Source organism: Pseudomonas sp. LBUM1678 (assembly GCF_059695575.1).
This window is the reverse complement of record NZ_CP166775.1, coordinates 5,032,064-5,260,328: the sequence shown is the minus strand read 5'-3', so window position 1 is coordinate 5,260,328 and position 228,265 is coordinate 5,032,064. Positions and strand designations below refer to the sequence as shown.

Annotated in this window: 216 protein-coding genes, 5 tRNA genes, 5 pseudogenes and 1 riboswitch (2 of these 227 cut by a window edge); of the genes and pseudogenes, 136 read left to right on the top strand and 90 right to left on the bottom strand. The window is 58.9% G+C overall.

The genetic code is table 11. From position 1 onward, the window contains the following. On the top strand, positions 1-812 hold the 3' portion of the coding sequence (locus ACA070_RS23960) for a helicase HerA-like domain-containing protein (protein ID WP_497448590.1). The gene continues 676 nt to the left of window position 1, outside the view; 812 of the gene's 1,488 nt are visible here — the last part of the coding sequence; the start codon falls outside the window, past its left edge; it ends in the stop codon at positions 810-812. A 121-nt stretch (positions 813-933) separates the two neighbouring features. Here the strand turns inward: ACA070_RS23960 and ACA070_RS23955 are convergent, their stop codons facing one another. Further along, the gene (locus tag ACA070_RS23955; protein WP_462028410.1) at positions 934-1,389 is read right to left on the bottom strand and encodes a DUF721 domain-containing protein; all 456 of its coding nucleotides are present in this window, start codon (positions 1,387-1,389) and stop codon (positions 934-936) included. A 307-nt stretch (positions 1,390-1,696) separates the two neighbouring features. Between ACA070_RS23955 and secA the strand changes: the two genes are divergently transcribed. The 4 genes from secA (at position 1,697) to ACA070_RS23935 (ending at position 7,508) form a co-directional block, all read left to right on the top strand. Beyond that, the gene (gene secA / locus ACA070_RS23950; protein WP_497448589.1) at positions 1,697-4,432 is read left to right on the top strand and encodes a preprotein translocase subunit SecA; all 2,736 of its coding nucleotides are present in this window, start codon (positions 1,697-1,699) and stop codon (positions 4,430-4,432) included. Positions 4,433-4,554: 122 nt separating this feature from the next. After that, a complete protein-coding gene (gene argJ / locus ACA070_RS23945) occupies positions 4,555-5,772 on the top strand; it encodes a bifunctional glutamate N-acetyltransferase/amino-acid acetyltransferase ArgJ (RefSeq protein ID WP_008029257.1) in 1,218 nt (405 codons plus the stop codon). A gap of 156 nt (positions 5,773-5,928) precedes the next feature. Beyond that, complete coding sequence (locus ACA070_RS23940) at positions 5,929-6,561, top strand: glutathione S-transferase family protein (RefSeq protein ID WP_497448588.1); 633 nt, start codon at positions 5,929-5,931, stop codon at positions 6,559-6,561. Beyond that, positions 6,558-7,508 carry a Nudix family hydrolase gene (locus ACA070_RS23935; RefSeq protein ID WP_497448587.1) on the top strand — a complete coding sequence of 317 codons (951 nt, stop codon included), beginning with the start codon at positions 6,558-6,560 and terminating at the stop codon, positions 7,506-7,508. The genes ACA070_RS23940 and ACA070_RS23935 overlap by 4 nt, the downstream gene beginning before the upstream one ends. Before the next feature lie 114 nt (positions 7,509-7,622). Here ACA070_RS23935 and ACA070_RS23930 read toward each other — a convergent pair whose 3' ends face one another. From ACA070_RS23930 to ACA070_RS23920, 3 genes are read right to left on the bottom strand one after another with little or no spacing between them, the layout of a single operon-like run. After that, entirely contained in the window at positions 7,623-8,204 is a 582-nt protein-coding gene (locus tag ACA070_RS23930) for a cob(I)yrinic acid a,c-diamide adenosyltransferase (protein WP_497448586.1), read from the bottom strand. Positions 8,205-8,207: 3 nt separating this feature from the next. Continuing rightward, positions 8,208-10,244 (bottom strand): sensor histidine kinase, encoded by a 2,037-nt coding sequence (locus ACA070_RS23925; protein ID WP_497448585.1) that lies wholly within the window; start codon positions 10,242-10,244, stop codon positions 8,208-8,210. A gap of 45 nt (positions 10,245-10,289) precedes the next feature. Next, entirely contained in the window at positions 10,290-11,207 is a 918-nt protein-coding gene (locus ACA070_RS23920) for a putative 2-dehydropantoate 2-reductase (RefSeq protein ID WP_497448584.1), read from the bottom strand. A 139-nt stretch (positions 11,208-11,346) separates the two neighbouring features. Here ACA070_RS23920 and ACA070_RS23915 point away from each other — a divergent pair, with 139 nt between their 5' ends. Beyond that, positions 11,347-11,832 carry a YajQ family cyclic di-GMP-binding protein gene (locus tag ACA070_RS23915; RefSeq protein WP_054045015.1) on the top strand — a complete coding sequence of 162 codons (486 nt, stop codon included), beginning with the start codon at positions 11,347-11,349 and terminating at the stop codon, positions 11,830-11,832. A 139-nt stretch (positions 11,833-11,971) separates the two neighbouring features. After that, positions 11,972-12,814, top strand: coding sequence for a mechanosensitive ion channel family protein (locus ACA070_RS23910; protein WP_497448583.1), 843 nt, complete (start codon positions 11,972-11,974; stop codon positions 12,812-12,814). A gap of 144 nt (positions 12,815-12,958) precedes the next feature. Here ACA070_RS23910 and ACA070_RS23905 read toward each other — a convergent pair whose 3' ends face one another. Further along, positions 12,959-14,308, bottom strand: coding sequence for an OprD family porin (locus ACA070_RS23905; RefSeq protein WP_497448582.1), 1,350 nt, complete (start codon positions 14,306-14,308; stop codon positions 12,959-12,961). An 875-nt stretch (positions 14,309-15,183) separates the two neighbouring features. On the opposite strand from ACA070_RS23905, the gene ACA070_RS23900 reads away from it, so the two are divergent. Next, on the top strand, positions 15,184-15,609 hold the full coding sequence (locus tag ACA070_RS23900) for an HIT domain-containing protein (RefSeq protein WP_497448581.1): 426 nt from the start codon (positions 15,184-15,186) through the stop codon (positions 15,607-15,609). Between the two features lie 3 nt (positions 15,610-15,612). Then, positions 15,613-15,819 carry a SlyX family protein gene (locus ACA070_RS23895; protein WP_010457497.1) on the top strand — a complete coding sequence of 69 codons (207 nt, stop codon included), beginning with the start codon at positions 15,613-15,615 and terminating at the stop codon, positions 15,817-15,819. A 61-nt stretch (positions 15,820-15,880) separates the two neighbouring features. Here the strand turns inward: ACA070_RS23895 and ACA070_RS23890 are convergent, their stop codons facing one another. Continuing rightward, positions 15,881-16,483 (bottom strand): cold-shock protein, encoded by a 603-nt coding sequence (locus ACA070_RS23890; protein WP_074879478.1) that lies wholly within the window; start codon positions 16,481-16,483, stop codon positions 15,881-15,883. A 307-nt stretch (positions 16,484-16,790) separates the two neighbouring features. Here ACA070_RS23890 and ACA070_RS23885 point away from each other — a divergent pair, with 307 nt between their 5' ends. The 19 genes from ACA070_RS23885 to nadA all read left to right on the top strand — a co-directional run bounded on the left by ACA070_RS23885 (position 16,791) and on the right by nadA (position 31,945). Beyond that, positions 16,791-17,261 carry a Dps family protein gene (locus ACA070_RS23885; RefSeq protein WP_461955390.1) on the top strand — a complete coding sequence of 157 codons (471 nt, stop codon included), beginning with the start codon at positions 16,791-16,793 and terminating at the stop codon, positions 17,259-17,261. A gap of 263 nt (positions 17,262-17,524) precedes the next feature. Further along, positions 17,525-17,863, top strand: coding sequence for a ribbon-helix-helix domain-containing protein (locus tag ACA070_RS23880; protein WP_131062266.1), 339 nt, complete (start codon positions 17,525-17,527; stop codon positions 17,861-17,863). Between the two features lie 136 nt (positions 17,864-17,999). Further along, positions 18,000-18,221 (top strand): FmdB family zinc ribbon protein, encoded by a 222-nt coding sequence (locus ACA070_RS23875; RefSeq protein WP_010457489.1) that lies wholly within the window; start codon positions 18,000-18,002, stop codon positions 18,219-18,221. Between the two features lie 96 nt (positions 18,222-18,317). Beyond that, complete coding sequence (gene aspS / locus ACA070_RS23870) at positions 18,318-20,093, top strand: aspartate--tRNA ligase (RefSeq protein ID WP_461955388.1); 1,776 nt, start codon at positions 18,318-18,320, stop codon at positions 20,091-20,093. 120 nt (positions 20,094-20,213) lie between these two features. Beyond that, complete coding sequence (locus tag ACA070_RS23865) at positions 20,214-20,960, top strand: YebC/PmpR family DNA-binding transcriptional regulator (protein ID WP_497448580.1); 747 nt, start codon at positions 20,214-20,216, stop codon at positions 20,958-20,960. A gap of 160 nt (positions 20,961-21,120) precedes the next feature. Further along, positions 21,121-21,645: a crossover junction endodeoxyribonuclease RuvC gene (gene ruvC, locus ACA070_RS23860; RefSeq protein ID WP_008147379.1), complete on the top strand. Its 525-nt coding sequence runs from the start codon at positions 21,121-21,123 to the stop codon at positions 21,643-21,645. Positions 21,646-21,760: 115 nt separating this feature from the next. Further along, entirely contained in the window at positions 21,761-22,375 is a 615-nt protein-coding gene (gene ruvA, locus ACA070_RS23855; RefSeq protein ID WP_497448579.1) for a Holliday junction branch migration protein RuvA, read from the top strand. Next, on the top strand, positions 22,376-23,437 hold the full coding sequence (ruvB, locus tag ACA070_RS23850; protein WP_008147374.1) for a Holliday junction branch migration DNA helicase RuvB: 1,062 nt from the start codon (positions 22,376-22,378) through the stop codon (positions 23,435-23,437). A gap of 127 nt (positions 23,438-23,564) precedes the next feature. Then, entirely contained in the window at positions 23,565-24,032 is a 468-nt protein-coding gene (gene ybgC, locus ACA070_RS23845) for a tol-pal system-associated acyl-CoA thioesterase (protein ID WP_222588172.1), read from the top strand. Beyond that, positions 24,022-24,717: a protein TolQ gene (gene tolQ / locus ACA070_RS23840; RefSeq protein WP_008147369.1), complete on the top strand. Its 696-nt coding sequence runs from the start codon at positions 24,022-24,024 to the stop codon at positions 24,715-24,717. The genes ybgC and tolQ overlap by 11 nt, the downstream gene beginning before the upstream one ends. A gap of 23 nt (positions 24,718-24,740) precedes the next feature. Beyond that, positions 24,741-25,193 (top strand): protein TolR, encoded by a 453-nt coding sequence (gene tolR, locus ACA070_RS23835; protein WP_162556275.1) that lies wholly within the window; start codon positions 24,741-24,743, stop codon positions 25,191-25,193. Next, positions 25,193-26,272, top strand: coding sequence for a cell envelope integrity protein TolA (gene tolA / locus ACA070_RS23830; RefSeq protein WP_131059802.1), 1,080 nt, complete (start codon positions 25,193-25,195; stop codon positions 26,270-26,272). The genes tolR and tolA overlap by 1 nt, the downstream gene beginning before the upstream one ends. A 29-nt stretch (positions 26,273-26,301) precedes the next feature. Then, entirely contained in the window at positions 26,302-27,570 is a 1,269-nt protein-coding gene (gene tolB, locus ACA070_RS23825) for a Tol-Pal system beta propeller repeat protein TolB (protein WP_462028396.1), read from the top strand. 52 nt (positions 27,571-27,622) lie between these two features. Further along, positions 27,623-28,120 carry a peptidoglycan-associated lipoprotein Pal gene (pal, locus tag ACA070_RS23820; protein ID WP_003178634.1) on the top strand — a complete coding sequence of 166 codons (498 nt, stop codon included), beginning with the start codon at positions 27,623-27,625 and terminating at the stop codon, positions 28,118-28,120. 6 nt (positions 28,121-28,126) lie between these two features. Then, complete coding sequence (gene ybgF, locus ACA070_RS23815; protein ID WP_497448578.1) at positions 28,127-28,966, top strand: tol-pal system protein YbgF; 840 nt, start codon at positions 28,127-28,129, stop codon at positions 28,964-28,966. Between the two features lie 167 nt (positions 28,967-29,133). Continuing rightward, positions 29,134-29,781: a 7-carboxy-7-deazaguanine synthase QueE gene (queE, locus tag ACA070_RS23810; protein WP_497448577.1), complete on the top strand. Its 648-nt coding sequence runs from the start codon at positions 29,134-29,136 to the stop codon at positions 29,779-29,781. Between the two features lie 19 nt (positions 29,782-29,800). After that, the gene (gene queC, locus ACA070_RS23805; protein WP_497452013.1) at positions 29,801-30,475 is read left to right on the top strand and encodes a 7-cyano-7-deazaguanine synthase QueC; all 675 of its coding nucleotides are present in this window, start codon (positions 29,801-29,803) and stop codon (positions 30,473-30,475) included. A gap of 63 nt (positions 30,476-30,538) precedes the next feature. Beyond that, a tRNA-Lys gene (locus ACA070_RS23800) sits at positions 30,539-30,614 on the top strand. A 272-nt stretch (positions 30,615-30,886) separates the two neighbouring features. Continuing rightward, the gene (nadA, locus tag ACA070_RS23795) at positions 30,887-31,945 is read left to right on the top strand and encodes a quinolinate synthase NadA (RefSeq protein WP_077748706.1); all 1,059 of its coding nucleotides are present in this window, start codon (positions 30,887-30,889) and stop codon (positions 31,943-31,945) included. A gap of 136 nt (positions 31,946-32,081) precedes the next feature. Here nadA and ACA070_RS23790 read toward each other — a convergent pair whose 3' ends face one another. From ACA070_RS23790 to arcD (ACA070_RS23735), 12 genes are all read right to left on the bottom strand, one after another. After that, complete coding sequence (locus ACA070_RS23790) at positions 32,082-32,570, bottom strand: RDD family protein (protein ID WP_497448576.1); 489 nt, start codon at positions 32,568-32,570, stop codon at positions 32,082-32,084. 96 nt (positions 32,571-32,666) lie between these two features. Continuing rightward, the gene (locus ACA070_RS23785) at positions 32,667-32,879 is read right to left on the bottom strand and encodes a cold-shock protein (RefSeq protein ID WP_003175786.1); all 213 of its coding nucleotides are present in this window, start codon (positions 32,877-32,879) and stop codon (positions 32,667-32,669) included. Between the two features lie 402 nt (positions 32,880-33,281). Further along, positions 33,282-34,406, bottom strand: a complete 1,125-nt coding sequence (gene gcvT, locus ACA070_RS23780) for a glycine cleavage system aminomethyltransferase GcvT (RefSeq protein ID WP_497448575.1) — start codon at positions 34,404-34,406, stop codon at positions 33,282-33,284. 37 nt (positions 34,407-34,443) lie between these two features. Then, positions 34,444-35,820 carry an L-serine ammonia-lyase gene (locus ACA070_RS23775; protein ID WP_497448574.1) on the bottom strand — a complete coding sequence of 459 codons (1,377 nt, stop codon included), beginning with the start codon at positions 35,818-35,820 and terminating at the stop codon, positions 34,444-34,446. 202 nt (positions 35,821-36,022) lie between these two features. Beyond that, complete coding sequence (gene gcvP / locus ACA070_RS23770) at positions 36,023-38,875, bottom strand: aminomethyl-transferring glycine dehydrogenase (protein WP_497448573.1); 2,853 nt, start codon at positions 38,873-38,875, stop codon at positions 36,023-36,025. A gap of 11 nt (positions 38,876-38,886) precedes the next feature. Further along, positions 38,887-39,270 (bottom strand): glycine cleavage system protein GcvH, encoded by a 384-nt coding sequence (gene gcvH / locus ACA070_RS23765; protein ID WP_033056841.1) that lies wholly within the window; start codon positions 39,268-39,270, stop codon positions 38,887-38,889. Between the two features lie 439 nt (positions 39,271-39,709). Next, positions 39,710-41,218 carry a transcriptional regulator GcsR gene (gene gcsR, locus ACA070_RS23760; RefSeq protein ID WP_497448572.1) on the bottom strand — a complete coding sequence of 503 codons (1,509 nt, stop codon included), beginning with the start codon at positions 41,216-41,218 and terminating at the stop codon, positions 39,710-39,712. Positions 41,219-41,419: 201 nt separating this feature from the next. After that, complete coding sequence (locus ACA070_RS23755; RefSeq protein WP_497448571.1) at positions 41,420-41,782, bottom strand: DUF5064 family protein; 363 nt, start codon at positions 41,780-41,782, stop codon at positions 41,420-41,422. A 12-nt stretch (positions 41,783-41,794) separates the two neighbouring features. Continuing rightward, positions 41,795-42,724, bottom strand: a complete 930-nt coding sequence (gene arcC, locus ACA070_RS23750) for a carbamate kinase (protein ID WP_497448570.1) — start codon at positions 42,722-42,724, stop codon at positions 41,795-41,797. 184 nt (positions 42,725-42,908) lie between these two features. Further along, positions 42,909-43,919, bottom strand: coding sequence for an ornithine carbamoyltransferase (locus ACA070_RS23745; RefSeq protein ID WP_497448569.1), 1,011 nt, complete (start codon positions 43,917-43,919; stop codon positions 42,909-42,911). Positions 43,920-43,988: 69 nt separating this feature from the next. Then, positions 43,989-45,245 (bottom strand): arginine deiminase, encoded by a 1,257-nt coding sequence (gene arcA / locus ACA070_RS23740; RefSeq protein WP_497448568.1) that lies wholly within the window; start codon positions 45,243-45,245, stop codon positions 43,989-43,991. Positions 45,246-45,281: 36 nt separating this feature from the next. Then, a complete protein-coding gene (gene arcD / locus ACA070_RS23735) occupies positions 45,282-46,709 on the bottom strand; it encodes an arginine-ornithine antiporter (protein ID WP_497448567.1) in 1,428 nt (475 codons plus the stop codon). Positions 46,710-47,136: 427 nt separating this feature from the next. Between arcD (ACA070_RS23735) and arcD (ACA070_RS23730) the strand changes: the two genes are divergently transcribed. After that, positions 47,137-48,564, top strand: coding sequence for an arginine-ornithine antiporter (gene arcD, locus ACA070_RS23730; protein WP_497448566.1), 1,428 nt, complete (start codon positions 47,137-47,139; stop codon positions 48,562-48,564). After that, entirely contained in the window at positions 48,561-49,424 is an 864-nt protein-coding gene (locus ACA070_RS23725; RefSeq protein ID WP_497448565.1) for a DNA-3-methyladenine glycosylase family protein, read from the top strand. Before arcD (ACA070_RS23730) ends, ACA070_RS23725 begins: the two co-directional genes overlap by 4 nt. A 178-nt stretch (positions 49,425-49,602) precedes the next feature. Here ACA070_RS23725 and ACA070_RS23720 read toward each other — a convergent pair whose 3' ends face one another. The 10 genes and pseudogenes from ACA070_RS23720 to gap form a co-directional block, all read right to left on the bottom strand. Further along, complete coding sequence (locus ACA070_RS23720; RefSeq protein WP_497448564.1) at positions 49,603-50,934, bottom strand: CoA transferase; 1,332 nt, start codon at positions 50,932-50,934, stop codon at positions 49,603-49,605. A gap of 168 nt (positions 50,935-51,102) precedes the next feature. Next, positions 51,103-51,630: pseudogene (locus ACA070_RS23715) on the bottom strand (methyl-accepting chemotaxis protein); the annotation flags it as partial. Between the two features lie 378 nt (positions 51,631-52,008). After that, positions 52,009-52,977, bottom strand: a pseudogene (locus ACA070_RS23710) (methyl-accepting chemotaxis protein); the annotation flags it as partial. A gap of 465 nt (positions 52,978-53,442) precedes the next feature. Beyond that, the gene (locus tag ACA070_RS23705) at positions 53,443-53,838 is read right to left on the bottom strand and encodes a YbaN family protein (protein ID WP_497448563.1); all 396 of its coding nucleotides are present in this window, start codon (positions 53,836-53,838) and stop codon (positions 53,443-53,445) included. A gap of 163 nt (positions 53,839-54,001) precedes the next feature. Then, positions 54,002-54,604, bottom strand: coding sequence for a biliverdin-producing heme oxygenase (locus tag ACA070_RS23700; protein WP_497448562.1), 603 nt, complete (start codon positions 54,602-54,604; stop codon positions 54,002-54,004). Between the two features lie 116 nt (positions 54,605-54,720). After that, a complete protein-coding gene (locus ACA070_RS23695; RefSeq protein WP_497448561.1) occupies positions 54,721-57,285 on the bottom strand; it encodes a TonB-dependent receptor in 2,565 nt (854 codons plus the stop codon). A gap of 122 nt (positions 57,286-57,407) precedes the next feature. After that, a complete protein-coding gene (locus ACA070_RS23690; RefSeq protein WP_497448560.1) occupies positions 57,408-58,373 on the bottom strand; it encodes a FecR family protein in 966 nt (321 codons plus the stop codon). A 123-nt stretch (positions 58,374-58,496) separates the two neighbouring features. Next, positions 58,497-59,015, bottom strand: a complete 519-nt coding sequence (locus ACA070_RS23685) for an RNA polymerase sigma factor (protein WP_497448559.1) — start codon at positions 59,013-59,015, stop codon at positions 58,497-58,499. Between the two features lie 90 nt (positions 59,016-59,105). Beyond that, positions 59,106-59,570 (bottom strand): methylglyoxal synthase, encoded by a 465-nt coding sequence (locus ACA070_RS23680; RefSeq protein ID WP_497448558.1) that lies wholly within the window; start codon positions 59,568-59,570, stop codon positions 59,106-59,108. A 16-nt stretch (positions 59,571-59,586) separates the two neighbouring features. Beyond that, a complete protein-coding gene (gene gap, locus ACA070_RS23675) occupies positions 59,587-60,588 on the bottom strand; it encodes a type I glyceraldehyde-3-phosphate dehydrogenase (protein WP_010457403.1) in 1,002 nt (333 codons plus the stop codon). Between the two features lie 220 nt (positions 60,589-60,808). On the opposite strand from gap, the gene edd reads away from it, so the two are divergent. The 11 genes from edd to ACA070_RS23620 all read left to right on the top strand — a co-directional run bounded on the left by edd (position 60,809) and on the right by ACA070_RS23620 (position 74,595). Continuing rightward, entirely contained in the window at positions 60,809-62,635 is a 1,827-nt protein-coding gene (gene edd, locus ACA070_RS23670) for a phosphogluconate dehydratase (protein WP_461988040.1), read from the top strand. Beyond that, on the top strand, positions 62,632-63,582 hold the full coding sequence (locus tag ACA070_RS23665; protein ID WP_497448557.1) for a glucokinase: 951 nt from the start codon (positions 62,632-62,634) through the stop codon (positions 63,580-63,582). The genes edd and ACA070_RS23665 overlap by 4 nt, the downstream gene beginning before the upstream one ends. A gap of 183 nt (positions 63,583-63,765) precedes the next feature. Next, positions 63,766-64,494: a response regulator gene (locus tag ACA070_RS23660; protein ID WP_131059773.1), complete on the top strand. Its 729-nt coding sequence runs from the start codon at positions 63,766-63,768 to the stop codon at positions 64,492-64,494. After that, complete coding sequence (locus ACA070_RS23655; RefSeq protein WP_497448556.1) at positions 64,484-65,953, top strand: ATP-binding protein; 1,470 nt, start codon at positions 64,484-64,486, stop codon at positions 65,951-65,953. Before ACA070_RS23660 ends, ACA070_RS23655 begins: the two co-directional genes overlap by 11 nt. A 238-nt stretch (positions 65,954-66,191) precedes the next feature. After that, on the top strand, positions 66,192-67,451 hold the full coding sequence (locus tag ACA070_RS23650; protein ID WP_497448555.1) for a D-mannose isomerase: 1,260 nt from the start codon (positions 66,192-66,194) through the stop codon (positions 67,449-67,451). Positions 67,452-67,568: 117 nt separating this feature from the next. Further along, entirely contained in the window at positions 67,569-68,870 is a 1,302-nt protein-coding gene (locus ACA070_RS23645; protein ID WP_497448554.1) for an ABC transporter substrate-binding protein, read from the top strand. Between the two features lie 149 nt (positions 68,871-69,019). Continuing rightward, positions 69,020-69,928 (top strand): carbohydrate ABC transporter permease, encoded by a 909-nt coding sequence (locus ACA070_RS23640; RefSeq protein ID WP_010457390.1) that lies wholly within the window; start codon positions 69,020-69,022, stop codon positions 69,926-69,928. Further along, positions 69,921-70,766 carry a carbohydrate ABC transporter permease gene (locus tag ACA070_RS23635; protein WP_497448553.1) on the top strand — a complete coding sequence of 282 codons (846 nt, stop codon included), beginning with the start codon at positions 69,921-69,923 and terminating at the stop codon, positions 70,764-70,766. Before ACA070_RS23640 ends, ACA070_RS23635 begins: the two co-directional genes overlap by 8 nt. Positions 70,767-70,768: 2 nt before the next feature. Beyond that, positions 70,769-71,929, top strand: coding sequence for an ABC transporter ATP-binding protein (locus ACA070_RS23630; protein WP_497448552.1), 1,161 nt, complete (start codon positions 70,769-70,771; stop codon positions 71,927-71,929). A gap of 189 nt (positions 71,930-72,118) precedes the next feature. Beyond that, positions 72,119-73,465: a carbohydrate porin gene (locus ACA070_RS23625; RefSeq protein WP_497448551.1), complete on the top strand. Its 1,347-nt coding sequence runs from the start codon at positions 72,119-72,121 to the stop codon at positions 73,463-73,465. Between the two features lie 275 nt (positions 73,466-73,740). Further along, positions 73,741-74,595 carry a D-hexose-6-phosphate mutarotase gene (locus ACA070_RS23620; RefSeq protein WP_497448550.1) on the top strand — a complete coding sequence of 285 codons (855 nt, stop codon included), beginning with the start codon at positions 73,741-73,743 and terminating at the stop codon, positions 74,593-74,595. Between the two features lie 222 nt (positions 74,596-74,817). On the opposite strand, the gene ACA070_RS23615 is transcribed toward ACA070_RS23620, so the two are convergent. Continuing rightward, positions 74,818-75,678, bottom strand: coding sequence for a MurR/RpiR family transcriptional regulator (locus tag ACA070_RS23615; protein ID WP_175649041.1), 861 nt, complete (start codon positions 75,676-75,678; stop codon positions 74,818-74,820). A 228-nt stretch (positions 75,679-75,906) separates the two neighbouring features. Here ACA070_RS23615 and zwf point away from each other — a divergent pair, with 228 nt between their 5' ends. From zwf to ACA070_RS23595, 4 genes are all read left to right on the top strand, one after another. Continuing rightward, positions 75,907-77,376, top strand: a complete 1,470-nt coding sequence (gene zwf / locus ACA070_RS23610) for a glucose-6-phosphate dehydrogenase (protein ID WP_461955355.1) — start codon at positions 75,907-75,909, stop codon at positions 77,374-77,376. After that, entirely contained in the window at positions 77,363-78,076 is a 714-nt protein-coding gene (gene pgl, locus ACA070_RS23605; protein WP_497448549.1) for a 6-phosphogluconolactonase, read from the top strand. Before zwf ends, pgl begins: the two co-directional genes overlap by 14 nt. 17 nt (positions 78,077-78,093) lie before the next feature. Next, positions 78,094-78,759 (top strand): bifunctional 4-hydroxy-2-oxoglutarate aldolase/2-dehydro-3-deoxy-phosphogluconate aldolase, encoded by a 666-nt coding sequence (locus ACA070_RS23600; protein ID WP_497448548.1) that lies wholly within the window; start codon positions 78,094-78,096, stop codon positions 78,757-78,759. A 258-nt stretch (positions 78,760-79,017) separates the two neighbouring features. Further along, the gene (locus ACA070_RS23595) at positions 79,018-79,743 is read left to right on the top strand and encodes an intradiol ring-cleavage dioxygenase (protein WP_497448547.1); all 726 of its coding nucleotides are present in this window, start codon (positions 79,018-79,020) and stop codon (positions 79,741-79,743) included. Between the two features lie 2 nt (positions 79,744-79,745). Here ACA070_RS23595 and ACA070_RS23590 read toward each other — a convergent pair whose 3' ends face one another. Continuing rightward, complete coding sequence (locus ACA070_RS23590) at positions 79,746-80,927, bottom strand: aminotransferase class V-fold PLP-dependent enzyme (protein WP_497448546.1); 1,182 nt, start codon at positions 80,925-80,927, stop codon at positions 79,746-79,748. Between the two features lie 22 nt (positions 80,928-80,949). Then, positions 80,950-81,186, bottom strand: a complete 237-nt coding sequence (locus ACA070_RS23585) for a DUF3820 family protein (RefSeq protein ID WP_007949456.1) — start codon at positions 81,184-81,186, stop codon at positions 80,950-80,952. A gap of 203 nt (positions 81,187-81,389) precedes the next feature. Here ACA070_RS23585 and ACA070_RS23580 point away from each other — a divergent pair, with 203 nt between their 5' ends. The 4 genes from ACA070_RS23580 (at position 81,390) to ACA070_RS23565 (ending at position 85,157) form a co-directional block, all read left to right on the top strand. Beyond that, positions 81,390-81,857 carry a ferritin-like domain-containing protein gene (locus ACA070_RS23580; RefSeq protein ID WP_461976120.1) on the top strand — a complete coding sequence of 156 codons (468 nt, stop codon included), beginning with the start codon at positions 81,390-81,392 and terminating at the stop codon, positions 81,855-81,857. Between the two features lie 247 nt (positions 81,858-82,104). Continuing rightward, complete coding sequence (locus tag ACA070_RS23575) at positions 82,105-84,093, top strand: FUSC family protein (RefSeq protein WP_497448545.1); 1,989 nt, start codon at positions 82,105-82,107, stop codon at positions 84,091-84,093. After that, positions 84,080-84,286 carry a DUF1656 domain-containing protein gene (locus ACA070_RS23570; RefSeq protein WP_094471041.1) on the top strand — a complete coding sequence of 69 codons (207 nt, stop codon included), beginning with the start codon at positions 84,080-84,082 and terminating at the stop codon, positions 84,284-84,286. Before ACA070_RS23575 ends, ACA070_RS23570 begins: the two co-directional genes overlap by 14 nt. 10 nt (positions 84,287-84,296) lie before the next feature. Then, positions 84,297-85,157 (top strand): efflux RND transporter periplasmic adaptor subunit, encoded by an 861-nt coding sequence (locus ACA070_RS23565; RefSeq protein ID WP_497448544.1) that lies wholly within the window; start codon positions 84,297-84,299, stop codon positions 85,155-85,157. A 104-nt stretch (positions 85,158-85,261) separates the two neighbouring features. Here the strand turns inward: ACA070_RS23565 and ACA070_RS23560 are convergent, their stop codons facing one another. Next, the gene (locus ACA070_RS23560; protein WP_008151121.1) at positions 85,262-85,732 is read right to left on the bottom strand and encodes a MaoC family dehydratase; all 471 of its coding nucleotides are present in this window, start codon (positions 85,730-85,732) and stop codon (positions 85,262-85,264) included. Positions 85,733-85,774: 42 nt separating this feature from the next. Further along, positions 85,775-86,719, bottom strand: a complete 945-nt coding sequence (locus tag ACA070_RS23555; protein ID WP_497448543.1) for an alpha/beta hydrolase — start codon at positions 86,717-86,719, stop codon at positions 85,775-85,777. Between the two features lie 235 nt (positions 86,720-86,954). On the opposite strand from ACA070_RS23555, the gene fadD2 reads away from it, so the two are divergent. Next, a complete protein-coding gene (fadD2, locus tag ACA070_RS23550; RefSeq protein ID WP_497448542.1) occupies positions 86,955-88,643 on the top strand; it encodes a long-chain-fatty-acid--CoA ligase FadD2 in 1,689 nt (562 codons plus the stop codon). Between the two features lie 399 nt (positions 88,644-89,042). Then, positions 89,043-90,743 (top strand): long-chain-fatty-acid--CoA ligase FadD1, encoded by a 1,701-nt coding sequence (gene fadD1, locus ACA070_RS23545; RefSeq protein ID WP_497448541.1) that lies wholly within the window; start codon positions 89,043-89,045, stop codon positions 90,741-90,743. Between the two features lie 202 nt (positions 90,744-90,945). On the opposite strand, the gene ACA070_RS23540 is transcribed toward fadD1, so the two are convergent. Beyond that, positions 90,946-91,323: a hypothetical protein gene (locus ACA070_RS23540; protein ID WP_109634211.1), complete on the bottom strand. Its 378-nt coding sequence runs from the start codon at positions 91,321-91,323 to the stop codon at positions 90,946-90,948. A gap of 200 nt (positions 91,324-91,523) precedes the next feature. On the opposite strand from ACA070_RS23540, the gene ACA070_RS23535 reads away from it, so the two are divergent. The 3 genes from ACA070_RS23535 (at position 91,524) to def (ending at position 93,380) form a co-directional block, all read left to right on the top strand. Then, positions 91,524-91,715 carry a CsbD family protein gene (locus ACA070_RS23535; protein WP_462028357.1) on the top strand — a complete coding sequence of 64 codons (192 nt, stop codon included), beginning with the start codon at positions 91,524-91,526 and terminating at the stop codon, positions 91,713-91,715. A 172-nt stretch (positions 91,716-91,887) separates the two neighbouring features. Beyond that, the gene (locus ACA070_RS23530) at positions 91,888-92,844 is read left to right on the top strand and encodes a YihY/virulence factor BrkB family protein (protein WP_497448540.1); all 957 of its coding nucleotides are present in this window, start codon (positions 91,888-91,890) and stop codon (positions 92,842-92,844) included. After that, positions 92,841-93,380, top strand: a complete 540-nt coding sequence (def, locus tag ACA070_RS23525; protein WP_497448539.1) for a peptide deformylase — start codon at positions 92,841-92,843, stop codon at positions 93,378-93,380. Before ACA070_RS23530 ends, def begins: the two co-directional genes overlap by 4 nt. Before the next feature lie 119 nt (positions 93,381-93,499). Here def and ACA070_RS23520 read toward each other — a convergent pair whose 3' ends face one another. Then, on the bottom strand, positions 93,500-93,925 hold the full coding sequence (locus ACA070_RS23520; protein ID WP_497448538.1) for a GNAT family N-acetyltransferase: 426 nt from the start codon (positions 93,923-93,925) through the stop codon (positions 93,500-93,502). Positions 93,926-94,253: 328 nt separating this feature from the next. On the opposite strand from ACA070_RS23520, the gene ACA070_RS23515 reads away from it, so the two are divergent. The 4 genes from ACA070_RS23515 (at position 94,254) to ACA070_RS23500 (ending at position 97,870) form a co-directional block, all read left to right on the top strand. Then, entirely contained in the window at positions 94,254-95,195 is a 942-nt protein-coding gene (locus tag ACA070_RS23515) for a fatty acid desaturase (RefSeq protein WP_497448537.1), read from the top strand. Positions 95,196-95,339: 144 nt separating this feature from the next. Beyond that, positions 95,340-96,131: a phosphate/phosphite/phosphonate ABC transporter substrate-binding protein gene (locus ACA070_RS23510; RefSeq protein WP_497452012.1), complete on the top strand. Its 792-nt coding sequence runs from the start codon at positions 95,340-95,342 to the stop codon at positions 96,129-96,131. Between the two features lie 195 nt (positions 96,132-96,326). Next, on the top strand, positions 96,327-96,860 hold the full coding sequence (locus ACA070_RS23505) for a sigma-70 family RNA polymerase sigma factor (protein WP_497448536.1): 534 nt from the start codon (positions 96,327-96,329) through the stop codon (positions 96,858-96,860). Continuing rightward, positions 96,857-97,870, top strand: coding sequence for an ABC transporter substrate-binding protein (locus tag ACA070_RS23500; RefSeq protein ID WP_497448535.1), 1,014 nt, complete (start codon positions 96,857-96,859; stop codon positions 97,868-97,870). The genes ACA070_RS23505 and ACA070_RS23500 overlap by 4 nt, the downstream gene beginning before the upstream one ends. Positions 97,871-98,014: 144 nt before the next feature. Here the strand turns inward: ACA070_RS23500 and gstA are convergent, their stop codons facing one another. Further along, positions 98,015-98,614: a glutathione transferase GstA gene (gstA, locus tag ACA070_RS23495; RefSeq protein ID WP_497448534.1), complete on the bottom strand. Its 600-nt coding sequence runs from the start codon at positions 98,612-98,614 to the stop codon at positions 98,015-98,017. Between the two features lie 99 nt (positions 98,615-98,713). Between gstA and ACA070_RS23490 the strand changes: the two genes are divergently transcribed. The 3 genes and pseudogenes from ACA070_RS23490 to ACA070_RS23480 all read left to right on the top strand — a co-directional run bounded on the left by ACA070_RS23490 (position 98,714) and on the right by ACA070_RS23480 (position 101,292). Further along, positions 98,714-99,610, top strand: coding sequence for a LysR family transcriptional regulator (locus ACA070_RS23490; protein ID WP_462028349.1), 897 nt, complete (start codon positions 98,714-98,716; stop codon positions 99,608-99,610). Between the two features lie 362 nt (positions 99,611-99,972). Further along, a pseudogene (locus ACA070_RS23485) lies at positions 99,973-100,701 on the top strand (PAS domain-containing protein); the annotation flags it as partial. Positions 100,702-100,719: 18 nt separating this feature from the next. Further along, positions 100,720-101,292, top strand: coding sequence for a methyl-accepting chemotaxis protein (locus ACA070_RS23480; RefSeq protein ID WP_497452011.1), 573 nt, complete (start codon positions 100,720-100,722; stop codon positions 101,290-101,292). Positions 101,293-101,466: 174 nt separating this feature from the next. On the opposite strand, the gene ACA070_RS23475 is transcribed toward ACA070_RS23480, so the two are convergent. The 3 genes from ACA070_RS23475 to ACA070_RS23465 all read right to left on the bottom strand — a co-directional run bounded on the left by ACA070_RS23475 (position 101,467) and on the right by ACA070_RS23465 (position 103,300). After that, the gene (locus ACA070_RS23475; RefSeq protein ID WP_497448533.1) at positions 101,467-102,018 is read right to left on the bottom strand and encodes a hypothetical protein; all 552 of its coding nucleotides are present in this window, start codon (positions 102,016-102,018) and stop codon (positions 101,467-101,469) included. Positions 102,019-102,179: 161 nt separating this feature from the next. Further along, positions 102,180-102,812 (bottom strand): glutathione S-transferase family protein, encoded by a 633-nt coding sequence (locus ACA070_RS23470; RefSeq protein WP_497448532.1) that lies wholly within the window; start codon positions 102,810-102,812, stop codon positions 102,180-102,182. A 56-nt stretch (positions 102,813-102,868) separates the two neighbouring features. Further along, the gene (locus tag ACA070_RS23465; RefSeq protein WP_497448531.1) at positions 102,869-103,300 is read right to left on the bottom strand and encodes a PACE efflux transporter; all 432 of its coding nucleotides are present in this window, start codon (positions 103,298-103,300) and stop codon (positions 102,869-102,871) included. Positions 103,301-103,421: 121 nt separating this feature from the next. On the opposite strand from ACA070_RS23465, the gene ACA070_RS23460 reads away from it, so the two are divergent. After that, positions 103,422-104,294, top strand: coding sequence for a LysR family transcriptional regulator (locus ACA070_RS23460; protein ID WP_497448530.1), 873 nt, complete (start codon positions 103,422-103,424; stop codon positions 104,292-104,294). Positions 104,295-104,376: 82 nt separating this feature from the next. On the opposite strand, the gene gntR is transcribed toward ACA070_RS23460, so the two are convergent. After that, the gene (gene gntR / locus ACA070_RS23455; protein WP_497448529.1) at positions 104,377-105,408 is read right to left on the bottom strand and encodes an HTH-type transcriptional regulator GntR; all 1,032 of its coding nucleotides are present in this window, start codon (positions 105,406-105,408) and stop codon (positions 104,377-104,379) included. A 215-nt stretch (positions 105,409-105,623) separates the two neighbouring features. Between gntR and ACA070_RS23450 the strand changes: the two genes are divergently transcribed. Both ACA070_RS23450 and ACA070_RS23445 read left to right on the top strand, forming a co-directional pair. Beyond that, positions 105,624-106,157 (top strand): gluconokinase, encoded by a 534-nt coding sequence (locus ACA070_RS23450; RefSeq protein WP_497448528.1) that lies wholly within the window; start codon positions 105,624-105,626, stop codon positions 106,155-106,157. 82 nt (positions 106,158-106,239) lie between these two features. Further along, positions 106,240-107,592, top strand: a complete 1,353-nt coding sequence (locus tag ACA070_RS23445) for a GntP family permease (protein ID WP_131059736.1) — start codon at positions 106,240-106,242, stop codon at positions 107,590-107,592. Positions 107,593-107,747: 155 nt separating this feature from the next. Here the strand turns inward: ACA070_RS23445 and alaC are convergent, their stop codons facing one another. Beyond that, positions 107,748-108,965: an alanine transaminase gene (alaC, locus tag ACA070_RS23440; RefSeq protein WP_497448527.1), complete on the bottom strand. Its 1,218-nt coding sequence runs from the start codon at positions 108,963-108,965 to the stop codon at positions 107,748-107,750. Positions 108,966-109,103: 138 nt separating this feature from the next. Here alaC and ACA070_RS23435 point away from each other — a divergent pair, with 138 nt between their 5' ends. The 4 genes from ACA070_RS23435 to ACA070_RS23420 all read left to right on the top strand — a co-directional run bounded on the left by ACA070_RS23435 (position 109,104) and on the right by ACA070_RS23420 (position 111,291). Next, on the top strand, positions 109,104-109,766 hold the full coding sequence (locus ACA070_RS23435) for a LysE family translocator (protein WP_497448526.1): 663 nt from the start codon (positions 109,104-109,106) through the stop codon (positions 109,764-109,766). A 67-nt stretch (positions 109,767-109,833) separates the two neighbouring features. Continuing rightward, positions 109,834-110,322, top strand: a complete 489-nt coding sequence (locus tag ACA070_RS23430) for a GyrI-like domain-containing protein (RefSeq protein ID WP_497448525.1) — start codon at positions 109,834-109,836, stop codon at positions 110,320-110,322. 313 nt (positions 110,323-110,635) lie between these two features. Further along, on the top strand, positions 110,636-111,124 hold the full coding sequence (locus ACA070_RS23425) for a GNAT family N-acetyltransferase (RefSeq protein ID WP_497448524.1): 489 nt from the start codon (positions 110,636-110,638) through the stop codon (positions 111,122-111,124). Then, positions 111,121-111,291 (top strand): hypothetical protein, encoded by a 171-nt coding sequence (locus tag ACA070_RS23420; protein ID WP_497448523.1) that lies wholly within the window; start codon positions 111,121-111,123, stop codon positions 111,289-111,291. The genes ACA070_RS23425 and ACA070_RS23420 overlap by 4 nt, the downstream gene beginning before the upstream one ends. A gap of 155 nt (positions 111,292-111,446) precedes the next feature. Here ACA070_RS23420 and ACA070_RS23415 read toward each other — a convergent pair whose 3' ends face one another. Both ACA070_RS23415 and ACA070_RS23410 read right to left on the bottom strand, forming a co-directional pair. Beyond that, positions 111,447-112,052 carry a pyridoxamine 5'-phosphate oxidase family protein gene (locus tag ACA070_RS23415; RefSeq protein ID WP_497448522.1) on the bottom strand — a complete coding sequence of 202 codons (606 nt, stop codon included), beginning with the start codon at positions 112,050-112,052 and terminating at the stop codon, positions 111,447-111,449. A gap of 7 nt (positions 112,053-112,059) precedes the next feature. Beyond that, complete coding sequence (locus tag ACA070_RS23410; RefSeq protein WP_497448521.1) at positions 112,060-112,545, bottom strand: GNAT family N-acetyltransferase; 486 nt, start codon at positions 112,543-112,545, stop codon at positions 112,060-112,062. Positions 112,546-112,685: 140 nt separating this feature from the next. Here ACA070_RS23410 and ACA070_RS23405 point away from each other — a divergent pair, with 140 nt between their 5' ends. From ACA070_RS23405 to ACA070_RS23395, 3 genes are all read left to right on the top strand, one after another. Then, a complete protein-coding gene (locus ACA070_RS23405; RefSeq protein WP_497448520.1) occupies positions 112,686-113,111 on the top strand; it encodes a YybH family protein in 426 nt (141 codons plus the stop codon). A 78-nt stretch (positions 113,112-113,189) separates the two neighbouring features. Then, entirely contained in the window at positions 113,190-113,534 is a 345-nt protein-coding gene (locus ACA070_RS23400; protein WP_438662675.1) for a YciI family protein, read from the top strand. Positions 113,535-113,644: 110 nt separating this feature from the next. Further along, the gene (locus ACA070_RS23395; RefSeq protein ID WP_497448519.1) at positions 113,645-114,880 is read left to right on the top strand and encodes an RNA polymerase sigma factor; all 1,236 of its coding nucleotides are present in this window, start codon (positions 113,645-113,647) and stop codon (positions 114,878-114,880) included. A 225-nt stretch (positions 114,881-115,105) separates the two neighbouring features. Here the strand turns inward: ACA070_RS23395 and ACA070_RS23390 are convergent, their stop codons facing one another. Further along, entirely contained in the window at positions 115,106-115,960 is an 855-nt protein-coding gene (locus ACA070_RS23390) for a LysR family transcriptional regulator (protein WP_497448518.1), read from the bottom strand. 90 nt (positions 115,961-116,050) lie between these two features. On the opposite strand from ACA070_RS23390, the gene ACA070_RS23385 reads away from it, so the two are divergent. Next, positions 116,051-116,488, top strand: coding sequence for a multidrug/biocide efflux PACE transporter (locus ACA070_RS23385; protein ID WP_497448517.1), 438 nt, complete (start codon positions 116,051-116,053; stop codon positions 116,486-116,488). 110 nt (positions 116,489-116,598) lie between these two features. Here ACA070_RS23385 and ACA070_RS23380 read toward each other — a convergent pair whose 3' ends face one another. Then, positions 116,599-117,357, bottom strand: coding sequence for an SDR family NAD(P)-dependent oxidoreductase (locus ACA070_RS23380; RefSeq protein WP_497448516.1), 759 nt, complete (start codon positions 117,355-117,357; stop codon positions 116,599-116,601). Between the two features lie 121 nt (positions 117,358-117,478). On the opposite strand from ACA070_RS23380, the gene ACA070_RS23375 reads away from it, so the two are divergent. Then, entirely contained in the window at positions 117,479-118,375 is an 897-nt protein-coding gene (locus tag ACA070_RS23375; RefSeq protein WP_497448515.1) for a LysR family transcriptional regulator, read from the top strand. 122 nt (positions 118,376-118,497) lie between these two features. On the opposite strand, the gene ACA070_RS23370 is transcribed toward ACA070_RS23375, so the two are convergent. The 4 genes from ACA070_RS23370 to ACA070_RS23355 form a co-directional block, all read right to left on the bottom strand. Continuing rightward, a complete protein-coding gene (locus ACA070_RS23370; RefSeq protein ID WP_054044827.1) occupies positions 118,498-119,220 on the bottom strand; it encodes a TylF/MycF/NovP-related O-methyltransferase in 723 nt (240 codons plus the stop codon). Further along, on the bottom strand, positions 119,217-120,083 hold the full coding sequence (locus ACA070_RS23365) for a hypothetical protein (protein WP_497448514.1): 867 nt from the start codon (positions 120,081-120,083) through the stop codon (positions 119,217-119,219). Before ACA070_RS23365 ends, ACA070_RS23370 begins: the two co-directional genes overlap by 4 nt. A gap of 292 nt (positions 120,084-120,375) precedes the next feature. Further along, entirely contained in the window at positions 120,376-121,992 is a 1,617-nt protein-coding gene (locus ACA070_RS23360) for an inorganic phosphate transporter (RefSeq protein WP_497448513.1), read from the bottom strand. Between the two features lie 220 nt (positions 121,993-122,212). Further along, complete coding sequence (locus ACA070_RS23355; RefSeq protein WP_461976044.1) at positions 122,213-123,235, bottom strand: transporter; 1,023 nt, start codon at positions 123,233-123,235, stop codon at positions 122,213-122,215. Positions 123,236-123,690: 455 nt separating this feature from the next. Here ACA070_RS23355 and ACA070_RS23350 point away from each other — a divergent pair, with 455 nt between their 5' ends. Then, a complete protein-coding gene (locus tag ACA070_RS23350; protein ID WP_497448512.1) occupies positions 123,691-125,313 on the top strand; it encodes a methyl-accepting chemotaxis protein in 1,623 nt (540 codons plus the stop codon). A 158-nt stretch (positions 125,314-125,471) separates the two neighbouring features. On the opposite strand, the gene ACA070_RS23345 is transcribed toward ACA070_RS23350, so the two are convergent. Both ACA070_RS23345 and ACA070_RS23340 read right to left on the bottom strand, forming a co-directional pair. Further along, positions 125,472-125,777, bottom strand: a complete 306-nt coding sequence (locus ACA070_RS23345) for a PepSY domain-containing protein (protein ID WP_497448511.1) — start codon at positions 125,775-125,777, stop codon at positions 125,472-125,474. A 164-nt stretch (positions 125,778-125,941) separates the two neighbouring features. Then, positions 125,942-127,069: a glycerophosphodiester phosphodiesterase gene (locus ACA070_RS23340; protein WP_497448510.1), complete on the bottom strand. Its 1,128-nt coding sequence runs from the start codon at positions 127,067-127,069 to the stop codon at positions 125,942-125,944. A gap of 235 nt (positions 127,070-127,304) precedes the next feature. On the opposite strand from ACA070_RS23340, the gene ACA070_RS23335 reads away from it, so the two are divergent. After that, a complete protein-coding gene (locus ACA070_RS23335) occupies positions 127,305-127,631 on the top strand; it encodes a DUF2025 family protein (protein ID WP_461976028.1) in 327 nt (108 codons plus the stop codon). A 128-nt stretch (positions 127,632-127,759) separates the two neighbouring features. Here ACA070_RS23335 and ACA070_RS23330 read toward each other — a convergent pair whose 3' ends face one another. Then, positions 127,760-128,083 (bottom strand): antibiotic biosynthesis monooxygenase family protein, encoded by a 324-nt coding sequence (locus ACA070_RS23330; protein ID WP_497448509.1) that lies wholly within the window; start codon positions 128,081-128,083, stop codon positions 127,760-127,762. Further along, on the bottom strand, positions 128,080-128,787 hold the full coding sequence (locus ACA070_RS23325; RefSeq protein ID WP_497448508.1) for a CTP synthase C-terminal region-related (seleno)protein: 708 nt from the start codon (positions 128,785-128,787) through the stop codon (positions 128,080-128,082). The genes ACA070_RS23330 and ACA070_RS23325 overlap by 4 nt, the downstream gene beginning before the upstream one ends. 15 nt (positions 128,788-128,802) lie before the next feature. Between ACA070_RS23325 and ACA070_RS23320 the strand changes: the two genes are divergently transcribed. Beyond that, on the top strand, positions 128,803-129,744 hold the full coding sequence (locus ACA070_RS23320) for a LysR family transcriptional regulator (protein ID WP_497448507.1): 942 nt from the start codon (positions 128,803-128,805) through the stop codon (positions 129,742-129,744). A gap of 6 nt (positions 129,745-129,750) precedes the next feature. Here the strand turns inward: ACA070_RS23320 and ACA070_RS23315 are convergent, their stop codons facing one another. After that, the gene (locus ACA070_RS23315) at positions 129,751-130,290 is read right to left on the bottom strand and encodes a DUF1003 domain-containing protein (protein WP_497448506.1); all 540 of its coding nucleotides are present in this window, start codon (positions 130,288-130,290) and stop codon (positions 129,751-129,753) included. A gap of 139 nt (positions 130,291-130,429) precedes the next feature. Then, complete coding sequence (locus tag ACA070_RS23310; RefSeq protein ID WP_497448505.1) at positions 130,430-131,038, bottom strand: TetR/AcrR family transcriptional regulator; 609 nt, start codon at positions 131,036-131,038, stop codon at positions 130,430-130,432. A 214-nt stretch (positions 131,039-131,252) separates the two neighbouring features. On the opposite strand from ACA070_RS23310, the gene ACA070_RS23305 reads away from it, so the two are divergent. Further along, positions 131,253-132,311: an MBL fold metallo-hydrolase gene (locus tag ACA070_RS23305; RefSeq protein WP_497448504.1), complete on the top strand. Its 1,059-nt coding sequence runs from the start codon at positions 131,253-131,255 to the stop codon at positions 132,309-132,311. Positions 132,312-132,313: 2 nt separating this feature from the next. Here the strand turns inward: ACA070_RS23305 and ACA070_RS23300 are convergent, their stop codons facing one another. The 3 genes from ACA070_RS23300 to ACA070_RS23290 all read right to left on the bottom strand — a co-directional run bounded on the left by ACA070_RS23300 (position 132,314) and on the right by ACA070_RS23290 (position 133,758). Next, a complete protein-coding gene (locus ACA070_RS23300) occupies positions 132,314-132,568 on the bottom strand; it encodes an XRE family transcriptional regulator (protein ID WP_497448503.1) in 255 nt (84 codons plus the stop codon). A gap of 11 nt (positions 132,569-132,579) precedes the next feature. Next, positions 132,580-132,897, bottom strand: coding sequence for a helix-turn-helix domain-containing protein (locus ACA070_RS23295; protein WP_131059705.1), 318 nt, complete (start codon positions 132,895-132,897; stop codon positions 132,580-132,582). A gap of 93 nt (positions 132,898-132,990) precedes the next feature. Then, positions 132,991-133,758, bottom strand: a complete 768-nt coding sequence (locus ACA070_RS23290) for an AraC family transcriptional regulator (protein ID WP_497448502.1) — start codon at positions 133,756-133,758, stop codon at positions 132,991-132,993. A 112-nt stretch (positions 133,759-133,870) separates the two neighbouring features. Here ACA070_RS23290 and ACA070_RS23285 point away from each other — a divergent pair, with 112 nt between their 5' ends. The 3 genes from ACA070_RS23285 to ACA070_RS23275 all read left to right on the top strand — a co-directional run bounded on the left by ACA070_RS23285 (position 133,871) and on the right by ACA070_RS23275 (position 135,851). After that, positions 133,871-134,686 (top strand): sulfite exporter TauE/SafE family protein, encoded by an 816-nt coding sequence (locus ACA070_RS23285; protein ID WP_497448501.1) that lies wholly within the window; start codon positions 133,871-133,873, stop codon positions 134,684-134,686. A gap of 72 nt (positions 134,687-134,758) precedes the next feature. Continuing rightward, positions 134,759-135,127 carry a hypothetical protein gene (locus ACA070_RS23280; protein WP_497448500.1) on the top strand — a complete coding sequence of 123 codons (369 nt, stop codon included), beginning with the start codon at positions 134,759-134,761 and terminating at the stop codon, positions 135,125-135,127. Between the two features lie 28 nt (positions 135,128-135,155). After that, positions 135,156-135,851 (top strand): DUF6933 domain-containing protein, encoded by a 696-nt coding sequence (locus ACA070_RS23275; protein WP_497448499.1) that lies wholly within the window; start codon positions 135,156-135,158, stop codon positions 135,849-135,851. A 20-nt stretch (positions 135,852-135,871) separates the two neighbouring features. Here ACA070_RS23275 and ACA070_RS23270 read toward each other — a convergent pair whose 3' ends face one another. Next, positions 135,872-136,858 carry a hypothetical protein gene (locus tag ACA070_RS23270; RefSeq protein WP_497448498.1) on the bottom strand — a complete coding sequence of 329 codons (987 nt, stop codon included), beginning with the start codon at positions 136,856-136,858 and terminating at the stop codon, positions 135,872-135,874. Positions 136,859-137,150: 292 nt separating this feature from the next. After that, positions 137,151-137,660 carry a BRO-N domain-containing protein gene (locus ACA070_RS23265; RefSeq protein ID WP_497448497.1) on the bottom strand — a complete coding sequence of 170 codons (510 nt, stop codon included), beginning with the start codon at positions 137,658-137,660 and terminating at the stop codon, positions 137,151-137,153. 576 nt (positions 137,661-138,236) lie between these two features. Between ACA070_RS23265 and dcm the strand changes: the two genes are divergently transcribed. From dcm to ACA070_RS23250, 3 genes are all read left to right on the top strand, one after another. Further along, on the top strand, positions 138,237-139,673 hold the full coding sequence (gene dcm, locus ACA070_RS23260; RefSeq protein ID WP_497448496.1) for a DNA (cytosine-5-)-methyltransferase: 1,437 nt from the start codon (positions 138,237-138,239) through the stop codon (positions 139,671-139,673). A 166-nt stretch (positions 139,674-139,839) separates the two neighbouring features. Beyond that, positions 139,840-141,051 carry a type II restriction endonuclease gene (locus ACA070_RS23255; protein ID WP_497448495.1) on the top strand — a complete coding sequence of 404 codons (1,212 nt, stop codon included), beginning with the start codon at positions 139,840-139,842 and terminating at the stop codon, positions 141,049-141,051. 156 nt (positions 141,052-141,207) lie between these two features. Continuing rightward, a complete protein-coding gene (locus ACA070_RS23250) occupies positions 141,208-141,633 on the top strand; it encodes a very short patch repair endonuclease (RefSeq protein ID WP_497448494.1) in 426 nt (141 codons plus the stop codon). A 362-nt stretch (positions 141,634-141,995) separates the two neighbouring features. Here the strand turns inward: ACA070_RS23250 and ACA070_RS23245 are convergent, their stop codons facing one another. The 4 genes from ACA070_RS23245 to ACA070_RS23230 all read right to left on the bottom strand — a co-directional run bounded on the left by ACA070_RS23245 (position 141,996) and on the right by ACA070_RS23230 (position 145,370). Then, positions 141,996-142,190 (bottom strand): hypothetical protein, encoded by a 195-nt coding sequence (locus ACA070_RS23245; RefSeq protein ID WP_497448493.1) that lies wholly within the window; start codon positions 142,188-142,190, stop codon positions 141,996-141,998. A gap of 411 nt (positions 142,191-142,601) precedes the next feature. Continuing rightward, positions 142,602-142,826, bottom strand: coding sequence for a DUF2188 domain-containing protein (locus ACA070_RS23240; RefSeq protein ID WP_497448492.1), 225 nt, complete (start codon positions 142,824-142,826; stop codon positions 142,602-142,604). A 488-nt stretch (positions 142,827-143,314) separates the two neighbouring features. Then, on the bottom strand, positions 143,315-144,565 hold the full coding sequence (locus ACA070_RS23235) for a ribonucleotide-diphosphate reductase subunit beta (RefSeq protein ID WP_084322765.1): 1,251 nt from the start codon (positions 144,563-144,565) through the stop codon (positions 143,315-143,317). A gap of 541 nt (positions 144,566-145,106) precedes the next feature. After that, the gene (locus ACA070_RS23230; protein ID WP_010457261.1) at positions 145,107-145,370 is read right to left on the bottom strand and encodes a DUF2790 domain-containing protein; all 264 of its coding nucleotides are present in this window, start codon (positions 145,368-145,370) and stop codon (positions 145,107-145,109) included. A 537-nt stretch (positions 145,371-145,907) separates the two neighbouring features. On the opposite strand from ACA070_RS23230, the gene acs reads away from it, so the two are divergent. The 7 genes from acs to ACA070_RS23195 all read left to right on the top strand — a co-directional run bounded on the left by acs (position 145,908) and on the right by ACA070_RS23195 (position 153,946). Next, positions 145,908-147,863: an acetate--CoA ligase gene (gene acs / locus ACA070_RS23225; RefSeq protein ID WP_497448491.1), complete on the top strand. Its 1,956-nt coding sequence runs from the start codon at positions 145,908-145,910 to the stop codon at positions 147,861-147,863. A gap of 701 nt (positions 147,864-148,564) precedes the next feature. Continuing rightward, positions 148,565-149,338, top strand: coding sequence for an ABC transporter substrate-binding protein (locus ACA070_RS23220; RefSeq protein ID WP_461955284.1), 774 nt, complete (start codon positions 148,565-148,567; stop codon positions 149,336-149,338). A gap of 91 nt (positions 149,339-149,429) precedes the next feature. Next, on the top strand, positions 149,430-150,119 hold the full coding sequence (locus tag ACA070_RS23215) for an ABC transporter permease (protein ID WP_497448490.1): 690 nt from the start codon (positions 149,430-149,432) through the stop codon (positions 150,117-150,119). After that, on the top strand, positions 150,116-150,814 hold the full coding sequence (locus ACA070_RS23210; protein ID WP_283181347.1) for an ABC transporter permease: 699 nt from the start codon (positions 150,116-150,118) through the stop codon (positions 150,812-150,814). Before ACA070_RS23215 ends, ACA070_RS23210 begins: the two co-directional genes overlap by 4 nt. A gap of 1 nt (position 150,815) precedes the next feature. Continuing rightward, positions 150,816-151,928, top strand: a complete 1,113-nt coding sequence (locus tag ACA070_RS23205; protein WP_497448489.1) for a M14 family metallopeptidase — start codon at positions 150,816-150,818, stop codon at positions 151,926-151,928. A gap of 27 nt (positions 151,929-151,955) precedes the next feature. After that, the gene (locus ACA070_RS23200) at positions 151,956-152,720 is read left to right on the top strand and encodes an ABC transporter ATP-binding protein (RefSeq protein ID WP_109634103.1); all 765 of its coding nucleotides are present in this window, start codon (positions 151,956-151,958) and stop codon (positions 152,718-152,720) included. A 245-nt stretch (positions 152,721-152,965) separates the two neighbouring features. Continuing rightward, positions 152,966-153,946, top strand: a complete 981-nt coding sequence (locus ACA070_RS23195) for a GlxA family transcriptional regulator (RefSeq protein ID WP_497448488.1) — start codon at positions 152,966-152,968, stop codon at positions 153,944-153,946. Position 153,947: 1 nt separating this feature from the next. On the opposite strand, the gene ACA070_RS23190 is transcribed toward ACA070_RS23195, so the two are convergent. Continuing rightward, the gene (locus tag ACA070_RS23190; protein WP_497448487.1) at positions 153,948-158,807 is read right to left on the bottom strand and encodes a dermonecrotic toxin domain-containing protein; all 4,860 of its coding nucleotides are present in this window, start codon (positions 158,805-158,807) and stop codon (positions 153,948-153,950) included. Positions 158,808-159,093: 286 nt separating this feature from the next. Between ACA070_RS23190 and ACA070_RS23185 the strand changes: the two genes are divergently transcribed. The 7 genes from ACA070_RS23185 (at position 159,094) to astE (ending at position 166,976) form a co-directional block, all read left to right on the top strand. Then, a complete protein-coding gene (locus ACA070_RS23185) occupies positions 159,094-160,314 on the top strand; it encodes an aspartate aminotransferase family protein (protein WP_497448486.1) in 1,221 nt (406 codons plus the stop codon). 228 nt (positions 160,315-160,542) lie between these two features. Next, positions 160,543-161,562: an arginine/ornithine succinyltransferase subunit alpha gene (gene aruF, locus ACA070_RS23180; RefSeq protein WP_462028298.1), complete on the top strand. Its 1,020-nt coding sequence runs from the start codon at positions 160,543-160,545 to the stop codon at positions 161,560-161,562. An 84-nt stretch (positions 161,563-161,646) separates the two neighbouring features. Beyond that, positions 161,647-162,672, top strand: a complete 1,026-nt coding sequence (astA, locus tag ACA070_RS23175) for an arginine N-succinyltransferase (protein WP_219097186.1) — start codon at positions 161,647-161,649, stop codon at positions 162,670-162,672. After that, a complete protein-coding gene (gene astD / locus ACA070_RS23170; protein WP_497452010.1) occupies positions 162,669-164,138 on the top strand; it encodes a succinylglutamate-semialdehyde dehydrogenase in 1,470 nt (489 codons plus the stop codon). The genes astA and astD overlap by 4 nt, the downstream gene beginning before the upstream one ends. A gap of 161 nt (positions 164,139-164,299) precedes the next feature. Next, complete coding sequence (astB, locus tag ACA070_RS23165; protein ID WP_497448485.1) at positions 164,300-165,646, top strand: N-succinylarginine dihydrolase; 1,347 nt, start codon at positions 164,300-164,302, stop codon at positions 165,644-165,646. A gap of 19 nt (positions 165,647-165,665) precedes the next feature. Further along, a complete protein-coding gene (locus ACA070_RS23160) occupies positions 165,666-165,953 on the top strand; it encodes a hypothetical protein (protein WP_033056735.1) in 288 nt (95 codons plus the stop codon). Positions 165,954-165,965: 12 nt separating this feature from the next. Then, positions 165,966-166,976, top strand: a complete 1,011-nt coding sequence (astE, locus tag ACA070_RS23155; protein ID WP_497448484.1) for a succinylglutamate desuccinylase — start codon at positions 165,966-165,968, stop codon at positions 166,974-166,976. Between the two features lie 120 nt (positions 166,977-167,096). Here astE and ACA070_RS23150 read toward each other — a convergent pair whose 3' ends face one another. Continuing rightward, positions 167,097-167,606 (bottom strand): 6,7-dimethyl-8-ribityllumazine synthase, encoded by a 510-nt coding sequence (locus tag ACA070_RS23150; RefSeq protein ID WP_497448483.1) that lies wholly within the window; start codon positions 167,604-167,606, stop codon positions 167,097-167,099. A 102-nt stretch (positions 167,607-167,708) separates the two neighbouring features. After that, positions 167,709-167,880: riboswitch (FMN riboswitch) on the bottom strand. Positions 167,881-168,076: 196 nt separating this feature from the next. On the opposite strand from ACA070_RS23150, the gene ltaE reads away from it, so the two are divergent. From ltaE to ACA070_RS23115, 7 genes are all read left to right on the top strand, one after another. Beyond that, a complete protein-coding gene (gene ltaE, locus ACA070_RS23145; RefSeq protein ID WP_497448482.1) occupies positions 168,077-169,081 on the top strand; it encodes a low-specificity L-threonine aldolase in 1,005 nt (334 codons plus the stop codon). 146 nt (positions 169,082-169,227) lie between these two features. After that, the gene (gene alaS, locus ACA070_RS23140; RefSeq protein WP_497448481.1) at positions 169,228-171,846 is read left to right on the top strand and encodes an alanine--tRNA ligase; all 2,619 of its coding nucleotides are present in this window, start codon (positions 169,228-169,230) and stop codon (positions 171,844-171,846) included. A 91-nt stretch (positions 171,847-171,937) separates the two neighbouring features. Then, positions 171,938-173,179 (top strand): aspartate kinase, encoded by a 1,242-nt coding sequence (locus ACA070_RS23135; protein ID WP_008033100.1) that lies wholly within the window; start codon positions 171,938-171,940, stop codon positions 173,177-173,179. Between the two features lie 188 nt (positions 173,180-173,367). After that, positions 173,368-173,556, top strand: a complete 189-nt coding sequence (csrA, locus tag ACA070_RS23130) for a carbon storage regulator CsrA (RefSeq protein ID WP_003178872.1) — start codon at positions 173,368-173,370, stop codon at positions 173,554-173,556. A 62-nt stretch (positions 173,557-173,618) separates the two neighbouring features. Then, positions 173,619-173,709, top strand: a tRNA-Ser gene (locus ACA070_RS23125). Between the two features lie 107 nt (positions 173,710-173,816). After that, a tRNA-Arg gene (locus tag ACA070_RS23120) sits at positions 173,817-173,893 on the top strand. A gap of 71 nt (positions 173,894-173,964) precedes the next feature. Further along, positions 173,965-174,041, top strand: a tRNA-Arg gene (locus ACA070_RS23115). Between the two features lie 19 nt (positions 174,042-174,060). Here the strand turns inward: ACA070_RS23115 and ACA070_RS23110 are convergent. Then, positions 174,061-174,579: a cell envelope protein SmpA gene (locus tag ACA070_RS23110; protein ID WP_462028292.1), complete on the bottom strand. Its 519-nt coding sequence runs from the start codon at positions 174,577-174,579 to the stop codon at positions 174,061-174,063. Positions 174,580-174,898: 319 nt separating this feature from the next. Between ACA070_RS23110 and mgtE the strand changes: the two genes are divergently transcribed. After that, complete coding sequence (gene mgtE / locus ACA070_RS23105; protein WP_131059681.1) at positions 174,899-176,341, top strand: magnesium transporter; 1,443 nt, start codon at positions 174,899-174,901, stop codon at positions 176,339-176,341. A 101-nt stretch (positions 176,342-176,442) separates the two neighbouring features. Here mgtE and ACA070_RS23100 read toward each other — a convergent pair whose 3' ends face one another. Beyond that, positions 176,443-176,769: an Arc family DNA-binding protein gene (locus ACA070_RS23100; RefSeq protein WP_003178899.1), complete on the bottom strand. Its 327-nt coding sequence runs from the start codon at positions 176,767-176,769 to the stop codon at positions 176,443-176,445. Between the two features lie 384 nt (positions 176,770-177,153). On the opposite strand from ACA070_RS23100, the gene phnN reads away from it, so the two are divergent. Beyond that, positions 177,154-177,726 (top strand): phosphonate metabolism protein/1,5-bisphosphokinase (PRPP-forming) PhnN, encoded by a 573-nt coding sequence (phnN, locus tag ACA070_RS23095; RefSeq protein ID WP_497448480.1) that lies wholly within the window; start codon positions 177,154-177,156, stop codon positions 177,724-177,726. Here phnN and ACA070_RS23090 read toward each other — a convergent pair. After that, positions 177,701-177,880: a PA3371 family protein gene (locus ACA070_RS23090; RefSeq protein WP_497448479.1), complete on the bottom strand. Its 180-nt coding sequence runs from the start codon at positions 177,878-177,880 to the stop codon at positions 177,701-177,703. The genes phnN and ACA070_RS23090 overlap by 26 nt on opposite strands. Positions 177,881-177,902: 22 nt before the next feature. After that, the gene (locus tag ACA070_RS23085; RefSeq protein WP_497448478.1) at positions 177,903-178,136 is read right to left on the bottom strand and encodes a hypothetical protein; all 234 of its coding nucleotides are present in this window, start codon (positions 178,134-178,136) and stop codon (positions 177,903-177,905) included. 290 nt (positions 178,137-178,426) lie between these two features. Here ACA070_RS23085 and ACA070_RS23080 point away from each other — a divergent pair. After that, positions 178,427-178,503 (top strand) — tRNA-Arg (locus ACA070_RS23080). 356 nt (positions 178,504-178,859) lie between these two features. Here the strand turns inward: ACA070_RS23080 and ACA070_RS23075 are convergent. Together ACA070_RS23075 and ACA070_RS23070 are read right to left on the bottom strand one after the other, a co-directional pair. Then, entirely contained in the window at positions 178,860-179,999 is a 1,140-nt protein-coding gene (locus tag ACA070_RS23075) for a nickel/cobalt efflux protein RcnA (protein WP_497448477.1), read from the bottom strand. Positions 180,000-180,007: 8 nt separating this feature from the next. After that, entirely contained in the window at positions 180,008-180,283 is a 276-nt protein-coding gene (locus ACA070_RS23070) for a metal/formaldehyde-sensitive transcriptional repressor (protein ID WP_497448476.1), read from the bottom strand. A 219-nt stretch (positions 180,284-180,502) separates the two neighbouring features. On the opposite strand from ACA070_RS23070, the pseudogene ACA070_RS23065 reads away from it, so the two are divergent. The 4 genes and pseudogenes from ACA070_RS23065 (at position 180,503) to copD (ending at position 184,562) form a co-directional block, all read left to right on the top strand. Next, positions 180,503-182,286 (top strand): annotated as a pseudogene (locus ACA070_RS23065) (copper resistance system multicopper oxidase). A gap of 10 nt (positions 182,287-182,296) precedes the next feature. Next, the gene (locus ACA070_RS23060; RefSeq protein ID WP_497448475.1) at positions 182,297-183,184 is read left to right on the top strand and encodes a copper resistance protein B; all 888 of its coding nucleotides are present in this window, start codon (positions 182,297-182,299) and stop codon (positions 183,182-183,184) included. Between the two features lie 55 nt (positions 183,185-183,239). Then, positions 183,240-183,623 carry a copper homeostasis periplasmic binding protein CopC gene (gene copC / locus ACA070_RS23055; protein WP_497448474.1) on the top strand — a complete coding sequence of 128 codons (384 nt, stop codon included), beginning with the start codon at positions 183,240-183,242 and terminating at the stop codon, positions 183,621-183,623. Between the two features lie 3 nt (positions 183,624-183,626). Further along, entirely contained in the window at positions 183,627-184,562 is a 936-nt protein-coding gene (copD, locus tag ACA070_RS23050; RefSeq protein ID WP_497448473.1) for a copper homeostasis membrane protein CopD, read from the top strand. Between the two features lie 60 nt (positions 184,563-184,622). Here the strand turns inward: copD and ACA070_RS23045 are convergent. After that, positions 184,623-184,738: pseudogene (locus ACA070_RS23045) on the bottom strand (KUP/HAK/KT family potassium transporter); the annotation flags it as partial. Positions 184,739-184,916: 178 nt separating this feature from the next. On the opposite strand from ACA070_RS23045, the gene ACA070_RS23040 reads away from it, so the two are divergent. Further along, complete coding sequence (locus ACA070_RS23040; protein WP_497448472.1) at positions 184,917-185,456, top strand: hypothetical protein; 540 nt, start codon at positions 184,917-184,919, stop codon at positions 185,454-185,456. Position 185,457: 1 nt separating this feature from the next. Here ACA070_RS23040 and ACA070_RS23035 read toward each other — a convergent pair whose 3' ends face one another. Beyond that, positions 185,458-188,403, bottom strand: a complete 2,946-nt coding sequence (locus ACA070_RS23035; RefSeq protein WP_497448471.1) for a CheR family methyltransferase — start codon at positions 188,401-188,403, stop codon at positions 185,458-185,460. A 202-nt stretch (positions 188,404-188,605) separates the two neighbouring features. Here ACA070_RS23035 and ACA070_RS23030 point away from each other — a divergent pair, with 202 nt between their 5' ends. The 4 genes from ACA070_RS23030 (at position 188,606) to ACA070_RS23015 (ending at position 193,899) form a co-directional block, all read left to right on the top strand. Then, positions 188,606-190,210, top strand: a complete 1,605-nt coding sequence (locus tag ACA070_RS23030; RefSeq protein ID WP_497448470.1) for a response regulator — start codon at positions 188,606-188,608, stop codon at positions 190,208-190,210. Continuing rightward, on the top strand, positions 190,207-190,899 hold the full coding sequence (locus ACA070_RS23025; protein ID WP_497448469.1) for a sensor histidine kinase: 693 nt from the start codon (positions 190,207-190,209) through the stop codon (positions 190,897-190,899). Before ACA070_RS23030 ends, ACA070_RS23025 begins: the two co-directional genes overlap by 4 nt. A 311-nt stretch (positions 190,900-191,210) precedes the next feature. Then, complete coding sequence (locus ACA070_RS23020) at positions 191,211-192,452, top strand: glutamine synthetase family protein (protein WP_497452009.1); 1,242 nt, start codon at positions 191,211-191,213, stop codon at positions 192,450-192,452. 70 nt (positions 192,453-192,522) lie between these two features. Continuing rightward, positions 192,523-193,899: an MFS transporter gene (locus ACA070_RS23015; RefSeq protein ID WP_497448468.1), complete on the top strand. Its 1,377-nt coding sequence runs from the start codon at positions 192,523-192,525 to the stop codon at positions 193,897-193,899. 65 nt (positions 193,900-193,964) lie between these two features. On the opposite strand, the gene ACA070_RS23010 is transcribed toward ACA070_RS23015, so the two are convergent. The 4 genes from ACA070_RS23010 to flgA form a co-directional block, all read right to left on the bottom strand. Next, complete coding sequence (locus ACA070_RS23010; protein WP_497448467.1) at positions 193,965-194,708, bottom strand: flagellar brake protein; 744 nt, start codon at positions 194,706-194,708, stop codon at positions 193,965-193,967. A 92-nt stretch (positions 194,709-194,800) separates the two neighbouring features. Continuing rightward, entirely contained in the window at positions 194,801-195,268 is a 468-nt protein-coding gene (locus ACA070_RS23005) for a flagella synthesis protein FlgN (protein ID WP_461975961.1), read from the bottom strand. A gap of 48 nt (positions 195,269-195,316) precedes the next feature. After that, positions 195,317-195,643 carry a flagellar biosynthesis anti-sigma factor FlgM gene (gene flgM / locus ACA070_RS23000; RefSeq protein ID WP_109633993.1) on the bottom strand — a complete coding sequence of 109 codons (327 nt, stop codon included), beginning with the start codon at positions 195,641-195,643 and terminating at the stop codon, positions 195,317-195,319. Positions 195,644-195,808: 165 nt separating this feature from the next. Beyond that, the gene (flgA, locus tag ACA070_RS22995; protein WP_461989109.1) at positions 195,809-196,570 is read right to left on the bottom strand and encodes a flagellar basal body P-ring formation chaperone FlgA; all 762 of its coding nucleotides are present in this window, start codon (positions 196,568-196,570) and stop codon (positions 195,809-195,811) included. Positions 196,571-196,652: 82 nt separating this feature from the next. Between flgA and ACA070_RS22990 the strand changes: the two genes are divergently transcribed. The 6 genes from ACA070_RS22990 to flgE all read left to right on the top strand — a co-directional run bounded on the left by ACA070_RS22990 (position 196,653) and on the right by flgE (position 201,818). Beyond that, a complete protein-coding gene (locus ACA070_RS22990) occupies positions 196,653-197,585 on the top strand; it encodes a chemotaxis protein CheV (RefSeq protein ID WP_497448466.1) in 933 nt (310 codons plus the stop codon). A 46-nt stretch (positions 197,586-197,631) separates the two neighbouring features. Next, entirely contained in the window at positions 197,632-198,459 is an 828-nt protein-coding gene (cheR, locus tag ACA070_RS22985) for a protein-glutamate O-methyltransferase CheR (protein ID WP_007899126.1), read from the top strand. Positions 198,460-198,877: 418 nt separating this feature from the next. Then, on the top strand, positions 198,878-199,285 hold the full coding sequence (flgB, locus tag ACA070_RS22980) for a flagellar basal body rod protein FlgB (protein WP_010457156.1): 408 nt from the start codon (positions 198,878-198,880) through the stop codon (positions 199,283-199,285). 3 nt (positions 199,286-199,288) lie between these two features. After that, entirely contained in the window at positions 199,289-199,732 is a 444-nt protein-coding gene (gene flgC, locus ACA070_RS22975; protein WP_010457154.1) for a flagellar basal body rod protein FlgC, read from the top strand. 15 nt (positions 199,733-199,747) lie between these two features. Next, complete coding sequence (gene flgD, locus ACA070_RS22970; protein WP_497448465.1) at positions 199,748-200,473, top strand: flagellar hook assembly protein FlgD; 726 nt, start codon at positions 199,748-199,750, stop codon at positions 200,471-200,473. 31 nt (positions 200,474-200,504) lie between these two features. Next, positions 200,505-201,818, top strand: coding sequence for a flagellar hook protein FlgE (gene flgE / locus ACA070_RS22965; RefSeq protein ID WP_497448464.1), 1,314 nt, complete (start codon positions 200,505-200,507; stop codon positions 201,816-201,818). A 323-nt stretch (positions 201,819-202,141) separates the two neighbouring features. On the opposite strand, the gene ACA070_RS22960 is transcribed toward flgE, so the two are convergent. Beyond that, complete coding sequence (locus ACA070_RS22960) at positions 202,142-205,036, bottom strand: ribonucleoside-diphosphate reductase subunit alpha (RefSeq protein ID WP_497448463.1); 2,895 nt, start codon at positions 205,034-205,036, stop codon at positions 202,142-202,144. A gap of 199 nt (positions 205,037-205,235) precedes the next feature. On the opposite strand from ACA070_RS22960, the gene ACA070_RS22955 reads away from it, so the two are divergent. From ACA070_RS22955 to ACA070_RS22945, 3 genes are all read left to right on the top strand, one after another. Next, on the top strand, positions 205,236-205,370 hold the full coding sequence (locus ACA070_RS22955; RefSeq protein WP_497448462.1) for a hypothetical protein: 135 nt from the start codon (positions 205,236-205,238) through the stop codon (positions 205,368-205,370). Positions 205,371-205,768: 398 nt separating this feature from the next. After that, complete coding sequence (locus tag ACA070_RS22950; RefSeq protein ID WP_131060275.1) at positions 205,769-206,482, top strand: response regulator; 714 nt, start codon at positions 205,769-205,771, stop codon at positions 206,480-206,482. After that, on the top strand, positions 206,479-208,089 hold the full coding sequence (locus tag ACA070_RS22945) for an ATP-binding protein (RefSeq protein WP_497448461.1): 1,611 nt from the start codon (positions 206,479-206,481) through the stop codon (positions 208,087-208,089). The genes ACA070_RS22950 and ACA070_RS22945 overlap by 4 nt, the downstream gene beginning before the upstream one ends. A gap of 160 nt (positions 208,090-208,249) precedes the next feature. On the opposite strand, the gene ACA070_RS22940 is transcribed toward ACA070_RS22945, so the two are convergent. Further along, a complete protein-coding gene (locus ACA070_RS22940; RefSeq protein WP_497448460.1) occupies positions 208,250-208,975 on the bottom strand; it encodes a 4'-phosphopantetheinyl transferase family protein in 726 nt (241 codons plus the stop codon). 227 nt (positions 208,976-209,202) lie between these two features. Between ACA070_RS22940 and ACA070_RS22935 the strand changes: the two genes are divergently transcribed. The 5 genes from ACA070_RS22935 (at position 209,203) to ACA070_RS22915 (ending at position 215,124) form a co-directional block, all read left to right on the top strand. Continuing rightward, positions 209,203-209,805 carry a hypothetical protein gene (locus tag ACA070_RS22935; protein ID WP_497448459.1) on the top strand — a complete coding sequence of 201 codons (603 nt, stop codon included), beginning with the start codon at positions 209,203-209,205 and terminating at the stop codon, positions 209,803-209,805. A gap of 180 nt (positions 209,806-209,985) precedes the next feature. Next, the gene (locus ACA070_RS22930) at positions 209,986-210,663 is read left to right on the top strand and encodes a response regulator (protein WP_497448458.1); all 678 of its coding nucleotides are present in this window, start codon (positions 209,986-209,988) and stop codon (positions 210,661-210,663) included. After that, on the top strand, positions 210,660-212,006 hold the full coding sequence (locus ACA070_RS22925; RefSeq protein WP_497448457.1) for an ATP-binding protein: 1,347 nt from the start codon (positions 210,660-210,662) through the stop codon (positions 212,004-212,006). The genes ACA070_RS22930 and ACA070_RS22925 overlap by 4 nt, the downstream gene beginning before the upstream one ends. A 309-nt stretch (positions 212,007-212,315) precedes the next feature. After that, the gene (locus ACA070_RS22920; RefSeq protein WP_497448456.1) at positions 212,316-214,328 is read left to right on the top strand and encodes a hypothetical protein; all 2,013 of its coding nucleotides are present in this window, start codon (positions 212,316-212,318) and stop codon (positions 214,326-214,328) included. Between the two features lie 439 nt (positions 214,329-214,767). After that, entirely contained in the window at positions 214,768-215,124 is a 357-nt protein-coding gene (locus tag ACA070_RS22915; protein ID WP_497448455.1) for a DUF6124 family protein, read from the top strand. Between the two features lie 149 nt (positions 215,125-215,273). Here ACA070_RS22915 and ACA070_RS22910 read toward each other — a convergent pair whose 3' ends face one another. Next, positions 215,274-216,272 (bottom strand): AraC family transcriptional regulator, encoded by a 999-nt coding sequence (locus ACA070_RS22910; protein ID WP_497448454.1) that lies wholly within the window; start codon positions 216,270-216,272, stop codon positions 215,274-215,276. Positions 216,273-216,611: 339 nt separating this feature from the next. Here ACA070_RS22910 and ACA070_RS22905 point away from each other — a divergent pair, with 339 nt between their 5' ends. Together ACA070_RS22905 and ACA070_RS22900 are read left to right on the top strand one after the other, a co-directional pair. After that, positions 216,612-217,946 (top strand): dicarboxylate/amino acid:cation symporter, encoded by a 1,335-nt coding sequence (locus ACA070_RS22905; RefSeq protein ID WP_497448453.1) that lies wholly within the window; start codon positions 216,612-216,614, stop codon positions 217,944-217,946. 144 nt (positions 217,947-218,090) lie between these two features. Beyond that, positions 218,091-219,272, top strand: coding sequence for a CaiB/BaiF CoA transferase family protein (locus ACA070_RS22900; protein ID WP_497448452.1), 1,182 nt, complete (start codon positions 218,091-218,093; stop codon positions 219,270-219,272). 120 nt (positions 219,273-219,392) lie between these two features. On the opposite strand, the gene ACA070_RS22895 is transcribed toward ACA070_RS22900, so the two are convergent. After that, positions 219,393-219,887, bottom strand: coding sequence for a SprT family zinc-dependent metalloprotease (locus ACA070_RS22895; protein ID WP_010457127.1), 495 nt, complete (start codon positions 219,885-219,887; stop codon positions 219,393-219,395). A 149-nt stretch (positions 219,888-220,036) separates the two neighbouring features. Next, the gene (locus tag ACA070_RS22890; protein ID WP_010457124.1) at positions 220,037-220,639 is read right to left on the bottom strand and encodes a Yip1 family protein; all 603 of its coding nucleotides are present in this window, start codon (positions 220,637-220,639) and stop codon (positions 220,037-220,039) included. 437 nt (positions 220,640-221,076) lie between these two features. Here ACA070_RS22890 and ttcA point away from each other — a divergent pair, with 437 nt between their 5' ends. Both ttcA and ACA070_RS22880 read left to right on the top strand, forming a co-directional pair. Next, complete coding sequence (ttcA, locus tag ACA070_RS22885; protein WP_403105963.1) at positions 221,077-221,901, top strand: tRNA 2-thiocytidine(32) synthetase TtcA; 825 nt, start codon at positions 221,077-221,079, stop codon at positions 221,899-221,901. 131 nt (positions 221,902-222,032) lie between these two features. After that, positions 222,033-222,707 (top strand): DNA-3-methyladenine glycosylase I, encoded by a 675-nt coding sequence (locus tag ACA070_RS22880; RefSeq protein WP_497448451.1) that lies wholly within the window; start codon positions 222,033-222,035, stop codon positions 222,705-222,707. Between the two features lie 99 nt (positions 222,708-222,806). On the opposite strand, the gene ACA070_RS22875 is transcribed toward ACA070_RS22880, so the two are convergent. The 3 genes from ACA070_RS22875 to arsC are packed head-to-tail and all read right to left on the bottom strand — an operon-like array spanning position 222,807 to position 224,180. Then, positions 222,807-223,232, bottom strand: coding sequence for a DUF2069 domain-containing protein (locus ACA070_RS22875; RefSeq protein ID WP_059182318.1), 426 nt, complete (start codon positions 223,230-223,232; stop codon positions 222,807-222,809). Between the two features lies 1 nt (position 223,233). After that, on the bottom strand, positions 223,234-223,830 hold the full coding sequence (wrbA, locus tag ACA070_RS22870; protein WP_497448450.1) for an NAD(P)H:quinone oxidoreductase: 597 nt from the start codon (positions 223,828-223,830) through the stop codon (positions 223,234-223,236). Continuing rightward, entirely contained in the window at positions 223,827-224,180 is a 354-nt protein-coding gene (gene arsC, locus ACA070_RS22865) for an arsenate reductase (glutaredoxin) (RefSeq protein WP_497448449.1), read from the bottom strand. The genes wrbA and arsC overlap by 4 nt, the downstream gene beginning before the upstream one ends. A gap of 114 nt (positions 224,181-224,294) precedes the next feature. On the opposite strand from arsC, the gene ACA070_RS22860 reads away from it, so the two are divergent. Further along, a complete protein-coding gene (locus ACA070_RS22860; RefSeq protein WP_497448448.1) occupies positions 224,295-224,762 on the top strand; it encodes a TlpA disulfide reductase family protein in 468 nt (155 codons plus the stop codon). A 110-nt stretch (positions 224,763-224,872) separates the two neighbouring features. Here ACA070_RS22860 and ACA070_RS22855 read toward each other — a convergent pair whose 3' ends face one another. Both ACA070_RS22855 and ACA070_RS22850 read right to left on the bottom strand, forming a co-directional pair. Beyond that, on the bottom strand, positions 224,873-225,277 hold the full coding sequence (locus ACA070_RS22855; protein ID WP_497448447.1) for an META domain-containing protein: 405 nt from the start codon (positions 225,275-225,277) through the stop codon (positions 224,873-224,875). Then, positions 225,277-225,711 carry a hypothetical protein gene (locus tag ACA070_RS22850; RefSeq protein ID WP_131060340.1) on the bottom strand — a complete coding sequence of 145 codons (435 nt, stop codon included), beginning with the start codon at positions 225,709-225,711 and terminating at the stop codon, positions 225,277-225,279. The genes ACA070_RS22855 and ACA070_RS22850 overlap by 1 nt, the downstream gene beginning before the upstream one ends. Before the next feature lie 134 nt (positions 225,712-225,845). Here ACA070_RS22850 and ACA070_RS22845 point away from each other — a divergent pair, with 134 nt between their 5' ends. After that, a complete protein-coding gene (locus ACA070_RS22845; RefSeq protein WP_497448446.1) occupies positions 225,846-226,247 on the top strand; it encodes a hypothetical protein in 402 nt (133 codons plus the stop codon). A 5-nt stretch (positions 226,248-226,252) separates the two neighbouring features. Here ACA070_RS22845 and ACA070_RS22840 read toward each other — a convergent pair whose 3' ends face one another. Together ACA070_RS22840 and ACA070_RS22835 are read right to left on the bottom strand one after the other, a co-directional pair. Next, positions 226,253-227,242 (bottom strand): 2-hydroxyacid dehydrogenase, encoded by a 990-nt coding sequence (locus tag ACA070_RS22840; protein ID WP_497448445.1) that lies wholly within the window; start codon positions 227,240-227,242, stop codon positions 226,253-226,255. Between the two features lie 213 nt (positions 227,243-227,455). Then, positions 227,456-228,265, bottom strand: the 3' end of a protein-coding gene (locus ACA070_RS22835; protein WP_497448444.1) for a response regulator. It continues 1,944 nt past the right edge of the window; 810 of the gene's 2,754 nt are visible here — the last part of the coding sequence; its start codon lies off the right edge, out of view — the gene reads right to left on this strand; it ends in the stop codon at positions 227,456-227,458.

The window sequence follows — 228,265 nt, the reverse complement described above, 5'->3', positions numbered from 1 at the left end:
TGGATGCCAGTCGTCTGGTCCACGAAGCACCGAAGGTGTATGCGACGTTCTTGCTGTGGCTGCTGGCTGAGTTGTTCGAGCAGTTGCCGGAGCGTGGCGATTCGGACAAACCGCTGCTGGCGCTGTTTTTCGACGAAGCGCATTTATTGTTTGCCGGCACGCCCAAGGCTTTGCAGGATCGCCTGGAGCAGGTGGTGCGGCTGATTCGTTCCAAAGGCGTGGGCGTGTATTTCGTCACGCAATCGCCGGGTGACTTGCCGGATGACGTGCTGGCTCAGCTCGGCCTGCGTATCCAGCACGGTTTGCGCGCCTTCACCGCCAAGGAGCAGAAATCCTTGCGGGCGGTGGCGGAGGGCTTCCGGCCGAATCCGGCATTCGATGCGTTGTCGGTGCTGACTGAGCTGGGGATCGGCGAGGCGCTGGTCGGCACCTTGCAGGACAAGGGCACGCCGGAGATGGTCCAGCGTGTGTTGGTCGCCCCGCCGCAATCGCGGATCGGACCGTTGACCGAAACCGAACGCACGATGCTGATCGCCGGGTCGCCGTTCAAGGGGCGGTATGACAAGCCGGTTGATCGGGAATCGGCGTATGAAATATTGATGGGGCGCAAAGGGTTAGCGCCGGAGCCCGACGCCGTTCCGGGTAAACCGGCCGCCGAAGAGCCGAGCTTTACCGACAAGGCCGGGGAGTTCCTCGGCACGGCGGCGGGGCAGGCGCTGAAATCCGCGATGCGCCAGGCGGCCAATCAATTGGGCCGACAGCTGGTACGCGGTCTGATGGGGTCGCTGCTCGGCGGCAGCAAGCGCCGCTAACAAGCGGGCACAATCAAACTGTGGGAGCGAGCCTGCTCGCGATAGCGGTGTATCAGTCAACACGTATGTTGAATGTCATACCGCAATCGCGAGCAGGCTCGCTCCCACATTGGAATTTATGTCAGGTTTTGGGTTTGGCGTGCGCCGCCAGGCGTTCAAGCGCCGCCCGCAGATTCGGATCGCTGATCCCGTCGGCCGTGGCCTGAATGGTTGCGCCGGCATCGGTTGACAAACTGATGGTATGGCCCGCCGCCCCTTGCTGAACGGTGGGTGGCTGCACTTTGAACAAAATCCGCGTCAGGCTGGCGAATTCGTCGAACATCTGTAACTGGCGTTGCAGACGCTTTTGCTGATAACGCAGGCGGGTGGCCCAATGACCGTCAGTGACGATCAGCAATAAACTGCCTTCGCGCCACGAGGCCACATGGCAATGCTCGCGCGCGGCGGGCTGCAACTGGCTATCGAGCAGGCGTTGTAAATGACCCAGGCGTTGAGCGTGGCCGAAAATGGCTTTCAGCGGTTTGGCTTCGCGAAGCAGAACGGCGGGTGCTCTGGCCGTGAGAGGGCGAAATGCCATGATCAGACACCTGAAGTAACAGAGCCGCCATGGTAGCAGAAAGCACCACCTGCACCCGACCCATTGCTTTGCGAGCGCTTTACCCATTAAATCAACGAGTAACTTCTGCCGCGAATGGCTTGAAGTTGCGTAAAAAGCCCTTATTTTAAGTGAGCCCCGTTACAGCGCAGTGCATGCATCGTGGAACAACGCCACTTTCCTCACCATCGTTTCCGGGTAGAATGCTCGTTCGCATGCGGCCATGAGGGCTGCACGGGCGACTCACGGGGCCGCCCTCCATCCCTTTAGTGTGGAAGATCCTGCCGATATGTTTGCGCCTTTGTTAAAGAAACTTTTTGGAAGCAAGAACGAGCGTGAAGTCAAACGCATGCTCAAGACGGTGCAATTCGTCAATGCCTTCGAAGAGCAAATGGTGGCCCTTTCGGACGATCAATTGCGTGCCAAGACAGATGAGTTCAAGGCCCGCATCGCCAAAGGGGAAACCCTCGACAAGCTGTTGCCTGAAGCCTTTGCGGTCGCCCGCGAAGCCGGCAAGCGTGTCATGGGTATGCGCCACTTCGATGTCCAGCTGATCGGCGGCATGACCTTGCATGAAGGCCAGATCGCGGAAATGCGTACCGGTGAAGGCAAGACCCTGGTGGCAACACTGGGCGTTTACCTCAACGCGCTGTCCGGCAAGGGCGTGCACGTTGTGACGGTGAACGACTACCTGGCCCGCCGTGACGCCAACTGGATGCGTCCGCTCTACGAATTCCTCGGCATGACAGTCGGCGTGGTCACGCCTTTCCAGCCGCCGGAAGAGAAACGTCTGGCTTACGCCGCCGACATCACCTACGGCACCAACAACGAATTCGGTTTCGACTACCTGCGCGACAACATGGCGTTCAGCATGGAAGAAAAATTCCAGCGTGAACTCAATTTTGCCGTGATCGACGAAGTCGACTCCATCCTCATCGACGAAGCCCGTACCCCGCTGATCATTTCCGGTCAGGCCGAGGACAGCTCCAAGCTGTACATCGAGATCAACAAACTGATCCCGCAGCTGGAGTTGCACGTCGAAGAAGTGGAAGGTGAAGTCACCAAGGCTGGCCACTACACCGTCGATGAGAAGACCCGTCAGGTCGAACTCAACGAAGCCGGTCACCAGTTCATCGAAGACATGCTGACCGGCGTCGGCCTGCTGGCTGAAGGCGAGAGTCTGTATTCGGCGCACAACCTGGGCCTGCTGACCCACGTTTATGCCGGTCTGCGCGCTCATAAACTGTTCAACCGCAACATCGAATACATCGTGCAGGACGGTCAGGTTGTCCTGGTCGACGAACACACCGGTCGTACCATGCCGGGTCGTCGTCTGTCCGAAGGCCTGCACCAGGCCATCGAAGCCAAGGAAAACCTGAACATCCAGGCCGAGAGCCAGACCTTGGCCTCGACCACGTTCCAGAACTACTTCCGTCTGTACAACAAGCTGTCCGGCATGACCGGTACCGCGGACACCGAAGCGTTCGAATTCCACCAGATCTACGGTCTGTCGGTGATGGTTATCCCGCCGAACAAGCCGCTGGCGCGTAAAGACTACAACGACCTGGTGTTCCTGACCGCCGAAGAGAAATACGCGGCGATCATCAATGACATCAAGGAATGCATGACCCTGGGCCGTCCGGTTCTGGTGGGTACTGCAACCATCGAAACTTCCGAGCACATGTCCAATCTGCTCCAGAAGGAAGGCATCGAACACAAGGTTCTGAACGCCAAGTTCCACGAAAAAGAAGCCGAGATCATTGCCCAGGCCGGTCGCCCGGGTGCGCTGACCATCGCCACCAACATGGCCGGTCGCGGTACCGACATTCTGTTGGGCGGCAACTGGGAAGTGGAAGTCGCGACCCTGGAAAACCCGACCCCTGAGCAGATTGCCCAGATCAAGGCCGACTGGCAGAAACGTCACCAGCAAGTGCTGGAGTCGGGCGGCTTGCAGGTGATCGCTTCCGAGCGCCACGAATCGCGCCGTATCGACAACCAGCTGCGTGGTCGTGCCGGTCGTCAGGGTGATGCCGGTTCCAGCCGTTTCTACCTGTCGCTGGAAGACAGCCTGATGCGCATCTTCGCCTCTGACCGGGTGAAGAACTTCATGAAGGCCCTGGGCATGCAGTCCGGTGAAGCGATCGAGCACCGCATGGTGACCAACGCCATCGAGAAGGCTCAGCGCAAGGTTGAAGGTCGTAACTTCGACATCCGCAAGCAACTGCTCGAGTTCGACGACGTCAACAACGAACAGCGTAAAGTGATTTATCACATGCGTAACACGTTGCTGGCTGCCGACAATATCGGTGAAACCATCGCCGACTTCCGTCAGGACGTACTCAACGCGACCGTCAGCGCGCACATTCCACCGCAATCGCTGCCTGAACAGTGGGACGTGGCCGGTCTGGAAGCGGCGTTGCAGAGCGACTTCGGTGTGGCGCTGCCGATCCAGAAATGGCTCGACGAAGACGATCACCTGTATGAAGAAACCCTGCGCGAGAAGCTGCTGAACGAATTGCTGGCGGCGTACAACGAGAAAGAAGAACAGGCGAGCGCCGAAGCGCTGCGCACCTTCGAGAAGCAAATCGTTCTGCGTGTGCTCGACGACCTGTGGAAAGACCACCTGTCGACCATGGATCACCTGCGTCACGGCATCCACTTGCGTGGTTATGCACAGAAGAACCCGAAGCAAGAGTACAAGCGCGAGTCGTTCACGCTGTTCTCCGAGCTGCTGGATTCGATCAAGCGCGACTCGATCCGTGTGCTGTCGCACGTTCAGGTTCGCCGCGAAGATCCGATCGAAGAAGAGCAACGCCTGCGTCAGGAAGCCGAGGCACTGGCGGCGCGCATGCAGTTCCAGCACGACGAAGCGCCGGGTCTCGAGCAACCGGAATTGCTCGGTGAAGAGGTCGACGTCGCCCTCGCCACCGCACCGGTTCGCAACGAACAGAAGCTGGGCCGTAACGAACTGTGCTACTGCGGTTCGGGCAAGAAATTCAAGCATTGCCACGGGCAGATCCAGTAAAACCCGTTTCAACCGCTGAAATACCCGCGCCGCGACCGGCATCAGCCGTCGCGGCGTTTTGCCATTTACACCACCGTTCTTCCTGAAAGCGGTGCTGACATCATTTATTAAGGAGCGCATTCATGGCTGTTGGTCTTGGTCCTTTGCCAACGTTGCACCCGGTTGCCGGTTTTGAACTCGGTATCGCTTCGGCCGGCATCAAGCGCCCGGGGCGCAAAGATGTCGTGGTCATGCGCTGCGCCGAAGGTTCCACGGTCGCGGGTGTGTTCACCCTCAACGCCTTTTGCGCTGCTCCGGTGATTCTGGCCAAGCAACGTGTGCAAGGCCCGGTGCGATACCTGCTGACCAACACCGGCAATGCCAACGCCGGTACCGGCGAACCTGGCCTGGCGGCTGCCGAGCGCACCTGCGCCAAACTGGCTGAATTGACTGGCGTTGATGCCAGCCTGGTGCTGCCGTACTCCACCGGCGTGATCGGCGAGCCGCTGCCGGTCGAGAAAATCGAAGGCGCGCTGCAAGCCGCGCTGGATGATCTGTCGGTCAACAACTGGGAAGCTGCCGCTACCGGCATCATGACCACCGACACCTTGCCGAAAGGTGCCAGCCGCCAGTTCCAGCATGATGGCGTGACCATTACCGTCACCGGCATCAGCAAAGGCGCGGGCATGATCCGCCCGAACATGGCGACCATGCTCGGTTACATCGCCACCGACGCCAAAGTCTCCCGCGACGTGCTGCAAAACCTGCTGCTGGATGGCGCGAACAAGTCGTTCAACCGCATCACCATCGACGGCGACACCTCGACCAACGACTGCTGCATGCTGATCGCCACCGGTCAGGCTGCGCTGCCGGAAATCACCTCCGCGAGCGGTGAGTTGTTCGCCAAGCTGAAACAAGCCGTGTTTGAAGTGTGCATGGACGTGGCCCAGGCCATCGTGCGTGACGGCGAAGGCGCGACCAAGTTTGTCACGGTCGAAGTCAACGGCGGCGGCAATCACCAGGAATGCCTGGACGTCGGCTACACCGTGGCGCACTCGCCGCTGATCAAGACCGCACTGTTCGCGTCCGACCCGAACTGGGGCCGCATCCTCGCCGCCGTCGGCCGTGCCGGCGTGCCGAACCTGGACGTGAGCAAGATCGACGTGTTCCTCGGCGAAGTCTGCATCGCCAGCCGTGGCGCCCGCGCCTCGACCTACACCGAAGCCCAGGGCGCAGCGGTGATGCAGCAGGAAGAGATCACTATCCGTATCGAACTGGGTCGCGGCGATTGCAGCGAAACCATCTGGACCACCGACCTGTCCCACGAATACGTGAAGATCAACGCCGAGTACCGTACTTGATCACCCCGTAGACCGAGTCGCTGCAATCGCGAGCAGGCTCGCTCCCACATTGGATTTGTGTACACCTCGATCCACTGTGGGAGCGAGCCTGCTCGCGATGACGGTCTGTCAGTCACCACAAGACTGGCCTGCTTTCCTCATCAAAAGGTCCCGAACATGAGCCTCCACCTGATCATCGGCGACAAACTGCTTTCCTCCTGGTCCCTGCGTGGCGCTCTGGCCCTTGACCTCACTGGCGCCCCTTACACCGAAGAACTGATCAAGCTGAATCAGCCGGACACCCGCGAACGTCTGCTCAAGCACTCGCCGACCGGTAAAGTCCCGCTGCTGAAAACCGAACACGGCACCATCGCCGACTCCCTGGCGATTGCCGAATACCTGGCCGAACAATTCCCCGACGCCGGTCTCTGGCCCAAAGACACCGCCGCCCGTGCCCAGGCACGCTCGGCCTGTGCGCAGATGCATGCCGGATTTTTTGCCGTGCGCGGCAACATGCCTTTCGACCTGAGCCGCGATGCACCGCTGTCGCCGACGCCCCCTGATGTGCAGGCGGAGATCGAACGCATGCTGGCGCTTTGGGCCGAATGCCGTGCGGCCGCCACTGAAACCGGGCCGTTCCTGTTTGGCCGCGCGACCCTCGCCGATGCCTTCTTCGCACCGATTGCCGTGCGCTTGCGCACTTATCAGGTGAAGTTGCCGGCAGTGGACGAAGCCTACGTCGAAACCCTCTACCAATGGCCGTCGTTCAAGGCCTGGCAGAAGGCAGGTCTGGAGGAGATCGGGCAGTGAAACGAGTACACGTAGCCGCCGCTGTTATCCGTGACAACAGTGGCAAGATCCTTATCGCACGCCGTGCCGGCACCCAGCATCAGGGCGGTTTGTGGGAATTCCCCGGGGGCAAGGTCGAGGACGACGAATCCGTCGAAACCGCCCTGGCTCGCGAGCTCCAGGAAGAACTGGGTATTGTGGTCAGCGCCGCGCGACCGTTGATCAAAGTCCGCCACGATTACCCGGACAAGCAAGTGTTGCTGGACGTTTGGGAAGTCTCGGCCTTTACCGGCGAACCCCACGGTGCCGAAGGCCAGCCTTTGGAATGGGTGGCTCAGCGCGATCTGCTGAACTACGAATTCCCGGCGGCCAACCAGCCGATCGTTGCGGCCGCACGGTTGCCTGGCGAATACCTGATTACCCCGGAAGACCTGGAAACCCCGGCACTGCTGCGCGGTATCCAGAAAGCCATCGCTGGCGGCATCAAGTTGATCCAGCTGCGTGCACCCAACGGTTACGATCCGAAATACCGTGATCTGGCGGTGGATGCGGCGGGGCTGTGTGCCGGCAAGGCGCAGTTGATGATCAAGGGCCCGTTCGAGTGGTTGGGCGACTTCCCGTCCGCGGGTTGGCACATCACCGCAGCACAGTTGCGCAAGTACGCGGCAGCGGGCCGACCGTTACCGGCGTCGCGCTGGTTGGCGGCGTCTTGCCACAACGCTGAAGAACTGGCGCTGGCGGAGCAGATGGGGGTGGATTTTGTGACCTTGTCGCCGGTGCAGCCGACGCTGACCCACCCGGATGCGCTGCCGCTGGGGTGGGAGCAGGCTGCGACATTGATCGAGGGTTTCAGTAAGCCGGTTTTCCTGTTGGGCGGTGTTGGCCCGGCGGAACAGCAAAAGGCTTGGGAAGCGGGGGCGCAGGGTGTGGCGGGGATTCGGGCGTTCTGGCCTGATTCTTTGGTGTAGCCATTGGCCTCATCGCGAGCAGGCTCGCTCCCACAGTTGACCGAGTTCTTCTTGAAGAAATGCGATCAAATGTGGGAGCGAGCCTGCTCGCGATAGCGTCCTCGAATACGCCGATTATTCGTGGGGCTTAGCGGCCGGCTGCCAAAGAATCTCGGCAACCCCCTGGCGCTTGGCAATCACCCTCGCTACCACAAACAACAAATCCGACAACCGATTGATATACGCCAACCCAACCCCGGCCAACGGTTCAATCGCATTCAAATGCTGACACCGCCGCTCCGCGCTGCGCGCCAGGCTTCTACACACATGGGCCTGGGCAATCAGCGTTGAACCACCCGGCAGAATGAAATTTTCCAGCGGCCCCAGCTCTTCATTCCACACATCGATCGCCGCTTCCAGGCGTTCGATCTCCGCTGCATTCAGCGCTTGATACACCGGCATCGCCAACTCGCCACCCAGATCGAACAACCGATGCTGGCAGGGCGCAAGAACCTCAATCACCTCGTTCAAGCCCGGATACGCAGCACTTTCTGCCGCCAACCCGGCCAATAGCACGCCTACCTGGCTGTTCAGCGTGTCGACTTCGCCAATGGCGTCGATCCGCGGGTGGTCCTTGGGCACGCGGCGGCCATCGCCGAGTCCGGTTTCGCCTTTGTCACCGGTGCGGGTGTAAATTTTCGACAAGCGAAAACCCATGGGTTACCTCGATAGCTGATTGAGTTCTTGAGAGATGACGGGGCTGCCCGCCAGCGGCAGGCGCAAGGTGAAACAGGTGCCTTGGCCCAATGTCGACTGCACCTCCATCTGACCCTTGTGGTTATTGGTGATGATGAAATACGAAACCGACAAGCCAAGGCCCGTGCCCTGACCGATTTCCTTGGTGGTGAAAAACGGCTCGAAGGTGCGTTTGCGCACGTTCTCGCTCATGCCGATGCCGTTGTCCTCGACCTGGATTTCGGCCCACGGCGGGTTCAGCCGGGTGCGCAGAATGATTCGCCCGGGTTCGCTGTCGTCTTCACGTTGGTGAATGGCCTGGGCGGCGTTTTTCAGCAGGTTGAGCAGCACTTGTTCCAGTTCGTTGGCCGTGCCGGGCACCGGGCCCAGTGCCGGGTCGAACTGACGGATGATCGCCTGGCCCTTGAAGTCGAAACCGATGGCCAGGTCGAAGTCGTTACCGGCGATTTCCACCGCTTGATCGATCAGCGCCGGCAGGTCGCACGGGGCCATTTGCCGGGTGCTGCGGCGGCTGAAGCTGAGCATGTGGGTGACAATCTTCGCCGCCCGGGCGCCAGCCTGTTGAATGCCATCAAGCAGCTGCGGTACTTCGCGTGCTTGCAGGTATCTGTTGACCGTTTCCAGAGAAATGCCGGATTGCTCGGCCTGTTCGAGGTTCTTTGGCAGATCAGGCGACAGGCGTCGTCGAATGTTCTGCACGTTGTGCAGGATCGCGCCCAACGGGTTGTTGATTTCGTGGGCCATGCCGGCGGCGAGACCACCGACCGAGAGCATTTTTTCCGACTGCACCATCATTTCTTCCAGCGACAGGCGCTGGGTGATGTCGTCGATCCGGATCACCACACCGCGCCCGGCACCGCCCATCAGCGGGTAGAAGGTCAGCGCGTAGTGCTTGGGTTCATCGTCCTTGAACCAGGTGACGCGCTCTATCTTCGCCACTGTGTGCTGCTCGACGGTTTGCTTGAGCTGCGGCAGAAACGGTTTCAGCGGCTCGAAGGCGAGGAAGATCGGCTGGTTCAAGGCTTCGTCCAGACGCGTGCCGGACAGGGCGCTGGCTTCCTGATTCCACTGGGTCACGTAGAGCTGCTCGTCGAGGGCGATCAGCGCCGACGGCATGGAATCGATGATGCTGTTGAGGTAGTTCTGAAAACCGGTGAGTTTCTTCTCGATCTTGCTGCGCACCTGGACTTCGAGTTCCAGTTTGCGATTGGTGTGGCGGGTTTCTTCGGCCAGGCCTTGCGCCTGATCGTAAGCTGCCTGGGAATCGTCCCGGGCACGTTTGAGCTGCTGCTCCCGGGCTTCGATCCGCGAGAGCATGGTGTTGAACGCCTCGGCGAGGCTGCCGATTTCATCGTGGTTGCCACGGGAGGCGCGCAGGGCGTAGTTCTCTTCACGGGTCACTTGCCGGGACAACTCTTCGAGCTGATGGATCGGCCGGGTAATCAGGCGTTTGATCTGCCGGGCGATCACCAGCCACAACAGCACACTGAAGATCAGAATGCCCAGGCTGGCGGTCAGGGTTCCGGTGTAGAACGCCACCGGCAATTCGCTGCTGGCCACCAACAACAGATGCCCCGGCGCGGTGCCGGGGCGGGGCAGGGTGATCACTTGGTTGCTGCGAAACTCGGTGGCCTGCCAGGATTCGATGTGCCGATAGCGATCCGGCAGGTGCAGCTTTTCGCCGTGCTGCAATTGCGCCAGTCGCTCACCCTTGCCGTCGTACAGGGCTGCCGCCCGCAGCGGTGAATAACTGTTGAGTTCGTTGAGCAGGCGTTCGGCGCTTTGCTTCGACGTCAAGGCGTCGGCCACCAGGCTCGGGTTGGACACCAGACGTCCGATGGTCTGCAAGGCCTGGGGCGCCATGCTTTCCTGGGAGATGTAATACGCGGCGCTGATAAAGGTCAGGTTGGCGACCAGCAGGATGGTGATCAACAGCACGAGCAGGGCGGCCAGCAGTTTCTGGCCGACCGGAAGGTTTTCGAGACGCTGGCGCAATGGCATCAGGTTCATCGCTGAAAAGGAACAAGTGGCCAGCGTAGCCGCTGCTCAGTCGCTGGGCAATCCAAGGCTGTGCAGATGGGCGATCAACCGCGACTCAAGCTGATTGAGATGGGGCAGGTTCAGCCGGTGCCGCGAGGCCGTTTTGCAGACATAGCCCAGCAGGTAGCTGATTTCGGTTCGGCGCTGACTCGCGACGTCCTGGTGCATCGAGGAGTAATTGGCCGCCGTGGCCTGGATCACCCGTTCGACCTCCTGTTGCAGGTCCTCGGCCGCTGCCGGTTGACCGCATCGTTCCAGCAAGTCGGTCAGTTCGCCGCAGAGGGTGGCGACTTCGCAATGGTGTTCCTGCAAGCCACCGTTGCGGCAATCGTGCAGCACCGTCAGCGGATTGATCGCACAGTTGAGTGCCAGTTTTCGCCACAGCCTTGTCAGGATCTCGGTGCTCCACTCGTGAGGAATACCGGCGGCAGACAAGTCGTCCAGCCAGATCGGCGCCACCGGATGGCCGGCATCCCCCAGCCAGGTGTAGCCGTGACCGGCAAACACCACGCGCCAGTCGCCATCGCGATACGCGCCTTCGGTGCTGGAGGCGCATACGCAACGCGCCTGTGGAACCTGCGCGGCGACAGCGTCCTGACTGCCCAGACCGTTTTGCAGAAGGATCAGCTCGGCATCCGGCGTCAGGCGTGGCGCCAGTTGGGCGACGGCCTTCTCGGCATCGTAGGCTTTGCAGGCCACTAGCAGGCGGTGGATCGGCTCGCTGCTGTGCGGTGTTTCACCGGGGATCTCATAGGTGTTGGCTTCGCCGTGCTCTACCAGCGTCAACCCACCAGCCGCCTGATACGCCTGCAAGCGCTGCTCATCGCGCACGATCAACCGGACCGGCACCCCGGCCCGCGCCAGGCGGGTTGCCCACAAGGTGCCGAGGCTGCCGGCGCCCAATACATGCCAGGTGGTGGACATCAGCTTTTTGCTCGGTTTGGCGCAGGCATGTGAGGCTCGCAGTATCGGTTGGAAAAGACCCGTTATAATGAGCCCGATTTTAACCGCAAGCCAAGCGCGCGCCATCGCTATCGAGCGCGCCTTTTATTGGAGAGATTACATGCCGTCGTTCGACGTGGTATCCGAACTGGACAAACACGAAGTCACCAACGCGGTCGAGAACGCCGTCAAGGAACTCGATCGCCGTTATGACCTGAAAGGCAAGGGCACCTTTGAATTCAAGGAAAAGGACCTGACCGTCAACCTGACCGCCGAAGCTGACTTCCAGCTGGAAGCGATGATCGAGATCCTCAAGCTGTCCCTGGTCAAGCGCAAGATCGACGTGCAGTGCCTTGAGGTCAAGGATGCCTACGCGTCGGGCAAGCTGATGAAGCAGGAAGCCGTCCTCAAGGAAGGCATCGACAAAGAGCTGGCGAAGAAAATCGTTGCTCACGTCAAGGACGCCAAGCTCAAGGTCCAGGCTTCCATTCAGGGCGAGCAAGTGCGTATCACCGGCAAGAAGCGCGACGATTTGCAGGAAGCCATCGCGGCCCTGCGCGCCAAGACCTTCGATATGCCACTGCAGTTCAATAATTTCCGCGACTGACCTTTCAAGCGGGAACCTCTCGGCCTTTTCGGCGTCCGAGGCCCAAGCAACGGCAGAAACGACTGAATCCCGAGTGGGGTTAGTCTTTTCTGCCGCTTATTTTTCGCGTGCCGGATGGCCGGGAATCAGGAGAACGTAGATGGATTTGAATACTGAAGTAGACAATCTGGTCAAGGCATCCCAAGCCTGGATCCCCATGATCATGGAATACGGCAGCCGCGTGTTGCTGGCGGTGCTCACCCTGGCCATCGGCTGGTGGCTGATTAACAAGGTGACGCAAAAGCTCGGTGGCCTGCTGGCGCTGCGTAACGCCGACCTCGCGCTGCAAGGTTTTATCAGCAGCCTGGCGAATATCATTCTCAAGGTTTTACTGATCGTCAGCGTGGCCTCGATGATCGGTGTAGAAACCACCTCGTTCGTTGCAGCCATCGGTGCGGCAGGTCTGGCCATTGGTCTGGCTTTGCAAGGCAGCCTGGCAAACTTCGCCGGCGGCGTGTTGATTCTGTTGTTCCGTCCGTTCCGTATTGGTGACTGGATCGAAGCGCAAGGTGTTGCGGGTACTGTCGACAGTATTCAGATCTTTCACACCGTGCTGCGTACCGGCGACAACAAAACCATCATCGTGCCTAACGGCAACTTGTCGAACGGTATTATTACCAATACAAATCGTCAGCCAACCCGCAAAGTTGTGTTTGATGTGGGCGTGGATTACGAAGCGGATCTTCAGAAGGCCCGTGAAGTTTTGCTGGATCTGGCCAAAGACGAGCGTATTTTGGCTGAACCGGCACCTCAGGCAGTGATTTCGACGTTGGGCGATAGTTCGATCACTGTTTCTCTGCGAGTGTGGGTGAAAACGGCGGATTACTGGGATGTGATGTTCATGTTCAATGAACAATCCCGTGATCGTTTGAAAACAGCCGGTATCGATATTCCGTTCCCGCAGCGAGTTATTCGTGTGGTTCAGGAAGCAGCAGTGAATTGAGGTGTGTTGTTACCAAAGTCTGACTTAACGGTCAGGCTTATTGGGTAGCAAGCTAATCATTAACGTCTTGCGCAACGCGGTTAAAAAAAAGGCCCATCCGAAGATGGGCCTTTTTATTTGTTACCGCAAACTAACTGGATGCGATTACAAAATCGACAGTGGATAGTCGACGATCACACGGAACTCTTTCACGTCGCCTTCACCTTCGTCGGCGTTAGCAAAGTGCCAAGCTTGACGGAAGCGGACGGACAGATCTTTTGCCGGGCCAGTCTGAACAACGTACTTGGCTTCGAAGTTGGTTTCGTTGTGTTTGCCATCTTCACCGTACAGGCCGGCGTAAGCGCTGCCTGCTGGGGTGTTGGTACCGTCGATGTCCCAACCTTTCACGTAACGGGTCATGAAGCTCAGACCAGGAACGCCGTACTCAGCCATTTTCAGGTCGTAACGAACCTGGGCAGACTTCTCGCCAGGGGCGTTGAAGTCAGAGTACTGGATGGAGTTGGCGAGGAAGATCGAGTCGCCGCCGCGGTTATTCTTGCCGATACCGACGTAGTCGAACGGGGTATCGCCATTAACCTTCTGGAAGGCCAGGGTGATGGTGTGTGCTTTCAGGAACGAGAGAGCAGTAGCCAGCGAGAACGCGGTGTTGCTGATGTCACCGGCTTTCGCGTCACCAGTGTCGGTGGTGCGGTAGATGTTGAAGTCAGTGTTCAGCGACGTGTCACCACTAATTGGGGTGGTGAGGTTCACGTTGGCGTAGTACTGGTTCCAGATATCTTCCAGCTTGGCGCCATACAGCGATGCGCTCAGGTTCTCGGTGATGCCGTACTTGCCACCGAAATAGTCCATGCTGTCGGCTTTCACGCCGGCATAGTTTGCCCACAGGTCGCCGTCACGGGCGTTTTTGTCCTGGCTGGAACCCGAGTAGAAGTGACCGGCTTCGAGGTCAAGGTCTTTGACTTCGCTGCTCTGCAGTTGGAAACCGCTGGCAACTTGAGGAAGGATACGGGAACCGCCAACAGCAAACACTGGAGCAGTGCTTGGCGACATGTCGCCGAATTTAAGCTCGGTTTTGGAGATGCGGAACTTAACGGCAGCGCCGGCTTTACCCTGGCTGTCGTTAACGTCGCGGGCACCGTTGTTAGGGTTGACAGTGTCGCTACGGCTCATGTTGCCCGAACCGGAAGTGCCATCGCCGCCATCCAGTTTGATGGCCAGGTAACCGAATGCATCAACGCCAACACCAACAGTACCTTGGGTGTAACCGGAGTTGTAGGTGCCCCAAAGACCTTGAGTCCAGTCTTTGACGTCTTTGGCGGTGTCTTTGTTGTCACGGTTGAAGTAGTAGTTGCGAACCAGCAAGTTCAACGAGCTGTCTTCAACAAAACCTTTGGCTTCAGCCTGGTCACTTACGAAAGGTGCGGCCGTAGCCATTTGGGTACTGGCTGCTGCTGCAACTGCCAGTGCGATCATGCTCCACTTCATCACGCGCATCGTGATTTGCTCCTTTGGTTTTAGAAGAGTACTGCCGTCCCACCTGTTTTATTATCTGGGCGGCTCTTTCTTTTTGTGTCGGCGCAAACTTATATCACGCCGACCATGTTGGCGATACTTGCGTATCTAACCTTTCAGCTTCTTTACGACCCTGTCGCAAACAGCTGGGTAGATGTCGCAAATTTACTGCCTCGACGCAACCGGATTGGCAACTTTTAGCGTTGTTTTCCAAGGCTTGAGCGTCGGTAAAAAGAGTCCCTGGTGAAACGTTTGAATCTCCATTGGGCAACCCTGCCACTGTTTTTATTTGCCTTGGGGCTTCCACTTCCAGCGGAGGCTTCCTAAGCGATGTGGGTGTGAATGCAACAAGCGTGCACAAATCAGAATTCTGCTGCTATTTTTTTCTGAAAGCCTGCCTGTCGCTGTAAAAACCTCATAAAACCGGGGGCTTCGAGCGCGTTCTTCGTACGCTTGACGCCGTGCACTGCATGGTGTTGTTACCGTGAAGCCGATCGCATGACAACGAAAAATGTTACCGGTTCACCCCTTCGGTGAGTAATTCACGGATGCTGCCGCACTCAGCGTAGACGCACTGTGCGGTTTTGGTGCAAAAAATCTTAATCACTGTGCTGAATTCATACAGTGGGCTCATGACACGGCTGGAACTATTCATGGGATATCAGTCATTTCGCCTTTGTGGGGGCAGGCTTCGGTTCTGTGTTGGTGCGTCTCGATAGAAAAAGGCCCATTTCGGGGCGTTCGTTCAGCGTGATGCCAGCGGTGATCACGGGTATGCTGCCGTCCTGTCGCTTGGTGCGCCGCCTTTCTGGATGGGCACTAAGCTGAAAACTGATGACCCGGCGGGAGTGCGCAGAGTGTTCGCTTTAGATCCACGACTTCAACAAGACACGCTACCGATTGGCGATTTCCCACTTTGCCGGTTGCTGTTATCCAATGATTCGAGCTACCCCTGGTTCATCCTGGTGCCACGCCGCGACGATATCAGTGAGATATTTCAATTGGGTGTCGCAGATCAACAGTCGTTGTGGCAGGAAACGACCCTGCTGGCTCAGTTGCTAAAGGATTCGTTCGGCGCGGACAAGATGAATGTCGCGGCCCTGGGCAATGTCGTCAGTCAGTTGCACATGCATGTGATTGTGCGCACGCGTGGTGACGCTGCCTGGCCAGCCCCGGTCTGGGGTAAACACCCGGCCGTGCCTTACAGCGCAGAGCAGGTCGCGACCATTCGCGAGCGACTGCGTCTGGTATTGACTGAAGACTTCACGTTTCTGGAGGGTTGAATCATGAGCCTGGAAGATCGCGTTACCGATCTGGAGAGCCAACTGGCGTTTCAGGATGACACCATCCAGTCATTGAGCGATGTGCTGGCGACGCAGCAGCGCGCCGTTGAGCGCCTGCAGCTGCAAATGGCCGCATTGCTCAAGCGTCAGGAAGAAATGGCTGGCCAGTTCGAAACCTTCGAGGAAGAAGCGCCACCGCCGCATTATTGAAACTGCAGGCAATAAAAAACCGCGAACAGCTCAGCTGCTCGCGGTTTTTTTTAGCCTTGAATCAGCGACGCGGCAATGCGGCGATCACGTCTTCGGCTTGCAGCCCTTTGTCACGATTCATGACAGAGAACTCCACGCGCTGGCCTTCGACCAGAACACGGTGACCTTCGCCACGAATGGCCCGGAAATGCACGAAAATATCATCGCCGGAATCACGGGAAATAAAGCCGAAGCCTTTAGAGGTGTTGAACCACTTGACGGTGCCGGTATCGCGGTTGCTCATGTCATAGCTTGGCGAGGCAGCGGCCGGCGAAGATTTGTAGAAGCTGATTGCCAGGTGCAGGAGAACGGCGATCAGGGCAGCCACCAGGCTGAACAGCACGGCAGGTTGACCGGCAATGACAGGCATTGGCGCGAGCAAGGTCAGGGTTTGCAGGACGACAGCCAGGACCAGCAGGGCGCTGACCAGGTTTTGCAGTTGATGACGTGGGCCTTTGTTCCAGTAAGGGATAACGGGAGCAAGGGTGAGGTTGAGCAGGCCGAAAAAGGCCAGGTACAGCGCATCGGGTTGTTGCAGGTAAGGTACTGCTTCGGATCGCAGGCTAGGGATGAAGGACAGCAGCAGGGCTGCTGCGCCCATTAGCAGGTGGACGATTTTCAACATTTTGATTAACTCACGTTAAGACGGATCACAAGGAAGAGCTGATGGAGCACGGTTCGCTTCAGAACAATAAGAGGCGTTGGACACGTACCCGGTACCAGCCTATGCGCAGCCCCCGGAAAATAGGCGGTCGCGACACACTGTCTATTTAACAGCAAAGCCTGCAGCTACTCAAATCAGGCAGTCCGGCGGTGCTTCGCGGGGCGATTTGTCGCAGGCCATTGTGCAATCCCGGGCTGCGAGGGGGTGGCAGGCTTGCTAGAGTGGTCCTGCACCTGTTGGATGAACTCATCACCTTTAGGGGATAAACATGGCAATCGATATCGGTATCAGTGAAGAGGACCGCAAGTCCATCGTCGACGGGCTTTCGCGTCTGCTGTCGGACACTTATGTGCTGTATTTGAAAACCCATAACTTCCATTGGAATGTCACCGGTCCCATGTTTCGGACCCTGCACCTGATGTTCGAGGAGCAATACAACGAGTTGGCCCTGGCCGTCGATTCGATTGCCGAGCGCATTCGCGCCCTCGGGTTTCCTGCGCCAGGCGCCTATTCGATTTATGCGCGTCTGTCTTCTATTAAGGAAGAAGCTGGCGTGCCCAGCGCCGAAGACATGATCAAACAGCTTGTCGAGGGGCAAGAAGCGGTGACGCGTACGGCGCGCGGGATCTTTCCGCTGCTGGAAAAAGTCAGCGACGAGCCGACGGCTGACCTGCTGACCCAGCGCATGCAAGTCCACGAAAAAACCGCGTGGATGCTGCGGTCCCTGCTCGATCAGTAATATCGTCAGTACGCGAATGATGCCCATCGGGTGTTGTTCGCGGTCTTTGCCTTCCTCAAATCGCTTTTGCGCTCGTTAAAACTCGTCTGGTTGCGTAGGAAAACGGCCGGCCTAGGACGCTCTCCATGATCGCCCTTCAGCTGTTGGCTTATCCTACGTCGATGGTCATAAAGTCATCTGGATATACCTTTGCGCCTGCGCTTTTATAAGGCCACGGAGAGTGCTCTTACAGAAGCCAGGGATGACAAAGGAGTGTCAGCGATATGGATTATGGAGACAGGCGAAGCGAGGGGAGGGTCGGTCCGGTCAAGGACATAAGGATTGATCCGTTTGTCAGCGAATTTGATATGGGGCTGGCCCAGCCTCTGTCCCGGTCGGTGCGGTTGAATGGCTTCGCCACCTGCTTGCGGCTTGAGCAGGTGTACTGGGATATTCTGGGCGATATGGCCAAGGTCAATTGCTGTACGGTCAGTGCGCTGCTGTCCCATGTGGACCGCGAAGTGCACCTGCGTCATGGCGGGGTCAAGAACTTCACCGGGCTGGTGCGGGTTGTCTGCGTCGTGCACAGCCTGAAAGAAGGTGGCTGCGCCGTAATGCCCTAGCCACGACGATGGATCGGGCAGAGTGTCGGTCTGTGCAGTCTTACGGCTGCACAGGCTGCATTTAATGGATATAATCCCGCTCTTTGCCGCAAAACCCAGCGTGCGCGGTAGCAACCTGATCGCCGAGACAACCCCCATGCCGATGTACGACTATCAATGTGCTTCCTGTGGTCATCAGTTGGAAGCCATTCAAAAGATCAGCGCAGCACCGCTGGTCGACTGCCCTGCCTGCCAGGCGCCAGAGCTTAAAAAGATGCTGTCCATGCCGGGCTTCCGCCTGAGCGGCACTGGCTGGTACGAAACCGATTTCAAGACCGGTTCCAAGAAGAATCTGGCCGGCGGCGACAAAGCTGACTAAGGTCTGGAACCTGAGTTGAACGACTACGCGCGAGCTCTTGCAACCTCTGCAAGGCCTCCAACCGAATTTCGAATTACGAGAAGTGAAACCACTACCATGATGCGCAGCCATTATTGCGGCCAACTGAACGAAGCCCTGGAAGGCCAGGAAATTACCCTTTGCGGATGGGTTCACCGTCGCCGTGACCACGGTGGGGTGATTTTCCTCGATATCCGTGATCGTGACGGTCTGGCCCAGGTGGTGTTCGACCCGGACCGCGCCGAGAGCTTCGCCGCCGCCGATCGCGTGCGCAGCGAATACGTTGTGAAGATCACCGGCAAGGTTCGCCTGCGTCCGGCCGGTGCCACCAACGCCAACATGGCGTCGGGCATGATCGAAGTCCTGGGCTACGAACTGGAAGTGCTGAACGAATCGGAAACTCCGCCGTTCCCGTTGAACGAGTACTCCGACGTCGGCGAAGAAACCCGCCTGCGTTATCGCTTCCTTGATCTGCGTCGCCCGGAAATGGCCGAGAAGCTGCGTCTGCGTTCGCGCATGACCACCAGCATCCGCCGCTACCTGGACGAGAACGGCTTCCTCGACGTCGAGACGCCGATCCTGACCCGCGCCACCCCTGAAGGTGCTCGCGACTACCTGGTACCGAGCCGTACTCACGCCGGTTCGTTCTTCGCCTTGCCGCAATCGCCGCAGCTGTTCAAGCAACTGCTGATGGTGGCCGGCTTCGACCGTTACTACCAGATCGCCAAGTGCTTCCGCGACGAAGACTTGCGTGCCGACCGTCAGCCTGAATTCACCCAGATCGACATCGAAACCAGCTTCCTCGATGAAAAAGACATCATGGGCCTCACTGAAGGCATGATTCGTAACCTGTTCAAGGAAGTGCTGGACCTGGAGTTCGGTGAATTCCCGCACATGACTTTCGAAGAGGCCATGCGTCGTTACGGTTCCGACAAGCCAGACCTGCGTAACCCGCTGGAACTGGTGGACGTTGCCGACCAGCTTAAAGAAGTCGACTTCAAGGTCTTCAGCGGTCCTGCCAACGATCCGAAATGCCGTGTCGCCGCCTTGCGCGTACCGGGCGCGGCGAGCATGCCGCGCAAGCAGATCGACGACTACACCAAGTTCGTCGGTATCTACGGTGCCAAGGGCCTGGCGTACATCAAGGTCAACGAGCGCGCCAAAGGCGTTGAAGGCCTGCAGTCGCCGATCGTCAAGAACATCCCTGAAGCCAACCTCAACGTGATCCTTGATCGTGTTGGCGCGGTCGATGGCGACATCGTGTTCTTCGGCGCCGACAAAGCCAAGATCGTCAGCGAAGCCCTGGGTGCACTGCGGATCAAGGTCGGCAACGACCTGGACTTGCTGACCTGCAAGTGGGCGCCAATGTGGGTCGTCGACTTCCCGATGTTCGAAGAGAACGACGACGGCAGCTTCAGCGCCTTGCACCACCCGTTCACCGCGCCGAAGTGCACCCCGGAAGAACTGGAAGCCAATCCGGCGACCGCTCTGTCCCGTGCCTACGACATGGTCCTGAACGGCACCGAGCTGGGTGGCGGTTCGATCCGTATCCACCGCAAGGAAATGCAGCAGACGGTGTTCCGCCTGTTGGGTATCAATGAAGCGGAACAGGAAGAGAAATTCGGCTTCCTGCTGGACGCCCTGAAGTACGGCGCGCCGCCACACGGTGGCCTGGCCTTCGGTCTGGACCGTCTGGTCATGCTGATGACCGGCGCCCAGTCGATCCGTGAAGTGATCGCCTTCCCGAAAACCCAGAGTGCTGCCGACGTGATGACGCAAGCTCCGGGTGTTGTAGATGCCAAGGCATTGCGCGAGCTGCACATTCGTCTGCGCGAAACGCCAAAGGCTGAGTAAGGCTGACCGCAAAGGCGCATCCTTTTGGGATGCGCCTTTTCTTTAGGTCGAGATTTTTTTGTTGCTGGCCGGCACTCCGTGTGTGGCGGGCAATGTTTCAAAGAGAATTCGGAGCGAGATATGGCGGGTCATTCCAAGTGGGCGAACATCAAGCACCGCAAAGAACGTCAGGATGCCAAGAAGGGCAAGATTTTCACCAAGTGGATTCGTGAACTGACCGTTGCTGCCCGTCAGGGCGGCGGTGATCCGGGTTCCAACCCGCGCTTGCGTCTGGCGCTGGACAAGGCCCTTGGCGCGAACATGAGTCGCGACATCATTGATCGGGCAGTCGCCCGTGGTGCCGGTGCTGCCGATACCGACGACATGGTCGAGCTGAGCTACGAAGGCTACGGCCCGGGCGGTGTGGCGGTGATGGTCGAGTGCATGACCGACAACCGTAACCGCACCGCAGCCGCTGTTCGCCATGCGTTCAGCAAGTGCGGCGGCAACCTCGGTACCGACGGTTCGGTGGCGTATCTGTTCGAGCGCAAGGGGCAGATTTCCTTCGCGCCGGGCATTAATGAAGACGCGCTGATGGAAGCGGCCATGGAAGCCGATGCCGATGACGTGGTCACCCATGAAGACGGCTCGATTGACGTGTTCACCTCGTTCGCCGGCTTCTACTCCGTGCGTAACGCGCTGGAAGCAGCGGGGTTCAAAGGTGATGACGCGGAAATCGTGATGCTGCCGACCACCAGTGCCGAACTGGATCTGGACGGCGCCGAAAAGGTTCTCAAGCTGATCGACATGCTCGAAGACCTGGACGACGTGCAGAACGTCTACTCCAATGCGGACATTCCAGAGTCGGTGGCCGCGCAGCTGGGTTAAGGGCTCACGAAAATCTGTAGGAGCCGGCTTGCTGGCGATGAGGCCCTCAAGTCTTACGCTGCCTTAAGGCCGCCATCGCCAGCAAGCCGGCTCCTACAGGTCGGGTCGCTTTCGCGTAATGTGTCATCAGCAGGCCTCACCCTTTTAAGCTGCAGGCGTTATGACTTTAATTCTTGGTATCGACCCCGGTTCGCGCATCACCGGTTATGGCGTGGTACGTGATACCGGCCGTGGCTGCGTGTACGTGGCGTCGGGCTGCATTCGCACCGGGTCCGGCGAGTTGCATGAGCGTCTGCAAATCGTCTATCGCGGTGTGCGTGAAGTCATCCAGACCTACGGCCCGGTGACCATGGGCATTGAAAAAGTCTTTATGGCGCGCAATGCCGACTCCGCCCTGAAGCTCGGCCAGGCCCGGGGCGCCGCGATTGTGGCGGGTGCCGAAGAAAGCCTGGAGATCGCCGAGTACACCGCGACCCAGGTCAAACAAGCCGTTACCGGTACCGGCGCCGCGAATAAAGAGCAGGTGCAGATGATGGTCATGCACATGCTGAAATTGACCAGCAAGCCGCAAATCGATGCTTCAGATGCCTTGGCCATCGCCATTTGCCACGCTCATACCCGTTCCAGCCTGTTGCCCCATGGCCTGGGAACGGCACGCAGTCGTGGCGGGCGCCTGCGTCTCTGATAGCATCAGCAGTCATTTTTAGGGAATGAGGGTTTTGCGCCTGTGTTGGCGGCGCAAAACCCTTGTTCTGTCAGTCGCCAGTCATTGATCTGGCCAACGCTCAAGGATCTGAAACGTGATTGGACGCTTGCGCGGCACACTGGCTGAGAAACAGCCGCCGCACCTGATTCTGGATGTAAACGGTCTGGGGTATGAGCTGGAAGTGCCCATGACCACGCTGTATCGCTTGCCGTCGGTCGGTGAACCGCTGACCCTGCACACCCATTTGGTCGTACGCGAAGACGCGCAGTTACTCTATGGTTTCTTCGGCAAGCGTGAGCGAGACTTTTTTCGCGAGTTGATCCGTCTCAATGGTGTAGGGCCGAAATTGGCCCTGGCGTTGATGTCGAGCCTGGAAGTGGATGAGCTGGTCCGTTGCGTGCAGTCCCAGGACACCTCGGCGCTGACCAAGGTGCCGGGCGTGGGCAAGAAGACGGCCGAGCGTTTGCTGGTTGAACTCAAGGACCGCTTCAAGGCTTGGGAAACGGTGCCGGCAATGTTCGCCCTGGTGCCGAACCAGCCGGGTGGGCCCGATTCGGCTCCGGTCGCCACCGCCGAAAATGATGCGGTCAGCGCGCTGATTTCCCTGGGCTACAAGCCGCAGGAAGCGAGCAAGGCGATTGCCGCGATCAAGGAGAAAGGTTTGAGCAGTGAAGACATGATTCGTCGTGCCCTGAAGGGAATGATCTAAGTGATTGAAGCTGATCGTCTGATTGCCGCCACGCCCGGCCCTCGCGACCGCGAGGAAGTCCAGGACCGGGCGATTCGTCCTGTCAGCCTGGCCGAATACATTGGCCAGCCGACCGTTCGCGAGCAAATGGAGTTGTTCATCCAGGCGGCTCGCGGGCGTAACGAGTCCCTGGACCACACGCTGATTTTCGGCCCGCCGGGTCTGGGTAAGACCACCCTGGCGAACATCATTGCCCAGGAAATGGGCGTGTCGATCAAAAGCACCTCGGGTCCAGTGCTTGAGCGTCCGGGTGATCTGGCGGCGCTGTTGACCAATCTCGAGCCCCACGACGTGCTCTTTATCGACGAAATCCATCGGCTGTCGCCAATCGTCGAAGAAGTGCTGTACCCGGCCATGGAAGATTTCCAGCTCGACATCATGATTGGTGAAGGCCCGGCCGCGCGCTCGATCAAGCTGGATCTGCCGCCGTTCACCTTGGTGGGCGCAACGACGCGCGCCGGCATGCTGACCAACCCGTTGCGCGACCGTTTCGGGATCGTCCAGCGTCTGGAGTTCTACAACACTGCCGACCTGGCGACGATTGTCAGCCGTTCGGCGAACATCCTCGGTTTGCCGCTGGACCCGGAAGGCGCCTTTGAGATCGCCCGTCGTGCCCGTGGCACCCCGCGGATCGCCAACCGCTTGCTGCGCCGGGTTCGGGATTTCGCCGAAGTTCGTGCCAAGGGCCACATCACCAAACCGATCGCCGACCTGGCCCTTAACCTGCTGGATGTCGACGAACGTGGCTTCGATCACCAGGACAGGCGTCTGCTGTTGACCATGATCGAGAAGTTCGACGGTGGGCCGGTCGGCGTGGACAGTCTGGCGGCGGCGATCAGCGAAGAGCGCCATACCATTGAAGACGTGCTGGAGCCATATCTGATTCAGCAGGGCTACATCATGCGCACGCCGCGGGGGCGAGTGGTCACCCGGCACGCGTATTTGCATTTCGGTTTAAACATTCCGTCACGATTGGGCGAGATGCCCGTGGTAGACGAGTTCCTTGATGCCGTAGACGATTAATCACCTTTGCGCGCTGATTTATTCGGAGTTTGTGCGGTCTGAGGACCGTACTTTCACCAGAAAGCCGCGAATCAATGAAAAACAGTTGCCTGGCCGGATTGGCAACCTGAGGAGTAAGCACTAGAGTATGCGCGCGCAAAACGGGCTTGAGCCGTTCGCACTTCGTTGTCGCGTTTATTACGAGGACACCGATGCGGGCGGCATCGTGTATTACGTCAATTACCTCAAGTTTATGGAACGGGCTCGAACCGAGCGGCTCCGGGATCTGGGTTTTGCCCAGTCGGCGCTGGCAGGGGAGGACCTGTTGTTTGTCGTGCATTCCAGCGAAGCGCGTTATCACGCGCCGGCGCGACTGGACGACGAGCTTCTGGTAAGTGCTGAAGTAATCGAATTGAACCGTGTCAGCCTGCGCTTTAAACAGCAGGTCAGGCGAGCCACGGATAATGTGCTGCTCTGCGAAGGGCAGTTTCTGGTGGCCTGTGTGCGCACTGAAAGTTTAAAACCCCGGGCCATTCCCGAAGCTCTACGAGCGGCCTTCGCCGACGTGAGCGGCGCGGGTACACACTCAAAGCAGGAGATAAAGCGTGGAAGCTAACGTCGTCGACCATTCCTCCATGTGGAGCCTGGTCAGCAATGCCAGTATCGTGGTGCAACTGGTAATGCTGATCCTGGTAGCCGCATCGGTGACCTCATGGATCATGATCTTTCAGCGCAGCAACCTGCTGCGCGCCGGTCGACGTGCCCTGGAGAGCTTTGAAGAGCGCTTCTGGTCCGGCATCGACCTGTCCAAACTCTACCGTCAGGCCGGCAGCAACCCTGATCCGGATTCGGGCGTCGAGCAGATCTTCCGTGCCGGTTTCAAGGAATTCTCCCGTCTGCGTCAGCAGCCAGGCGTTGACCCGGAAGCAGTCATGGAAGGCGTGGCCCGTGCCATGCGCGTCGCCATTTCCCGCGAAGAAGAAAAGCTCGAACAGAGCCTGCCGTTCCTCGCCACCGTTGGTTCCGTCAGCCCGTACATCGGTCTGTTCGGTACCGTCTGGGGGATCATGAACTCCTTCCGTGGCCTGGCCACTGCCCAGCAAGCGACCCTGGCCACTGTGGCTCCGGGTATCGCCGAGGCACTGATCGCCACCGCGATCGGCCTGTTCGCGGCCATCCCGGCCGTTATCGCTTACAACCGTTTTGCTGCTCGCAGTGAAACCCTGCTGGGCCGTTACTACACCTTCGCCGATGAATTCCAGGCGATCCTGCACCGCAAAGTGCACACCAGCGAAGAATAAGCAGGTAATTTCCAATGGCTTTAATCGCTCGAGCTCGCAAAAAGCGCAAGCCGGTTGCCGAGATGAACGTGGTGCCTTACATCGACGTGATGCTGGTGCTGCTGGTCATCTTCATGGTGACCGCTCCGATGCTCAATCAGGGCGTGAAAGTTGATCTGCCCAAGGTTTCCAGCGAAGCCTTGCCGCAGGACAACAACACCCAGGTCCTGACCATTTCGATCAAGTCTGACAAGACCTACTACTGGAACCTTGGCAGCGAAGTCGACACTGAAAAGCAACAGGACAAGGCCATGACTTTGCCGCAGATGACTGACGCGGTGACCAAGATCATTCGCGCCGGGACTGAAGGCGGCAAGCGTACCCAGGTGTTCATTCGCGGCGACAAGACCGTCGATTACGGTTCCGTGATGGGCGCCATGGGCGGGTTGCAGAAAGCCGGGGTCGGTAATGTTGGCTTGATTACCGAGGCACCCTGATGCAGCAAATGCGAGAGCCGTCCGCCTCGGAAAGCTACTTCTGGCCTAGTGTCCTGGCGATTGTCTTGCACGTGCTGGTGTTCGGCATGCTGTTCGTCAGTTTCGCCTTCACACCGGAGCTGCCGCCGGCCAAGCCGATTGTCCAGGCGACCTTGTACCAGCTGAAATCGAAAAGTCAGGCGACCACCCAGACCAATCAGAAGATTGCGGGTGAAGCGAAGAAGTCCGCCGCGCGTCAGACCGAAGTCGAGCAGATGGAACAGAAAAAGATCGAACAGGAAGCGATCAAGGCCGCGGAACAAAAGAAGGAAGATGCGGCTCAAAAAGCCGAAGAATCCAAGAAGGCCGACGAGACCAAAAAAGCGGATGAGGCAAAAAAGGCTGATGAAGCCAAGAAAGCCGATGAAGCGAAGAAGACCGCGGAAGCCAAAAAGGTTGAAGAGAAACAATTGGCTGATATAGCCAAGAAGAAATCTGAAGAAGAAGCCAAGAAAGCTGCTGAAGAAGAGGCCAAGAAAGCGGCCGCTGAAGAAGCGAAGAAAAAGATTGTCGAAGACGCGAAAAAGAAAGCCGCGGAAGACGCCAAGAAGAAATCTGAAGCTGAAGAGGCGAAGAAGAAAGTCGCCGAAGACGCGAAGAAGAAAGCTGCTGCCGATGCTGCGAAGAAGAAATCGCAGGAAGCGGCACGTAAATCCGTCGATGAGAAAAAGGCTCAGGCCCTGGCAGATTTGCTTTCCGACACGACGGAGCGTCAGCAGGCCTTGGCGGATGAACAGGGTGATGAAGTCGCGGGTAACTTCGACGACCTGATTCGCTCGCGTGCTTCTGAAGGTTGGGCGCAGCCACCGTCGGCCCGTAAGGGCATGAAGGTGATCCTGCAAATCAACATGCTGCCTGACGGCACAATCTCCGGCGTATCGGTTGCCAAGTCCAGCGGTGATGTACCGTTCGACAGTTCAGCGGTAGCGGCGGTAAAAAATATTGGTCGATTGACCGAAATGCAGGGTCTGAAGCCAGCTGATTTCGCACCCTATCGTTCATTCAAGATGACATTCACACCTGAGGATCTAGCCTTGTGAGAAACCTTCTTCGAGGACTGCTTGTAGTCATGTTCTGCTTTGCAGGACTGGCCACCGCAGATGAAAAAAATATCCTGGTCAGCAGTGGTAGCTCCCAGGCAACTCCAATTGCCGTAGTGCCATTCGGTTTCCAGGGCGGCACCGTGCTGCCGGACGACATGGCCGAGATCATCGGCAACGACCTGCGCAACTCGGGTTACTACGCGCCAATTCCAAAGCAGAACATGATCAGCCAGCCGAGCCAGGCCAGCGAAATCATTTTCCGCGACTGGAAGGCTATTAACGCTCAGTACATTATGGTCGGCAGCATCGTGCCAGCGGGCGGTCGCCTGCAGGTTCAATACGCTCTGTTCAACGTCGCCACCGAGCAGCAAGTGCTGACCGGCAGCGTGTCGGGCAGCGTCGATCAACTGCGCGACATGTCGCATTACATCGCCGACCAGTCGTTCGAAAAACTCACCGGTATCAAAGGTGCGTTCTCGACACGCCTGCTGTACGTGACGGCCGAACGTTTCTCCGAGAAGAACACGCGCTACACGCTGCAACGCTCGGACTATGACGGTGCCCGCGCCGTGACCCTGCTGCAATCGCGCGAGCCGATCCTGTCGCCGCGTTTCGCACCGGATGGCAAGCGCATCGCTTACGTCTCGTTCGAGCAGAAGCGTCCGCGTATTTTCATGCAGAACATCGACACCGGTCGCCGTGAGCAGATCACCAACTTCGAAGGCCTGAATGGCGCGCCAGCCTGGTCGCCGGATGGTCAGCGTCTGGCGTTCGTATTGTCGAAAGACGGTAACCCGGATATCTATGTGATGAACCTGGGTTCGCGTCAGATCACTCGCGTCACCAACGGTCCCGGCATCAACACCGAACCGTTCTGGGGTAAGGATGGTTCGACCATCTACTTCACCTCCGACCGTGGCGGCAAGCCACAGATCTACAAAACCAGCGTCGGTGGTGGCGGTGCGGAACGTGTGACCTTTATTGGTAACTACAACGCCAACCCTAAACTTTCGGCTGATGAAAAGACCCTGGTGATGATTCACCGCCAGGATGGCTTCACTAATTTCAAGGTGGCGGCCCAGGATTTGCAGCGAGGTAGTGTAAAGATCCTCACTGATAGCACTCTGGACGAGTCACCTACTGTTGCGCCCAACGGCACCATGGTAATCTACGCCACCCGCCAGCAGGGCCGGGGAGTCTTGATGCTCGTGTCCATTAATGGACGCGTAAGGCTCCCGCTTCCTACCGCACAAGGCGAAGTCAGAGAACCTTCCTGGTCCCCTTACCTGAACTGACGCGGCGCTACACGTTGTACTTAACACACTGGGGTTCATTAGGAGTTTCACGATGGAAATGCTGAAGTTTGGTAAATTTGCTGCGCTGGCTCTGGCCATGGCTGTAGCTGTAGGTTGCTCGTCCAAAGGCGGCGACAACGCCGGTGAAGGCGCTGTTGATCCAAACGCTGGTTACGGCGCTAACACTGGTGCCGTTGATGGCTCCCTGAGCGAAGAAGCTGCTCTGCGCGCAATCACCACCTTCTACTTCGAATACGACAGCTCGGACCTGAAGCCAGAAGCCATGCGCGCTCTGGACGTTCACGCCAAAGACCTGAAAGCTAACGGCGCTCGCGTTGTTCTGGAAGGCAACACCGACGAACGTGGTACTCGTGAGTACAACATGGCACTGGGCGAGCGTCGTGCGAAAGCCGTTCAGCGCTACCTGGTACTGCAAGGTGTTTCCCCAGCTCAGCTGGAACTGGTTTCCTACGGCGAAGAGCGTCCAGTTGCTACCGGCAACGACGAGCAGTCCTGGGCTCAAAACCGTCGCGTCGAACTGCGTAAGTAATTCGTCATGCGAACGTGCCGTCGTGCTGTAACTGTTTTGGCTCTCAGCCTCGCACCGCTTGCGGTGTGGGCTGCGGTTCCTGTGGTCGATAACGATTCCGGCTATAACAATAGCGGGAGTAGTAATCCGCCTGCGGGTTACGGTACGAACGGCGCCTATGCCGGGGGAGGGGTTTCGGCCCCTGTCTCGGCACAGGGCGAGCTGTTCAACCAATTGCAATCCATGCAGGAGCAGATCTCACGCCAACAGGGTGTGATCGAAGTTCTGCAAAATGATGTAGCGCGCATGAAGCAAGAGAACCTGGAGCGATATCAGGATCTTGATCGGCGCATAGGAACCGGCGTTGCACCAGCCGCGACTCCTGATAATTCTTCCGCCGGTGGCAGTTTGAATGCCCCCGGTGCAGCAGCTGGCGCAGGTGCAGGAGCGGCAGCCGCCCAAGCGCCTGCCGCGGGTAGCGAGCCGGCTGATCCGGCGAAGGAGAAACTGTATTACGATGCAGCCTTCGACCTGATCAAGGCCAAGGATTTCGACAAGGCCAGTCAGGCTTTTGCCGCATTCCTGCGCAAGTACCCGAACAGCCAATACGCGGGCAATGCCCAGTACTGGTTGGGCGAAGTGAATCTGGCCAAAGGCGATCTGCAAGGTGCAGGTCAGGCTTTTGCCAAGGTTTCGCAGCTGTATCCAAAGCACCCTAAAGTGCCTGATTCGCTGTACAAGCTCGCTGACGTAGAACGCCGACTTGGTCATCCCGACAAGGTCAAAGGCATTCTGCAACAGGTTGTGTCGCAATACCCGGGCACTTCCGCCGCTCAGCTGGCTCAGCGTGACCTGCAGAAAATGTAAGGGCTGCTTGACCCGTTTTGAAGAAACCCGCGCTTGTCGCGGGTTTTTTCGTTAGAATTCACGCCCTTTTTATGAAACACGCTTTTTGGGATCTGCGCGATGGCGGGGTTCCTTGAAGTGCCTGACGGAGGCGGACAGCCTGTTTAGCTGTTATGCCCGTGGCGACTATGCAAGACACATTGAGAATCACCGAAGTTTTCTACTCGTTGCAGGGTGAAACGCGGACTGCCGGGCTGCCCACCGTTTTTGTGCGCCTGACCGGTTGCCCGTTGCGTTGCCAATATTGCGACAGCGCCTACGCGTTCACCGGCGGCACCGTTCGCCCGCTCGACGATATCCTCGAGCAAGTGGCCGGTTTCCGTCCGCGCTACGTGTGTGTGACCGGTGGCGAGCCGCTGGCACAACCCAACGCCATCCCGTTGCTCAAGCAGTTGTGTGACGCCGGTTACGAAGTGTCGCTGGAAACCAGCGGCGCGCTCGACATCTCGGCGGTCGATCCACGGGTCAGTCGCGTCGTCGATCTGAAAACCCCGGGTTCGAAAGAAGCACATCGTAACCGCTACGAAAACATCGATCTGCTCACGCCCAACGACCAGGTGAAGTTTGTCATCTGCTCGCGGGAAGACTACGACTGGGCCGTGTCCAAGCTGATTCAGTACGGCCTCGACAAGCGCGCCGGCGAAGTGCTGTTTTCGCCAAGCCACCATGACCTGAATGCACGGGACCTGGCTGACTGGGTGGTAGCGGACAACCTGCCTGTGCGTCTGCAATTGCAGCTGCATAAATATCTTTGGAATGACGAGCCGGGGCGCTGAGATGACTGAACAACTGAACATTGCTGAAAAACGTGCGGTCATCCTGCTGTCTGGCGGTCTCGACTCAGCGACGGTCGTGGCCATGGCCCGTGCTGAAGGCTACAGCTGCTACACCATGAGTTTCGATTACGGCCAGCGCTCTCACGCCGAGTTGCACGCCGCCGAACGTGTCGCCCGGGATTTGGGGGTGGTGGAACACAAGGTGATCGGCCTGAACCTGAACGGTATCGGTGGTTCGGCACTGACCGACACCAGCATCGACGTGCCGGAAGTGGCGGGCGAAGGTATTCCGGTGACTTACGTGCCGGCGCGCAACACGGTGTTTCTGTCCCTGGCGCTGGGTTGGGCTGAAGTGCTCGGCGCGCGTGACATCTTTATCGGCGTGAATGCGGTGGATTACTCCGGTTACCCGGACTGCCGTCCCGAGTTCATCGAGTCCTTCGAGCGCATGGCCAATCTGGCGACGAAGGCCGGTGTAGAGGGCAATGGCTTCCGTATTCAGGCGCCACTGCAGAACCTCAGCAAGGCGCAGATCGTCCAGGCAGGCGTTAAGTTGGGGGTCGATTATGGGCTGACCGTTTCTTGCTATCAGGCCGACGATAAAGGCTACGCATGCGGCAAATGCGACAGCTGCCGACTGCGTGCAGAAGGCTTTGCATCGGCCGGCGTGAGCGACCCAACACCTTATTTTTGATTTATTTCAAATTAGGTGTTGAATAGTCCTTAAAAATCAGTATTATACGCGCCACCACACAGCGGGTCGTTAGCTCAGTTGGTAGAGCAGTTGGCTTTTAACCAATTGGTCGTAGGTTCGAATCCCACACGACCCACCATTTTTGTAGCAGTTTTAAAAGTCTGGAAGGCCCACGCAAGTGAGGATTTCCGGATTTTTTTTTGCCTGCGATTTGAGCTCTGCTCAACGCGGGGCTGCACCGCGTGGCGCAGGTCAGAATCATCTTTTGCATCCGTCGGATATTCTGTAGCCTTGCGCATCTTCAACGCTGTCCGTGCCTGATGATACTCACTCTCCCGGCGGTACCCTGAAGGGTCCGGAGCCGGGTGTATACTCGACTTTCGCGCGAAAGCGCCTGCAGGTCTTGCGAACATGACGCAAATTTCCGAACGCCTTCTGGTTCAAGCCCATCTCGACGCCAAGCAGCCCAAGCCGCTGACCGTCGAGGAGGAAGCTTTTTACCGTGCCGCCATCGCTGCCGAGCTCAAGGCTCAGGACGCGGTGCTGGTTGCTCACTTCTATTGCGATCCGGTGATTCAGGCCCTGGCCGAAGAAACCGGTGGTTGCGTCTCCGACTCGCTGGAGATGGCCCGCTTCGGCAGTGCTCACCCGGCCAAGACCGTGCTGGTCGCCGGTGTGAAATTCATGGGCGAAACCGCCAAAATCCTCAATCCTGAAAAGCGCATTCTGATGCCGACCCTGGAAGCGACCTGCTCGCTGGACCTGGGTTGCCCGGTGGATGAGTTCTCGGCGTTCTGCGATCAACATCCGGAGCGTACGGTGGTGGTGTATGCCAACACCTCGGCGGCGGTCAAAGCCCGTGCGGATTGGGTGGTGACGTCCAGCTGCGCGCTGGAGATCGTCGAAAGCCTGATGGATAACGGCGAAACCATCATCTGGGGCCCGGACAAACACCTGGGCACCTACATCCAGCGTCAAACCGGTGCGGACATGCTGCTGTGGGACGGTGCCTGCATCGTTCATGAAGAGTTCAAGTCCAAGCAGCTCGAAGACATGAAGGCGCTGTACCCGGACGCCGCGATCCTGGTGCATCCGGAGTCGCCGACCTCGGTGATCGAACTGGCGGATGCCGTCGGTTCCACCAGTCAGTTGATTGCGGCGGCGCAGAGCCTGCCGAACAAGACCCTGATCGTGGCCACCGATCGCGGCATCTTCTACAAGATGCAGCAGCTTTGCCCGGACAAGGTCTTCATTGAAGCCCCTACGGCCGGTAACGGCGCAGCCTGCCGCAGTTGCGCACATTGCCCGTGGATGGCCATGAACACCCTTGAGCGCACGCTGAAGTGCTTGAAGGAAGGGACGAACGAGATCTTTGTGGATCCGGCGTTGATTCCGCAGGCTATTCGGCCGTTGAAGCGGATGCTCGATTTCACCCAGGCTGCGCGGATGAAACTGGCCGGTAACGCCTGATATCTGTCAGGCAAGTCGCAAAAAACTGTGGGAGCGGGCTTGCTCGCGAAGAGGGAGTGTCAGTCGACATCAATGTTGTCTGACACAACGCTTTCGCGAGCAAGCCCGCTCCCACATTGGTTTTTGTATGGCGGAATTACTTGGTCTTTTTTGGAATTCGGACAAGCTGGGTATTCGAGTACATGTCATGCCAGCTGCGTTTCTGTTTATCGAATAGCGACCAGATGAACCCAAGCCCAACGCACAACAGCGACGCGATCGACACCACAAAGCGCAGCAACGCCTGCCACAGGCTGATGGACGAGCCGTCGGCGTTCTGCACGCGGATGCACCACACCTGCATGCCCAACGTCTGACCGGACCAGGTCCAGAACTTGGCGAAAAACCCGAACAGCACAAACAACAACACGGTCGACAGCAATGGATCACCGTCCAGCGCGCCGGCCTCGGTCAGGGTGCGCATTTTGTCTTCGCCGATGATCGCCATCTGGATCATCTTGTAAACGCCGCTGGTGACGATCAGCAGGGCGGTACACAACAGGAAGTCATAGAACATCGCTGCCAAACGACGACCCAGGGTAGCGGCGGGGAACTCGCCCTCGGGTTTGAGCAGGTGTTTCGACATGGCAGCCTCTGGGCGGAAAAAAGAAGCCATTTTACGGATTTACGCGCACAAAAAAGCCCCTGATGTCAGCATCAGGGGCTTTTTCGTTACAGAAGATTAGGCTTCTGCTTGTACTTCGTCAGCCTGCATGCCTTTCTGGCCCTGCACAGCGACGAACGTCACTTTCTGGCCTTCTTTCAGGCTCTTGAAGCCGTTGCCCTGAATAGCGCGGAAATGCACGAACAGATCCGGACCGCTTTCTGGAGTGATAAAACCAAAACCTTTCTCGTCGTTAAACCACTTGACGGTACCGCTCTGACGTTGGGACATTTCTTATTTCCTATGACGCAAAATTAATGACAGCCTCCTTCTTTTGAAAGAGTACTGGGGCTGGTTGCAGGAGAGTAAGAAGACGTCGAACGGGATGTAGCTAACTTGTAGGCTACTGCCCAGGTCACGATTCCAAGCGACCCATGCAAACACAGTGAACAAACTCTACGCCAACTACGGGAGAAAAAACAAGCCCTGTGAGAGGCCCGGTTTTGCTCAGGTTGATGGCAGTAGTGTGTCCACTAGTGCTGGCTTATTCGATAGGGTTGTTCAATTGTTTTCGAACGTTATAAGCAACGTTCATAATCGAAGCTTGCCGATAAGGCATGCACTGTTTTATGGCGGTTGCGTTACACATTAGTGCACTGTTAACGCAACCGCGTTACTTATAGAAACAGGCAATCAGCCGCGATAGTAGCGTTGTGGAACAAATGGCATTTTGCTTACAACCAAAGGCACCTTTTTCCCACGAACAATCGCCCAGACGGGTGTGTCGATAGCGATATAAGCGCTGTCGAGGTAACCCATGGCCAATGGACCGCCCAAGGTCGGACCAAAGCCGCCGCTGCAAACAGTACCGATGATGTCGCCCGCTTCATTGACGATTTCTGCGCCTTCACGCACTGGCGTGCGTTCCTGCGGCAGCAGGCCTACACGCTTGCGGCTGACCCCGGCTTGTTGTTGAGCGAACACGGTCTCGGCGCCAGGGAAGCCGCCGGCCCTCGCACCATCAGCGCGACGTGGCTTGGAAATGGCCCACAGCAGGCTGGCTTCGATCGGCGTGGTCTCGGTGTTCATGTCGTGGCCATAGAGGCACAGGCCGGCTTCAAGGCGCAGCGAATCGCGAGCACCAAGGCCGATGGCCGCCACTTCAGGTTCGGCCAGCAGGGCGCGAGCCAGGGCTTCAGCGTTGGCGGTGGGTACGGAGATTTCGAAACCGTCTTCACCGGTGTAGCCCGAACGGCTGACAAAGCACTCGACACCCACCAATTTCACGCGGGTGAACTGCATGAAGGTCATCTTCGCCACTTCAGGTGCCAGGCGCGCAAGTACGGTGACCGCGGCCGGACCTTGCAGGGCCAGCAGCGCGCGTTCTTCGAACAGCGGCTCGATCGTGCACTGATCGCCAATGTGCTTTTGCAGATGCGCGAGGTCCTGATCCTTGCAGGCGGCGTTGACCACCAGGAACAGTTCGTCGTTACCCAGGTTGGCGACCATCAGGTCGTCGAGGATGCCACCGGTTTCGTTGGTGAACATCGCATAGCGCTGCATGCCCACCGGCAAGTCGATGATGTCCACCGGCACCAGTGTTTCCAGAGCCTTGGCGGCATTGGCGCCGGTCAGGCGGATCTGGCCCATGTGCGAGACATCGAACAGCCCGGCCTGATCACGGGTGTGCTGGTGTTCTTTCATCACGCCCAGCGGGTATTGCACCGGCATGTCGTAGCCGGCGAACGGTACCATGCGCGCTCCGAGTTCAATGTGCAGGGCGTGCAGCGGGGTTTTCAGCAATTGTTCGGTGGACATATTCAGCTCCTGAAAAGTGTGCGGATGCGCGTGAGCATCAGCACTCGATAATGTTGACCGCCAAACCGCCACGGGCGGTTTCCTTGTATTTGCTTTTCATGTCGGCGCCGGTCTGGCGCATGGTGCGGATGACCTTGTCGAGGGAGACGAAGTGCTGACCGTCGCCGCGCAGGGCCATGCGCACCGCATTGATGGCTTTCACCGAACCCATGGCGTTGCGCTCGATGCAAGGCACTTGCACCAGCCCGCCAATCGGATCGCAGGTCAGGCCGAGGTTGTGTTCCATACCGATTTCGGCCGCGTTTTCCACTTGTTGCACGCTGCCACCCAGCACTTCGCACAACGCACCGGCCGCCATGGAACAGGCCACGCCGACTTCACCCTGACACCCGACTTCGGCACCGGAAATCGAGGCGTTTTCCTTGTAGAGAATGCCGATCGCTGCGGCGGTCAGCAGAAAGCGCACGACGCCATCTTCGTTGGCCCCGGGGATGAAACGCATGTAGTAATGCAGCACCGCCGGAACGATCCCTGCTGCACCGTTAGTGGGCGCAGTGACGACGCGTCCGCCGTTGGCGTTTTCTTCGTTGACCGCCAGGGCGTACAGGTTGACCCAGTCCAGCACCGACAGCGGGTCGCGCAACGACGATTCCGGGTTCTTGCACAGTTGCCGATGCAGCGCTGCGGCCCGACGTTTGACCTTCAAACCACCCGGCAGGATCCCTTCATTGCGGCAACCGGCGGCAACGCAGTCCTGCATCACTTGCCAGATATTCAACAGGCCGGCGCGGGTTTCCGCTTCCGGGCGCCAGGCGCTTTCGTTGGTCAGCATCACCTGACTGATGGACAAGCCGTACGTGGCGCAATGACCCAGCAGGTCCTTGGCGCTTTTGAACGGGAAGGTTAGCGGCGTGGCGTCTTCGACAATGCGGTCAGCGCCGGCGGCGTCTTCATCGACCACGAATCCGCCGCCAACCGAGTAGTACTCGCGGCTGCGGACTTGCAGGCCGGCAGCGTCGAACGCGCGAAAGATCATGCCGTTGGGGTGATAGGCCAGCGGTTTGCGAATCATCGCCAGGTGTTCTTTCTCGTTGAACGCAATGCTGTGTTCGCCGAGCAGGTTCAAGCGACCATTGCCGCGAATGTCTTGCAGACGGGCGGCGACGGTTTCGGTGTTCACGGTGTCCGGGTGTTCGCCTTCCAGGCCGAGCAACACGGCTTTGTCGCTGCCGTGGCCTTTACCGGTGGCGCCGAGCGAGCCGTAGAGCTCGACTTTGACGCAGGTGGTTGCCGCCAGCAGCCCTTCACGGCGCAAGCCTTCGGCGAAACGTGCAGCGGCGCGCATCGGGCCGACGGTGTGGGAGCTGGAGGGGCCGATGCCAATCTTGAACAGGTCGAACACGCTTAACGACATGGTTGTTCTCCGGTTTCTTGTTATAGGAATGGCGGAATATCAGGCTTGGTGTATTCCCCTGTGGGAGCTGGCCTGCCAGCGATGGCAGTGTGTCAGGCAACAGAAATGGAGATTGATCCACCGCTATCGCTGGCAGGCCAGCTCCCACAGGGTTTTGTGGTGTTCTTGAAAGGGGGGCGAGTAAACCCGCCCCCTCATTGGTTTAAGCGTAGCTTTCGATCGACGGGCAAGCGCAAACCAGGTTGCGATCGCCGAAGACGTTGTCGACACGACCGACAGGTGGCCAGTACTTGCCTTCGATCAGCGACGCTACCGGGTAAACCGCTTGCTCACGGCTGTACGGATGGGTCCACTCGCCAACGATTTCCGCCGCGGTGTGCGGAGCGTTTTTCAGCGGGTTGTCGCCCTTGTCCAGCGTGCCGTTTTCCACTGCGCGGATTTCTTCGCGGATGCGGATCATGGCGTCGCAGAAGCGGTCCAGTTCTTCCTTGGATTCACTTTCGGTCGGTTCGATCATCAGCGTGCCGGCCACCGGGAACGACATGGTCGGGGCGTGGAAACCGAAGTCGATCAGGCGCTTGGCGACGTCATCGACGCTGATGCCGCTGCTGTCTTTCAACGGACGCAGGTCGAGGATGCATTCGTGCGCCACCAGGCCGTTGCTGCCGGTGTAGAGCACTGGGTAATGCTCTTCGAGACGACGGGAAATGTAGTTTGCATTGAGGATCGCCAGTTGCGAAGCGCGCTTGAGACCCGCGCCGCCCATCATCCGAATGTACATCCAGGTGATCGGCAAAATGCTCGCGCTGCCGAACGGTGCCGCGCAGACCGCACCTTCCTTGCGCTCCATCTGCGCGTGGCCCGGCAGGAACGGGGTCAGGTGCGATTTCACGCCAATCGGGCCGACGCCCGGGCCGCCACCGCCGTGCGGGATACAGAAAGTCTTGTGCAGGTTCAGGTGCGACACGTCGCCGCCGAACTTGCCCGGTGCGCAGAGGCCGACCATCGCGTTCATGTTGGCGCCGTCGATGTACACCTGGCCGCCGTGGTCATGAATGATGCCGCAGATTTCGCGGATGCCTTCTTCGAACACGCCGTGGGTCGACGGATAGGTGATCATCAATGCCGCGAGATGCTCGCGGTGCTCGATGGCCTTGGCGCGCAGGTCTTCGATGTCGACGTTGCCACGGGCATCGCAAGCCGTCACGACGACACGCATGCCGGCCATGTTGGCGGTGGCGGGGTTGGTGCCGTGGGCCGAGGACGGAATCAGGCAGATATCGCGACGGTCTTCGCCACGGCTCTGATGATAGGCACGAATCGCCAGCAAGCCAGCGTACTCGCCTTGGGAACCGGCGTTCGGTTGCAGGGAGATCGCGTCGTAACCGGTAGCGGCGCAGAGCATCGCTTCCAGTTCATCGGTCAGCTGCTGGTAGCCGGCACTTTGCTCGACCGGAGCGAACGGGTGCAGGGCACCAAATTCAGCCCAGGTCACCGGGATCATTTCGCTGGCGGCGTTGAGTTTCATGGTGCACGAACCCAGCGGAATCATGGTGCGATCCAGCGCCAGGTCCTTGTCGGCGAGCTTGCGCAGGTAGCGCATCAACTCGGTTTCCGAGTGGTAACGGTTGAACACCGGGTGGCTGAGGATTGGCGACTGGCGCACCAGGGTGGCCGGGATCGTGCTTTGAACGGTAGCAGCCAATGCCGTGAAGTCCGGCAGGGTTTTGCCGTCGGCGAGCAGGGCCCACAGGTTTTCCACGTCAGCTTGCGAGGTGGTTTCGTCGAGGGACAGGCCCAGACGCTCGGCATCGACCACACGCAGGTTGATCTGCTGGGCGCGCGCCTTGTCGTGCAACGCGGCAGTGTTAGCGCCGGTGTTGATCGTCAGGGTGTCGAAGAAGTTCGCTTGCTCGACGTTCAGACCGATTGCTTTCAGGCCTTGAGCCAGAATCGCGGTCAGGTGATGCACACGGTTGGCGATCTGCGTCAGGCCTTTCGGGCCGTGGTACACGGCGTACATGCTGGCGATGTTGGCCAGCAGAACCTGAGCGGTGCAGATGTTGCTGGTGGCCTTCTCGCGTCGGATGTGTTGCTCGCGGGTCTGCATCGCCAGGCGCAGGGCCGGCTTGCCGAAGCGGTCCACGGAGACGCCGACCAGACGGCCCGGCATGTCGCGCTTGAATGCATCTTTAGTGGAGAAGTAGGCCGCGTGCGGGCCACCAAAGCCCAGTGGCACGCCGAAGCGTTGCGCGCTGCCGATGGCCACGTCGGCACCGAATTCGCCCGGTGGGGTCAGCACGGTCAGGGCCAGCAGGTCGGCGGCGACCGCCACCAGCGCATTGGCGGCGTGGAAGCGTTCGGTCAGTTCGCGATAGTCGAATACATCGCCATTGCTTGCCGGGTATTGCAGCAGGGCGCCGAAGAACGGCGTCACGTCAGTCAGTTCAAGCTCGTCGCCAACAACCACGTCGATGCCCAGCGGCTCGGCACGGGTGCGCAGCACGTCGAGGGTCTGTGGGTGGCAATGCACGGACGCGAAGAAGGCGTGGCTACCCTTGTTCTTGCTCAGGCGTTTGCAGAAGGTCATCGCTTCAGCGGCGGCGGTGGCTTCATCCAGCAGCGAGGCGTTGGCGATCGGCAGGCCGGTGAGGTCGCTGATCAGGGTCTGGAAGTTCAGCAGCGCTTCGAGGCGGCCCTGGGAAATCTCCGGCTGGTACGGGGTGTACGCGGTGTACCAGGCCGGGTTTTCCAGCAGGTTGCGCAGGATCGGCGACGGCGTGTGCGTGCCGTAGTAGCCCTGGCCGATGTAAGTCTTGAACAGCTGGTTTTTGCCGGCGATGGATTTGATCAACGCCAGGGCATCGGCTTCGCTCAGGCCGTCTTCGAGGCCTAGGACGCTGGTGCCTTTGATGCTGTCCGGAATGACGCTGGCGCTCAGGGCTTCCAGCGAATCAAAGCCGAGGCTGTTGAGCATCGCTTGCTCGTCGCCGGAACGCGGGCCGATGTGGCGGGCGATGAATTCGTTGGCGGTGGTCAGGTTGATTTGAGTCATGTCAGCGCTCCTCAGGCTTCAGCGTTGGCTTTGATCAGACGGTCGTAGGCGTCCTGATCCAGCAGTTTGGCGACAGCCGAGGCGTCGCTTGGCTGGAAGCGGAAGAACCAGCCTTCGCCCAGCGGATCTTCGTTGACCAGTTCAGGGCTGCTGTCGAGTGCCGGGTTCACTTCCAGCACTTCACCGTCGAGTGGCATGTACACGCCGCTGGCGGCTTTTACCGATTCAACGGTGGCGGCTTCGGCGCCTTTGTCGTAGGACTGCAGCTCAGGCAGTTGTACGAAAACCACGTCGCCCAGGGCGTTCTGTGCGAAAGCAGTGATGCCGACTGTAACGCTGCCGTCAGCTTCGGTGCGCAGCCATTCGTGATCTTCAGTAAAACGCAATTCGCTCATGGAAACTCCTAAGGGGGCCAGACTCGTCTGGTGGACGCGATTGAATGCTTGGGCTAAAGCCCTGCTTTATGGCGGGTTACTAAGCAATTTCGCGGCCAATGTTTTTTTATCGTTATAAATCAATTGCTTAGGTCGTATGGCGGAGAGCGGGGAGTCGATGTCTGTAGCGAAATCGCTACAGCAGGAGGCAAAGAAAAAAGCCTAGGTGGATCAAAGCCTTGCACAGCGGTGATCGGGGGAGGGTGTATCGATATCGTTCCGGTGTAGCGCTTTCAGTACAGATGGAGGTCGTTTTTGAGAAGGAATCAGTCTGTATACAGAACCTGTGGGAGCCAGCCTGCTGGCGATGAGGTTATGTCAGTCGACATCTTTTTGCCTGCCGCACCGCAATCGCCAGCAGGCTGGCTCCCACAGGGGGCTACGGTGTGTTTGGGCAATTTCAGGGCTTATTGGGAATGCCGTACTTGCGCAACCGATGGGCAATCGCGGTGTGAGAAGTTTGCAGCCGGCTCGCCAGTTGCCGGGTCGAGGGATAGCTGACGTACAGTTTTTCCAGCAGGGTCTTCTCAAACTCTTCCATCGCCTGTTCAAGGCTGTCGACGTCGCTGTCACTCTGGCGCGCCACGGAAGTGCCGGCGATGTCGAGGTCGCCGATGTCCACCAGGCTGCTTTCGCAAATCGCCGCCGCGCGGAAGATCACGTTCTGCAATTGCCGCACGTTGCCCGGCCAGCGGTTGCCCAGCAGCGCGGGGTAGGTGCCCGGTGCCAGGCGACAGACCGGGCGCTGGATCTGCGCGCAGGCCTGCTGCATGAAATAGCGGGCCAGCAGCAGGATGTCCTGGCCGCGTTCGCGCAGGGGCGGGACTTCGACATTCAGGACGTTGAGGCGATAGAACAAGTCTTCGCGGAACGCACCTTCGCTGACCATTTTTTCCAGATTGCGGTGAGTCGCGCTGAGGATCCGTACATTGACCTTGACCTCTCGATCACCGCCCACCCGACGGAAGCTGCCATCGTTCAAAAAACGCAGCAACTTCGCCTGCAAGTACGGCGACATCTCGCCGATTTCATCGAGAAACACCGTGCCCTGGTTCGCCAGTTCCATCAGTCCCGGTTTGCCGCCCCGTTGCGCGCCGGTGAAGGCGCCGGGGGCATAGCCGAACAGTTCGCTTTCGGCGAGGTTCTCCGGCAATGCCGCACAGTTCAGCGCGAGGAACGGCGAACTGTGCCGGGCGCTGATGGCATGGCAGGCCCGCGCCACCAGTTCTTTGCCGGTGCCGGTTTCGCCCTGGATCAACAGCGGTGCATCCAGTGTCGCCACACGCTGGGCGCGCGCCTTGAGCGTACGAATCGCCGGGGACTCGCCCAGCAACGCATCGAACCCTTCGGCATGGTCGTGGTGCAGCGCCGAGAGGCGTTCACCGATGCGGTTCGGTTGATACAGGGTCAGCAGGGCGCCAGCGTCGGTGATCGGGGTGGCGTCCAGCAGCAGGGTCTGGCCGTTGACGGTGATCTCGCGCAGCGGAAGGCGAAAGCCGTGCTCCAGCAGTGCGCCGAGCAGCGCCGGGTCGGCAAACAGGTCGGCGACGCTTTCACCGGCCGGTTCACGCCCATACAAAGCGATCAGCGCCGGGTTGGCCAGCAACACCTTGCCGTCGCTGTCCAGGGCCAGCACCGGGTCGGTCATGGCGGCGAGCAGCGCATCGAGCTGCAAGTGCCGACGTTGTCCGGGCAGGATGTCGACCACCGTCATCGCTTGCACGCCACGCACACTGAGCAACGCATCGCGCAGCTCTTCGAGCACTTCCGGGCTCAGGGTCGGGGCGTCGATGTAAACGTTGGGCGGGACCATTTCCACCGCATCCAGATTGAGATTACGCCCACCGAGCAGGGCCAGGACTTCCTGGGTGATGCCGACGCGGTCGATGAAGCTGACGTGGATACGCATGGGGCGGTTTTTTAATCTGACGTGCGGAGGGTGGCAAGTATGCCTTGGGGCGGGCGAATGGTGAAATCCTGCGCAGGACTTCAGGGCAACACCGAACCAATGTGGGAGCGGGCTTGCTCGCGAAGGCGGCGTGTCAGTCGCTATCGATGTCGACTGTCAGGACGCCTTCGCGAGCAAGCCCGCTCCCACAGGGGCAGTGGGTTACTCCAGGTGTTCGGGTTTGACCGGGTCGCCCGATTTCATGTCCAGCTGCACCCGCACATCCTCAAACATCAGGTCGTAGAACTTGTGACTTGAACCGAGGCTGCTGTGCACTTTGGGGATGCCGTTCTTTTCAAGAATTTTTGTGACGTTGCTGGCAAAGTTGTAGGCCTGGTCCTTGGGGAGGAAGAACGTTTCCGTCATGTCCTTGCCCTGGATCGAACCATGTAATGTGAACTGCATCCCTTTGCTTTCCTTGGGATCATTTACAACTTCATAGTCCAGATGCAGGTTATAGCTGACATCGTCCTCGTTCAGCGCGTGGCGCTCGATGTGTAATTGACCGGGCTCAAACGTTGCCATTGCTGTTTCTCCTCACAAATAAGTAATGCCAGGTGTCGCCGTACTGATGCGCGTACCGGCCGTACCCTGGACGATCGCTTCGATGTCCGAGAGTGAACCGATCACCGCAGTTTTTCCAGTATGGCGGGCGAACTCGCAGGCTGCCTGGACCTTTGGTCCCATGGAGCCGGCTGCGAAGCCGAGTTTTTCCATTTCGTCGGGGTGGGCCTGGGCGATGGCTTTCTGGGTGGGTTTACCGTAATCGATGAACGCTGCGTTGACGTCGGTGGCGATCACCAGCAGATCGCATTCAAGCTGTTCGGCCAGCAGCGCCGAGCACAGGTCCTTGTCGATCACCGCTTCCACGCCTTGCAGCTTGCCGTGGGCGCCGTACATCGTTGGAATGCCACCGCCGCCAGCGCAGATCACGATGCTGCCTTTTTCCAGCAGCCATTTGATCGGACGGATTTCGAAGATGCGTTTCGGCCTGGGGCTGGCCACCACGCGACGGTATTTGTCGCCGTCCGGGGCAATCGCCCAGCCTTTCTCGGCGGCAAGTTTTTCCGCTTCAGCCTTGGCGTAGACCGGGCCAATGGGTTTGGTGGGGTTCTGGAAGGCCGGGTCGTTGGCATCGACTTCAACCTGGGTCAGCAAGGTCGCGAACGGCACTTCGAAGTCGAGCAGATTGCCCAGTTCTTGTTCGATGATGTAGCCGATCATGCCTTCGGTTTCGGCACCGAGCACGTCCAGCGGATAAGGCGAAACCGAGGTGTAGGCGGCGGCTTGCAGCGACAGCAGGCCGACCTGCGGGCCATTACCGTGAGCGATCACCAATTCGTTGCCGGCATAAATCCTGGCGATCTGTTCGGTGGCAATCCGGATGTTGGCGCGTTGATTGTCCGCGGTCATGGGTTCACCACGGCGGAGCAGGGCGTTACCGCCCAGAGCAACGACGATACGCATAATGCAGTCCTTCTAAAAGAGCAGTAAGCGGGCAACTCGGTCTGTCGATGGAACCCTGACCCTGTGGGAGCGAGCCTGCTCGCGATTGGATCGCCGCGGTCTGTCAGATGCACCGCGGCGCTGCCATCGCTGGCAGGCCAGCTCCCACATTGACCGTGTTTCGTCAGTGGGAGCCGGTGAGCCGTTAGATATCCGCCAACGCCGACACCAGGATCGCCTTGATCGTGTGCATGCGGTTTTCCGCTTGCTCGAAGGCGATGTTGGCCGGCGATTCGAAGACTTCTTCAGTCACCTCGACGCCGTTGGCCAGGTTCGGATAGCGTGCGGCGATGTCTTTGCCGACCTTGGTTTCGCTGTTGTGGAACGCCGGCAGGCAGTGCATGAATTTCACGCGCGGATTGCCAGAGGCTTTCATCATCGCGGCGTTGACCTGGTACGGCAGCAGTTGCTCGATGCGCTCGTCCCACGCTTCCACCGGCTCACCCATCGACACCCAGATATCGGTGTGGATGAAGTCCACGCCCTTGACTGCCTCTTTCGGGTCTTCGGTGATGGTGATACGTGCGCCGCTTTCCTCGGCGAAGGCTTTGCACTGGGCGATGAAATCCGCGTGCGGCCACAAGGCTTTGGGTGCGGCGATGCGCACGTCCATGCCGAGTTTGGCGCCGATCATCAGCAGCGAGTTGCCCATGTTGTAGCGTGCGTCGCCGAGGTAGGCGTAGCTGATGTCGTGCAGCGGCTTGTCGCTGTGCTCACGCATAGTCAGGGTGTCGGCGATCATTTGCGTCGGGTGGAATTCGGCGGTCAGGCCGTTGAACACCGGCACACCGGCGAACTTGGCCAGCTCCTCGACGATTTCCTGTTCGAAGCCGCGGTACTCGATGGCATCGAACATCCGCCCCAGCACGCGGGCGGTGTCTTTCATGCTTTCCTTGTGACCGATCTGCGAGGACACCGGGTCGATGTAGGTGACGTGGGCGCCTTGGTCATGGGCCGCGACTTCGAAGGCGCAACGGGTGCGGGTCGAGGTTTTTTCGAAGATCAGGGCGATGTTCTTGCCTTGCAGGTGCGGACGCTCGGTGCCGGTGTATTTGGCGCGTTTGAGGTCGCGGGAAAGGTCCAGCAGGTAGTGCAGCTCGCGAGTCGTGTGGTGCATCAGCGAGAGCAAGCTGCGGTTGCGCATGTTGAAAGCCATTTTGGATCTCCTTGGGTTTCGGTTATCCGCCTGCTTCACGCTTTATGAGCGCGAAGCAGGGCATAAGAATTAATAGTCGATAGGGTCGCGGATGATCGGGCAGGTCATGCAATGGCCGCCGCCACGACCGCGTCCCAGTTCGCCGGCGCTGATGGTGATAACTTCCACACCGGCCTTGCGCAGCAGGGTGTTGGTGTAGGTATTGCGGTCATAACCGATCACCACGCCAGGCTCCACGGCGACCACGTTGTTGCCGTCGTCCCATTGCTCGCGTTCGGCGGCGAAGCTGTTGCCGCCGGTTTCCACCACACGCAGCGCTTTGAGATTGAGGGCCTTGGCCACGGTGTCGAGGAAGCTGGTTTCTTCGCGGCGAATGTCGATACCGCCCGGTTTGCTTTCGTCAGGGCGCAGGCTGAAGGCGACGATCTGGTTCACCACTTCCGGGAAGATCGTGACCAGGTCGCGGTCGCAGAAGCTGAACACCGTGTCCAGGTGCATCGCCGCGCGGGACTTCGGCAGGCCGGCGACAATGACTTTCTCGACGGCGTTGTTCTTGAACAGGTTCACTGCCAGTTGGCCGATGGCTTGGCGGGACGAGCGCTCGCCCATGCCGATCAACACCACACCGTTGCCGATCGGCATCACGTCGCCGCCTTCAAGGGTGGAGCTACCGTGTTCCTGGTCCGGGTCGCCGTACCAGATTTCGAAGTCGGCGTTGGTGAACTGTGGGTGGAATTTATAAATGGCGGCGGCCAACAGGGTTTCCTGACGACGCGCTGGCCAGTACATCGGATTCAGCGTCACGCCGCCGTAGATCCAGCAGGTGGTGTCGCGGGTGAACTGGGTGTTGGGCAGCGGCGGCAGAATGAAGCTTGAGTGGCCGAGGAAGTCGCGGAACATCTGGATGGTCTTGCCGCCGAAGCTGTCCGGCAAGTCGTCAGCGGAAACACCGCCAATCAGGAACTCGGCGATCTTGCGCGGCTCCAGGCTGCGCAACCACGAACCCACTTCGTTGATCAGACCCAGGCCGACCGAGTTGGCGGTGACCTTGCGTTCCAGAATCCAGTCGAGGGCTTCGGGGATGGCGACGATGTCGGTCAGCAGGTTGTGCATTTCCAGTACATCGATATTGCGTTCACGCATTTTGGTGACGAAGTCGAAATGGTCACGCTTGGCCTGGGCGACCCACAGCACATCATCGAAAAGCAGTTCGTCGCAGTTGTTCGGGGTCAGCCTCTGATGGGCCAGGCCGGGGGAGCAAACCATGACTTTACGCAGTTTGCCGGCTTCGGAATGTACGCCGTACTTAACTTTTTCCGTGGTCATTACAGTGATCCTCCAGATGACAAAACAAGTCGTGTGTTACAGGGTCAGGAAGCCGTCATACAGTCCGTAGGCCGCCACCAGGGCGCCCACGACGACTGCGGCGAAAATCAGCTTCTCGACGTTGGTGAAAACCGGTTTGTTGACTTCAAGCTTGGCCTTGGCGAACAGGATCGCGCCGGGGGCATAGAGCAGGGCGGAGAGCAGCAGGTATTTGACGCCACCGGCATAGATCAGCCAGATCGCGTAAATCAACGCGACGGCGCCGATGAACAGGTCTTTGCTGCGTTCGGCCGCTGCGTTTTCATAGCTCTCGCCGCGCACCGCCAGCAACAGGGCGTAGGCTGCGGACCACAGGTACGGCACCAGAATCATCGAAGTGGCGAGGTAGATCAGCGACAGGTAAGTGCTGGCGGAAAACAGGGTGATGATCAGGAACAGCTGCACCATCGCGTTGGTCAGCCACAAGGCGTTGACCGGCACATGGTTGGCGTTCTCCTTGCGCAGGAACGCCGGCATGGTGTGGTCCTTGGCGGCGGCGAACATGATCTCCGCACACAGCAGCACCCATGACAGCAACGCGCCGAGCAGAGAAATGATCAGGCCGATGCTGATCAGCGCCGCGCCCCACGGACCGACGATATGTTCCAGCACGGCGGCCATCGACGGGTTCTGCAGTTTGGCCAGTTCCGGTTGGGTCATGATGCCCAGCGACAGCACATTCACCAGCACCAGGAACAGCAGCACGGTGATGAAACCGATCACGGTGGCCTTACCCACATCGCTGCGTTTTTCCGCGCGGGCCGAGAAGATGCTCGCGCCTTCGATGCCGATGAACACCCAGACGGTGACCAGCATCATGTTGCGCACCTGGTTCATCACGCTGCCCAGGTCCGGGTTTTTCACGCCCCAGATGTCAGCGGTGAAGATGTCCAGTTTGAACGCAAAAATCGCGATCAGCACAAACAGCAGCAGCGGCACGATCTTGGCGACGGTGGTCACCAGGTTGATGAATGCCGCTTCCTTGATCCCCCGCAGCACGAGGAAATGCACACCCCAGAGCAGCACCGACGCACCAATTACGGCAGCCACGGTGTTGCCTTCGCCGAAGATCGGAAAGAAGTAGCCGAGGGTGCTGAACAGCAGAACGAAGTAGCCGACGTTACCCAGCCAGGCACTGATCCAGTAACCCCATGCGGACGAGAAACCCATGTAGTCGCCGAACCCGGCCTTGGCGTAGGCGTAGACACCGCCGTCCAGGTCAGGTTTTCGATTGGCAAGAGTCTGGAAGACAAACGCGAGGGTCAGCATCCCGACTGCGGTGATGGCCCAACCGATCAGCACGGCACCGACGTCGGCACTGGCGGCCATGTTCTGCGGCAAAGAGAAGATCCCGCCACCAATCATTGAGCCGACAACCAACGCGACAAGTGCGCCGAGTTTCAGTTTTGCGGGGGATTCAGACATTGCATGACTCCAATGCAGGAGAAGAGAGACAACAGATTAATTCTGTTAGCTATTCAATTAGCTGACGTGGATCAGTACATCGGCACATTCCATTGTTAATGAAAGACTTATGAATCTTTTCCGGGCATAACGGTATTGCCGGAAAAGCCCTGTACAGAGGCCTCGGCCAGATCAAGCAGGAATAGCGCTTAGTACAAGGAGTTTTAAAGCTAGTTCGTTTTCGTGTTTACGCAAATTTTGCCGTCTGTTTCAGTACGGAATTGATTTATCAGGATTGACACACAAAACTGTTACTCACCGATTGCCATAGAAACATCGGCTATAAATAAAAGGCGGTATTTGCCGATATTTAATAAACGGTAAACCCCGTTATCCATTTAATTAAAGTTATCCATGTGTGCCGATGCCGTGAAAAAGGGGATGCAGGATGTCGCAACCGACGCGAAAACTTCGCTTGAGTGCGCTGATCGCCCTGGTAGTAGGTTCGATGATCGGCGGCGGGATTTTTTCCTTGCCGCAAAACATGGCCACCCGTGCCGATGCCGGGGCGATCTTGATTGGGTGGGCGATCACCGCTGTGGGCATGTTGACCCTGGCCTTCGTGTTCCAGACCCTGGCCAATCGCAAACCTGAACTGGATTCCGGGGTGTACGCCTACGCCAAGGCCGGTTTCGGCGATTACATGGGATTCTCATCGGCCTGGGGTTACTGGATCAGTGCCTGGCTGGGCAACGTCGGTTATTTCGTGTTGCTGTTCAGCACCCTCGGTTATTTCTTTCCAATATTTGGCCAGGGCAACACGCCAATCGCCATCGGCTGCGCCTCGGTGTTGCTGTGGGCCGTGCATTTTCTGGTGATGCGCGGGATCAAGGAGGCGACCTTCATCAACCAACTGACCACCGTGGCCAAGATCGTGCCGCTGATTATGTTCATCGTCATCGCCGCCGTAGCCTTCAAGGCGGACATCTTCACCCGCGACATCTGGGGCCGCAGCAACCCGAATTTTGGCGGCGTGATGGACCAGGTGCGCAACATGATGCTGGTCACCGTGTTCGTGTTCATCGGCATTGAAGGCGCCAGTGTGTATTCGGCGAGAGCGGAGAAACGCTCGGATGTCGGTCGGGCCACGGTCATCGGTTTTCTCGGCGTGTTGGCGTTGCTGGTGCTGGTGAACGTGTTGTCCCTGGGGATCATGAGCCAGCCCGAACTGGCCACCTTGCAGAACCCGTCGCTGGCGGCGGTGCTGGAACATATCGTCGGCCCTTGGGGTGCGCTGCTGATCAGCATCGGCCTGGCGATTTCGCTGCTCGGTGCATTGTTGTCCTGGGCGCTGCTCTGCGCTGAAATCCTCTTCGCCACGGCCAAAGACAAAACCATGCCGGCCTTCCTGACCAAGGAAAACGCTAACCATGTGCCGGTCAATGCGTTGTGGCTGACCAATGTGATGATCCAGATTTTCCTGCTGATCACGCTGTTTTCCGCTGGCACTTACACCAGCCTGATCTACCTCGCCTCGTCGATGATTCTGGTGCCGTACCTGTGGTCGGCGGCGTACGCGGTGCTGTTGAGCGGACGCGGCGAAACCTACGAACACGCGTCGGCCGAACGGACCAAGGACCTGATGATTGGCGGCATCGCCCTGGGTTACGCGGTGTGGTTGTTGTATGCGGGCGGGGTGAAATATTTGCTGCTGTCGGCGCTGTTGTATGCGCCGGGGGTGATCTTGTTTGCCAAGGCCAAGCATGAGCAAGGCGAGCCGTTATTCACGCCTATCGAGAAAGGGATTTTTACCTGCGTCATTTCCGGGGCAGGGCTGGCGGCGTACGGGTTGTACAGCGGGTTGCTGTCGTTGTGAGGGTGCTGCTGGCGTATCAACCGCCGTATGACTGGTCGGCGATGCTGGAATTTTTGTCGGCGCGGGCGGTGGCCGGAATGGAGACGGTAATCGATGGCGTTTATTCGCGAAGCATCGGGTTGAACGGTGTTCACGGCAGGTTTTCGATCAGGCCGGTGGCGGGCGATGCGTTGGAAGTGACGCTGGATTTTCCTGATCCGGCTGCCGTGCCGCAGATCGTCGCGCGGCTGCGGCGGATGTTTGATCTGGATGCGGATTTGCCGGCGATGCATCGGCAGTTGGCGAGTGATCCGTTGATGCAACGGTTGATTGCGGAGCGTCCGGGGCTACGGGTGCCTGGGGCGTGGGATGGGCTGGAGTTGGCGATTCGTGCGGTGCTCGGCCAGCAGATTACCGTGGGTGCGGCGATCAAGTTGGCGGGGAAACTGGTGGCGCAGTATGGGCAGCCCTTGCAGTCGCCGATGCCGGGACTGACTCATGTTTTTCCTGACGCAGCGGTGTTGGCGGTAGCGGATCTGGCGACGTTGGGCATGCCGAAAAGTCGCGGGCGGACCTTGTCCGGCGTGGCTCAAGCGTTGCTGGACGATCCCCTGCTGTTTGAGCCGGGACGGGAGGGTGGTGTGGCGCGCTTGCTGGCGTTGCATGGGATTGGCGACTGGACGGCGCAGTACATTGCGTTGCGCCAGTTGCGGGAGATGGGTGCGTTTCCGAGTGGGGATGTGGGGTTGATCAATGCGCTGGCGGCGCTTGAGGGTGGGGCGGTGACGGCGCGGGATTTGTTGAGGCGAGCTGAGGTTTGGCGGCCTTGGCGGGGGTATGCGGCGCAGCTTCTTTGGACATCGTTGAGCCGGATGGATTGAGTTGTTTGTTCCGGCCTCATCGCCAGCAGGCTGGCTCCCACAGGTTTTGTGATCGACATAAATCCGCTGTGGGGCAGCTGTCTTGGTTTTGATGATTGGTTTGGCTGGCTCCCACAGGTTTTGTGAACGATACAGATTCACTGTGGGAGCCAGCCTGCTGGCGATGGGGCCAGAACAGTCACCACCACTGCGCGCGATGTGAACCTAATTCAGAAGCCGGAATCGCCCATTGCAACGGCGTCCCGGTGATTTTCAGCGGCACATGAAGCCGATGCGCCGGCCCCCAAGGCGTCTGCTCAACCAGCATGCCTTGATCCTTTTCATCTTCTGCTCGCAGCGCCTCATCGGTTCCCGCACCGTTTTCAATCAACAACTTCGCTGTGCGCGCCAACGACAACCTGGCCGACCCGCCACGCCCCAACAACATGATCACCGCAGCCGCCATCAAATACCCGGTCGCATGATCAAGCGCCTGAACCGGCAGCGGCGTCGGTTTGTCCGTTTTCTTCCACTGCATGCCGGCCTCGGCAATGCCGCTGCTCATCTGCACCAGGCTGTCGAAGCCGCGGCGGTTCTGCCACGGGCCGCTCCAGCCGTAGGCGTTGAGGCACACATCAATCAGGCCCGGCGCCAGGTTTTGACGCTCGGCAGCACCGTAACCCAACTTTTCCAGTGCATCGGCGCGGTAGCCGTGGAGCACGATATCAGCGTCCTTGAGCAGACTTTCGAACACCGCTCGGTCGTCATTGTTGTGCAGGTCCAGTCGCGCGCAACGTTTGCCCAACGTGACTTCCGGCACCACACCGGGTTCGTTCCAGGTCGGCGGGTCGATGCGCAACACATCGGCGCCGAGGCCGGCGAGAAAACGACTGGCGACGGGGCCGGCGAGTACACGCGTGAGGTCCAGCACCTTGATCCCGGCCAGCGGTTGCGCCACTGAACCCTGCCACGATTTCGGCTGTTGAGAGGAAGCGGCGCTGAACTGAATCAACGGTTCGGCGTTCACCGCCAACCCTTGGGGATGCGCCTGCCATTGCGCCCGGTTGCGCATCTCGGCGGCGCACCCACCGGCATCGATCACGGCCTGTTCCAGATCGGTTTTAGCCCATTGCGCCACCTTGCTCGCCATCGCCGCACGGTCGGCACAGGCGCCGAGCACACTTTCGGCGGCGGCGCGGTGATGCGGCGCATTGGTGTGCAAGCGGATCCAGCCGTCCTGGGTCGCGTAGTCGCCGGCAACCGGGTCCCACAGCGGTGGAACGCTCCAGCCCACGGGGCGAATCGAAGTGGCGAACCAGAAAGACGCAAGGCGGCGGTCGACTTCAAGGCCGGGTAAACGACCGGTGTGTTGCTGCAGTAATTCGCTAACCGCCTGACCGGCAGCAGCGATGCTGGCGCAGGCCAGGTCGGTCACGGCAAACGCCGAGGGCAGGGCGCCGCTCGACGTAAAAGGAATCGGCGTGTGAGGCAAGCCGAGTGCGGCTTGAATGGACGTGAGTAAACCAGTCATCGAAGGCCCTCCGGAACGAGAGGCCGAGCATAGATCAAAACACTGCTCGTCCGGATGAATTCCCCTGTAGGAGCGAGGCTTGCCCGCGAAGACGGTATGTCAGTCGACATCAATGTTGAATGATCAACCGCCTTCGCGGGCAAGCCTCGCTCCTACAAAAGCAAACATCTATACCCGAAACTGATCCATCAATTTCATCTGGTGGGTGGTCAGGGAGTTGAGTTGGCTGCTGATCTGCGCCGATTCGGTGGCCTGGCCGGTCAGGGTTTCGGTGACGGTACGGATCGCAGAGACGTTGCGATTGACCTCTTCGGCCACCGCGCTTTGCTGTTCGGCGGCGCTGGCGATTTGCAGGTTCATGTCGCTGATCACGGTGACCGCGTCGCTGATTTTGCTCAAGGCCTGCACCGCTTGCTGGATCTGCCCGGCATTGCTGTGGGCCTGGGTCTGGCTCGAATGCATGGTGGCGACCACGCCGCGCGTGCCGGTCTGGATGCGCTCGATCACGATGCGGATTTCTTCCACCGAATCCTGGGTGCGTTTGGCCAGGTTGCGCACTTCATCGGCCACTACCGCAAATCCGCGACCACTCTCGCCGGCACGGGCGGCTTCGATGGCCGCGTTCAGAGCCAGCAGGTTGGTCTGTTCGGCGATGCTGCGGATCACTTCCAGCACCGAACCGATCTGCTCGCTGTTGACCGCCAGCGCTTCGACTTCGGTCACGGCCTTGCTGACTTCGTCGGCCAGTTGATTGATGTCGCGGGTGCTGCGTTCGATGATCGACATGCCATCGCGAGCCGATTGGTCAGCGCCTTTCGCGGCATTGGCGGCGTTCGAGGCGCTGTTGGCGACGTCGTGGGCGGTGGCGCTCATTTCGTTGGACGCGGTGGCCACCTGGTCGATCTCGCGGAACTGCACCTGCATGCCTTCGCTGGTCTGACGGGCGATTTCCGAAGACTGGTCGGCGGTGCCACGGGCGTCGGTGATGCTTTGTTTGATCTGCGCGATGGTCGGTTGCAGCTTGTCGAGGAAACGGTTGAACCAGCTGACCAGTTCGCCCAGTTCATCCTTCTTGCTGTAGTGCAGACGCTGCGTCAGGTCGCCGTCGCCGCTGGCAATCGCCTTGAGCATCTCGGCGACGCTGTTGATCGGCCGGGTCACGCCGGACGCGGTGAGCCAGATCAGCAACAGACCGACCAGGCCGGCCGCGACAGCCACCAGCACCGCTTTGATCGTGCCGCTTTGCTGGGCGTCATCGAGCACCGCTTGCAGCTTGACCGAGTCGGCCAGCAGCACGTGTTTGGGCAGGTCGATCACCACGCCCCAGGCTTTGGAGTCGGCAATCGGACTGACTGGGTACACCGCACGGATCAAGTCGCCTTGTTCGAGAATCTTCGGTGCGCCGCCGCTGAGCAATTGCAGGACTTCCTTGCCATCCGCGCCCAGCGTGTCGCCGATGCTTTTGCCGACCTTGCTCGCGTCAACGCTGTAACCGGCGAGCACGCCGCTGCCGGAGACGATCAGCATGTGCCCGGCGTTGTTGAACAGTTCACGCTGGGAATCGACAGCGGCTGCCTGCAGAGCATCGAGAGCGATGTCGATACCGACCACGCCGATGGATTTGCCGTCCACCAGCAGCGGTACGGAAATGGTGGTCATGAGCATTTCCTTGCCGCCGACGGTGTCGGCATACGGGTCCAGCAGGCAGGTGCGTTTGCTATCGCGAGGGCAGGTGTACCAGCTGTTGTAAGGCGTACCGCTGAGGCTCAAGGTGGTTTTGGTCATGTCGTCTTCGACCATGATCGTGTTGATCCCGGCCCCCCCGGCACGGCTCCAGTAACTGGCGAAACGCCCGGCTTCGTTGGACTGGCGCGCCGCATCGTTGGCGAACTCGCTGTCCTTACCGTCCAGGCCATTGGGCTCGAACGCCAGCCAGATCCCCAGCACCTTGCTGTTGCGCTCGAACGCGGTTTTCAGGCTCTGGTTCAACTCCTCACGCAGGGCACCGGCCTCAAGCGAGCGCTTGGCAGCCAGGGTGCGCATGTCCTTGATCTGGTCCGCCAGGGCCGTCACCACCAGCAGACTTTCGCCGAAGGTCTTCTGCACCCGCACCGCTTGCTCGGCGGCCTTGGCCTGGAGCAGGTCCTGCACGCTGGCGGTGAGCATCTTGCTGCTCGAGGCGCTGACCAGCTCATCGTTCTGATTGGTCTGGTAGAAATTCATGCCGACGATCAACACGACCACGCCAAGCAGGCAGAGGCCGGACAGCAAGACGATTTTCAGGCGGATAGAGAGAGAGTCGAACATAGGGGCGAACTCGCGAATGGATGAGGTGTTGGCTGTGAGTCGGGGGTGACCCCATTCGCCAAGTCCATTCAGCGCCATTTAATGCACATCGGCGTGGGGTGAGGATGCATGATGGTGGCACCGACGAACGGTCATGGTTGAACGTTTGCGCGGAAAAATGTGCCGCAAAACGGATTAAAACGGGGAAAAATCGCGGTGGGTTCAGGAGGGTTGCGGCAGTGATTCCGGTCGCGACCAGATCCACAGATTGCCCAGGCTCATACCGGCGATGGCCAGGTAGATCGGCCAGCCGTGATCGAGCATCACCAGCATCAACCCCGCGCACAGCAACATGCTGACGGTGGCACTGACCTTGGCCCGACGAGCGATGATTTTACCGTTGCGCCAGTTGCAGAGGATCGGCCCGAACAGCCGATGGTTTTCCAGCCAGGCACTCAGGCGCGGCGAACTCCTGGTCGCAGCCCAGGCGGCGAGCAGGATGAACTCGGTGGTCGGCAGGCCGGGGATGACGATGGCGATCAGGCCGATACCCAGGCTGACATAGGCCAGCAGGCCGAACAGGAGACGGGTGAGTTTGGAGGTGGTGAGGTGAGGCATGGGTTCAGGTTAGCGCGAGTGAGGCAGGATCGGGATCTTCAAGCTGGCTCGGTCCCCTTGTGGGAGTGAGCCTGCTCGCGATGACGGAGTGTCAGTCGACATCATTGCCGCCTGACCCACCGCTATCGCGAGCAGGCTCGCTCCCACAGGGGACTGTGTTGTATCAGGCGAGTTCGGGGGTGTAAGCCTGTTCCAGCAGCACGGTGAAGCGGTTGAATGCATCGACAGCGGCCTGCTCGATTTCAGCTTCTTCCTGAGCGCTGAACGCCAGCGAGTCGAGGGTTTTGACGAAGCGTTTCCAGCCTTCAGCGCGGCCGCCGGCCGGTTCGCCGAGGTGGCGGGCGCCGAACGTTTCGCTCAGGCCCAGACCAACAGCACGCTTGATCAGGAACGCTGCGCCCAGCTTCGAACCTTCGGAAACGAACAGCCAACCCAGTGCTTCGGCTTTGCCTGGGTTCTTCACCGCGCCAGCCACCGGTGCCGGTAATTCGGTTTCAAGGTCCGCCAGGTCAGCCATGGCCGCTTCCGCCCGGCAACGCGCCGGCAGGTCCGGGACGATGGCCGTCAGCTCGGCATCGTTGTACAGCGACACCAGTTCCGACTGGAACAGGTACTGCGCCACCACGAAACGGGCAAAGTTGGCCCGGGTTTCAAACGGTGCGTGGGCTTTGACCAAGGCATCAAGCTTGGTGTGAGGCGAGTGAGTGATCTGGTTCAAGCGTTGCGAACGCAAAGCAGGGCGTTGAGCAGTGTCCTGAGTGGTCATGGGAATTCCTTGAGAAAAAGGGGCGCTTGGTAACGAGACGAATAAGAAGGCGCAGGACAGTAAAAAAAACCTCACTGCACCGCTTCCATAAAGGCAGCGCAGTGAGGTGATTAGCGTCAGATGTCCCAGACCAGATTGATCGCGAAGTTGCGGCCCGGTTGGGTCAGGCGATCGAGGTTGGCCGGTTGCGTCACCGAGGCTTCGCCGACGCTGTCGTAACCGCGCACGTCGTCCCACTGCCAATATTTCTTGTTGGTCAGGTTGTACAGGCCGGCGTTGACCGTCACGTCGTCGGTCACCTTGTAGAAACCGGCCAGGTCGAGTACGCCATAACCCGGGGTCTTGAACTGGGTGCTGGTGCCGTCCGGGGTTTTGAAGCTGGTGCTGTCGACGCGGGTCTTGCGTTTGACCAGGGTCCAGCTCAACAGCGCGCCGTAGTTATCCTGGTCGTAGCCGAGTCCGAACACGCCGGTCAGCGGGTTGATGCTGTTCAGCGGCTGACCGCTGTCATCGTTGCGGCCGTACAGATAGGCCACCGAGCCTTGGGTATAGAGGCCGGTCGGGGCGCCGAAGCTGTCGAGGTTCAAGCGACCCTTGAGCTCCACGCCCTTGATGGTTGCGTGGGCAATGTTATTGCTCTGGAACGTGGTCTCGCTGTAGCCAGGGGTGATGGCGTTCTCATCGATGAAGTCGCGGTATTTGTTGTAGAACACCGCCACATCGAACGTGCCTGTATCGAACTGGCCGCGCAGGCCGGTTTCATAGCTCTTGCTCTTTTCCGGGTCCAGGTCCGGATTGGGCGCGACCTGATAGCCGCCTGCCAGGTTTTCGAAACGACCATACAGGGCCTTGGCGGTCGGCGTGCGGAAGCCTTCGGCGTATTGACCGTACCAAGTGTAGTTGTCGTTGAAACTGTAAGTGGTGCCGAATTTCGGCGACAGGCGATGCCAGGTCTTGGTGCTGTCGCTCACCACGCCGTTGCCGCTCTGGTCGGCGGTGGCCAGGAACTCATCGGTGATGTGCGGCTTGAGTTCGGTGTAGTCGTAGCGTGCGCCAGGCAGGAAGGTCCAGTTGCCCCAGCTGATCTGGTCCTGGGCGAACAGGCTGTAGCTGTTGATAGTCGGGTCCGGGAAGTCGCTGGCCGGTTTCAGGGTGTCGGCGGCACTCGGCGCACCGATGACCCGGCAAGCACCCGCCACGGTCAGGCAAGTGCCGCTGCCGGTACGCAGGCCGGTGACTTCGTCTTGCTTGATGGTGGTGCCATAGGTGACAAGGTGATCGGTGTCGGCGATGGCGAACGACTTGTCAGCCTGGGCATCGAACACCCATTGGCGATCCTTGTAATTGGTATCGCGGTTACGCAACACGGTACGCGACGGCGCGTAGATTTCTTCGGTGCTCTGGGCGGTCTTGGCGATCTGGTAGTTCAGCGACCACTTGATGTTGTCGGCCAGCAGACTGTCCAGACCGAAGCGGTGCTCCAGGCCGAAGCGTTCGCGGGTGACCGTGTCGTTGCCGGTGCGGGATTTATAGAAGCCGAAACCGCGTCCCGCGTTGAACGGGCCGCCGACTGCACTCAGCTGGTTGGTGTCGCGGTCGTCCTTGTAGTGCTCGTAGGTCAGGCCGAAGCGCGCGTCGTCGGCATAGTCCCAGCCCAGTTTGGCCAGCACGTTGGTGGTGCGCACGTCCTCGGGGTTGGCTTCGGTGCGGTTCAGGCCGATGCCACCGGTTTCGCCATAGGATTCGGTTTCATGACCGTTGCGTTGGCTCAGGTGCAGCAAGCCGTCGAAGTCACCGGTGCGACCGGCGACCGTGCCGGAGGTCAGCCAGCTGTCATCCGCCGAGCTGTAACCGGTTTTCAACCGTGCGCCGACGTCCTTGCCCGGTTTGATGATGTCGTCCGGGTCCAGCGTGTAGTAGCTGACCGCGCCGCCGATGGCGTTGCTGCCGTAAAGCACCGACGCCGGGCCGCGGAGGATTTCCACGCGTTTGACGATCTCGGGGTCGACGTAGTTGCGGTTGGTCTGGGCGTAAGGGCCGTTGAAGAAACTGTCGGGCACTTGCACGCCATCGATCTGGGTCAGCACGCGGTCGCCGTCGATGCCGCGGATGTTGTAGCCCGTGAGACCGGCACGCTGGCCGGCACCGCCGACCGATACGCCCGGTTCGTAGCGCACCAGATCCTTGATGTTATTCACGTTGTTGCGGTCCAGGTCTTCGCGGGTCTGGACCGTTACTGTACTTGGCACGCTGCTCACGTCCTGTTCGTTACGAGTGGCGCTGATGGTCACCTGGTCCAGGTTGAGCGCGCCGCTATTGCTGCGCTTCTCCAGCACGATGTTGTTACTGCCCAGTTTGCGATAGCTCAGGTTGGTCCCCACCAACAGGCGATCGAGGGCTTTTTCCGGCGGCAACGAACCGCGCACACCCGGCGAGGCCACACCGTCCGCCAGTTCGGCGGGCAAGCCGACCTGCCAGCCTGTCACGGCCGTAAAGGCATTCAGTGCCGAGACCAGCGGCTGCTGCGGGATGGCAAACGAGTAATCGCCCATGTTGCGGGTCGGCTGCCCGGCGGCAGTGGCGGCCATCAGCGGCGCGGTTCCGGCCATCAGGATGGCAGCCGTCAGCAGCGACAGCACGCGGGAAGGTGAAGAGGACTGGCGGGTATGGCGAGAGGACATCGATAGCGCTCCGTGTCGCACGAATCTTTATAGGTGCTGATTGGCATGGCGAGATGCGAATCAATTGCATTGGCTATAACGAGACGAACGAACTTCAGCTATCGAGTAAAAATAATTCTCATTTAGTTCAAGATCACCAGCGCCGGGAATTCCTGGAGCCGCGCAGAGGTGATGTGGGCCAGCGAACGGACCACGTCCAGCGGCTGGTCGAGACGGTAATTGCCGGTTACGGCGACGTTGGCCAACTGCTCGTTGGTGTTGATGATCCAGCCCGGATAATAGCGGCGCAGCTCCGCCAGCACCTGGCTCAGCGGGCAGTTCTCGAACACCAGACGGCCCTGGACCCACGCCAGGTCCGTGGCGGCATCGTGCTTGGCCGGGCGGTCGAAGCCGTTGGGGCCGATGCGGATGCTTTCGCCGGCAGACAGTCGAATCCGGGCATCGTCGCGGGTGGCCCGCAGATCGACATCGCCACGCTGCACCCGAACCTGCGCCACGCCGTCCTGATAACGCACGGCAAACGCGGTATCGCGCACGCGGGCCTTGACCGGTCCGGCGTCGATTTCCAGTGGCTGGCCGCGATTGGCCGGCACCTCGAAAAACGCCTCGCCCTGATACAGACGGGCCACGCGCTGTTGATCGTTGATGGTGCTGGAAAACGCCGAGTTGGTATTGAGCAGGACTTTCGAGCCGTCCTCCAGTTGCAGCCGCTGGCGTTCGCCGACCACGGTCAAGTGATCGGCCTGAAGGCGCATCGGCAGGTCGCTGAAACTGAACAGACCGAGGATCAGCACGGCGGCCGTGGCCAGCGGTTTCCAGTGCGGACGCAGGCGCGACAGGACCGTCACTTTCGGCGGCCGGGCGGCCAGGCTTTTCGCGCATTGCACCACTTGCGGGCCATCCCAGATCGCCTGAGCCTTGGCGAACGCTTCGGCATGCAACGGATCGGCGGCCAGCCAGTCATGAAACTGTCGGGTCTGTTCCTCGCTCGGACTGCCCAGCACGATCAGCCAGTCCAGAGCCTGGTCCATCGCGCTTGCGGCATCCCGCGCCGGGGAGGGCGGAGGGGAACGGTGGGTGTCCGTCACGGTGTTTCCTCGGCAGTGTCTGTGCACGGCTGTTTTATGGGTGAAGCTTGAAAGTGGGCAAGGGTAGCAAAGCCCGAAGGTCAGCGCAGGCGATCCCGGCAGGTAGAGAATAAACCTACAGACTCAGTCGCCGTTTAGCCGCTCGGCAACGCCGATGCAGATCGCCATGATCAACTTCAGTTCTTTCTGCACGGTGCTCAGTGAGACGTTGAGCTTTTCGGCGATCTCCAGATAGCTGTGCCCGTGCAGTCGGCTGAGGATGAAAATCTGCTGCTGCCGATGGCTGAGTTCACTGAGGCTCACGTTCAAACGCTCCAGCAATTGTTCGGCATGGGCAGCATCCTCGGCGCTACTCACTGGTGAGGCAACCGCCTGCAGCACGTCCAGTGGCACGTCGTCGAGCATCGTGCGCGACTGAATGCGCCGCGCACGCAAATGGTCCAGCGCCAGGTTACGAGCGGTCTGGAAAACGAAGGGTTCAAGGTGATCGATGGCCCGTTCACTGAGCGCCCGGGTCACTCGCAGGTAGGTCTCCTGCAAGAGGTCCTCGGCGGTGCTGTGATTGTTGACCATCCGCTCCAGCGTGCGCAGCAGAGAGACTCGCTGGGCGATGAAGACGTGATTGAAGCGAGATTGACTCACGGGAGGACCTGATCCATTTCGAGCGAATGATAATGCTTATCATCCGCTCGAGTGGTCAAGTGCTGATTTGAGAAGCTGACTTGCGAAGGGCTAGGCTCGACCCAGCAGATAGGTCGCGTAATCGGGGATACGGTGTTGGTGCGCCTGCTCCATTAGCGGACTGCTGAGCAGGTAGTCGGCGCTGCATTCATTGCACGCCACCGGAATATTCCAGACCGCCGCGACCCGCAGCAACGCCTTGATGTCCGGGTCGTGCGGTTGCGGTTCGAACGGGTCCCAGAAGAACACCAGCATGTCGACCCGCTGCTCGGCGATGCGCGCGCCGAGTTGCTGGTCGCCGCCCAAGGGGCCGCTGATCATACTTTCCACGGGCAGATCCAGGCGTTGTTGCAATAACAAACCTGTGGTGCCGGTGGCGACCAGTTCATGTTGCGCGAGCTTGTCCTTCTGCCGCTCGGCCCAGTCGAGCAGAAACACCTTGCAGTGGTCATGGGCGACCAGGGCGATACGCTTGCGCGCCGCCATGGTCTTTTGCGTGAAGCTGATACCGATCATGGGTGTTGCTCCCCGGTCACTCTGCGTTGCACAGCGCCAGGCAGTTATCGAGCATGCGGTTGGAGAAGCCCCATTCGTTGTCGTACCAGGCCAAAACCTTGAGCAGCTTGCCGCTGGACTTGGTGTGGTTGGCGTCGAAGATTGACGACAGCGGGTTGTGGTTGAAGTCGCTGGAGACCAGCGGCAGGGTGTTGTAGCCGAGAATCTTCGAGTGCTGGCTGGCTTCTTTCAGCAGCGCGTTCACTTCGTCGGCCGACGCTTCACGCTTGAGCTGCACGGTCAGGTCCACCAGCGACACGTTGATCACGGGAACACGCACCGCCATGCCAGTCAGTTTGCCTGCCAGTTCCGGCAGCACCAGACCGACCGCTTCAGCAGCGCCGGTCTTGCTCGGGATCATGTTCTGAGTGGCCGAACGGGCGCGGTACGGGTCGGTGTGGTAGACGTCGGTCAGGTTCTGGTCGTTGGTGTAGGCGTGGATCGTGGTCATCAGACCGCTTTCGATACCCAGTTCGCGGTGCAGCACCTGAGCCACCGGGGCCAGACAGTTGGTGGTGCACGACGCGTTGGAAATGATCTGGTGCGACTGGCGCAGGATGTCGTGGTTAACCCCGTACACCACGGTGGCGTCGGCGCCTTTGGCCGGTGCCGAGATAATCACTTTGCGCGCGCCGGCCGTAATATGCGCGGCAGCTTTGGCACGGTCGGTGAACAAACCGGTGCATTCGAACACGACATCAATCTTTTCCGCGGCCCAGGGCAGTTCGGCCGGGTTACGAATGGCGCTGACGGCAATACGGTCGCCGTTGACGGTCAGGCTTTCCTGATCGTGCTGGACATCGGCGTCGAACGTGCCGTGAACAGTGTCGTACTTGAGCAGATGAGCGTTCATTGCGCTGTCGCCCAGGTCATTGATGGCAACGATCTGCAGGTCTTGGCGATAGCCTTGGGTATACAGTGCGCGGAGGACGTTACGGCCAATTCGGCCAAAACCATTGATTGCGATTCGAAGAGTCATTTAACAGGGCCGCCGTCGTTTTGTTGTTGGAATTACAAGATTATTCGCATAAAAATAGAAAACAAGCCTTTTTAATGGCAATATTTTGTTCAATCTACAACGAGTGACCTGAATCAACTGGTCCCAATGATCAAGAAAACCGTCTGTCATCCCATCGACACCGGCGCTTGCTCAGCATAGACAATCAGGTCGCCACATCCGTTAGCCTGGAGTTCTACACATGCATCCCCGCGTAATTGAGGTCACCGAACGGCTTATCGCCCGCAGCCGTGCAACCCGTGAGGCTTACCTTGCGCTCATTCGCGGTGCAGCCAGCGACGGTCCGATGCGCGGCAAGCTGCAATGCGCCAACTTCGCCCACGGCGTGGCCGGTTGCGGCACCGAAGACAAAAACAGTCTGCGGATGATGAACTCCGCCAACATTGCGATTGTTTCGTCATATAACGACATGCTCTCGGCGCATCAGCCGTACGAAGTCTTCCCGGAACAGATCAAAAAAGCCCTGCGCGAGATCGGCTCTGTCGGCCAGTTCGCCGGTGGCACTCCAGCGATGTGCGACGGCGTGACCCAAGGCGAGCCAGGCATGGAACTGAGCCTGCCAAGCCGCGAAGTGATTGCGCTGTCCACCGCCGTGGCGCTGTCCCACAACATGTTTGATGGCGCGCTGATGCTCGGCATCTGCGACAAGATCGTGCCGGGCCTGATGATGGGCGCGTTGCGCTTCGGTCATCTGCCGATGATCTTCGTACCGGGTGGGCCGATGGTCTCCGGCATTTCCAACAAGCAGAAAGCCGATGTGCGCCAGCGCTATGCCGAAGGCAAAGCCTCGCGCGAGGAGCTGCTGGAATCGGAAATGAATTCCTACCACAGCCCTGGCACCTGTACTTTTTACGGCACCGCCAACACCAACCAGCTGCTGATGGAAGTCATGGGCCTGCACTTGCCGGGTTCTTCTTTCGTCAACCCGAACACGCCATTGCGCGATGCCCTGACCCGCGAAGCGGCGCATCAGGTCACGCGCCTGACCAAGCAAAATGGCAACTTCATGCCAATCGGTGAAATCGTCGATGAGCGTTCGCTGGTCAACTCCATCGTGGCGCTGAACGCGACCGGCGGCTCGACCAACCACACCCTGCACATGCCGGCCATCGCGATGGCCGCCGGTATTCAATTGACCTGGCAAGACATGGCCGACCTCTCCGAAGTCGTGCCGACCCTGAGCCACGTCTACCCGAACGGTAAAGCCGACATCAACCACTTCCAGGCGGCGGGCGGCATGTCGTTCCTGATCCGCGAACTGCTGGAAGCCGGCTTGCTGCACGAAAACGTCAACACCGTGCTCGGCCATGGCCTGAGCCGCTACACCCAGGAACCGTTCCTCGATAACGGTGAACTGGTCTGGCGCGAAGGCGTGACCGACAGCCTCGATGAAACCATCCTGCGCCCGGTTTCGCGTGCGTTTTCGCCAGAGGGCGGCTTGCGGGTAATGGAAGGCAACCTCGGTCGCGGCGTGATGAAAGTCTCGGCGGTCGCATTGGAGAACCAGATCGTCGAAGCACCGGCGATGGTGTTCCAGGATCAGCAGGACCTGGCCGATGCGTTCAAGGCCGGTTTGCTGGAGAAGGATTTTGTCGCGGTGATGCGCTTCCAGGGCCCGCGCTCCAATGGCATGCCGGAACTGCACAAGATGACGCCGTTCCTCGGCGTGCTGCAGGATCGCGGCTTCAAAGTGGCGCTGGTGACTGACGGGCGTATGTCCGGCGCGTCGGGGAAAATCCCGGCGGCGATTCATGTCAGTCCCGAAGCTTATGTCGGCGGCGCTCTTGCGCGGGTGCAAGAGGGCGATATCATCCGCGTCGATGGCGTCAAAGGCACCCTGGAGCTTAAGGTGGACGCCGAAGAATTCGCAGCGCGCACCCCGGCCAAGGGCCTGTTGGGCAATAACATTGGCAGCGGGCGCGAACTGTTTGGTTTCATGCGCATGGCTTTCAGCTCCGCAGAGCAGGGCGCCAGCGCCTTTACTTCTGCCCTGGAGACGCTTAATTGAAACTGGCTTTGGTCGGTGACATCGGTGGGACCAACGCGCGTTTCGCGTTGTGGAAAAACCAGCAGCTGGAAGCGATCCAGGTGCTGGCGACGGCCGACCACGCCAGCCCGGAAGAGGCGATTGCCCTCTACCTGAGCGGGCTTGGCCTGGCGTTGGGTTCGATCGGCTCGGTGTGCCTGTCGGTGGCAGGCCCGGTGAGCGGTGACGAATTCAAGTTCACCAACAACCACTGGCGGCTCAGTCGCAAAGGCTTTTGCAAGACTTTGCAGGTCGATCAATTGTTGCTGGTCAATGATTTCTCGGCGATGGCGCTGGGCATGACCCGCTTGCAGCCGGACGAGTTCCGGGTGGTCTGCGAAGGCACGCCGGAACCGTTGCGCCCTGCCGTGGTGATCGGTCCGGGCACGGGCCTGGGCGTTGGCACTTTGCTGGATTTGGGCGAAGGGCGTTTCGCCGCATTGCCGGGGGAGGGCGGTCACGTCGATCTGCCCCTGAGTAGCCCGCGTGAAACGCAACTGTGGCAGCACATCTTCAATGAGATCGGGCATGTCAGCGCTGAAACCGCGTTGAGCGGCAGCGGTTTGCCGCGGGTTTACCGGGCGATTTGCGCGGTGGATGGCCACGAGCCGGTGCTCGATACCCCGGAGTCGATTACCGCTGCCGGTCTGGCCGGTGATCCGATTGCGCTGGAAGTGCTGGAGCAGTTCTGCTGCTGGCTCGGCCGTGTCGCCGGCAATAACGTGCTGACCACAGGTGGACGCGGTGGCGTGTACATCGTTGGCGGGGTGATTCCTCGGTTCGCCGATTTCTTCGTCGAAAGCGGTTTCGCCCGGTGCTTCGCCGACAAGGGCTGCATGAGCGATTACTTCAAAGGCATTCCGGTGTGGCTGGTGACGGCGCCGTATTCCGGGTTGATGGGTGCGGGTGTGGCGCTCGACCAGGCCTAAGACCGAGTCGCGCCCTTCGCGGGCAAGCCTCGCTCCTACAGGTTTTATGTCGTTCACGGAATTCGCGAACGGCTCTGACCTTGTAGGAGCGAGGCTTGCCCGCGAAGGGGTCCGTACAGACACCAACGATGTACGCTCGATCAGGCATAATCCGCCCAATTCAAACAACAAGGACGCCGCCCCGTGAGCTCAGTCAGGTCGATTTTGTTGGTCGATGACGATCAAGAGATACGCGAGTTGCTGGACACCTACCTGACCCGCGCCGGTTTCCAGGTTCGTACCACGCCCGATGGCGCCGGCTTTCGCCAAGCGATGAACGAGGCGCCGAGCGATCTGGTGATTCTCGACGTGATGCTGCCGGACGAAGACGGTTTCAGCCTCTGCCGCTGGATCCGCCAGCACCCGCGTCAGGCCCAGGTGCCAATCATCATGCTCACCGCCAGCTCCGACGAGGCCGACCGCGTCATCGGCCTGGAGCTGGGCGCCGACGACTACCTCGGCAAACCCTTCAGCCCCCGTGAATTGCAGGCGCGCATCAAGGCCTTGTTGCGCCGCGCGCAGTTCGGTCAGGAACGTTCCGGCGGTGAAGTGCTGGCGTTCGACGATTGGCGGCTGGACATGGTCAGTCACCGGTTGTTCCACATCGACGGGGAAGAAGTGATTCTCTCCGGCGCCGATTTTGCGCTGCTGAAACTGTTCCTCGATCACCCTCAGGAAATCCTCGATCGCGACACCATCGGCAACGCCACCCGAGGCCGCGACTTGATGCCGCTGGATCGCATCGTCGACATGGCGGTCAGCCGTTTGCGTCAGCGTCTGCGCGATACCGAAAAACCGCCGCGACTGATCCGTACAGTGCGCGGCAGCGGCTACCAACTGGCAGCCAATGTGGTCGCCAGCAATGGCCACTGAGTTTTTCCGCCAGCTCGCCGCCCGCGTGCCGGTACCGCGTTCGCTGCTCGGGCGCATGTTGCTGCTGACCCTGTTGGCCGTGCTGTTTGCGCAGACGTTGTCGAGCGTGATCTGGGTCTCGCAACTGCGCGCCACCCAGCTCGAAGGCCTGGTGACCAGCGCCCGCAGCCTCGCCCATTCGATGACCGCCAGCGTCAGTTACTTTCGCTCGCTGCCGGTCGCGTTTCGTCCCCTGGTGCTCGACCAATTGCGCAGCATGGGCGGCACCCGTTTCGTGGTGACGCTCAACGACAAGCCCTTGGGCATGGAAGTGCTGCCGATCACTCCGCGCAAAGAAGCCGTGCTCAAAGCGGTGGACGAAGTGCTGCGCGAGTCTTTGGGTCACGACACGGATATCTCGGTGACCTTCGTCAGCCCCGAAGACCTGCGGATCTTCAACAGCGGGCTGAAACTCGATGAATTGCCGCGCTCGTGGGCGCATTACGCGCTCACCCTGGAGCCGGTGAACCCGCCCGTGCTGGTCACGCAAATCCAGATGGCGCCGGGCGAGTGGTTGTACATCGCCTCGCTCTTGCCCGAGCCTTACACCAGTCTTGAAGAGCAAGGCCTGCCGGCGCAGCAAGTCTGGTTCATCGTCCTCACCAGCGGTTTCTTGCTGTTGTTCATTGGCTTGCTGGTGCACTGGCAGAGCCGGCCGCTCAAGCGTCTGGCGCGGGCGGCGCGGGACATGTCCCTCGGTGCCGAAGTCGAGCCGGTGGCCGAAGGCGGCGGCAGTGAAGTGGTCGAAGTGGGCCGCGCCTTCAACGCCATGCGCGAACGCATCAGCCGTTACCTGACAGAACGTAGCCAGTTGTTCAGCGCGATTTCCCACGACCTGCGCACGCCGATCACCCGCCTGCGGTTGCGGGTGGAGTTGCTCGAAGACGAAACGCTGCAAGCCAAGTTCGGCCGCGATCTGGATGAGTTGGAGCTGCTGGTCAAAGGCGCGCTGCAATGCGTGAAAGACACTGACATCCACGAAAACATCGAGCCGGTGGACCTTAACCATGTGCTCGATTGCCTGGTGGAGCCGTATCTGGCGCCTAATGGCAATGGTCGCGTGACTCAGCAGGGCCGGGCGCTGGCGGCGTATCCAGGCAAACCGCTGGCGCTCAAGCGCTGCATCGGCAACCTGATCGACAACGCGTTGAAGTATGGGCAGAACGCGCATTTGCACATCGATGACGATGAGAGTGCGTTCATCCTGCACGTCGATGACGAAGGGCCGGGCGTGCCGGAGCAACGGATGGAGCAGGTGTTCGAACCGCACTTCCGCTTGGCCGGGCAGCAGCAGGGTTATGGGTTGGGATTGGGGATTGCGCGCAATATTGCGCACAGCCATGGCGGAGAGGTCAGCCTGCAGAATTTACGTGAAGGTGGGTTGCGGGTGACGTTGCAGTTGCCTCGCTCGATCGATTGACGCGGACCCTGTGGCGAGGGAGCTTGCTCCCGCTGGGGCGCGAAGCGGCCCCGCTTATCCCTAAAAAGAAGGGGACTGCTACGCAGTCCGGCGGGAGCAAGCTCCCTCGCCACAAATAATCACCCCGTACAAAATCTGCATGTCACAGAGCGGTGACATAACTCGCCCCCTTCGTTACAAGCCCGTCCCCGCCCGTTGTTTAGACTGCCCCCAGTCAAAACAACAAAAAAGGCACCCCATGGACACCTTCCAACCTGCTTTCAGCAGTTGGCTCAACGCTCCTGCCCATCAGCAATGGCTCGCTGCCGAAGGGCTGCGCCTGCTCGCATTTGCCAAGGCTTCAAAGCTTGCCGAAGGCTTCGGCAATCTCGATGAAAAGGGCCACCTTCCGGCCAACGCCCAAGCCGAAACCATGAACACCGCCCGCATGACCCACAGCTTCGCCATGGCTCACATCCAGGGCTTGCCGGGTTTTGCCGAGCTGGTCGATCACGGTATCCAGGCGCTCAGCGGCCCGTTGCGTGATGCCGAACACGGTGGCTGGTTTGCCGTCGCCCATCATCGCGACGGCAACACCGGCAAGGCTGCATACCTGCACGCCTTCGTGGCCCTCGCCGCCAGTTCCGCAGTGGTCGCACAGCGCCCCGGCGCACAAGTATTGCTCGATGATGCGATCAACATCATCGACACGCATTTCTGGAGCGAAGAGGAGGGCGCGATGCGCGAATCCTTTGATCGCGACTGGAGTGGTGAAGAAGCCTACCGCGGCGCCAACAGCAACATGCACGCCACCGAGGCCTTTCTCGCCCTGGCGGATGTCACCGAAGACAACCGCTGGCTGTGCCGTGCTCAACGCATCGTTGAACGAGTGATCCATGTTCACGCCGCGGCCAACGACTACCTGGTGGTCGAGCATTTCGATCGCGACTGGCAGCCGCTGCGCGAGTACAACCACGACAACCCTGCCGACGGTTTCCGTCCCTACGGCACCACGCCGGGCCACGGTTTTGAATGGGCGCGGCTGTTGCTGCACCTCGAAGCCGCGCGGGTTCAGGCCGGGATGCTCACGCCGGGTTGGCTGGCCACCGACGCGCAAAAACTGTTCGATCACAACTGCCGTCATGGCTGGAATATTGATGGTGCGCCGGGGATTGTCTACACCCTCGACTGGGACAATCGCGCGGTGGTTCGCCATCGTTTGCACTGGACCCATTGCGAAGCCAGCGCCGCCGCCAGCGCGCTGCTTAAACGCACGGGCGACGAACAATACGAAACCTGGTACCGACTGTTCTGGGAATTCTGTGACAGTCATTTCATCGACCGCTGCGATGGCAGTTGGCACCATGAACTCAACCCGCAAAACCGCCCGAGCGCCGATATCTGGGCCGGCAAACCCGATCTGTATCACGCCTGGCAAGCCGTGTTGATTCCGCGTCTGCCGTTGGCGCCGAGCATGGCGACTGCCTTGGGGCAGTTGTCCCAGAGCGCTCCTGTGTAACCATGTGGTGACATTCACGCGTCCCTTCGTTACCTGCGAGGGGATAACTCCTGTTTAAAATCCTATGCAGCGCAAGCACCAGACTTGCATGCATAACAACAAGAAAGGTAATTCTAGATGAATGCGATTTCTCGCCTCGCTACTGTCATTTCTCTTGCCTCATTGCTTCCAATCTCTGCATTCCCTGTCAGTGCACTTGCCGCCGATTCCAAAGGTTCGGTAGAAGTCGTTCACTGGTGGACGTCCGGTGGCGAAAAAGCTGCTGTTGATGTTCTCAAGGCCCAAGTCGAAAAAGACGGTTTCACCTGGAAGGACGGCGCAGTCGCCGGTGGTGGCGGTGCTACGGCCATGACCGTACTCAAGAGCCGCGCCGTTGCCGGTAACCCACCGGGTGTAGCGCAGATCAAAGGTCCGGACATCCAGGAATGGGCGTCTACCGGTCTGCTCGACACCGACGTCTTGAAAGAAGCTGCCAAGACAGAGAAGTGGGACAGCCTGCTCGACAAGAAAGTCTCCGATACCGTGAAGTACGAGGGTGACTACGTGGCCGTGCCGGTGAACATTCACCGCGTCAACTGGCTGTGGATCAACCCGGAAGTCTTCAAGAAAGCCGGCATCGAGAAAGCCCCAACCACCCTTGAGGAATTCTACGCGGCCGGTGACAAGCTGAAAGCTGCGGGCTTCATTGCCCTGGCCCACGGCGGCCAGCCTTGGCAGGACAGCACCGTGTTCGAAGCGGTGGTCCTTTCGGTCATGGGCGTCGACGGCTACAAGAAAGCCTTGGTCGATCTGGACAACGCAGCACTGACCGGTCCTGAAATGGTCAAGGCGCTGACCGAGCTGAAGAAAGTCTCGACCTACATGGATGCCGACGGCAAAGGCCAGGACTGGAACCTGGAAGCGGCCAAGGTCATCAACGGCAAGGCCGGCATGCAGATCATGGGTGACTGGGCCAAGAGCGAGTGGACCGCGGCCAAGAAAGTCGCCGGCAAGGACTACGAGTGCGTAGCTTTCCCGGGCACCGACAAGGCCTTCACCTACAACATCGACTCCCTGGCCGTGTTCAAGCAGAAAGACAAGGGCACTGCTGCCGCGCAGCAGGACATTGCCAAGGTCGTTCTGGGTGAGAGCTTCCAGAAAGTCTTCAGCATCAACAAGGGCTCGATCCCGGTTCGAATCGACATGCTGAGCGACATGGGCAAGTACGGTTTCGACTCCTGCGCCCAGACCGCCGCCAAGGACTTCCTGGCGGACGCCAAGTCCGGCGGCCTGCAGCCGAGCATGGCGCACAACATGGCGACCACGCTGGCGGTACAAGGCGCGTTCTTTGATGTTGTGACCAACTTCATCAATGACCCGAAAGCCGATCCGGCCACTGCCGCCAAGCAACTGGGCACTGCCGTCAAAGCTGCCAAGTAATGCTTGGCCCCTGTAGGAGCGAGCCTGCTCGCGATCGCGGTGTATCAGTTGATACATCCAGAGTTTGACACTCAGCTATCGCGAGCAGGCTCACTCCTACAAGGGGAAGCATTTCCAACGTAAATTTTCTCTTCGTACGGGATCTTCCCATGAGTTCTGTTGCTGTGTTCAGCAAGGCCTCGCCGTTCGATGCACTGCAGCGCTGGCTCCCTAAACTGGTGTTGGCGCCCAGCATGTTCATCGTCCTGGTGGGCTTCTATGGCTATATCCTGTGGACGTTCATCCTGTCGTTCACCACGTCGACCTTCCTGCCGACTTACAAATGGGCGGGACTGGCGCAGTACCAGCGGCTGTTCGACAACGACCGTTGGTGGGTAGCGAGCAAGAACCTTGCAGTTTTCGGCGGCATGTTCATCGGCATCACGCTGGTGATCGGTGTGCTACTGGCGGTGTTTCTTGACCAGCGTATTCGTCGCGAAGGTTTCATTCGCACCATTTACCTGTACCCGATGGCGCTCTCGATGATCGTCACCGGTACCGCCTGGAAGTGGCTGCTCAACCCGGGCATGGGCCTGGACAAATTGCTGCGTGACTGGGGCTGGGAAGGTTTTCGCCTGGACTGGCTGATCGACCCGGATCGCGTCGTGTATTGCCTGGTGATCGCTGCGGTATGGCAAGCCTCGGGCTTCATCATGGCGATGTTCCTCGCCGGCCTGCGTGGTGTTGATCAATCGATCATCCGTGCCGCCCAGATCGATGGCGCGAGCATGCCGCGCATTTACCTGAAAGTGGTGTTGCCGAGCCTGCGCCCGGTGTTCTTCAGCGCCGTGATGATTCTGGCCCACATCGCGATCAAGAGTTTCGACCTGGTGGCGGCAATGACCGCCGGCGGCCCGGGTTACTCCTCCGACTTGCCTGCGATGTTCATGTATTCGTTCACCTTCAGCCGCGGCCAGATGGGCATGGGTTCGGCCAGTGCGATTCTGATGCTCGGTGCGATTCTCGCAATCATCGTGCCTTACCTGTACTCAGAGCTGAGGACCAAGCGCCATGACTAGTTTCTCTGCCAAACCTTCCATCAGCCTGAGTCGCATCGCGATCTACGGCGTGCTGATCCTGGCCGTATTCCTTTACCTGATACCGCTGGTGGTCATGCTGTTGACCAGCTTCAAGACGCCGGAAGACATCAACTCCGGCAACCTGCTGAGCTGGCCGACCGTGGTCAGCGGCATTGGCTGGGTCAAGGCCTGGGGCACGGTTGACGAGTACTTCTGGAACTCGATCAAGATCACCGTCCCGGCAGTGCTGATCTCCACCGCCATCGGTGCACTGAATGGCTACGTGCTCTCGATGTGGCGCTTCCGTGGCTCTCAACTGTTCTTCGGTTTGCTGCTGTTCGGTTGCTTCCTGCCGTTCCAGACCGTCCTGCTGCCGGCCTCGTTCACCCTCGGCAAGATGGGCCTGGCCAGCACCACCACCGGCCTGGTGTTCGTGCACGTGGTCTACGGCCTGGCGTTCACCACGCTGTTCTTCCGTAACTACTACGTCAGCGTTCCCGATGCGCTGGTGAAGGCGGCGCGTCTCGATGGCGCGGGTTTCTTCACCATCTTCCGCTTGATCATCCTGCCAATGTCCACCCCGATCATCATGGTCTGCCTGATCTGGCAGTTCACCCAGATCTGGAATGACTTCCTGTTCGGCGTGGTGTTCTCCAGCGGTGATTCGCAACCCATTACGGTGGCGTTGAACAACTTGGTCAACACCAGTACCGGGGCCAAGGAATACAACGTTGATATGGCGGCGGCGATGATCGCCGGGCTGCCGACCCTGCTGGTCTATGTGGTCGCAGGCAAGTATTTCGTGCGCGGGCTGACGGCCGGCGCAGTCAAGGGGTAATCATGGCTACGCTCGAACTTCGCAATGTAAACAAGACCTACGGCCCCGGCTTGCCGGACACCCTCAAGAACATCGAACTGTCGATCAAGGACGGTGAGTTCCTGATTCTTGTCGGACCTTCGGGTTGCGGTAAATCGACCCTGATGAATTGCATCGCCGGCCTGGAAACCATCACCGGCGGCGCGATCATGATTGGTGATCAGGACGTCAGCGGCATGAGCCCGAAAGACCGCGACATCGCCATGGTGTTCCAGTCCTACGCGCTGTACCCGACCATGAGCGTGCGCGAGAACATCGCCTTTGGCTTGAAGATCCGCAAAATGCCCGCCGCCGACATCGAAGCGGAAGTGGCGCGGGTGTCCAAGCTGCTGCAGATCGAACACCTGCTCAACCGCAAACCCGGTCAGCTCTCTGGTGGTCAGCAACAGCGCGTGGCCATGGGTCGTGCCCTGGCGCGTCGGCCGAAGATTTACCTGTTCGACGAACCTCTGTCCAACCTCGACGCCAAGTTGCGCGTCGAGATGCGCACCGAAATGAAACTGATGCACCAGCGCCTCAAAACCACCACGGTCTACGTGACCCACGACCAGATCGAAGCGATGACCCTGGGCGACAAAGTGGCGGTGATGAAGGACGGGATCATTCAGCAATTCGGTACGCCGAAAGACATCTACAACAACCCGGCCAACCTGTTCGTGGCGAGCTTCATCGGCTCGCCGCCGATGAACTTCATTCCCCTGCGTTTGCAGCGCAAGGACGGCCGTCTGGTGGCACTGCTCGACAGTGGTCAGGCGCGCTGCGAATTGCCAATGGGCATGCAGGACGCCGGCCTTGAAGACCGCGAAGTGATCCTCGGCCTGCGCCCGGAACAGATCGTGCTGGCGGGCAGCGAGCCGAACGGCTTGCCGACCATTCGCGCCGAAGTCCAGGTCACCGAACCGACCGGTCCCGACACCCTGGTGTTCGTCAATCTCAATGAAACCAAGGTCTGCTGCCGCTTGGCACCGGACGTCGCGCCGAATGTGGGCGAGACCCTGACGCTGCAATTCGATCCATCGAAAGTGCTGTTGTTCGATGCCAAGACCGGGGAGCGCCTGGGGGTGGCCGGTCAGCCAAAAGCCGAGAACCACAGCGCGAACGTCGCGCAATTCAAAGGCAGATAGAGATCAATTGTAGGAGCCGGCTTGCTGGCGATAGCGGTGTGTCATTCAGCACAGATGTTGACTGACACACCATCGCCAGCAAGCCGGCTCCTACAGGGGGAATCCGCGGTGCGTGGCCTGTCGCGCATCGCACCTGATGTAACCGCGTTAAATAAAAACAGTTAATAACAATAAAACGAGGATGTAGGGATGAAGAAGAAGAACAACGCTCAGCTTATCTGCCAGTTGTCAGCAGTGGCGGCAATGATGCTGGCCGGCAGTGTGCATGCGGCTGATGCGTTCAGCGCCGATTCCGAGTGGATGACCGGTGATTGGGGTGGCGAGCGGACCAAGCTGATCGAGCAAGGTATCGACATCAAGATGGACTATGTCGGTGAAGTCGGCGGCAACCTTCACGGTGGCTACAACAACGACAAGACCGCGCGTTACGCCGACCAGTTTGGTCTGGGCGTGGCGCTGGACCTGCAAAAGCTGTGGGGCTGGGATAACACTCAGGCCAAGGTCCAGTTCACCAACCGTAACGGCGAAAACATCTCCAATGACCGTGTCGGCGACCCGCGTGCCGGCACCTTGAGTTCCTCCCAGGAAGTCTACGGCCGTGGCCACATGGTCCGTCTGACCCAGTTGTGGATCAAGCACCAGTTTCTCGACGGCAAACTGGACGTCAAGGCCGGTTACTTCGGCGAAGGCGAAGACTTCAACACCTTCCCTTGCGAGTTCCAGAACCTGGCGTTCTGCGGTTCCCAAGCGGGTAACTGGGCCACCAACATCTGGTACAACTGGCCGGTCATGCAGGCTGCGGTCCGCGTGAAGTACAACATCTCGCCTGAGTTCTATGCGCAGATCGGCGCGTACAACCAGAACCCGTCGCAACTGGAGCACGGTAACGGCTTCAAGCTCAGCGGCAGTGGTACCAAGGGCACCGTGTTGCCGGTCGAACTGGTCTGGTTGCCTAACCCTGGCAACCTGCCGGGCGAATACCGTGTCGGTTACTACAAAAGCACGGCCAAGGCCGATGACGTTCGCGAAGACGACAACGGCGATGATGCGGCAACCAGCGGCAACGCCTATCGCAGCCACAGCAGCAAGTCCGGATACTGGTTCGTGGCGCAACAACAACTCACCACCCACAACGGTGACGCGTCCCGCGGTCTGAACATCGCGGCCAACGCCACGTTCCACGACAAGGACACCAACTTCGTCGACAACTACCAGTCGCTGATGTTGGTGTACAAGGGCCCGTTCGATGCACGTCCGAAGGATGACTTCGGTATCGGTGCCGCCCGTATCCATGTCAACGATGACGTGAAGAAAAACTCAGAGCTCGTCAACGCCTCCAACAACGTCACTGACTATCAGGATCCGCTGTTCGCGCCGCTGCGTAACACTGAGTACAACTACGAGATCAACTACGGCTTCCACGTTACCAACTGGCTGACCGTGCGTCCTAACCTGCAATACATCACCCACCCGGGTGGTGTTGATGAAGTCGATAACGCGCTGGTGGCCGGCCTGAAAATTCAGTCGGTGTTCTAACGCTGTTGCGATAAGCTCCTCTCTATGTGCGCATTTTTGCGGACAGCCCAGGCTGTCCGCTTTTTTTTGTGTGAGTCGATGAGGATCTGTGGCGAGGGAGCTTGCTCCCGCTGGGCTGCGAAGCGGCCCCAGAATCAGCCATTCAAGTGTTCCAGGTAAACCACGTTATTCGGTTTTACGACTGCTTCGCAGCCGAGCGGGAGCAAGCTCCCTCGCCACAGTAAGTTTGCTACTAAGGCGTATGAGTACACCCATGATTTTCAGGACCGTGGCACATGCATGAGCATCCGCTACAACGCTTCTTCAAATCCTTGCGCGAGCGTCCGGTGTTTGCGTGGGAGCGCTATCAGAAGCGCGATGTGCTGGTGATCGACCATCCGCTGTGTCAGGCGGTGTTCAGTCGGCAGGGCGCGCAGTTGCTGCACTTCCAGCCAAAGGGCCAGAAACCCTGGCTCTGGTGCGCGGCGAGGTGGCCGCAAGTCGGCGCGATTCGTGGCGGCGTGCCGGTGTGCTGGCCGTGGTATGGCCGTCATCCGAGCGAAAATGCCTGGCCCTCACATGGCTGGGCACGGTTGATCGACTGGAAGCTGCTCGACAGCAGCCATGACGACGATGGCGTGCGGCTGCATTGGCAACTTCAGTTGTGCGACTGGCAAGTGGACCTGCACGCGCACTTGGGTGACCGCATGGATTTACGCCTGAGCACCGAGCACCAGGACAGCCTGCCATGCCAATTGAGTCAGGCGTTGCACGCCTATTGGCGTATTGGTGACGTCGGCGAGGTAGCGCTGTCTGGGCTCGATGGTGCGCAAGGTTACGACCAGTTGAACCGTCAGGTTTGCCAGCAGGAAGGCGAGTTGAGGGTCGACGGTGGGTGTCAGCGAGTGTTCCAGCATGACGGTGAATTGCAGCTCAAGGATCACGCCTGGCAGCGGGAATTGTGTATTGATACCGGTGACCATGCGGACACGGTGGTCTGGCATCCGGGCTCGCGGCCGTTGCTGGGGGTGAGCTGGAATGAGATTTCCGAGTTTGTGTGTGTGGAGGCGGCGAGTGGCGGGACGGACAGTATGAGCCTGGCGCCGGGGCAGAAGGCGCATTTGAGTTTGCAGGCGCGGGTGGGAGCTTAGGTGTGTCAGGGCGATTGCTCCCTCACCCTAACCCTCCCGAAACGTCGGACCGCCCGTAGGGAGAGGGGACTGACCGCGTTGATTGTTCAATCTACGTCGGCCTGAAGCTTTGAGTTGAACTCAGGTTTTGAAGAGCATGAAGATCTGCTCCCTTTCCCCCTCTCCCCTCTGGGGCGGTCCGACGTTTCGGGAGGGCTGGGGTGAGGGGTGGTTTTTGAAGGGTCAGTTGAACTCATCCCCAACCGGATACCGGCTCGCATTCAGGCTCTCTTTGATCTTGCGCAAATGCGGCTGGAAATCCACGCCCCGGCGCAAGGTCATGCCCGTTGCCAGCACATCCAGCACGGTCAGCTGAATGATCCGCGACGTCATCGGCATATAGATGTCGGTGTCTTCCGGCAGCGGAATATTCAGGCTCAAGGTACTGGCCTTGGCCAGCGGCGAACCCTCGGCCGTCAAACCCAGCACCGAAGCGCCGTTCTCCCGGGCGATGCGCGCCACTTCCACTAATTCGCGGGTGCGGCCGGTGTAGGAAATGATCACGAACAACTCGCCGGTATGCGCCACCGACGCAATCATGCGCTGCATCAGCACGTCGGCATGGGCGGTAACGGCCAGGTTGAAGCGGAAGAACTTGTGCTGCGCATCCAGCGCCACCGGGGCCGAGGCGCCGAGGCCGAAGAAGTGAATCTGCCGGGCCTGGATCAACAGGTCGACGGCGCGGCTGATCAGGTTCGGGTCCAGCGCCTGCAAGGCACTGTCCAAAGAGGCGATGGCGCTGCCGAAAATCTTCTTCGTATAGGCTTCAGGATTGTCATCGGCCTCAACCGCACGGCTGACATACGCCGCGCCGCTGGCCAGGCTCTGGGCCAACTGAAGCTTGAGTTCCGGGTAGCCGCTGACGCCGAACGAACGGCAGAAACGGTTGACCGTCGGCTCGCTGACCTTCGAAGCCTGGGCGAGGGCGGCGATGCTGAACCGGGTGGCCTGCTGTGGGTTGAGCAGGATCACTTCGGCGACTTTGCGTTCAGCCTTGTTCAGGTCTTCAAGGCGATTCTGGATCTGTTCCAGTAAATTTCGCACGCGGTCCATTTCATGTTCCTTAGGTCAGCAGCGCAAATAAGCGTTCTGCTAATGCAAATTGGGCCTTTGATGCGGCCCGTAACGGTGGCCTATCCTACTGATGGCTCCGACCGACCACCACTCGGAATCTGTATTTTGCGAAAATGTTGTGGTTATTACTACATTTTCCCTTGAGTGATGCCTTGAAAAAAGGTATTTGTAGCTTAACTTGATAAAAGAACAAACATCATGCCTTCGATTACGGTTGAACCGTGCACCTTTGCCTTGTTCGGCGCCCTCGGCGATCTGGCCCTGCGCAAGCTGTTTCCTGCCCTTTATCAACTCGATGGCGCAGGCCTCTTGCACGAGGATACGCGCATTATCGCGCTGGCCCGTGAGCCTGGCAGCGAGCAGGAGCACCTGGCGTTCATCGCCTCCGAACTGCGCCGTTACGTGGGTGCCAAAGAGCTGGACGAAGCTGTGGTCGAACGCTTCCTGGCCCGTTTGAGCTATCTGCATGTCGACTTCCTCAAGGCCGACGATTACGTCGCCCTGGCCGAAATGGCCGGCAGCGCTCAGCGAGTCATTGCCTACTTCGCCACGCCGGCCGCCGTTTACGGCGCGATCTGCGAGAACCTGGCGAAGGTCGGCCTGACTGAAAACACCCGCGTCGTGCTGGAAAAACCCATTGGCTCGGACCTGGAGTCCTCGCGCAAGGTCAACGACGCCGTGGCGCAGTTCTTCCCGGAGAACCGCACCTACCGCATCGACCACTACCTGGGCAAAGAGACCGTCCAGAACCTGATCGCCCTGCGTTTCGCCAACAGCCTGTTCGAAACCCAGTGGAACCAGAATTACATCTCCCACGTGGAAATCACCGTGGCCGAGAAGGTCGGTATCGAAGGCCGTTGGGGCTACTTCGACAAGGCCGGTCAGCTGCGGGACATGATCCAGAATCACCTGCTGCAACTGCTCTGCCTGATCGCCATGGACCCACCGGCCGACCTGTCCGCCGACAGCATCCGCGACGAGAAAGTCAAAGTGCTCAAGGCCCTGGCGCCGATCAGCCCGGAAGGCCTGACCACGCAAGTGGTGCGGGGCCAGTACATCGCCGGGTACAGCGAAGGCAAATCAGTGCCGGGGTATCTGGAAGAGCCTAACTCCAACACCCAGAGCGACACCGAAACCTTTGTCGCCCTGCGTGCCGACATCCGCAACTGGCGCTGGGCCGGCGTGCCGTTTTACCTGCGTACCGGCAAGCGCATGCCGCAGAAGCTGTCGCAGATCGTCATCCACTTCAAGGAACCGTCGCACTACATCTTCGCCCCCGAGCAGCGCCTGCAAATCAGCAACAAGCTGATTATTCGCTTGCAACCGGACGAAGGCATTTCCTTGCGTGTGATGACCAAAGAACAAGGCCTGGACAAGGGCATGCAGCTGCGCAGCGGTCCGTTGCAGCTGAATTTTTCCGATACCTATCGCAGCGCGCGGATTCCCGATGCCTACGAGCGGTTGTTGCTGGAAGTAATGCGCGGCAATCAGAACCTGTTTGTCCGTAAAGATGAAATCGAAGCCGCGTGGAAGTGGTGTGACCAGTTGATCGCCGGGTGGAAAAAATCCGGTGATGCGCCCAAGCCGTACGCGGCCGGGTCCTGGGGACCGATGAGCTCCATTGCTCTGATCACGCGGGATGGGAGATCGTGGTATGGCGATATCTAAATTGCAACTGCCTCAGGGCGTCAGCGCCCATGAGTTCAAGAGCCCGGTGCTGCTGGCCGATGGTTTGGCGCTGAATGTGGCCAAGCACCTGAGTGACGCCATCGACGCTCGCGGCACTGCGACGCTGGTGGTGTCCGGTGGCCGCAGCCCCGTGGCGTTTTTCCAGAACCTGGCGAAGCAGAAACTGGACTGGTCCAAGGTCGTCGTGACCCTGGCCGACGAGCGCTGGGTACCGGTGGAGCATGCCGACAGCAATGCCGGTCTGCTCAAGCGCTATCTGCTGCAAGGTCCGGCGGCCAAGGCTCAGTTCCTGAGTCTGTACAGCGCCACAGCCAACCTTGAACTGGCCGCTGAGCAGGCTGATCGCTTGCTCGCCGAGTTGCCGCCGATCGACGTGCTGATCCTTGGCATGGGCGATGACGGTCACACGGCCTCGTTGTTCCCCAACAGCCCGAACCTGGCCGACGCCTTGAAAGTCGACGGCACACGCCGTTGCTATCCGATGCTGGCGCCGACCGTGCCGCATCAGCGCCTGACCATGAGTCGCGCGCTGCTGGCCTCGGCCAAGACCACCGTTCTATCGATTTCCGGTCAGTCCAAGCTGACCACCCTGAGTGCCGCATTGGCCGGTGACGATGTCGCCGCCATGCCGATTCGCGCGTTTCTGCAACCTACGTTAGAGATTTACTGGTGCCCATGAGCCAAGGATCAGCCGCTATGACAATGACATCCCCGACCGTTTCCATGGCGGACAAAGTTGCCCTGATCGACAGCCTCTGCGCCAAGGCGCGGATCCTGCCGGTCATCACCATCGCTCGCGAACAGGACGTCCTGCCACTGGCCGACGCCCTGGCCGCCGGTGGTCTGACAGCCCTGGAAGTGACGCTGCGTTCGCAGTTCGGTCTCAAAGCCATCCAGATTCTGCGTGAGCAGCGTCCGGAGCTGGTGACCGGTGCCGGTACGGTGCTGGATCGCACCATGCTCGCCGCTGCCGAAGCCGCCGGCTCGCAGTTCATCGTCACGCCGGGCATTACCCGTGACCTGCTCGAAGCCAGCGTCGCCAGCCCGATCCCGCTGTTGCCAGGCATCAGCAACGCGTCCGGCATCATGGAAGGCTATGGCTTGGGTTATCGCCGCTTCAAGCTGTTCCCGGCGGAAGTCAGCGGTGGCGTTGCCGCCATCAAAGCCCTCGGCGGCCCGTTCGGTGAAGTGAAATTCTGCCCGACTGGCGGCGTCAGCCCGGCCAACATCAAGAGCTACATGGCGTTGAAAAACGTGATGTGCGTGGGCGGTAGCTGGATGCTTGATCCGGAGTGGATCAAGAACGGCGACTGGGCCCGCATTCAGGAATGCACCGCCGAGGCACTGGCGCTGCTGGACTGATTGGCTTTACCAAACACTTCGTTGTGTGTTCTACGGCTTTACGGTGCGCTTGGTCGGTGCACCGTTTTTTTTTGCCCGCAAAAAATGTGGGAGCTAGCCTGCTGGCGATAACGGTCTGACATTCACTGATTGGGTGTCTGTCATGCCGCTATCGCTAGCAGGCTAGCTCCCACAGGGGACATCACGCGATACATAGTTACCGCATCCCGCCGCTCATCCAGCGTTAACCTGCGTTCATCTTATGGAAGAGAGAACGTCATGGACGACAACACCTCCGTTGCACCCACCCCCCCGGTTTACCTGCTGTCTCCCGAGCAGATCGCCGGCCCGTATTTCCGCAATCCGAAACTGATCCGGCGCAACATCAGCGAAAGCGCCGATGGCATTCCCCTGGTGCTGCGACTGGCGATTGTCGATGCCATGACCGGCCAGCCTGTGACCGGGGCCTTGGTCGATATCTGGCATTGCAATGCGCGCGGTGCGTACTCGGGCTGGAGCAAGATCAACCCGAACAAGGAAGTGGATGTCGGTGACATCGGCTCGGTTCCGCGCACCGACGACGACACCTATCTGCGTGGCGGGCAGTTCACCGACAAAAAAGGCGTGGTGCGCTTTACCACCATCTATCCGGGGTTCTATGCCGGTCGTGCCATGCACATTCATGTCGCGGTACGCATTACGTCCGGCAACAATTTCCTCGACGAGCGACACGTCGCCTGGGTCGGTCAGCTCTACTTTCCCGAACCCGCCTCGCGCTCGGTGCTCAACGCCCGAGAGTACAGCGGCAGATCTGCCTCGCCGCTGACCAACGATGAAGACTTTCACTACCGGCATCAGGGTGGTGAGGCCTCGACATTAACGGTGCACACCCTCGGTCGAGACTCGAACGAGGATGGCTTTTTCGGGCACACGACCATCGGTATCGACACCTTCGCTGCTTCGACGCAAATCAAGCCGGAGGACTTTGACAAGTACACGGTCTGACGTCAGCGCAGTTCGGTCAGCGCACGTGCCAGCAAATCCATGTCGGCAGCGGTGGTCGTGAGCCCCGGCGTAATGCGAATGCATGGCCCGCTCGCTGCACCGCGGCGGACTACGGTGAACAGGTTGTAGTCGCTGAGCAGTCGCTCGACCATCGCCTGTTGATCGGGATGACGGGTAAAGCGCATCGAAGTGATGCCGCAATACAGTCGCGGGTCATCGGGTGTCATGACATCGATCCCCGGTAACTCTCGAACCGCGTTGACCCACCGGTTGCGCAAGTAGTTGAGTCGTGTGCTCTTGGCTGCGACGCCGCCCATGGCGAGATGCTCCTCGAACACCAACGGCAGCGTCAGCAGCGCCGGGATGTTCGGCGTGCTGTACGGCGTACGGGCGCGAATATCGGTGACCGGGAAATGCATCTCGCCCATGTCCGGGTCGATGTCGGCCAGGCGCTCAGGGGCGATGTAGATAAAGCCCAGGGTCAGGGGCGCGCCGATCCACTTGTGCAGATTGAAGCCGGCGAAAGCAACGCCCAGTTCATCCAGGTTGAACTCGATCTGGCCCAGGGCATGGGCGCCATCGAGGATTACATCGATGCCGTGTTCCTTGGCGGCGGCCACGATAGCCTGCACCGGCATGACCAATCCGGTGCGATGGGTGACGTGGGTCAGGGCCATTAATTTGAGCCTTGGATAACGCACGAAGGCGTCGCGATAGGTGGCCAGCAAGCTGTCGAAAGTTGCGGGATGCGCGTGGTCGATTTCGATCACTTCCACGCCGCGATGCCGGGCCAGCCAACGCATTGCGCCTTTGACCGTGTCGTACTCCAGGTCACAGATCAGCACCTGATCGCCCGGCTGCAGGCGATTGTAATTGCGGATCAGCGATTGCAGACCGTCCGAGGCGTTGCGGGTGAGGGCCACGGTGTCGGCGGGAACGCCCATCATCCCGGCAAGCTGCGCCCGGATCTCAAGGCTTTCGACCTGTTCGAAACGCTGGCGCACGTGTACCGAGTTACTGCGGTTGATCAGCTCGATGTTGCGCTGGTACTCCTCGACCACGGTGCGCGACATGCGCCCAAAGTAACCGTTTTCCAGGTTGATGGGCCCGGGTTCGACAGCGTAGCGGTCGGCAAAGGTCTTCCAGAAGTGTTCATCACGGGCGCGACGGGTGTTATCGGGCATGGGCTACTCGGTTTCGGCAATTTCAGTGGCGCGGGGCAGGTTTGCCATGTTTGGCGCGTAGCGGTTCGAGCAGTTCGGACAGACCGTTGTGATCGATCTCCTGCATCAGGGCCAATAACCCCCCCAGTTCGCCATGTGGGAAACCTTCCCGGGCGAACCAGTTCAGGTATTGGCCGGGCAGGTCGGCAATGATTCGACCCTTGTATTTGCCGAAGGGCATTTCACGGGTGATCAACAGTTCGAGTTTTTCTGGGTTCATCATGGGTCGTCTGAATTCATTCGATCTGGAAAATACAGGCATTCTGCATGCAGGCCAATTGACAGATCATGCAAAAAAAGCGGATGCAGATTTTGTCATTAAAACTAAGCTATTGAAAAATAACGGATAAATTATCAATTCGAAGCTGGCATGCAGGGTGCAATAGCTATTGCATCTTTCATCAACCCGCAAGGAATTGAAAAATGACCGACATGAATAAAGAAGCGATCTCTGTACTCAATGACCTGATTGAAACCAGCAAAGACGGTCAGGAAGGGTTCAAGACTTGCGCTGAAGACATCAAACACCCTGAACTCAAAACCCTGTTCGTGCAACGCTCCGCTGACTGCGCCACTGCTGCTGCCGAACTTCAGAGCGCCGTGCGTTCGATGGGTGGCGATCCGGAAACTTCCACCAGCGTCAGCGGCGACCTGCACCGTCGTTGGGTCGACGTGAAAGCGATGTTCACCGGCAAGGACGAAGAAGCCGTGCTGAACGAAGCCGAACGCGGTGAAGACCATGCGTTGAAGGCTTACAAAGAAGCCATGGAAAAAATCAACAAGCACAACCTGGTGGGCATTCGTGATCTGGTTGAACGTCAGTACCACGGCGTGCAACGCAATCACGATCAGGTGAAAGCCCTGCGTAACCAGGCTCGCGCACGCTCTTAAGCGCTCGTAACCTGTCAAAAACGCCAGCCAGTCTGGCGTTTTTTTGTGCCTGGCGTTTAACGATGAATCATTCCTTGTAGGAGCTGTCGAGTGAAACGAGGCTGCGATCTTTTGATTTTGCTTTTAAGAAACAAGATCAAAAGATCGCAGCCTCGTTTCACTCGACAGCTCCTGCATAAACTGTGCTTAGTTGATGGATTTTCACCGAACCGACTATCGTTAAATCGTCCTTTCAAGAGTGTTTTTTGTGCCTATCACTTTGAAGGCGTTACTCGCGCCAGACCTCCGTGCGCTGCAGTTCGCGATCAAGACCTTGATCGGCGGCGGCCTGGCACTGTGGCTGGCATTGCGCTGGGGCCTGGAACAACCCGCCTGGGCGCTGATGACGGCGTTCATCGTCGCTCAGCCACTGTCCGGAATGGTGGTGCAGAAAGGGCTGGCGAGATTGCTGGGCACGCTGGTCGGAACGATCATGTCGGTGGTGTTCATGGGCTTGTTCGCCCAGACGCCGTGGCTGTTTTTATTGGCATTGGCGTTGTGGCTCGGGCTGTGTACGGCGAGTTCGACGTTGTTGCGCAGTGCCTGGTCCTACTCATTTGTGCTGGCCGGTTACACGGTGGCGATCATTGCGTTGCCGGCTATTACTCATCCGCTGACCGTGTTCGACCAAGCCGTGGCGCGCTGTACGGAAATCTGTCTGGGTATCCTTTGCGCCACGGCGGCCAGCGCGTTGTTGTGGCCGATGCGGGTCGAGCGGCAATTGGCGGATCAGGCACGAGCCGCCTGGACCAGTGGGATGAATGCGGCGCGTGCCACCCTGGCCGGCGATGCTCAGGCGCGTAAAGGTTTGCTGGAAATCCTCGGGCGGATTGTCGCCGTCGATGCCCAGCGAGAACATGCCTGGTTTGAAGGTGGCCTCGGTCGGCAACGCGCACGAGCCATCAGCGGTTTGAGTCAGAAGCTCTTGATGCTGCTGCGCATCGCCCGTTCGGTGCGTCGACAGTGGAAGCAATTGGAACCACAAGAAGCCGAGCAACTGCAGCCCTGGATGACCGAGGTTCAAGCCGCGCTCAGTGGTGCCGATACCGCCACCCTGCAAGCGTTGCGGCCGAGGTTGCTCGATGCCTGCCATGATCCGCTCATCAGTTCCGCGCAGAGTTATTGCCTGGCCCGATTCACCTTGCTGCTCGATACCGCGATGGCGGCGACTGCGGCGTTGAAAGCGGTGGAGGAGGGCCGCGAAACGGTCGATCCGCCACGCACCCTGACGCCGCACCGCGACCTGTCATTGGCCCTGGTGTTTGGCGCGCGCAGTGCCTTGGCGTTTCTGGTGGTGTCGTGCTTCTGGCTGGCGACGGCCTGGCCCGCCGCAGCCGGAGCATTGGTGCTGACCTGCGTGGTGTGCAGCCTGTTTGCCAGTCGCGAGAACGGTGCGCAGATCGGCATGAGTTTTATGCGCGGGATTTTCCTGGCGATTCCGGCGGCGTTTTTCGTCGGGCAGATTCTGCTGCCGCAATGGAGTGGATTTGCCTTGCTCTGCATGGGCATGGGCGTGCCATTGTTTTTCGGTGCGCTGGGCATGGCCAAGCCGCAGATTGGCGCCACGGCCACGTCGTTCTGTCTGCACTTCATCGTGTTGGTGTCGCCGCTGAACGCGATGAAGTTTGACGTCGCCACGTTCTTCAACAGCGCCCAGGCGATGGTGGTCGGTGTCGGCGCAGCGGTGCTGGCGTTTCATTTGCTGATCCTGCGTAACCCGGTATGGCATGGCCGCCGCTTGCTGGCGGCGACGCTCGACGATCTGGTACGCCTGACCCGACGTAACCTGCGCGGTGCCGAAAGCTGGTTCGGCGGGCGCATGGCCGATCGCTTGCTGCAATTGGCGCGGCACTATCCGGAACTGCCGGAACCGGCGCGCAGTCGCTGGGATGACGGCTTGCTCGGTCTCGACATTGGCGACGAATTGTTGCATCTGCGGTTGAGCCTGGCGGTGGCGCAGGCGCCGGTCAGCGGGCCTCAGCGGCGTTATCTCGAACAGTTGGAAAAAGTCCTCGAGCAAGGCCCCGCAGGCAACTGCGTCGATGCGCTGGAACAACCCAGCGAAGCATTCTTGAAGACCTTGTATGCGTTGCCGCCCAGCGACGCGGTGAAACTGGCCCAGGGTGCCGTGCTGCAATTGCAAAGCAGCTGGCGCGCCTGGTGCCGTCAACAGGAGCAAAGCCATGGGCTTGCGTGAGTGGTCGGTGGGCGGCGTGCTGCTCAGTCCTTTTCTGATTTATGTGCTGCTGGCACTGCTCGTTACCGCAGCCTTGCGCATGCTGTTGCGCCTGACACCGGTCGGCCGCTGGATCTGGCACGAAGCATTGTTTGATTGCGCCTTGTACGTCTGTGTATTGACCCTGATCACCGTCGTCCTCGGACCTTTATAAGGAGTTGAAAATGCGTACCCCCGTACGTGTCGCGGTAACCCTGAGCCTGGTGGCGGTGGCGATCTTTGCCGGCTTCCATTTGTGGCAGTACTACATGCTCACGCCCTGGACCCGGGACGCGCGGATCCGCGCCGACGTGGTGGTGATCGCCCCGGACGTCTCCGGTTGGGTGCGTGAGCTCAAGGCATTCGATAACCAGCAGGTCAAGGCCGGCGATTTGTTGCTGAGCATCGATCGTGATCGTTTCGAAGCGGCGCTGGAGAAAGCCCAGGCGGTGGTGCAAACCCGCCAGCAACAACTCAATCTGCGCGAACGCGAAGCCAGCCGCCGCGCCAGCCTTGGGCCGCAAGCGATCAGTGCCGAGCTGCGCGAGAACGCGCAAATCAACGCCGGAATTGCCCGTGGTGAACTGCGTGAGGCTCAGGCGGAAGCCAAGGTCGCCGAACTCAATCTCGCGCGCAGCCAGGTCCATGCGCCTCGCAGCGGCCACGTCACTAACCTGCGTCTGGCCCAAGGTAATTACGTGAATGCCGGGCAACCGGTGATGGCGTTGATCGACGATTCGACCTTCTATGTGCAGGCGTATTTCGAGGAAACCAAGTTGCCGCGGATTCGTGTTGGCGATCCGGTGAAGGTCTGGTTGATGAGCGCGGGGAAAGCGCTGGACGGGCATGTGGAAAGCATCAGCCGCGGGATTACCGATCGCAATACCACGCCGGACGGGCAGTTGCTGGCGGAGGTCGAACCGACGTTTAACTGGGTGAGGCTGGCGCAGCGGATTCCGGTGCGGATCAAGATTGATAAATTGCCGGAGGGGATGAATTTGAGTTCGGGGATGACGGCGAGTGTGCAGGTGCAGGAGGGGCCCTGAGATCAAAAGATCGCAGCCTCGTTGCACTCGACAGCTCCTACAAGGTTTTGCGTATCCCTGTAGGAGCTGTCGAGTGCAACGAGGCTGCGATCTTTTGAGGGCAATCAGCCGATGCTAATGGCCGGCAGGGTAGGCAACGTCACCGTCTGCTGCTTGCGCGGCGCAAGAATCTCGGCCTCGCCATCCACCACCAATTCATCGCGCTGGTTAAACACTCGAGTCGCAATCCGCACGCGAAACTTCGGCAGCTTCTCCAGAATTTCCAGGCGCACGGTCAGGGTGTCGCCAATCTTCACCGGCTTCTGAAAGCTCATCTGCTGACCGATATAAATAGTGCCCGGCCCAGGCAACTCGCAGGCCACGGCCGCGCTGATCAGCGCACCGCTGAACATGCCGTGAGCGATGCGCTCCTTGAACATGGTGCCAGCGGCGAATTCGGCGTCCAGGTGCACCGGGTTGTGATCACCGGACATCGCGGCGAACAACTGAATGTCGCGCTCTTCGACCGTCTTGCTGTAACTGGCGGTCTGGCCGACTTCGAGGGCTTCGTAAGGGGTGTTGGTAACCTGGGTCATCTGTTTCAATTCCTGTGACGAATAAAAAATCCACAAAAAAAACTATTCCGATCTGGGTGGCCGGCGGTGGCTCAGCGCCTGGGCGATCCAGTTCAACACGTCATCGATCACTTCATCGCGGTTGCTTTCGTTGAACAGTTCATGCCGTGCCTGCGGGTAAATAGTCAGTTGCAGGTTCTGGCTGCCGGCCGCGCGCAGCGCATTGGCCAGATCATTCAGACGTTTGCCTTCGCTCACCGGATCACATTCACCGCCAATCACCAGCAACGGCAGGCCCGGATCAATCTGAGCGAGATTGGACGCTTTGCTGATTTGCTGCAAGCCGCCAAGCAAATCGATCCACAGCTGATTGGTGCAACGAAAGCCGCAGAGCGGGTCGTTGGCGTACAGATCGACTTCCGCAGGGTCACGACTGAGCCAGTCGAACCGTGTGCGCGCCGGTTGGAATTTTTTGTTGAACGAGCCGAACGACAGCCACTCGATCAGCGCGCTGCGGCCCTTGCGTCCTTGGCGCAGGCCTTCGAGCCGGGCGATTTGTCGCGCCGCGCGATAAAGAGCGATCGGCTGGAAGTTCGAACCGCTGAGTACCGCGCCATGCAGGCTGGCGCTGTGGTGCAGCAGATAGGCCTGGGCGATGTAGCTGCCCATGCTGTGACCGAGCAGCACGATCGGCATGCCGGGATGTTGCTGGCCGATGTGCTGGTTGAGGCTGGCCAGGTCGCCGACCACTTTGCACCAGCCATCGTCGTCGGCGAAATGGCCGAGTGTCCCGTTTTCGGCAGTTTTGCCATGTCCACGCAGGTCCGGCGCGTAGACGCCATAGCCCTGCGCGCAGAGTTTTTCCGCCAGGCGAGCGTAGCGACCGCTGTGTTCCGCCATGCCATGGGCCAGCAGGATCACGGCTTTTAAAGGTGGATCGGGCAGCCACTGGTTGACGTAGAGGCGGCTGCGGTCACTCGCGGTCAGCCAGAAAGTGTCGTGGATCATGGCGATTCCTTTGCATGGGCTGCCGGGTGGGAAAACAGCCTTGGTGCATTTTATAGCGCATCCTGCGCTTGCCGTCTGATCAGGCCACGCCGCTGCAGCAAGATTCACACGGTCAATGACGCCCGTGCGCATATTTGCCTGATTCGCCATAGCTGCTAGTGTCCGTGAAGCCCCGCCTTTTCAAAAGTGACAGAAAAAGCGGCCCGGATAGGCTCAGGTAAAGAGGACAAGAACAATGCAACCTGATTTCTGGAATGACAAACGCCCGGCCGGCGTGCCCCTGGATATTGACCTTGGGGCCTATAAGTCGGTGCTTGAGGTGTTCGAGCGTTCCTGCAAGAAATTCGCTGATCGCCCCGCGTTCAGCAACATGGGCGTGACCCTGACCTACGCCGAACTGGAACGCCACAGCCTGGCGTTCGCCGGTTACCTGCAAGCCCACACCGACCTGGTGCCGGGGGATCGCATTGCGGTGCAGATGCCCAATGTCCTGCATTACCCGATTGCCGTGTTCGGTGCCTTGCGCGCCGGGCTGATCGTGGTCAACACCAACCCGCTGTACACCACGCGGGAAATGCGTCATCAGTTCAAGGACTCCGGCGCCCGGGCGCTGGTGTACCTGAACGTGTTCGGGCAGAAGGTCCAGGAAGTGCTGCCCGACACCGATATCCAGTACCTGATCGAAGCGAAGATGGGCGACCTGATGCCCAGTGCCAAGGGCTGGCTGGTCAATACCATGGTCAGCAAGGTCAAGAAGATGGTCCCGGCGTATTCCTTGCCGCAGGCTATTTCCTTCAAGAGCGCGTTGCGTATGGGCCGGGGCCTGGGCATCAAGCCGCTGAAAGTCAGCCTCGACGACATCGCGGTGTTGCAATACACCGGCGGTACCACGGGCCTGGCCAAGGGCGCGATGCTGACCCACGGTAACCTGGTGGCGAACATGCAGCAGGCGCGGGCGTGCCTTGGGCAGTTCGGCAGCGACGGCCAGCCACTGCTGCGCGAAGGGCAGGAAGTGATGATCGCGCCGCTGCCGCTGTACCATATCTATGCGTTTACGGCGAACTGCATGTGCATGATGGTGACCGGCAACCACAACGTGCTGATCACCAATCCTCGCGACATCGGCGGCTTCATCAAGGAGCTGAAGAAGTGGCGGTTCTCGGCGTTGCTGGGGCTCAATACGCTGTTCGTCGCACTGATGGATCATCCGGACTTCAAGACCCTGGATTTCTCCAGCCTCAAACTCACCAACTCCGGCGGCACCGCGCTGGTCAAGGCCACCGCCGAGCGTTGGGAACAGCTCACCGGGTGCCGCATCACCGAAGGTTACGGCCTGACCGAAACTTCTCCGGTGGCCTGCACCAACCCGTACGGCGACAAATCGCGTATCGGCACGGTCGGCCTGCCGGTGCCGGGCACCACGCTGAAAGTAATCAACGATGAAGGCGTCGAGCAGCCATTGGGCGAACGCGGCGAACTCTGCATCAAGGGCCCGCAGATCATGAAGGGTTACTGGCAGAAACCGGACGCCACCGCCGAGGTGCTGGATGCCGAGGGCTGGTTCAAGTCCGGTGACATCGCGGTGATCGACCCGGACGGTTTCGTGCGCATCGTTGATCGCAAGAAAGACATGATCATCGTCTCGGGTTTCAACGTGTACCCGAACGAGATCGAAGACATCGTGATGGCTCACCCGAAGGTCGCCAACTGCGCGGTGATCGGCGTACCGGACGAGCGTTCGGGGGAAGCGGTGAAGTTGTTTGTGGTGGCCCGCGAATCGGGGGTCAGCCTTGAAGAGCTGAAGGCCTACTGCAAGGAAAACTTCACGGCGTACAAAGTGCCCAAGCACATTGTGTTGCGTGAGTCGTTGCCGATGACGCCAGTCGGGAAAATTCTGCGACGGGAACTGCGTGATATCGCATAGCCGCTGAATGGCCGCGCTTCGCACGGTTCGCGGGCAAGCCTCGCTCCTACAGGTTCGATGGTGTTCACAGTATTGGTGAACGACAAAAAACCTGTAGGAGCGAGCGGTGCGGCGATCCGACTTGCCCGCGAAGCTTTTAAGGGACGCGCCCGAATTACGGGGCTTTCAGGGCGGTATAGAATCTTTGCTCTAAAATGACTGCTAGCAATTCTTGAGTCACAATTGTGACCGTAGAGGCCGATTTTGGCTCTGGTCGACCCTTGGCAAAGCTGCTACTCTCGGCGCGCTTTGTGACTTCTCGGCCTTGTAAAAGCGCCAGACTCACCGGTAAAAAACACACACCAATAATAATCGCATCAAATGCGGTGAAGAATTCGCGTTGCTGAGGAGTGGGCTTCCATGAACGAAGACTTTTGGAAGGATAAGTACCCTGCCGGGATTGCTGCCGAGATCAATCCAGACGAGTATCCGAATATTCAGGCAGTGTTGAAACAATCCTGCCAGCGCTTCGCCGACAAACCGGCATTCAGCAACCTGGGCAAGACAATCACCTACGGTGAACTGTACGAATTGTCCGGTGCCTTTGCCGCTTACCTGCAACAGCATACCGACTTGCAGCCGGGCGATCGAATCGCCGTGCAACTGCCCAACGTGTTGCAGTACCCGGTCGCTGTGTTCGGTGCCATCCGCGCCGGGCTGATCGTGGTCAACACCAACCCGCTGTACACCGCGCGGGAAATGGAACACCAATTCAACGACTCCGGTGCCAAAGCCTTGGTCTGCCTGGCCAACATGGCGCATCTGGCCGAGACCGTCGTGCCGAAAACCGGCGTCAAGCACGTGATCGTCACCGAAGTGGCCGACCTGCTGCCACCGCTCAAGCGCCTGCTGGTCAACAGCGTCATCAAGTACGTGAAGAAGATGGTCCCGGCGTATCACCTGCCAAAGGCCATCAAGTTCAACGACGTGCTGAGCAAGGGCCACGGCCAGCCAGTGGCGGAAGCCAACCCGGCCAGCAGCGACGTTGCCGTGCTGCAATACACCGGCGGCACCACCGGCGTGGCCAAGGGCGCGATGCTGACCCATCGCAACCTCGTCGCGAACATGCTGCAGTGCAAGGCGCTGATGGGTTCCAACCTTAATGAAGGCTGCGAGATCCTGATCACGCCGCTGCCGCTGTACCACATCTATGCCTTCACCTTTCATTGCATGGCGATGATGCTGATCGGCAACCACAACATCCTGATCAGCAACCCGCGCGATTTGACGGCGATGGTCAAGGAACTGTCGAAGTGGAAGTTCAGCGGGTTCGTCGGCCTCAATACGTTGTTCGTAGCGCTGTGCAATAACGAAGGCTTCCGCAAGCTGGATTTCTCCGCACTGAAAGTCACCCTGTCCGGCGGCATGGCCCTGCAACTGGCTGCGGCCGAGCGCTGGAAAGCGGTCACCGGTTGCGCCATCTGCGAAGGTTACGGCATGACCGAAACCAGCCCGGTGGCCACGGTGAACCCGATTCAGCACATCCAGATCGGCACCATCGGTATTCCGGTTCCATCCACCGTGTGCAAAGTCATCGACGATGCCGGTGTTGAGCAGCCGTTGGGCGAAATCGGCGAACTGTGCGTGAAAGGTCCGCAAGTGATGAAGGGCTACTGGCAGCGCCAGGACGCCACCGATGAAATGCTCGACAGCGAAGGCTGGTTGAAGACCGGTGACATCGCGGTGATCCAGCCGGACGGCTACATGCGCATCGTCGATCGCAAGAAAGACATGATCCTGGTCTCCGGTTTCAACGTTTACCCGAACGAACTCGAAGATGTTCTGGCGACCCTGCCGGGCGTGCTGCAATGCGCGGCCATCGGTGTGCCGGACGAGAAGTCGGGCGAAGCAATCAAGATCTTCATCGTGGTCAAACCGGGCGTAACGTTGACCAAGGAGCAGGTGATGGAGCACATGCGTGCGAACGTGACCGGCTACAAGGTCCCGCGCTCCGTGGAGTTCCGCGATGCGCTGCCGACCACCAACGTCGGCAAGATCCTGCGCCGAGAGTTGCGCGACGAAGAGCTGAAAAAGCTCAACGCCAAGAAAGTCGGCGCGTAACCCACAAAAAGCCCCGCAGATGCGGGGCTTTCTGTTTATGGGGATGTGGGTGCCTTTGTGGCGAGGGAGCTTGCTCCCGCTCGGCTGCGCAGCAGTCGTCATCCAGTCGATGGAGATACACCAAAAATACCGCAGCGTTTGATTCGGGGCCGCTTCGCAGCCCAGCGGGAGCAAGCTCCCTCGCCACAGGGGATGTGCAAAGTTACAGGCGGAACGGCGCGAAATTGACGTTGGTGCCCGCCGGACGCATGTCTTGCAGGTACGAATCCTTGTCCGCGCTCAGTTCCAGGCTCAAGGCGGCTTTGCGCTTGCCTTCGTTGCGCACCACCAGGCCTTCAAGCTTCTCGCGCAGGAACACCGTCGGCACTTTCAGGTGCAACAGTTCGTCGGTGTCCGGCGTGTGCATCAGCAGGTGAACCCATTCGTACTGACCAATGGCCAGGCGCGCCACCGGGATATCGAACCACCAAATGTTGCGGTTGCGGTTCAGTTCGGTGAAATGGCAATTGTTGACGCCAAGCACAGCACCGCCGAGTTCCTGGTTTCTGCGGGCAATGGCCTGCTTTTTATCGAGTTTCATAACATTCCTACGGGATTGGATCTTCAGCGCCATGGCCTGAATACGTTGCGCATTCTCGGGGGTTGGCCGACAAACATAAAGCCTGATCTGCGCTGAGCGATGAAATGGGTGGCTGAAAATAAATGAAACTCCGTGCAAACGCCTCCGGTCAATCCTTGTGTAACGACTTTTTCCGTTGAATTGTTCACAGGAGAAACACCATGAGCAGCACTGGCGATAAAGTAAAAGGCATGGCCAACGAAGCAGCCGGCAACGTCAAGCAAGGCGTCGGCAAGGCCACTGACAACACCAAACTGCAAGCCGAAGGCAAAGTGCAGGAAAAGAAAGGCGAGGCCCAGCAAGCGGTCGGTAAAGCCAAGGACGCCATCAAGAAAGGCGTCGACAAGGCTTGAATCGGCCTTTGATGAGCAACAGGAACGGCCATCCACGGATGGCCGTTTTTGTGTCAGCCTGAACTTGCACCCGGAAATTGTTTCAAAGTCGCCAAGTAGGCTACTTTGATGTAGCAAACGGCCCCTGAGTCGCCTCGACTTCTACCCATTTTTGCGGCGAAAGGAGACGCTAATGATTTTCCCGGACATGAAAGGTCTGCCCATCCATCGCGTGATGGTGCGCACGGTCACCGAGTTCGTCGACGACGAGATGTCGACCTATGCCTCGGCGCTGGCCTATCAGATGTTGTTCTCGCTGTTCCCCTTCATCCTGTTCCTGATCGCGCTGATCGGTTTCCTGCACCTGCCGGACTTCTTTTCCTGGCTGCGCCTGCAATCCGAACTGGTCCTGCCGCCCCAGGCGCTGGAACAGGTGAACCCGGTGATCGACCAACTCCAGCAGTCCAAGGGTGGCTTGCTGTCGATTGGTATCGTGATTGCCCTGTGGACCGCGTCCGCTGGCGTGCGGCTGATGATGAGCGCGATGAACGCCGCCTACGACGTGGTCGAAGGCCGGCCCGCGTGGAAGCGCTTCCCGCTGTCGATTATCTACACGGTCGGCATTGCCGGCATGCTGCTGATCGCCGCCGCGCTGATGGTGCTCGGGCCGCAGTTGATGGGCTGGATTGCCGCGCAAGTCGGCATGGAAGACTTCATCGTGACCCTGTGGACCATCGTTCGCTGGCCGGTGGTGGTGATTTTGCTGATGGTTGCCGTGGCGCTGATTTATTACGTCATGCCCGACGTCAAACAGGAGTTTCGTTTTATCACCCCGGGCTCGGTGCTGGCGGTGGTGGTGTGGATCCTTGCCTCCGTGGGCTTCGGTCTGTACGTCAAGGAGTTCGCCAACTACAACGCCATGTATGGCAGTATCGGCGCGATCATCGTGTTGTTGCTCTACTTCTATATTTCCGCAGCGGTGTTGTTGCTGGGCGCGGAGATGAATGCGGTGATCGAGCACATGTCGACCGAAGGTAAAGACCCTGGCGAAAAGGTCCCCGGCGAGAACGACCACGAACACAAACAGCATGTTTCGGGACTGGGTCGGGATCACTCGATCAAGCCCACCACTGACGAAGTCATCAAATGATCCGTGAAATCCTGAAAATGGGCGATGAACGCCTGCTGCGTATTGCCCCGCCGGTCCCGGCTGAAATGTTCGACAGCCCAGAGCTGTGGCAACTGATCGACGACATGTTCCAGACCATGGAAAGCGTCGGCGGCGTTGGTTTGGCCGCGCCGCAGATCGGTGTCGATCTGCAACTGGTGATCTTTGGTTTCGAGCACAGCGAACGCTATCCGGATGCTGAAGCGGTGCCGCAGACCATTTTGATCAATCCGCTGATCACGCCGTTGAGTCCGGTGATGGAAGAGGGTTTTGAGGGGTGCCTGTCAGTGCCTGGCCTGCGTGGTGCGGTGGATCGGTATCAGCAGATTCGCTACGAAGGGGTCGACCCCAAGGGCCAGCCGATTGTGCGGATGGCCGAGGGATTCCACGCGCGGGTGGTGCAGCATGAATGCGATCACCTGATCGGCCGGCTGTACCCGTCGCGGATTACCGACTTCAGCAAATTCGGGTTTACCGAAGTGATGTTTCCGGATCTCGACCCCAACGCCGACGACTGATCCGAAAACACCACAACCTCCTGTGGGAGCGGGCCTGCTCGCGAAAGCAATTTGTCATTCAACATTGATGTCGTCTGACACTCCGATTTCGCGAGCAGGCTCGCTCCTACAGGGGGCCATCAGTCTGAAGTGTGTTGTTTAGCCAGGCCCATGGCGATCATCGGTTTGCTGCGGGCGTAACGGCCCAAGCGTTCGGTCATGGCGTAAGGCATGGGCGGGTCGAAGGAAAACCCCTGGCGTTCATAAAAACCGCGCAAGTCGGGATGGCAGAACAGCCAGACCGGTTGTTCGAGACCGCTCACCGCTGCGGCCATCAACGCCGCCGCGATGCCTTGTTGCCGACATGCCGGATCGACGAAAAGCCCCGTCAACCAATGCCCGCCCGAGACCGGCCGCAAACACAGCGCGCCAATGATCTCATCGCGCCTGGCGACCCACAGCTGAGCGTCGCGGACTGCTTTCATCGGCGATTGGTGGGCGCGATAAAACTTGTTCATCAACGGCCATAACGGCTCGGCGAGCAGGGTGTACTGGGTGTCGGGCATGGGTCGGGTCTGTCGGTGCGCAAAGCGGGTGATTATAAAAGAACGTGCGGCCGGGGATAGGTGTATACCTGATCTCACATCCCGTATGAGTGGAGTACGTATCATGGCCAAAGGCATGGATTCAAAGAAAGCGGCAAAGAAGAAACCGGCGAAAACCGCCGATGAAAAGCGCGCAGACAAGAAGGCCAAGAAGGTGGATGTGTTCGGTCACTGATCCCGCGTTAATCGATCATTCCCACGCAGAGCGTGGGAACGATCACCAAATAATCTGCAAGATTTCCCTGCGCCATTGCACAGAGGGGGACTGGTCCCCGATCTGAGCAACGCCATGCCCCATTACTTCGATGCTGCCCACCGAGAAGAAATCGAAACCCTGCGCCAACGCCTGACCGCTCGCACCGAGTGGCCGACCTGGCTGTTGCTGATCGGCGTGTACGTCGGCTGGTTCAGCATTGTGCTGACGAGTGATCGGTTGGGGCTTTGGTGGAGCACGTTGTTGCTGATTCCTCTGGTGGTGCTGTGGTTGTCGGTACAGCACGAACTGCTTCACGGGCATCCCACCCGTTGGACGTCGCTGAACAAAATCCTCGGCTACGCACCATTCGCCGTCTGGTATCCCTACACCTTGTATCGCGACAGCCATTTGCTGCACCACCGCGACGAAGACCTGACCCTCCCAGGTGTCGATCCGGAAAGCCGTTACCTGACGGCCGAGCAGTGGCAGGGCAGCTCGCTCTTCGAACAAGGCCTGCACTGGCTGAACAAAACCGTGCTCGGGCGTTTCATGTTCGGAGCGCCGCTGGCCCTGTTGGCACTGGCGAAGGAAGAACTGCAGCGGCTGCTTAACGGTGAACGGCAGGCGTGGTTGATGTGGCTGACCCACGGTGCGCTGACCCTGCTGATGCTGGTGTTCATCGCGCGCTACAGTGTGCTGCCGGTCTGGCATTACCTGCTGCTGATCAGCGTGCCGGCGCTTTCGATTGCCATGATTCGCTCCTACTATGAACACCGCCCGCACGCCGAACCCGAGCAACGCACCGTGCTTAACGAAGCGGCCTTGCCGTGGCGCTGGCTGTTCCTGAACCTCAATTTTCACCTGGTGCATCACGACTTGCCGGGCTTGCCCTGGTACGACTTGCCACGCGCCTACCACACGCGCCGCGAGCAATGGCTGGCGCGCAGCGGCGGGTTTCTGGTGCAGGGTTATGGGCAGTTGTGGCGGGAGAATGGAGTGAAGCCCATTGATAGCCCGCGGCATCCGTTCAACTGATTTTTTATGAGCAACACCTTACCCCTGTAGGAGTGAGCCTGCTCGCGATGGCGGTGGGTCAGTCACCATCAATGTTTACTGTCAGGGCCTCATCGCGAGCAGGCTCACTCCCACAGGGGATTTTCGTTTTTGGGGAGATTTTTGATAACTGAACACATAGCCGAACTCTTGATGTACGTCGCCCCCGAGCCGATCCACACGGCCAACGAGCGCTGGCTTTCGCGCATCCTCGAGCACCTGGGCCATGCCCGTTTGAGTGCCGAAGGCCTGTCGCTGCCCGAACTCTGGCTCTCGCCGGATTTGCTGCTGACCCAAACCTGCGGCTACCCGCTGATGACCGCATTGCGCGGCAAAGTCCGGGTCGTCGGCCGGCCTCGTTATGAACTCCCCGACAGCAACGGTGGCAACCATTGCAGCCTGCTGCTGAGCCGCACCGATGATCCACGGCGAACCTTGCCGGCCTTTCGCGACAGTCGCGGGGTAATCAATGGCGAAGACTCCAACAGCGGCATGAACCTGTTGCGGCATCGACTGGCGCCGCTGCATCGCGACGGACAGTTTTTTTCCACTGTCGCCATCAGCGGCAGCCACCGCGAGAGCCTGCGCTGGCTGCGTGAAGAGCGTGCAGACCTTGCGGCCATCGACAGTGTGACCTTCGCCTATCTGGCGCGGCATGCCGACAGAGAGGTCGCGGGTCTGCGCGTCGTGGCCCGCAGTGCGTTCAGTCCGACCTTGCCATTCATAACGGCCGCGACGCTGACCGATGAACAGGTTGAAGCGCTTCGACAGGCGATGAACACCTCATTGCATGAGTTGCCCGATGTCGCGGAAATCCTCGGCCTGCACGAAGTGCTGCCGGCTACCGAGGCCGACTATCAAGTCATTCTCGAATACCAGCAAGAGGCCGAAGCGTTGGGGTATGGGCGATTGCGGTAGTTGGCGTGAAGAGATCGCAGCCTCGTTTCACTCTGTAGCAGCTGTCGAGTGAAACGAGGCTGCGATCTTTCAATACATAATTCACAAAAGGAATATAAAAATACTTTTTAAGTATTATTAAAGAATAAGGCTCCTTGCTAGGATCGCGCCACCGGATCACCGGACATTCAGCGACCCCTAACCCTTGGAGCCTCTATGTCCGGCACCGACATCACCCATCGCAACAACGTGGGCGGATTGTTCCGCGCTCATTACCCCTGGCTGTGCGCACGCTTGCGCCGGCACTCGAGGGCCGGTTTCAACGTCGAAGACATTGCCGCCGAAACCTTCATGCAATTGCTCGAATCCCCAGGCCTGACGCCGATCCGCGAGCCTCGCGCCTTGCTCACCACCATCGCTCACCGGTTGATTTATCAGCTATGGCGCCGTCGTGATCTGGAGCATCAACACCTCGATCAGTTGCAACTCATAGATCCGCCGCATGTGAAGTCGCCCGAGGAACTGGTGCAACTGAACCAGGCATTACAGAGCCTCGACCAGACGCTTGGGCGCTTGCCGGGCAAGGTCAGGGCGACCTTCCTGCTGTCTCGCCTCGACGGCCTGACCTACTCGCAAATCGCCGCCGAGCTGGGCATTTCCCAGCGTTCGGTCAGCGTCTACATGACCCGCTCCCAAGCACTGTGCGCCCAGCACAGCGCCAACCAACCCCTGACCCAGAGGTCCGCATGAGATCAATCAAAACCCTGCTTGGCAGTTCGCTGCTGGCCCTGAGCCTTGTGGCTACCCAGGTTCCGGCCGCCGAAAAAACCGCGCCGATTCACTTCGGTGACATCACCTGGGAGAGTGGAAGCCTGATCACCGAAATCCTGCGACTGATCGTCGAGAAGGGTTACGGCTACCCGACCGACACCTTGCCCGGCAGCACCGTCAGCCTCGAAGCGGCGCTGGCCAAGAACGACATTCAGGTGATCGGCGAAGAGTGGGCCGGGCGCAGTCCGGCGTGGGTCAAGGCGTCAGCCGAGGGCAAGGTGTTTGGTTTGGGCGATACGGTCAAAGGCGCCACCGAGGGTTGGTGGGTGCCCGAATACGTGATCAAGGGCGACCCGGAGCGCGGCACCAAACCGTTGGCCCCGGAGCTGAAATCCGTTGCCGACCTGGCCCGCTACAAGGACGTGTTCCGTGATCCGGAAGACCCAAGCCGCGGACGTTTCCTCAACAGCCCGACCGGCTGGACCTCGGAGATCGTCAACAGCCAGAAACTCAAGGCCTATGACCTGACCGCCAGCTACGTCAATTTCCGCACCGGCTCCGGCGCGGCGCTGGATGCCGAGGTCGCTTCATCGATCCGCCGTGGCAAACCGGTGCTGTTTTACTACTGGTCGCCAACACCGTTGCTGGGCCGATTCAAACTGGTGAAGCTCGATGAGCCGCCGTTCGATGCCAAAGCCTGGAAGACCCTGGCCGATGCCAATAACCCGCACCCCAAAGGCACGCGCTCGATGCCGGCAAGCCTGGCGATTGGCGTGTCCGCGCCGTTCAAGGCGCAGTACCCGGACCTGGTGGCGTTCTTTGAAAAGGTCGATTTTCCGATCGACTTGCTGAACCAGACGCTGGGGCAGATGAGCGAAAAACGCCAGCAACCGCGTCAGGTCGCCGAAGCGTTTTTGCGCGATCAGCCAGCAATCTGGAAAGCCTGGGTGCCGGGGGAAGTGGCGACCAAGGTGAGTGCGAGTTTGTAGTTTTTGCCTGATGATTTTGCGGTGTATGAACTACCGCATTCGCGAGCAGGCTCGCTCCTACATTGGATCTCGGGGGGTACACAAATACTGTGTCCGCTGAGGATCCCCCTGTAGGAGCGAGCCTGCTCGCGATGGTCTCAAGGCTTACACCGTCTCAGCAGCCAACGCCGCCTTAATGGCTGGCCTCTGGTCAACCCGCGCCTGAAACCGCTCCAACGCCGGCCACCGGCCCAGATCAATCGCAAACAGCGGCGCCCAACGCAACACCGTAAACAAATACGCATCTACAACGCTGAACTTGCCCATCAAATAATCCTGGCGCTCCAGCGTCTGGCTCAGCACCGCCAACCGCTTGAACAGCTTCTCTTTGATCTGCTCCTTCACCTCATCCGCAAACTGCGAATTGAACAGCCAACCCAACCCTCCATGAATCTCCGTCGAGACGAAATTCAGCCACTCCTGCAGCCGTACCCGTTCGAACGTCCCGTTCGCCGGTGCAAGGTTCGACTCGGGTCGCAGATCCGCCAGGTATTGCAGAACTGCCGGTCCTTCAGTCAGCACCTCGCCGTTATCCAATTGCAAGGCAGCGACATAACCTTTTGGGTTGATCGCAAGGAAGTCAGCGCCGGTCTCGGTTTTCTTGGTCCTGTTATCGACACGTTCCAACTCGAAGGGCAGATCCAGTTCACGCAGCACAATGTGCGGCGCCAGCGAGCAGGCATTCGGGGCGTAATACAACTTCATCGGCAGGGCTCTGGTGAGGGATTTGCGCCAGTGTCATAGTGCGCGGCACCCTCGGTAAAATTAATCTTTCAGAGCGCTGCCATAAGGAAAGCTACTGCCATGATGAATCTGATGCACTGGCGAATGGTGGTGGCGGTGGCGGACACCGGCAACATTACCCGGGCCGCCGAGCGCGTCGGCATGACCCAGTCCGGTGCCAGCCAGGCCTTGGCGTTGATCGAGGACACCCTCGGCGTTCAGCTGTTCAGCCGGGAGAATCGCCAGACTCTGCCGACGGCAATCGGCCTGCCGGTGATCGAGCAGGCGCGCATGATGCTCGGTGCCCTGGAAAACATTCGCAGCACCGTCGATGCCGCCAGAGACATCCAGCGCGGGACTATCCGTCTCGCCAGTTTCCCTATGGTGCTGGCGACTTTTCTCCCGCCGCTCTTGCGCCGGTTCAATCGCCTGTATCCCGGCATCCAGGTGGTGGCGCTGGAGGTTAGCGACGATGAAGTGGAAACCCTGCTCGCGGCCGGGCTGGTCGATGTCGGCGTGGTGTTGAACCCGGCGCCCGAGCGCAATGCGGGACGACTGGGGCGCGATGCGTGGATGGCGGTGCTGCCCGGCGGTCATCCGCTGGCCCGTCGTTCGAACGAGGAGGGCGTGACCCTTGCGGAGTTGGCCGAACAGCCTTTTGTGCTGGCGACGGGCGGCTGCTCGACCAACGCTCGAAGCCTCGCCGCCGATGCCGGTTTGCAGTTGAGTGATGTGCGGGTGGAGGTCCGTGAATGGAGCAGCGCGTTTACGCTGGTGCGCGAAAACATCGGTGTCACCCTGGTGCCGGAAATGACCTTGCCGGGTAATCGCCAAGGCCTGCGCGTGGTGCCCGTGCACCCGCGAATCCATCGCGAGTTCGCCCTGGTGGCCGCACCCGATAAAAAAACCTCGGCAGCGGTGCGGGCATTGCTGGATATGCTCGCTGAACCGATTTTGTCCTCAATACTGGCCGACTAGTGGCCTTGCGTCCCTGAAGTGGCTGTCTAAGCTGACTCGTAGCTAATCATGTCGCTCGCCATATGAAGAGGGCGTAGCAAGAGTGTGCAACCCAAGGCACCGACACGGAGCAATAAAGGAGCTGGTCAGCAAAGGGAGTTACTTATAAAAACGTTAGGGCAAGCCCGGACCCGGGCTATCAAGAGAAGGATGTCTTGATAAGAGCGTTGCTGCATGGACTCTCCGATTGAACATCATTGATCACCTGACAATTCCTCCTCTGGAGGAACGCGTGTGCCTGTTCCATAGAACGATGTGGTGGATCCGTTGAAAGACCAAAGAACTTTCATCAATCAAAAAAACGCGCTGAAGGTGATACGACCATGTTTAACCTACATCACAAGGCTGATTTGCTGGAAATCCAACGATTCAGTTGTGCGCTGACCGAGGCCAACGCCAAGTTGGCGGCTGTCAGCCGATCGATGGCGATGATCGAGTTCTCGCCGGAAGGCATCGTGCTTGAAGCCAACGACAACTTTTGCAATGTCATGGGTTACAGCGCCGATGAAGTGCGCGGCAAACATCACCGAATCTTTTGCGAAGAAGCGTTTTACCGCAGTGAGGAATACGCAAAGTTATGGCGGGACCTGGCCCGTGGCGAACCGGTCAGCGGCACCTTTTTACGGCTGGACAAGCAAGGCAAAGAGATTTGGCTCGAAGCCAGTTACATGCCGGTGTTTGGTGCAGATCGCCAGGTTAAAAGCGTGATCAAAGTTGCCTCGGACATCTCCGCGCGCATTTATCAGGAGCACGAAAACGATAGCCTGCTTGCCGCGATCGGCCGTTCCATGGCCGTGATCGAATTCACTCCCGACGGCAAAGTCATCACCGCCAACGAAAACTTCCTGAAGACGATGCATTACTCGCTCAACGAAGTGGTGGGTCAGCACCACAGCCTGTTTTGCCACCGCGCCGAAGCCGAGTCGCAGCCTTACAAAGCGTTCTGGGCTTCACTCAATCGCGGCGAATATCACTCCCATCGTTTCGAACGCAAAGACAAACACGGCCATACCGTATTCCTCGAAGCCTCCTACAACCCATTGTTCGACGCCAAGGGCCGGCTGTACAAAGTGGTGAAGTTTGCCAGCGACATCACCCAGCAAGTGACCACTTTGCAAACCGCTGCGGAATCGGCTCACAGCACCTCGGTGCAAAACGATGCCTGTGCGCAGAAAGGATCTCAGGTGGTGCAGCAAACGGTGCAAATCATTCAGGACATTTCCCGGGACTTGAACGAAGCCGCGCACAGTATCGATGCGGTCAGCAAACAGTCCGACATCATCGGCACCATCGTCCAGACCATCCGCGGCATTGCTGACCAGACCAACTTGCTGGCGCTCAACGCAGCCATCGAAGCCGCGCGGGCGGGTGAACACGGGCGAGGGTTTGCCGTGGTGGCCGATGAAGTGCGCAGCCTCGCGGCACGCACTAGCCAGGCGACGCTGGAGATTGTCGACGTGGTGCGCAAGAACCACGATCTGTCGTTGAGTGCGGTGTCGAGCATGCAGTCGAGCTTGAGCCGAACCGGACTCGGGGTGGAACTGGCGAACGAGGCGGGGGAGGTGATCCTTGAGATTCAGCAAGGGTCGCGGCATGTGGTGGATGCGATCAGTCAGTTCAGCGAGACGTTGCAACTAAACTGACTAATCACGCCGGCCCTGTGTAGCAATTGGCGCAGCCTGCGTCCGGCTGCGAAGCAGTCGTAAATCCTACTTACGCGGTACACCTGACACACCGCGAGTTCCGATTTTACGACTGCTTCGCAGCCGAACGCAGGCTTCGCCAGCTGCTACATAAGAAGCGTTGTTGCAGCGCGATTAAAGCGAGGCGAGGAACTTGTCGACCACCTGGCTGCTGCCTTTCTCACTGCTTCCGTTTTCTTTCTCGGCCTGCGCCAGTTTGATCTTGTCCTCCATGCGCTCGGCGATCTCTTTAGCGATCGCCTGTTGTTTTTCCGGCGGCATTTGCTCGACTTCTTCTTTCGTCAAACCCATCTCTTCCAGAATGGATTCCTGGATGCGCTGTTCCGGCGTTTTGCTCATGTATTCCTTGAAGGCGTCCCCGGCCGGGCTGTCACTGGACCTGAATTGGCCATCGGCGGGCAGTTTGAATGACTCGGCTGTTTGCAATGCCACGCGGGTTTTCGCGAACGCTTCATCAACGTTGTCGCTGATCTTGCTCGCCTCACTGACTTGTTGCGTGGCTTGCTGGGTCGCGGATGCCTGGACCTGCGCCTGCACATTGGTTTGCAGAGCTTGCATCATCGAGCCCTGAAGGTCGCTTCCGGCCGAGGCTTCGGCGAGCGCATCCTTGCCCCACCGCTTGGGCAAGGGAAAATTTTGCAGGTGTTGTTTTGCACTGACCAACATGATGAGTAGACCTTGTAGGTGGTTGTGGTGCAGTGCTTTCAGCAAATAGTATGCCTATATAAAAAATACTCGATATATCAGTTAGTTATGCTATTTAAGCCAGGTGGAGATGAAGGTTTTGCGGTTAACCTTTGCCGCCTGGCGGCAAGCAAGGCATGGCGTCAAGGCAAGCCGTTGCAGCCATGTTTGAGGAAGCCCGAGCGTTGTGCCAGCCGTTGAAAATACTCGTCGATGGCCGGGTAGTCGGGCCGCTCCATCGGCGTCATCAGCCAGCGGTTGACTGACAGCCCGATGACAATGTCGGCCAGGGTGAAGCGTGGTCCGGCGACGTAAGCTTTAGTGGTCGCGAGCTGATGCTCGAGGATGCCCATCTTCTGGTTCCAGGTGCGTACACCGGCGGCAATGTGATGCGGGTCCTGGAACTCCGGATCCTTGCGGACCAACGCCGTGAATGCATAACTCCATGAGGCATTGAGTTCGGTGGCTTGCCAATCCATCCACTGCTCGACCCGGGCACGTGCCGCCGGATCGTGGGGTAACAGATCGGTGTTTTGGTGTTTGCCGGCCAGATAACGGCAGATCGTGTTGGACTCCCACAGCACGCCGGCCTCGTCGATGATCACCGGCACCAGCGCGTTAGGATTGAGCCGGAGAAACTCCGGCGTGTGGGTGGACGCATAACCGCCGCCCCAGTCCTCACGTTCGTAGGCAACAGCCAGTTCCTCACAGGTCCACAAGACCTTTCTGACGTTGATGGATGACGCTTTACCCAGGATTTTCAGTGCATGTTCCATTGAGCTACTCCGTTAGCGATTCGACGCTTCAGGAATCTGACAGACCTGCGCGGTTTTTAAACCGGATCCGGCAGTGCCGAGGCCGGCAACCCAAAGGTGCGATCAAACAGCCAGTTGAACGCGAAGGTGTAGCACGGGATGAAAATGATCAGCGCCAAGTCCAGCAGGAAAGCCTGCACCAGGCTGATGTTCATCCACCAGGCGATCAGCGGGATGAGAAACACTATCAAGGTTAGTTGAAATCCCACGGCATGGGCGATGCGCCGTTTAACGGTGCGCGTGCGCGATGGCTGGCGGCGCTCCCAACGCTCGAACAGCGTGGTGTAGATGAAATTCCAGGTCACTGCGATTGTGGTGATGATCACTGCCAACGGGCCAGTGCTGCCTGGTGAAGTGCCGGACAGCAGCGCCAGGCCCAGCGCCGAGAAGGTCATGCCGATGACTTCGTACAGCGACACGTAGACCAGTTTGCGTTTAATGCCTTGCATGGGGATTTGCCTCTTTCTCGCGAACTTGAAGCCAGGAGCACTGGCGAAGGCGACGAAAGATAGCTTCAATGGACCTGACAGAAAAAGTCAGTAGCTTTCAGTTTTATTGATAGGACGATGGATGAATTTCAACAGCGACAGCATCGAGTTGTTTCTTGCCGTGATCGAGCGCGGCTCGTTTTCCGCGGCGGCTCGTGCGTTGGGTAAGGTGCCGTCGGCGGTGAGCATGGGCATTGCCAACCTCGAAGCCGAACTCGGTTATCCGTTGTTTGATCGCAGCCATCGCGAACCGGTACCGACGGCGATGGCCAGTGCTTTGGTGCCGCACGCGCGCTTGATCGCCGAACAGCTCAAGCAGCTGCAAGTGCATGCGGTCGAACTGTCGCTGGGGCTGGAAAGCAAGTTGTCGATTGGCGTCGTGGCGGACATCGACAAACGCCGTTTGCTGGCCGCGATCAAGGTCATCGCCGAGCGTCATCCGCTGTTGGAAATAGAAATACTCAGCGCGCCGCAGGACGATGTGCTGGCGATGCTGCACAGCGGTCGCGTCAGCGTTTGCCTGGCGTTCGCCGGGTTGAGCATGAACGTGCTGGAGCGTTTCCAGTTTGTCGGCAACGAGCGGATGATCGCCACGCTCGCGGCGGACAATCCGTTGTTTCAGGGCAAGGATTTGTTTCTGGAGGATCTGGTTCACGTACGGCAAATCATCGTTGCCAGCCGTGACCTGCCGATCAGCGAAACCCGGCCCTTGGTCGCCGAATCCTATTGGCGCACCGACACCCTGGCCATGGCGCTGGAGATGGTCGAAGCCGGCCTGGGCTGGGGCAACTTTCCGTTGTCCGTGGTGCAGCCGTTGCTCGACGCTGGAAGGCTGAAGCGGCTGAGTTTCAGGAACATCGAGAACGGTTTGGTGCTGCCGGTACACGCAGTGTGGCTCAAGAGCCAGCCGTTGCAGAAAGCGGCGTTGGCGTTCGTCGAGTTGATGGGACGCTGATGCCTGCGGTAACCCACTGTGGGAGCGGGCTTGCTCGCGAAGGCGCAGTGACTGACACCTTCAATTTCCGCGGGAAGGCGGATCAGGTACTCTCGCGCACCTTCAACTCAAACCCCATGTCCTGCACCGGTTTGGCCACCGCATTCCCGGCCAGCAACGTCAACATCAACTCCGCCGAACGCCGGCCAATCGCCTCGCGCGGGGTGCTGATGCTGCTCAAGCGCGGCACCATGTGCGCCGAGGCCGGCAGGTCGTTGAAACCGAGGATCGCCACACGTTCGGGGATTTTGATCCCGCAACGCATGGCTTCAAGCAGTGCGCCCTGAGCCAGGTCGTCGTTGCCGAAGAAGATCGCATCGACATCGGGATGACTGGCCAGCAGTTGCAGAAACAGTTCGCCACCCAGGCCGACGGACGACGCCCGTGGCGTCAGCACTTCCAGAGCAGGGTCATACAAACCGGCCTTTTGCAGGGCTTTGCGGAAGCCTTCGCCACGCAGCAAGGTGCGTTGATCCAGTTGCGCGCCGATGTAGGCCAGGCGTTTACGCCCACGGGACAGCAAGTGCTGCGCCGCCGTCTCCCCTGCAGCGAGTTGCGAAAAACCCACGCAATTCAGCCCGGCCGCGCTGTCCAGTTCCATCATGTACACGCACGGAATGTTGCTCGCCTCGATCATCCGACGCGAACTTTCCGTGCGGTCGAAACCGGTCAGCAGCAAACCGCGGGGCTGATAGGCCATGTAATTGCGCAGCAGGTTTTCTTCTTCATCTCGCGAGTAATGGAAGTTGCCGATGAGCACTTCGAAGCCCTTGGGGCGCAAAACCTGATGAATGGCTTCCAGCGTATCGATGAACAGCAGGTTGGACAGCGACGGCACCAGAACCACTACTGAATGGCTCTGGGCCGAGGCTAATGCACGGGCGGCAGGGTTGACCACGTAGTTCAGTTCAAGGGCGGCTTTCTGCACTTTTTCCACCAGTTCGGTGGCCACCGTGCTGACGCCGCGCAAGGCGCGGGAAGCGGTGATCGGGCTGACACCGGCCAGGCGTGCCACTTCGTTCAGAGTAGGGCGGCCAGTGGTGCGCGTATTTTTATCGTTTTTAGGGGAGATCATCGGACGGCTTGCCAAACAAAATTCGAGGCACTAAGGTAGCGCTGTCTCGATGCAGCTGCAAATGCGTGAGCGGGGTTTGCCTGATCCCCGTTTTTTGGCGTTGGGAACGAACATGCTGCAACCCACAAAAATGACAAGAAGGCGTCGGCAACTTCTGCTTTTGAACGAGTGTCACAGCTTTCAAAGGTAGCGCTGTCTGCGCGCTAAGGTGTTACATGAATCATCCCATCACCGCCCTGGTTATCATGGGCGTTGCCGGTTGCGGCAAGACTTGCGTCAGCGAGGCCTTGTGCCAACTCAGCGGCGCGACCGCCATTGAAGGCGACACTTTCCACCCTGCCGCCAATATCGAAAAGATGAGCGCGGGGATCCCCCTGAACGACGAAGACCGTGCCGGCTGGCTCGACAGCCTGTGCGATGAACTGCGCCGCATTGACGCCCAGGGCCAGCGCCCGGTGCTGACCTGCTCGGCCCTCAAACACATTTATCGCGAACGCCTGCGCAGCGCCTTGCCTGGCCTGGGCTTCGTGTTCCTTGAGCTGACCCCTGAAGTCGCCGCTGATCGTGTCTCCCATCGGCCGGGCCATTTCATGCCTTCGACCTTGATCGACAGCCAGTTCGCCACGCTTGAATCGCCCGTAGGTGAGCCCTTGACCCTGGCTCTGGACGCTTCGAACCACAGCGTCGAGCAACTGGCGAAGCAGGCTCACGTCTGGTGGCTGGAACATGGCCTGAAACGCGCGTCATGATTTTTGCCTCAATAGACAGCGCTGTCCTTATGGCTTGCGAATTACCCGTTTTAATAACAACAACAACCAGGAGACACCCCTAATGTTTGGCATGTCCCACGAGACGTTCCTGCTGCTAGACGCAGTGGTCACGGTGATCGGGCTTATCGTCCTGATCACCAAGTTCAAGTTCCACCCCTTCATTGCCCTGATCATTGCCGCAGCCTTTCTCGGGCTGACCTCCGGCATGCCGATCGGCACCATCATCAAGGCGTTCCAGGACGGCTTCGGTGGGGTGCTCGGTTTCGTCGGGATCATCCTCGCGTTGGGCACGATGCTTGGCAAAATGATGGCCGAGTCGGGCGGGGCGGATCAGATTGCCCAGACGCTGATTCGTGCGTTCGGCAAGGACAAGGTGCAGTGGGCAATGATGTTCGCCGCCTTCCTGGTCGGCATTCCACTGTTCTTCGAAATCGGCTTCGTGCTGCTGATCCCGCTGGTGTTCATCGTCGCCCGGCGTACCGGCGTGTCGATCATCAAGATCGGCATCCCGCTGCTGGCCGGTCTGTCCGCCGTACACGGTCTGGTTCCGCCGCACCCGGGTCCGTTGCTGGCCATCGGCGTGTTCGGTGCCGACATCGGTAAAACCATTCTCTACGGTCTGATCGTTGCGCTTCCAACGGCCATCATTGCCGGCCCGATCTACGGCACGTTCATTGCCAAATACATTCCCGGTCATCCTAACCAGGAACTGGTGGATCAACTGGCACGTGAGAACGATTCTGCCGATCTCCCGAGCTTCGCCATCACCTTGATCACCGTGCTTTCGCCGGTGTTCCTGATGCTGCTCAAGACCTTTGCCGATGTGGTGCTGCCGGACGGCAACTTCTTCCGCACCTTTATGGACCTGATCGGTCACCCGATCTCGGCACTGCTGCTGGCGTTGCTGCTGTCGCTGTACACCTTCGGTTACAAGCAGGGCATTGGCTCCAACCAGATGCTCAAATGGCTGGACGCGAGCCTCGCGCCGACCGCCGCGATCATCCTGATCATCGGTGCCGGTGGTGGCTTCAAGCAGATGCTGGTGACCAGCGGCGTTGGTAATGTCATCGGCAACATGGCGGTGGAAGCGCAGATCTCGCCGATTTTGCTGGCGTGGCTGGTGGCGGCGGTGATCCGTATCGCGACCGGTTCGGCGACCGTGGCGACCATTACCGGCGCGGGCATCGTGGTGCCGGTGGTGGGGATGATTCCGGGTGTGAACCGTGAGCTGCTGGTGCTGGCCACCGGTGCCGGTTCGTTGATCTTGTCTCACGTCAACGACGCGGGTTTCTGGCTGGTGAAGCAGTACTTCAACATGACCGTGGCTGAAACCTTCAAGACCTGGACCGCGATGGAAACCATCCTGTCCATCGTTGCGCTGGGCTTTATCCTGCTGCTGTCGATGTTCGTTTAAGCAGCACCGCAAAACCCGGTTGGTGACACAGCTCTTGTGATCAACACCTAACAAATGTGGGAGTGAGCCTGCTCGCGATGACTGACTAACATTCAACATCTTCGTTGAATGTTAGGCCCTCATCGCGAGCAGGCTCGCTCCTACAGTGTTTTGTGTCAGGCGTTGGATTTGGCGACCAAGCCATCCGCCCTGAACATCCCTCGAATCCCGCGCACAGCCTGACGAATCCGGTCCTGGTTTTCGATCAGCGCAAAGCGCACGTGATCATCCCCATACTCACCAAACCCGACACCCGGCGAGACACAGACCTTGGCCTCGGCAAGCATTTTCTTGGCGAATTCCAGCGAGCCCATGTGTGCATACGCGTCGGGAATCTTCGCCCAGACGTACATCGACGCTTTCGGATTCTCGACCATCCAGCCCAGTTCATGCAGGCCTTTGACCAGCACGTTGCGGCGCTGCCGGTATTGCTCGGCAATGTCTTTGACGCACTGCTGATCGCCTTCCAGCGCCGCAATGGCCGCGACCTGCAGCGGGGTGAACGTGCCGTAGTCGTGGTAACTCTTGATCCGCGCCAGGGCGTTGACCAGTTCAGCGTTGCCAACCATGAAGCCGATGCGCCAGCCCGCCATGTTGTAGCTCTTGGACAGGGTGAAAAACTCCACCGCGATGTCCTTGGCCCCCGGCACTTGCATGATCGACGGGGCTTTCCAGCCGTCGTAGACGATGTCGGCGTAAGCCAGGTCGTGCACCACCAGAACGTCGTATTGCTTGGCGAGGGCGATAACTCGCTCGAAGAAATCCAGCTCCACGCACTGGGCGGTGGGGTTCGACGGGAAACCGAGGATCATCATTTTCGGTTTCGGGATCGAACCACGAATAGCGCTTTCCAGTTCGGCGAAGAAGTCCACGCCAGGGATCAGCGGTACCGAACGCACCTGGGCACCGGCAATCACGGCACCGTAGATGTGAATCGGGTAGCTCGGGTTCGGCACCAGCACGGTGTCGCCCTGGTCGAGGGTGGCCAGCATCAAATGCGCCAGGCCTTCCTTGGAGCCGATGGTGACAATGGCTTCGGTTTCCGGGTCGATGTCGACCTCGTAGCGATCCTTGTACCAGTTGGAAATGGCCCGGCGCAGACGCGGAATGCCCTTGGACGTCGAATAGCCGTGGGTGTCTTCGCGCTGGGCGACGGTGACCAGTTTTTCGACGATGTGCGGCGGAGTAGGGCCGTCAGGGTTGCCCATGCTGAAGTCGATGATGTCTTCGCCACGACGACGGGCGGCCATCTTCAGCTCGGCAGTGATGTTGAATACGTAAGGGGGGAGTCGATCTATGCGCGCAAAGCGGCGCGGCGAACCTGGGTTGGCCATTGTTGCCTCGGTAACGTGAGCGCCCGGAACCGTCCGAGCGACGCTGGCCACTGCGGTGGCCTGTGGCGGAATGTAAGGGCTGTTGTGGCACACTGTCCAGCGACGATGTAAACAAATTTGTCCGAAGGAAATCGCTTGATGGAATTTACCAGCGGCTTTTTGCTGAGCCTTTCGCTGTGCCTGGATATCGGCGTGGCCAATATCGCGATGATCACCCTGGCCATGCAGCGCGGCTATTTTCAAGGCTTTGCCCTGGGCTTGGGGACCTGCGTCGGTGACCTGATTTACGCAGTGCTGGCGCTGGCGGGCATGACCGTTTTGCTGCAATACGAAACCGTGCGCTGGGTGCTGTGGATTGGCGGCTCGGCGTTGCTGGTGTATTTCGCGGCGAAGATGATCTACTCGGCGATTCACCATGAGGCGGTGCTGGCGCAGTCCGCGGAGGTGGGTCAGAACTCTCACCGTAAGGAGTTTTTGCGCGGGATATTTCTGGCCATGTCGTCCCCCAGCGCCATCCTCTGGTTCGCGGCGGTGGGCGGCACGCTGATCGCTCGCTCTGGTGGCGGTGATGCCCTCAGTTCGGCACTGTTTCTCGGTGGGTTTCTCTGCGCTGGCGTGCTCTGGTGTGTCGCTTTGTGCTTTGCCGCGAGTCATGGTGGCAAGTTGCTGGGCGACAAACTGCTGCGTTACTCCTACATGGCATCAGCGGCGATCTTCTGTTACTTCGCGGTCTACGTGATTCTATCGGGGTACAACGAGTTTGTTGGTGCAGGGGCCGTAGAGCAGTTGCACGCCCTGTAATTGGGCGAATCGGGTTTGGCTTCTATACTTGCAGCCGAACCCACTTTTTTGTTCCAGGAGTTGAGTCATGGATGAGCACGCAGACGTCAAACTGGCCGAGCCACGCTTCGAACACGGGCACTTCCTGCTCATTGCGGGGCTGGGTGGTCGATTTACCCAGCAGACCACGCAAGGCATCCCCGATCTTTGGGAGAAATTCATTCCCGAGATTGGCAAAATTCCCGGTCAAAAAGGTGAAGTGACCTACGGGATCTGCTGCAATCCCGATGGCAAAGGTGGTTTCGAATATATTGCCGGCGTGGAAATCAGCAAACTCGACGACCTTCCAGAAAAGTACCGCTGGGTCGAAGTTCAACCCCAGGATTACGCGGTGTTCGAGCACAAAGGCACTCTGGAGCAGTTGCCCGCGACCTTTCAGTACATCTGGAAAACCTGGTTGCCGGCGTCCGGTAAAGAAGCGGCGGACGCCCCGGAATTCGAACGTTATAGCGAAGACTTCAACCCGAAGCTCAATACCGGAAAGCTGGAAATCTGGCTGCCGCTCAAAGAGAAATGACTGCATCAAGAGGCGGACCGTCGTCCGCCTCTTGAACGTCACTTGCCTTGCTTCATCCGTCGCGACCGCAACACGTCAATCGACAACGTGACAAAGCCAAACGTGCTAATGCCCAACAGCAAGAGAAGTCCGATCTGAACGCTGCTCATGGTGTGTTCCCCCTATTGATGGCCAGAGACAGGCCACACCAATAATCCGAACCGGCGTGCAATGACAGCGTCTATATGCAGGCTTTACGGCGGTTGCGGTGATCGATATGAACACCTTATTAATTTATGATCGCAGCCTTCTCCCACGCTGATTCCGAGCTGCCATGAACACCGTCATCCGCCACGTCACTCCCGCTGACCTGGACCGCTGCTACGCCATCGAAACCGTTGCCTACGAAGGCGACGAAGCCGCCACCCGCGAAAAAATCGCCACCCGCATCGCCACTTGGCCCGAGGGCTTTATCGTCGCTGAGGTGGACGGCGTTGTAGCCGGTTTCATCAATTCCGGTGCGGCGTTTCAGGTGGAAATGTCAGACGAAGCGTTCAAGGAGCTGATCGGCCACGACCCGGCGGGTCCGCAGGTGGTGATTATGTCGGTGGTAGTGCACCCGGAATATCAGGGGCAGGGATTGGCGAAGCGTTTGATGGGTGAGTTCATCGCGCGGATGCGGGCGATGGGCAAGACCACCATTCACCTGATGTGCAAGGAGCGGCACATTCCGCTGTATGCCGGATTTGGGTTTGCCTACATCAAGCCTTCGGCTTCGGATCACGGCGGCATGGCGTGGCATGAGATGGAGTTGATGTTGTGATCGAGTCTTACGAGAAACGTGAGCGGCGAGATGAGACCATCGCGTTGATCAGGCTGCTTTCGTTCTCTTCACGAGACAAGAATCAGGGGAAGCTGATTTCTGGTGACTTGTTGCTAGAAAAGCTGGCGAAGCGGCGCAAATTGCTGCAGTACCATAACGATGCTTGAGGCCTTCAACGTCGAGTTCGCGAGCACCGCGTAACAGACGCTGTCTCTCTGGAGCACCATGCGACGCTGAAGTAACTGTTCGGCGACTACTTATTGCTCTGACAGCTTCCGACATCCCCAAGGGGTGCATCAAGGCAACCCTTTTTCGTGTTTAATCAGTAGAGACTGTCCCGCACCCGCGCCGGCGCTTCCCGGTCATACGTTTCGGCATCGAACTGCCCGTCATTCAAGCGCTTGTGAAACGCCCCCGCCGTCGGCAGCGCCGAGCGATCCAGATGCTTCTCGGGGTTCCACAAATCCGAACGCACAATCGCTTTCGAGCAGTGAAAGTAGGCCGCTTCCACCGTCACCAGCATCACCGTGCGCGCCGGTTTGCCGTTCACCGCGAAACTCTCCAGCAACGCCGGTTCCGCGCTGATCTTCGCCGTGCCATTGACCCGCAACGTCTCGCCAATCCCGGGAATGATGAACAGCAGCGACACCCGCGAATCGAGCACCACATTGCGCAACGTATCGATGCGGTTGTTGCCTGGACGATCAGGGATCGCCAGGGTTTGCGGGTCGATGATCCGCACAAAACCCGGCGTATCACCCCGGGGCGAACCGTCCATGCCATCGGGGCCGACCGAGCTGATGATCACCAGCGGGGAGGCGCGGACCATCGCCTGATAGTCCTCGTTCAAAAAGGGAATCTGCTTGCGCACGGCGCGGTCGTGGGGTTGGCCGTAGATCGCTTCCAGTGCTTCGATGCTGTCGAGCATAACCACCTCAGAAAATCAGACTCATGCGCCGTTCATAACCGATCCGGCCCTTGTAGGCCTCGCCGCTGTCGACCCAGCCGAATTTTGCATAGAGCGCAATGGCCGCCGCGTTGTCAGCATCCACCGAGAGTTCCAGCGCTTTGATTTCCGGGAACGCCTGCCGAGCCACGTCGGGCAGGGTTTGCAGGCAGGCTTTTCCATAGCCCTTGCCTTGAGCGCGGTGATCGACTTGCAACGCATGCAAGGTCGCGCTGTGTTCGTCGGCCCACGCCGGCAACACGGGCGGGCGTTTCAGCAGCAGGAACGCCACGGGAACCTCCTCGACCAGCAGCGCAAATCCCTGGACGCCGGGGCCGGGTTTGGACAGCAAGGTGTGCAACGCACCGTGGATGTCGCCGGAGAATTTGATCTGTTCTTTATGAACTTCGATGGCCTCGACCTGCTGGCGCTGGAGCGCGTTCAGGTTTTCGTAAGGCACGAGTCGGGCTGTCACTGGAGTGTCCTTTTTCCAACAAAGTGTGTTTCGGATTCTAACGAGTTTGCGTTCATGGATTATTTTTATTTCGGCTGTCGATTTGGCTGTTCGCCAGACGACTAAGGGTGTCTTCACAACAAAAAGCACGGAGAACCACCATGACGGCTACAACTGAAATCCAGGCCCTGATCGACAATTATCGCCAGGCGGTAATCGCCAAGGATGTCGAGAAACTCATGTCCTTTTACGGCGACGACATCGTCTCCTACGACGCGGTAAAGGCCCTGCAATTCCGGGGCAAGGCGGCTTACCGCGCACATTGGGAAGAATGCATGGAGATGTGCCAGGGCGCGCATAAGTTCGACTTCGACCATATGAACATCGTCGCTGACGAGCACATCGCCTTCGCCCACTGGCTGGCCCATTGCGGTGGCACCAACGAGAAAGGTGAAACCCAGGCCTGCTGGATGCGGGTGACTGCCTGCTATCGGCGCGACGCGGGGCAATGGCGCATCGTCCACGAACATTGGTCGGCCCCGTTCGACATGACGAGCGGCACGGTGCTGTTCAACCTTGAACCCTGAATCGAGTGCTTCGTCGGGAATGTCGCGAAGGCGCCCATCTGCAGCCATAGTTGATCAGTTCGATCCGGGAGAGCCCACATGAAGTACTTATGCCTGGTCTACAGCAACGAACAGGAGTTGCATTCGCAGCCCGACAGTCCCCATGACGCCGAGTGCATGGCCTATGCCGAGTCGATCGAGGGCAGCGGCCGGATGATCGCGGCCGAGGCGCTGGAGTCGGTGCAAACCGCGACCACCGTGCGCATGCGCAACGGCAAGATGTCGATCACTGACGGCCCGTTCGCCGAAACCAAGGAGCAACTGGCCGGCTTCTACCTGATCGATGCCAAGGACCTCAATGAAGCCATTCAGGTCGCCGGCAACATCCCGGCGGCCCGGGTCGGCAGCGTCGAGGTGCGTCCCGTTCGCCAATTGAATCCCTGAATAACAAGCACAAGACAGGAGATCCTCGTGAGTCCCCAACCGTATAAGCAACAGCCTGCCGAATTCGGCGATCGATTGGTGACGCTGGTGACTGAAGGCATGCCGGACTGATGCCTGACGTTTCGGTCTCGGCGCGGGTCGAGCAGGTCTACCGTGAAGACTCGCGGCGGATTCTGGCGACGCTGATCCGTCTGCTTGGCGATTTCGACCTCGCCGAAGAGGCTTTGCACGAGGCGTTTTTCGTCGCGGTCGAGCGTTGGCAACGTGACGGCGTGCCGGACAATCCACGCACCTGGCTGGTGTCCACCGGGCGTTTCAAGGCCATTGATGTGTTGCGTCGGCGCGCGCGTTTTGCGGCGTCCAGGCCAATATTGATTGCTCAACTGGAGGAGCTGGAGCAGGCCGACTGGAGTGATGAAGACGTGGAAGATGATCGCTTGCGGCTGATCTTCACTTGTTGTCACCCGGCCCTCGCGTCGGACGCCCAAGTGCCGTTGACCCTGCGTGAAGTGTGTGACCTGACCACGGAGGAAATTGCCCGCGCATTTCTCTCGGCGCCGGCAACCATCGCCCAGCGAATCGTGCGCGCCAAAGCGAAAATCCGTGACGCCAAAATCCCTTATCAAGTGCCGACACTGGCGGAACTGCCCGAGCGTCTCGACAGTGTGCTGAGGGTGATTTACCTGGTGTTCAACGAAGGTTACTCGGCGTCAGTCGGCGCAGAACTGACCCGCGAAGACCTGACACGCGAAGCCATTCGGCTCGGGCGATTGTTGATGGAGTTGCTGCCGGAATCGGAAGTGATGGGATTGCTGGCGTTGATGCTGTTGCATGAATCACGACGCCGGGCCCGGACGTCGGCGAGCGGTGAGCTGATTTTACTGGATGAACAGGATCGCTCGTTGTGGGATGCCGGGATGATCGCCGAAGGTTGCGCGCTGGTGGAAGCGGCGCTGACCACTGGACGGTTCGGGCCTTATTGCCTGCAAGCAGCGATTGCGGCGGTGCATGCCGAAGCACTCACGGCGGGGGAGACGGACTGGCAGCAGATTGTGGGTTTGTATGACGTGCTGTTGGCGGCGGTGCCTTCGCCGGTCATCGAGTTGAACCGTGCGGCGGCGATCTCCAGGCGGGATGGACCGTTAGCGGGGTTGGTGCTGGTGGAAGGGATTCTGGATCGGGGGGATTTGCTGGATTACCACTTGGCGCATTCGGCGCGGGCGGATTTTTGTCGGCAGTTGGGGAGGGTTGAGGAGGCACGGGCGGCTTATGAGCGGGCGCTGGAGTTGACGCAGCAAGTGCCGGAGCGGCGGTTTATTGAGGCCAGGATCAAGGCTTTGAAGTGATGTGAGTTTGCGGGCCCCATCGCGAGCAGGCTCACTCCCACAGTGGATTTGTGCCGTAACGAAGATTCGCTGGGGAGGCTTTGAAATGATTTGAGTTTGCGGGCTCCATCGCGAGCAGGCTCACTCCTACAGGTGGTGGTGTACACAAGTTTTGTGACCACCGCTGTCCACTGTGGGAGCGAGCCTGCTCCGGGCGGCGTTCCGACGATAAGGGCCGAAGGACCTTCATTCCAGCATCTTGCCGAGCAACCAACTCCCCGCCGGCCCCGGCGGATGCGGCCGTGACCACAAGGCATCGACAAACACCGGTTTGGGCCAACCGCGCACGTCCAGTTCAACCAGCGTCCCCGCCCCAAACCGACCCACGAGCCAACGCGGCAACGGCGCCCAACCGAACCCGCCCTGGGCCATTTCCAGCAGCATCAGGTAACTCGGCGCCGACCAGACACGTCCCTTCGCACGGCTTTCATACGGATTGACGATCGTCGCCAGGCGCAATTCCCGATGCAGTTGCAACAGGTGTTGATCAATGTGACCCAGCGCCGCCAACGGATGCTCACGGGACACGAACAGGGCGATCTCCGTCCGTTCCTCCACGGTCGAACTGACCAGATCCGGCGGGTAACTGTCCTGCTTTTCAGCGAAAGCCACATGCGCCCGACCGCTTTGCACCAAGGCCACCAGGTCATCGCATTCAGCGATCAGGCATTCAAGTTCAAGGTCTGGATAACGCTGCTCGAACGCACTCAACGCTGCTTCGAAACGGTCGGATTGGTAGGTGTCGGAAATCGCCACCGTCAGCTTCGGCTCAACCCCTTGAGACAGTTGGCTGGCGGTCATTTCCAGGCGGCTGGTGGCGGCGAGAATCTCCTCGGCCCGTTGCAACATCACATGCCCGGCCGGGGTCAGGCTCGGCTTGCGGCTGCTGCGGTCGAAGAGGGTCAGGTTCAGATCGATCTCAAGGCTCGCCACTGCAGCACTGATGGTCGACTGACTGCGCCCCAGTTTACGCGCCGCCGCGGAAAACGAGCCTTGCGTCGCCGCCTGGACAAACGCCTGCAACACTTCCTGAGAAGCCATGAACTATCGCCTTGATCGATGGTTATTGGTTATGAAGTATCGGTGCGAGGCGTGATCATGGCAACCACAGTCACTCAGGGAGCCCTGATCATGAACGTCAACAAATCCATCACTGAACGTATTTTCCAGGCCATCGGGTTCGAAGTGCTGGCCATCCTGATCTGTACGCCGCTGCTGGCGTGGATCATGGACAAACCAATGATCGAAATGGGCGCTGTCACCGTTGTGATTGCGGCGCTTGCCCTGGGCTGGAACGTGGTCTTCAACGGCCTGTTCGACCGTTTGCTCAAACGCTATGGCATCGTCCATAACGCTTGGGTGCGGGTTGTCCATGCGCTGCTGTTCGAAGGCGGTCTGGTCGCGATGGGGGTGCCGCTGATTGCGTGGTGGCTGAACGTCAGCCTGTGGCAGGCGTTCCTGCTGGACATCGGCGTGCTGCTGTTTTTCCTGCCGTACACCTACGTTTATCACTGGGCGTATGACGTGGTGCGGGAGCGAGTGGTGATGCGCCAGGCTGTCTCGGGATAAACGCAAAAGATCGCAGCCTCGTTTCACTCGACAGCTCCTACAGGGGATGCATTCCAATGTAGGAGCTGTCGAGTGAAACGAGGCTGCGATCTCTTGATCTTGAGGGTGTCTTACAAAAACATCCCGCCCGACGCTTCAACGCGCTGGCCGTTGATCCATTGGCTACCCGGCGCCAGCAGCAGTGCAATCGCAGCGCCAATGTCATCCGGCTGACCCACCCGACCCAACGCAGTATTGCTGGCGACGTAGCTGTTCACGTCGCTGTTGTCGCGCACCGTGCCACCACCGAAATCGGTTTCGATGGCGCCCGGCGCCAAGGTGTTCACGGAAATACCGCGGGCACCCAGCTCCTTGGCCTGATAGCGGGTCAGCACTTCCATCGCGCCTTTCATCGCCGCGTAAGCGCCGTAACCCGGCAAGCTGAAGCGGGTCAGACCGCTGGACACGTTGAGGATGCGCCCACCTTCCGCCATCAGCGGCAGCAAGTTCTGGGTGAGGAAGAACGGCCCCTTCAGGTGAATGTTCATCAGCAAGTCGAACTGGGCGACGGTGGTGTCGACGAAATTCGCGGTCAGGCCGATGCCGGCGTTGTTGAGCAAAAAGTCGAACTGCTGGCGATCAAAACGGCTGCGCAACACGTCGGCGACCTCGGTGGCGAACGCTTCGAAACGTTCGCTTTGGCCCACGTCGAGTTGCAGCATCACCGCCCGAGCGCCGAGGCTTTCGATTTCGGCGACCAGTGCCTGCGCTTCATCGGCCTTGCTGTTGTAGGTGCCGATAATGTCGACGCCTTGGGCGGCCAGATGCAGCGCTGCGTTTTTGCCGAGGCCGCGGCTGGCGCCAGTGATCAGTGCGATTTTACGGTTCATGGGACTTCCTCAAGGGTGGTGGGTAACGGTGTGAAGGAAGTTTATTTATCCGGCCCATGGTGATAAACAGACTGAAACTGGAATCACTGGTCGGTTAAACCGAACAATAGAGGGTCGGCCCATGAACAAGCTGGAACTGCTGCGTTCCTTCGTGCGTGTCAGCGAGATGTCGAGTTTTACCCTGGCGGGCGAAAGTCTGGGCGTACCCAGATCGACCGTGTCGGAGCACGTTCAGGCGTTGGAAGCCTTGTTGGGGACGCGCCTGTTGCAACGCACCACGCGCCGGGTTCAGGCGACGCAGGACGGCCTGGTGCTGTACGAACGCAGCCGGGACTTGTTGTCGCACATGGATGAAATCGAAGGGCTGTTTCGTCAGGACGCGGCCTCGCTCACCGGGCGGATTCGCTTTGACATGCCGAATTTTCTGGGCCGGCAAATGGTGCTGCCGCGCTTGCCGGAATTCATGGCGCTGCACCCCAACCTGGAACTGGAAATCAGCACCACGGATCGCCGGGTGGATTTGCAGAGGGAAGGCTTTGATTGCGTGGTGCGGGTCGGTGCGCAGCCGGATCAATCAGTGGTCGCGCGTCACGTGTGTGATTTTGCGATGGTCAATTGCGCCAGTCCCGCCTACTTGCAACGCTATGGAATGCCGGAGAGTCTTGAGGATCTGGCACAGCATCGGCTGGTCCATTACGTCGGCGTACTGGGTTCGCGCTCGGAGGGTTTTGTGTACGAGGTGGACGGCTCGGTGCATCGATTGCCGATGGCGGGCAGCGTCACGGTGAACAGCACCGACGCTTATGAAGCGGCGTGCCTGGGGGGATTCGGTCTGATTCAGGCGCCGATCAAGGGCATGCAATCGCACTTGCTCAGCGGTGATCTGGTGGCGGTGTTACCGCAGTTCAGCGCGCCGTCCATGGAGGTCTCGCTGCTCTACGCCCGGCAACGGCATTTGCCGCTGCGGGTGCGAGCGTTCATGGACTGGCTGGCAGGTGTCATCCAGTCCACAACCTGAAGAAGTACTCGGTCAAATGTGGGAGCGAGCCTGCTCGCGATGGGGCCTCCACACTCAACATCATCGTTGACTGACAGACCGCTATCGCCGGCAAGCCGGTCTCACTCCCACAGGGTTATGGGTTAGACGTGGAAATAGCCTACGCAGCTATCAAACGGCAGGCGTTTGAGTTCGATCTTGTTCAGGTCCAGCACTTCACGCAGGGCCTTGGTTTCGCCCGGGAAGTTGCGGTAAGCCACTTCGTCCAATACCACGACCGCGCCTTTTGGCATGTACGGCAGGAACGTTTCCAGCGCGACTTTGGTCGATTCGTACAGGTCGGTGTCGAGGATCAGCATGGCCACGACCAGGTCCGGACGGGTCTTGACCCACTCAGGCACGGTCTTGACGATGTCGCCTTTGACCAGCTCGCAACGCGGGATGCGGTTGACCGGGCGCAGCAGGTCGTTGGCGTCGATCATGTCCTGGATCAGCGACTGGTCGGTGTCGGAGAACATGGTCTCGTTGACGTCGGCCGGGTCTTCTTTCTTGTCGATGCTCTGGAAGCCTTCGAAGGTGTCGAAGCCCACGATCGAACGGTTGATCGCGTACGGCTCGAGAATCATCGACAAGTGCATGTACAGCATCAGCGAGTTGCCCTTGTACACGCCGCACTCGATGATCGCGCCCGGTACTTCAGCGACTTTCTTGAACAGTTCCATGCGCGACAGCGCAGCGGTGACGCCGATGCGGTTGGCGAAGACGAACGGCGCGTCGGCCACGTACTCGGCATCGACCCGTTTCAGAACGTTGGCACGGGTTTCGTTGTACTGGGCCTCGGCAGGCGTGATGCGACGCTTGGTCATTGCTGGATTCCTTGGAAATTCGAGAAGTCGTGGGCGTGGAAATAGTCTTTGAAACCGGCGCCGACGTCAGGGCAGGCGCTGTCGACGTTGATCGCGCCGCGCTTGTGCTTGAGGTCGTCGAGGTGCATCAGGCGGAAGTCCACGCTGAAGCGGGTTTGTTCGGTGTAGTTGGCGACCGTGCCGTGCAGGTGCGAGCCGGAGAAGATCAGCATCTCACCGGTGTTGCCGGCGATGCGCACTTCAGACGCGGTGTTGATCGCTTCCAGCGGCACCGGGTGCACGCGGACTTCCTCTTTGAGGTTGTCCTTGGCCTTGTGCCGCTGGTTGCTGATCCAGTCGTTGAGGCTCCATTCGCTGGAGGTGTTCTTCACTGGCACGTCGAAGTAACCGGCGTTGATCATCATGGTCTGGTCGGGGCGGATGGTGTGCACCGGCATCCAGGTGTTGATCTGGCAATCGACGCTGCCGTACCACGTGTCGCGATGCGGTTTGTAGGCATAGCTGACACCGGCGTGCAGGTAGTCATAGTTCGGCACCACGCGAATGCGCGGCACGTCGAAGATGTACTCGCGCGGGTCGACGCCGATCTCGTCGATAAACGACAGGATCAGGTCCTTGGCGCGCTGGCTGTTGGTGAACTGGCCCTTGAGGCGCGTCACCAATACCACGAATTCTTCCACCGGCATCAGCGTGTGCAGCGCCTGGTGATTGGTCTCGCCGTCGAAGGCGGCGGTGATGCTTTCCTGGGCGAACGCACACAGCTCTTTGGCAGCGCGCAGCTGAGTGTTCAGGAAAATGTCGCCGGCGTAGATGGCTTCTTTGAAGTCAGCTTTCTGTTGAAGCTGATTAATGTACAGATTCACGATTCCACTCCTGAATGCATCGAGTCTCTTAAGAGTCGGCCACACGTTAGCAAACTGAAGTGCAATCCGGCGGGTGGTGGATCAATAAAAACGCAAATGCCTGAATTTGCGACGAAATGCGTTGTCCCGGCCAAAAAAATCCCTGTAGCAGCTGGCGAAGCCTGCGTCCGGCTGCGAAGCAGTCGTAAATCCGGTACACGCGGTATGTCTGATGTACCGCGCGTGATGGTTTTACGACTGCTGCGCAGCCGGACGCAGGCTTCGCCAGCTGCTACAGGGTTATGTGTTGCGGCTAGAAGATTTGGGTAAACAGCCAGTACAGGCTGCCCGACAACAGAATCGCCGCCGGCAAGGTCAGCACCCAGGCCATCAGCAGGTTGCGGATGGTCCTCATCTGCAAGCCGCCGCCGTTGGCGACCATGCTCCCGGCCACCCCCGAGGACAACACGTGAGTGGTCGACACCGGCAAGCCGAACATGTCGGCCGCGCCGATGGTCAGCATGGCCACGGTTTCTGCCGAGGCGCCCTGGGCGTAGGTCAGGTGGGTCTTGCCGATCTTCTCGCCGACGGTCACCACGATGCGCTTCCAGCCGACCATGGTGCCCAGCCCGAGCGCAATCGCCACGGCGATCTTCACCCACAGCGGAATGAAGCGCGTCGAGTTGTCGATCTGTTGTTTGAACAGCTGCAGTTTGCCGCTGGTGTCGGCGTCGAAGTTGCCGATCTTGTTCTTGTCCATCAGGCGAATGGTTTCGCTGGTCAGGTACATGTCGTTACGCACGTTGCCCACCGCCTCGGCCGGCACTTTGGACAACGAGCCGTAACCCTTGACCTGCGCGCCGATGCTGCCAGTCAGGGCGGCGAGGGCAGGGACCAGTTGCGGCGTGGCTTCCTTGCTGCGCACGTATTCGGAGAGCACCGGACGCGGATCGGCCGGGGCCGGCATCGGCGCGCTTTTCACCAGCGCTTGCTGGGTGACTTCGGCGACGGCGGCGAATTGCAGCGCCTGGTCGGCCGGCATGGTGCGGTTCAGTGCATAAGCCATCGGCAGCGTGCCGACCAGAATCAACATGATCAGGCCCATGCCTTTCTGGCCGTCGTTGGAACCGTGGGCGAACGAAACGCCGGTGCAGGTTACAATCAACATGCCGCGAATCCACCACGGTGGCGGCGTGTTGCCAACCGGTGCCTTGTACAGCGCGCGATTCTTGACGAACGCCCGCAGGGCCAGCAGCAACAGCGCGGCAAAGCCGAAGCCGACCAGCGGTGATAACAGCAACGCATAACCGATCTTGGTCGCCTGCGCCCAGTCCACGCCGCTGGTGCCGTCATGGCCGTGCATCAGGGCGTTGGCCACGCCGACACCGATGATCGAACCGATCAAGGTGTGCGACGACGAGGCCGGCAAGCCCAGCCACCAGGTGCCGAGGTTCCACAGGATCGCGGCGATTAACAGGGCGAAGATCATCGCGAAACCGGCGGAGGACCCGACTTGCAGAATCAGCTCCACCGGCAGCAGGGCGATGATGCCGAACGCCACCGCACCACTCGACAGCAGCACCCCCAGGAAGTTGAAGAACCCGGACCAGGCCACCGCGAAATTCGGTGGCAGCGAGTTGGTGTAAATCACCGTGGCCACAGCGTTGGCGGTGTCGTGGAAACCGTTGACGAATTCAAAGCCCAGGGCGATCAGCAATGCGACGCCCAACAGCAGAAACGGCGTCCAGGTGGTGACCACCGTGCCGAGTTCGTGCATGTCGTGCATCAAGCTGTAAGCGGTAAACAATAACCCGCTGGCCAACACGCCGAAAAACACCACGAGGGTGAACAGGCTGGGTTTTTTATCGAGTTGCGGTCTGGCGCTACTGGCGGGAGCCTGCGTTTCGGTGGTGTAGGAAGGCGTAGCCATGACGGACAATCCTGAGGAGGGATGAGGTATCGGTCATGATCGTTGCAAAATGTTACAGAGAGACTGCCCTGGGTCAGGGTTTGGGGTTTTTGCTTATTCGTTAATCAGAATTTACCACGCTCCCTGTAGGAGCGAGGCTTGCCCGCGAAGGCGGTGTATCAGGTAAAACGCCTTCGCGGGCAAGCCTCGCTCCTACAAGTGAAGTGCGCGATTTGAAGGATTAATAATCCTGGCGCTTACGAAACGCCCAACGCCCCGCAATCACGGTAAACGTCGCGACCAGCGCCACCAGAATCCAGAACCCCTCCGGATCCCCCGAAAGCGGCACCCCACCCACGTTCATGCCAAAGAAACCGGCAATGATGTTGATCGGTAGCGCCAGCACCGTCACCACGGTCAGGGTGAACAGCGTGCGGTTGCTCTGCTCATTCAGATTGGCCGCAATCTCTTCCTGCAACAGCTTGATCCGCTCGCCGAGCGCCGTGAGGTCGTTGATGATCAGCGCAAACTCCTCGGTGGATTTGCGCAGCTCCTTCACGTCTTCCTTCTGCAACCATTGCGGCGGCCGGTTCAGCAGCCGCAACAACGACCCTGGCTCCAGTGCCAACAACCGTTGCAGGCGCACCAGCACCCGGCGATTGGCACCGAGTTCAGCACGGTTGGTCGACAGCCGCGACGACAGCAACTCATCTTCGATCTGATCGACACTGAGGCTGGTTTTGCGCACGATCTGGGTCAGCACTTCGCCCTGATCGCGCAGCAAATGCACCAGCAATTCCAGCGGTGAGCGAAAGCACTCGCCGGCCTTCACCGAGGACCGCAGTTTGTCCACCGAGTGCAGCGGTTGCAGGCGCGCGCTGATGATCAGCCGACTGCGGGCACACACCCACAACGTCGACACATCGGACGAAACCATGCTGCTGAGGTTGAACACCACGTCGTTGACCACCGCCAGCAACGCCGAATCGACGTGCTCGATGCGCGTGGATCGAGAGCCTTCGTGCAAGGCTTCGAAAAACTCGTCCGGCAGTTCCAGATGGCTTTTCATCCAGCGCTCGCACGCGGCATGCGCGAGGTTCAGGTGCAGCCACAGAAATTCGTCACTCTCGTCCGGCTGTTGCAGGCATTGCAACGCCTTGGCCGAATCAATCTCCCGACCACGCTCGCCGGGGCGAAAACTGAAACCGTAGAGCAGACCGAAGAGGTCCGGGTCGCGATGGCTTTGGTCGATGCTGTGGTTCATGAGGGCTCGCTGAAGGAGGCGCGGTCGGTCGCTTTGTGGCTCGCGGAAGGAAGCACTGTCGGTCGCTTTATGTAGCAGCTGGCGAAGCCTGCGTTCGGCTGCGCAGCAGTCGTCAAACCTGAGTATGCGGTCTTCCTGACGCAACGCATCGCCTGATTTCACGACTGCTGCGCAGCCGAACGCAGGCTTCGCCAGCTGCTACAAGTCGAGTAATGGCCAGGTTCACTTGAGCCGCATCATCGCAACTGTGGATGACGGTTTTGTGACGATAAAATAACCGCAAACGATTGCGTTACCGGTGGTCGGATTTGATTCAAGAACCGCTCTGGAACGCCGATCTCGCTTAAGTTACCTTGCGCGGCTTCGGCCATGAGCCAAGTTTCAGACAGGGATGTCCGGACACCTTTTCACGCTGTGTTTGCTGCGTGTCTCACCCCTGTCATGAGTATCACTCGATGCTGCAAAAATCCCTGAGAGCACAAATCTTAGCCTTGTTGAGCGGCAGCCTGTTGGCGATGCTGTTAATCGCCCTGGCCTGCTTTCACTTTCTGTCCGGCGGCGTTCAGAGTTACGCGAATCTGATCGAAGGCCCGTTGCACACCTCGCAGTTGATCGACGAAGCCAACCTGCAATTCAAGGTGCAGGTTCAGGAATGGAAAAACGTCCTGCTGCGTGGCAAACAACCGGCTGACCGGGACAAATACTGGAAGCAGTTCGAAGACCGTCAGCGCGATGTGCAGAGCATTCTCGGTGAACTGGCCGGGCAGAAGGGCATCGAGCCGCAACTCAAGACCCGCATCGAACGCCTGCGTGACGAACACCGTCTGCTGGGCGCCGCCTATCAGAAGGGCCGTGATGCGTATGTGGCGGCCGGTGCCGATCCAACGGCGGGCGACGCGGCCGTCAAAGGCGTGGACCGTGCAACCAGCGATCAGATGAGCGAACTGGTCAGCGAATTGCGCAAGCAGGGTGCCGAGCAATCGAAGCTGATCAGCGCCGACGCCGATCGCACCGTGTTGCTGGGGATCATTGTGATGCTCGCCTCGGGCCTGTTGATCGGGCTGTTGAGCCTGTGGCTGGTCAACCGCAACCTGGTTGAACCGATCCGCAAACTGATCGAATACGTGGCGCAACTCAGCCAGGGCAAGTTTGCCGAGCGCGTGGCCAGCACCCGTCAGGATGAGCTGGGCAAGTTGGCGGTAGCGGCCAACACCTTGCGTGATTTCCTCGCCGAAACCTTCAACCGTTTGCAGCGCAGCGCCAAGGATCTGGACAGCGCCAGCGGTGAGCTGAATTCGATCGCAGGCCTCATGGCCAGTGGCACCAACGAACAGTTCAACCGCACCGATCAGGTGGCCACGGCAATGAACGAAATGTCTGCCACCGCACAGGAAGTCGCCCGTCACGCCGCCGATGCGGCACGTGCCGCCGACGATGCCGACCAGTCCGCCCAGCAGGGCGAAAAAGTCATGCAGGGCACCATTCACACCATCACCCAGATGCGTGGCGAAATCGCCAATACCGCCACGGTCATCCGCCAACTGGAAACCGACAGCGGACGGATCGGCAAGGTGCTGGAAGTGATTCGCGGCATCGCCGAACAAACCAATCTGCTGGCGCTCAACGCAGCGATCGAAGCGGCCCGTGCCGGTGAAGCCGGACGCGGTTTTGCCGTGGTGGCCGATGAAGTGCGCAGCCTGGCCCAGCGCACGGCGGCGTCGATCATCGAGATCAACCAGATCATCCAGACCGTGCAAACCGGTGCAGTGGACGCGGCTCAGGCGATTGAAAGCGGTCAGTCGCGCAGTGAAGAAAGCGTCGAGCAGGTGACCCAGGCCGGCGCCATGCTGGAGCGGATCACCCAGGCCGTAGAAGCCATTCGCGACATGAACCGTCAGATCGCCACCGCCGCCGAAGAGCAGACCTCGGTGGCCGAGGACATCTCGCGCAACCTCACCGAAATCACCAGCATCGCCAGTACCAACCTGGACAACGTGCAGCGCACTGAAGCGGCCGGCCGCAATTTGCACGGGTTGTCGGGGCAGTTGAATGAAGTCACGGCGCGTTTGAGCGCGTAATGGAAAGGGCTGTGTACCGGTTTGCTTGCCGAATCGGTACACAGTCGATCCAGTACGTCGGGGTCTCTGGTCAGCACGACCGCCTGAGTCTTGTGTGAATCCGACATGCAAAAAAGCCGCACGATCCGAAGATCGTGCGGCTTTGTTTTATACGGGTATCAGGTGTCTTGCTTGTCGCTCAGGACTTTGCCGGTGGTGGCATCGAAGTCCACGTCGAATTCTTTGCCGTCAGCGGTTTTCAGTTCCACTTCGTACTCGTAGTTATTGAAGTGGTTGTCCAGGTCGGTGTCGGTGATGGTCGCACCCGGGTGCAGTTTCAGCGCCTCCTGGTTCATTGATTCCAATGACTTGATCTTGCCGCTCTTGACCAGCTCAGGGATCTGGTCGACGCGAACGTCGGCCTGGGCCAGACCAGCAGTGAGGGTCAGGGCAGCGGCAGTGAACAGGGCAGTCAGGGTTTTCATGAGATTCTTTCCTTGGGGTGATCTGTTTAAGTGGGATCAGATTAACTACGCCAACTTAATTCAGCCTTAATTCCAGACAACGGATCGTTCCTGCGCAAAGCGGAACGATCGCAATCCTTTGTGGGCGCGTGGCTTGCCCGCGATGGACTCACCACTGTCCAGAATCAATACCCGTTGTTCTGCAGCAACTGCGCAACCGTCCCGGCCGCCGGGCGTTTGTAGAACTTCAGCAATTCGCTGGCGCGGTTGGTGAAGATGCCATCGACGCCGGCCGCCATGACTTTCTGGTAATCCACAGCATCATCGATGGTGTAGACGTGCACCAGCAGGCCCTGATCGTGGGTGTACTGGTTCATCCACGGTTGCACAAGGTCCGAATAGCTCTGATCTCCACCCTTGGTCAACGCGGCCGAAGGACCGGTGCCGATGGCGCCTTGGGCCTTGGCGTACTCGACCCATTGCTGGAATTCGGCTTTGTCTTTCGGTTCCTGTTTGGCGTAGTAAGTCGCTTTGTCCTTGTCGCCGGACTCGGCAAACGTCACTTTGGATTTCGGCTCGATACTGCCTTCGCCAACCCACAGCAACAGGATTTTCGGCACTTGCGGCATTTCCTTCTCAAGCAATTCGAGGCTGCTCTTCTCGAAGGTTTGCAGCACGACTTTGCCTTTGCCCTGGCCGACCGCCAGATTGCTTTTCGCCAGTTTGGAACCGGCCGGGCTCAGCCAACCGCGGTCCTGCAATTTATCCTTGAGGTCGCTTTCGATACCGGGGAATTGCTTCGGCTCTTTGGTTTCGATGTACAGGCCGGGCTTGTGCAGCGGATTGCCCTGGGCGATGTCGATGATTTCGTCGAGGGTCAGAATCTTCAGGCCGACGAAGGAAGGGCGCGCGCGATCCGGGTACGCAGTGTTGAACCAACTGCCGGCATCCAGGGTTTTCAGTTCGGCGAGGGTGAACGCGTTGGCCGGGCTGTCCTTGCGATCGGGGAATTTTGTAGCGACGTCGGTGGTGCGTTGCAGGTTGTTGTCGTGCAGGGCGAACAGCACGCCGTCCTTGCTGCGTTGCAGGTCCATTTCCAGGTAGTCGGCGCCCAGGTCGCGAGCCAGTTTATAGGCGGCAGCGGTGGATTCCGGTGCATCGAAGGAGGCGCCTCGGTGGGCGATCACTGCCGGATGCGGGATGCCCAAACGGGTCGCCAGAGCAGTCGGGCTGGGCTCGTTGGCGGCCTGTGCCTGGCCGAAGCCGAGCAGCATGCTCAGCAGCAGGGCGCTTTTGGTGAAGGTAACAGGCATGGTCGAGGTCCTTTCGCGTTGAGTTTTCAAAGACGTCTCTTTTAACAACTGAGCGCCGCCAGCGCTATCGCCAGACCGACATAAACGTGTTTAAAGCAGATTTTTTCAGCGCTTTTGTGCAGTTCTTTGCAGTACTCTTGGCCCAGGCGTTTCCCCGGCAGAGGGAAATCCGAGTGCTAAACCTTGCGTGTAAACCATCGTTCACCGGTCGGTAACGACCTTTTGTGAGGTTTATATGCGCATCACTTCCGAGCTTATCTGCCAGGCCGCCGACCAACTCAAAGGCTTCGTCGGCCTCAATCGCAAAACCGGCCACTACATCGTTCGTTTCAGCGAAGACTCGTTCGGTATGGACGTGGCTGATGACGGGATTATTCCCACGAGTGAATTTGTCTGGGCGCCGGGGCCGGCGCAGGCCATGACGCTCAAGCGTGAGCTGATTCAGTTGTTGCTGGATCAGAATATTGATGACCGGATCAATGTGACCGAGCCGTTGCGGGTGTACATGAATCGGCGGGAAGTGCCGGAGATTTCGGCGGTCAGGAGTCTTGTTCAGGGCTGAAGATTTTGTGGTGACTGTTAGGGCCTCATCGCTAGCAGGCTAGCTCCCACAGTGGTGTTGTGTACGACACATATCCCCTGTGGGAGCTAGCCTGCTAGCGATGGCGGCCTAAAGAACACCGCCGCTATTCACTGCTTGAACGCATACGCCCGCTCAACCCTACACACCCGCGTATGACACGCCGAATACCACGTCGACCGCCCACGCTCACGAATCTCACTGTGCTCAGGATGATGCTTCCACGCCAATATCGCCGCCTCGCTGGCCCAGTAACTCACCGTAATCCCTAGCCCATCCTCGCCCCGAGCCGATTCCACGCCCAGAAACCCCGGTTGCTCGCGGGCCAGTTCCACCATGCGCTCGGCGGCCTCGGTGTAACCGTGATCGCCGTCGGTGCGCAGCGAAGTAAAAATCACCGCGTAGTAAGGCGCTGATGGCGTATCGGCAATCATGATTTTTGCCTTTTGCAGGCTTCAACCAACGCGCGTACCAGCGGCGGTAGGGTGCCTTTGAGCGCTGCGCGTTCAGGTTGGAACAGGGTGGCGACGAAGAACGGATGCCCTTTAAGTTCCACCGCTCGCAGGTCGTCGGTGGAGTCATGGCCTACGGCGTACAACTGTTGCGTCAATAACTCACGTTCGAAGTCCGGATTCACGCCATAGCGGCAGCGATATCCCTCGACAATCTCGGCACTTTCGTACGCCTTGGCGATCAACGAGCCTTCAACCAGATGAATGCTGTCCGTGGCTTCCACCAAGGAACAGGACAGCGGTGTGAGTAACACACGCGCTGCATCGGGATGGGTTTCGCCGTGCTCGGCGTCTTCCCAACCCAACACGTTTCGAGCGAACTCCAGCACCGCGTGTTGAAACCCGCCGCAGGTGCCGAGGAGCGGTCGCTGCTGTTCACGGGCAAAACGGATCGCCCGTAATGCACCGTCCATGTCGCGGTAAGGGCTGCCGGGCACGCACCAGACGCCGTCGAAGTTTTGTAAAGGAGTGGCGGCGTTTATGTGATCGGTGGCCAGCCACTGAAATTGCACATCCACGTTTAACTGTTCAGCCGCCATGCCGAGCGCGACGGGAATGGCTTGATGGGCGGTGACCTGTGGGTCGTAGTCACCGATCAGGGCAATGCGGATTGCGGTGGTTTCCATGAGTAATCTCGGCGCTTGTTGATTCCTGGCACCCACTATAGATTGGCGTCTACGCATTCAATATTGGCGTTATCCCAAGTGATCAATGCAGCGACGCACTATCAGCTCGACTACCCAGACCTGGCGCTGATCCTCGCCTTGGTGCGCGGCGGCTCTCTGGCACGGGCATCGGCGTTGATGAAGGTCGACGTTTCAACGGTGTTTCGCGCCGTTCGCCGACTGGAAGCTGCGCTGGGCCAGCAACTCTTCGAAAAAAGCCGCGCCGGTTACCTGCCGACCACGCTCGCACAGACCCTGGCCGAGCAAGCTGAACGGGCGGAACACGCGCTGGAAGCGGCGCGCATTGGCGTGGAGCAGGGCGGTGAAGTCGTCAGCGGCACGGTGCGGTTGACCTGTACGGATTCTGTTCTGCAAGGGTTGCTGCTGCCGGCGCTGGCGCAGTTCATGCCGTCCTACCCGGCGCTGACCATCGAACTGAGCACCTCAAACGACTTTGCCAACCTCAGCCGCCGTGATGCCGACATCGCCTTGCGCCTCACCCGCACGCCGCCCGAACACCTGGTCGGTCGACGTCTGGCGGATATTTCCTATCGGGTCTGTGCCAGCGCGGCGTACCTGAAATCGGTCGATCCTGAAGACTTGGCTTCGCTGACCTGGATCGCGCCGGATGACTTTCTTCCCGACCATCCCACCGTTGCCTGGCGGCGCCAGCAATTGCCCGGCGTGACGCCGGGTTATCGCTGCAACAGCATGCTGTCGGTGACCGAGTTGGTGCGGGCTGGGCTGGGCGTCGCGGCGTTGCCGGACTTTTTGATCGGTGACGAACTGCAACCGTTGACAGGCCCCTTGCACGGTTACGACACCGCGCTCTGGCTGCTCACTCGTCCGGACTGCCGAGCGTTGCGCTCGGTGGTGACGTTGTTCGATGAGTTGGGGCGAGCGCTTCGATTGCCGTGACGGGCGCTAAACCTTCGGCTGATCTTTGAGCACGAAGTGCTGATGCATTTCCGACGTCAGGTTTTCGATGCGTTCAGTCAGGGTCTTGGTCAATTCCGTCAGCCGGGTGTTCTGCTCGAGCAACGCCATCAGTTGCGCGGAGTTCTGCGCCGCTTGTGCCTGACGTTCGGTGTTGGCTACCGCGAGGGATTCCCGGTGCAGGGCGTCGGCGTCGGACTGGGCTTTGTCCCGCGCCGCCTGACGGGTCTGGGCCAACAAAATCAGCGGGGCGGCATAAGCCGATTGCAGGCTGAAGGCCAGGTTGAGCAGGATGAACGGATAGACGTCGAAGTGGGTCACGCCAAAGATGTTGAGACACACCCAGAGCACCACAATCAGCGTCTGGGCGCCCAGAAAGGTCGGCGTACCGAAGAACCGCGCAAAAGCTTCGGCGCGAAGGGCAAACTTGTCGCTGCCGAACGTCGGCGCCAAGTGCGCATGAGCGCGGTGAAAACGAAGGTGATCGACGGGAGCGGCGGGGTCGGTTTCGTTGGTCGTGGTGGTCATGATGCTCTCTGCAGGGCGCTGGGACTGAGGCTCACTATAGCCCCAGCGCCATTTTCATTCTGAAACACATTGCTGCGTTGTATTCAGAGCGACCCGTGACCCGTCAATCCACAGACATTGTCATTTATTGCAGCCCGATTCAGCGCTGATAACAGGCCAGGAACATGTCCAGCGCCGACTCCACGACTGTGCTCTGCATCTCGTCTGACAGCGCCGGGAGCCCCATGGAAATCTGCGGCCAGAACGCAAAGGATTTGAGCATTCCCTGAATCTGCTGCGCGGCAAATTCGGGGGCGACCGGTTTCAATCGACCGTCCGCCTGGGCCGCGCGGATCCACACGGTCAGGCCTTCTTCGCGTTCACCCATTCGGGCAACCATGTTCTGCGCGCGCTCGGGGGAATGGATGGTAGCGGCGATTGCTACCCGCGCCAGGTCGAGAAAATTGTCATCGCCCATCATCTGCAGTTTCGCCTGCAACATCAGGTGCATTTGATCGCGCAGCGGCAGGTCAGGGCGGTAGGGCGTTTCCTGTTCGGCTGTCACTCGCGCCCACAATTGATTGAGGATTTCGGCGAACAATTCTTCCTTGCTGGGGAAGTGGTTGTACACCGTGCGCTTCGACACGCCGGCGGTGGCGGCGATCTTGTCCATGCTGGTGATGTCGAAACCGTTGGCACGGAATTCGGCAATCGCCGCCTGGATGATGGCTTCGCGTTTACGGTCGGTGAGGCGCTGTGGAGCTGTCATAAGTACGCTTCGGCAGGCAGAAAAAGAGAATTACACTCAGCAGTTTACTTGTGATCGGGTTTGATGCAACCTTGAAACTACACTGTGCAGTGTAATGTTTTGTTAATCCTGCTCAGGGAAAAATAGAATCTCCGGCTGATGCGTGCGTGCTTTGGCCCTTTATCGTCCCACCGTGAAGAACCGCTTTGTGCGGTTTTTCTGGAGTTACTCAGTCATGGCCAATTCAATTTCCCCTACGGACAACGCCTCCACGCCTGAAGCCTCCCGTCAGGCAGAAGGGCTCTTCCGCAATCATGCGCCTGTGCAACGTGAAGGCTTTCGGAAAATGGTGCGCATCATGTGGAACATGATCTTCCACAAACCGCGCAACACCCGCCCGACAGCGCCCGTCCCGGTGCAAGCTCTGACCCGGGCCGCGCTGATCGCTGCGCCCAACCACAGCGTCTATCGCCTCGGCCACTCCACCGTACTGCTGAAACTGCGGGGCAAATTCTGGATCACCGACCCGGTCTTCGCCGAACGCGCCTCACCGGTGCAGTGGGCCGGTCCCAAGCGTTTCCACCAGCCGCCAATCAGCCTCGAAGAACTGCCGCCGATTGAGGCGGTGATCCTGTCGCACGACCACTACGACCACCTCGATTATCAAGCCGTGCTCAAACTGGCCGACAAGGCCAAGTACTTCCTGACGCCATTGGGCGTGGGCGACACCCTGATCAAGTGGGGCGTCGATGCCAGCAAAGTGCGCCAACTGGATTGGTGGCAGGGCACTGAAGTGGATGGCATGCAGTTCATCGCCACACCGTCTCAGCACTTTTCCGGGCGCGGCCTGTTCGATGGCAACAGCACGCTCTGGGCCTCGTGGGTGATGATCGACGGCGACACGCGCATCTTCTTCAGCGGCGACAGCGGTTATTTCGATGGCTTCAAACGCATCGGCGAACAGTACGGGCCGTTCGACCTGACCCTTATGGAAACCGGCGCCTACAACGTCGAGTGGCCTCACGTGCACATGCAGCCTGAAGAAACCCTGCAAGCGCACATCGACCTCAAAGGGCGCTGGTTATTGCCGATTCACAACGGCACCTTCGATTTGTCGATGCACGCCTGGTTCGAGCCCTTCGACCGGATCCTCGCATTGGCTTGGGAGCGCAATGTGTCGATCACCACACCGCAAATGGGTGAGGCGTTCAACGTCCTGTATCCGCAACGGGGGAATACCTGGTGGTCCGGACTGGAAAACGAAGACGGTCAGGTCGCCACTCAGAACGCTTGATCCTAAATCGTCGGGCCGCTCGCCATGGAGCGGCCCGCGATCTTCGCCACGGTCAGATCACGTACGTTCCCGTCGAGAATTTCATCCAGTTCCCCCACTGACAGCCCAAGCCTTTGCGCCGCTTCCGCCTTACCCAACTGACCGGTGTCGAGGAGCATCCCGATCTTCATGAGGTATTCGGCTTTGGCCCTCATCTCCTTCGCATCGGCACCCGAAGTCGGATTACCGCGCCTGTCGCATTCATCGATTCCATTCATCAGTTGACCCCTCACTCGACCATCGCATAGTCCGCCCGACCCACCGGATCAGGCGTCGACCCTTTAATATTCATCCCTCGACCCGGCGCAAATCCCGGGAAGAACACCAACCCCTCCGATTCAAACCGATACGCCAACGCCAGTCGGGTGACATCCAGTACATCGCGTTCGTCCTCAAATCGCAGAATGGCGTCCACGGAGACTCCGGATTCCTCCGAGAGCTCTTCCACACTCCAACCCAGCATCGCTCGGGCCTGGGCACAGTGGGCCGGGGTGAATTGGAAAAGGGCGATACGTTCCAGGGTGATTTTCATCGCAAGAGAGGCCATGGTGTTCTCCGGGCTCGAGAGTGCTAATCCAAAAAGTACTGTTGTTTTGTACAGTTGTTTTGCGCCCGGATCAAACTCATTTTTTGATTTTTGCTATGTCGCCCCCTCCATCCAGACGGACGGTGCCTGCCCTAATACGCGGCGAAACATGGTCGAGAATGCCGCCGGGCTGTCATAGCCAAAATCCAGTGCAATCCGCGTCACCGGTGTCCCCGCCGCCAACCGCGCCAGGGCCAGTACCACGCAGGCCCGCTGGCGCCATTGGCTGAAACTCAGGCCAGTCTGTTGGCGAAACAGTCGATTAAACGTGCGCAGGCTGATGTGCAATTGATCAGCCCATTGCTGCGGCGATTGATGCGCATCGGGCCGCTGCAAAAAGCCTTGGCACAACCCCAGCAACCGCGCGTCGACCGGTAACGGAATGTGCAACGGCAAATGTGCACTGCGCGCCAGTTCATGCAGCAGCAAGTCGATCAGCGCACCATCGCGCCCGGCCTCGTCATACGCCAGCGGGATCTCCACCGCCTCCATCAGCAAGTGCCGCATCAATGGCGACACACTGATCACCTGGCAACGCGGCCCCAGATCAACCGCGCCAGGTTCTATATACAAACTGCGCGTGCTCACCCCCAGCATCAACACCTCATGCGCCACCTCCGCCGGAATCCACACCGCCCGCTGCGGCGGCACCACCCAATTGCCGTCGTGCGTGCTGACCTGCATCACCCCCGTGGCGCCGTATAGGAGTTGTGCCCGCCGATGCGTATGACGAGGCAACAAGTGGCCGTGAGAATAATCCGTACCGATCGCCACCACCGAGCGCGGGGTGTCATCCAGCAGATTGATCGAAATGTTGCGCATTGAGCGGCTTCCAGTAGTTGGCGTAAACGCGAACATTATTGGCTGAGTTGCTGAAGCAGGCCAAGGCGCATCGCTCTATCGTTGACCGCTCTCAATCAATGGACGACGCGTGATGTTTTATCTCTTGCTGGGATTATTTGGTTGCATGACTGGCGTTACTGCGGTGTTGTTCGGCTTTGGCGGCGGCTTTGTAGTGGTGCCATTGCTTTACCGCATGCTCGTGGCCAGCCATGGTGCTGATGACCCGATCGGCCAATCGGCGATGCACATTGCCGTGGCGACTTCGACCTGCGTGATGATCGTCAACGCATTAGTCGCCACCGGCAAACACCGTCGCGCCGGCAATCTCATTCGTCATTACCTGTGGCCGTTGGGTGGGTTCATCGGGTTGGGCGCAGTGGGCGGAGCGGTCGCCGTGATGTGGGTGAGTGGCGAGGTGATTCGTTATGCCTTCATCGCGTACCTGGGCGTGACCATTGTGGATTGCCTGTTCAGACGTGGTTTTCTGACAAGGTCCGACACCGCAATCCCACGTCGATTGGGGAGGGCGGAAGTGTCAGGTGGCGGCGTAGGAATCGGCGCAATTGCGACGTTTCTAGGAGTGGGCGGCAGCGTCATGACCGTGCCGTTGTTGCGTCGATGCGGGTTGAGCATGAGTCAGGCGACGTCCATGGCCAATCCGCTCAGCCTGCCAGTGGCGTTGGCCGGGACGCTGACTTACATGGCGATGGCGGGGTTCACCGAGTTTGATTTCGGATCGTGGTTTATCGGCTATGTGGATCTGCTGGCGTTTGCGGTGTTGACGATGGGATCGTTGGTGGGGATTCGATTGGCCACGCCTTGGATCGGGCGGATTCCGGACCGAATGCACGCGCGGGTATATGTGGGTTTGCTAGTTTTGGTGATGCTAAGTATGTGTGCCGACTAGGGTTGGAATCAGCAGGCCAATTCGCAAAAAAATACCCTTCGCATTGTTCAAGATTTCACGCAGGAGAATGTAATGTCGATCCTCGAAAGCGACTGGAAGAAATTCAAGGAACTGCGCAAAATCGCGCTCGATCGTTTCTGCCAAGGCGTTCTCGCCGATGCCAAAGCGATCACCCAGCACGGTGCGCTCTCGGCCCATGCACGATATGGAATGCTTTACGGTTTGATCCAGGATCGTAACAAGGACATGGCCCAAGCCTTTGACCGTTTCGGCCAATCCCGTTCCAGTGCACTCACCGCGCTGAGGTTGTTTGTCATGCATGACTTGCTAACCGACGCAGAGTTATCGTTTCTCAGCGAAGATGCCCTGGACTACATCTCGGATGTAGTGCGCCAACCCTATGAGCTTGAATGGGTCGACGAAATCGTGCGACAGGACTGAGACCCGTAGACGAATTAAAGGACCAAGGATGTTGATCTTCAATTGCACCGAAGCCGCCAGCGGCTTTTTCAGTCGCGTCCACAAGGGCAAGAAAATCAGCCCTGTGGAAAAGCCGCCTTCGCCAGTCATCGAGGACGATGAGCCGGTTGACTCCGCCGAACAGTGGTTGGTCCACGCCATCACCGTCCAACGCAAGCACGTGTTGTTCGTCATCCATGTGCAAACCCGTTATTGCATGATTTTCGCGGACGCGAAAAAAGCGGATATCGACGGTTTTGTTCATCGTTTTGCCGAGCGTTGGATAAACGGGCTGATGCGCCATGCGATGCAGCACGACATCCTTCGCTGGATCGATGACGAGCCGATGATGGAGCGTTTCCTGAAGAGTTGCGGGGAGTACGTGTTTTACAAACGCGGTCATCGCGGTGCGCAAAAACACCTCAATGAAATCGCCTGGATATTTGAGGACTGCGCCGCCGAATGGGGTACGTTGCCCTCGGACGAGTTCTCGGCTGCGCGCTTCGATGGCGATAGGAACGACACCCCAAGAAGTAGCAAAGGGCACAAGGATTATTACTATCCCGATGAGGAAATGATCGTTCACTGGTTGCGCCGTTATGGCGGTCTGGATGAGGCTGCGGTTCAGGCAGCCCGTGAGCGGCGCATGGAAGTGAAACGGGAGATATGGGCGTTTGAAAGGCAGCAATATCTCGAAGCGCAATGAGCCGTTCGTGATCCTGCCTTTTAACTCTTAAGCCCCGGCGCCTCCCGAATAATAAAGTGATCCAGGTTCTCAATATTCGCACTGAACACCCCGAACGTTTGCTCGGGGTTTTTCTTGCTCGGCACCTGCTTCAACTCCGGCGTCACGCCATAAAAGAAGCAATACAACTCCGCCTCACTGTCGATGGCGTGCTTGATCTCTTCCAGAAACGCTTTGCGCTTGCGGTAGTTCTCGATCAACTTCTTGCTCAGGTAAACGTTCACTGAATAAGGCTTCTTCTTCGCCTCATCCGCCTGCTTGAACCAGACCTTCTGTTCGAAATCGATGCGAAAGCTCTGTGTGTAATTCTTGATCTCCTTGATCATGCCCCAGTAAATCAGCCCCTTGTTGTCCGTCAGGTATTCAATCTTCTTGAAGAACGACCCGTAAGGCGCCGTGTGCTCGCCAACCTTCAGCGGCATGCGCTTGAGCAGGTCCTTGTCCTCGAAGTTCGACACAAAACACTCCACCGGGTGGGCGAAGACGCTGGTCTTGTCGGGCGCTGTTTCATGGCTCGGGTGTTCTGTGTTGCTAGCCCCAGTGGTTGGCTTCGGATCGTCCCGCACCACATCCGCCGCCACCGCCGGGTTCGACGGCTTACGCACATACTCACGCCGAGTCAGCAACAACTCCGACGGGAAATGCTCCTCGCGACTGTCATCCGTTTCCGCACCCTCCGCGTCCACACCGGACGCCGACGCCTTGAGACTGACATAAGGACAATCCACCACATGCCGGGTGCTGGGCGTGTTCTTGAAGTGCGGGGTGCGCACGTAGTTCACGTTCTTGGCGTTGAACGTGGTCAGCACATTCAACCCATCGAACGCCGCCCTGCAGGCGTCATTGGGACATTGGAAGTGTTCCTTGGCGGAATCAAACTCCATGGTTTCGTCGAAATTCAAATCGCGCACGTCATAGATCGACAGCTTGTCGTCGAGGCTGAGGCAGTAGGCGAGGTCGAATTTCATGGTGGGCTCGGGTCCTTGAGTGGGGAAGGGTATTAATAGCGAGAGGCGGGGCGGGTTGCACTGACTGTTTTCAACACACCGCAAAATCTGCGGCAACACACCAAATCTGTGGGAGCGAGCCTGCACGCGATTCCCAACATCAACACAGCAACCAAGCCAGGCACAAACTTGTGGTGAGGGGATTTATCCCCGTTGGGTCGCGAAGCGGCCCCAAAAAATAGAACATGACACATCAACCGAATCCGCTGCCTAAAACTAAAGCAGCGGATTCTCTTTTAACAGTGATGAACGATCAGAACCCTCGCAAAACTCGTGACACCTTCCGCCACCAGGATCCGCGCTGATTGAATGGATCATCCGCCAACACACAAGGCATGTCCCGCAACCGAATCCACGGCTCATCCTGCCAGTGCAACATGCAAAGCGACATCTTAGGCCAGTCAAGCACGCTCAACGTTGGCCGCTCCACTGCTCGTGATAGACGCGCATCACGTAGTGCCGGGACTACCTGGTGTGTCAGCCATTCCCTCAACAGCCGATACTCCGGGCAGTAGTGATAAACCAGCAGTGCGTAGACGCCGGACTCGCTAATCATCAGGCGTTCTTCAGCAGTACCGTGCGCATCCACCAGCATCATCTGTCGCTGGTCTGCATCGAGCTTGCGTGAAATGCGTTCGTCAAGGTACTTGCCCATCAATCGTCCGAGGTCCTGTGCGCAGAACCAGGCCTGGTTCTCCACGAGAAGGGCATGAAGGTAGATGTTATGGCGGGTGAAAAGGGTTGAAACGAGTGGTTCAGACATGGTGAGCCTCCTGGAGCGGAAGCACGCGATTGGGCGTATGGGTACGGCGATTTACCTTCATCATGAAGGTCAGGTTGTAAGGCATTTCCTTTACCTCTGGCTGCTTTCTTAGGGCATTCGTTATGGGTGTCGGGAGCTAAGAAACCCACCAGAGACGGGCCGGACATATTCCCCTTTCGGGTCTTGTATTCGCCCACTCCCGACATAACGGGGATTTTCTCGCAGGCGTAGGGAAACCGCAGACGAAAAAAAGCCGCATGACTGTCGGGTGCGGAGGACCGCTCTGGTTTGTAGAGTTTCTTAGGCTCGGAGGCGAGGTTAGGTTGATCAGAGGAAATCGTCAACCAGCGACTTTTCCTACCTCTCAAGAAAAAAAAACGAAATCTGGACAAAGACCGGGAGTAAATTATGCTGTGTTTATATCCAGTATTCGGTCGCTGTTAATTTCTACGCTTACCCGAATCCGTGTTGGTATGCCTATGTCACGGATCCGAAGAAATTTCATTTACTTTGAGGTTTACGGGGCTAGAATGGTGACCATTCGTCACAGCTTTGACCCAGAGGAATTTCGGGCTCATGAATCTTTTTGAAACACCATCTTTTGAATCCTTGAGCGAAACGACTTCGGGCTCCTATGAACCGGATACTCATCCTGTGACTGATCTGGCCCTGTTGCATAAGCTACTTGAGATTTACGATCAAGGTCAGCTCGCCGAGATTCTCAACGATGTCAGCCCAACCCATTGGTGCCGTGAAACGATCAATCGCTGGGTCAAAGGCAAGGCTTCGCCGAAGCTTTCCCACATTGAATTCACTCGCCTGGAAGCGCTGCTGCCCAAACGGTTGAATCACAAACCTTCCTTTACCTTCATCGATCTTTTTGCTGGTATCGGTGGCATCAGAAAAGGTTTTGAAGCTATTGGCGGTGAATGCCTGTTCACGTCCGAATGGAACAAGTACGCAGTCAAAACCTACAAGGCGAACCATTTCTGCGATCCGGTTAGCCATAGCTTCAATCTCGATATTCGCTCGGTCACGCTTTCAGACAAACCTGAAATCAGCGACAAAGAAGCCTACGAGAACATCAAACGCAAGATTCCTGATCACGATGTCCTGTTAGCAGGTTTTCCGTGCCAGCCATTCTCCCTTGCAGGTGTTTCCAAGAAAAACTCCTTGGGGCGTAAACACGGTTTCGAGTGTGAGACCCAAGGCACTCTGTTCTTCGACGTGGCCCGGATCATTGCCGCGAAGCGGCCAGCCGCCTTCTTGCTTGAAAACGTAAAAAACCTGAAAAGCCATGACAAGGGCAATACGTTCCGGATCATTTGCGAAGCGCTGGATGAGTTGGGCTATGAGGTCGCAGATGTAAACGCACCGAAGGGGTCAGACCCCAAGGTCATCGATGCAAAGCATTTCGTGCCGCAGCATCGTGAGCGAATTGTGCTGGTAGGTTTCCGTCGTGACCTGAATGTTCACCAAGGCTTCACGTTGCGTGACATCAGCAAACTGATACCAAAGCAGCGGCCTAGCTTTGGTGATTTGCTTGATAAGGATGTGGATGAAAAATACATCCTCACGCCGAAGCTTTGGGACTATCTCTATCGCTACGCTGCGAAGCACCGTGAGAAGGGCAATGGTTTTGGCTTTGGCTTGACTCGTCCAAACGACGTGGCTCGCACCCTCTCGGCGAGATACCACAAGGATGGCTCGGAAATCTTGGTTGACCGTGGGTTTGTGGAAACCTTGGACTTCAACAGTGAGCTGAATCAGCTCAATCGTCCCCGCCGGTTGACTCCGCATGAATGCTCACGCCTGATGGGTTTCGACAAGCCGGGGGAGAGCAAATTTGTAATTCCTGTATCTGATACCCAGGCTTATCGCCAGTTCGGAAACTCGGTTGCCGTCCCGGTTTTTGAGGCTGTGGCACGGTTGATGAAGGACCGGATTCTAGCTGCGAAAGAAAAAACTGCCGACAAAGAGCAACCACAATTGGAATTTGCTCTTCCTGAATGATGAGTCGTGGATCTCTATTTAGATATCGTTGAATGAAGGCTCGTTTGATGACTCAGGCCTTCACGTCATGACAGAATTCCTGCGTCGGAACGTTTCGCAGAAGCAATTCTGCGAACCTGCCTGACATATATTCATTTCGACTCCTAATTGTTCAGCGACCTTACCCATGACAAGCTTTTCCCAATGGATTGAAGACAAGAATCAAGATGAATGGTGGATATTCATCAAGCGACTTTCGGCCAACGACACAGGACTGACGGGTGGAAACGGGGTAGGCATTTATGTGCCCAAAGCGGTTGTAGGCATAGCGTTACCGTCCATTTCGAGCACTTCTTGTATGAATCCTGACTGCAGTCTGACGGCGCAGGTCACCTCACATGGTTTTCCAGAGCAGACGCTCAGAGGTATTTACTACAACAACCGCCATTTCGATGGGCCAGGGTCACGCAACGAACACCGTTTGACGAGATGGAATACAGACGTTAAAAACAGTCCCGCCCAAGATCCCGAGAACACGGGGGCATTAGCGATCTTTGCGTTCCATGTGCCCCATTTGGGCCGCGACTCCGAGTTTTTGGATATCTGGATATGCAAGAGCTTGGAGGAGGAAGAATTTGTCGAGAACAAGATCGGTGAAGTAATTCCCGGCAGTTCGCTTTTTGACAGAGGTGACAGGCTGTTTGCCGGTTTTGCTCCGAGTCCGGATAATGAGCCTAGCAATGTTGCGATTCCGCATGCTTGGGAGGACAAATTCCCTAGTGGCGAAGAGATTATTGCCTACCTACTTGCAGTATTTCGTTCCGCGAAAACAACGCCTGATGAGCTCATCCTCGAGCGGCGTGACAACGAATACAAACTGTTCCGTCAGATTGAAGAATTTCACATTCTCCATCAGGTTCAGAAGGGATTTGGTTCCGTGGAGGAATTCATGCAGATGGCGAACTCGGTCAGCAATCGCCGCAAATCAAGGTCGGGGAAGTCACTTGAGATACATCTTGAGCACCTCTTTCGGCAATTCGGACTTGTGGCGTTCAGTAATCAGTGCAAAACAGAGGGCAACAAGCGGCCTGATTTCATCTTCCCTTCATGCGCCGATTATCATGACCCTACGTTCCCCGATCAGAATTTGCGTATGCTGGCTGTCAAGACAACCTGCAAGGATCGCTGGCGTCAGGTTCTAAATGAAGCCAACAGGGTGGACAAAATCCATCTGTTTACTCTTCAAGAAGGCGTTTCTCCTCACCAATTTGCTGAGATGAAGGCCGAGAACGTCAAGTTGGTGGTGCCTGGGCCATTGCACACGAAGTACCCGGATGAGGTGCGTGACAAGCTCATGACTTTGAGCGATTTTATTGTGGAAACCAAAAATCTACGCTAAGACAACTAGGCTTTGAAGTCTTCAAGGGAGTACGGATGCTAGTTCCAAACCGCTCTTCATCCATAATCAAGGGAATGCCATCCATTTCACGAGCCTGATCCGATGAGGTAGATAGCTAGATCTTGATTGGCAATGAGGTTCTCAGGTAAAGCTGAAATGGACATAGTTGACTCGGCAACTCGCTCCAAGATGATGTCCGGCATTCGTGGTAAGAATACTATCCCGGAAATGGTGGTCAGAAAATTCCTGCATGCTCGAGGCTATCGGTACCGAGTCCATCGGAAAGATCTTCCCGGCAAACCTGATCTTGTACTTCCTCGTCTGAAAGTCTGTATTTTTGTCCACGGTTGCTTCTGGCATCGCCATCCGGGTTGCGTCTATTCAACGACTCCGAAAACACGACCCGAATTCTGGAACGAAAAATTTCAGAAGAATGTAATGAGAGATCTAGCCAACATCGACGCTCTTGAAGCTGCCGGCTGGAATGTTTTGATTGTCTGGGAATGCCATCTTAAGAATGATCCCGATACTTTGGAGGGGCTGGTGGAGAAATTGCGTGTTATCGCCTCTGGCCATTCATAATCGTCCGGCCAACACACCTTCCTGACACCGTCGCATGAGGCGATGGTGTCCGCCTAAAATTAAGTGGACACCATTTTAGCTTTTTTAAGCAGACGCCCATGCCTCAAGAACGCCATTCCTGTTCCAAGTCCTTCAACACCCAAGTCATTGCGTAGTGCGCCCAGCCTGACACCTCAACTTCACTCCAAATGTGCAGGTCGCCTACTTTGCACGCATACGGCCACGGCTATCTGGTATAGCCTGTTTGCCGGGCGCAATGCCAACCATTCGACCGTCCGGGCCCTGAACTGCGCGGTAACCGTTACGGATTGCAGTCATACGACCATCGGTCCCTTGAACGCCGCGCCCGCCATTTGGAATCTCTACCATTCGACCATCACTCCCTTGAAGACCTCTAGTGCCGGCTCGAATTGCGACCATACGGCCATCACTCCCTTGAAGTCCGCGACCGCCTGCGGGAATCGCAACCATACGCCCATCACTGCCTTGCAGCCCGCGCCCATCGGGAGGAATCGGAACCATTCGCCCATCGCTGCCTTGAAGGCCACGCCAACCATTGGGAATCACTATTGCTTTACCGTCGCTACCACTAAGTGTCCGCTGCATTTTTTGTCCTTAAATGTCAGGATTTCAAGCCGGCTGCCGTAATACTTGACCGTTTGCATAACTCCCTGGCGCTAGTCAACAGCCTGAGTCCGTCGAGCGCTCTCGGGCGCCTAGGATTAAGGCGATGCAGTTGGCGCAGCACAAGTCCAGCATTGCCCTTAATGCTGAATTCGGAAGGAGTGTGCGCCGGACGCTTACGGCCATTCAGTATGTTGATTGCGTAGACAATGCGCATTCAAAGGTTGGGGCCGGAGCCAACACTGATGGGGGGCGCGAACAGCGCTTTTCTAGGTGGATGGGAAAATCCAGAAACGTTGTCTGTTCAGCTAGCAAGGAGTTGGCTCTTCCTTGAGCCGATATGATTAGCCCTTGGGAGGAAACGGATCATCTCCGTAGGTGTTGCGCTCTCGAATTTGCCCATTCTGTCCATGTATGAACATTTCGCTTCCCTGGTTTATTGCGATCTCGCGCGCGACCTGAATAGCTTCTGCTTGCGTGTTCACAACCTTTGTTGCCTTTGAGTTGCCCGCGCCTTTGACGGCCCAGTCGTCTCCATGTGGAACAACATGCTGATTTTTCTTGGACATGATTAATCTCTCTATGTGGATGTCTGAGCATTGGCGAAATTGCCTAGCTTGCCGATTTACTTTGGGAACAAGATTTCGTGCGAAACCCTGTCTCCGACGATCAGCCGTTGACACCGCTCAAAGGTCGTCCATAATCACGCCCCGCATTTCCCAAATGCTTTCGTGATTGTGGGTTTCCCCGATTACGGCCCGTACGAGTGGGCTTTGTTCACCAGTACGGTCAAGGCCCACAGCATCCGCTCGAACGGTTGCAGTGGGTTTCTTGTTTTTGCCCCTCATCTTTTTCGCCATCCCTCGATAGCGGACGTCAAGGCTCTATTCTTAGCTACTTCTGTGCTCGATGCTCAGTGGTTAACAGTCGTGCGCCAGAAACATAGAGCAGGAGCCGCTAATCTCAATGACTGCGGCTCCGCGCTGATTTATTTCTGATTCAAAAAAGTACGATGGGCCAAAAAACTACATCGTTACTTTACGCAGTACACTCGGAATCAATCCCAGCTCAACGCCCCACCAGTCTGATACTCAATAACTCGCGTCTCAAAGAAATTCTTCTCTTTCTTCAAGTCCATAATCTCGCTCATCCAAGGGAACGGGTTAGTCGTCCCTGGATATTCTTCCTTCAACCCAATCTGCGACAGACGACGGTTAGCGATGAACTTCAGATAGTCCTCCATCATCGCCGCATTCATCCCCAACACCCCACGAGGCATGGTGTCGCGAGCGTATTCGATCTCCAGCTGAGTCCCCTGCAGAATCATCTGCGAAGCCTCTTCCTTCATCTCAGCATCCCACAAGTGCGGGTTTTCGATTTTGATCTGGTTGATCACGTCGATGCCGAAGTTCAGGTGCATGGATTCGTCGCGCAGGATGTATTGGAACTGCTCGGCGACGCCGGTCATTTTGTTGCGGCGGCCCATGGAGAGGATTTGGGTGAAGCCGCAGTAGAAGAAGATGCCTTCCAGAACGCAGTAGTAGGCGATCAGGTTGCGCAGCAGTTCTTTGTCGGTTTCGACGGTGCCGGTTTCGAACTTCGGATCGGAGATCGAACGGGTGTATTTGAGGCCCCAGGTGGCTTTTTTCGCGACCGATGGGATCTCGTGGTACATGTTGAAGATCTCGCCTTCATCCATGGCCAACGATTCGATGCAGTACTGGTAGGCGTGGGTGTGGATCGCCTCTTCGAAGGCCTGGCGCAGGATGTACTGGCGGCACTCCGGGTTGGTGATCAGGCGGTACACGGCCAGGACCAGGTTGTTGGCAACCAGGGAGTCGGCGGTGGAGAAGAAGCCGAGGTTGCGCATCACGATGCGGCGCTCGTCGTCGGTCAGGCCTTCCGGGTCTTTCCAGAGGGCGATGTCGGCGGTCATGTTGACTTCTTGCGGCATCCAGTGGTTTGCGCAGCCGTCCAGGTATTTCTGCCAGGCCCAGTCGTACTTGAAAGGTACGAGTTGGTTGAGGTCGGCGCGGCAGTTGATCATGCGCTTTTCGTCGACGGCGACACGGGCGGAGGCGCCTTCGAGTTCGGCGAGGCCTTCGGCGATGTCGAGGTTGTCAAGGGCAGCTTTGGCACGGGCGATAGCGGCAGAGTCGGTCGCGGTTACGGCGCGAGCTTCTTGAGCGGCGACACCACCAGCGGTGTCGAGTCGGTCCATGTTGGCTTCAGTCGCGTGGCCGGCGTTTGCGCCTTTTACCACGGTCTCGCCGCTGTCTTCTTTGTCGAATTCGTCCCAGCTCAGCATGACGTGTCGTCTCCTGCGTGAGGGCCAGATGCCCGTGTGAAAACTGATTGGTTGTTTTTCACACGGCCGTACTGGCCGCGTTTGATAGCGTTTTTTGCAGCGGTACACGCAGGCAAATAAACATAATTTTGTACGGGGTTCCGAGAGCCTCTGACGGGCGCAGAAATCGGTGAAGACTTCGGCGTGGGCTTCAGACTGGCTTTTCGTCCCTGTAAGGGAATATTGCAGGCCCGTTTAAGCCGGCATTATAGGGAAATTTTTGCCGGCGTGGTGCGGCGAATCGGCTCATGGAGTGGCCGAAAGGGATGGTTTTTGGAGCAAACCGAGGTATTACAGGGCTTTGGCCGGTGCAGATTTTTTTTCGTTAATTTTGACGCTGAATCGAATTTGTTCAAAAAACAGCCAAAAACTGCGTTTTTCACTACATCTTGTGGTTTGCAAGGTGTTTCGCCGCTTCAAAACACAACTGAGCCCGACCGAAGCCGGGCTGGAATCGACCGTCAGCGATCAACAGAGAGGGTCCGATTCGGTGCAGTCTCGATCAGCCATTGGTGCAACCGTTACCCATGATGCTGTAGCGCAGGATGTGGCGTTGACCTTGGGAGTCGTCGTATTCCATTTTCACCGGAACAACTTCGCACACATTAGGGACTTCACTCATGGAGATAACTTTGGCGATGTCCAGGTGAGTCGAGTAAGTGTATTCCTCGATGGCTGGTTTTTGCTGTGCGACATCAGTCGGGACCTCGTCTGCCATGGCGGTTGCGCACAGGCTGGAGAGGGCCAGAACTAATAAAGCTTTCATTTCAGATTTACCTTTTAGAGGTCGAATGGGGTCACGCAACCTTTTTGGGGTTGCGTGTGGAGCTTGATAAGAGTTTTGGATTAACGGCCTTCATGGGGGCTGTTACTTGGTTAATCACAGTGCCTTGTTGGCGTGGCGGATTTTAGGCGTGGGGGGTGGATTCATATAGGTGGGGTTTTGATAAACACCTTTGGCGGATCCTGTAACAATCAGCTGGCGAAGCACGACCTGTAGCAGCTGGCGAAGCCTGCGTTCGGCTGCGAAGCAGTCGCGAAATCAGGCACCGCGGTGTTTCAGGTAAACCAAGCTGGCTGGATTGACGACTGCTTCGCAGCCGAACGCAGGCTTCGCCAGCTGCTACAGATTGGTTTATGGGCGGGCTCCGGTATTGCCTGGAAGAAGCGTGAAAGTTGGGCTTTCGGGGTATTCACGACATTTTGTAGGGGCTTGTTACTACCATCGTCGAATGGTTCTATAGGCCCGGCCCGGCTACAACTGGGGGCATACAAAAACAACTATTCCACCGAGGTAAGAAAGATGAGTGCGGCTTCTCTGTATCCCGTTCGTCCCGAGGTAGCAGCCAACACGCTGACCGACGAGGCAACCTACAAAGCCATGTACCAGCAGTCCGTCGTCAACCCGGACGGATTCTGGCGCGAGCAAGCCAAGCGCCTCGACTGGATCAAGCCTTTCACCACGGTGAAGCAGACGTCTTTCGACGATCACCATGTGGACATCAAATGGTTCGCCGACGGCACCCTGAACGTTTCCTACAACTGCCTCGACCGTCATCTGGCCGAGCGCGGCGATCAAGTCGCGATCATTTGGGAAGGGGATGACCCTGCCGAAAGCCGCAACATCACCTACCGCGAGCTGCACGAACAAGTCTGCAAGTTCGCCAACGCCTTGCGCGGCCAGGATGTACACCGCGGCGACGTGGTGACTATCTATATGCCGATGATCCCCGAAGCCGTGGTGGCCATGTTGGCTTGCACCCGGATCGGCGCGATTCACTCGGTCGTCTTCGGTGGTTTCTCGCCGGAAGCCCTGGCCGGTCGCATCATCGACTGCAAATCCAAAGTGGTGATCACCGCTGACGAAGGCATTCGTGCCGGCAAGAAGATCCCGCTCAAGACCAACGTCGACGACGCGCTGACCAACCCGGAAACCAGCAGCATCCAGAAGGTCATCGTGTGCAAGCGCACCGGTGGCAACATCAAGTGGAACCAGCATCGCGACATCTGGTACGAAGACTTGATGAAAGTGGCGGGCAGTGTCTGCGCGCCGAAAGAGATGGGCGCTGAAGAAGCGCTGTTCATCCTTTACACCTCCGGTTCCACTGGCAAGCCTAAAGGCGTGCAGCACACCACCGGCGGTTACCTGCTTTACGCCGCCATGACCCACGAGCGCGTATTCGACTACCGCCCGGGCGAAATCTACTGGTGCACCGCCGACGTCGGCTGGGTCACCGGCCACACTTACATCGTCTACGGCCCGCTGGCCAACGGCGCGACCACGGTGCTGTTCGAAGGCGTGCCGAACTACCCGGACATCACCCGGGTGGCGAAGATCGTCGACAAGCACAAGGTCAACATCCTCTACACCGCACCAACCGCCATCCGCGCGATGATGGCGTCGGGCAAGGCCGCTGTTGAAGGCGCTGATGGCAGCAGCCTGCGTCTGTTGGGTTCGGTCGGTGAGCCGATCAACCCGGAAGCATGGGACTGGTACTACAAGAACGTCGGCCAATCCCGTTGCCCGATCGTCGACACCTGGTGGCAGACCGAAACCGGCGGCAACATGATGAGCCCGCTGCCGGGTGCTCATGGCCTCAAGCCGGGTTCCGCGGCTCGTCCGTTCTTCGGCGTGGTACCGGCGCTGGTGGACAACCTGGGCAACATCCTCGAAGGCGTTGCCGAGGGCAACCTGGTGATTCTCGATTCGTGGCCAGGCCAGGCGCGAACGTTGTACGGCGACCATGACCGCTTCGTCGACACCTACTTCAAGACCTTCCGTGGCATGTACTTCACCGGCGACGGCGCACGTCGCGACGAAGACGGTTACTACTGGATCACCGGCCGTGTGGACGATGTGCTCAACGTATCCGGTCACCGCATGGGCACCGCCGAGATTGAAAGCGCGATGGTTGCTCACCCGAAAGTCGCCGAGGCAGCCGTGGTTGGCGTGCCGCACGACATCAAGGGGCAGGGCATCTATGTCTACGTCACGTTGATCGGTGGCGAAGAGCCGAGCGAGCAACTGCGTCTGGAACTGAAAAACTGGGTGCGTAAAGAGATTGGGCCGATTGCTTCGCCGGATGTAATCCAGTGGGCGCCGGGGCTGCCGAAAACCCGTTCGGGCAAGATCATGCGCCGGATTCTGCGCAAGATTGCGACGGCCGAATACGATGGGTTGGGGGATATCTCCACTCTGGCGGATCCGGGCGTGGTGCAGCATTTGATTGATGAACACAAGATCATGAACGTCGCTTGATTCGCCGTTCCTGAGTCATCGAAGCCCTGCCAGGCATTGCGTCTGGTAGGGCTTTTTCATGTCTGGTGTTTTTGTGGGGGCCGTTCGGGCCTCATCGCTAGCAGGCTAGCTCCCACAAGGATCTCCAGTGGATTTGCCATTTGAACCGAGCGCAGTTCCCTCTGTGGGAGCTAGCCTGCTAGCGATGGCTATCTGTCAGACGCTAAATAAACACCGCCCAATAATTATCGGCTTCATCTGTAAGCCAATTCCCACTGTTACCCAACCCCACTCAAGTAACTGAATGTGTAACCGCTCATCCCCATACGGGGAATTGGGAAACGCAAACCCCCATTCCCGGGCCTCTCCAGCCCCTGTTAAAAATAAGACATAACGCTGCGCTTGCCGGATTAGAAGGGTTTGCCAATAATAGGCCCGCAATTTGCAATATAGATCGGTTCACTGTCTTTTGCTCTTGCATGAATTTGCAGGGCTGTCAACGCGCTCAAACGGCTTTCTCGGTGCATCTGTAATTAGTTGTCGCATTGAAGAAATATCGGCTTCGGGCCTGTCGTTAGAATGCCGATCACTCGCTCGTTGTTGCTCGCGTTGAAAAAATCGCGCGGTTCCTACGACGCAGCATCGCTTTGCGGTTCCACTCATTCGCATATTGGGCTGTCGCTCACTCTGCCGTTTTAGCCCTTTACCGATGGAGTCCCAACATGAAGAAACTCGTGCTGCTTGGCGCCCTGGCACTGTCCGTGCTGTCCCTGCCAACCTTCGCCGATGAAAAGCCTCTGAAAATTGGTATCGAAGCGGCTTACCCTCCGTTCGCTTCCAAAGCACCGGACGGCAGCATCGTTGGTTTCGACTACGACATCGGCAACGCCCTGTGCGAAGAGATGAAGGTCAAGTGCGTGTGGGTCGAGCAAGAGTTCGACGGTCTGATCCCGGCGCTTAAAGTGCGCAAGATCGACGCGATCCTGTCGTCCATGTCGATCACCGAAGACCGCAAGAAATCCGTGGACTTCACCAATAAGTATTACAACACCCCGGCTCGCCTGGTCATGAAGGCTGGCACTCAAGTCAGCGAAGGCCTGGCTGAACTGAAGGGCAAGAACATCGGCGTGCAACGTGGTTCGATCCACGAGCGTTTCGCCCGCGAAGTCCTGGCCCCGCTGGGTGCCGAGATCAAGCCTTACGGTTCGCAGAACGAAATCTACCTCGACGTGGCCGCTGGCCGCCTCGACGGCACCGTGGCAGACGCTACGCTGCTGGATGACGGTTTCCTGAAAACCGACGCCGGCAAAGGTTTCGCCTTCGTTGGCCCGGCCTTCACCGACGTCAAATACTTCGGCGACGGCGTGGGTATCGCTGTTCGTAAGGGCGACGCCCTTAAAGACAAGATCAACACCGCGATCGCTGCCATTCGCGAGAACGGCAAGTACAAGCAAATCCAGGACAAATACTTCGCCTTTGATATCTACGGCAAGTAACACGTCCCGGCGACAAGTCCGAAATGGCGCAAGCAACAGGATCTCTGAGGTTTGCGCCATTTTTTCATCCCCACATTCGAGGACCTGAATCATGTTGAAAGGCTACGGGGCTGTCATCCTCGATGGCGCATGGCTGACGCTTCAGCTCGCCTTGTCGTCCATGGTCCTGGCCATCCTTCTGGGTCTGATCGGCGTTGCATTGCGTCTGTCGCCGGTTCGCTGGCTGGCCTGGCTGGGCGACCTGTATTCCACGGTGATCCGCGGTATTCCCGACCTGGTACTGATCCTGCTGATTTTCTACGGCGGTCAGGACCTGCTCAACCGCGTGGCGCCGATGCTCGGTTTTGACGACTACATCGACCTGAACCCATTGGCCGCCGGTATCGGCACCCTGGGCTTCATCTTCGGTGCGTACCTGTCGGAAACCTTCCGCGGCGCCTTCATGGCGATCCCCAAAGGTCAGGCAGAAGCCGGCATGGCGTACGGCATGAGCAGTTTTCAGGTGTTCTTCCGGGTGTTGGTGCCGCAGATGATTCGCCTGGCGATTCCGGGCTTTACCAACAACTGGCTGGTACTGACCAAGGCTACCGCGCTGATTTCGGTGGTGGGTCTGCAAGACATGATGTTCAAGGCCAAGCAGGCGGCAGACGCCACCCGCGAGCCTTTCACCTTCTTCCTCGCAGTGGCCGCGATGTATCTGGTGATCACCAGTGTCTCGTTGCTGATTCTGCGTCAACTTGAGAAGCGCTACTCGGTAGGCGTAAGGGCGGCTGATCTATGATCTTCGACTACAACGTCATTTGGGAGGCCTTGCCGCTGTACTTCGGCGGCTTGGTGACTACCCTCAAATTGCTCGCGCTGTCGCTGTTTTTCGGTCTGCTGGCGGCCCTGCCGCTGGGGCTGATGCGCGTCTCGAAGAATGCCGTGGTCAACATGTCGGCCTGGCTCTTCACTTACGTGATTCGTGGCACGCCGATGCTGGTGCAGCTATTTTTGATCTACTACGGTCTGGCGCAATTCGAAGCCGTACGTGAAAGCTTCCTGTGGCCATGGCTGTCCAGCGCGACGTTCTGTGCGTGCCTGGCCTTCGCCATCAACACCAGCGCCTACACCGCTGAAATCATCGCCGGCAGCCTGCGCGCCACGCCGAACGGTGAGATCGAAGCGGCCAAGGCGATGGGCATGTCGCGCTACAAAATGTACAAGCGCATCCTGTTGCCGTCGGCCCTGCGCCGGGCGCTGCCGCAGTACAGCAACGAAGTGATCATGATGCTGCAGACCACCAGTCTGGCGTCCATCGTGACCCTGATCGACATCACCGGCGCCGCGCGCACGGTCAACGCTCAGTTCTACTTGCCGTTCGAAGCGTACATCACGGCGGGTGTGTTCTACCTGTGCCTGACCTTCATTCTGGTGAAGCTGTTCAAACTGGCCGAGCGCCGCTGGCTGGGCTATCTGGCCCCGCGGAAGCACTGATATGGAACGCATCGATCATTCATTGCCGTGGAACCATTTGGGCAGCGAACGCCAGATTTCGGTGTTCCGCTTCGGTAGTGGCGAGCGCAAGGCCTATATCCAGGCCAGCCTGCACGCCGATGAATTGCCGGGGATGCGCACGGCCTGGGAGCTGAAAAAGCGCCTGGCCGAACTCGAAGCCCAAGGCTTGCTCAACGGTGTGATCGAACTGGTGCCGGTGGCCAATCCACTGGGCCTGGGTCAATTGCTTCAGGGCAGCCATCAAGGGCGTTTCGAAGCGGGCAGCGGCAAGAATTTCAACCGGGACTTCGTCGAGCTGAGCGCGCCAGTGGCCGCCGAGCTCGAAGGGCACCTGGGCGATGATCCTCACGCCAATATCCGTTTGATCCGCCAGGCCATGAGCGATCACCTGGCGGCATTGCCAGAGGCGAGCAGCCAGTTGCAAGGCATGCAGCGCATTTTGCTCAGCCACGCTTGCACCGCCGACGTCGTGCTTGATCTGCATTGCGACGCAGAAGCGGCGCTGCACATGTACGCCTTGCCGCAACACTGGCCGCAATGGCGTTCGCTCGCTGCGCACCTGAATGTGAAAGTGGGATTGCTGGCGGAAGATTCCGGCGGCAGTTCCTTCGACGAAGCCTGTTCGCTGCCGTGGCTGCGCCTGTCCCGTCAGTTCCCGGACGCGCAGATTCCACTGGCCTGTCTGGCGACTACCATTGAGTTAGGTGGTCAGGCTGATACCGGTCGCGCAGAGGCAGAGGCTTACGCCGAAGGCATTCTCGCGTTCCTCGCCGAGCAAGGCTTGATCAGCGGCGAATGGCCAAAACCTGCGCAGGACGCCTGCGAAGGCATGCCGTTCGAAGGCACTGAGTTGCTGTTCGCGCCGCATCCGGGCGTGATCAGTTTCCTGCGTAAACCCGGCGAGTGGATCGAAGCCGGCGACGAGATTTTCGAAGTGATCGATCCGTTATCGGATCGGGTCAGCACGGTGTGTGCTGGTACGTCCGGGGTGCTGTTTGCCATTGAACGGCTGCGTTATGCCCAACCCGGTTTCTGGCTGGCCAAGGTGGCGGGGCGCGAAGCGCTGCGTCACGGGCGCTTGCTCAACGACTGACTGACTGTTTTTGTGAGAACCGACCGCATGTACAAACTTGAAGTCCAAGACCTGCATAAACGCTATGGCAGTCACGAAGTGCTCAAGGGCGTGTCCCTGAAAGCGGCGGCTGGCGATGTGATCAGCATCATCGGCTCCAGTGGCTCCGGCAAAAGTACTTTCCTGCGCTGCATCAACCTGCTCGAGCAGCCGCACGCGGGCCGTATTCTGCTCAACAACGAAGAGCTGAAACTGGTGGCGAACAAGGACGGCGCGATGAAAGCGGCCGACCCGAAACAGCTGCAACGCATGCGTTCGCGCCTGTCGATGGTGTTCCAGCATTTCAACCTGTGGTCGCACATGACCGCGCTGGAAAACATCATGGAAGCACCGGTTCACGTGCTGGGCATGTCCAAGGCTGAAGCTCGCGAGAAAGCCGAGCACTACCTGAACAAGGTTGGCGTGGCGCATCGCAAAGACGCTTACCCGGGCCACATGTCCGGCGGCGAGCAGCAGCGCGTAGCGATTGCCCGTGCACTCGCGATGGAACCTGAAGTGATGCTGTTCGACGAACCGACCTCGGCACTCGACCCGGAACTGGTCGGCGACGTGCTGAAAGTCATGCAGGCCCTGGCGCTGGAAGGCCGGACCATGGTCGTGGTGACGCACGAGATGGGCTTCGCCCGTGAAGTGTCGAACCAGCTGGTGTTCCTGCACAAAGGTGTCGTCGAAGAAAGCGGCAACCCGCGTGAAGTGCTGGTCAATCCACAATCTGAGCGTTTGCAACAATTCCTCTCGGGCAGCCTGAAGTAAACCGAACTCCCGTTGCGCACCGGGATAGTGCATGCTTCGCAACCTAAAGGCTGGCCCGGATCCCTGTGGGAGCTGGCCTGCCAGCGATAGCGGTGGGCCAGTTTGCATCTCTGGCACAGACACGCCGCCATCGCTGGCAGGCCAGCTCCCACAGTTTGATCTCCATCGGTTTTAAGATTTGTGTTCATTTCCGGGCTAGCATTGGCCCATGCCTTCATCACTGTTTTCGTTTCGGATTGCCCGCCATGACTGCCCATCGAATTGGTTTCCTGATTTGGCCCAGCACTAAAGCACTGACGCTTGCGCTGGCTGAGGAGGCCTTGCGTGTTGCCCAGCGTGTGCATCCGGACGTGGTCTACGAATTGTCGTTCTTGCAGGCCGAACCGCCGACCGAAGGCGCCTGGCAATTGCCGGGTGAGCCGTGGGCCGGCAAGCTCGAAAACTTCCAGAAAATGTTCCTGCTCGCCGATGAGCCGCCGACCACGCTTGCGCCGGCGCTCAGCAGTTCGCTGAAGCAGCTGGTGCGCGCCGGTTGTGTGATCGGCGGTTTGTCTGCCGGTGTCTACCCGTTGGCGCAGCTTGGTTTGCTCGATGGTTACCGCGCGGCCGTGCATTGGCGTTGGCAGGACGATTTCGCCGAACGTTTCCCCAAAGTCATCGCCACCAGCCATCTGTTCGATTGGGATCGCGATCGCCTGACCGCGTGTGGCGGCCTGTCGGTACTCGATCTGTTGCTGGCGGTGCTGGCCCGTGATCACGGCGCCGAACTGGCCGGCGCTGTGTCGGAAGAACTGGTGGTCGAGCGCATCCGCGAGGGTGGCGAACGCCAGCGCATTCCATTGCAGAACCGCTTGGGCTCCAGTCATCCGAAGCTCACCCAGGCGGTGTTGCTGATGGAAGCCAACATCGAAGAACCGCTGACCACCGACGAAATCGCCCAGCACGTGTGCGTGTCCCGTCGACAGCTGGAGCGGATCTTCAAGCAATACCTCAACCGCGTACCGAGCCAGTACTACCTGGAACTGCGCCTGAACAAGGCCCGGCAGATGTTGATGCAAACCAGCAAGTCGATCATCCAGATCGGCCTGTCCTGTGGCTTCTCCTCGGGGCCGCATTTTTCCAGCGCCTACCGCAACTTCTTCGGCGCCACGCCGCGGGAAGATCGCAACCAGCGGCGCAGCAGCAGTCCATTCGAGTTGTCGTCGGTGCCGTCCGAGCGCGGCTGAGTTACTCGTCGATCTCGGAACCCTCAGAAGTGGAAACCTGGATTTCACCTCGGTTGATCACCTCTTCCACGCCAAAATCCGCACGGGTCAGTTCGAAGTAGCTGACCAGCCGCGCGAGGCTTTCCTCCGAAAACGGGTTGCCTTTCAAGGTGATGTTTTCAGCCACTTCCACCGGCAATTCCAGCAGGTCGCTGGGCACTTCGGTAATCGCATTCATGCTCAGGTCTACCCAGTCCAGATCCGTCAGCTGAAGCAGGCCATCAGGTATTTCAGTGATGCCGGTGTCGTTGAGCAGCACGGTCGCCAAGTCTGGCATCTGACTAAGATCAGGCGTGCGCCCCAGCGGGTTGAAACCCAGGTCGAGGTAATGAAGCTCTTCCATTCCTGCCAATGCGCTTGCCGTCTCTGCTGACAAGCTGACCCGGCAATCGGGAAGCGACAATGAGTGCAGGCGCCCCATCTTGAACACCGCGTCGGGAATGTTGCCGAGGTCACAGCCGCGCAGCCTCAGGCTTTTGAGGTTGTGAAAGGACTCGAGGAAGCGCCCGATGCGCGTTGCGCCATCGGCACTGTGGACCTCCAGGGCGGAAACATGACTGAAGTCCGCATTCAAGGCCGGTAGTTCTCCATTGATAGTCGGGCGAACAGTGAGCTCGAAAGTCGGCTCAAGCGATTCATTGAAATCATCCAGTTCGGACTCGCGCTGCCAGCATTTCTCAAGCCCCTGCTTGAGTTCGTCACGGTTGGCTTGCTCGGCAAACAGTTGGTCGGCGCTGAACGGTTCACCTGTCACAGGGTGTCGGTCCGGAACGTCGGCAGTCCAGGCAGACAGATCGTTTTTAAGTTGGGTGAGCTCTTCCTCAAGACGGGTCAGGTAGGTGCGGCCATCCTCCAAAGTCCCCGGCAATTCGTAGACAAACTCGCTCGCCTGTTCGGCTTCCATACCGGGGTACAGCGCTTTGACGCGATAGATATCTGCCTCGGGGGCATAGAAACCCATGTCGTAAGCGGTCTCGAAGTGGTGTTGCTTGATCAATTCTTGTGCCCTGATCGAAAGCGGGTTGTGCGTCAGGTGTACGCCACGCTTGTCGTACAGCGAGCTTTCGAATAACCCGGCAGGCAACTCGCTGATGCGGTTATTCATCAGCAGGAGGGTTTCGAGCTTCGGGTGTTGCAGAACGCTGGCCGGAATCTCTGTCAGGTGAGTGTCGCTCAGGTCCAGGTGCGCCAGTTCGCTCATCGTGTCGATGCGGGGCAGGGTTTCAAACGGATTTTTGTACAGGTCCAGCATGGCCAGTTTTTTCAATGACGTCAGCTTCGACCACGTAGCCGCGTCGACCTTGATGCCGCAATCGCTTAACACCAAGGCGTGAAGGTCTGGCATTTGGCTGACGGCGTCGGGGAGGGTGGTCAGCGAGAAGCGCCGTAATTCCAGGCGGCGTAGCCCGCTGAAGCCCTGTAGAAACGCAGGAATTCCCTGCGCGCTACGGGTGCCTTCCAGGGACAGCAGCGACACATGGCTGAAATCGGCATTCAGTGGCGGCAAGTCACCGACGATCGGCTCTGCAAACCTGAGCACATACTGAGTGACCCCATCCGGTGTGTCGAAGTCCTGATCCGACTGGCGCCTCCAGCTGCGCTGGATTTCCCGGGCGAGCAAGCGGCGATTGTTTCTCTCGGCTGTTTGTTCCAACTCGCTGAGCGGGAGCCGGGTTTCAGGATGAACAGTCGGTGATTGTTTGACCCAGGCGCGCAGATCCTGATGCAGTCGGGCCAGTTCCCTGTTCAAGCGTGAAAGTTCTACGCGAGCGCCATCCGGGTGAAGTTGCAACGCCTGAACAAAGGACTGCATTTCCTCCTCAGGCAGGTTGGGGTAAACCTCGCGAACCCGGTCGTTGAGCGTAGGTGCCTCAAGGTGGACTTGATTGTAGCCTTCCGTGCCACCGGGCAGGCGCATGGTGGTTGGGTCGTAGAACGGTTTTCGACGGGGATTTTTTGCGAACAGCGTGCGTAATGCCGGTTGCTCCAGCGCGTGTTCGGCGATGTGCTGTTTAAGCGCCCCGGCGTCAGCGATCGCCGGGTTCAGCTTATTGCGCTGTGCATCCGGCAGCGCCTGGAACAGGGCGTGATAAAAATCACCGGGCGCCGACTCATTGGCTGGGTGAACCTGGTAAGTCCCGTCTTCGAGGCGAACCAGTGTTTTCATAATCGGCGCATCGGGCTCGCCAATGCTGTCGCGCAAGGTTCCCGTGGCCGAGTAATCCCTCACTTCGATACGCAGCCCGGCTGGCAAATCGGGCAGAGAGTTCAGGCTTTGCAAGGCCAGTCGATGGGTGTCGGTGGTGTCCAGCGCTTCGGAATAAAAGCCTTCACAGGCTCGGGTGGCGCGCACGGCCTCCATGGCTTTCAGTGCCGCGTCCTTGAGCCGCTGGGGCGTGCGGCCGTTGTGCAGCTGCTTTAATTCAGTGCCAGACGCATTGCTCACCAGTTCCTGGGCGATATCGGTGGGTAACCCCTGCACGTCGTCGATAAGTCGCTGAACGTGCGGATCATCGGTTTTTTCCTCTGCGCGATAGCGCATATCGAACAGCGATTTTTGGTGGTTCCGGGCGAGTTCGGCACTCTGTTGCCTGAAGGCTGGCGTCTGGGCTTCCGGCGTCGGCATCGGGGTGTCGACAGGCCAGTCGCCGTAGCCGCTCAGCAGTTGATGTTGCAGGGAAACATCAGCCTTTCGATAGCGCTCGGGTTGATCGCTGCCGATTTGTTCGATAAAGGTTTTGATGTCCCGATTGATCCGGAAGCGTTTGATCGTGTCGGTCAGCAGCGACGGCGGTCGATAATGCTCGACATGCATTTCGCGCACGGCATTGTCGTGGTAACCGCTGACCCGCAGGATCTGTTCGCGCTCGGCGCCGCTGAACGACTCGACGCTTTGGCCAAGACGACGCATGACCGTTTCCCGATCCCAGCTCAGCGGTTGCTCCAGCTCGGTGTGCCAGGCGCCGTGGTTGTTATGCAGCAGCGACGGCTGATACGCATCGGCACGGGTCGGGTGCTCAATCTGAAACGCGCCCGATTTGCCATCGGGTTTCACGGCATACAGTTTTCCTTCAAGCGGCAGCAGCATTTTGCCCCCGTGGTGATAGAGGCCCTGCTGATCGGGTTTCGCGCCTTCGGGTAGCGTCTGCGCTTGTTCGTAAGGCGTGAGATCCGGCTTCCAGTAGCGGGTTTTTCCTTCCGGCGTTGCGACGGGTTTGAGCGGGTCGACCAGCGCGACAGCTTCGCGCGAGAGCAGACGGCTGAAGGCGCCGGCAGCGATCGCACCGCCCACCGCGAATGTGCCCACCTGAACCACGGTCTCAACGAAGCTGATCAGATGCCCGAACGCTTCTGTTTTCAACCCTTCGGCCAACTCCACAATGCCTTCGAAGGTTTCGTCGAGTAACTGGTAGGCCATATAACCCAGCATCAATTCGCCGAGAAACGGGACGAACGGCAATGCCACGAACGTTGTGATTTCAAGGAGCGTTGAGGCCACTTTGCTGAAGGCATCCCACAAGGCCCATCGCGCGTTTCGGTCGGCAGAGGCGGTGGAGACGGCAAGCGTGCTGGCATCGTTGATGATCTTGTTCAGTTGTCGCTGATAGAGATGATTCCACAGGTTCGCGCTGAACGGCGTGGTCGAAAACCGCAGATTGGGCCGGTCGATGGGCGTTTCGCGCCAGCTCGGCAGTGGGTCGCCACGCTTGTGTTGATGCCAGGTCACGCTCTGGAGACGGCGGTTGAGATCAGCGAAGAAGTGGCCCCTTTCCTTGTGTTCGACGAAGCGGCTGAAGAACGTCTGGTAGGCAGGCGCGCGCAGCTTGCGGGTCAGCTCGGTCATGAACGCCAGGGTGTTCGGGTATTCCTTGAGCGGATGCTCTGGATCGTCGGGAATGTAGGCAATGATCCGTGTTCCCTTGCGTGCGCGCTCCAGGCTCGCAGCGAAAATCACGATCCCGGTCAGAGAGGAGGACATTATCGTCAGGTCATGACCGTACAGCGGTTGACCACCCAGTTGCGCCCCCGAACGCCCTTCCAGAAGGCGCAGGATCGAGAGATAGGCATCTTCTGGAATATCCTTGCGGATTTGAGCCATTTGCAGCGCAGCCTTGAGTGCGGCCTTGTGTGAGCTGATCACCTTCGGTTTCAACACCGCAGCGGCCACCGGGTTGGTCAGCCCCAGATTGTCTTTGAGGTACGTGCGGTACTTGGCACCGATATCCAGTTCCCGGCACAGCCGCACAAAGGCCGCGACGCCAAGTTTCTGTTTGACTGTCGGCAGCGTATCGAACTGCCCCGTGGGCGACGGTTCAGTAATAAAGGTCGAGGCGGGCTCGTAAGCGTCAACCGCTGCCTCCGATTCCTGAAAGTTATGCAGGGCGGCGTCGAGCAGCGACACGGTCCAGGTGCGCGCAGCACCGGTCTTGATCCCGAACCAGGGCACGGTTTGCGGAATGTACAGGCGCAGGAAAGTGGTTTTAACGTCCAGTTCCAGATCAAACCGGGTTTTCAGGGCCGCTTTTAGAAGCGGTTCGGCAAAGGCTTGTGCGCTTTGCAGCTTCGACAGTGTTGAATCCAGCCGATTGCGATGGGTCCAGTGTTCCTGGCTGAGCTTTTTCAGCGACTGGTGCTGCAGGGGCGTCGCGGTGCCATGCCAGCCCGGCGCGGCAAGCGTGGCGTTTTTCAAGGCGTCGCGTGTATTGGACGATGCTTCTAATACCCAGGTCGGCAGATTGTTGAAGAGGTGATGGTAGTGATCGTCCGGTTGCGTGACGTATTCACTGCCGTCGGCAGTAGAAGAGTTTTCGAGGCGACTCATGCGCTATTCCCTTAGCGTTTGGATGAGTCGCCAGCAAAACAGACAATGATTCGTTCCGTGCGGTACATATTTACCGCACGGTTCCACAAGCCTGCCTATAACCTGTGCCGGCGGTTTAAACTGCGCCTTTGCGACCCTATATGTCGCATTGCCGTAAACCCGGGAAAAACCGGGGTTTGCGCTATAAGAAGTTGTCGCTTGGCGGCAAGGCCGGGCTGAAAACTGTCCTTACAATCCCCCCATCGCTCGCCAGTTTCCGGCGAGTGTTCCTCATCAGGAGACTCCGATGTCCGTTGAGCACGCTGCGGTAGAACGCGCCGATTTCGACCAGGTAATGGTTCCCAACTACGCGCCTGCCGCATTCATTCCTGTGCGTGGTGCCGGTTCCCGTGTCTGGGACCAGTCTGGCCGCGAGCTGATCGACTTCGCTGGCGGGATTGCCGTTAACGTATTGGGCCATGCGCATCCGGCGCTGGTCGGTGCCTTGACCGAGCAGGCGAACAAGCTGTGGCACGTGTCCAACGTGTTCACCAATGAGCCGGCCTTGCGCCTGGCGCATAAGCTGATCGATGCCACCTTTGCCGAGCGCGCTTTCTTCTGCAACTCCGGCGCCGAAGCCAACGAGGCCGCCTTCAAGCTGGCCCGTCGCGTCGGTTTCGATCGGTTCGGCAGCGAGAAGTACGAAATCATCGCCGCGCTCAACAGCTTCCACGGTCGTACCTTGTTCACCGTGAACGTTGGTGGCCAGTCGAAGTATTCCGATGGCTTCGGTCCGAAGATCACCGGTATCTCCCACGTGCCGTACAACGATCTGGCCGCTTTGAAAGCTGCCATTTCCGACAAGACCTGTGCCGTGGTGCTGGAGCCGATTCAGGGCGAGAGCGGCGTCATCCCGGCCGAACTTGAGTACCTGCAAGGCGCCCGCGACCTGTGCACCGCGCATAACGCGCTGCTGATCTTCGACGAAGTGCAGACTGGCATGGGCCGCACCGGTCATCTGTTCGCCTACCAGCATTACGGCGTGGTTCCGGACATCCTGACCAGCGCCAAGAGCCTGGGCGGCGGTTTCCCGATCGCGGCGATGCTGACCACCGAAGACCTGGCTAAACATCTGGTCGTCGGCACCCACGGCACCACTTACGGCGGCAACCCGCTGGCGTGCGCTGTCGCTGAAGCCGTGATCGACGTGATCAACACCCCTGAAGTGCTGGCCGGCGTCAATGCCAAGCACGACAAGTTCAAGGCTCGTCTGGAGCAGATCGGCGAGAAATACGCGATCTTCACCAAGGTCCGCGGTATGGGCCTGCTGATTGGTTGTGTGCTGAGCGATGCCTGGAAAGGCAAGGCCAAAGACATCTTCAACGCCGCCGAGCGTGAAGGCCTGATGATTCTGCAAGCCGGCCCGGACGTGGTGCGTTTCGCGCCAAGCCTGGTAGTTGAAGACGCAGACATCGATGCCGGTCTCGACCGTTTCGAACGCGCCGTGGCCAAGCTGACGCAAGCCTGATAGACCCTTCGGCGCCTGGCATTTCAGGCGTCGATCCAAATTTTTGTTTCGGGCTGGATCAAAAGTGTGGGAGCTAGCTTGCTAGCGATGAGGGCCTGATAGCCAACATCAATGTTGCCTGACAGGACGATATCGCTAGCAGGCTAGCTCCCACAGTTGACTCTGAGTTGAATCAGGGATGGCCCGGGATTTTTTCTTCTGTAAGTTCTGAGATTAAGGAGTGACACCATGCTGGTGATGCGCCCCGCGCAAATGGCTGATCTGGGCGAGGTACAGCGTCTGGCTGCGGACAGCCCTATTGGTGTCACTTCCTTGCCGGATGACGTTGAACGCCTGAGCGACAAGATCGCCGCAAGCGAAGCCTCGTTTTCCGCTGAAGTCAGCTTCAACGGTGAAGAGAGCTACTTCTTCGTCCTCGAAGACTCGGCCACCGGAAAATTGGTCGGTTGCTCGGCCATCGTTGCCTCCGCCGGTTATTCCGAGCCGTTCTACAGCTTTCGTAATGAAACCTTCGTGCACGCCTCCCGCGAGCTGAAGATTCATAACAAGATTCACGTGCTCTCGCAGTGCCACGACCTGACTGGCAACAGCTTGCTGACCAGTTTCTACGTGCAGCGTGAACTGGTGGGTTCGCCTTGGGCCGAACTCAATTCCCGTGGTCGTCTGCTGTTCGTCGCCAGCCATCCGGAGCGTTTTGCCGATTCCGTGGTGACCGAGATCGTCGGTTACAGCGACGAAAATGGCGATTCGCCGTTCTGGGACGCGATCGGTCGCAACTTCTTCGACCTCAACTACGCCGCTGCCGAGCGTCTGTGCGGCCTGAAGAGCCGGACGTTCCTCGCTGAACTGATGCCGCATTACCCGATCTACGTGCCTTTGCTGCCGGACTCCGCGCAAGAAGCGATGGGCCAGGTGCACCCACGGGCGCAGATTACCTTCGACATCCTGATGCGCGAAGGCTTCGAGACCGATCACTACATCGACATTTTTGACGGTGGCCCGACGTTGCATGCCCGCGTCTCGGGGATCCGTTCGATTGCCCAGAGCCGCGTAGTGCCGGTGAAAATTGGCGAGGCGGTCAAAGGTGCCGGTCGTCAGTACCTGGTGGCCAACGCCCAGTTGCAGGATTACCGCGCCGTGTTGCTCGAGCTCGATTACGCGCCGGGCAAACCCGTGACCCTGGATCTTGAAGCGGCCGAAGCCCTGGGCGTCGGTGAAGGTGCCAGCGTGCGCCTGGTGGCGGTTTAACGACTGCTTTGAATGCTGGATAGAAATGTCTGGAAAGCAGCGAAGTTTCACGGGTGGCGTCAGCGGCCCGTTTGAGGAGATAGCATGATCGTTCGTCCCGTACGCAGCAGCGATTTACCCGCTCTGATCGACCTGGCCCGCAGCACCGGCACCGGCCTGACCACTTTGCCGGCCAACGAAGAGCGTCTGGCCCATCGTGTCGGCTGGGCCGAGAAGACCTTCCGCGGCGAAGCCGGGCGGGGCGATGCGGACTACCTGTTCGTGCTCGAAGACGATGACGGCCGCGTGGTGGGCATTTCCGCCATTGCCGGCGCCGTCGGCCTGCGTGAGCCTTGGTACAACTTCCGGGTTGGCCTGACCGTCAGCGCCTCGCAAGAGCTGAACATCTATCGCGAGATCCCGACGCTGTTCCTGGCCAACGACCTGACCGGCAACTCCGAATTGTGCTCGCTGTTCCTGCACGCCGATTACCGCACGGGCCTCAACGGCCGCATGCTGGCGAAGGCGCGGATGCTGTTCATCGCCGAGTTCTCGCAGCTGTTTGGCAACAAGATCATTGCCGAGATGCGCGGCGTGTCCGACGAAGCCGGGCGCTCGCCATTCTGGGAAAGCCTGGGCCGTCACTTCTTCAAGATGGAATTCAGCCAGGCCGACTACCTGACGGGCGTGGGCAACAAGGCGTTCATCGCCGAACTGATGCCGAAATTCCCGCTGTACACCTGCTTCCTGTCGCCGGACGCGCGCAACGTCATCGGTCAAGTCCACCCGGACACCGAGCCGGCGCTGGCCATGCTCAAGAGCGAAGGTTTCAGCTACCAAGGCTATGTCGACATCTTCGACGCCGGCCCTGCGGTCGAGTGCGAAACCGGCAAGATCCGCGCCGTGCGCGACAGTCAGGCGCTGGTACTGGCCATCGGCACGCCGGGTGATGACGCCACACCGTTCCTGATTCACAACCGCAAGCGCGAAGACTGCCGGATCACTGCCGCACCCGCACGCTTCGCCGCCGGCACGTTGGTCGTCGATCCGCTGACCGCCAAACGTCTTCAACTCAACGCCGGCGATCAAGTGCGCGCCGTTCCGTTGTCTGCTGCCAGGGAGTCGAAATAATGAATTCGCTATACATCGCAGGTGAATGGCTGGCCGGTCAGGGCGAAGCGTTCCAGTCGCTGAACCCGGTAACCCAGCAAGTGCTGTGGACCGGCGAAGGCGCGACCACCGCTCAGGTCGAGTCGGCCGTGCAGGCTGCACGTCAGGCGTTCCCGGGCTGGGCCCGCCGTACCCTGGAAGAACGCATCGCTGTGCTTGAAGCCTTTGCCGCCGCGCTGAAGAACCACGCTGACGAACTGGCCCGCACCATTGGTGAGGAAACCGGTAAACCGTTGTGGGAAGCGGCGACCGAAGTGACCAGCATGGTCAACAAGATTGCGATCTCGGTGCAGAGCTACCGCGAGCGTACCGGCGAGAAGAGCGGCCCGCTGGGCGACGCCACCGCCGTGCTGCGCCACAAGCCACACGGCGTGGTGGCGGTATTTGGACCTTACAACTTCCCAGGGCACTTGCCGAACGGTCACATCGTGCCGGCACTGCTGGCCGGTAACAGCGTGCTGTTCAAGCCCAGCGAACTGACCCCGAAAGTCGCCGAGCTGACGGTTAAATGCTGGATCGAAGCCGGCCTGCCGGCAGGCGTGTTGAACCTGCTGCAAGGCGCTCGCGAAACCGGTATCGCCCTGGCGGCGAACCCGGGTATCGACGGTTTGTTCTTCACCGGTTCCAGCCGCACCGGCAATCACCTGCATCAGCAATTCGCCGGTCGCCCGGACAAGATCCTCGCGTTGGAGATGGGCGGTAACAACCCACTGGTGGTTGATCAGGTCGCAGACCTCGATGCTGCCGTTTACACCATCATCCAGTCGGCATTCATTTCCGCCGGCCAACGCTGCACCTGTGCCCGTCGCTTGCTGGTGCCGCAGGGCGCCTGGGGCGACACGCTGCTGGCGCGTCTGGTGGCGGTCAGTGCGACGATTGAAGTCGGTGCGTTTGATCAACAACCGGCGCCGTTCATGGGCTCGGTGATTTCCCTCGGCGCGGCAAAAGCGCTGATGGATGCGCAAGAACATCTGCTGGCCAATGGCGCCGTGGCGCTGCTGGAAATGACTCAGCCTCAGGCACAAGCCGCGTTGCTGACCCCGGGCATTCTGGACGTGACGGCAGTCGCCGATCGTCCTGACGAAGAGCTGTTCGGTCCGCTGCTGCAAGTGATCCGCTACGCTGATTTTGAAGCGGCGATCGCTGAAGCCAACGACACCGACTATGGCCTCGCGGCCGGGCTGCTGTCGGATTCCGAAGCGCGTTATCAGCAGTTCTGGCTGGAAAGCCGTGCCGGCATCGTCAACTGGAACAAGCAACTGACCGGTGCTGCGAGCAGCGCGCCATTCGGCGGCGTCGGCGCCTCGGGCAACCACCGCGCCAGCGCCTACTACGCCGCCGATTACTGCGCGTACCCGGTGGCCTCGCTGGAAACGCCGAGCCTGGTGATGCCTGCATCGCTTACGCCTGGCGTGAAGATGACGTGATGCCCATCGCCAGCAGGCTGGCTCCCACAGGTTCGGTGGTGTTCACACATTTTGTGTACGACCCAATCACTGTGGGAGCCAGCCTGCTGGCGATGGCCGCGACGCGGTCTTACTGAATAGTTACTGAAGCCATAACAACAGATTCTCGTGGAGCCTCGCTGATGAAATCCTATGAAGTCAATTTTGACGGTCTAGTGGGGCCGACCCATAACTACGGCGGTTTGTCCTACGGCAACGTCGCGTCCCAGAGCAACAGCCAGCAGTCTTCGAACCCGAAGGAAGCCGCGCTGCAAGGCCTGGCGAAAATGAAAGCGCTGATGGAAATGGGCTTTCAGCAAGGCATTCTGGCACCCCAGGAACGTCCTGACGTAGCAGCCCTGCGCCGCTTGGGTTTCAGCGGCACCGACGCGCAAGTGATCGAACAAGCCGCCAAAGACGCGATGCCATTGCTGGTCGCCAGTTGCTCGGCATCGAGCATGTGGGTGGCCAACGCCGCCACAGTCAGCCCAAGCGCCGACACGGCCGACGGTCGCGTGCATTTCACCGCCGCCAACCTCAACTGCAAATACCACCGCAGCATCGAACACCCGACCACCAGCCGCGTGCTGGGGGCGATGTTCGCTGACCAGAAGCACTTCGCTCACCACGCCGCTTTGCCGGCAGTGGCACAGTTCGGCGATGAAGGCGCAGCCAACCACACCCGTTTCTGCCGTGAATACGGTGAAGCCGGCGTCGAGTTCTTCGTGTTCGGTCGCAGTGCGTTCGACACCCGCTACCCGGCGCCTCAGAAGTACCCGGCGCGCCAGACCCTCGAAGCCTCGCAAGCCGTAGCTCGCCTGCACGGCTTGAGCGATGACGGCGTGGTCTACGCCCAGCAGAACCCTTCGGTGATCGATCAGGGCGTGTTCCATAACGACGTGATTGCGGTGGGTAACGGCGAGGTGCTGTTCTATCACGAGGACGCGTTCCTCGACACCGAGCAGATGCTCGCTGAACTGCAGGGCAAACTCGCAAAATTCGGTGGGAAATTTCAGTCAATCTGCGTACCGCGTTCCGCCGTCACCGTCGAAGACGCCGTTCGTTCCTACCTGTTCAACAGCCAACTGCTGACCCGTCCTGACGGTTCGATGCTGTTGATCGTGCCGGAAGAGTGCCGTGGCAACGAGCGCGTCTGGCAGTACCTGCAGGGCCTGACCAGCTCCGGCGGCCTGATCCGCGAAGTGAAGGTTTTCGACCTGAAGCAAAGCATGCAGAACGGCGGTGGCCCGGCGTGCCTGCGGTTACGTGTCGCACTGAATGAAACCGAACTGGCGGCGGTCAACCCAGGGGTTATCATGACGGCACCGTTGTACGGCACGTTGACCGAATGGGTCGACAAGCACTACCGCGACCGCATGACCGAAAACGATCTAGCGGACCCGCAATTGCTGCTTGAGTGCCGGACGGCACTGGATGAACTGACGCAAATCCTTAAACTGGGCGCGGTTTATCCATTCCAGATCAATTGAACGTCGAGAGCGTAAAAACATGAGCGATACCCTGCAGCTGATCCTTGAAGACACCGACGGCACGCAACTGGAAACTTCCTGCACCCGCGTCGCGGTCATGTGGCAAGGCAAAGAGCTGTGGATCCAGCAGGACGGCCGCGGCCAGCTGCTGATCGGCGTGGACGTTGAAGAAGGTGACGCTGAATACGCAAACCTGCTGCTGCGCCCATTGGCGACTAATCTGGTAAGTCTGCAACTGGAAATGGAACCGGCTGAAGTCGGCGACGAAGACCACGTGCACGGCCCGGATTGCGCACACGACCACTAAGGAAACCGCTCTATGCTCGCCCTCGGCAAACTGCTTGAACTGACCCTCGCCGGCCGCGAACCGGCGGAGAAGACTCAACTGACTGTCGAAGGCGTGCGCATGCGCTGGTTGAGCGAAGGTGCGCTGGAAGTCCGGCCACCTGAAGCGCGTGACAACGGCCTGGACCTGCTGCTATCAGCCGGTATCCATGGCAACGAAACAGCGCCGATCGAGCTGCTCGATCGCCTGTTGCATGACATCGCCCGCGGCGACTTGAAGCCGCGCGCACGTATTCTGTTCCTGTTCGGTAACCCGGAAGCGATACGCAAAGGCGAGCGCTTCATCGAGCAGGACGTCAATCGGCTGTTCAACGGCCGTCACGAACAAACCAGTGGCTCGGAATCCCTGCGCGCTTGTGAGCTTGAGCGACTGGCGGCAAGTTTCTTCAGCCTGCCTGACCGCGGCCGCCTGCACTACGACCTGCACACCGCGATACGTGGCTCGAAAATCGAGCAGTTCGCGTTGTATCCCTGGAAAGAAGGGCGCCAGCATTCACGCTTGGAGCTGGCCCGTTTGCGTGCTGCCGGCATGGAAGCGGTGCTGTTGCAGAACAAGCCGTCGATCGTTTTCAGTTCCTACACCTACGACAAGCTGGGTGCCGAGTCTTTTACCCTTGAACTGGGCAAGGCGCGGCCGTTTGGGCAGAACGACGGGGTTAACGTCTCGCTGCTTGAAACCCGTCTCAAACAGATCATCGAAGGCAACGAGCCAGCGGTGACTGATGAAGGTCTGGACGGTTTGCAGTTGTTTAGCGTGGCGCGGGAAATCATCAAGCACAGCGATAGCTTTCGCCTGAACCTGCCGGCGGATATCGAGAACTTTTCGGAATTGGACGTGGGTTACGTGCTGGCCGAAGACATCGCCCAGACCCGCTGGATCATCGAAGAGAAGGGCGCCCGGATCATCTTCCCGAACCCCAAGGTGAAGAATGGCCTGCGCGCCGGCATCCTGATCGTGCCCGCCACCGACGAAAACCTGGCCTGAATCCAACACATACCAATGTGGGAGCTAGCCTGCTAGCGATTGCAATGTGTCAGTCACCCTAGTTGTCGACTGATACTCCGCTATCGCCAGCAGGCTAGCTCCCACAGTTATGTCCGGTGTTTAGACCGCTACCGCACGAGGCTCGCTACGGCGCAACGCCCGCATCTTGTGCAGCGTATCCGCACAGGTCTTCGCCGCTTCCTGGCCTTTATGCACGAAATGCTCGAAGAAGAACTTCTGATGCTCTTCGCCGGCATGGAAGTGGTGCGGGGTCAAAACCACCGAGAACACTGGCACTTCGGTTTCCAGCTGAACCTGCATCAGGCCGCTGATCACCGACTGGGCGACGAATTCGTGACGGTAGATGCCGCCGTCGACCACCAGGCCTGCGGCAACAATGCCGGCATAACGGCCGGACTTGGCCAGCAGCTTGGCGTGCAACGGAATTTCAAAGGCGCCGCCGACTTCGAAGAAATCGATGTCGGATTCCTGATAACCCTGGGCAATCATCTCGGCGACAAAGCCTTTACGGCTCTGATCAACGATTTCCTTGTGCCAGCAGGCCTGGATGAACGCAACGCGCTCGCCCTGATGGTGTTTGCTTTTGCTATCGATTGCGGTGGGTTGCATGTTCTGACTCCTGTTTATGAAAAAAACAGGGCATATGAATCGAATGGGATTTAAGGGTACGCACGCTCGCACGAATGCCCGCGGACGGCCCTTTGGCGCCAATCCCGTTCTCTCTTCATCCGGACTATGACCGTCGGCCCCGGGATCACACCGGGTCTGCTGACCTTGCCGCCAGACACCACCAAAGCGGGGTCTGTCACCAAGCGCTCGCGGGCTATGCGCATTGCGCGCAATTACCGCCGGTGGGGAGTTGCACCCCGCCCTGAGAACGTTTTGCCGCCAGAATGTTTGGCGGCGAAGCGTTTTTAACACATATTTCCGAGCCGTGCATTGCTGCGAACTGATGATTGCTATCGACTTTTTCGCTCGCTCGACAAGTCTTTTCCTGCGTCCGGGGTTGATTAATCGTCGTCATGACCGCAGTAATTCCTACCTGAAAGGGATTTTCCCTGCTTACCGAGGCCAGATTCATGAGCGTTATCGATCTTCGCAGCGACACCGTTACCCAACCGACCGCCGGGATGCTCGACGCGATGGCCAGTGCGGCCACCGGTGACGACGTCTATGGCGAGGATCCGACGGTCAATCGACTGGAAGCCGAGCTTGCGAATCAGTTGGGTTTTGCCGCTGCGTTGTTTGTGCCGACAGGCACCATGAGCAACCTGCTGGGCCTGATGGCTCACTGCGAGCGCGGTGAGGAATACATCGTTGGCCAGCAGGCGCACACCTATAAATACGAAGGGGGTGGCGCGGCGGTGCTCGGTTCGATCCAGCCACAACCGCTGGAAGTGCAGGCCGACGGCTCGTTGGACCTGGCGCAGGTTGCCGCCGCGATCAAACCGGACGACTTCCATTTCGCCCGTACGCGGTTGCTGGCGCTGGAAAACACCATGCAAGGCAAAGTCCTGCCGCTGGAGTATCTCGCCCGGGCGCGCAGCTTCACCCGTGAGCATGGGCTGGCCCTGCACCTGGACGGTGCCCGGCTCTACAACGCGGCCGTCAAGTTGGGTGTTGATGCCCGCGAGATCACTCAGCACTTCGATTCGGTCTCGGTCTGCCTGTCCAAAGGCCTGGGCGCGCCGATCGGTTCGGTGTTGTGCGGCTCGGAGGCGTTGATCGGCAAGGCGCGTCGCCTGCGCAAAATGGTCGGTGGCGGCATGCGTCAGGCAGGTCTTTTGGCGGCGGCGGGGCTCTATGCGCTGGATAACAACGTTCAGCGTCTGGCCGACGATCACGCCAATGCGCAATTTCTGGCCGACGGACTGCAAAAGGCCGGTTACGAAGTAGAACCGGTGCAGACCAACATGGTGTATGTGCAAATGGGCGACAAGGCCGAGGCGATCAAGGCCTTTGCAGCCGAGCGGGGCATTAAGCTGAGCGCTGCCGGGCGTCTGCGAATGGTCACGCACATGGACGTCAGCCGCGCTCAAATCGAGCAGGTCGTCGCGACATTCGTCGAGTTTTCACGCAACTGACAGCGTTAGCCGTCCAATTGACTGTTTCTATCGTATAAACACGCTGTACCCCGCGCGCTGGGCCGATATAATGCGGCCCTTTGCCGTCGCTTCGTCTGTTGACGTTTCGCACAGGCCTTTGGCCGCAGCCTCCGTGGAAGAACATAATGAAAAGCGCAGAAATCCGTGAAGCCTTCCTTCGCTTCTTCGAAGAGCAAGGCCACACCCGTGTAGCCTCCAGCTCTTTGATTCCGGGCAACGACCCAACCCTGCTGTTCACTAACGCGGGGATGAACCAGTTCAAGGACTGCTTCCTGGGCCAGGAAAAACGTGCGTACACCCGTGCGACCAGCAGCCAGAAATGCGTGCGTGCCGGTGGCAAGAACAGTGACTTGGAAAACGTCGGTTATACCGCTCGTCACCACACCTTCTTTGAAATGCTCGGTAACTTCAGCTTCGGTGACTATTTCAAGCACGACGCGATTACCTTCGCCTGGACCTTCCTGACCGGCGTTCTGAAACTGCCGAAGGAAAAACTCTGGGTCACTGTCTACGCCTCGGACGACGAAGCGTATGACATCTGGACCCAGCAAATCGGTGTGCCAGCCGAGCGCATGATCCGTATCGGCGACAACAAAGGCGCACCTTACGCGTCCGACAACTTCTGGACCATGGGCGATACCGGCCCATGCGGCCCATGCACCGAGATTTTCTACGATCACGGCGACCACATCTGGGGCGGCCCACCGGGCTCGCCGGAAGAAGACGGCGACCGTTATATCGAGATCTGGAACAACGTGTTCATGCAGTTCAACCGCACCGCCGACGGCGTGTTGCATCCGTTACCAGCGCCGTCGGTGGATACCGGTATGGGCCTGGAGCGGATCAGTGCGGTGATGCAGCACGTCAACTCCAACTATGACATCGACCTTTTCAAGAACCTGCTGAGCGCATCGGCCGCGGCAATCGGCTGCGAAAATGGCGATCAGTCTTCGCTGAAAGTTGTGTCCGACCACATCCGTTCGTGCGGTTTCCTGATTGCCGACGGCGTGTTGCCGTCCAACGAAGGCCGCGGCTACGTATTGCGTCGGATCATTCGTCGCGCTTGCCGCCACGGCAACAAGCTGGGCGCAGCCGGCAGTTTCTTCTACAAAATCGTCGCGGCACTGGTCGCCGAGATGGGCGAAGCGTTCCCGGAACTCAAGAAGCAGCAGAGCAACATCGAGCGCGTGCTCAAGGCCGAAGAAGAGCAGTTCTCCAAGACTTTGGAGCACGGCCTGAAGATTCTCGAGCAGGACCTGCTGGAACTCAAAGGCACCGTGGTGCCGGGCGACGTGGTGTTCAAACTCTACGACACCTACGGTTTCCCGATGGACCTGACCGCGGACATCGCCCGTGAGCGCAACCTGACCGTCGACGAAGCCGGTTTCGAGCGTGAGATGGAAGCCCAGCGTGTTCGCGCGCGTTCGGCCAGCTCGTTCGGTCTGGACTACAACACGCTGGTCAAGGTTGACGTGGCCACCGAGTTCACCGGCTACAAGGCCACCAGCGGTTCGGCGAAAATTGTCGCCATCTATAAAGAAGGCCAGTCGGTCGACGTATTGAGTGAAGGTGAAGAAGGTGTGGTCGTTCTCGATCAGACGCCGTTCTACGCTGAATCCGGCGGCCAGATCGGCGATTGCGGTTATCTGCAATCGAGTAACGGCCGTTTCGACGTGCGCGACACCACCAAGACCGGCGGCGCGTTCCTGCACCACGGCGTGTTGGCGTTGGGTAGCCTGACCATCGGTTCTCCGGTTGAAACCCACGTTGAAGCCGACGTGCGCCATGCGACCTCGCTGAACCACTCGGCGACGCACTTGCTGCACGCCGCATTGCGCCAGGTGCTGGGCGAACACGTACAGCAGAAAGGCTCGTTGGTTGACAGTCAGCGCCTGCGCTTCGACTTCAGCCACTTCGAAGCCATCAAGCCTGAGCAACTGAAGGCCCTGGAAGACATCGTCAACGCCGAGATTCGCAAGAACTCCGCCGTTGAAACCGAAGAAACCGACATCGAAACCGCCAAGCAAAAAGGCGCCATGGCGCTGTTTGGCGAGAAATACGGCGACAACGTGCGCGTGCTGAGCATGGGCGGTGATTTCTCCGTCGAGCTGTGCGGTGGCATCCACGCCAACCGTACCGGCGACATCGGCCTGCTGAAAATCATCAGCGAAGGCGGTGTGGCCTCTGGTGTGCGTCGTATCGAGGCAGTCACCGGTGCCGCGGCACTGGCTTACTTGAACGCTGCAGAAGAACAACTCAAGGAAGCGGCCAACCTGGTCAAGGGCAGCCGCGACAACCTGATCGACAAGCTGTCGGCTGTGCTGGAGCGCAACCGTCTGCTGGAGAAGCAACTCGAGCAGTTGCAGGCCAAGGCTGCCAGCGCGGCGGGCGACGATCTGTCGGCTTCCGCCCTGGACGTCAAAGGCGTGAAAGTGCTGGCCGTGCGTCTGGACGGTCAGGACGGCAAGGCGCTGCTGGCGCTGGTCGATCAGCTGAAAAACAAACTCGGCCGCGCAGTGATCCTGCTCGGCAGTGTCCATGAGGAAAAGGTCGTTCTGGTTGCAGGCGTAACCAAAGACCTGACTGGCCAACTCAAAGCCGGTGATTTGATGAAGCAAGCCGCTGCGGCAGTGGGCGGGAAGGGCGGTGGTCGTCCAGACATGGCGCAAGGCGGTGGTACTGACGCTGGAGCACTGGATGCGGCACTGGCCCTGACTGTTCCATTTGTAGAGCAGGGTCTATAAGGCAGAGTGTCCGGCTCGCAGTCTAGTGGTGGGCCAGAACGCTGTTTGAGTGATTATTTGGGCGCCCTTCATGGGCAGAGGCGGCTTTGAAATGGCTTTGATCGTACAGAAATTTGGAGGCACCTCAGTCGGCACTGTCGAGAGAATCGAGCAGGTCGCCGACAAGGTTAAGAAATTCCGCGATGCCGGCGACGACCTGGTGGTTGTCCTGTCTGCAATGAGCGGCGAAACCAACCGTCTGATCGATCTGGCCAAGCAAATCAGTGGCGACGGCCAACCGGTTCCGCGTGAGCTGGATGTGATCGTTTCCACAGGCGAGCAGGTGACGATTGCACTGTTGGCCATGGCGCTGATCAAGCGTGGCGTGCCAGCGGTGTCGTACACCGGCAACCAGGTGCGGATTCTGACGGACAGCGCGCACAATAAAGCGCGTATCTTGCAGATTGATGACCAGAAGATTCGCGGTGATCTGAAGGCCGGTCGTGTGGTGGTTGTCGCCGGTTTCCAGGGCGTCGACGAGCACGGCAACATCACTACCCTCGGTCGTGGCGGTTCCGACACCACCGGCGTGGCGCTGGCAGCAGCCTTGAAGGCTGACGAATGCCAGATCTACACCGATGTCGATGGCGTCTATACCACCGACCCGCGTGTGGTGTCCGTGGCCCAGCGCCTGGACAAGATTACCTTTGAAGAGATGCTGGAAATGGCCAGCCTCGGTTCCAAGGTGTTGCAGATCCGTGCGGTGGAATTCGCCGGCAAGTACAACGTTCCGCTGCGCGTACTGCACAGCTTCAAGGAGGGTCCGGGCACCCTCATTACTATTGATGAAGAGGAAACCATGGAACAGCCGATCATTTCCGGCATCGCTTTCAATCGCGATGAAGCCAAGCTGACCATCCGTGGCGTGCCAGACACCCCGGGCGTTGCATTCAAGATTCTCGGCCCGATCAGTGCCGCGAACATCGAAGTCGACATGATCGTGCAGAACGTCGCGCACGATAACACCACCGACTTCACCTTCACCGTGCACCGCAATGACTTCCAGGCCGCACAAACCGTGCTGGAAAACACCGCTCGCGAGATCGGTGCCCGTGAAGTAGTGGGTGACATCAAGATCGCCAAGGTCTCGATCGTCGGCGTCGGCATGCGTTCCCACGCAGGCGTGGCCAGCCGCATGTTCGAATCCCTGGCGAAAGAAAGCATCAACATCCAGATGATCTCGACGTCGGAGATCAAAGTCTCCGTTGTGATCGAAGAGAAGTATCTGGAACTGGCTGTGCGCGCTCTGCACACGGCTTTCGAACTGGACGCACCGGCCCGCACAGGCGAGTGATGCGTTTGCCAAAGGGCGCGGTCTGACCGCGCCCTTTGTCTTTTTTGAATAGCGCGACCCAGGAACTGTTCTTTTGCTCGCGCTGGTCAATACTCAGGCATGTAGGGCTGCGATCGTTCCGGTTGTAGGTCGAGTGCCTTTTTTTTGCAGACTGTTGTCCCTGAAATGAAATGCGTGAGGAGAAAGGTATGCTGATTCTGACTCGTCGGTGCGCAGAAAGCCTGATTATTGGTGATGGCGAAATCACCGTGACCGTGCTCGGCGTCAAAGGAAATCAAGTGCGTATTGGCGTTAACGCACCTAAAGAGGTTGCGGTTCACCGTGAGGAAATCTACTTGCGGATCAAGAAAGAGAAGGACGACGAACCAAGCCATTAATTTTTATCGTTTTTTATGTTTGCAAACGGGGAAGAAGCTGGTTAATATACGCCCCGTGTTGCGGAGAGCTGGCCGAGTGGCCGAAGGCGCTCCCCTGCTAAGGGAGTACACCTCAAAAGGGTGTCGGGGGTTCGAATCCCCCGTTCTCCGCCATTATTTGCGTAGTACGTTGTAATCTGGCTTTTTCGGTAAGTGTTTGAAATTACTAGAAAAAGTGCTTTACATAGAGATTAGACGGCCTATAATGCGCGGCAACAAATGCACTCGTAGCTCAGCTGGATAGAGTACTCGGCTACGAACCGAGCGGTCACAGGTTCGAATCCTGTCGAGTGCACCATTTAAGAGTTGTTTGCAGTAATGTGAATGACTTGGCTCCAACCAGTTGTGATCTGGTATAAAAACACAAATGCACTCGTAGCTCAGCTGGATAGAGTACTCGGCTACGAACCGAGCGGTCACAGGTTCGAATCCTGTCGAGTGCACCAAACACCAAAAAGCCCGCGTTTAACGCGGGCTTTTTGCCGTCCGGGATTTGGCTTTTCCCTTGGTACATCCTTTCTCATCGAACTCGACGTGTGCGCTGCGACCTCGCTTGATGTCGTACCGGTAGCTAGTTGCAGAATTCCTGATACTGATCTTGTCCGGTTTGCCCAGAGCGCTCTCGACGTCCTGTTGTGTCATGCCGGCGACTATCCGTTGATTGATGATTGCTTCGCGGCGTTCCTTGGCGGTCATCAGGTTTCCACACTTGTCCTCAGGCTGGCCGACAACGGTTGGTTCATTCCTCCTGGTTTTCGTTGCGGGAGTCTCCCGGGCATCAGCCTCTGGCATGAGCGCTATTGGATTGCCGGGCATGAAGGTGCGCACATCCTGAAGAGAGAGGCTCTCACCGTCCGTGCAGCTCAGCGTAGTGAAGGTGAGGCGACCGTCGGGTGCTTCGCAGCGGTGAATGGTGGCTGCATGCAATCGGGGCGAAAGGCAGAGCAGGGCAAGCAGTAAAAAATAAACAGTAATCGATGGCATCAAACGTCCTCCATGACGGTCCATGTCAGGGTAGCCGCTACATTTTTCGACGGGGGTGTGTTTTCTTTTCAGAATGAGTCGTCGCAGTTGGAGAGATCAGGACTGCACTCAGCTTTGTCTTGCAACCGCTTGTTTCAGCCACGATTTATTAACGTTTAAAACCGTCGGGCGGTGTATCATTGCGCCCGTCAGCCCCGCCGGGGCTTGTGGAATACCTCCATGGACTTACCCAGTAGTTACTCAGTATCCCGTTTTTCCAATCATGAATTGACTGATTGATCCTTCCGGCGTGCCCCGCTGCTGGGAGTGGAGTTCGCCTATGTCTGAAGTTGAAGTAAAGAAAACGCAGGAAAGCTTGCAGGACCGCCTCGCTCAAGTCGTTGAGCTGCTGCAACGCCAGCGGGTGGTCGAAGACCTGACTCATCGCCAGGAAGGTCCGCATCACGAGCGGGTCGAGAACCTGGTTCACCGGCAAAACCTCGTCGAGCTGCAACGCAAGCTTGATGATCTGCACTCCGCCGACGTTGCCTACATCCTTGAAGCCCTGCCGCTGGACGATCGTCTGACGCTCTGGCAATTGGTCAAGGCTGATCGCGACGGCGACATCCTCCTCGAAGTGTCCGACTCGGTTCGTGAAACCCTGATCGCCGACATGGACGATCATGAGCTCCTGGCTGCGGCCAAGGACATGGACGCCGACGAACTTGCTGACCTGGCTTCCGAGCTGCCGCGAGACGTCGTCCACGAGCTGATGGAAACCCTCGACGGTCAACAGCGTGAGCGCGTCCGCTCCGCGTTGTCCTATGACGAGGAGCAGGTCGGTGCGTTGATGGACTTCGAGATGGTGACCATCCGCGAGGATGTCAGTCTCGAAGTCGTTCTGCGTTACCTGCGTCGTCTCAAGGAGCTGCCGGGCCACACCGACAAACTGTTTGTGGTCGACTACGACGGCGTGCTCAAGGGCGTACTGCCGATCAAGCGTTTGCTGGTCAACGACCCGGAAAAACAGGTTTCAGAAGTCATGGCCAGCGACCCGGTGAGTTTTCACCCGGACGAGGACGCCTACGACGCCGCTCAGGCCTTCGAACGTTACGACTTGATCTCGGCGCCTGTGGTCGACAAGAACGGCAAGCTGATCGGCCGTCTGACCATCGATGAAATGGTCGACCTGATCCGTGAAGAGAGCGAGAACGAAGTTCTCAACATGGCGGGTTTGCGCGAAGAAGAAGACATTTTCGCCTCCGTCTGGAAATCCCTGCGTAACCGTTGGGCCTGGCTGGCGGTCAACCTGATCACCGCGTTCATCGCATCCCGGGTGATCGGCCTGTTCGAAGGCTCCATCGAAAAACTGGTCGCGCTGGCGGCATTGATGCCGATCGTTGCCGGTATCGGTGGCAACTCGGGCAACCAGACCATCACCATGATCGTTCGCGCCATGGCGCTGGACCAGGTAAGCACCGGTAATACATCACGACTGATGCGCAAAGAGCTGGCCGTCGGTTTGATCAATGGCCTGGTCTGGGGTGGCGTGATTGGCGTCGTGGCCTATCTGCTTTATGGCAGTTGGTCACTGGGCGTGGTGATGACCGCCGCCATGACGCTTAATCTGTTGCTTGCGGCGTTGATGGGGGTTTTGATTCCAATGACCCTGGCGCGGCTGGGGCGCGACCCTGCGATGGGCGCCAGTGTGATGATCACCGCCATGACCGACAGCGGCGGGTTCTTCATCTTCCTCGGGCTGGCGACGATTTTCCTGCTCTGACCTGCCTGCTTTTATAAACCCGCCAACCGGCGGGTTTTTTATTGGCAAATTTCAGGCAAAAAAAAGCCAGCGATTATGCTGGCTTGAGCTTTCGGGTTGAATCAGGAAGCGTCTGCGGCCATTTCGGCGTCATGGGCAATCAGCGAAACAAGTGCATTTTGCTGACGGTGAGAGAGTTGGCGGAAGCGTTGCAGCAGTTCACGTTCGTGCAATGACAGCTCCGGGCTGTCCAGGCGCATGCTCAATTCTTCGCCCAGTGCACCTTCCTGAATAAGACTCTGCTCAAGGCGCGCAATGATTTCGGAGTTCATGCTGCGATGATGATTGCGAGCCACCTCGGCAATGCGTTCACGCATTCCGTCTGGCAGACGTACGACGAACTTGTCAGCCGTACGGCTGGAATAAATTGCCTGTTTCAATGGGCGCATATATTTAACCGGTTAGTTCAGGGGAGCGGTTCTCGGGATTGGCCGCAGGATGTCTGATACGACAAGCTTTCTGGCCAAATGTTCAACCTGAATTGATAGAGGCTCGCATCATGCCTCAAAGCAGCCAGATCATTGGCGTCAATTCTGTGACAAATATTGAACCGGGTAAAGGCTTTATGCCAGCACCCTTTTCAGAAATGCGGACTGGTTTGAAATCTTTGCCCACGTCCGTATAGCTGACCGCGTTCTCTGTCCGTCAGGTGATGCCCGTAGACGCCTGAAGGTGCATTCTATGCGGATTCGATCTTTGGTCCTTACCTTATACAGGATAGTGGCAAATGGCCGATTTACTAGGGGGAAACCCGCAATGGGGGATGATTCAGGATGGATGGCAGGTTGATTTACTTGATGGGACCGTCAGGATCCGGCAAGGACAGCCTCATCGAAGCGGCGCGCCAACCCTTACGCTCGATGAGCGGCGAAGTGGTGCAACGTGTCATCACGCGCTCCGCTGAATCAGTGGGCGAAGACGCCATCGGAGTCTCCCGCGAGGAGTTCGCGCAACGTCGAGACAGGGGTGACTTCGCGATGTCGTGGCACGCCAATAGCCTTGATTACGGTATTCCGATCCAGATCGACCATTGGCTGAAGGACGGCCGTCATGTGTTGGTCAACGGCTCTCGCGGTCACCTTGCGCAGGCGCTGAAACGCTATCCCACGCTGCTGCCGGTGCTGTTGACGGTCAAGGATGAAGTGTTGCGCGAGCGGCTGCTGCGACGTGGCCGTGAGAGCGTTGAGGAAATTGAAGCAAGATTGCGCCGTAACGGGCTATTTACGGTTGACGACTCACTCGGTGACACGCAAATCCATCAACTCGACAACTCTGGCGAACTTGCTGTCACCGTTGACCATCTTCTGAATTTGCTGAAGCTCAGCGTAAAACCGGATCGAACTTGATTTTGCGCCCGACAATCAGCGCCAGCACGAACAGCGCGCCGAAAACGCCGCAGGCAATCAGGGGCAGGGTGGCGACCGCATCCGGAACCAATGACAAATGAACAATGCCGCTCAGTAAGGCGAGGATCAAAAATCCTGCGGCTGATTTGGACATGCTGTGCTCCTGATAGGGTGATTCAAAATACCAAGCGTTCCGAAGACTGCGATACCCGCGGATAATTTTCCTGGCTCACGTCCTGGCCAGCAAAGCTGCGCTGATCATTCATGACGGCCAATTGCGGGGCTTTTTGCAGCTGGAGGTAATGGGGCATCCGTTGCGTTACCTGCACAGCGTCGTTCTCGGGGATAAAATGAGAGCCCAGCAGAACGGTAAGGGCGATCGCATTCGAGAGTAAAAGGACGCTGTTCATGAGGCTGACCTCGGTTGTTCGTGAGAACAGCTAAAGCAGCCCGCGTGCCAAGAGTTTAACGGCTATTAAATCCTTTAAAAACAACGAATTAACTGATTGTTCAAAGAGGTCGTCATTGCAAATTGCAATGGTGGCATTTTGAGAGGATGCAATTTGCACGGTAAATTAAGCCACGGAGACGAAGGGCATCTGCCTACACTTAAAAAGCCCTACGGACGACATGACAAAATCAGGCCTGCCCGTTAACATGCACGCCGTCCCTCGCACCGCATTCCTTGCGGGCGATCTGTGTCTCAGTAGCTCAATTGGATAGAGCATCCCCCTCCTAAGGGGAAGGTTGGCAGTTCGAACCTGCCCTGGGACACCATTTAAATCAATGAGTTAGCGATTTTTTCGATTGGTTCTCTGATAGTGCTTTCCATTTAGTCCCCACTTCTTCACGTGTTCAGCTTTGCAGTTGCGCGAAAACGGTGCTCACAACTGCGATCGGGGTCAGCTTCATACGACTTTTTCTTGCGGTATTGGGTCGAATGCGCTGCACAGCGACGTCACGAGCCGCCGCGACCGGACCGCGCTCAGTGTTGTCGCCGATGTCATCACGTTCCGCCCACGCGTTCGACTCGACGCTCTGCAGCGAAAGGCCTAACTGGCGATATCGCCGACCCTGAATTAAGCCAGCATTCCCGGCACAAAGTTGAAACAACCAACGAGTCTGATTCCAGACTAGGCAGCACTCAAACCAATCCAGCCGTGAATCCCCACGTAAAGTCCGACACTGATGATCAGCACGCTGGACAGATAAGGCGCGCGACGCGCGACCGCGCCAAGCCAAGGCCAGCGATTGGAAGCTTGTTTAGCGCCAATTGCCGCCGCCGCACCGACGGATACCAAAGTAAGCGCCAAACCAAGGCTGAAACACAGGACCAGCACGCCTCCCAAGGCGACTTCCTTGACCTGAAGGCAGAGCAGTAGAACGGTGATAGCCGCAGGGCAAGGAATCAGACCCCCGGTCAAACCGAACATGATGATCTGGCCAGTGGTGACCTCACGATTGGTAAAGCGCTTACGGATATCATTGGCATGGGCACGCTCATGTGCATCCTGATACCCATCTATCGACAGTTCCAGGCCTTCCAGCTCGGAATGCTCGTGACTGTGTCCGTGCTCCTGATAATCCAGATCGTAATCATGGGAATGGCCCGCATGCCCAAGACTCAAGCGAGCACTAAACTCATGAGGCTCAGGAATGTCGACGGTCGATTCCAGGAAACCTTCGCGCTCTACGAACGAGAACGCTTGAATGCTGCCATCTGAGCGGGTAGTCGTCAGTCGGACCTCTGCCGCTGGCCAGGCATGTCCACTCAACGCCTTCATGCGCCAGTGTGGGGGCATTCCCTTTTCGAAGATCGACAGTTCGATCCGCCCGTGCCCCGTATCAATGTGCTGAGTCTCATCGTGATGACCATGGTCATGGTCGCCGTGGTAGTGATCATAACCGTGCTCGAACTTGAATATCTGTTCGCCGCGCCAGGTACGCCACAGCATCCAGATCGCAATCAGAATGATCAGCGCGGAGGACGCGAGCTGGAAGTACGGTTCAGTAGTTTGAGCGTCCAGTCCTTTGCCCAGATACATGCCACCGATGGCAACCAACCACACCACTGCCGTGTGCGAGAGCGTTGCGGCCAAGCCCAGCAGCACCGCTTGCTTCACCGATCCACGAATGGCGACGATGAACGCTGCCATCATGGTCTTTGAATGGCCGGGCTCAAGCCCGTGCAACGCTCCTAACAGTATCGCGCTCGGGAAGTAGAGCCACGCGTGGGTGCCACCCTGTTGAAGCAGTTCTGCAAAATTTGGCATGACAGGGTCTACTTCGAGTAACGACGGATGGCTTCAAGCAACTCATCGACACCTTTAGCGCGCTCTTCATCGCTCAATTCAGGGTTAGCGACGTGAGCGTGCGCGTGAGCTTCGATAATTTCATCCATCAGACCGTTCATTGCCCCGCGTGTGGCCGCGACAAGATGCAGCGTTTTGGCGCAGTCCGCGTCCGACTCCAGCGCTCGCTCTATGGCCTGAACTTGTCCAGCGATACGTCGGACACGTTTCAACAAGTCGTTTTTTTGCCCATGAACATGCGACATACCATACCCCCCTACCCTATATTGATTCGCATGCTCACCGAGAAACCAGGAATTCGCAAGCCGGCATTTGAGTGGGTCACAGCCAGCTCTGCGGGTGAAGCTGACAAAACTGTAATCTTTGGCTCAGCCTTCTGAAAGGTTGCACCCATTACGCTCTTCATCGAACTTGGCAGTATCTCCTGTTTGCTCTGTCATCCGACTGACTGGGAACAAAGCGCCATGCAACCTGAAACATCAAGACGAACCTTTGTGAAGGGACTCGCCGCTGCCGGGATTCTCGGCGGCCTCGGGCTATGGCGCACACCTGTCTGGGCGATCACCAGTCCCGGCGAGGCGAATGTCCTGGCCGGTACTGATTTCGACCTGATCATCGGTGAAACCCCGGTCAACATCACCGGCAACCCGCGCACCGCGATGACCATCAACGGCGGCATTCCCGGTCCTCTGCTGCGCTGGCGCGAAGGCGACACGGTCACGTTGCGGGTGAGGAACAAACTCAACGCTGATACTTCCATCCACTGGCACGGCATTCTGCTGCCGGCCAACATGGACGGCGTGCCGGGCCTGAGCTTTCATGGCATTGAACCGGGCGGGATGTATGTCTATCAATTCAAGGTCCGGCAGAACGGCACTTACTGGTATCACAGTCATTCGGGGTTTCAGGAACAGTCCGGCGTTTACGGCCCATTGGTGATCGATGCCAGGGAGCCGGAGCCGTTCCAGTACGACCGCGATTACGTGGTGATGCTGACCGACTGGACCGACGAAGACGCGGTCGGTTTGATGAAGACGTTGAAAAAACAGTCGGACTACTACAACTACAACAAGCGCACCGTGGGTGACTTCATCCACGACGTCAGTGAAAAAGGTTGGGGCTCCACGGTCGCAGATCGAAAGATGTGGGCTGAAATGAAGATGAACCCCACGGATCTGGCCGACGTCAGCGGCGCGACTTACACCTACTTGATGAACGGCCAGTCGCCCGACATGAACTGGACGGGGGTGTTCCGGCCCGGCGAGAAACTGCGCCTGCGCTTTATCAACGGCTCCGCCATGACCTACTTCGACGTACGCATTCCCGGCCTGAAAATGACGGTGGTCGCCGCAGACGGTCTGCACGTCAAACCGGTGAGCGTCGACGAGTTTCGCATCGCGGTGGCGGAGACATTCGATGTGATCGTCGAGCCGACCCAGGACGCCTACACCTTGTTCGCTCAGTCGATGGATCGCACTGGCTATGCCCGTGGCACGCTGGCGGTGACGACGGGTGTGTCCGCACCGATACCACCACTGGACCCGAGGCCGCTGGTGACCATGGATGACATGGGTATGGGCGGTATGGATCACGGCGGTATGGGCGGCGCGGCGACATGGCGGGCATGGATCACAGCCAGATGACGGGTGTGGACCACCGCTCGATGCAAGGCATGGACAGCATGTCCGGCATGGATCACAGCGGTATGGCTGGAATGGGCGAAATGCAGTCCCACCCCGCGACGGAAAGCAACAATCCACTGGTGGACATGCAAGCCATGACCACCTCACCCAAGCTTGATGACCCTGGCCTCGGCCTGCGTGACAACGGTCGTCGCGTCCTGACCTATTCCGACCTGCGCAGCACCTTCGAAGACCCGGATGGCCGCGACCCCGGCCGCACCATAGAACTGCACCTCACTGGCCACATGGAAAAGTTCGCCTGGTCATTCAACGGCGTGAAGTTCTCCGATGCCGAACCCCTGCGCCTCAAGTATGGCGAGCGGGTTCGGGTGGTGCTGGTCAACGACACGATGATGACTCACCCCATCCATCTGCACGGCATGTGGAGCGATCTCGAAGACGAAAACGGCCAGTTCATGGTACGCAAACACACCATCGACATGCCGCCAGGCTCACGGCGCAGTTATCGGGTGACCGCCGACGCGCTCGGCCGCTGGGCCTATCACTGCCACCTCCTGTATCACATGGAAATGGGCATGTTCCGTGAAGTTCGCGTGGAAGAATGAGGCGCTACCCATGATCAGGATCACTCCGATTTCTTTGGCGCTCGTGACCGCGAGCCTGACACTTTCCTCGGCAATGGCCGCCACGGACGACATGCAGAACATGGATCATAGCCAGATGCAGGGCATGGACCACAGCCAGATGCAAAGCATGGACGACGGCCAAATGCAGCCTGCCGCGCCTACCGAAAGCCGCACGCCGATTCCGGCATTGACCGATGCCGATCGCGCCGCCGTGTTCGTCAGCCCGGGTGGGCATAACGTGCACGACTCCGCGCTCAATACGTACTTCCTCGCCGACAAACTTGAATGGCAGGACGCCGATGACGGCAGCACCCTGGCCTGGGATATCTCAGGCTGGATCGGCGGCGATATCGACCGCCTGTGGCTGCGCTCCGAAGGCGAACGTACCAACGGCAAGACCGAAGATGCGGAAGTCCAGGCACTGTGGGGCCACGCCATCTCCCCGTGGTGGGACGTGGTAACCGGCGTTCGGCAGGATTTCAAACCCGGCGACCCGCAAACCTGGGCGGCGTTCGGCGTGCAAGGCATGGCGCTGTACAACGTTGAAACCGAAGCCACGGCGTTCATCGGTGAAGGTGGCCAAACCGCCGCGCGACTGGAAGGCGACTACGACATCCTGCTGACCAACCGACTCATTTTGCAGCCAACCGCCGAACTTAATTTTTACAGCAAAAACGACCCGCAACGAGGCATCGGTTCTGGCTTGTCTAACACTGAAGCGGGCCTTCGCCTGCGTTATGAAATCCGCCGGGAGTTTGCGCCTTACATCGGCGTGACCTGGAACCGCACCTACGGCAACACCGCTGATTATGCTATGGACGACGGAGAGGATCGCAGTGAGGCACGTCTCGTCCTTGGTGTTCGGCTGTGGTTCTAGAGCGCGTCAACTAACAATCACAATAATTACCGCTTGAAGCGGTGAGAGGCCTTGTATGCGATTAATCAAAACCACCGCTGTTGCCATCGCACTTTCTAGTGCACTGCTTATGAGCACGTTCGCTCAGGCGCACCCGAAATTGCTCTCCTCCACCCCGGAGGAGGGCGCGGATGGTGCGGCCCCCGGCAAGATCGAACTGCACTTTTCCGAAAACCTCATGACCCAGTTCTCTGGCGCGAAACTGGTCATGACCGAAATGCCCGGTATGGCCCACTCCCCGATGCCCATGAAGGCCAAAGTCTCTGGCGGCAGCGACCCGAAAATCATGGTTATCACGCCGCTCTCTCCATTGCCCGCTGGTAGCTATAAAGTCGAATGGCGCGCGGTGTCATCGGACACTCATCCGATCACCGGCAACGTTTCGTTCAAAGTGAAGTAACTGATGAGCGATTGGGCCAGCATTGCCCTGCGCTTCGGCTTGTACCTAGATTTGATGCTGCTCTTTGGCGTGGCGCTTTTCGGGTTGTACAGCCTGAAGGGACGAGAGCGAGTGTCGGGTGCCGTGTTGCCGTTTCGGTCTATGTTGGCGGGGACGACGGCGCTGGGTGTGCTGGTGTCTGTCGCCAGCATGGTAGTGATGGCGAGCGTTATGAGTGGGGAGTCGGACTTCGCTGAGCTGCGTCCGCATATTGAAATGATGGTATTCGAGACGGACGTAGGGATTGCCTGGGTCGTTCGAATCATCGCGTTAGTTGTTGGCAGTTTAGCGGTGATGCTCAACCAACGTGCGCCTGGCGTCAGCTTGTTGGTCGCAGCTATTGCCGGCGGTATCGCCCTGGCCAGTCTTGCCTGGAGCGGTCACGGGGCGATGGATGAAGGCAGTCGTCGTTATTGGCATTTTGCGATGGACATATTGCACCTGCTGGCGGCAGGCGCCTGGCTTGGTGCATTAGTCGCTTTTGCCAGAATGACAATGCTCGACAAGCTGCAAAGCGAAGAGAGCATCAGTTTGCTGGCCCGGGCCGTCAACCGATTCGAATCGGTGGGCGCTTTGATCGTAGTCGTCATCACGGTCACAGGAATCGTGAACTACTTGTTCATCGTGGGCCCAAAACTCGATGCCGTGCTTCTAAGCACCTACGGGACTTTGCTGATCATCAAAGTGGTGTTGTTTGCCGGGATGCTGGTGCTGGCCGCACTGAACCGATTTCACCTTGGCCCGCTTTTGGAGCGGTCGTTGCGGGAGGGGGAATATCGAGTGGCGGCTGATGCGTTAAGGCGCAGCGTGTTGGTCGAGTTATCGACAGCGGTTTTGATTGTGGGGCTAGTGGCTTGGTTGGGAACGCTAATGCCCGATATAGAGATAACATCCAAATAGCGTTGCCAAAATTCGTCCATCATCGTTATTGCGAGCGAGCAGGAGCTTGACCTCCTGCTTGGCCATGGGTACGTCGGGCTCCTCCATGAAACCAAAGTGCAGACAGCTTCGGAAAAAGCCTTCGCCAAAAGCGTCAACCTCAAACTGGCGTTCCGCAGCACCCGAGGACTGTCTTCGGAGGTTGGCAGTTTGAACCTGCCCTGGGACACCACTTGTTTTTCAGCATCGCGCTGTAAAAAAGCCCCTCCGGAGAAATCCTCCAGCGGGGCTTTTTTGTGCGGTCAACCCGACGACCTACATGGCAAGTGCGGCATTGCTGTGCCTTACTCCTCGTACCACTCAGGGAGCGAAGCGATGCGACGCAGAGGTGCACAGTTCTGGTTATGGACCAACACTCGGCTACCTCTCCACGTCCATGAAGAAGTGCTCAGCGACGGTGTGCAGGTCGAAGTGCAGGCGCGGATCACTCATGAGGGCATTACACAGGTATTCATTGGTATTTATGCTGACAGTGGCTGGGCAATTTGCGAGGAGTTTCACGAAAGGACGGTGGGCGAATATTACTGCGTAGCGTTGCAGTGGGGCGCTCAACGGGCAAGAGAACTGGTCGCGGACACTCAGGCGTTTGTCGCGCCGCATCGGGTGCAGTTGACGTTGGCGACGGTGATCACCGATGAGCCGACGCTGGCGCTGCGGCGGATGGAAATGACGGATCGGGAGCGATTGAAGATCCGTTCCGAAGATGCCTGGTCGGAATACCTGGCTGCCAAGTTGGCGATGCTTGAGCTGATGCGCGCCACCAAAGTCGATCCCACGATCTGGGCGGACCACAAGGAGCGACTGCGGCAGGCGATTGATCGGCGCGTCTGTGTGCAACGCGCCTATTTGCGCTGACTCATTCGGCCAGCTCCTGGCTCTGTTCTTCATGCTGACGTTTGTGCCCGGTCAGGTCCCGGGCGATCTTCACGTAGCCCTGCAGGTTATCGCCGCTGAGCAGGGTCACCTCGCCGCTGCAATAGAACCGGCTGCCATCCTTGCGCAGGTGCCAGCGTTCGTCTTCGCTGCGGCCGTGGGTGCGAACCGCCAGCAATTCGTCTTCAGGCGCACCGGCGGCGCGGTCTTCGGCGGAGAAAATAAAATCGTAGTAAGCGCCTTCGGCCTCGCTCTTGCTGTAGCCGAAAATCAGCTCGGCGCCCTTGTTCCAACTGGTGATCACCCCTTGTTCGTCGAGGGTGATGATCGCGTAATCGCGGGTGCTTTCAGCCACCAGGCGCATGCGTTCTTCGCCAAGGCGCAGTTCTTCTTCGGCCGCCCGGCGTTTGGTGATGTCGATGAACGTCAGCACCGTGCCGTCGATATGATCTTCGCTGGAGCGGTAGGGCAGCAGGCGGGCGATGTACCAGCGGTTGTCGGTGCTGCTGACTTCGCGTTCGATCATGTTCAATGACTCGAACACCAATGCCGCGTCGCCCACCAGCTCTTCGTAGTGCAAGCGATGGGTGATGTCGAGCAGCGAGCGGCCGGTATCCACCGGCAACATGCTGAAGATGTCAGTGGCGCGTGGCGTGAACCATTTGATTCGCATGCTGCGGTCGACGAACACCGTGGCAATGTCGGTCGAGGCGATCAGGTTGGTCAGGTAGTCGTTGATCTTGTCGGTTTCTTCGACTTTGGTCTTCAGCTCTTCGGTGGCCGAGCGCAGTTCTTCGTTGATTGCCTGCATTTCTTCGTTGGAAGCCTTGAGCTCTTCGCTGGAGACTTCCGATTGTTCGAGGGTGTCCTGCAAGTGCAACTTGGTGCGCTGCAGTTCGCGCTCAAGGTTGGACAATACCTGGCTTTCGGTTAGCAGCAGGATGGTGGCGGCCTGTTCGGAAGGATCGACTTCGGCCTCTTCGAAAATCACCAGGACGAACTCGCCGTCCGACTCATCGTCCTTATAAGGCTGGGCCATCAGGTCGACCTTGTAGCGTCGATTGTCACGGCTGATGGGCACCGCGCGGGATTTCACTACCAAACCGCTCTGCTGGACCTGAAACAGCGTGGTGCGGATTTCAAGGCGTAATTCCGGAAGGATCAGCGTCAGCAGGTTACGCGACAACTCGCCGCCAACATGGCGCAGGAAACGCCCGGCGCTTTCACTCATGTGCAGGATGTCGGCGTTGGCATCGACAATCATGCTCGGTGGCGCCGCGCGCTCGAGCGCGCGCTGATGAATGTCGCCAAAGGACAGCTTGCGCTGCACCGCGCTTTGCGGCGCCTCGCGGGAAACATTGGTGCGCACGTAACCACCGCGCGGCATGGTCGGGGTGTGTCGGCTATTGGCTGTACCGGTCTTGGCGCGGAAGATCCGGTTACGCTTGTCTACCGGGGCGAACAGCTCGTGGCAAGCATCGGCGCTCTCGGAAGTCCCCAGGAACAGGAAGCCACCCGGGCGCAGCGCAAAATGGAACATTTGCAGGATTTCACGCTGCACTTCGCGATCCAGGTAGATCAGCAGGTTGCGGCAAACGATCAGGTCAATCTGCGAGAAGGGCGGGTCGGATAACAGGCTGTGTTTGGCAAACAGGACCTTTTCGCGGATCTCCTTGCGAATCCGGTAGTGGTCGTCTTCCTTGACGAAGTAATGCCGCAGGCGCGTCGGCGGCACATCGGTCACGATCGCTTGCGGGTACAGACCGGCTCGGCCGATGCTGATGGCGCGCTCGTCGATGTCGGTGGCGAACAGTTGCAACGAGGCTTTGCTGGTGTCCAGTTGCAGCTGATCATTGAGCAGCATCGCCAGGCTGTAGGCTTCTTCCCCCGTGGAACAGCCGGCCGACCAGACGCGGATTTCTTCTTTCTCGGGCTGCGCTGACACGGCGGCACTGACCAGTTGCGGCAGCACGTCCCGTTCCAGGGCTTCGAACGCCTCGCGGTCGCGGAAGAAATTGGTCACGCCAATCAACATGTCGCCCAGCAGGGCTTTGGTTTCTTCGGGGTTGTTTTGCAGGTAGCGGAAATAGGCGCTCAAGTCGGGTTGGGCCGTGACCTGCATCCGACGCTCGATCCGCCGCAACACGGTCGCGCGTTTGTAGTGCTTGAAATCATGACCGGTGCCGGTGCGCAGCTGGATCAGGATGTCGTGGAGCATTTGTTCGGCGAGCGCCGCGTCACGCTCGGACACGGACGCGAAGGTTTGCAGTTCCGGGTCGTTGGCGGTGAGCAGGCTGATTTCCTGCGAGTTTTGCCACAGCTCCAGCAGCTTTTGCGGCATTTCCACCACCGGCAACACCAGATCGACATTGCCGGTCTCGATGGCGGCGCGGGGCATGCCGTCGAACTCGGCATCTTCCGGCGCCTGGGCCACGGTAACGCCACCGTGTTCCTTGATGCGCGACAACCCGACCGCGCCATCGGAACCGCTGCCCGACAGCACCAGGCAGAAGGCGCGTTCACGGTGGACTTCGGCCAGGTCGCGGAAGAACAGGTCGATTGAGGCGTGTTGCCCCTCGCGCGGGTCGTTGCTGCTGACCTCAAGCACACCGTCACTCATCGTCAGCCGCTGAGCCGGTGAAATGACGTAGACGTGGTTTTTCTCGATACGCACCGTCTCGGTGACCAGCAGGACCGGCATCCGGGTCGATTCCTGGATGATTTTGTCAGCGAGGCTCTGTTGATCGGGCGACAGGTGAAGAATGATTACGAAGGCCATGCCGTTGTCGTGCGGCATGTTTTCGAAAAACAGTTTGATGGCTTGCAGTCCGCCCGCCGACGCGCCAATGCCGACCACCGGGAAGTCCAGGTTGCTGGGGCTCAGGGCCTTTCGCTCTGGATCTACGGACGGTGGGGGAGTGGTGGTCATGACTTCAGCCTTTATCGGCGACGGGGGAGTCGAGTTCAAGAGGAGGTAAACGCGCTCCAATGAAGCAGGATAATCCCGTTTTTCAATAACACCCTCAAATATTTAGAGACACTTGAACGGCGGGATTTCTCAAGGGAACGGCACTACTGGCCGATAACCCGAACGGTCATGGTCTTCTTCTCAAATTGCCTGGAAATCTTCGATGCTGTCGTATCACCAAAAGAGTTTTCTGATCGTCGATGATTTCTCGGATTTCCGCAGTTCCGTCAGGTCCATGCTGCGTGAACTGGGGGTCAAGGACGTCGACACCGCGGATACCGGTGAGCAGGCGCTGCGCATGTGTTCGCAGAAGGCCTACGATTTCATCCTGCAGGATTTCCACCTTGGCGACGGCAAGAAGAACGGCCAGCAAGTCCTCGAAGACTTGATGATCGAGAAGCTGATCAGCCATGAAAGTGTGTTCGTCATGGTCACCGCCGAAACCAGCCAGGCCATGGTGCTCAGCGCGCTGGAACACGAGCCTGACGCTTACTTGACCAAGCCGTTCAACCGTTCAGGCCTGGCCCAGCGCCTGGAGCGTCTTGAACAACGAAAGAATTTGCTCAAGCCGATCCTGCAAGCGCTCGATCGTGGCAAGCCGCTCGAAGTGCTCAATGCCTGCATCGAGCTGTGCAAAAAAGACATCCGTTACTCGCCGCTGTGCCTGCGTTACCGCGCGGACGCCTTGCGCGACCTGAATCAGAACGAAGCGCTGGAGCGCCTATACGACAGCATCATTGCCGATCGCCCCTTGCCGTGGGCGTTTGCCGGGCTGGGCAAGTTGCTGTTCAAGCGCGGCCAGGTCAGCCAGGCCAAAGGCATCTACGAAAAAGCCCTGAAAGTGTTTCCGATGATGCCGGCGCTGTATGACGGCATGGCCGATGTGCTGGTGGTCGAAGGGGATAACAAGGGCGCGCAGAAAGTATTGGAAGAGGCGATTCGCCTGTCGCCGCTGGCCGTGCGTCGGCAAGCGCTGCTGGGCAAACTGGCGATGGCCAACGAAGATTTCGACACGGCCTCCAAGGCGTACCGCCAGGCTGTTTCCCAAGGCGCGCAATCGCGCTTCAAGGATGCCGAAAGCAACCTCGGCCTGGCTCACGCCTTGATCAGCAAAGGCAGCGAGAAAGGTCTGGATACCCGCACCCGACTGGAAATCAACACGACCCTCAGTCTGGTGGCCAAGGAAAACCCCAGCGATCCCGGCCTGCAGATTCGTGCGCGACTGATGAAAGCCACCAGCTTGTTGCTCAACGACGCCGAAACCGCCGAGAAGCTCACCGAGCAGGCGATGATGCGACTCGATGGCATGGAGCAGTTCATGAGCGCTGAAGCGGCGCTGTTGGTGGCCAAGCAGCTGCAAATGCTTGGCCAGGCGAGCGCCGGTGCGTCGATGCTGAAAAACTGTGCGGAAATCTACGGTGACGATCCGGTGGTGATGCAAGGCATCGCCAAACTGACCGATGACCCGACGATTCTCAGCCAGAGCAACGCGGCCTCCGAACTCAACCGTCAAGGCGTGCAGGTGTACAAGACCGGCAACCTGGCGGAAGCCCGGGCGGTGTTTCGCAAGGCCCTGCACATGCAGCCGAAGAACATCAGTATCGCGCTGAACATGGCGCAGTCGCTGCTGCACGGCACGGACACCAGCGTGCCTTCGGCCGAACTTGACGAGTGTCGGTCCTGCTTGAAACTGGTCGGCATGATGCCCGACACCGACGCGCGTTATCCGCGCTACCAGAAACTGAAAATCAAGGCGTTCAGCGGATGAGCCAAGACAACTCTGCACTGGATTTTTCCACGGTGATTGCCTCCACCGTGCACGACATGAAGAACTCGCTGGCCATGCTGATGCAGGCCCATAGCCAATGGCTGGCGCGCTTGCCGGATCCGGAGCAGCAAAGCCCGGAGCAGGGCGTCATCGAGTACGAGTTCGCTCACCTCAACGGCATGCTCGTGCAGTTGCTGGGGCTGTACAAACTGGGCGTCAATCAGATGCCATTGCAGCCGGCCTACCATGATCTGGATGATTTCCTCGAAGCGCAGTTGGCCTGTCATCAAGAGGTGTTCGCCAGTCGCGGCATTGTCGCGACCTATGAAGTCGACCCGTTGAGCCCCCTGGGTTTCTTCGACCGGGAGCTGGTTGCCTCGGTGCTGGCCAACACCATCACCAACGCCATTCGTTACGCCCGCCAGACGCTGCTGATCAGCGTCAGCGATGAGGACGGTCAATTGGTGCTGACCATCAACGACGATGGCGACGGTTACCCAGCCGGGATGATCGAGCTTCAGTCGGATTATGTGCAGGGCATCAACTACAGCAGTAGCAGCACCGGCCTGGGCTTGTACTTCGCCGGACGGATCGCCGCGCTGCACCAGCGCAACGGCGTGGGCGGGCGCACCCGAATCAGCAACGGCGGCCCATTGGGCGGCGGTCTGTTCAGTCTCTACCTCCCCTGATAAACACGATCCTATGTAGGAGCTGTCGAGTGAAACGAGGCTGCGATCTTTGCTTTTCAAGATCAAAAGATCGCAGCCTCGTTTCACTCGACAGCTCCTACGAGGAGGAACGTGATTTCTTTGTGTGCGCTGCTTGATATTCCGAACAGGCGGAGCCTATTTTGTACGGGTCGCCGTTCGCGGCTCGCACAATTACAAAGGATTGCGTCATGACAACCGATGGCCAGCGTTCACTCGCGCAGCGATTGACGGGCATTGATGAGATTGAATGTGTCACGCCGGATTTGAACGGCGTGCCCCGTGGCAAGGTAATGACCGCCGAGGGGTTTCTCGAGGGACGGCGTTTGCAGATGGCGCGGGGTGTGCTGCTGCAATGCATCATGGGCGGATACCCGCCAGCACGATTTTACGGCAGCGATGATGGCGACCTGGCGCTGGTGCCTGACCCTGCGCACATCCACCGCTTGCCCTGGAGCGATCAGCCGCGGGCAATGGCCATTTGCGACGCCGATGAACTGACCGGCGAGAGCTCGAAGCTGTCGACCCGTGGTCAACTCAAGGCGGTCATCGCGCGTTACGCGGCCCTGGGCCTGGCGCCGGTGGTGGCGACCGAGCTGGAGTTCTTCGTGTTCGCGCCCAATCCCGACCCGACGCAACCGTTCCAGCCACCGCTGGGCCTGGACGGTCGGCGTGAGGAAGGGCATTCGGCGTTCAGTGTCAGTTCCAACAACGGCTTGCGGCCGTTCTTCACTGAGGTCTACGCCTGCATGGCGGCCCTGGGCTTGCCACGCGACACCTTCATGCACGAGATGGGCGTCAGCCAGTTCGAGATCAACTTGCTGCACGGCGATCCATTGCTGCTGGCCGACCAGACGTTCCTGTTCAAACATCTGCTGAAAGAGGTCGCGCTCAAGCACGGCCTGACCGTGGTCTGCATGGCCAAGCCGCTGGCGCACACGCCGGGGAGTTCGATGCACATTCACCAGAGCATCGTCGAGATCGGCAGCGGCCGGAACGTGTTCAGCGACGAGGCCGGTCAGCCGACGGCAACCTTCCGGCATTTCATTGGTGGCCAGCAGGCCGGGATGGCGGATTTCACCGCGCTGTTTGCGCCGAACGTGAATTCCTATCAGCGCTTGTGCCATCCGTTTGCCTCGCCGAACAATGCCTGCTGGTCCCACGATAACCGGGCCGCCGGATTGCGCATTCCGGCCAGTTCACCGGCCGCTCGTCGGGTCGAGAACCGCTTGCCGGGGGCCGACGCGAATCCGTATCTGGCGATCGCCGCCAGCCTTGCCGCCGGTTTGCATGGCATCGAAAACCAACTGGAGCCGAGCGAGGCGATCCAGGGTGAGTTCGAAGTCCCGGATAATCTTTCGTTGCCGTGTACCTTGCACGCCGCTCTTGAGCGTCTGAAACGTAGTCAATTGGCGAAGGAACTGTTTGGCAAGGAGTTCATCGAAGGCTACGTCGCTTCGAAGACCATGGAGTTGACCAGCTTCTTTGATGAAATTACTCCCTGGGAGCGCCGTGTCCTGGCCACCCAGGCCTGACGACCTGTCGTCTTCGGGCTATCTTTTCGGATAGCCCGTTTCTCACCGCAAGGAGCCGCTCGGAACGCCGATGCGCCAAATCTGGAAACCTTTTCGAGCGCTTTATTTTGCCTCGCTGATGATGTTGATCGGCTCAGGCTTGCTGAGTACGTACCTGGGCTTGCGCCTGGCGGCGGATAACGTCGACAGCCTGTGGGTCGGTGCGTTGATGGCGGCCAACTATTTCGGCCTGGTGCTGGGCGGCAAGATCGGTCACCGACTGATCGCCCGGGTCGGGCACATTCGCGCCTATTCAGCCTGCGCCGGGATCGTCGGCGCGGCCGTGCTTGGCCACGGCCTGGTCGACTGGCTGCCGGCCTGGATATTCCTGCGGGTGATCGTCGGCCTCGGCATGATGTGCCAGTACATGGTCATCGAAAGCTGGCTGAATGAGCAGGCCGAAGCGTCGCAGCGCGGCACGGTGTTCAGCGGCTACATGATCGCTTCTTACCTGGGGCTGGTACTCGGTCAGTTGATTCTGGTCATGCACCCGGCCTTGGGCCTGGAACTGCTGATGCTGGTCGCCCTGTGCTTTGCGCTGTGCCTGGTGCCGGTGGCCCTCACACGTCGTATTCACCCGGCACCGCTGCATCCCGCGCCGATGGAACCGCGGTTCTTCATCAAGCGGGTACCGCAGTCATTGAGCACGGTGCTGGGGGCGGGGCTGATCATTGGCTCCTTCTACGGTCTGGCGCCGCTGTATGCCTCGCAGCAAGGGTTGTCCACCGAGCAGGTCGGTCTGTTCATGGGTAGCTGCATTTTTGCCGGATTGCTGGTGCAGTGGCCGTTGGGCTGGCTGTCCGACCGTTATGACCGGGCGCTGTTGATCCGCTGTTTTGCGGTGGTCCTGGCCCTGACCGCGTTGCCGCTGGCAATCATGCAGCAGGTACCGCTGGAGGTTCTGTTTGTCGCCGGGTTCTTCTGTTCGCTGGTGATGTTCTGCCTGTATCCGCTGGCGGTGGCGTTCTCCAATGACCACGTCGAAGGCGATCGTCGCGTGTCCCTGACCGCAATGTTGCTGGTGACCTACGGCGTTGGCGCCAGTATCGGGCCGTTGGTGGCCGGTGTGCTGATGAAGCTGTTTGGCAGCCACATGCTGTATGCCTTCTTCAGTTTCTTCGCGTTGGTGCTGGTGTGGCGGATCCGCCCGAAAGCAGTCACCAACCTGCACCAGGTCGAAGATGCGCCGCTGCATCACGTGGCCATGCCGGACAGCATGTCGAGTTCACCGCTGGTGGCGTGCCTTGACCCGCGGGTCGATGAACAGGTGGTGCAGGACCAGATGCAGAACCCGATCAACCCTGATCCGGAGCCCGAACTCGAACCCGAGCCGGATCCCGAAACCGATCCACCGCCAGAAGACCCGGATGCAGGTCGCGAGCAAAGCTTTACCGAGGCCAGGCCTTAAAGCTGGCGCATAAAAAAACGGGCAGTCACCGCAAGGGACTGCCCGTTTTTTGTTGAAGCGTCGTATCAGAGGTCGTCTTTATCGAAGCGGCGTGCTTCACGCTGGAGCTGATAGACGAATCGCTCGACCTGACGCTGCACCAGTCCGCTCATGTTGTGGAAGCGGATGCCGGCGAAGGTGGTGGAGATTCTTTCTTCGAAGTGCAGGTAACGCAGTTCCACCGGCGCAGTCATGCTGCCGAACGGCAGATCGGCGATAAAGCGGTCGTAGACCTGACCCAATTGCAGCCTGGCGGTGATGTCACCTTCAAAGCGCAGCTTGCAGCCAGTGGCCGAGATGTCCAGCAGCTTGCCTCTGATCGGGAACTTGAGCTTTTCACCGCCCAGTTCGACATCGACCAGTTGCGCCAGCTTCAACGCAGCCCGGAAGGCATTGCGGCGCTGGTGGTAGACCACTTCATCGGGGAGGGTGCCACGGTAGCAGCGATCACCGGATTCATCGATGGTCAGCAGGCCATTGCTTTCCCAGGCAATGCGCACGCCGTCGTGGAAACCTTCAACCCGAAACGACTCGCCGGCCAGCAGATAACGTTCGCCGTCGCGAGGCACCATTTCGTCCAGGGCAATGCTGTTGCCGTCACGGTCGACGTCCACCAGATAGCTCTGGAAGCGCTGGCTGCGTTCGTGGAACGTGATGATCAGCGGGTCATGGCTCTCTTGCAGCTGCCGCAGACTACCGGCGATCTCCATCGGCGTGGATAGCACCTTGGGTGGCTGCGGAGCATCTTCCGCGTTTAAGGCATTGAACACGGTTCATCATTCTCCAGACAAAATTTGACTGCGACTTGCTAGCATACTGCCAGCATGTGGCGCGTCTTGATAGAGCGTGCTCATTAACAGGCTCAAGCCTGACTAAGCGGGCGCGGCTTCGCTAGCATGGAGGTTGATCCGCGGGCATCGTAAAGCGCTGGCGGTTCGCCGCCGGTGAGGATTTTCAGCTGATTGGCCGTGGCGGCCTGCTGGACCAGGATCGACTGGCCATTATTGACGTTGGCCGCCTGGCATTGAGCCAGGAGATCGGTCAGTTTGTCGCTCTGTTCCAGCAATTGATCGCCGATGCTCGACTGGCTGGCAAGTTGCTCCAGGCCGTTGCGATTGGTCGGCAGATTCAGGCTGGCGAGGATTTCACTGCGCTTGCGGCCATGCTGTTCCAGCAGAATGATCATTGCCTGTTTCTGCGCCAGAATATCTTCGAGCAGCGGCATGTCGCGACCGTGCAACGCGATGGATTCGGTTTGCAGTAACTCCAGCAAGTATTGTGCTGGAGCAAAGTCGTCGGTGATCAGTTGCAGTAAATTAGTGTCGTGCATGGCTGGCCTTGGGGTTTAAGCGTCCAAAAGCCTGGCGCAGGCCGTGGCCTAGCGCTGGGCTTCGAAGTTGAGCAGTTTGCTGGCTACACGGTTGCTGTCGACTTTATAGCTGCCATCGGCAATCGCTGCTTTCAACTCGGCCACGCGGGCGTTGTCGACGGCAGGCTGATCGCGCAGCTTGTCAGTGACCTTCTGCAACTGTTGAGCCTCATTGCTGAGGTGTACCGATTCCCCGCTTTTGGCGGTACTGGCCTGTTCGGCCGGGGTATTCAGCGGCGCGGATTTGCCGGTTTCGGCAGTTTCCTTCGCGGTGCTGGTACGCGTACTACCGGTAAGTGACGAGGAGCTGTTCAAACGGCTGAAATCGATGACCATGATAAAAAACCTCTGGGTATTTGGACGCTTGCCATGTTTTCGGCTCTCCCTGCGAAAACTTTAGGCCCATTTATCAATGAGCTTGCATGCGCCAGCGCTAGTCCTGCCTGCGGCACAGTTTAGGGAACAGCCGGGCGGCGCGCCATCTTTCACCCACAGATCGTTCTACATGGCCACTTCCACCTGGCCGGGCGCAGTGACTTGCGCCTTGATGACCCGCTGGGAGTTGAGGTTTTTCACACGAATCTGTTCACGCAGGCCGCCGTTGGACAGGGCTTCGCCCGGCATACGCACACTGAGCGTACCACTGCGGGCGGTAATCACCACCTGATCGCCCTTGCTGATGACTTCGGCCTGTTCGAGATGAACCAGCGTCAGCACCTGATTGGCGACCGTTGGTCGGGTAAGTTTCTGCCCGACAGCCTGATCCATGGAGGTGAAATAACCCTGGTTGATCAGGCTGATATCCCGCTCGCGCAACATGACGTCGCCGGGCTCGATGACCCCGGCGCGTTTAAGTGGGCGCGTGGTCGTGACAACGTCTCGAAACAGGCGGACTTGAGCGGGCACGAAGACTGTCCAGGGGGATGTGCTGTCGCAACGGACCTTGACCGTCACCCGCCCGATCGGGGTCGCCGGGCTCTCCAGGGTGGCTGTCAATTCCTTGTCGCACATGGGCATGCGCAGTCGTGGATCGAGCTGGTTGACCTCGATTTCGTAGCGGCCTTCCGTTTGACTGGTGGCCAAATAGTCTTCTACGGTGAATTCAAGAAAGCCCTGAGTGACGCCGATAAGCATGTCAGGCAAGGTAACCGCGTCAGCAAGGGCAGGGCTGCCAGCGTTGAACAGGCAAACGGCCGACATCGCGCAAAGCAATTTGCGGGAAGTTGATGTCAGGCGTCGGAAAAATGTCGGTTCTGTGTTCATAAGAGTTAAAAAGCAAGCGCCGTGCCGTTTAGCAATAAATGTGCGTCGCAACACACTTAAGCGTTGGTGTAGGAGTCTGTGCATGGCTGGTGTAATGGATGCGGTAAACCAGCGCACGCAACTGGTTGGGCAGAATCGCCTTGAGCTGTTGTTGTTCCGTCTCGACGGCCAGCAGCTGTATGGGATCAACGTGTTCAAGGTTCGGGAAGTGCTGCAATGCCCCAAACTGACCGTGATGCCCAAGTCCAGTCCTGTCGTGTGCGGTGTGGCAAGTATCCGGGGGGCGACCATTCCAATTCTTGATCTGGCAATGGCGACCGGCTCCGGCGCACTTAAAGATCAGAGCAATCCCTTCGTAATCATCACGGAGTACAACACCAAGACCCAGGGTTTCCTGGTGCGCTCGGTGGAGCGCATCGTCAACATGAACTGGGAGGAGATTCATCCGCCACCCAAGGGCACGGGACGCGATCATTACCTGACAGCTGTGACTCGGGTCGACAATCAGTTAGTCGAAATCATCGACGTCGAGAAAGTGCTGGCGGAAGTGGCGCCGACACCGGAAGCGATTTCGGTCGGCGTGGTGGATGTCGAAACCCAGCACAAGGCGCTGTCCCTGCGCGTATTGACGGTCGATGACTCGTCGGTGGCGCGCAAGCAGGTGACCCGTTGCCTGCAGACGGTCGGCGTCGAAGTGGTGGCGTTGAACGACGGCAAGCAAGCGCTGGATTACTTGCGCAAACTGGTCGATGAGGGCAAGAAGCCGGAAGAAGAGTTCCTGATGATGATTTCCGACATCGAGATGCCGGAAATGGACGGGTACACGCTGACGGCCGAGATCCGCAACGACCCGCGCATGCAAAAGCTTCATATCATCCTGCATACTTCGTTGTCGGGTGTATTCAATCAGGCAATGGTCAAGAAGGTCGGTGCGGATGACTTCCTTGCCAAATTCCGTCCTGATGACCTGGCATCCCGGGTAGTCGACCGGATCAAAGCAGCAGATATCAGCTAGGGGCCTTCTGCCCCTGGTGGTTAACACGATTTAAGAGGCGGCATCTTTGTCTACGGGTAATTTGGATTTCGAACAGTTCCGGGTATTCCTGGAAAAAGCCTGTGGCATTTTGCTCGGTGAAAACAAGCAATACCTGGTCTCGAGCCGTCTCAACAAACTGATGGAGCAGCAAGGCATCAAGTCCCTGGGGGAGCTGGTTCAGCGCATCCAGACCCAGCCGCGCAGCGGTTTGCGCGAGATGGTGGTGGATGCCATGACCACCAACGAAACCTTGTGGTTTCGTGATACCTATCCGTTTGAAGTCTTGAAGAACAAGGTGCTGCCTGAAGCAATCAAGGCGGCCCCCGGCCAGCGTTTGCGGATCTGGTCGGCGGCGTGCTCGTCGGGTCAGGAACCGTATTCGCTGTCGATGTCCATCGATGAGTTCGAGCGCGTCAACATGGGCCAGCTGAAGATGGGGGTGCAGATTGTGGCCACCGACCTGTCCGGCACCATGCTGACCAACTGCAAGACCGGCGAGTACGACAGCCTGGCCATCGGCCGTGGTCTGTCGCCCGAGCGCCTTCAGCGTTACTTCGACCCCAAAGGGCCGGGACGCTGGGCCATCAAGGCGCCGATCAAGAGCCGCGTGGAGTTTCGCTCGTTCAACCTGCTGGACAGCTATGCGGCCCTGGGCAAGTTCGACATCGTGTTCTGCCGCAACGTGTTGATCTACTTCTCCGCCGAGGTGAAGAAAGACATCCTGTTGCGTATTCACAGCACGCTCAAGCCGGGCGGTTATCTGTTCCTCGGCGCCTCCGAAGCGCTGAACGGTTTGCCGGATCATTACCAGATGGTCCAGTGCAGCCCGGGGATCATTTACCAGGCGAAGTGATTCGTTGGCAGCATCACAAAAACGGGAGTCCTCAGGGGCTCCCGTTTTTTTGCCTGCCGTTATTTTTGAAAACACCACTAGACCCTGTAGGAGCGAGCCCTGTGGCGAGGGGATTTATCCCCGTTCGGCTGCGAAGCAGTCGTAAACGCGGTTTAACTTTGAAATGCCAGGGGCCGCTTCGCAGCCCAACGGGGATAAATCCCCTCGCCACAGGGCTCGCTCCTACAGTGAAAGAAGGTGTTCGTGAGAGGGGGGAAAGCGGCAGAAAAGCGGCAGGCGGCGGACATCGGTTGCCGCTTTTCTGGCATTGCCGCCTTGCCACTGCCGGCAAAGCCCCGGTTTACGGGCTTTTTTGAATTGGCACGCCGCTTGCTATGTCTCTGTTACGAAAAATCAGGTCACCCGAAGGTTTCCCGACATGAGCATCAGCTTCGATAAAGCGCTCGGTATTCACGAACAAGCCCTGGGCTTCCGCGCGCAGCGTGCCGAAGTCCTGGCCAACAACATCGCCAACGCCGACACCCCGAACTACAAGGCTCGGGACCTGGAATTCTCAAAAGTGCTTGCCGCACAGAACGAGAAAACCAAGGGCGGCACTTTTGCCTTGAACATGACCAACAACCGTCATATCGAAGCCGAAGGCCTGGGCAATGGCGACGAGTCGCTGATGTATCGCACGCCGATGCAGCCGTCGATCGACCAGAACACCGTCGACGCCCAGCTGGAACAGTCGAACTACGCGGAAAACGCCGTCGGCTTCCAGGCCAGCTTCACCCTGCTCAACAGCAAATTCAAAGGGCTAATGTCAGCCCTGCGCGGAGAGTAATTCATGTCTCTATCCAGTGTTTTCAACATTGCCGGTAGCGGCATGAGCGCCCAGACCACGCGCTTGAACACCGTGGCCTCGAACATCGCCAACGCCGAAACCGTCTCGTCGAGCATCGATCAGACCTATCGCGCCCGTCACCCGGTGTTCGCCACCATGTTCCAGGGCGGCCAGAGCGGCGGCAGCGATTCGCTGTTCCAGAACCAGGACGCCGCCGGTCAAGGCGTACAAGTGCTGGGCGTGGTCGAAGACCAGAGCAACCTTGACGCGCGTTACGAGCCGAACCATCCGGCCGCCGATGCCAAGGGCTACGTCTACTACCCGAACGTCAACGTCGTCGAAGAAATGGCCGACATGATTTCCGCCAGTCGCTCGTTCCAGACCAACGCTGAAATGATGAACACCGCCAAAACCATGATGCAGAAGGTCCTGACCCTCGGTCAGTGATAAGGGGCGACTCAGATGAGTGTTACCGATACCACCAGCAGCGTGAGCATCAAGGACGTCTTGGCCAATTCTTCGGTCAAGACCAACAACACCAGCAGCGACGGCCTGGCCGCGGCAACTAACAGCGCCACGGGCAAGCAGGCGTTGGGCAAGGATGCGTTCCTGCAGTTGCTGGTCACCCAGCTGAAAAACCAGAACCCGCTCGAGCCCCAGGACAACGGTGACTTCGTGGCGCAACTGGCCCAGTTCAGTAGCCTGGAAGGCATCACCACGCTTAACGATACGGTCAGCGGCATTGCCGGCAACTACAACTCCTCGCAGGCGCTGCAAGCGTCTTCGCTGGTGGGCCGTTCGGTGGTTGCGCAGACCGACACAGCCGTCGTCGATACCTCCAAGAGCTTCAACGGCACGGCGGTAGTACCGGCATCGGTGGATCCGGTCACGATCAAGATCACCGACGCCGATGGCAAAGTGGTCCGCACCATCGACCTGGGCAGCCAGAAGGCCGGCAACGCCAGTTTCATCTGGGACGGCAAAAACGATGCGGGCGAAGTGGCCAAGGCCGGCACTTACAAATTTGCCGCCACCGCGACCTACGACAGCCAGGCGACCTCGCTGGTGACTTACCTGCCGGCAACCGTTAACAGCGTGACCATCAGCCAGACTGGCGGTGAGTTGATGCTGAACCTGGCAGGCCTGGGCAGCGTTGCCCTGTCCAAAGTACAAACCATTGGTATATAGAGCCGACTAACACGGCACAAAGGAGTGGAATATGTCTTTCAATATCGGCCTTAGCGGTCTCTATGCAGCCAACAAACAACTGGACGTGACCGGCAACAACATCGCCAACGTCGCGACCACCGGTTTCAAATCGTCCCGTGCAGAATTCGAAGACGTGTACTCGGCCACTCGGCTGGGTACCGGCAGCAAGACCGTCGGTAACGGCGTGCGTCTGGCCAACGTTGCCCAGCAGTTTGGCCAGGGTGATGTGAACAACACCGGCAACGTGCTGGACATGGGTATCCAGGGTAACGGTTTCTTCATCCTCAGCGACAACGGTTCCCTGAGCTACACCCGTGCCGGTGCGTTCAAGACTGACGCTGAAAACTACGTCGTCGACAACAACGGCAACCGTCTGCAAGGTTACGGCGTTGATGACAACGGCAAGATCATCAATGGCGTGCTGACCGACCTGAAAATCGACACCTCGAGCCTGTCGCCAAAGGCGACCACTCGCGTCGACCAGACCATGAACCTTAACTCTTCGGAAACCCTTCCGACCGTTACGCCGTTCAATCCAGCCGAGCCATTGAGCTATAACAAGCCAATCTCCACGCCGATCTTCGACAGCCAGGGTAACCAGCACACTCTGGATCAGTATTACGTAAAAACCGGTACTAACGCGTGGACCGTGTACACCTTCGTGGACGGTCGTTCGCCTTCCAACCCGGCCACCGAGCCACCGGTGCCTGTGACGGCCAACGTGACCTTCAACTCTGACGGTACCGTCAACACCATGACCGGCAGTGCGGGTTTTGCCGTGACCGGCAAAACCTTCAATCTGACCGGTTGGGTGCCAGGCGTGGTAACCAACGGCAGCGTGACGCCGAAAGTCTGGGGTCCTAATGGTTCGGTTCCGGCCACTGGGGGGGTGAAATTCGACATGACCAAAACCACCTCTTTCAACTCGGCGACTGCTCGTACCCAGCAGTTTCAGGACGGCTACGCCACTGGCCAGATCTCCAGCCTGACCATCGACGAAAGCGGTGTCATGACCGCCAACTTCAGCAACCAGCAAACCAAGGCCATCGGCCAGGTAGCGGTCGCCAGCTTCGCCAACGAACAAGGCCTGCAGCCAATCGGTGGTACACGCTGGAAAGAAACCTTCGCCTCGGGCGTGGCCGGTGTCGATGCACCGAAAACCGGTACGCTGGGTGCGGTAGTGTCCAACTCCCTGGAAGAGTCGAACGTCAACCTGACCAACGAGCTGGTTGATTTGATCAAGGCGCAGAGCAACTACCAGGCGAACGCCAAGACCATCTCCACCCAGAGCACCATCATGCAGACCATCATTCAGATGACCTGATGCTGGTTGGCGCTGCATAAAGAGGCCCCTCGTGAGAGGGGCTTTTTTATGGCCGGGATTTGTCTCGGATGCCGAATTTTTCGTTGTCAGTGATGGCCCCTTCGCGGGCAAGCCTCTATACGTCGTCCATATGATCTACGCGATCCTGTAGGAGCGAGGCTTGCCCGCGAATGGCGCTCCGCGGTGTTGACTGAAATGACCGCGCTATCGTTCTTCGCGGGCAAGCCTCGCTCCTACGGGAGGCAAAAGAAAACCCCCGATCAATCCAGAGGACTGATCGGGGGTTATCCAGGTAAGCGCCTTTCAGCGCTTACCGGCTCAGCTCATTGGCAAGCTTCGCAATCCGGCTCGTCGATGGCGCAAGCCTTTGGCACTGGAGCAGGGCCGGCAGGAGCAGCCAGGACCGAATCTTCACCGTGGTTGCCGCCGCTGGAAACAGCGTTCAGCTTGCCGGTGTTGATGGTCGACTTCTCGGTGCTGGTCGCGGCCAGGGCACGGAGGTAGTAAGTGGTTTTCAGACCACGGTACCAGGCCATGCGGTAGGTCACGTCCAGCTTCTTGCCCGATGCGCCAGCGATGTACAGGTTCAGCGACTGAGCCTGGTCGATCCACTTCTGACGACGGCTTGCCGCGTCAACGATCCACTTGGTGTCCACTTCGAAGGCAGTCGCGTAGAGCTCTTTGAGTTCCTGCGGGATGCGCTCGATCTGTTGCACCGAACCGTCGTAGTACTTCAGGTCGTTGATCATGACCGAGTCCCACAGACCGCGAGCCTTCAGGTCGCGAACCAGGTACGGGTTGATCACGGTGAATTCGCCCGACAGGTTCGATTTCACGTAGAGGTTCTGGTAGGTCGGTTCGATCGACTGCGAGACGCCAGTAATGTTGGCGATGGTCGCGGTCGGTGCGATGGCCATGATGTTGGAGTTACGAATGCCTTTCTGTACACGGGCGCGAACCGGTGCCCAGTCCAGGGATTCGTTCAGGTCAACGTCGATGTACTTCTGGCCACGCTGTTCGATCAGGATCTGTTGCGAATCCAGCGGCAGGATGCCTTTGGACCACAGCGAACCCTGGAACGTCTCGTAGGCGCCGCGCTCGTCGGCCAGGTCGCAGGAAGCCTGGATCGCGTAGTAGCTGACCGCTTCCATCGACTTGTCGGCGAACTCGACGGCAGCGTCGGAACCGTAAGGGATGTGCTGCAGGTACAAAGCGTCCTGGAAGCCCATGATGCCCAGACCCACCGGACGGTGCTTGAAGTTGGAGTTCTTCGCTTGCGGCACCGAGTAGTAGTTGATGTCGATCACGTTATCGAGCATGCGAACGGCGGTGTTCACGGTGCGTTCCAGCTTGGCGGTGTCCAGCTTGCCGTTGACGATGTGGTTCGGCAGGTTGATCGAGCCCAGGTTGCAAACGGCGATTTCGTCCTTGTTGGTGTTCAAGGTGATCTCGGTGCACAGGTTCGAGCTATGGACCACGCCCACGTGCTGCTGCGGGCTGCGCAGGTTGCACGGGTCTTTGAAGGTCAGCCATGGGTGGCCGGTTTCAAACAGCATGGACAGCATTTTGCGCCACAGGTCTTTGGCCTGGATGGTCTTGAACAGCTTGATCTTGCCTGGGTACTGGGATAGCGCTTCGTAGTACTCGTAACGTTCTTCGAAGGCCTTGCCGGTCAGGTCGTGCAGGTCTGGCACTTCGGATGGCGAGAACAGGGTCCACGGGCCGTCATCGAAGACACGCTTCATGAACAGGTCAGGGATCCAGTTGGCGGTGTTCATGTCGTGGGTACGACGACGATCATCACCGGTGTTCTTGCGGAGTTCGATGAACTCTTCGATGTCCATGTGCCAGGTTTCCAGGTAGGCACAGACAGCGCCTTTGCGCTTGCCACCCTGGTTAACGGCGACGGCGGTGTCGTTCACCACTTTCAGGAACGGAACAACGCCCTGGGATTTGCCGTTGGTGCCCTTGATGTACGAACCCAAAGCACGAACCGGCGTCCAGTCGTTGCCCAGGCCGCCAGCAAATTTCGACAACATGGCGTTGTCGTGGATCGCGTGGTAAATGCCCGACAGGTCATCCGGCACGGTGGTCAGGTAGCAGCTGGACAGCTGTGGACGCAGGGTGCCGGCGTTGAACAGGGTTGGCGTCGACGACATGTAGTCGAAGGACGACAACAGGTTGTAGAACTCGATCGCACGGTCTTCTTTCTGCTTCTCTTCGATCGCCAGGCCCATGGCCACGCGCATGAAGAAGATTTGCGGCAGTTCGAAGCGGATACCGTCCTTGTGGATGAAGTAACGGTCGTACAGGGTTTGCAGGCCCAGGTAGGTGAACTGCTGATCGCGCTCGTGGTTGATCGCCTTGCCGAGTTTTTCCAGGTCAAAAGTGGCCAGGACCGGGTTCAGCAATTCGAATTCGATACCCTTGGCGATGTACGAAGGCAGGGCCTTGGCGTACAGGTCGACCATTTCGTGGTGAGTCGCGCTTTCGGCAACTTCCAGGAAGCTCAGGCCTTCGGCACGCAGGGTGTCCATCAGCAGGCGGGCGGTGACGAACGAGTAGTTCGGCTCACGCTCGACCAGGGTACGGGCGGTCATCACCAGGGCGGTGTTGACGTCGGTCAGGGCCACGCCGTCGTACAGGTTTTTCAGGGTTTCGCGCTGGATCAGGTCGCCGTCGACTTCTTCCAGGCCTTCGCACGCTTCGGTGACGATGGTGTTCAGGCGGCCCATGTCCAGAGGAGCAAAGGTGCCATCGGCGCGGGTGATGCGAATCGACGGGTGAGCGTTGACCGCTTCCTCGGTCGGTGCGTGGGCAGCGCGTTCTTTCGAACGACCGTCACGGTAGATCACGTAGTCGCGGGCCACTTTCTGCTCGCCGGCACGCATCAGGGCCAGTTCAACCTGGTCCTGGATTTCTTCGATGTGGATGGTGCCGCCCGAAGGCATGCGACGCTTGAAGGTCGCGGTGACTTGTTCGGTCAGGCGGGCAACGGTGTCATGGATTCGCGACGAGGCGGCAGCGGTGCCGCCCTCAACTGCGAGAAACGCTTTGGTGATCGCGACGGTGATCTTGTCATCGGTGTAAGGAACGACAGTGCCGTTACGCTTGATCACGCGCAGTTGGCCAGGCGCGGTGGCGGACAGATCCGAAGTCGAATCAGCGGCCTGCGGCAAGGTGCCCTGCGGGTTCTCGCGAGTTGTGTCGGTTTGCATGGGGGTGTGTCTCCACATTCTCTATGTTTGTTTGAGCACCTTCATGGTGCCCACCGTTCTGTCCTGAAGCACTACAACCGACGGGCGTCGGGCATAACAACTTCGGGACAGTAGGAAAAGGCTAATGATGCCGCTTCCTTGCCGAAGTCTTTGGTCGCGAGCCAGAGCCCGAAACCGGATTCCATTCTGGGTGACAGTAATGACTGCAACACCCGTACCGTTCTGGCTGTTCTGGCCTAAAAAAACGGTGCCATCCGCAGGTGCGGTTTGGGCTTTCAAAATCACGCTTGGTTCAACCAGAAACAGCAATAAAGCGCTTGAGTTTCTGGTCTGAAATGTGGTTGGGCTTTTTAAGCCAAAACCCTACATGTAGGGTTTTTTTGGCGCCGTGCTACAAGATAATGCGTTTTGGAGGGTGTTGCAACGTACTACCTGTGGATAAACCTGTGCGTAAATTGTGTGTGAAAGAGGGAACAGGCGTGTAGGCCGCGACCTAGCTGGAGCGGACCGTTTTTCACTGATTTTCAGCGATTGAAAACAGTCATTCGGATTTTTAAGGGCGCGAACCCTATCACAAAAAACCGGGTTGTCCGAACGCATTTGCCGGCTTGTGTTCTCGGCGTTCGGCGTTTATACAATCGGCCAGTGTGTATGCTTTCTTATCCTCCCCAATCATTACAAAAAGACGGGCGGATCCTTCCTTATTCGTGTTGTTGGCAAGCAGAGGTCACCGTGGAGCAAGAAGCCTGGCAGATATTGATTGTGGAGGACGACCAGCGTCTGGCCGAACTGACCCGCGATTACCTGGAAGCCAATGGCCTGCGCGTATCGATCGAGGGCAATGGTGCCCTGGCCGCGGCTCGCATCATTAATGAAAAGCCGGACCTGGTGATCCTCGACCTGATGCTCCCCGGCGAAGATGGCTTGAGCATCTGCCGCAAGGTCCGCGACAAATATGACGGCCCGATCCTGATGCTCACCGCCCGCACCGATGACACTGATCAGATTCTTGGCCTCGACCTGGGCGCCGACGATTACGTGTGCAAACCCGTGCGTCCACGCCTGCTGCTGGCGCGCATCCAGGCGTTGCTACGCCGCAGTGAAGCCCCTGAGGTGGCCCCGGAAAAACAACGGCGCCTGCAGTTCGGTCCGCTGGTGGTGGACAACGCTTTGCGCGAGGCCTGGTTGAATGACAACGGCATCGAACTGACCAGCGCCGAATTCGATCTGCTGTGGCTGCTGGTGGCCAACGCCGGGCGCATCCTGTCCCGGGAAGAGATTTTCACCGCGCTGCGAGGCATCGGCTATGACGGCCAGGACCGCTCCATCGACGTGCGCATCTCGCGCATCCGCCCGAAAATTGGAGACGACCCGGATCATCCACGACTGATCAAAACCATCCGCAGCAAAGGTTATCTGTTCGTTCCGGAAGCCTGCACCCTGTGAACTCGATCTTCCTGCGCATCTACGGCGGCATGTGCGCGGCGCTGATTCTGGTCGCGGTGCTCGGCGTACTGGCGTTGCACCTGCTCAATCAGGTGCGCAGCGAGCAATACCGCGAACGCCTGGCCCACGGCACCTTTTCGCTGATGGCCGACAACCTGAACCCGATGAACGAAACCGAGCGCCACCGGGCCTTGCTGGTGTGGGAGCGTTTGATGGGTATTCCATTGGCGCTGAAAACCTTCGCCCAGACCGACCTCGACCTGACTCAGCGCACCCGCGTGTTGCGCGGCCAGGCGCTGGTGGAACAGACCGGCCCGCACGCGGCAAGGGTTTATCGCCTGGTCAGCGACAAGGAGCAGCTGGTTCTCACGGGCGAGGTGCAGCAGATCAGCGAGCAATTGGCGCGAGCGACTATTTACCTGCTGGCCGACGAACTGGTGCGCGTGCCGGTGGCCGAACAGCCCAAGCGTCTGGCGCAGTTGAAACACGACAAGGGCTTCGGTTTCGACTTGCGGCTGGTCACCGTCGACCAGGCAGACATGGACGAAGACCAGAGCCGCCGGATCTCCGAAGGCGACACGGTGATGGCACTGGGTAAGGGCGGCGACTCGATCCGGGTATTCGCCGGTATGGTCGGCACGCCGTGGGTCCTGGAAATCGGCCCGCTGTATCAGATGAATCCTTATCCACCGGAATGGCTGGTGCTGATCGCGGCGCTTGGTTTGAGCCTGATCGGTTTGATCGTCTATCTATTAGTGCGACAACTTGAACGTCGTTTACGTGGCCTCGAAGCCGCTGCCACGCGCATCGCCAAGGGCAGCCTGGAAACCCGCGTACCGGCGCGCGGCGCGGACTCGGTGGGGCGACTGGCCTCGGCGTTCAACGGCATGGCAGAGCACTTGCAGCAGTTGCTGGCGATCCAGCGTGAACTGGTGCGCGCGGTGTCCCACGAATTGCGCACCCCGGTGGCGCGCCTGCGTTTTGGCCTGGAGATGATCGGCTCGGCCACGACGCCGCAGGCCCTGGAGAAATACCGCGAAGGCATGGACCACGACATCGAGGACCTCGACAAGCTGGTGGACGAAATGCTGACCTACGCGCGCCTGGAGCAGGGCTCGCCGGCGCTGAATTTCCAGCGGATCGATCTGGATGCGTTGGTCAATCAAGTGATCGAGGAATTGGCGCCGTTGCGCGCCGAGGTCACGGTGCAGCGCGGGTTGTGCCTGTCAGCGGCCGATTGCGATGACGCCTGGGTCGAGGCCGAGCCGCGCTATTTGCATCGGGCGATTCAGAACCTGGTGAGCAATGCCATGCGCCACGCCTCGTCGCGGGTGACCGTCAGTTATCAGGTGGGGCAGCAGCGTTGCCGGGTGGACATCGAAGATGACGGGCCGGGGGTGCCGGAGTCGGCGTGGGAGAAAATCTTCACGCCGTTCCTGCGTCTCGATGACAGCCGCACCCGGGCGTCTGGCGGGCATGGGTTGGGGTTGTCGATCGTGCGGCGGATCATCCACTGGCATGACGGGCGGGCGTTGATCAGCAAGAGCAAGAGTCTGGGCGGGGCGTGTTTCAGCCTGAGTTGGCCGAGGAATCAGGAGCGGCGGTGAGATTGGCGCAAAACCTGTAGCAGCTGGCGAAGCCTGCGTTCGGCGACGCAGTCGTCGTAAACCCGGCAAACGCGGTTTACCTGAAAGACCGCGGTGTCTGATTTTACGACGACTGCGTCGCCGAACGCAGGCTTCGCCAGCTGCAACAGGGAAAGCGCTCTCAGGCCTTGATACTGACCAGACTCAACAACTGCCCATCCACCATCCCAAACTGCGCATCCAGCTCTGTGCCATTGCGCCATTCGCTGGACAGGTCAGTCAGCAGCCGCAACCGCACTTCACCCGCCTCGGTCCATTCCAACACCTCGGCATGTTCAAAATAAAACCGCTGCTGGACAATCGGATACAGCGCCTTGAACAAACTTTCCTTCACCGAAAACGTCAGCGTCACCAGCATCGCCAGCTGATCACGGGGGCCTGCCGCCATGCGCTGCAACTCGGGCGGGGTGAGGATTTCCCCGGCCAGACGTTCGGCCCGTTCAGGGTTGAGCAGGTTTTCCAGATCCATCCCCAAACCACGCCAATCGGCTTTCTTCGCCACAATCGCCGCGGCCCGGCCGGTGCTGTGGGTGATTGAGCCGCTGATATGCGCGGGCCACACCGGCGCCCGGTCTTCACCGATGGCCGGGGTAAAACTCAGCCCTTCCAACTGCTGCAACGCCGCCCGGGCGCAGACCCGACCGGCCAGAAACTCGGCCTGACGCTTGGCGACCGAACGCTGAATGCTCGCCGGCGGCTCGATGGCGCTGCGCTGGAAATCATCACTGGCCAGTTGCGAGGTGTCGAAGCGCGTGCTCAACAGCACCGTATCGGGCAGCACAAACGGCAGCGGCCAATGGGCATCGAGCGGGGTGCAGCAGACGGGTAGGGCGGGGGCGGGATTCATGTCGCGCATTTTGCCGGGTTGCCATCAGGCTGGGTAGTGGCAACCGCTTTTGTGGCGAGGGCGCTTGCTCCCGCTCGGCTGCGCAGCAGTCGTAAGTCAAAGTCATCAAAACAGCCAAGCCGATTTGATTCAGCTCAGGTTCAGAGTGTGTTCAGGGGGAGTTCAGGGGTGCTTGCGTAACCTTGCCCCGTACCCAAAAAGCAAATAGCGCATGAGGAAATTCCCCAATGACTAACTTCAAAAAACTGCTTCTGGCTTTCACCGTCCTGGGCGCGAGCACCGCCGCTTTCGCCTCCGACGACAATTTCGCCAGCCTTACGCTTGGACAAACCAGCGACAAGGTCAAAAAGTCCCACGCCCTGAACGACAACCTCAACAGCCCGAACGCCGACGGCGTGATTGGCAAGGACACCACCTGGGGTGTGCGTCTGGGCCAGCAAAACAGCCAGGGTCGCTACTACGCCACTTACGACAACGTGTCGGGCTCGCACAATGGCATTAAACTGCGTCAGGAAAACCTGTTGGGCAGCTACGACCTGTTCTACCCGGTGGGCGGCAGCACCAAATTGTTCGGCGGTGCCACGGCCGGCCTGACCAAAATGACTCAGGAGTCCCCAGGTTTCAGCCGCGACAGCAACATCGGTTACGCCATTGGCGGCCAGGTTGGCGTGTTGCAGCAAGTGTCGCAAAATACCTCGGTCGAGATGGGTTACCGTTACCTGCGCAGCAACGCCAGCACCGAGATGAGCGAGCGCGGTGGCAGCAAACAGGGTTCGCTGGACCTGACCAGCAGCGCCCAGACGTACCTGTCGGCGAACTACGCTTTCTGATAAGAAATGTCTGTCAGATAAACGCAATCCCTGTAGGAGCGAGCCTGCTCGCGATGCGGCCAGCACATTCGACATTGATGTCGACTGACACGCCGATATCGCGAGCAGGCTCACTCCCACAGGTTCTGCGGCCTGAATGAATTGTGCTGCTGGAGATAACGATTTGCCTAGGAGAGCGTTATGAAACTGCTGGTCGTCGAAGATGAAGCTCTGTTGCGCCATCACCTGCAAACCCGCCTGACGGACAGCGGCCACGTGGTCGAGTCCGTGGCCAACGCCGAGGAGGCGCTGTACCAGACCGAGCAGTTCAACCACGACCTGGCGGTGATCGACCTCGGCCTGCCGGGCATGAGCGGGCTCGACCTGATCCGCCACCTGCGCTCGCGCGGCAAGACCTTCCCGATCCTGATCCTCACCGCGCGCGGCAACTGGCAGGACAAGGTCGAAGGCCTCGCCGCCGGTGCCGACGATTACGTGGTCAAGCCATTCCAGTTCGAAGAACTCGACGCGCGCTTGAATGCCTTGCTGCGCCGCTCCAGCGGATTCACCCAGTCGACTATCGTCGCGGGGCCGTTGATGCTGGACCTTAACCGCAAACAGGCGTCCCTTGATGAACAACCGCTGGCGCTGACCGCGTACGAGTACCGAATCCTCGAGTACCTGATGCGACATCACCAGCAAGTGGTGGCCAAGGACCGCTTGATGGAACAGCTCTACCCGGACGACGACGAGCGCGATCCGAACGTCATCGAAGTGCTGGTCGGCCGTCTGCGCCGCAAACTCGAAGGCCCGGCCGGGTTCAAACCGATCGACACCGTGCGTGGCCTCGGCTACCTGTTCAATGAGCGCTGCACTTGATTCGTTCTCTTCGTGTCCGGTTAATGCTCGCCGCCGCCACTCTGGCGGTGCTGTTCATGCTGGCATTGCTGCCAGCGATGCAGGGCGCGTTCAGCCTGGCGTTGCAGGATTCCATCGAGCAGCGCCTGGCATCGGACGTCACCACGCTGATCTCCGCTGCACGGGTGGAAAACAACTCCCTGCAGATGCCGGCGCAGCTGCCCGATGAACGCTTCAACCTGACCGACAGCCGCTTGGTCGGCTACATCTATGACCGCGAAGGTCACCTGGTGTGGCGCTCGAAGGCCACCCGCGAAGAAAAGATCAACTACAAACCGCGTTACGACGGACGCGGCAACGAATTCGCGCGCATTCGCGAGGCCGATGGTCAGGAATTCTTCGTCTATGACGTCGAAGTCAAACTGCTCGGCGGCAAAAGCGCGGCGTTCAGCATCGTTGCGTTGCAACCGGTGCGCGAATACGAAGTCACCCTCGAAGGCCTGCGCGAAAACCTCTACCTCGGTTTCGGCGCCGCGTTGCTGGTGTTGCTGGCGCTGCTGTGGATCGGCCTGACCTGGGGCTTGCAGGCCTTGCGTCGGCTCAGCCAGGAACTCGACGAAATCGAAAGCGGCGCCCGCGAAAGCCTCAGCGAACAACACCCGCGCGAACTGCTGCGCCTGACCGGCTCCCTCAACCGCTTGCTGCACAGCGAACGGGAACAGCGCAGCCGCTACCGTGATTCCCTCGACGACCTGGCCCACAGCCTTAAAACCCCGCTGACCGTGCTGCAAGGCGTCAGCGAAGACATGGCCCAACGCCCGGAAAACCGAGATCAGGCCTGGGTGCTGCAAACCCAGATCGAACGCATGAGCCAGCAGATCGGCTATCAACTGCAACGTGCCAGCCTGCGCAAAAGCGGTCTGGTACGCCACCAGGTGCAACTGCGCCCGGTGCTGCAAAGCTTGTGCGACACGCTGGACAAGGTCTACCGCGACAAGCGCGTGCGGGTCGCTTTCGATCTGCCGGATCAGTGTTACGTGCCGATCGAGCAAGGCGCGCTGCTGGAAATGATGGGCAACCTGCTGGAAAACGCCTATCGCCTGTGCCTGAGCGAAGTGCGCATCAGCGTGCGCGAAACCCTGAGCGGCGTTGAGTTGTGCGTTGAAGATGACGGGCCAGGCGTGCCGCCGGATCAGCGGGCGCGGATTCTGCAAAGGGGCGAGCGGCTGGATCGCCAGCACCCGGGGCAGGGGATCGGGCTGGCGGTGGTCAAGGACATCATCGAGAGCTACAGCGCGAAGCTGACACTCGGGGATTCGTCGATGGGCGGGGCGGCGTTCCGGATTCATTTTCCGGTAGTTTGATGGTGTTCTTACGGGCCTCTTCGCGAGCAGGCTCGCTCCCACAATGGATCTTCGGTGAACACACTACTTGCGGCCACTCGAGATCAGATGTGGGAGTGAGCCTGCTCGCGATAGGTCCAGTCAATTCAGTACAAAAACCAGTTCTCTTGAGCGCGACAAGCCCCGTATCAAGCCGGGTTTCTGAGCTGACCATTCGTCGAAAAACACTACCTACCTGTTATTTCTGACAGTAGCCAATTTCTTCCTCCCAGTGTGTGATTGCCTTGGGGCCCGCGAGGGCTGAAAGCCTTCACACTCTGGGAGAGAATAATGGACATCCAGTCAACGGCGTTGAACCAGTTATTTGAACTTGTTCCAGTGATCATTCAAGGCTGGATCACTCCGGTTCGTCCTCCGGGTATTGCCGCTGGTGGTATTCCCCACTCTATTTACGATGATCAAACCAAGGGGCTGGAATGCCTGGTCGACCCATGGGCCGAGCCCCTGATGGCGGTCACGGCGGTGGATGATCGAGTAGATTTGTACATCGAAGGCGTAGCCGCACCGGTGGATGGCAAAACCATCAGTCCAGGTGAAGAGCAGTTGCGTGTGCGCCTGTACGTGCCCCGAGGGAGATTGAGGGACGGCATCAACATTATTTTTTACAGAGTCACCCGGCCCAGTGGCAGCTTCGAAGACTCTCGAAAACTCGAAGTGCTCTACCACCTTCGGGCACCCGGCGCACCTGCCCCGACAAATACCCGTCTGCAAATACCGGCCGATGTCCGTTCGAACGGCGTCGATGCCGAGCGGGCCAGGCAAGGTGTGATGTTCGGATTCGATTATTCCAATCGGCGAGCCTACGACCTTATTCGCCTGACGCTGGGTGTGGTGCAGGTTGAGCGCGAAGTAACGCCCGCAGAGGCGGGGCCGGGATTGCCCGTTGTGACACAAACGCTGTTTACCGACACTTTCGTCCAAAGTGGCGATGACCCACAAACGGTGCTCGAGTATTCCGTCACTGATCAACTGGGTAATTTCAGCCAGTCCGCACCTGAGTACATCGATGTTCACGTCAGCCGTATAACATTGGAAAAGGCAATCCTTCGAGAAATCCCGACCGAGAACAATGACGACCCTAATACTGTGGACCTTGCCAAGATGAACGGCGGGCCGTTGTGGGCGTTGATCCATTTGATCCAGGCAATCTGGCAGGTGGGGGATGAAATACATCTGACGTTCACCGCGATGCTGAATGGCAGCCAGGTTGCCTTTCATGAAGCAACGTTGCCGATCACGCAGGTGCCGGGGCAAATCGCCTGGGATATCCCCAACAGCAAGGTAATTGCCGACAGTGACGTAATGGTCACGCACGAGCAGATACGCGCAAATACGGTGATTGCTACTTCGACAACTGCCGAGGCGAAGGTGATTGGTGAGGCGGTGGATGAGAAGCCTTCTATTACCTCAATCAGAGGCGCTTCGGGTGGGGTCGATATTCCCGACGGCGGCACGACTCGCGAGAAGGAACTGGTGGTGTCCGGGCTGGCCAGTAAAGGTCAGAAAGTGGATGTGACCGACGGCGAGGTTTCCAAAGGCCAGCCCACGGCCGACCTGAAGACGGGGATCTGGAGCTTGCCGGTGTCCGGCTTGAGCCTTGGACTTCACCGTTACATCGCGACGGCGCTGTACGGTTCGGGTAAGACCTCCGAGCCAAGGACAGTTGACGTAATAGCAGTGGTCGCGCCGACTATCAGTTCGGTCAAAGGCTCGCCCAGTGGTGTTGAGATTCGTCAAGGTGGCCATACGGTAGAGACCACTGCGGTGTTGACCGGTCGAGCGGGTAATGGCCTGCAAGTCGATGTGCTCGATGGCGCCGTGTCCAAGGGGAAACCGTTCGCCCATCAAACGACTGGGATCTGGACTCTTACAGTATCGACGCTTGGGGTGGGCTCCCACAGCTTCACCGTCAAAGCGCTGTATGACAGCATTCCGCCGTCAGCCGCGCGGCAGTTTACGATCATTCCACGTTATACAAGCCCAACGATTACCAGTGTCTTCCGAAACGACACCGGAGCACCTGTTCCCAGCGGGTCAAGTGTTCCTCGTGGGGTTAGTTTAAAAGTAATTGGGGCATGTTATTCGCACCCTGCGATCTCGCGTTTGCTGGCGATCAGAGGCAGTAATGGTCACAACGGGGTGACGGAGGTGTTTCCCGGGGCCAACACTTTCATCAACCCCGGTTTCGGGTGGCCTACAAACCCGGGATACGGGACATATCATGTCTTTGACGAATTATCGGGACTAATCAGTCAGAACAGTTGGGGGATCAACTGGACCTGAAGATAGGGAAAGGTCACGGGAGAGGCGGCATATTAGTTTATCTGCCCGATACTTCTTTGCTCGGCCCTGAGTGAGTAATAAACGGAGATGTTTAAAAAACATCTCCAGACACTCACTCAGGCTACACATCCTTGCGCCGCTGCCTACGACTACGCCAGAATCCGCCGGCTTGTGCGCCTGGGGCGTGGGCTCTATCGTTTGCGGGTCGCTGACGAATCAGCGATCGGGTTTAGCGATCCGATCCCCTACACAGACGCAAAAGCGCCCAAGTTTGATTGCAGTTTCTAATGCCTGCAATTTGCGTAATGGTGGCTGTGCGTGGGAGACCTTCGAGGTCTACCCGGGGTTTCTGTGTCCCGGATCGCTAACCTGCGTACAGCCGCCACCTTTACTTGTTTAGCGATAGGTCGTGGCGGCTTAACCAACCACGGAGCTTTACATGTTCAAAATTACGCCCAACCCACCGGAAACCGACGACGTTTCTCCCTACGATTCCACAGACTCCAAAAAACTCAACGAAGCCGCCGACCGCGCCCTCGATTACTACCTCAAACCGGTCATTCCCAAAGACACGCCACGTAAACCCAGCACGATCTACTTCGTCGCCCCTGATACCGATGACGAAACGTTGCTGGTCAACGCTTGTGAATCCATGGCATCAGCAAGTGTGATGTTGAGTAATTTCGCGGGGTTGATGGAGGGGCCGCATCGCAACACCGTGCTGGGGATTCAGCAGGTTGTGATGCTGGGGGAGCTGGCAGTGAATCGGATGCTGGACAGGCTTGATCCGCCATAGGCGTTCAGTCAGGTAGACCGCGTCATCGTTCAATCGCGAGCAGGCTCGCTCCCACATTTGATCTCCTGAGTTCACACAATTATGTGTTCACTGAAGATCCTGTGGGAGCGGGCTTGCTCGCGAAGGGGCCAGTCGATTCAACCGAAGATTCAGTTCTCCTGTGCGCGATAGGCCCCTGGCGTCAAACCCGTCCACTTCTTGAACGCCCGATGAAACGCCGAAGGCTCGGAAAACCCCAGTTGCTCGGCAATCTGCTGCAACGACAGATCCGCCCGGCCCAGGTGATAAATCGCAATGTCCCGGCGCAACTGATCCTTCAATTCCTGAAAACTTGACCCTTCTTCCCGCAAGTGCCGGCGCAAGGTCTGCGGGCTGATGTGCAGGTGCGCGGCCACGGCTTCGAGGTCTGGCCAGCGGGAACTGTCGCGGCTGAGCAAGCGACGCAGCTGGCTGCTCAGACTGTCGCCGTCATCCGGGCGCGACAGCAGGTTGGCGGGGGAGTGTTGGAGGAAATGTTTGAGGGTGCGTTCGTCCTGCAGCAGCGGCATGTCCATGTAGCGGCTGTGAAACAGCAGGCTGCTCTGCTCCGTGGAAAACACCAGGGGGCAGGGGAACAGCAAGTCGTATTCGGCGCCGTGTTCGGGCCTTGGGTAGCTGAACGTCGCCTGCTCCAGCCGAATGCGCTGGCCGATCAGCCAGCTGCCGAGGCGATGCCACACCATCAACTGGCTTTCGGTGAGGAAATGGTCCGGGTCCTGGAACTTCGAATCATCGAGGCTCAGGCGGATCATTTCGTCTTCGCGGGTCAGGGTCAGGCGCGGACCGTCAGGGAATAGGCCATAAAACAGTAGGCCGCGTTGCAGAGCCTTATCGAGGTTGCGGCAGTGGATCACGGCGTGGCACATCATGGCGAAGGTGCCGGTTTTACTGGGTGTCGGCCCGAAACCGAGGTACTCGTCGTCGAGGGCCAGCCACAACTCCTGGATCAATCGCGTGAACTGCTCCGGCGCAATCCGCGCACGCGGCTCCTCCAGCAACTCAGGGCTGATGCCCAGTTGTTGCAGCAGATTTGAATAGTCATAACCCAACCGGCGCGCGCCACCGAGGACGGCACGGGCGAAATGACTGGCGATGGTGCGCTCACGCATGGCAGGCAGGTCCGACCCATTGAACGACGGATGGTAGCTGTCGCTCCTGATGATGAACAGGCGGATATCCGCCAAATTGTAGGACGAGGTCTGGAGGATGGGCGGAAATCCGCCACATTGTTGTAGCCGGTCAGTGGCAAGGCTGAACCTGTAACCCTTGATGTCAAAAGGCTCGCAGGCTTTTTGACGAAGGTGGCACGGGCCTTGCGATACAACCAGCAGATGCCTGCCGTTGCGCAGCTCGACAAAACAAATCCCTCCAGTGCAGGAGGGTTCGCAAATGAGGTGTCGTTGACAACAGATGGATGTTGTCGCGGGACGCTCTTGAGGAACTTTGCAATGACGACTCGTCAGCCAATATACAAATCCCTGTATTTCCAGGTGATCGTTGCTATCGCCATCGGCATCTTGCTCGGTCACTTCTACCCGCAGACCGGTGTGGCCCTCAAGCCGCTGGGTGACGGGTTCATCAAACTGATCAAAATGGTCATCGCGCCGATCATTTTCTGTACGGTCGTCAGTGGTATCGCCGGCATGCAGAACATGAAGTCGGTCGGCAAGACCGGCGGTTATGCGCTGCTGTACTTCGAAATCGTTTCGACCATTGCCTTGCTGATCGGTCTGGTCGTGGTCAACGTCGTGCAACCGGGCGCCGGCATGCACATCGACGTGACGACTCTGGACACCAGCAAAATCGCGGGTTTCATTTCGGCCGGTAAAGACCAGAGCATCGTTGCCTTTATCCTCAATGTGATCCCGAACACCATCGTCGGCGCGTTCGCCAACGGCGATATCCTGCAAGTGCTGATGTTCTCGGTGATCTTCGGTTTCGCCCTGCATCGCCTCGGTGCCTACGGCAAGCCGGTGCTGGACTTCATTGATCGCTTTGCTCACGTGATGTTCAACATCATCAACATGATCATGAAGCTCGCCCCGGTCGGTGCCTTCGGTGCAATGGCCTTCACCATTGGTGCTTACGGCGTAGGCTCGCTGGTGCAACTGGGTCAGTTGATGATCTGCTTCTACATCACCTGCATCTTGTTCGTGGTGGTTGTCCTGGGCGCCATCTGCCGCGTCCACGGCTTCAGCGTCTTGAAGCTGATCCGTTACATCCGTGAAGAACTGCTGATCGTGCTGGGCACTTCCTCTTCGGAATCCGCTCTGCCTCGCATGCTGATCAAGATGGAACGCCTGGGCGCGCAGAAATCCGTTGTCGGTCTGGTGATCCCGACGGGTTACTCGTTCAACCTCGACGGTACTTCGATCTACCTGACCATGGCCGCCGTCTTCATCGCTCAGGCGACTGACACCCACATGGACATCACTCACCAGATCACCCTGTTGCTGGTGCTGTTGTTGTCCTCCAAAGGTGCCGCGGGCGTAACCGGCAGTGGTTTCATCGTGCTGGCCGCTACCCTGTCTGCCGTTGGTCACCTGCCGGTTGCCGGTCTGGCGCTGATCCTTGGTATCGACCGCTTCATGTCTGAAGCCCGTGCGCTGACCAACCTCGTGGGTAACGCTGTTGCGACCCTGGTCGTGGCCAAGTGGGTGAAAGAGCTGGACGAAGACAAGCTGCAAGTCGAGCTGGCTTCCGGCGGTCGCGGTATCTCCGACGAACGTGAAGAAGACGACCTGGGCGTGGCCGAAGGCCCAACCCCAAGCAACGTCAAGTAAGACGCGCTGTAATGAAAAACCCGCTTCGGCGGGTTTTTTCTTGTCCGGGATTTGAGCGCAACGGTCACCGCTGCTGACACTTCAGGTGATTGCTGCAATGGGTTTGCCTGCCTAGGCTGGAAGCATCGTTCACGGAGATTGCTCATGCCCGGTCCACTGGCATCACTCAAGGTTCTGGATTTCTCGACACTGCTGCCGGGGCCGTTTGCCTCGTTGTTGCTGGCGGACATGGGCGCGGAAGTCTTGCGCATCGAATCGCCGACCCGCATGGATCTGCTGCGGGTGTTGCCGCCGCACGATCACGGGGTGTCGGCCAGCCACGCCTACCTCAATCGCAACAAGCGCAGCCTGGCGCTGGACCTCAAGCAGCCCGAGGCGCTGGAGGTGATCAAGCAGTTGCTGGCAGACCACGACATCGTGCTGGAGCAGTTCCGTCCCGGTGTGATGGAACGCCTGGGGCTGGGTTATGAAGCCTTGAAGGCGATCAATCCGCGGCTGATCTACGTGTCGATTACCGGTTACGGCCAGACCGGCCCCTACAAGGACCGCGCCGGCCACGACATCAACTATCTGGCGCTGGCGGGACTGGCGAGCTACACCGGGCGCACCGAGAGTGGGCCGCTGCCGTTGGGCATGCAGGTGGCGGATGTCGCCGGGGGCTCGCTGCACGGCGTGATCGGCTTGCTGGCGGCGGTGATCGCTCGGCAGCAAAGCGGGGTGGGGCAGCATCTGGATGTGAGCATGACCGACTGCGCCTTCAGCCTGAACGCCATGGCCGGCGCCGGTTATCTGGCCTGTGGCGTGGAGCCGGGGAGGGAGGATCAGATGCTCAATGGCGGCAGCTTCTACGACTATTACTGTTCGCGGGACGGACGTTGGTTATCGGTGGGCAGTCTGGAGCCGGTATTCATGCAACAACTGTGTACGGCGCTGGGGCGGCCGGAACTGGCGGCCAAGGGGCTGTCGCCCAAACCTGCCGAGCAACAGGCGCTGAAGAATGAGTTGAAAGCCGAATTCGAGAAGCATGACTTTGCGCAGTTGTGCGAGTTGTTTGCCGGGGTGGATGCGTGTGTCGAGCCGGTACTGAGTTTGGGTGAGGCGGTGCAGCATCCGCAGTTGCAGGCGCGGGAGTTGGTGGCGGAAGTACCGCGGGGGGATGGTTCTACGCAGTCGCAGATGGCTTGTCCGTTGAAGTTCTCAGAGGGGTTGCCGGCGCCACGGCATATTGGTGCGGTGTTGGGGCAGCATACGGATCAGGTATTGGGGGAGTTGGGGTTCAGTGCACAGCGGATCGAAGAACTGCGGCGTGCCAAAGTGATTCTCTAGTGCCTGTCAGGCCGCCATCGCCAGCAGGCTGGCTCCCACAATGGATCTGTGGCGTATCGATGATCCCCAGTGGGAGCCAGCCTGCTGGCGAAGAGGCCGGCCCAAACACCACAAATCCCACTACTCGACCCGCATCTCCCCACTAAACACCAATGTGCTCCGACACCGCCGACACAAATACCGCCGTCCCTGCCGCACCAGGCCATGACGCTGTGCGGAAAACGGGAAATCGCTGTCGACGCACGGGCATTTGTAGATGTAGCGGGTCACGCTGCGGCGTTTGACGTCGTAGGTGTGGCAGCGATTGGGCGGCAGTTCGTACACGCCACGCATGATCAATTGCCACTCTTCGCCGTGCGGCTGAATGCGGTCGCCAAACAGTTGATGGGCGATCAGGTGCGCCACTTCGTGGGCCACGGTCTGCTTGAGGAAGTCTTCGGTGTTTTCCCGGTACAGCTGCGGGTTGAAACGCAGCAGGTTCTCGTGCAAATGCGCGACACCGGCTTTTTGACCGCGCAGCTTGAGGCTCACCACGGGGCGTTTGAAAGTTCGTTTGAAAAAGGATTCGGCTAATTGGTAACAGTCTTCGACGCGGGTATTGAGTTGCTCGGGCATGCTTGATGGATCTCCAGAGACGTCGAGTATGCCGCAACGCCGGGGCCTTGCGAATCGCCGAGGCGCCGAATGGTCGTTACCCCTCACACATTAGAAGGCCGCCTTGCGGCGGCCTGTGTTGGCAGATCTAGTTTTTCGATGGTGTGTTGCTAATTGGTATAGACCGGCCCCACGCCGAGTCCCCAGACAATCACTGTAAACGCCATGATGGCAACCAGCACCACCAGGCCTACGGCAAGCACCGAACTGGAAAACAGGAAGCCCTCGTCTGATGGAATGTTCATGAAAGTGGGTAGCCCCACATACAGCAAATACACCGTGTAGCAGATGGCCGCCGTCCCGACGATCATCCCCAGCCACATGTGTGGGTACAGCGCCGCCAGACCGCCGATGAACAGCGGGGTCGCGGTATAGGTCGCAAATGCAACGCAGCGGGCCAGGCTTGGATTGGCGTCATAGGTCCGGGCCATCCAGTGGATGAATGCGCCCATGACCGCAACGCCGCCGAGCATCGCCAGGTACGACATGATCGTCATCCATAGCGCACTTTCCTGGGTCAACATGACCGGCGCTCGATTGCCGATGACCCAGCCGACTTGAGTGGTGCCGATAAACGCCGACACAGCGGGGATCGCCGCCAGAATCAGCGTGTGAGTCAGGTACATGTGGCTGATGCTTTCCTCTTGGTCGCCACGGATTTCTTTCCATTCCTGGTCGGGGTGGGTGAAGAGCCCCACTACGTGATGGATCATGCCAGTCACTCCTCTTGTTTTTACCGTCGCCCCCCAGTGGAGCGCCTACAGGCCAAAGTGGCCAAGTAAGTAATAGGTCTGACTATGTGTGCGACCTTATGTCGCAGTATAGAAAGGTCTTAACGACGCGGGTTGCAGGGCGTTAGAGCAAATTGCGCTGTAAACACCCCTGCTAATCGCCGCATGGTCTTGCGCAACCATTGTGGCGAGGGAGCTTGCTCCCGCTCGGCTGCGCAGCAGTCGCAAAAAAAGCCGACGGAGTTTGCCTGACACACCTGCGTCGGAGGTCTTGGGGCCGCTGCGCGACCCAGCGGGAGCAAGCTCCCTCGCCACAGGGGTATGCTCAGCTCAGATAAGTGCCGTCGCCAGGCTCTTCGCCGACGAGGGGTTTTTGCGTAAAATGCCGGCCTTTCGTCACATCTCACGGATTTCGCGTCATGGGCACTCTCACGGTCAACCAGAACAAACTGCAAAAGCGCCTTCGCCGCCAGGCGGGTGAGGCTGTTGCCGATTTCAACATGATTGAAGACGGCGACAAGGTCATGGTCTGCCTGTCCGGTGGCAAAGACAGCTACACCCTGCTCGACGTGCTCTTGCACTTGCAGAAGGTCGCTCCGATCAAGTTCGAGATCGTGGCCGTGAACATGGACCAGAAACAGCCAGGCTTCCCTGAGCACGTGCTGCCGGCCTACCTCAAAGAACTGGGCATCGAGTACCACATCGTCGAGAAAGACACCTACTCGGTGGTCAAGGAGCTGATCCCGGAAGGCAAGACCACCTGCTCGCTGTGCTCGCGCCTGCGGCGCGGCACGCTTTACACCTTTGCCGACGAAATCGGCGCGACCAAAATGGCCCTCGGTCACCACCGCGACGACATCGTCGAGACGTTCTTCCTCAACATGTTCTTCAACGGTTCGCTCAAGGCCATGCCGCCCAAGCTGCGTGCCGACGACGGCCGCAACGTGGTGATCCGCCCGCTGGCCTACTGCAACGAAAAAGACATCCAGGCCTATTCGGACTTCAAGCAATTCCCGATCATCCCGTGCAACCTCTGTGGTTCTCAGGAAAACCTGCAACGTCAGGTGGTCAAGGACATGCTGCAAGAGTGGGAGCGCAAGACCCCGGGCCGTACCGAAAGCATTTTCCGCAGCTTGCAGAACGTGCAACCGTCGCAACTGGCGGACCGTAATCTGTTTGATTTCACCAGCCTCAAGATCGACGAAACCGCCATGTCGCGGTTCGTCAACGTCGTTAACCTCTAATCACAATCCCTGTGGGAGCCAGCCTGCTGGCGATGGCGGTCGGTCAGACACATCTTTGTTGACTGATCCACCGCTATCGCCAGCAGGCTGGCTCCCACATGGGTCTATTCACTTATTCATCTGGAGAGGGCATGCGCGATTACAAGTGGCTGCACGAATACTGTCTGAACCGCTTCGGCTCGGCAGCTGAACTGGAAGCCCATCTGCCCGTTCCCAAGACCCCGGCGCAATTGCGCAAGATCAGCGACGACCGCTACCTCTCGACCATGGCGCTGCGCGTCTTCCGCGCCGGGCTCAAGCACAGTCTGGTGGACGCCAAGTGGCCGTCGTTCGAAGAAGTATTCTTCAAGTTCGATCCGGAAAAAGTCGTGCTGATGAGCGCCGAACACCTTGAGCGCCTGATGCAGGACGCGCGAATCATCCGTCACTTGGGCAAGCTCAAGAGTGTGCCGCGCAATGCGCAGTTCGTGCTGGACGAGGCACATGAGAGGGGCAGCTTCGGCGCGTTGATCGCCGATTGGCCGGTGACAGATATCGTCGGCTTGTGGACGTACCTGAAAAAGCGCGGGCATCAATTGGGCGGGTTGTCGGCGCCGCGCTTCTTGCGCATGGTCGGCAAGGACACGTTTGTGCCGAGTTACGACGTGGTCGCGGGGTTGAATGCGCAGAAGATCGTCGACAAGGTGCCGACCAGCCAGCGGGATTTGGCGTTGGTGCAGGATGTGTTCAACCAGTGGCATGAACAGAGTGGCGGACGGCCGATGAGCCAGATTTCGATGATGCTGGCCTACACCGTCAACCATTAAGACCGAGTCGCGGCAATCGCCAGCAGGCTGGCTCCCACAGGGGTTTTGTGAACAACCCAGATCCAATGTGGGAGCTAGCCTGCTAGCGATTGCAATCTGTCAGGCGACGGAAATCTCACCTTCACCCGCCAACTTGCGGTTGAGCTGAAACCGCCACCGCACATACAACAGCGCGGAACAGAACACCGCCAGGCTCGCGCCCATCTCCAGCAAACCGAACAGCTGCCGGTTCGGGTCATACGCAGCCAGTGCGCCCTTGATGAAATACAGATTCACTACGAAACACATCCACGAATGCCCCCGCGCGCTGCCGATGATCATCCCCGGCGCCAGCAACAACAGGGGCACCAGTTCGATCAGCAAAATCACCCACGGCCGGGCGCCGTGCAGGTCGGCAAATACCAGGTAGTAGGCGCACAGCAGCCCCACCAGCCCGAAAAAGCACAGCAGGCTGATCACGCGCATCGCCCGGACCCGTGGTTCGAGCCATTCGATCGAGGGCAGAATCTTCGGCTTTTTCGCCACGTCAGTTCCCCAGCTTTTGCGCAGTCTTCGCCAGACGCAGGCCCAAGGCCCGGCACAGCGCGACTTCATGTTCATTCAAACCGCTTTTGCCATCCGCCCCGGCGTGATGACTGGCGCCATACGGCGTGCCGCCGCCACGGGTTTCCAGCAGGGCCGATTCGCTGTAAGGCAGGCCGGTGATCAGCATGCCGTGGTGCAGCAGCGGTAACATCATCGACAGCAGCGTGGTTTCCTGGCCGCCGTGCAGGCTCGCGGTGGAAGTGAACACCCCGGCCGGTTTGCCCACCAGAGCGCCCGTCAGCCAAAGATTGCTGGTGCCGTCGAGGAAGTACTTGAGCGGTGCCGCCATGTTGCCGAACCGGGTCGGGCTGCCCAGGGCAAGGCCTGCGCAGTTCTTCAGGTCGTCGAGGCTGGCATACAGCGCGCCTTCGTCGGGAATGTCCGGCGACACGGCTTCGCATTCGGTGGAAATCGGCGGGACCGTGCGCAGACGCGCTTCCATCCCGGCCTGCTCGACGCCGCGGGCAATCTGCCGGGCCATTTCGTTGGTCGAACCGCTGCGGCTGTAATACAGAACCAGAATGTACGGCGCACTCACGGCAGCAACTCCAGCACATTCTCCGGCGGCCGGCCGATGATGGCTTTGTCGCCGACTTCGAGAATCGGTCGCTCCATGAGTTTCGGATTGGCGGCGATGGCGGCAATCAATTGCGCTTCGCTCAGGTTGGTGTCCGCCAGGTTGAGGGTTTTGTACTCGTCCTCGCCGGTGCGCAGCAGTTGCCGGGCGCTGATGCCAAGCTTGGTCAGCAGGCTCTGGATTTGCGCGGCGTCCAGCGGGGTCTCCAGGTAGCGGACCACGGTCGGGGCCAGGCCACGGGCTTCCAGCAGTTCGAGCGCACCGCGGGATTTCGAGCAGCGCGGATTGTGATAAAGCGTCAGATCGGTCATGTGCGGGTCGCATCTTGCGTAAGGTGGCGGCTATTCTAACTGTGCAGCGCGCATTCCAGAACCTCGGGAGGCGATGGGTCGCAGGCGCATTCAATTTTGAACAAGGATTACGACATGACAAGACGACTGGCAGCGGCATTGGCGATCATGGGTACGTTGATGCTGGGGGGCTGTGGCAACGACTATGGCATCGACCAGAACGGCCAGAAAGTCGCGGCCGAACGTCTGGACAAACAATGGCTGGTGCTCAACTACTGGGCCGAATGGTGTGGTCCGTGCCGTACCGAGATCCCGGAGTTGAATACGCTGGCCGACCAGCTGAAGGATAAAAAAATCGGTGTGTTCGGGGTCAATTTCGACAATGTGCAGGGGGAAGAGCTGAAAAGCGCCAGTGAGAAACTGGGGATCAAGTTCACCGTGCTGGCTCAGGATCCGGCGGAGCTGTTCGAATTACCACGCAGCGAGGCGTTGCCGGTGACGTACATCATCGATAACAAGGGCAAGGTGCGTGAGCAGTTGATGGGGGAGCAGACAGCGGCGGGGGTGATGGCCAAGCTTGAGGCGTTGCAGGCGAAGAATTGAGCGGCTGATCGCTCCACCTGTGGCGAGGTGTCGGCTTTAGGGCTGCTTCGCAGCCCAGCGGGAGCAAGCTCCCTCGCCACAGTCATTCACTGGAGCGCAGGTGAGGGTTATCAACCCTCTTCAAGCCACCAACGCAACGGCTTGCCTTGCGCCGGCCAGAAGCGCATCTGCTCGATCGGCGAAACATCCCAGCGCTGCACATTTTCCAGGGCCTGCATGAAGCGTTTTTCCTGCTCCATCACAGCCGGCGGGCACATTTTTCGGGTGCTGCCGATCTTGCCGAAGCTCAGTTTGTCGCCTTCCAGCGTGTACGGCGCAAACCAGTGGTTGCAGCCGCCATTGCCGTAAGCCCGGCCATCCTCACCAAGAGTAATGGTCAGGTGGCTGTAATCCATCAGCGGACGTTCGCCGATCCATTCCAGAATGTAGCTGCGGTTTTGTTGCAATTTCACCGGCTCGGCGGCGCAGCCCAGCAGGCTGGCACCGACCAGGGCGGTCAGGGCGAGGTGTTTCATCACGCAGGCTCCTGGCATTTCGGGCACAGGTGCTTCTCGCCAACGGTGGTCCAGCCCAACTCGGCAATCCGCGCGGTGGCGGCAGGCTTTTCAGCCTTGTTGCCCAGTTTGGCGTCGACTGCGAACTCGAAGCTCAATTCTTTGGCGCAGCTGTCGCAATTGACTTTCCAGGTGTGGATCGCCAATTCGCCGAACACCGGACCACTGGCCACCGCGACCCATTGGCCGGGCGGGTTGATCAAGTGGCGAACCGTTTCCACGGTCAGGCGCATGGACAAGTCCTTGGCGCCTTTGAGGGTCACGACCAGCACGTCATTATTACGAATCGAGCCGCCGTTGCCGGTGACTTGATAGCGCCCCGGCACGAGGGCGCGGCATTCGGTGAGGGTGTGTTGCGGGTTCATCAGGTTGTAGCGGAAATCGTGTTCGACCATGGGTCCTCCAAATATGCGCGGTATGCTATCACGGGCCTGCACACAGCATGGCGCGGGCAGATGACCTTCGATCAGGTTCAAATTACCGGTCGAGTCATGGCACACTGCCGCTTTTGCATCTCTAAGGAACGGACATGGCGTTAATCGAATGTTATGAGTGCAAGCAAAGCATCAGCTCCACGGCGCCTGCTTGCATTCATTGCGGTGCACCGGCGGGAACGATGCAAGCGACCACTTCGACGGCAGCGCCAGCGCAGGCACCCCTTTCTTTCGGGCGTTTGCCGGCCGATGAGAAAGTGGCCAGGGTGACCCCGGCCGCGTTCGGACGTAAACGTAAAACCGAAGTACCAGCCGAGACGGCGGCACCGATGCCCGCCTCCAACGGCGTGCGTCCAGTGGAACTCTGGCTGAAGCTGATGATTTTCTTTCTGCCGCCGTTTTTTGTCTGGTTCCTGTTGCGTCGCGGGCATTCGCTGGGGCAACGCTTGCTGGGGTTCGGCTGGCTGGGCCTGATGATCCTTTTGTCCAAAGCCTGATCGGCTCAGCCCTCGACCCGATTTTTCGGCGTGCCGGCGGCCCAGGCGGCGATGTTCTGCAAGGTCGTTGTGGCAATCGCGTCCAGGGCTTCGCGGGTCAGGAAGGCCTGGTGGGCGGTGATGATCACGTTCGGAAAGGTCAGCAGCCGCGCCAGCACATCGTCCTGCAGCGGCAGGTCGGACCGGTCCTCGAAGAACAGCTGCGCTTCCTCTTCATAGACATCCAGCCCCAGATAACCCAACTGGCCGTCCTTCAGCGCATCGATCAGCGCCGGCGTGTCCACCAGACCGCCGCGGCCGGTGTTGATCAGCATCGCGCCGGGCTGCATGTGCGCCAGTGACTCGCGGTTGATCAGGTGTTGGCTCTGCTCGTTGAGCGGGCAGTGCAGACTAATGATCTGCGATTCGGCGAGCAGCTCCGGCAAGCTCAGGTAGCGGGCGCCGAGGGCTTCGACTTGCGGGTTGGGGTAGGGGTCATAAGCCAGCAATTGGCAGCCAAAACCGTTCATGATTTTCGCGAAGGTCGCGCCGATCTGCCCGGTGCCGACCACGCCGACAGTCTTGCCCACCAAGTCGAAACCGGTCAGGCCGTGCAGGCTGAAATCCCCTTCGCGGGTGCGGTTGTAGGCCCGGTGCAGACGCCGGTTGAGCGCCAGGATCAGCGCCACCGCGTGTTCGGCCACCGCGTGTGGCGAGTAGGCCGGGACCCGCACAATCGAAAGCCCCAAAAGTTTCGCCACCGCCAGGTCGACATGGTTGTAGCCCGCCGAGCGCAGGGCGATCAAGCGTGTGCCGCCCGCTGCCAGGCGTTCCAGCACCGGGGCGCTCAAGTCATCATTGATGAACGCGCAGACCACCTCGTGGTACTCCGCCAACGCCACCGTATCGAGGCTCAGCCGCGCCGATTGAAAGTGCAGCTCGATACCGGCGGGCAGCTCGGCGCCGAGAAAACTGTCGCGATCGTAGGTCTGGCTGCTGAAAAGAATCGTGCGCATACGGTCCTCCTGGATAACTCGGTCACGCTGTTATGTAGCAGCTGGCGAAGCCTGCGTTCGGCGACGCAGTCGTCGTAAATCCGGCAAACGCGGTTTACCTGAAAGACCGCAGCGCCTGATTTTACGACGACTTCGTCGCCGAACGCAGGCTTCGCCAGCTGCTACAGAGCCCGGTGAGTTTAGCGGTTATGCTTTGGGCACCATTGCGCTGCATCAAGCGTTTATTCGGGCGTGGGCGGCCAGGCGATTGATCGCCCGGTCGAGTTCTTCCAGGGCTCCGGGGGCTTTCGGGTCCTGTTGCTTGAGCAGGGTTTCGCTGCGCTGGCAGGCGGCGCGCAGTTGCGGGACGCCGCAATACCGGGTCGCGCCGTGCAGGCGGTGGACGCGCTCGATCAGGGCGTTGTGGTCATTGGTTTCCCGGGCCAGGCGAATCGCCTCGCGATCGGCTTCCAGGGAGGCCAGCAACATCGCCAGCATGTCCGCTGCCAAGTCGGCTTTGCCGGCGGCCAGGCGCAAGCCTTCGTCGTGGTCGAGCACCTGCAACTCATGGGCGCCGCCGTGGCTGTCGCTGGAACGCTCCGGCCCGTGATTGCGCAACGCCAGACCAGTCCACTTCAACACCACTTGGGCCAGTTGCCGTTCGCTGATCGGTTTGGTCAGGTAGTCGTCCATGCCGCTTTGCAGCAGCGCGCGTTTTTCATTGGCCATGGCGTGGGCGGTGAGGGCGACGATCGGCAGCGGCGTGCAATGCCGCTCACTTTCCCACTGACGAATCGCCTCGGTGCTCTGGCGCCCGTCCATGCCGGGCATTTGCACGTCCATCAACACCAGGTCAAAAGTCTCGCTTTGCACCGCTTTCACTGCCGCGTAACCGCTTTCAACCGCGAGCACCTTGGCGCCCATGTCTTCGAGCAAGGTTTGCACCAGCAACAGGTTGGCCGGGTTGTCGTCGACGCACAGCACCTTCGGCGCGCGGCTGGACACCGGTTCGCCGGGTTCGCTGCGCTGCTGGCGCGGGTTGAC

Bases quoted from the DNA above. Each gene is read 5' to 3' on its own strand.
- ACA070_RS23955 (WP_462028410.1), bottom strand. From the start codon at position 1,389: ATGGCATTTCGCCCTCTCACGGCCAGAGCACCCGCCGTTCTGCTTCGC.
- secA (WP_497448589.1), top strand. From the start codon at position 1,697: ATGTTTGCGCCTTTGTTAAAGAAACTTTTTGGAAGCAAGAACGAGCGT.
- argJ (WP_008029257.1), top strand. From the start codon at position 4,555: ATGGCTGTTGGTCTTGGTCCTTTGCCAACGTTGCACCCGGTTGCCGGT.
- ACA070_RS23940 (WP_497448588.1), top strand. From the start codon at position 5,929: ATGAGCCTCCACCTGATCATCGGCGACAAACTGCTTTCCTCCTGGTCC.
- ACA070_RS23930 (WP_497448586.1), bottom strand. From the start codon at position 8,204: ATGGGTTTTCGCTTGTCGAAAATTTACACCCGCACCGGTGACAAAGGC.
- ACA070_RS23925 (WP_497448585.1), bottom strand. From the start codon at position 10,244: ATGCCATTGCGCCAGCGTCTCGAAAACCTTCCGGTCGGCCAGAAACTG.
- ACA070_RS23920 (WP_497448584.1), bottom strand. From the start codon at position 11,207: ATGTCCACCACCTGGCATGTATTGGGCGCCGGCAGCCTCGGCACCTTG.
- ACA070_RS23915 (WP_054045015.1), top strand. From the start codon at position 11,347: ATGCCGTCGTTCGACGTGGTATCCGAACTGGACAAACACGAAGTCACC.
- ACA070_RS23910 (WP_497448583.1), top strand. From the start codon at position 11,972: ATGGATTTGAATACTGAAGTAGACAATCTGGTCAAGGCATCCCAAGCC.
- ACA070_RS23905 (WP_497448582.1), bottom strand. From the start codon at position 14,308: ATGCGCGTGATGAAGTGGAGCATGATCGCACTGGCAGTTGCAGCAGCA.
- ACA070_RS23895 (WP_010457497.1), top strand. From the start codon at position 15,613: ATGAGCCTGGAAGATCGCGTTACCGATCTGGAGAGCCAACTGGCGTTT.
- ACA070_RS23890 (WP_074879478.1), bottom strand. From the start codon at position 16,483: ATGTTGAAAATCGTCCACCTGCTAATGGGCGCAGCAGCCCTGCTGCTG.
- ACA070_RS23885 (WP_461955390.1), top strand. From the start codon at position 16,791: ATGGCAATCGATATCGGTATCAGTGAAGAGGACCGCAAGTCCATCGTC.
- ACA070_RS23880 (WP_131062266.1), top strand. From the start codon at position 17,525: ATGGATTATGGAGACAGGCGAAGCGAGGGGAGGGTCGGTCCGGTCAAG.
- ACA070_RS23875 (WP_010457489.1), top strand. From the start codon at position 18,000: ATGCCGATGTACGACTATCAATGTGCTTCCTGTGGTCATCAGTTGGAA.
- aspS (WP_461955388.1), top strand. From the start codon at position 18,318: ATGATGCGCAGCCATTATTGCGGCCAACTGAACGAAGCCCTGGAAGGC.
- ACA070_RS23865 (WP_497448580.1), top strand. From the start codon at position 20,214: ATGGCGGGTCATTCCAAGTGGGCGAACATCAAGCACCGCAAAGAACGT.
- ruvC (WP_008147379.1), top strand. From the start codon at position 21,121: ATGACTTTAATTCTTGGTATCGACCCCGGTTCGCGCATCACCGGTTAT.
- ybgC (WP_222588172.1), top strand. From the start codon at position 23,565: ATGCGCGCGCAAAACGGGCTTGAGCCGTTCGCACTTCGTTGTCGCGTT.
- tolA (WP_131059802.1), top strand. From the start codon at position 25,193: ATGCAGCAAATGCGAGAGCCGTCCGCCTCGGAAAGCTACTTCTGGCCT.
- tolB (WP_462028396.1), top strand. From the start codon at position 26,302: ATGTTCTGCTTTGCAGGACTGGCCACCGCAGATGAAAAAAATATCCTG.
- pal (WP_003178634.1), top strand. From the start codon at position 27,623: ATGGAAATGCTGAAGTTTGGTAAATTTGCTGCGCTGGCTCTGGCCATG.
- ybgF (WP_497448578.1), top strand. From the start codon at position 28,127: ATGCGAACGTGCCGTCGTGCTGTAACTGTTTTGGCTCTCAGCCTCGCA.
- queE (WP_497448577.1), top strand. From the start codon at position 29,134: ATGCAAGACACATTGAGAATCACCGAAGTTTTCTACTCGTTGCAGGGT.
- nadA (WP_077748706.1), top strand. From the start codon at position 30,887: ATGACGCAAATTTCCGAACGCCTTCTGGTTCAAGCCCATCTCGACGCC.
- ACA070_RS23790 (WP_497448576.1), bottom strand. From the start codon at position 32,570: ATGTCGAAACACCTGCTCAAACCCGAGGGCGAGTTCCCCGCCGCTACC.
- ACA070_RS23785 (WP_003175786.1), bottom strand. From the start codon at position 32,879: ATGTCCCAACGTCAGAGCGGTACCGTCAAGTGGTTTAACGACGAGAAA.
- gcvT (WP_497448575.1), bottom strand. From the start codon at position 34,406: ATGTCCACCGAACAATTGCTGAAAACCCCGCTGCACGCCCTGCACATT.
- ACA070_RS23775 (WP_497448574.1), bottom strand. From the start codon at position 35,820: ATGTCGTTAAGCGTGTTCGACCTGTTCAAGATTGGCATCGGCCCCTCC.
- gcvP (WP_497448573.1), bottom strand. From the start codon at position 38,875: ATGACTCAAATCAACCTGACCACCGCCAACGAATTCATCGCCCGCCAC.
- gcvH (WP_033056841.1), bottom strand. From the start codon at position 39,270: ATGAGCGAATTGCGTTTTACTGAAGATCACGAATGGCTGCGCACCGAA.
- gcsR (WP_497448572.1), bottom strand. From the start codon at position 41,218: ATGCGTATCCACGTCAGCTTCATCGACCGCGTCGGCATCACCCAGGAA.
- ACA070_RS23755 (WP_497448571.1), bottom strand. From the start codon at position 41,782: ATGGCAACGTTTGAGCCCGGTCAATTACACATCGAGCGCCACGCGCTG.
- arcC (WP_497448570.1), bottom strand. From the start codon at position 42,724: ATGCGTATCGTCGTTGCTCTGGGCGGTAACGCCCTGCTCCGCCGTGGT.
- ACA070_RS23745 (WP_497448569.1), bottom strand. From the start codon at position 43,919: ATGGCTTTCAACATGCGCAACCGCAGCTTGCTCTCGCTGATGCACCAC.
- arcA (WP_497448568.1), bottom strand. From the start codon at position 45,245: ATGACCACGGAAAAAGTTAAGTACGGCGTACATTCCGAAGCCGGCAAA.
- arcD (WP_497448567.1), bottom strand. From the start codon at position 46,709: ATGTCTGAATCCCCCGCAAAACTGAAACTCGGCGCACTTGTCGCGTTG.
- arcD (WP_497448566.1), top strand. From the start codon at position 47,137: ATGTCGCAACCGACGCGAAAACTTCGCTTGAGTGCGCTGATCGCCCTG.
- ACA070_RS23720 (WP_497448564.1), bottom strand. From the start codon at position 50,934: ATGACTGGTTTACTCACGTCCATTCAAGCCGCACTCGGCTTGCCTCAC.
- ACA070_RS23705 (WP_497448563.1), bottom strand. From the start codon at position 53,838: ATGCCTCACCTCACCACCTCCAAACTCACCCGTCTCCTGTTCGGCCTG.
- ACA070_RS23700 (WP_497448562.1), bottom strand. From the start codon at position 54,604: ATGACCACTCAGGACACTGCTCAACGCCCTGCTTTGCGTTCGCAACGC.
- ACA070_RS23695 (WP_497448561.1), bottom strand. From the start codon at position 57,285: ATGTCCTCTCGCCATACCCGCCAGTCCTCTTCACCTTCCCGCGTGCTG.
- ACA070_RS23680 (WP_497448558.1), bottom strand. From the start codon at position 59,570: ATGATCGGTATCAGCTTCACGCAAAAGACCATGGCGGCGCGCAAGCGT.
- gap (WP_010457403.1), bottom strand. From the start codon at position 60,588: ATGACTCTTCGAATCGCAATCAATGGTTTTGGCCGAATTGGCCGTAAC.
- edd (WP_461988040.1), top strand. From the start codon at position 60,809: ATGCATCCCCGCGTAATTGAGGTCACCGAACGGCTTATCGCCCGCAGC.
- ACA070_RS23655 (WP_497448556.1), top strand. From the start codon at position 64,484: ATGGCCACTGAGTTTTTCCGCCAGCTCGCCGCCCGCGTGCCGGTACCG.
- ACA070_RS23650 (WP_497448555.1), top strand. From the start codon at position 66,192: ATGGACACCTTCCAACCTGCTTTCAGCAGTTGGCTCAACGCTCCTGCC.
- ACA070_RS23645 (WP_497448554.1), top strand. From the start codon at position 67,569: ATGAATGCGATTTCTCGCCTCGCTACTGTCATTTCTCTTGCCTCATTG.
- ACA070_RS23640 (WP_010457390.1), top strand. From the start codon at position 69,020: ATGAGTTCTGTTGCTGTGTTCAGCAAGGCCTCGCCGTTCGATGCACTG.
- ACA070_RS23635 (WP_497448553.1), top strand. From the start codon at position 69,921: ATGACTAGTTTCTCTGCCAAACCTTCCATCAGCCTGAGTCGCATCGCG.
- ACA070_RS23630 (WP_497448552.1), top strand. From the start codon at position 70,769: ATGGCTACGCTCGAACTTCGCAATGTAAACAAGACCTACGGCCCCGGC.
- ACA070_RS23625 (WP_497448551.1), top strand. From the start codon at position 72,119: ATGAAGAAGAAGAACAACGCTCAGCTTATCTGCCAGTTGTCAGCAGTG.
- ACA070_RS23620 (WP_497448550.1), top strand. From the start codon at position 73,741: ATGCATGAGCATCCGCTACAACGCTTCTTCAAATCCTTGCGCGAGCGT.
- zwf (WP_461955355.1), top strand. From the start codon at position 75,907: ATGCCTTCGATTACGGTTGAACCGTGCACCTTTGCCTTGTTCGGCGCC.
- pgl (WP_497448549.1), top strand. From the start codon at position 77,363: ATGGCGATATCTAAATTGCAACTGCCTCAGGGCGTCAGCGCCCATGAG.
- ACA070_RS23600 (WP_497448548.1), top strand. From the start codon at position 78,094: ATGACAATGACATCCCCGACCGTTTCCATGGCGGACAAAGTTGCCCTG.
- ACA070_RS23595 (WP_497448547.1), top strand. From the start codon at position 79,018: ATGGACGACAACACCTCCGTTGCACCCACCCCCCCGGTTTACCTGCTG.
- ACA070_RS23590 (WP_497448546.1), bottom strand. From the start codon at position 80,927: ATGCCCGATAACACCCGTCGCGCCCGTGATGAACACTTCTGGAAGACC.
- ACA070_RS23585 (WP_007949456.1), bottom strand. From the start codon at position 81,186: ATGAACCCAGAAAAACTCGAACTGTTGATCACCCGTGAAATGCCCTTC.
- ACA070_RS23580 (WP_461976120.1), top strand. From the start codon at position 81,390: ATGACCGACATGAATAAAGAAGCGATCTCTGTACTCAATGACCTGATT.
- ACA070_RS23570 (WP_094471041.1), top strand. From the start codon at position 84,080: ATGGGCTTGCGTGAGTGGTCGGTGGGCGGCGTGCTGCTCAGTCCTTTT.
- ACA070_RS23565 (WP_497448544.1), top strand. From the start codon at position 84,297: ATGCGTACCCCCGTACGTGTCGCGGTAACCCTGAGCCTGGTGGCGGTG.
- ACA070_RS23560 (WP_008151121.1), bottom strand. From the start codon at position 85,732: ATGACCCAGGTTACCAACACCCCTTACGAAGCCCTCGAAGTCGGCCAG.
- ACA070_RS23555 (WP_497448543.1), bottom strand. From the start codon at position 86,719: ATGATCCACGACACTTTCTGGCTGACCGCGAGTGACCGCAGCCGCCTC.
- fadD2 (WP_497448542.1), top strand. From the start codon at position 86,955: ATGCAACCTGATTTCTGGAATGACAAACGCCCGGCCGGCGTGCCCCTG.
- fadD1 (WP_497448541.1), top strand. From the start codon at position 89,043: ATGAACGAAGACTTTTGGAAGGATAAGTACCCTGCCGGGATTGCTGCC.
- ACA070_RS23540 (WP_109634211.1), bottom strand. From the start codon at position 91,323: ATGAAACTCGATAAAAAGCAGGCCATTGCCCGCAGAAACCAGGAACTC.
- ACA070_RS23535 (WP_462028357.1), top strand. From the start codon at position 91,524: ATGAGCAGCACTGGCGATAAAGTAAAAGGCATGGCCAACGAAGCAGCC.
- ACA070_RS23530 (WP_497448540.1), top strand. From the start codon at position 91,888: ATGATTTTCCCGGACATGAAAGGTCTGCCCATCCATCGCGTGATGGTG.
- def (WP_497448539.1), top strand. From the start codon at position 92,841: ATGATCCGTGAAATCCTGAAAATGGGCGATGAACGCCTGCTGCGTATT.
- ACA070_RS23520 (WP_497448538.1), bottom strand. From the start codon at position 93,925: ATGCCCGACACCCAGTACACCCTGCTCGCCGAGCCGTTATGGCCGTTG.
- ACA070_RS23515 (WP_497448537.1), top strand. From the start codon at position 94,254: ATGCCCCATTACTTCGATGCTGCCCACCGAGAAGAAATCGAAACCCTG.
- ACA070_RS23505 (WP_497448536.1), top strand. From the start codon at position 96,327: ATGTCCGGCACCGACATCACCCATCGCAACAACGTGGGCGGATTGTTC.
- ACA070_RS23500 (WP_497448535.1), top strand. From the start codon at position 96,857: ATGAGATCAATCAAAACCCTGCTTGGCAGTTCGCTGCTGGCCCTGAGC.
- gstA (WP_497448534.1), bottom strand. From the start codon at position 98,614: ATGAAGTTGTATTACGCCCCGAATGCCTGCTCGCTGGCGCCGCACATT.
- ACA070_RS23490 (WP_462028349.1), top strand. From the start codon at position 98,714: ATGATGAATCTGATGCACTGGCGAATGGTGGTGGCGGTGGCGGACACC.
- ACA070_RS23475 (WP_497448533.1), bottom strand. From the start codon at position 102,018: ATGTTGGTCAGTGCAAAACAACACCTGCAAAATTTTCCCTTGCCCAAG.
- ACA070_RS23470 (WP_497448532.1), bottom strand. From the start codon at position 102,812: ATGGAACATGCACTGAAAATCCTGGGTAAAGCGTCATCCATCAACGTC.
- ACA070_RS23465 (WP_497448531.1), bottom strand. From the start codon at position 103,300: ATGCAAGGCATTAAACGCAAACTGGTCTACGTGTCGCTGTACGAAGTC.
- ACA070_RS23460 (WP_497448530.1), top strand. From the start codon at position 103,422: ATGAATTTCAACAGCGACAGCATCGAGTTGTTTCTTGCCGTGATCGAG.
- gntR (WP_497448529.1), bottom strand. From the start codon at position 105,408: ATGATCTCCCCTAAAAACGATAAAAATACGCGCACCACTGGCCGCCCT.
- ACA070_RS23450 (WP_497448528.1), top strand. From the start codon at position 105,624: ATGAATCATCCCATCACCGCCCTGGTTATCATGGGCGTTGCCGGTTGC.
- ACA070_RS23445 (WP_131059736.1), top strand. From the start codon at position 106,240: ATGTTTGGCATGTCCCACGAGACGTTCCTGCTGCTAGACGCAGTGGTC.
- alaC (WP_497448527.1), bottom strand. From the start codon at position 108,965: ATGGCCAACCCAGGTTCGCCGCGCCGCTTTGCGCGCATAGATCGACTC.
- ACA070_RS23435 (WP_497448526.1), top strand. From the start codon at position 109,104: ATGGAATTTACCAGCGGCTTTTTGCTGAGCCTTTCGCTGTGCCTGGAT.
- ACA070_RS23430 (WP_497448525.1), top strand. From the start codon at position 109,834: ATGGATGAGCACGCAGACGTCAAACTGGCCGAGCCACGCTTCGAACAC.
- ACA070_RS23425 (WP_497448524.1), top strand. From the start codon at position 110,636: ATGAACACCGTCATCCGCCACGTCACTCCCGCTGACCTGGACCGCTGC.
- ACA070_RS23415 (WP_497448522.1), bottom strand. From the start codon at position 112,052: ATGCTCGACAGCATCGAAGCACTGGAAGCGATCTACGGCCAACCCCAC.
- ACA070_RS23405 (WP_497448520.1), top strand. From the start codon at position 112,686: ATGACGGCTACAACTGAAATCCAGGCCCTGATCGACAATTATCGCCAG.
- ACA070_RS23400 (WP_438662675.1), top strand. From the start codon at position 113,190: ATGAAGTACTTATGCCTGGTCTACAGCAACGAACAGGAGTTGCATTCG.
- ACA070_RS23395 (WP_497448519.1), top strand. From the start codon at position 113,645: ATGCCTGACGTTTCGGTCTCGGCGCGGGTCGAGCAGGTCTACCGTGAA.
- ACA070_RS23390 (WP_497448518.1), bottom strand. From the start codon at position 115,960: ATGGCTTCTCAGGAAGTGTTGCAGGCGTTTGTCCAGGCGGCGACGCAA.
- ACA070_RS23385 (WP_497448517.1), top strand. From the start codon at position 116,051: ATGAACGTCAACAAATCCATCACTGAACGTATTTTCCAGGCCATCGGG.
- ACA070_RS23380 (WP_497448516.1), bottom strand. From the start codon at position 117,357: ATGAACCGTAAAATCGCACTGATCACTGGCGCCAGCCGCGGCCTCGGC.
- ACA070_RS23375 (WP_497448515.1), top strand. From the start codon at position 117,479: ATGAACAAGCTGGAACTGCTGCGTTCCTTCGTGCGTGTCAGCGAGATG.
- ACA070_RS23370 (WP_054044827.1), bottom strand. From the start codon at position 119,220: ATGACCAAGCGTCGCATCACGCCTGCCGAGGCCCAGTACAACGAAACC.
- ACA070_RS23360 (WP_497448513.1), bottom strand. From the start codon at position 121,992: ATGGCTACGCCTTCCTACACCACCGAAACGCAGGCTCCCGCCAGTAGC.
- ACA070_RS23355 (WP_461976044.1), bottom strand. From the start codon at position 123,235: ATGAACCACAGCATCGACCAAAGCCATCGCGACCCGGACCTCTTCGGT.
- ACA070_RS23350 (WP_497448512.1), top strand. From the start codon at position 123,691: ATGCTGCAAAAATCCCTGAGAGCACAAATCTTAGCCTTGTTGAGCGGC.
- ACA070_RS23345 (WP_497448511.1), bottom strand. From the start codon at position 125,777: ATGAAAACCCTGACTGCCCTGTTCACTGCCGCTGCCCTGACCCTCACT.
- ACA070_RS23340 (WP_497448510.1), bottom strand. From the start codon at position 127,069: ATGCCTGTTACCTTCACCAAAAGCGCCCTGCTGCTGAGCATGCTGCTC.
- ACA070_RS23335 (WP_461976028.1), top strand. From the start codon at position 127,305: ATGCGCATCACTTCCGAGCTTATCTGCCAGGCCGCCGACCAACTCAAA.
- ACA070_RS23330 (WP_497448509.1), bottom strand. From the start codon at position 128,083: ATGATTGCCGATACGCCATCAGCGCCTTACTACGCGGTGATTTTTACT.
- ACA070_RS23325 (WP_497448508.1), bottom strand. From the start codon at position 128,787: ATGGAAACCACCGCAATCCGCATTGCCCTGATCGGTGACTACGACCCA.
- ACA070_RS23315 (WP_497448506.1), bottom strand. From the start codon at position 130,290: ATGACCACCACGACCAACGAAACCGACCCCGCCGCTCCCGTCGATCAC.
- ACA070_RS23310 (WP_497448505.1), bottom strand. From the start codon at position 131,038: ATGACAGCTCCACAGCGCCTCACCGACCGTAAACGCGAAGCCATCATC.
- ACA070_RS23305 (WP_497448504.1), top strand. From the start codon at position 131,253: ATGGCCAATTCAATTTCCCCTACGGACAACGCCTCCACGCCTGAAGCC.
- ACA070_RS23300 (WP_497448503.1), bottom strand. From the start codon at position 132,568: ATGAATGGAATCGATGAATGCGACAGGCGCGGTAATCCGACTTCGGGT.
- ACA070_RS23295 (WP_131059705.1), bottom strand. From the start codon at position 132,897: ATGGCCTCTCTTGCGATGAAAATCACCCTGGAACGTATCGCCCTTTTC.
- ACA070_RS23290 (WP_497448502.1), bottom strand. From the start codon at position 133,758: ATGCGCAACATTTCGATCAATCTGCTGGATGACACCCCGCGCTCGGTG.
- ACA070_RS23285 (WP_497448501.1), top strand. From the start codon at position 133,871: ATGTTTTATCTCTTGCTGGGATTATTTGGTTGCATGACTGGCGTTACT.
- ACA070_RS23280 (WP_497448500.1), top strand. From the start codon at position 134,759: ATGTCGATCCTCGAAAGCGACTGGAAGAAATTCAAGGAACTGCGCAAA.
- ACA070_RS23275 (WP_497448499.1), top strand. From the start codon at position 135,156: ATGTTGATCTTCAATTGCACCGAAGCCGCCAGCGGCTTTTTCAGTCGC.
- ACA070_RS23270 (WP_497448498.1), bottom strand. From the start codon at position 136,858: ATGAAATTCGACCTCGCCTACTGCCTCAGCCTCGACGACAAGCTGTCG.
- ACA070_RS23265 (WP_497448497.1), bottom strand. From the start codon at position 137,660: ATGTCTGAACCACTCGTTTCAACCCTTTTCACCCGCCATAACATCTAC.
- dcm (WP_497448496.1), top strand. From the start codon at position 138,237: ATGAATCTTTTTGAAACACCATCTTTTGAATCCTTGAGCGAAACGACT.
- ACA070_RS23255 (WP_497448495.1), top strand. From the start codon at position 139,840: ATGACAAGCTTTTCCCAATGGATTGAAGACAAGAATCAAGATGAATGG.
- ACA070_RS23250 (WP_497448494.1), top strand. From the start codon at position 141,208: ATGGACATAGTTGACTCGGCAACTCGCTCCAAGATGATGTCCGGCATT.
- ACA070_RS23245 (WP_497448493.1), bottom strand. From the start codon at position 142,190: ATGGTTGGCGTGGCCTTCAAGGCAGCGATGGGCGAATGGTTCCGATTC.
- ACA070_RS23240 (WP_497448492.1), bottom strand. From the start codon at position 142,826: ATGTCCAAGAAAAATCAGCATGTTGTTCCACATGGAGACGACTGGGCC.
- ACA070_RS23235 (WP_084322765.1), bottom strand. From the start codon at position 144,565: ATGCTGAGCTGGGACGAATTCGACAAAGAAGACAGCGGCGAGACCGTG.
- ACA070_RS23230 (WP_010457261.1), bottom strand. From the start codon at position 145,370: ATGAAAGCTTTATTAGTTCTGGCCCTCTCCAGCCTGTGCGCAACCGCC.
- acs (WP_497448491.1), top strand. From the start codon at position 145,908: ATGAGTGCGGCTTCTCTGTATCCCGTTCGTCCCGAGGTAGCAGCCAAC.
- ACA070_RS23220 (WP_461955284.1), top strand. From the start codon at position 148,565: ATGAAGAAACTCGTGCTGCTTGGCGCCCTGGCACTGTCCGTGCTGTCC.
- ACA070_RS23215 (WP_497448490.1), top strand. From the start codon at position 149,430: ATGTTGAAAGGCTACGGGGCTGTCATCCTCGATGGCGCATGGCTGACG.
- ACA070_RS23210 (WP_283181347.1), top strand. From the start codon at position 150,116: ATGATCTTCGACTACAACGTCATTTGGGAGGCCTTGCCGCTGTACTTC.
- ACA070_RS23205 (WP_497448489.1), top strand. From the start codon at position 150,816: ATGGAACGCATCGATCATTCATTGCCGTGGAACCATTTGGGCAGCGAA.
- ACA070_RS23200 (WP_109634103.1), top strand. From the start codon at position 151,956: ATGTACAAACTTGAAGTCCAAGACCTGCATAAACGCTATGGCAGTCAC.
- ACA070_RS23195 (WP_497448488.1), top strand. From the start codon at position 152,966: ATGACTGCCCATCGAATTGGTTTCCTGATTTGGCCCAGCACTAAAGCA.
- ACA070_RS23190 (WP_497448487.1), bottom strand. From the start codon at position 158,807: ATGAGTCGCCTCGAAAACTCTTCTACTGCCGACGGCAGTGAATACGTC.
- ACA070_RS23185 (WP_497448486.1), top strand. From the start codon at position 159,094: ATGTCCGTTGAGCACGCTGCGGTAGAACGCGCCGATTTCGACCAGGTA.
- aruF (WP_462028298.1), top strand. From the start codon at position 160,543: ATGCTGGTGATGCGCCCCGCGCAAATGGCTGATCTGGGCGAGGTACAG.
- astA (WP_219097186.1), top strand. From the start codon at position 161,647: ATGATCGTTCGTCCCGTACGCAGCAGCGATTTACCCGCTCTGATCGAC.
- astB (WP_497448485.1), top strand. From the start codon at position 164,300: ATGAAATCCTATGAAGTCAATTTTGACGGTCTAGTGGGGCCGACCCAT.
- ACA070_RS23160 (WP_033056735.1), top strand. From the start codon at position 165,666: ATGAGCGATACCCTGCAGCTGATCCTTGAAGACACCGACGGCACGCAA.
- astE (WP_497448484.1), top strand. From the start codon at position 165,966: ATGCTCGCCCTCGGCAAACTGCTTGAACTGACCCTCGCCGGCCGCGAA.
- ACA070_RS23150 (WP_497448483.1), bottom strand. From the start codon at position 167,606: ATGCAACCCACCGCAATCGATAGCAAAAGCAAACACCATCAGGGCGAG.
- ltaE (WP_497448482.1), top strand. From the start codon at position 168,077: ATGAGCGTTATCGATCTTCGCAGCGACACCGTTACCCAACCGACCGCC.
- alaS (WP_497448481.1), top strand. From the start codon at position 169,228: ATGAAAAGCGCAGAAATCCGTGAAGCCTTCCTTCGCTTCTTCGAAGAG.
- ACA070_RS23135 (WP_008033100.1), top strand. From the start codon at position 171,938: ATGGCTTTGATCGTACAGAAATTTGGAGGCACCTCAGTCGGCACTGTC.
- csrA (WP_003178872.1), top strand. From the start codon at position 173,368: ATGCTGATTCTGACTCGTCGGTGCGCAGAAAGCCTGATTATTGGTGAT.
- ACA070_RS23110 (WP_462028292.1), bottom strand. From the start codon at position 174,579: ATGCCATCGATTACTGTTTATTTTTTACTGCTTGCCCTGCTCTGCCTT.
- mgtE (WP_131059681.1), top strand. From the start codon at position 174,899: ATGTCTGAAGTTGAAGTAAAGAAAACGCAGGAAAGCTTGCAGGACCGC.
- ACA070_RS23100 (WP_003178899.1), bottom strand. From the start codon at position 176,769: ATGCGCCCATTGAAACAGGCAATTTATTCCAGCCGTACGGCTGACAAG.
- phnN (WP_497448480.1), top strand. From the start codon at position 177,154: ATGGATGGCAGGTTGATTTACTTGATGGGACCGTCAGGATCCGGCAAG.
- ACA070_RS23090 (WP_497448479.1), bottom strand. From the start codon at position 177,880: ATGTCCAAATCAGCCGCAGGATTTTTGATCCTCGCCTTACTGAGCGGC.
- ACA070_RS23085 (WP_497448478.1), bottom strand. From the start codon at position 178,136: ATGAACAGCGTCCTTTTACTCTCGAATGCGATCGCCCTTACCGTTCTG.
- ACA070_RS23075 (WP_497448477.1), bottom strand. From the start codon at position 179,999: ATGCCAAATTTTGCAGAACTGCTTCAACAGGGTGGCACCCACGCGTGG.
- ACA070_RS23070 (WP_497448476.1), bottom strand. From the start codon at position 180,283: ATGTCGCATGTTCATGGGCAAAAAAACGACTTGTTGAAACGTGTCCGA.
- ACA070_RS23060 (WP_497448475.1), top strand. From the start codon at position 182,297: ATGATCAGGATCACTCCGATTTCTTTGGCGCTCGTGACCGCGAGCCTG.
- copC (WP_497448474.1), top strand. From the start codon at position 183,240: ATGCGATTAATCAAAACCACCGCTGTTGCCATCGCACTTTCTAGTGCA.
- copD (WP_497448473.1), top strand. From the start codon at position 183,627: ATGAGCGATTGGGCCAGCATTGCCCTGCGCTTCGGCTTGTACCTAGAT.
- ACA070_RS23040 (WP_497448472.1), top strand. From the start codon at position 184,917: ATGCGACGCAGAGGTGCACAGTTCTGGTTATGGACCAACACTCGGCTA.
- ACA070_RS23035 (WP_497448471.1), bottom strand. From the start codon at position 188,403: ATGACCACCACTCCCCCACCGTCCGTAGATCCAGAGCGAAAGGCCCTG.
- ACA070_RS23030 (WP_497448470.1), top strand. From the start codon at position 188,606: ATGCTGTCGTATCACCAAAAGAGTTTTCTGATCGTCGATGATTTCTCG.
- ACA070_RS23025 (WP_497448469.1), top strand. From the start codon at position 190,207: ATGAGCCAAGACAACTCTGCACTGGATTTTTCCACGGTGATTGCCTCC.
- ACA070_RS23020 (WP_497452009.1), top strand. From the start codon at position 191,211: ATGACCGCCGAGGGGTTTCTCGAGGGACGGCGTTTGCAGATGGCGCGG.
- ACA070_RS23015 (WP_497448468.1), top strand. From the start codon at position 192,523: ATGCGCCAAATCTGGAAACCTTTTCGAGCGCTTTATTTTGCCTCGCTG.
- ACA070_RS23005 (WP_461975961.1), bottom strand. From the start codon at position 195,268: ATGCACGACACTAATTTACTGCAACTGATCACCGACGACTTTGCTCCA.
- flgM (WP_109633993.1), bottom strand. From the start codon at position 195,643: ATGGTCATCGATTTCAGCCGTTTGAACAGCTCCTCGTCACTTACCGGT.
- flgA (WP_461989109.1), bottom strand. From the start codon at position 196,570: ATGAACACAGAACCGACATTTTTCCGACGCCTGACATCAACTTCCCGC.
- ACA070_RS22990 (WP_497448466.1), top strand. From the start codon at position 196,653: ATGGCTGGTGTAATGGATGCGGTAAACCAGCGCACGCAACTGGTTGGG.
- flgB (WP_010457156.1), top strand. From the start codon at position 198,878: ATGAGCATCAGCTTCGATAAAGCGCTCGGTATTCACGAACAAGCCCTG.
- flgC (WP_010457154.1), top strand. From the start codon at position 199,289: ATGTCTCTATCCAGTGTTTTCAACATTGCCGGTAGCGGCATGAGCGCC.
- flgD (WP_497448465.1), top strand. From the start codon at position 199,748: ATGAGTGTTACCGATACCACCAGCAGCGTGAGCATCAAGGACGTCTTG.
- flgE (WP_497448464.1), top strand. From the start codon at position 200,505: ATGTCTTTCAATATCGGCCTTAGCGGTCTCTATGCAGCCAACAAACAA.
- ACA070_RS22960 (WP_497448463.1), bottom strand. From the start codon at position 205,036: ATGCAAACCGACACAACTCGCGAGAACCCGCAGGGCACCTTGCCGCAG.
- ACA070_RS22955 (WP_497448462.1), top strand. From the start codon at position 205,236: ATGACTGCAACACCCGTACCGTTCTGGCTGTTCTGGCCTAAAAAAACG.
- ACA070_RS22940 (WP_497448460.1), bottom strand. From the start codon at position 208,975: ATGAATCCCGCCCCCGCCCTACCCGTCTGCTGCACCCCGCTCGATGCC.
- ACA070_RS22935 (WP_497448459.1), top strand. From the start codon at position 209,203: ATGACTAACTTCAAAAAACTGCTTCTGGCTTTCACCGTCCTGGGCGCG.
- ACA070_RS22930 (WP_497448458.1), top strand. From the start codon at position 209,986: ATGAAACTGCTGGTCGTCGAAGATGAAGCTCTGTTGCGCCATCACCTG.
- ACA070_RS22920 (WP_497448456.1), top strand. From the start codon at position 212,316: ATGGACATCCAGTCAACGGCGTTGAACCAGTTATTTGAACTTGTTCCA.
- ACA070_RS22915 (WP_497448455.1), top strand. From the start codon at position 214,768: ATGTTCAAAATTACGCCCAACCCACCGGAAACCGACGACGTTTCTCCC.
- ACA070_RS22910 (WP_497448454.1), bottom strand. From the start codon at position 216,272: ATGCGTGAGCGCACCATCGCCAGTCATTTCGCCCGTGCCGTCCTCGGT.
- ACA070_RS22905 (WP_497448453.1), top strand. From the start codon at position 216,612: ATGACGACTCGTCAGCCAATATACAAATCCCTGTATTTCCAGGTGATC.
- ACA070_RS22900 (WP_497448452.1), top strand. From the start codon at position 218,091: ATGCCCGGTCCACTGGCATCACTCAAGGTTCTGGATTTCTCGACACTG.
- ACA070_RS22895 (WP_010457127.1), bottom strand. From the start codon at position 219,887: ATGCCCGAGCAACTCAATACCCGCGTCGAAGACTGTTACCAATTAGCC.
- ACA070_RS22890 (WP_010457124.1), bottom strand. From the start codon at position 220,639: ATGATCCATCACGTAGTGGGGCTCTTCACCCACCCCGACCAGGAATGG.
- ttcA (WP_403105963.1), top strand. From the start codon at position 221,077: ATGGGCACTCTCACGGTCAACCAGAACAAACTGCAAAAGCGCCTTCGC.
- ACA070_RS22880 (WP_497448451.1), top strand. From the start codon at position 222,033: ATGCGCGATTACAAGTGGCTGCACGAATACTGTCTGAACCGCTTCGGC.
- arsC (WP_497448449.1), bottom strand. From the start codon at position 224,180: ATGACCGATCTGACGCTTTATCACAATCCGCGCTGCTCGAAATCCCGC.
- ACA070_RS22860 (WP_497448448.1), top strand. From the start codon at position 224,295: ATGACAAGACGACTGGCAGCGGCATTGGCGATCATGGGTACGTTGATG.
- ACA070_RS22855 (WP_497448447.1), bottom strand. From the start codon at position 225,277: ATGAAACACCTCGCCCTGACCGCCCTGGTCGGTGCCAGCCTGCTGGGC.
- ACA070_RS22850 (WP_131060340.1), bottom strand. From the start codon at position 225,711: ATGGTCGAACACGATTTCCGCTACAACCTGATGAACCCGCAACACACC.
- ACA070_RS22845 (WP_497448446.1), top strand. From the start codon at position 225,846: ATGGCGTTAATCGAATGTTATGAGTGCAAGCAAAGCATCAGCTCCACG.
- ACA070_RS22840 (WP_497448445.1), bottom strand. From the start codon at position 227,242: ATGCGCACGATTCTTTTCAGCAGCCAGACCTACGATCGCGACAGTTTT.